General features: G+C 55.4%; 209 protein-coding genes, 3 tRNA genes and 5 pseudogenes (1 of these 217 cut by a window edge). 138 read left to right on the top strand and 79 right to left on the bottom strand.

The window, feature by feature from the left end; translation table 11 throughout:
- The 8 genes from fliM to fliF all read right to left on the bottom strand — a co-directional run.
- Nucleotides 1–829: the 5' portion of a flagellar motor switch protein FliM gene (gene fliM / locus P346_RS14585; RefSeq protein ID WP_023336184.1), read on the bottom strand. Its footprint begins 176 nt before the window's first position; 829 of the gene's 1005 nt are visible here — the first part of the coding sequence; the start codon lies at nucleotides 827–829; the stop codon falls past the left edge of the window.
- A gap of 4 nt (nucleotides 830–833) precedes the next feature.
- Entirely contained in the window at nucleotides 834–1304 is a 471-nt protein-coding gene (gene fliL / locus P346_RS14590) for a flagellar basal body-associated protein FliL (RefSeq protein WP_023312306.1), read from the bottom strand.
- Between the two features lie 106 nt (nucleotides 1305–1410).
- On the bottom strand, nucleotides 1411–2646 hold the full coding sequence (gene fliK, locus P346_RS14595; protein ID WP_032658657.1) for a flagellar hook length control protein FliK: 1236 nt from the start codon (nucleotides 2644–2646) through the stop codon (nucleotides 1411–1413).
- Nucleotides 2643–3086: a flagellar export protein FliJ gene (gene fliJ, locus P346_RS14600; protein WP_023312304.1), complete on the bottom strand. Its 444-nt coding sequence runs from the start codon at nucleotides 3084–3086 to the stop codon at nucleotides 2643–2645. The genes fliK and fliJ overlap by 4 nt, the downstream gene beginning before the upstream one ends.
- Before the next feature lie 21 nt (nucleotides 3087–3107).
- Nucleotides 3108–4478, bottom strand: coding sequence for a flagellar protein export ATPase FliI (gene fliI / locus P346_RS14605; RefSeq protein WP_023312303.1), 1371 nt, complete (start codon nucleotides 4476–4478; stop codon nucleotides 3108–3110).
- Nucleotides 4478–5185: a flagellar assembly protein FliH gene (fliH, locus tag P346_RS14610; protein WP_023312302.1), complete on the bottom strand. Its 708-nt coding sequence runs from the start codon at nucleotides 5183–5185 to the stop codon at nucleotides 4478–4480. The genes fliI and fliH overlap by 1 nt, the downstream gene beginning before the upstream one ends.
- Nucleotides 5178–6176, bottom strand: coding sequence for a flagellar motor switch protein FliG (gene fliG, locus P346_RS14615; RefSeq protein ID WP_023312301.1), 999 nt, complete (start codon nucleotides 6174–6176; stop codon nucleotides 5178–5180). Before fliG ends, fliH begins: the two co-directional genes overlap by 8 nt.
- Nucleotides 6169–7848 (bottom strand): flagellar basal-body MS-ring/collar protein FliF, encoded by a 1680-nt coding sequence (gene fliF / locus P346_RS14620; RefSeq protein ID WP_032658655.1) that lies wholly within the window; start codon nucleotides 7846–7848, stop codon nucleotides 6169–6171. Before fliF ends, fliG begins: the two co-directional genes overlap by 8 nt.
- A gap of 228 nt (nucleotides 7849–8076) precedes the next feature.
- Between fliF and fliE the strand changes: the two genes are divergently transcribed.
- Complete coding sequence (gene fliE / locus P346_RS14625) at nucleotides 8077–8391, top strand: flagellar hook-basal body complex protein FliE (RefSeq protein ID WP_008500329.1); 315 nt, start codon at nucleotides 8077–8079, stop codon at nucleotides 8389–8391.
- Nucleotides 8392–8465: 74 nt separating this feature from the next.
- Nucleotides 8466–8879 carry a lipoprotein YedD gene (yedD, locus tag P346_RS14630; protein ID WP_032658652.1) on the top strand — a complete coding sequence of 138 codons (414 nt, stop codon included), beginning with the start codon at nucleotides 8466–8468 and terminating at the stop codon, nucleotides 8877–8879.
- Between the two features lie 93 nt (nucleotides 8880–8972).
- Here yedD and amyA read toward each other — a convergent pair whose 3' ends face one another.
- From amyA to fliD, 4 genes are read right to left on the bottom strand one after another with little or no spacing between them, the layout of a single operon-like run.
- Entirely contained in the window at nucleotides 8973–10460 is a 1488-nt protein-coding gene (amyA, locus tag P346_RS14635) for an alpha-amylase (protein ID WP_032659528.1), read from the bottom strand.
- A 51-nt stretch (nucleotides 10461–10511) separates the two neighbouring features.
- Complete coding sequence (gene fliT / locus P346_RS14640; protein WP_023312297.1) at nucleotides 10512–10886, bottom strand: flagella biosynthesis regulatory protein FliT; 375 nt, start codon at nucleotides 10884–10886, stop codon at nucleotides 10512–10514.
- 5 nt (nucleotides 10887–10891) lie between these two features.
- Nucleotides 10892–11296, bottom strand: coding sequence for a flagellar export chaperone FliS (gene fliS, locus P346_RS14645; protein WP_023312296.1), 405 nt, complete (start codon nucleotides 11294–11296; stop codon nucleotides 10892–10894).
- Between the two features lie 21 nt (nucleotides 11297–11317).
- Nucleotides 11318–12742 carry a flagellar filament capping protein FliD gene (gene fliD / locus P346_RS14650; protein WP_032658650.1) on the bottom strand — a complete coding sequence of 475 codons (1425 nt, stop codon included), beginning with the start codon at nucleotides 12740–12742 and terminating at the stop codon, nucleotides 11318–11320.
- Nucleotides 12743–13143: 401 nt separating this feature from the next.
- Between fliD and P346_RS14655 the strand changes: the two genes are divergently transcribed.
- From P346_RS14655 to sdiA, 9 genes are all read left to right on the top strand, one after another.
- The gene (locus P346_RS14655) at nucleotides 13144–13968 is read left to right on the top strand and encodes a flagellin N-terminal helical domain-containing protein (RefSeq protein WP_032658647.1); all 825 of its coding nucleotides are present in this window, start codon (nucleotides 13144–13146) and stop codon (nucleotides 13966–13968) included.
- 62 nt (nucleotides 13969–14030) lie between these two features.
- Complete coding sequence (fliB, locus tag P346_RS14660) at nucleotides 14031–15236, top strand: flagellin lysine-N-methylase (RefSeq protein ID WP_032658646.1); 1206 nt, start codon at nucleotides 14031–14033, stop codon at nucleotides 15234–15236.
- Nucleotides 15237–15365: 129 nt separating this feature from the next.
- Nucleotides 15366–16085 carry an RNA polymerase sigma factor FliA gene (locus tag P346_RS14665; RefSeq protein ID WP_014170714.1) on the top strand — a complete coding sequence of 240 codons (720 nt, stop codon included), beginning with the start codon at nucleotides 15366–15368 and terminating at the stop codon, nucleotides 16083–16085.
- 54 nt (nucleotides 16086–16139) lie between these two features.
- Nucleotides 16140–16691: a flagella biosynthesis regulatory protein FliZ gene (fliZ, locus tag P346_RS14670; protein WP_008500339.1), complete on the top strand. Its 552-nt coding sequence runs from the start codon at nucleotides 16140–16142 to the stop codon at nucleotides 16689–16691.
- An 86-nt stretch (nucleotides 16692–16777) separates the two neighbouring features.
- Nucleotides 16778–17578, top strand: coding sequence for a cystine ABC transporter substrate-binding protein (gene tcyJ / locus P346_RS14675; RefSeq protein WP_023336163.1), 801 nt, complete (start codon nucleotides 16778–16780; stop codon nucleotides 17576–17578).
- Nucleotides 17579–17684: 106 nt separating this feature from the next.
- Entirely contained in the window at nucleotides 17685–18671 is a 987-nt protein-coding gene (gene dcyD, locus P346_RS14680; protein ID WP_032658643.1) for a D-cysteine desulfhydrase, read from the top strand.
- 21 nt (nucleotides 18672–18692) lie between these two features.
- A complete protein-coding gene (gene tcyL, locus P346_RS14685; RefSeq protein ID WP_028013677.1) occupies nucleotides 18693–19361 on the top strand; it encodes a cystine ABC transporter permease in 669 nt (222 codons plus the stop codon).
- Entirely contained in the window at nucleotides 19358–20110 is a 753-nt protein-coding gene (tcyN, locus tag P346_RS14690) for an L-cystine ABC transporter ATP-binding protein TcyN (protein WP_032658641.1), read from the top strand. The genes tcyL and tcyN overlap by 4 nt, the downstream gene beginning before the upstream one ends.
- Before the next feature lie 221 nt (nucleotides 20111–20331).
- Nucleotides 20332–21054 carry a transcriptional regulator SdiA gene (gene sdiA / locus P346_RS14695; protein ID WP_032658638.1) on the top strand — a complete coding sequence of 241 codons (723 nt, stop codon included), beginning with the start codon at nucleotides 20332–20334 and terminating at the stop codon, nucleotides 21052–21054.
- 66 nt (nucleotides 21055–21120) lie between these two features.
- On the opposite strand, the gene P346_RS14700 is transcribed toward sdiA, so the two are convergent.
- Nucleotides 21121–21345, bottom strand: coding sequence for a DUF2594 family protein (locus P346_RS14700; RefSeq protein ID WP_008500345.1), 225 nt, complete (start codon nucleotides 21343–21345; stop codon nucleotides 21121–21123).
- Between the two features lie 25 nt (nucleotides 21346–21370).
- Nucleotides 21371–21439: pseudogene (locus tag P346_RS23720) on the bottom strand (hypothetical protein); the annotation flags it as partial.
- 372 nt (nucleotides 21440–21811) lie between these two features.
- Here P346_RS23720 and uvrY point away from each other — a divergent pair.
- From uvrY to P346_RS14735, 7 genes are all read left to right on the top strand, one after another.
- Nucleotides 21812–22468 carry a UvrY/SirA/GacA family response regulator transcription factor gene (gene uvrY, locus P346_RS14705; protein WP_013096026.1) on the top strand — a complete coding sequence of 219 codons (657 nt, stop codon included), beginning with the start codon at nucleotides 21812–21814 and terminating at the stop codon, nucleotides 22466–22468.
- The gene (gene uvrC / locus P346_RS14710) at nucleotides 22465–24297 is read left to right on the top strand and encodes an excinuclease ABC subunit UvrC (RefSeq protein ID WP_032658637.1); all 1833 of its coding nucleotides are present in this window, start codon (nucleotides 22465–22467) and stop codon (nucleotides 24295–24297) included. The genes uvrY and uvrC overlap by 4 nt, the downstream gene beginning before the upstream one ends.
- Before the next feature lie 56 nt (nucleotides 24298–24353).
- On the top strand, nucleotides 24354–24902 hold the full coding sequence (gene pgsA, locus P346_RS14715; RefSeq protein WP_023336158.1) for a CDP-diacylglycerol--glycerol-3-phosphate 3-phosphatidyltransferase: 549 nt from the start codon (nucleotides 24354–24356) through the stop codon (nucleotides 24900–24902).
- A 152-nt stretch (nucleotides 24903–25054) separates the two neighbouring features.
- Nucleotides 25055–25130 (top strand) — tRNA-Gly (locus P346_RS14720).
- A gap of 46 nt (nucleotides 25131–25176) precedes the next feature.
- Nucleotides 25177–25250, top strand: a tRNA-Cys gene (locus P346_RS14725).
- 11 nt (nucleotides 25251–25261) lie between these two features.
- A tRNA-Leu gene (locus P346_RS14730) sits at nucleotides 25262–25348 on the top strand.
- A gap of 302 nt (nucleotides 25349–25650) precedes the next feature.
- On the top strand, nucleotides 25651–26328 hold the full coding sequence (locus tag P346_RS14735; RefSeq protein ID WP_032658634.1) for a DUF2076 domain-containing protein: 678 nt from the start codon (nucleotides 25651–25653) through the stop codon (nucleotides 26326–26328).
- Between the two features lie 119 nt (nucleotides 26329–26447).
- Here the strand turns inward: P346_RS14735 and P346_RS23655 are convergent, their stop codons facing one another.
- The 6 genes from P346_RS23655 to P346_RS14760 form a co-directional block, all read right to left on the bottom strand.
- Nucleotides 26448–26579, bottom strand: a complete 132-nt coding sequence (locus P346_RS23655; protein ID WP_265095076.1) for a hypothetical protein — start codon at nucleotides 26577–26579, stop codon at nucleotides 26448–26450.
- A 28-nt stretch (nucleotides 26580–26607) separates the two neighbouring features.
- Nucleotides 26608–27324 carry an ABC transporter ATP-binding protein gene (locus P346_RS14740; RefSeq protein WP_023336152.1) on the bottom strand — a complete coding sequence of 239 codons (717 nt, stop codon included), beginning with the start codon at nucleotides 27322–27324 and terminating at the stop codon, nucleotides 26608–26610.
- Nucleotides 27321–28196 (bottom strand): ABC transporter ATP-binding protein, encoded by an 876-nt coding sequence (locus tag P346_RS14745; protein ID WP_032658632.1) that lies wholly within the window; start codon nucleotides 28194–28196, stop codon nucleotides 27321–27323. The genes P346_RS14740 and P346_RS14745 overlap by 4 nt, the downstream gene beginning before the upstream one ends.
- Complete coding sequence (gene livM / locus P346_RS14750) at nucleotides 28193–29467, bottom strand: high-affinity branched-chain amino acid ABC transporter permease LivM (protein ID WP_032658630.1); 1275 nt, start codon at nucleotides 29465–29467, stop codon at nucleotides 28193–28195. The genes P346_RS14745 and livM overlap by 4 nt, the downstream gene beginning before the upstream one ends.
- A gap of 11 nt (nucleotides 29468–29478) precedes the next feature.
- Nucleotides 29479–30393, bottom strand: coding sequence for an ABC transporter permease subunit (locus P346_RS14755; RefSeq protein ID WP_023312278.1), 915 nt, complete (start codon nucleotides 30391–30393; stop codon nucleotides 29479–29481).
- Nucleotides 30394–30492: 99 nt separating this feature from the next.
- On the bottom strand, nucleotides 30493–31614 hold the full coding sequence (locus P346_RS14760) for a branched-chain amino acid ABC transporter substrate-binding protein (protein ID WP_023312277.1): 1122 nt from the start codon (nucleotides 31612–31614) through the stop codon (nucleotides 30493–30495).
- Between the two features lie 425 nt (nucleotides 31615–32039).
- On the opposite strand from P346_RS14760, the gene P346_RS14765 reads away from it, so the two are divergent.
- The gene (locus tag P346_RS14765) at nucleotides 32040–32708 is read left to right on the top strand and encodes a YecA/YgfB family protein (protein WP_032658627.1); all 669 of its coding nucleotides are present in this window, start codon (nucleotides 32040–32042) and stop codon (nucleotides 32706–32708) included.
- A 34-nt stretch (nucleotides 32709–32742) separates the two neighbouring features.
- Here the strand turns inward: P346_RS14765 and tyrP are convergent, their stop codons facing one another.
- The gene (gene tyrP / locus P346_RS14770) at nucleotides 32743–33954 is read right to left on the bottom strand and encodes a tyrosine transporter TyrP (protein ID WP_032658623.1); all 1212 of its coding nucleotides are present in this window, start codon (nucleotides 33952–33954) and stop codon (nucleotides 32743–32745) included.
- A 229-nt stretch (nucleotides 33955–34183) separates the two neighbouring features.
- Here tyrP and P346_RS14775 point away from each other — a divergent pair, with 229 nt between their 5' ends.
- Complete coding sequence (locus tag P346_RS14775) at nucleotides 34184–34525, top strand: hypothetical protein (protein ID WP_032658622.1); 342 nt, start codon at nucleotides 34184–34186, stop codon at nucleotides 34523–34525.
- Between the two features lie 36 nt (nucleotides 34526–34561).
- Here P346_RS14775 and ftnA read toward each other — a convergent pair whose 3' ends face one another.
- Together ftnA and yecR are read right to left on the bottom strand one after the other, a co-directional pair.
- Nucleotides 34562–35059, bottom strand: coding sequence for a non-heme ferritin (gene ftnA, locus P346_RS14780; protein ID WP_032658619.1), 498 nt, complete (start codon nucleotides 35057–35059; stop codon nucleotides 34562–34564).
- Between the two features lie 204 nt (nucleotides 35060–35263).
- Entirely contained in the window at nucleotides 35264–35602 is a 339-nt protein-coding gene (gene yecR, locus P346_RS14785; RefSeq protein WP_029741937.1) for a YecR family lipoprotein, read from the bottom strand.
- 234 nt (nucleotides 35603–35836) lie between these two features.
- Between yecR and azuC the strand changes: the two genes are divergently transcribed.
- Together azuC and P346_RS14790 are read left to right on the top strand one after the other, a co-directional pair.
- Nucleotides 35837–35920: a stress response protein AzuC gene (gene azuC / locus P346_RS23165; RefSeq protein WP_014884364.1), complete on the top strand. Its 84-nt coding sequence runs from the start codon at nucleotides 35837–35839 to the stop codon at nucleotides 35918–35920.
- A 108-nt stretch (nucleotides 35921–36028) separates the two neighbouring features.
- Nucleotides 36029–36280, top strand: a complete 252-nt coding sequence (locus P346_RS14790; RefSeq protein WP_032658617.1) for a DUF2766 family protein — start codon at nucleotides 36029–36031, stop codon at nucleotides 36278–36280.
- A 42-nt stretch (nucleotides 36281–36322) separates the two neighbouring features.
- Here the strand turns inward: P346_RS14790 and P346_RS14795 are convergent, their stop codons facing one another.
- Complete coding sequence (locus P346_RS14795; RefSeq protein WP_032658614.1) at nucleotides 36323–37666, bottom strand: anaerobic C4-dicarboxylate transporter; 1344 nt, start codon at nucleotides 37664–37666, stop codon at nucleotides 36323–36325.
- Nucleotides 37667–38223: 557 nt separating this feature from the next.
- On the bottom strand, nucleotides 38224–38727 hold the full coding sequence (locus tag P346_RS14800; RefSeq protein WP_023312270.1) for a non-heme ferritin-like protein: 504 nt from the start codon (nucleotides 38725–38727) through the stop codon (nucleotides 38224–38226).
- 788 nt (nucleotides 38728–39515) lie between these two features.
- On the opposite strand from P346_RS14800, the gene araF reads away from it, so the two are divergent.
- The 5 genes from araF to otsA all read left to right on the top strand — a co-directional run bounded on the left by araF (nucleotide 39516) and on the right by otsA (nucleotide 45471).
- Entirely contained in the window at nucleotides 39516–40505 is a 990-nt protein-coding gene (araF, locus tag P346_RS14805; RefSeq protein ID WP_003859687.1) for an arabinose ABC transporter substrate-binding protein AraF, read from the top strand.
- A 71-nt stretch (nucleotides 40506–40576) separates the two neighbouring features.
- Nucleotides 40577–42091: an L-arabinose ABC transporter ATP-binding protein AraG gene (gene araG, locus P346_RS14810; RefSeq protein ID WP_032658612.1), complete on the top strand. Its 1515-nt coding sequence runs from the start codon at nucleotides 40577–40579 to the stop codon at nucleotides 42089–42091.
- A 14-nt stretch (nucleotides 42092–42105) separates the two neighbouring features.
- Nucleotides 42106–43092, top strand: a complete 987-nt coding sequence (gene araH / locus P346_RS14815; RefSeq protein ID WP_023312268.1) for an L-arabinose ABC transporter permease AraH — start codon at nucleotides 42106–42108, stop codon at nucleotides 43090–43092.
- A 176-nt stretch (nucleotides 43093–43268) separates the two neighbouring features.
- Complete coding sequence (gene otsB, locus P346_RS14820; protein WP_032658609.1) at nucleotides 43269–44072, top strand: trehalose-phosphatase; 804 nt, start codon at nucleotides 43269–43271, stop codon at nucleotides 44070–44072.
- Nucleotides 44047–45471 (top strand): alpha,alpha-trehalose-phosphate synthase, encoded by a 1425-nt coding sequence (gene otsA / locus P346_RS14825; RefSeq protein ID WP_029741334.1) that lies wholly within the window; start codon nucleotides 44047–44049, stop codon nucleotides 45469–45471. Before otsB ends, otsA begins: the two co-directional genes overlap by 26 nt.
- 15 nt (nucleotides 45472–45486) lie before the next feature.
- Here otsA and uspC read toward each other — a convergent pair whose 3' ends face one another.
- The gene (uspC, locus tag P346_RS14830; protein WP_023312265.1) at nucleotides 45487–45915 is read right to left on the bottom strand and encodes a universal stress protein UspC; all 429 of its coding nucleotides are present in this window, start codon (nucleotides 45913–45915) and stop codon (nucleotides 45487–45489) included.
- Nucleotides 45916–46709: 794 nt separating this feature from the next.
- On the opposite strand from uspC, the gene flhD reads away from it, so the two are divergent.
- The 6 genes from flhD to cheW all read left to right on the top strand — a co-directional run bounded on the left by flhD (nucleotide 46710) and on the right by cheW (nucleotide 52142).
- Complete coding sequence (gene flhD, locus P346_RS14835; protein ID WP_023336137.1) at nucleotides 46710–47060, top strand: flagellar transcriptional regulator FlhD; 351 nt, start codon at nucleotides 46710–46712, stop codon at nucleotides 47058–47060.
- A 2-nt stretch (nucleotides 47061–47062) separates the two neighbouring features.
- Nucleotides 47063–47641 (top strand): flagellar transcriptional regulator FlhC, encoded by a 579-nt coding sequence (gene flhC / locus P346_RS14840; protein ID WP_013096051.1) that lies wholly within the window; start codon nucleotides 47063–47065, stop codon nucleotides 47639–47641.
- A 123-nt stretch (nucleotides 47642–47764) separates the two neighbouring features.
- Complete coding sequence (gene motA, locus P346_RS14845; protein WP_008500417.1) at nucleotides 47765–48652, top strand: flagellar motor stator protein MotA; 888 nt, start codon at nucleotides 47765–47767, stop codon at nucleotides 48650–48652.
- Complete coding sequence (motB, locus tag P346_RS14850; RefSeq protein WP_032658606.1) at nucleotides 48649–49578, top strand: flagellar motor protein MotB; 930 nt, start codon at nucleotides 48649–48651, stop codon at nucleotides 49576–49578. Before motA ends, motB begins: the two co-directional genes overlap by 4 nt.
- A gap of 4 nt (nucleotides 49579–49582) precedes the next feature.
- Nucleotides 49583–51619, top strand: a complete 2037-nt coding sequence (gene cheA / locus P346_RS14855) for a chemotaxis protein CheA (RefSeq protein ID WP_032658604.1) — start codon at nucleotides 49583–49585, stop codon at nucleotides 51617–51619.
- Between the two features lie 19 nt (nucleotides 51620–51638).
- Entirely contained in the window at nucleotides 51639–52142 is a 504-nt protein-coding gene (gene cheW / locus P346_RS14860; protein WP_023312262.1) for a chemotaxis protein CheW, read from the top strand.
- 96 nt (nucleotides 52143–52238) lie between these two features.
- On the opposite strand, the gene P346_RS14865 is transcribed toward cheW, so the two are convergent.
- Nucleotides 52239–53498 (bottom strand): dicarboxylate/amino acid:cation symporter, encoded by a 1260-nt coding sequence (locus P346_RS14865; RefSeq protein ID WP_032658602.1) that lies wholly within the window; start codon nucleotides 53496–53498, stop codon nucleotides 52239–52241.
- Between the two features lie 429 nt (nucleotides 53499–53927).
- Here P346_RS14865 and P346_RS14870 point away from each other — a divergent pair, with 429 nt between their 5' ends.
- From P346_RS14870 to cheZ, 11 genes are all read left to right on the top strand, one after another.
- Nucleotides 53928–54500, top strand: a complete 573-nt coding sequence (locus P346_RS14870; RefSeq protein WP_023312260.1) for a Csu type fimbrial protein — start codon at nucleotides 53928–53930, stop codon at nucleotides 54498–54500.
- 11 nt (nucleotides 54501–54511) lie between these two features.
- Entirely contained in the window at nucleotides 54512–55060 is a 549-nt protein-coding gene (locus tag P346_RS14875; protein ID WP_032658599.1) for a Csu type fimbrial protein, read from the top strand.
- 16 nt (nucleotides 55061–55076) lie between these two features.
- Nucleotides 55077–55832 carry a fimbrial biogenesis chaperone gene (locus tag P346_RS14880; protein ID WP_032658597.1) on the top strand — a complete coding sequence of 252 codons (756 nt, stop codon included), beginning with the start codon at nucleotides 55077–55079 and terminating at the stop codon, nucleotides 55830–55832.
- Complete coding sequence (locus P346_RS14885; RefSeq protein ID WP_032658595.1) at nucleotides 55808–58192, top strand: fimbria/pilus outer membrane usher protein; 2385 nt, start codon at nucleotides 55808–55810, stop codon at nucleotides 58190–58192. The genes P346_RS14880 and P346_RS14885 overlap by 25 nt, the downstream gene beginning before the upstream one ends.
- Nucleotides 58189–59151 carry a Csu type fimbrial protein gene (locus P346_RS14890; RefSeq protein ID WP_032658592.1) on the top strand — a complete coding sequence of 321 codons (963 nt, stop codon included), beginning with the start codon at nucleotides 58189–58191 and terminating at the stop codon, nucleotides 59149–59151. The genes P346_RS14885 and P346_RS14890 overlap by 4 nt, the downstream gene beginning before the upstream one ends.
- Before the next feature lie 84 nt (nucleotides 59152–59235).
- Nucleotides 59236–60903: a methyl-accepting chemotaxis protein II gene (gene tar, locus P346_RS14895; protein WP_032658590.1), complete on the top strand. Its 1668-nt coding sequence runs from the start codon at nucleotides 59236–59238 to the stop codon at nucleotides 60901–60903.
- A 44-nt stretch (nucleotides 60904–60947) separates the two neighbouring features.
- Complete coding sequence (gene tap, locus P346_RS14900) at nucleotides 60948–62549, top strand: methyl-accepting chemotaxis protein IV (protein ID WP_032658587.1); 1602 nt, start codon at nucleotides 60948–60950, stop codon at nucleotides 62547–62549.
- 19 nt (nucleotides 62550–62568) lie between these two features.
- Nucleotides 62569–63435 (top strand): protein-glutamate O-methyltransferase CheR, encoded by an 867-nt coding sequence (cheR, locus tag P346_RS14905; RefSeq protein ID WP_023312253.1) that lies wholly within the window; start codon nucleotides 62569–62571, stop codon nucleotides 63433–63435.
- Nucleotides 63432–64481, top strand: coding sequence for a protein-glutamate methylesterase/protein-glutamine glutaminase (locus tag P346_RS14910; protein ID WP_029741783.1), 1050 nt, complete (start codon nucleotides 63432–63434; stop codon nucleotides 64479–64481). The genes cheR and P346_RS14910 overlap by 4 nt, the downstream gene beginning before the upstream one ends.
- 17 nt (nucleotides 64482–64498) lie before the next feature.
- On the top strand, nucleotides 64499–64888 hold the full coding sequence (gene cheY, locus P346_RS14915) for a chemotaxis response regulator CheY (protein ID WP_008500431.1): 390 nt from the start codon (nucleotides 64499–64501) through the stop codon (nucleotides 64886–64888).
- Nucleotides 64889–64898: 10 nt separating this feature from the next.
- A complete protein-coding gene (gene cheZ, locus P346_RS14920) occupies nucleotides 64899–65543 on the top strand; it encodes a protein phosphatase CheZ (RefSeq protein ID WP_023312251.1) in 645 nt (214 codons plus the stop codon).
- Nucleotides 65544–65591: 48 nt separating this feature from the next.
- Here the strand turns inward: cheZ and P346_RS14925 are convergent, their stop codons facing one another.
- The 4 genes from P346_RS14925 to P346_RS14940 form a co-directional block, all read right to left on the bottom strand.
- A complete protein-coding gene (locus P346_RS14925; RefSeq protein WP_032658583.1) occupies nucleotides 65592–66758 on the bottom strand; it encodes a fimbrial protein in 1167 nt (388 codons plus the stop codon).
- A 4-nt stretch (nucleotides 66759–66762) separates the two neighbouring features.
- Nucleotides 66763–69219, bottom strand: coding sequence for a fimbria/pilus outer membrane usher protein (locus P346_RS14930; protein WP_233456557.1), 2457 nt, complete (start codon nucleotides 69217–69219; stop codon nucleotides 66763–66765).
- 93 nt (nucleotides 69220–69312) lie between these two features.
- Complete coding sequence (locus P346_RS14935; protein WP_032658578.1) at nucleotides 69313–70005, bottom strand: fimbrial biogenesis chaperone; 693 nt, start codon at nucleotides 70003–70005, stop codon at nucleotides 69313–69315.
- 135 nt (nucleotides 70006–70140) lie between these two features.
- Nucleotides 70141–70716, bottom strand: a complete 576-nt coding sequence (locus P346_RS14940; protein ID WP_032658576.1) for a fimbrial protein — start codon at nucleotides 70714–70716, stop codon at nucleotides 70141–70143.
- Nucleotides 70717–71221: 505 nt separating this feature from the next.
- On the opposite strand from P346_RS14940, the gene flhB reads away from it, so the two are divergent.
- Genes flhB through flhE form a run of 3 tightly spaced genes read left to right on the top strand, consistent with a single transcriptional unit; the run spans nucleotide 71222 to nucleotide 74833 of the window.
- Entirely contained in the window at nucleotides 71222–72370 is a 1149-nt protein-coding gene (gene flhB / locus P346_RS14945) for a flagellar biosynthesis protein FlhB (RefSeq protein WP_029741778.1), read from the top strand.
- The gene (flhA, locus tag P346_RS14950) at nucleotides 72363–74441 is read left to right on the top strand and encodes a flagellar biosynthesis protein FlhA (protein WP_023312249.1); all 2079 of its coding nucleotides are present in this window, start codon (nucleotides 72363–72365) and stop codon (nucleotides 74439–74441) included. Before flhB ends, flhA begins: the two co-directional genes overlap by 8 nt.
- A complete protein-coding gene (flhE, locus tag P346_RS14955; protein ID WP_032658574.1) occupies nucleotides 74441–74833 on the top strand; it encodes a flagellar protein FlhE in 393 nt (130 codons plus the stop codon). The genes flhA and flhE overlap by 1 nt, the downstream gene beginning before the upstream one ends.
- A gap of 56 nt (nucleotides 74834–74889) precedes the next feature.
- Here flhE and argS read toward each other — a convergent pair whose 3' ends face one another.
- The gene (gene argS, locus P346_RS14960; protein ID WP_032658572.1) at nucleotides 74890–76623 is read right to left on the bottom strand and encodes an arginine--tRNA ligase; all 1734 of its coding nucleotides are present in this window, start codon (nucleotides 76621–76623) and stop codon (nucleotides 74890–74892) included.
- Between the two features lie 239 nt (nucleotides 76624–76862).
- Between argS and P346_RS14965 the strand changes: the two genes are divergently transcribed.
- Complete coding sequence (locus tag P346_RS14965) at nucleotides 76863–77423, top strand: VOC family protein (protein WP_032658571.1); 561 nt, start codon at nucleotides 76863–76865, stop codon at nucleotides 77421–77423.
- Between the two features lie 78 nt (nucleotides 77424–77501).
- Nucleotides 77502–78245, top strand: a complete 744-nt coding sequence (gene cutC / locus P346_RS14970) for a copper homeostasis protein CutC (protein ID WP_032658570.1) — start codon at nucleotides 77502–77504, stop codon at nucleotides 78243–78245.
- Nucleotides 78246–78507: 262 nt separating this feature from the next.
- On the opposite strand, the gene cmoB is transcribed toward cutC, so the two are convergent.
- From cmoB to P346_RS14995, 5 genes are read right to left on the bottom strand one after another with little or no spacing between them, the layout of a single operon-like run.
- On the bottom strand, nucleotides 78508–79479 hold the full coding sequence (cmoB, locus tag P346_RS14975) for a tRNA 5-methoxyuridine(34)/uridine 5-oxyacetic acid(34) synthase CmoB (protein WP_032658568.1): 972 nt from the start codon (nucleotides 79477–79479) through the stop codon (nucleotides 78508–78510).
- Nucleotides 79476–80219, bottom strand: a complete 744-nt coding sequence (cmoA, locus tag P346_RS14980) for a carboxy-S-adenosyl-L-methionine synthase CmoA (RefSeq protein ID WP_032658566.1) — start codon at nucleotides 80217–80219, stop codon at nucleotides 79476–79478. The genes cmoB and cmoA overlap by 4 nt, the downstream gene beginning before the upstream one ends.
- A 40-nt stretch (nucleotides 80220–80259) precedes the next feature.
- On the bottom strand, nucleotides 80260–80655 hold the full coding sequence (locus tag P346_RS14985) for an MAPEG family protein (RefSeq protein ID WP_021240443.1): 396 nt from the start codon (nucleotides 80653–80655) through the stop codon (nucleotides 80260–80262).
- Nucleotides 80656–80706: 51 nt separating this feature from the next.
- Nucleotides 80707–81525, bottom strand: a complete 819-nt coding sequence (locus P346_RS14990) for a DUF72 domain-containing protein (protein ID WP_032658564.1) — start codon at nucleotides 81523–81525, stop codon at nucleotides 80707–80709.
- Nucleotides 81522–82088, bottom strand: a complete 567-nt coding sequence (locus tag P346_RS14995; protein WP_032658562.1) for a hydrolase — start codon at nucleotides 82086–82088, stop codon at nucleotides 81522–81524. Before P346_RS14995 ends, P346_RS14990 begins: the two co-directional genes overlap by 4 nt.
- A 263-nt stretch (nucleotides 82089–82351) precedes the next feature.
- Here P346_RS14995 and aspS point away from each other — a divergent pair, with 263 nt between their 5' ends.
- From aspS to ruvB, 6 genes are all read left to right on the top strand, one after another.
- Nucleotides 82352–84124, top strand: a complete 1773-nt coding sequence (aspS, locus tag P346_RS15000) for an aspartate--tRNA ligase (protein ID WP_032658560.1) — start codon at nucleotides 82352–82354, stop codon at nucleotides 84122–84124.
- 1 nt (nucleotide 84125) lies between these two features.
- Nucleotides 84126–84569, top strand: a complete 444-nt coding sequence (gene nudB / locus P346_RS15005; RefSeq protein ID WP_032658557.1) for a dihydroneopterin triphosphate diphosphatase — start codon at nucleotides 84126–84128, stop codon at nucleotides 84567–84569.
- Nucleotides 84570–84596: 27 nt separating this feature from the next.
- Nucleotides 84597–85337 (top strand): YebC/PmpR family DNA-binding transcriptional regulator, encoded by a 741-nt coding sequence (locus P346_RS15010; protein WP_008500447.1) that lies wholly within the window; start codon nucleotides 84597–84599, stop codon nucleotides 85335–85337.
- A gap of 34 nt (nucleotides 85338–85371) precedes the next feature.
- Nucleotides 85372–85893 (top strand): crossover junction endodeoxyribonuclease RuvC, encoded by a 522-nt coding sequence (ruvC, locus tag P346_RS15015; RefSeq protein ID WP_003859749.1) that lies wholly within the window; start codon nucleotides 85372–85374, stop codon nucleotides 85891–85893.
- 80 nt (nucleotides 85894–85973) lie between these two features.
- Entirely contained in the window at nucleotides 85974–86588 is a 615-nt protein-coding gene (gene ruvA, locus P346_RS15020; protein ID WP_023312236.1) for a Holliday junction branch migration protein RuvA, read from the top strand.
- 8 nt (nucleotides 86589–86596) lie between these two features.
- Complete coding sequence (ruvB, locus tag P346_RS15025; RefSeq protein WP_023312235.1) at nucleotides 86597–87607, top strand: Holliday junction branch migration DNA helicase RuvB; 1011 nt, start codon at nucleotides 86597–86599, stop codon at nucleotides 87605–87607.
- Nucleotides 87608–87695: 88 nt separating this feature from the next.
- Here the strand turns inward: ruvB and znuB are convergent, their stop codons facing one another.
- Together znuB and znuC are read right to left on the bottom strand one after the other, a co-directional pair.
- Nucleotides 87696–88481, bottom strand: coding sequence for a zinc ABC transporter permease subunit ZnuB (znuB, locus tag P346_RS15030; protein WP_032658554.1), 786 nt, complete (start codon nucleotides 88479–88481; stop codon nucleotides 87696–87698).
- Nucleotides 88478–89233, bottom strand: coding sequence for a zinc ABC transporter ATP-binding protein ZnuC (znuC, locus tag P346_RS15035; protein ID WP_023312233.1), 756 nt, complete (start codon nucleotides 89231–89233; stop codon nucleotides 88478–88480). The genes znuB and znuC overlap by 4 nt, the downstream gene beginning before the upstream one ends.
- A gap of 77 nt (nucleotides 89234–89310) precedes the next feature.
- Between znuC and znuA the strand changes: the two genes are divergently transcribed.
- The 3 genes from znuA (at nucleotide 89311) to lpxM (ending at nucleotide 92684) form a co-directional block, all read left to right on the top strand.
- Nucleotides 89311–90255, top strand: a complete 945-nt coding sequence (gene znuA / locus P346_RS15040) for a zinc ABC transporter substrate-binding protein ZnuA (protein ID WP_032659526.1) — start codon at nucleotides 89311–89313, stop codon at nucleotides 90253–90255.
- Between the two features lie 15 nt (nucleotides 90256–90270).
- Entirely contained in the window at nucleotides 90271–91590 is a 1320-nt protein-coding gene (gene mepM / locus P346_RS15045; RefSeq protein ID WP_023312231.1) for a murein DD-endopeptidase MepM, read from the top strand.
- Between the two features lie 122 nt (nucleotides 91591–91712).
- Nucleotides 91713–92684 (top strand): lauroyl-Kdo(2)-lipid IV(A) myristoyltransferase, encoded by a 972-nt coding sequence (gene lpxM, locus P346_RS15050; RefSeq protein WP_032658552.1) that lies wholly within the window; start codon nucleotides 91713–91715, stop codon nucleotides 92682–92684.
- 45 nt (nucleotides 92685–92729) lie between these two features.
- Here the strand turns inward: lpxM and pyk are convergent, their stop codons facing one another.
- Both pyk and P346_RS15060 read right to left on the bottom strand, forming a co-directional pair.
- On the bottom strand, nucleotides 92730–94172 hold the full coding sequence (gene pyk, locus P346_RS15055) for a pyruvate kinase (protein WP_008500455.1): 1443 nt from the start codon (nucleotides 94170–94172) through the stop codon (nucleotides 92730–92732).
- A gap of 140 nt (nucleotides 94173–94312) precedes the next feature.
- Nucleotides 94313–95182: a MurR/RpiR family transcriptional regulator gene (locus P346_RS15060; RefSeq protein WP_023312229.1), complete on the bottom strand. Its 870-nt coding sequence runs from the start codon at nucleotides 95180–95182 to the stop codon at nucleotides 94313–94315.
- Nucleotides 95183–95538: 356 nt separating this feature from the next.
- On the opposite strand from P346_RS15060, the gene zwf reads away from it, so the two are divergent.
- The 3 genes from zwf (at nucleotide 95539) to kdgA (ending at nucleotide 99739) form a co-directional block, all read left to right on the top strand.
- Nucleotides 95539–97014 carry a glucose-6-phosphate dehydrogenase gene (gene zwf / locus P346_RS15065; RefSeq protein WP_023312228.1) on the top strand — a complete coding sequence of 492 codons (1476 nt, stop codon included), beginning with the start codon at nucleotides 95539–95541 and terminating at the stop codon, nucleotides 97012–97014.
- Between the two features lie 232 nt (nucleotides 97015–97246).
- Nucleotides 97247–99058 (top strand): phosphogluconate dehydratase, encoded by a 1812-nt coding sequence (gene edd, locus P346_RS15070; RefSeq protein WP_032658549.1) that lies wholly within the window; start codon nucleotides 97247–97249, stop codon nucleotides 99056–99058.
- A 39-nt stretch (nucleotides 99059–99097) separates the two neighbouring features.
- Nucleotides 99098–99739 (top strand): bifunctional 4-hydroxy-2-oxoglutarate aldolase/2-dehydro-3-deoxy-phosphogluconate aldolase, encoded by a 642-nt coding sequence (kdgA, locus tag P346_RS15075; RefSeq protein WP_014884307.1) that lies wholly within the window; start codon nucleotides 99098–99100, stop codon nucleotides 99737–99739.
- Nucleotides 99740–99780: 41 nt separating this feature from the next.
- On the opposite strand, the gene purT is transcribed toward kdgA, so the two are convergent.
- Nucleotides 99781–100959, bottom strand: coding sequence for a formate-dependent phosphoribosylglycinamide formyltransferase (purT, locus tag P346_RS15080; RefSeq protein ID WP_032658546.1), 1179 nt, complete (start codon nucleotides 100957–100959; stop codon nucleotides 99781–99783).
- A 170-nt stretch (nucleotides 100960–101129) separates the two neighbouring features.
- On the opposite strand from purT, the gene P346_RS15085 reads away from it, so the two are divergent.
- Both P346_RS15085 and ptrB read left to right on the top strand, forming a co-directional pair.
- Complete coding sequence (locus P346_RS15085; RefSeq protein ID WP_032658543.1) at nucleotides 101130–101777, top strand: tellurite resistance TerB family protein; 648 nt, start codon at nucleotides 101130–101132, stop codon at nucleotides 101775–101777.
- 85 nt (nucleotides 101778–101862) lie between these two features.
- Nucleotides 101863–103923 (top strand): oligopeptidase B, encoded by a 2061-nt coding sequence (gene ptrB, locus P346_RS15090; protein WP_032658541.1) that lies wholly within the window; start codon nucleotides 101863–101865, stop codon nucleotides 103921–103923.
- Here ptrB and exoX read toward each other — a convergent pair.
- From exoX to P346_RS15105, 3 genes are all read right to left on the bottom strand, one after another.
- Nucleotides 103920–104582, bottom strand: coding sequence for an exodeoxyribonuclease X (exoX, locus tag P346_RS15095; protein WP_010432611.1), 663 nt, complete (start codon nucleotides 104580–104582; stop codon nucleotides 103920–103922). The two genes, ptrB and exoX, sit on opposite strands and share 4 nt — an antisense overlap.
- A gap of 24 nt (nucleotides 104583–104606) precedes the next feature.
- Entirely contained in the window at nucleotides 104607–105257 is a 651-nt protein-coding gene (locus tag P346_RS15100) for a carbon-nitrogen hydrolase family protein (protein ID WP_032658538.1), read from the bottom strand.
- A 110-nt stretch (nucleotides 105258–105367) separates the two neighbouring features.
- The gene (locus tag P346_RS15105; RefSeq protein WP_013096102.1) at nucleotides 105368–105598 is read right to left on the bottom strand and encodes a DNA polymerase III subunit theta; all 231 of its coding nucleotides are present in this window, start codon (nucleotides 105596–105598) and stop codon (nucleotides 105368–105370) included.
- Between the two features lie 136 nt (nucleotides 105599–105734).
- On the opposite strand from P346_RS15105, the gene yobA reads away from it, so the two are divergent.
- Genes yobA through P346_RS15120 form a run of 3 tightly spaced genes read left to right on the top strand, consistent with a single transcriptional unit; the run spans nucleotide 105735 to nucleotide 107332 of the window.
- Nucleotides 105735–106106, top strand: a complete 372-nt coding sequence (yobA, locus tag P346_RS15110) for a CopC domain-containing protein YobA (RefSeq protein ID WP_032658536.1) — start codon at nucleotides 105735–105737, stop codon at nucleotides 106104–106106.
- Nucleotide 106107: 1 nt separating this feature from the next.
- Nucleotides 106108–106977 carry a copper homeostasis membrane protein CopD gene (gene copD / locus P346_RS15115; protein WP_032658535.1) on the top strand — a complete coding sequence of 290 codons (870 nt, stop codon included), beginning with the start codon at nucleotides 106108–106110 and terminating at the stop codon, nucleotides 106975–106977.
- 16 nt (nucleotides 106978–106993) lie between these two features.
- The gene (locus P346_RS15120; protein ID WP_032658532.1) at nucleotides 106994–107332 is read left to right on the top strand and encodes a YebY family protein; all 339 of its coding nucleotides are present in this window, start codon (nucleotides 106994–106996) and stop codon (nucleotides 107330–107332) included.
- Nucleotides 107333–107772: 440 nt separating this feature from the next.
- On the opposite strand, the gene P346_RS15125 is transcribed toward P346_RS15120, so the two are convergent.
- Nucleotides 107773–108669, bottom strand: a complete 897-nt coding sequence (locus tag P346_RS15125) for a benzoate transporter (protein ID WP_032658530.1) — start codon at nucleotides 108667–108669, stop codon at nucleotides 107773–107775.
- Between the two features lie 173 nt (nucleotides 108670–108842).
- The gene (locus P346_RS15130; RefSeq protein WP_032658527.1) at nucleotides 108843–109784 is read right to left on the bottom strand and encodes a VirK/YbjX family protein; all 942 of its coding nucleotides are present in this window, start codon (nucleotides 109782–109784) and stop codon (nucleotides 108843–108845) included.
- A 166-nt stretch (nucleotides 109785–109950) separates the two neighbouring features.
- Between P346_RS15130 and pphA the strand changes: the two genes are divergently transcribed.
- On the top strand, nucleotides 109951–110595 hold the full coding sequence (pphA, locus tag P346_RS15135) for a protein-serine/threonine phosphatase (protein WP_032658525.1): 645 nt from the start codon (nucleotides 109951–109953) through the stop codon (nucleotides 110593–110595).
- A gap of 34 nt (nucleotides 110596–110629) precedes the next feature.
- Here the strand turns inward: pphA and P346_RS15140 are convergent, their stop codons facing one another.
- The 4 genes from P346_RS15140 to yebS form a co-directional block, all read right to left on the bottom strand.
- Complete coding sequence (locus P346_RS15140) at nucleotides 110630–110869, bottom strand: YebV family protein (RefSeq protein ID WP_008500472.1); 240 nt, start codon at nucleotides 110867–110869, stop codon at nucleotides 110630–110632.
- 106 nt (nucleotides 110870–110975) lie between these two features.
- A complete protein-coding gene (gene rsmF, locus P346_RS15145; RefSeq protein WP_032658523.1) occupies nucleotides 110976–112418 on the bottom strand; it encodes a 16S rRNA (cytosine(1407)-C(5))-methyltransferase RsmF in 1443 nt (480 codons plus the stop codon).
- Nucleotides 112419–112495: 77 nt separating this feature from the next.
- Complete coding sequence (locus tag P346_RS15150; RefSeq protein ID WP_032658520.1) at nucleotides 112496–115129, bottom strand: PqiB family protein; 2634 nt, start codon at nucleotides 115127–115129, stop codon at nucleotides 112496–112498.
- On the bottom strand, nucleotides 115098–116381 hold the full coding sequence (yebS, locus tag P346_RS15155) for a membrane integrity lipid transport subunit YebS (protein ID WP_023312213.1): 1284 nt from the start codon (nucleotides 116379–116381) through the stop codon (nucleotides 115098–115100). The genes P346_RS15150 and yebS overlap by 32 nt, the downstream gene beginning before the upstream one ends.
- Before the next feature lie 132 nt (nucleotides 116382–116513).
- Here yebS and P346_RS15160 point away from each other — a divergent pair, with 132 nt between their 5' ends.
- The 4 genes from P346_RS15160 to htpX all read left to right on the top strand — a co-directional run bounded on the left by P346_RS15160 (nucleotide 116514) and on the right by htpX (nucleotide 120937).
- Nucleotides 116514–117011, top strand: coding sequence for a GAF domain-containing protein (locus P346_RS15160; RefSeq protein WP_032652362.1), 498 nt, complete (start codon nucleotides 116514–116516; stop codon nucleotides 117009–117011).
- A gap of 96 nt (nucleotides 117012–117107) precedes the next feature.
- Nucleotides 117108–117794: an RNA chaperone ProQ gene (gene proQ / locus P346_RS15165; protein WP_023336085.1), complete on the top strand. Its 687-nt coding sequence runs from the start codon at nucleotides 117108–117110 to the stop codon at nucleotides 117792–117794.
- A 19-nt stretch (nucleotides 117795–117813) separates the two neighbouring features.
- A complete protein-coding gene (prc, locus tag P346_RS15170) occupies nucleotides 117814–119862 on the top strand; it encodes a carboxy terminal-processing peptidase (RefSeq protein WP_032658517.1) in 2049 nt (682 codons plus the stop codon).
- A 193-nt stretch (nucleotides 119863–120055) separates the two neighbouring features.
- Complete coding sequence (gene htpX / locus P346_RS15175) at nucleotides 120056–120937, top strand: protease HtpX (RefSeq protein ID WP_014884290.1); 882 nt, start codon at nucleotides 120056–120058, stop codon at nucleotides 120935–120937.
- A gap of 50 nt (nucleotides 120938–120987) precedes the next feature.
- Here htpX and P346_RS15180 read toward each other — a convergent pair whose 3' ends face one another.
- Nucleotides 120988–122361, bottom strand: a complete 1374-nt coding sequence (locus P346_RS15180; protein WP_032658514.1) for an MFS transporter — start codon at nucleotides 122359–122361, stop codon at nucleotides 120988–120990.
- 179 nt (nucleotides 122362–122540) lie between these two features.
- On the opposite strand from P346_RS15180, the gene kdgR reads away from it, so the two are divergent.
- Entirely contained in the window at nucleotides 122541–123332 is a 792-nt protein-coding gene (gene kdgR, locus P346_RS15185; RefSeq protein ID WP_023312208.1) for a DNA-binding transcriptional regulator KdgR, read from the top strand.
- Between the two features lie 73 nt (nucleotides 123333–123405).
- Here kdgR and P346_RS15190 read toward each other — a convergent pair whose 3' ends face one another.
- A complete protein-coding gene (locus P346_RS15190) occupies nucleotides 123406–123645 on the bottom strand; it encodes a YobH family protein (protein ID WP_032658512.1) in 240 nt (79 codons plus the stop codon).
- Between the two features lie 161 nt (nucleotides 123646–123806).
- Between P346_RS15190 and mgrB the strand changes: the two genes are divergently transcribed.
- The 7 genes and pseudogenes from mgrB to rlmA all read left to right on the top strand — a co-directional run bounded on the left by mgrB (nucleotide 123807) and on the right by rlmA (nucleotide 129040).
- Nucleotides 123807–123950, top strand: coding sequence for a PhoP/PhoQ regulator MgrB (gene mgrB / locus P346_RS0121580; RefSeq protein WP_006175995.1), 144 nt, complete (start codon nucleotides 123807–123809; stop codon nucleotides 123948–123950).
- A gap of 74 nt (nucleotides 123951–124024) precedes the next feature.
- Nucleotides 124025–124315, top strand: a complete 291-nt coding sequence (locus P346_RS15195) for a YebO family protein (RefSeq protein WP_029741994.1) — start codon at nucleotides 124025–124027, stop codon at nucleotides 124313–124315.
- Nucleotides 124316–124338: 23 nt separating this feature from the next.
- Complete coding sequence (locus P346_RS15200) at nucleotides 124339–125328, top strand: MBL fold metallo-hydrolase (protein WP_032658509.1); 990 nt, start codon at nucleotides 124339–124341, stop codon at nucleotides 125326–125328.
- A 525-nt stretch (nucleotides 125329–125853) separates the two neighbouring features.
- Nucleotides 125854–125998, top strand: a pseudogene (locus P346_RS0121575) (DUF2627 domain-containing protein).
- 13 nt (nucleotides 125999–126011) lie between these two features.
- Nucleotides 126012–126221, top strand: a complete 210-nt coding sequence (cspE, locus tag P346_RS15205; protein WP_001062678.1) for a transcription antiterminator/RNA stability regulator CspE — start codon at nucleotides 126012–126014, stop codon at nucleotides 126219–126221.
- Nucleotides 126222–126440: 219 nt separating this feature from the next.
- Entirely contained in the window at nucleotides 126441–128159 is a 1719-nt protein-coding gene (ftsI, locus tag P346_RS15210; RefSeq protein ID WP_032658506.1) for a peptidoglycan glycosyltransferase FtsI, read from the top strand.
- 65 nt (nucleotides 128160–128224) lie between these two features.
- Nucleotides 128225–129040, top strand: coding sequence for a 23S rRNA (guanine(745)-N(1))-methyltransferase (gene rlmA, locus P346_RS15215; protein ID WP_032658504.1), 816 nt, complete (start codon nucleotides 128225–128227; stop codon nucleotides 129038–129040).
- Here rlmA and mntP read toward each other — a convergent pair.
- The 5 genes from mntP to manX all read right to left on the bottom strand — a co-directional run bounded on the left by mntP (nucleotide 129037) and on the right by manX (nucleotide 133192).
- Entirely contained in the window at nucleotides 129037–129603 is a 567-nt protein-coding gene (mntP, locus tag P346_RS15220; protein WP_032659523.1) for a manganese efflux pump MntP, read from the bottom strand. The two genes, rlmA and mntP, sit on opposite strands and share 4 nt — an antisense overlap.
- A 398-nt stretch (nucleotides 129604–130001) precedes the next feature.
- On the bottom strand, nucleotides 130002–130460 hold the full coding sequence (locus P346_RS15225) for a DUF986 family protein (protein ID WP_032658502.1): 459 nt from the start codon (nucleotides 130458–130460) through the stop codon (nucleotides 130002–130004).
- Nucleotides 130461–130515: 55 nt separating this feature from the next.
- On the bottom strand, nucleotides 130516–131367 hold the full coding sequence (locus P346_RS15230) for a PTS mannose transporter subunit IID (RefSeq protein WP_006810994.1): 852 nt from the start codon (nucleotides 131365–131367) through the stop codon (nucleotides 130516–130518).
- Between the two features lie 12 nt (nucleotides 131368–131379).
- Nucleotides 131380–132180: a PTS mannose transporter subunit IIC gene (gene manY, locus P346_RS15235; RefSeq protein WP_008500490.1), complete on the bottom strand. Its 801-nt coding sequence runs from the start codon at nucleotides 132178–132180 to the stop codon at nucleotides 131380–131382.
- A gap of 46 nt (nucleotides 132181–132226) precedes the next feature.
- Nucleotides 132227–133192 (bottom strand): PTS mannose transporter subunit IIAB, encoded by a 966-nt coding sequence (manX, locus tag P346_RS15240; protein ID WP_032658500.1) that lies wholly within the window; start codon nucleotides 133190–133192, stop codon nucleotides 132227–132229.
- 266 nt (nucleotides 133193–133458) lie between these two features.
- Here manX and P346_RS23715 point away from each other — a divergent pair, with 266 nt between their 5' ends.
- Nucleotides 133459–133668 carry a protein YoaL gene (locus tag P346_RS23715; protein WP_071995959.1) on the top strand — a complete coding sequence of 70 codons (210 nt, stop codon included), beginning with the start codon at nucleotides 133459–133461 and terminating at the stop codon, nucleotides 133666–133668.
- The gene (gene yoaE / locus P346_RS15245; RefSeq protein WP_032658497.1) at nucleotides 133656–135215 is read left to right on the top strand and encodes a CNNM family cation transport protein YoaE; all 1560 of its coding nucleotides are present in this window, start codon (nucleotides 133656–133658) and stop codon (nucleotides 135213–135215) included. The genes P346_RS23715 and yoaE overlap by 13 nt, the downstream gene beginning before the upstream one ends.
- A 6-nt stretch (nucleotides 135216–135221) precedes the next feature.
- Here the strand turns inward: yoaE and P346_RS15250 are convergent, their stop codons facing one another.
- The 4 genes from P346_RS15250 to pabB all read right to left on the bottom strand — a co-directional run bounded on the left by P346_RS15250 (nucleotide 135222) and on the right by pabB (nucleotide 140410).
- The gene (locus P346_RS15250) at nucleotides 135222–136820 is read right to left on the bottom strand and encodes an EAL domain-containing protein (RefSeq protein ID WP_032658495.1); all 1599 of its coding nucleotides are present in this window, start codon (nucleotides 136818–136820) and stop codon (nucleotides 135222–135224) included.
- A gap of 130 nt (nucleotides 136821–136950) precedes the next feature.
- Nucleotides 136951–138315, bottom strand: coding sequence for an L-serine ammonia-lyase (gene sdaA / locus P346_RS15255; RefSeq protein WP_023312197.1), 1365 nt, complete (start codon nucleotides 138313–138315; stop codon nucleotides 136951–136953).
- 184 nt (nucleotides 138316–138499) lie between these two features.
- Complete coding sequence (locus P346_RS15260; protein WP_023312196.1) at nucleotides 138500–139078, bottom strand: CoA pyrophosphatase; 579 nt, start codon at nucleotides 139076–139078, stop codon at nucleotides 138500–138502.
- A 6-nt stretch (nucleotides 139079–139084) separates the two neighbouring features.
- Nucleotides 139085–140410, bottom strand: a complete 1326-nt coding sequence (gene pabB, locus P346_RS15265; protein WP_032658492.1) for an aminodeoxychorismate synthase component 1 — start codon at nucleotides 140408–140410, stop codon at nucleotides 139085–139087.
- Nucleotides 140411–140471: 61 nt separating this feature from the next.
- Between pabB and P346_RS15270 the strand changes: the two genes are divergently transcribed.
- Nucleotides 140472–140663 (top strand): YoaH family protein, encoded by a 192-nt coding sequence (locus P346_RS15270; RefSeq protein ID WP_032658489.1) that lies wholly within the window; start codon nucleotides 140472–140474, stop codon nucleotides 140661–140663.
- Between the two features lie 6 nt (nucleotides 140664–140669).
- On the opposite strand, the gene P346_RS15275 is transcribed toward P346_RS15270, so the two are convergent.
- Nucleotides 140670–141014, bottom strand: a complete 345-nt coding sequence (locus P346_RS15275) for a RidA family protein (RefSeq protein ID WP_008500498.1) — start codon at nucleotides 141012–141014, stop codon at nucleotides 140670–140672.
- A 133-nt stretch (nucleotides 141015–141147) separates the two neighbouring features.
- Between P346_RS15275 and P346_RS15280 the strand changes: the two genes are divergently transcribed.
- The 5 genes from P346_RS15280 to rnd all read left to right on the top strand — a co-directional run bounded on the left by P346_RS15280 (nucleotide 141148) and on the right by rnd (nucleotide 147527).
- Nucleotides 141148–143058: an ATP-dependent DNA helicase gene (locus P346_RS15280; RefSeq protein WP_032658487.1), complete on the top strand. Its 1911-nt coding sequence runs from the start codon at nucleotides 141148–141150 to the stop codon at nucleotides 143056–143058.
- Nucleotides 143059–143124: 66 nt separating this feature from the next.
- Complete coding sequence (gene tsaB / locus P346_RS15285; protein ID WP_032658484.1) at nucleotides 143125–143820, top strand: tRNA (adenosine(37)-N6)-threonylcarbamoyltransferase complex dimerization subunit type 1 TsaB; 696 nt, start codon at nucleotides 143125–143127, stop codon at nucleotides 143818–143820.
- Between the two features lie 37 nt (nucleotides 143821–143857).
- Complete coding sequence (locus P346_RS15290) at nucleotides 143858–144439, top strand: Slp family lipoprotein (protein WP_032658483.1); 582 nt, start codon at nucleotides 143858–143860, stop codon at nucleotides 144437–144439.
- 203 nt (nucleotides 144440–144642) lie between these two features.
- Nucleotides 144643–146328 (top strand): long-chain-fatty-acid--CoA ligase FadD, encoded by a 1686-nt coding sequence (gene fadD / locus P346_RS15295; protein WP_133549346.1) that lies wholly within the window; start codon nucleotides 144643–144645, stop codon nucleotides 146326–146328.
- A 71-nt stretch (nucleotides 146329–146399) separates the two neighbouring features.
- Nucleotides 146400–147527, top strand: coding sequence for a ribonuclease D (rnd, locus tag P346_RS15300; protein WP_152537850.1), 1128 nt, complete (start codon nucleotides 146400–146402; stop codon nucleotides 147525–147527).
- 86 nt (nucleotides 147528–147613) lie between these two features.
- On the opposite strand, the gene minE is transcribed toward rnd, so the two are convergent.
- The 3 genes from minE to minC are packed head-to-tail and all read right to left on the bottom strand — an operon-like array spanning nucleotide 147614 to nucleotide 149427.
- Nucleotides 147614–147880: a cell division topological specificity factor MinE gene (gene minE / locus P346_RS15305; RefSeq protein WP_024909868.1), complete on the bottom strand. Its 267-nt coding sequence runs from the start codon at nucleotides 147878–147880 to the stop codon at nucleotides 147614–147616.
- 3 nt (nucleotides 147881–147883) lie between these two features.
- Nucleotides 147884–148696 carry a septum site-determining protein MinD gene (gene minD, locus P346_RS15310; protein ID WP_029742160.1) on the bottom strand — a complete coding sequence of 271 codons (813 nt, stop codon included), beginning with the start codon at nucleotides 148694–148696 and terminating at the stop codon, nucleotides 147884–147886.
- A gap of 23 nt (nucleotides 148697–148719) precedes the next feature.
- Entirely contained in the window at nucleotides 148720–149427 is a 708-nt protein-coding gene (gene minC / locus P346_RS15315; protein ID WP_032658477.1) for a septum site-determining protein MinC, read from the bottom strand.
- A gap of 123 nt (nucleotides 149428–149550) precedes the next feature.
- On the opposite strand from minC, the gene P346_RS15320 reads away from it, so the two are divergent.
- The 3 genes from P346_RS15320 (at nucleotide 149551) to P346_RS15330 (ending at nucleotide 151067) form a co-directional block, all read left to right on the top strand.
- Entirely contained in the window at nucleotides 149551–149826 is a 276-nt protein-coding gene (locus P346_RS15320; protein ID WP_032658474.1) for a YcgL domain-containing protein, read from the top strand.
- Nucleotides 149827–149873: 47 nt separating this feature from the next.
- Nucleotides 149874–150533 (top strand): fumarylacetoacetate hydrolase family protein, encoded by a 660-nt coding sequence (locus P346_RS15325; RefSeq protein WP_032658472.1) that lies wholly within the window; start codon nucleotides 149874–149876, stop codon nucleotides 150531–150533.
- 93 nt (nucleotides 150534–150626) lie between these two features.
- Nucleotides 150627–151067 carry a YcgN family cysteine cluster protein gene (locus tag P346_RS15330; RefSeq protein ID WP_024909872.1) on the top strand — a complete coding sequence of 147 codons (441 nt, stop codon included), beginning with the start codon at nucleotides 150627–150629 and terminating at the stop codon, nucleotides 151065–151067.
- A gap of 126 nt (nucleotides 151068–151193) precedes the next feature.
- Here the strand turns inward: P346_RS15330 and dsbB are convergent, their stop codons facing one another.
- Nucleotides 151194–151724, bottom strand: a complete 531-nt coding sequence (gene dsbB / locus P346_RS15335) for a disulfide bond formation protein DsbB (protein ID WP_024909807.1) — start codon at nucleotides 151722–151724, stop codon at nucleotides 151194–151196.
- 143 nt (nucleotides 151725–151867) lie between these two features.
- Nucleotides 151868–153406 (bottom strand): Na(+)/H(+) antiporter NhaB, encoded by a 1539-nt coding sequence (nhaB, locus tag P346_RS15340; protein WP_032658469.1) that lies wholly within the window; start codon nucleotides 153404–153406, stop codon nucleotides 151868–151870.
- Nucleotides 153407–153606: 200 nt separating this feature from the next.
- On the opposite strand from nhaB, the gene fadR reads away from it, so the two are divergent.
- Nucleotides 153607–154326 carry a fatty acid metabolism transcriptional regulator FadR gene (fadR, locus tag P346_RS15345; protein ID WP_023312180.1) on the top strand — a complete coding sequence of 240 codons (720 nt, stop codon included), beginning with the start codon at nucleotides 153607–153609 and terminating at the stop codon, nucleotides 154324–154326.
- A 118-nt stretch (nucleotides 154327–154444) separates the two neighbouring features.
- On the opposite strand, the gene P346_RS15350 is transcribed toward fadR, so the two are convergent.
- Nucleotides 154445–155977 (bottom strand): SpoVR family protein, encoded by a 1533-nt coding sequence (locus P346_RS15350; RefSeq protein WP_032658465.1) that lies wholly within the window; start codon nucleotides 155975–155977, stop codon nucleotides 154445–154447.
- A 321-nt stretch (nucleotides 155978–156298) separates the two neighbouring features.
- On the opposite strand from P346_RS15350, the gene P346_RS15355 reads away from it, so the two are divergent.
- Both P346_RS15355 and dadX read left to right on the top strand, forming a co-directional pair.
- Nucleotides 156299–157597 (top strand): D-amino acid dehydrogenase, encoded by a 1299-nt coding sequence (locus tag P346_RS15355; protein ID WP_032658462.1) that lies wholly within the window; start codon nucleotides 156299–156301, stop codon nucleotides 157595–157597.
- A 9-nt stretch (nucleotides 157598–157606) separates the two neighbouring features.
- The gene (dadX, locus tag P346_RS15360; protein ID WP_032658460.1) at nucleotides 157607–158677 is read left to right on the top strand and encodes a catabolic alanine racemase DadX; all 1071 of its coding nucleotides are present in this window, start codon (nucleotides 157607–157609) and stop codon (nucleotides 158675–158677) included.
- 94 nt (nucleotides 158678–158771) lie between these two features.
- Here the strand turns inward: dadX and P346_RS15365 are convergent, their stop codons facing one another.
- The gene (locus tag P346_RS15365) at nucleotides 158772–160505 is read right to left on the bottom strand and encodes a potassium/proton antiporter (protein ID WP_032658457.1); all 1734 of its coding nucleotides are present in this window, start codon (nucleotides 160503–160505) and stop codon (nucleotides 158772–158774) included.
- A gap of 97 nt (nucleotides 160506–160602) precedes the next feature.
- Entirely contained in the window at nucleotides 160603–161517 is a 915-nt protein-coding gene (ldcA, locus tag P346_RS15370) for a muramoyltetrapeptide carboxypeptidase (protein WP_032658454.1), read from the bottom strand.
- A 107-nt stretch (nucleotides 161518–161624) separates the two neighbouring features.
- On the opposite strand from ldcA, the gene emtA reads away from it, so the two are divergent.
- Nucleotides 161625–162236: a membrane-bound lytic murein transglycosylase EmtA gene (emtA, locus tag P346_RS15375; RefSeq protein ID WP_032658452.1), complete on the top strand. Its 612-nt coding sequence runs from the start codon at nucleotides 161625–161627 to the stop codon at nucleotides 162234–162236.
- A gap of 37 nt (nucleotides 162237–162273) precedes the next feature.
- On the opposite strand, the gene ycgR is transcribed toward emtA, so the two are convergent.
- Nucleotides 162274–163005, bottom strand: a complete 732-nt coding sequence (gene ycgR, locus P346_RS15380; RefSeq protein ID WP_032658449.1) for a flagellar brake protein YcgR — start codon at nucleotides 163003–163005, stop codon at nucleotides 162274–162276.
- A gap of 208 nt (nucleotides 163006–163213) precedes the next feature.
- On the opposite strand from ycgR, the gene P346_RS15385 reads away from it, so the two are divergent.
- Both P346_RS15385 and P346_RS15390 read left to right on the top strand, forming a co-directional pair.
- Complete coding sequence (locus P346_RS15385; protein ID WP_008502662.1) at nucleotides 163214–163468, top strand: GlsB/YeaQ/YmgE family stress response membrane protein; 255 nt, start codon at nucleotides 163214–163216, stop codon at nucleotides 163466–163468.
- A gap of 112 nt (nucleotides 163469–163580) precedes the next feature.
- Nucleotides 163581–165683, top strand: coding sequence for a TonB-dependent siderophore receptor (locus P346_RS15390; RefSeq protein ID WP_032658446.1), 2103 nt, complete (start codon nucleotides 163581–163583; stop codon nucleotides 165681–165683).
- Nucleotides 165684–166175: 492 nt separating this feature from the next.
- Here the strand turns inward: P346_RS15390 and P346_RS15395 are convergent, their stop codons facing one another.
- On the bottom strand, nucleotides 166176–167861 hold the full coding sequence (locus P346_RS15395; protein ID WP_032658444.1) for an alpha,alpha-trehalase: 1686 nt from the start codon (nucleotides 167859–167861) through the stop codon (nucleotides 166176–166178).
- Between the two features lie 102 nt (nucleotides 167862–167963).
- Nucleotides 167964–168920, bottom strand: a complete 957-nt coding sequence (locus tag P346_RS15400) for an AraC family transcriptional regulator (RefSeq protein ID WP_029740088.1) — start codon at nucleotides 168918–168920, stop codon at nucleotides 167964–167966.
- Between the two features lie 115 nt (nucleotides 168921–169035).
- Here P346_RS15400 and P346_RS15405 point away from each other — a divergent pair, with 115 nt between their 5' ends.
- Nucleotides 169036–170223 (top strand): MFS transporter, encoded by a 1188-nt coding sequence (locus tag P346_RS15405; protein ID WP_032658441.1) that lies wholly within the window; start codon nucleotides 169036–169038, stop codon nucleotides 170221–170223.
- 41 nt (nucleotides 170224–170264) lie between these two features.
- On the opposite strand, the gene gap is transcribed toward P346_RS15405, so the two are convergent.
- Nucleotides 170265–171275 (bottom strand): type I glyceraldehyde-3-phosphate dehydrogenase, encoded by a 1011-nt coding sequence (gene gap / locus P346_RS15410; RefSeq protein ID WP_032658439.1) that lies wholly within the window; start codon nucleotides 171273–171275, stop codon nucleotides 170265–170267.
- Nucleotides 171276–171353: 78 nt separating this feature from the next.
- On the bottom strand, nucleotides 171354–172334 hold the full coding sequence (locus tag P346_RS15415) for a GlxA family transcriptional regulator (RefSeq protein WP_032658436.1): 981 nt from the start codon (nucleotides 172332–172334) through the stop codon (nucleotides 171354–171356).
- 149 nt (nucleotides 172335–172483) lie between these two features.
- On the opposite strand from P346_RS15415, the gene P346_RS15420 reads away from it, so the two are divergent.
- A complete protein-coding gene (locus tag P346_RS15420) occupies nucleotides 172484–173455 on the top strand; it encodes a fatty acid desaturase (RefSeq protein ID WP_032659521.1) in 972 nt (323 codons plus the stop codon).
- Nucleotides 173448–174206, top strand: coding sequence for a phosphate/phosphite/phosphonate ABC transporter substrate-binding protein (locus P346_RS15425; protein WP_032658433.1), 759 nt, complete (start codon nucleotides 173448–173450; stop codon nucleotides 174204–174206). The genes P346_RS15420 and P346_RS15425 overlap by 8 nt, the downstream gene beginning before the upstream one ends.
- On the opposite strand, the gene P346_RS15430 is transcribed toward P346_RS15425, so the two are convergent.
- Nucleotides 174185–175081, bottom strand: coding sequence for a LysR family transcriptional regulator (locus P346_RS15430; protein WP_032658430.1), 897 nt, complete (start codon nucleotides 175079–175081; stop codon nucleotides 174185–174187). The genes P346_RS15425 and P346_RS15430 overlap by 22 nt on opposite strands.
- A gap of 22 nt (nucleotides 175082–175103) precedes the next feature.
- On the bottom strand, nucleotides 175104–177392 hold the full coding sequence (locus P346_RS15435; RefSeq protein ID WP_032658428.1) for an FdhF/YdeP family oxidoreductase: 2289 nt from the start codon (nucleotides 177390–177392) through the stop codon (nucleotides 175104–175106).
- A gap of 1001 nt (nucleotides 177393–178393) precedes the next feature.
- Here P346_RS15435 and P346_RS15440 point away from each other — a divergent pair.
- The 39 genes and pseudogenes from P346_RS15440 to P346_RS23155 form a co-directional block, all read left to right on the top strand.
- Entirely contained in the window at nucleotides 178394–178888 is a 495-nt protein-coding gene (locus P346_RS15440; RefSeq protein WP_032658425.1) for a hypothetical protein, read from the top strand.
- A gap of 23 nt (nucleotides 178889–178911) precedes the next feature.
- On the top strand, nucleotides 178912–179415 hold the full coding sequence (gene tssJ / locus P346_RS15445) for a type VI secretion system lipoprotein TssJ (RefSeq protein ID WP_032658423.1): 504 nt from the start codon (nucleotides 178912–178914) through the stop codon (nucleotides 179413–179415).
- 28 nt (nucleotides 179416–179443) lie between these two features.
- Nucleotides 179444–180787, top strand: a complete 1344-nt coding sequence (tssK, locus tag P346_RS15450; protein WP_032658420.1) for a type VI secretion system baseplate subunit TssK — start codon at nucleotides 179444–179446, stop codon at nucleotides 180785–180787.
- A 17-nt stretch (nucleotides 180788–180804) separates the two neighbouring features.
- Complete coding sequence (locus tag P346_RS15455) at nucleotides 180805–182043, top strand: DotU family type VI secretion system protein (protein ID WP_032658419.1); 1239 nt, start codon at nucleotides 180805–180807, stop codon at nucleotides 182041–182043.
- A 2-nt stretch (nucleotides 182044–182045) separates the two neighbouring features.
- Nucleotides 182046–185666, top strand: coding sequence for a type VI secretion system membrane subunit TssM (tssM, locus tag P346_RS15460; protein WP_032658415.1), 3621 nt, complete (start codon nucleotides 182046–182048; stop codon nucleotides 185664–185666).
- 16 nt (nucleotides 185667–185682) lie between these two features.
- A complete protein-coding gene (gene tagF / locus P346_RS15465) occupies nucleotides 185683–186399 on the top strand; it encodes a type VI secretion system-associated protein TagF (RefSeq protein ID WP_029740102.1) in 717 nt (238 codons plus the stop codon).
- 11 nt (nucleotides 186400–186410) lie between these two features.
- On the top strand, nucleotides 186411–187427 hold the full coding sequence (gene tssA, locus P346_RS15470; RefSeq protein ID WP_032658413.1) for a type VI secretion system protein TssA: 1017 nt from the start codon (nucleotides 186411–186413) through the stop codon (nucleotides 187425–187427).
- Between the two features lie 75 nt (nucleotides 187428–187502).
- A complete protein-coding gene (gene tssB, locus P346_RS15475) occupies nucleotides 187503–188027 on the top strand; it encodes a type VI secretion system contractile sheath small subunit (protein WP_008502644.1) in 525 nt (174 codons plus the stop codon).
- Between the two features lie 3 nt (nucleotides 188028–188030).
- On the top strand, nucleotides 188031–189530 hold the full coding sequence (gene tssC, locus P346_RS15480; protein ID WP_014884232.1) for a type VI secretion system contractile sheath large subunit: 1500 nt from the start codon (nucleotides 188031–188033) through the stop codon (nucleotides 189528–189530).
- A gap of 79 nt (nucleotides 189531–189609) precedes the next feature.
- On the top strand, nucleotides 189610–190041 hold the full coding sequence (locus P346_RS22360) for a Rap1a/Tai family immunity protein (RefSeq protein WP_032658410.1): 432 nt from the start codon (nucleotides 189610–189612) through the stop codon (nucleotides 190039–190041).
- Nucleotides 190038–190532 (top strand): T6SS effector amidase Tae4 family protein, encoded by a 495-nt coding sequence (locus P346_RS15485; protein ID WP_032658408.1) that lies wholly within the window; start codon nucleotides 190038–190040, stop codon nucleotides 190530–190532. Before P346_RS22360 ends, P346_RS15485 begins: the two co-directional genes overlap by 4 nt.
- Nucleotides 190517–190966 carry a T6SS amidase immunity protein Tai4 family protein gene (locus P346_RS0121560; protein ID WP_152537849.1) on the top strand — a complete coding sequence of 150 codons (450 nt, stop codon included), beginning with the start codon at nucleotides 190517–190519 and terminating at the stop codon, nucleotides 190964–190966. Before P346_RS15485 ends, P346_RS0121560 begins: the two co-directional genes overlap by 16 nt.
- A gap of 180 nt (nucleotides 190967–191146) precedes the next feature.
- Complete coding sequence (locus P346_RS15490) at nucleotides 191147–191629, top strand: Hcp family type VI secretion system effector (protein WP_008502640.1); 483 nt, start codon at nucleotides 191147–191149, stop codon at nucleotides 191627–191629.
- 57 nt (nucleotides 191630–191686) lie between these two features.
- Complete coding sequence (locus P346_RS15495) at nucleotides 191687–192229, top strand: hypothetical protein (RefSeq protein WP_021240381.1); 543 nt, start codon at nucleotides 191687–191689, stop codon at nucleotides 192227–192229.
- Nucleotides 192220–192627, top strand: a complete 408-nt coding sequence (locus P346_RS15500; RefSeq protein ID WP_032658405.1) for a putative T6SS immunity periplasmic lipoprotein — start codon at nucleotides 192220–192222, stop codon at nucleotides 192625–192627. Before P346_RS15495 ends, P346_RS15500 begins: the two co-directional genes overlap by 10 nt.
- Nucleotides 192628–192708: 81 nt before the next feature.
- Nucleotides 192709–194472, top strand: coding sequence for a type VI secretion system-associated FHA domain protein TagH (gene tagH, locus P346_RS15505; RefSeq protein WP_032658402.1), 1764 nt, complete (start codon nucleotides 192709–192711; stop codon nucleotides 194470–194472).
- Nucleotides 194469–195266, top strand: coding sequence for a PP2C family protein-serine/threonine phosphatase (locus P346_RS15510; protein WP_023336024.1), 798 nt, complete (start codon nucleotides 194469–194471; stop codon nucleotides 195264–195266). The genes tagH and P346_RS15510 overlap by 4 nt, the downstream gene beginning before the upstream one ends.
- Before the next feature lie 16 nt (nucleotides 195267–195282).
- Entirely contained in the window at nucleotides 195283–196281 is a 999-nt protein-coding gene (locus tag P346_RS15515) for a hypothetical protein (protein WP_032658398.1), read from the top strand.
- Nucleotides 196282–196290: 9 nt separating this feature from the next.
- A complete protein-coding gene (locus tag P346_RS15520) occupies nucleotides 196291–197103 on the top strand; it encodes a type VI secretion system accessory protein TagJ (protein ID WP_032658395.1) in 813 nt (270 codons plus the stop codon).
- On the top strand, nucleotides 197096–197659 hold the full coding sequence (gene tssE, locus P346_RS15525) for a type VI secretion system baseplate subunit TssE (RefSeq protein ID WP_023312148.1): 564 nt from the start codon (nucleotides 197096–197098) through the stop codon (nucleotides 197657–197659). The genes P346_RS15520 and tssE overlap by 8 nt, the downstream gene beginning before the upstream one ends.
- Nucleotides 197660–197661: 2 nt before the next feature.
- Nucleotides 197662–199533 (top strand): type VI secretion system baseplate subunit TssF, encoded by a 1872-nt coding sequence (gene tssF / locus P346_RS15530; protein ID WP_032658393.1) that lies wholly within the window; start codon nucleotides 197662–197664, stop codon nucleotides 199531–199533.
- Nucleotides 199530–200573: a type VI secretion system baseplate subunit TssG gene (tssG, locus tag P346_RS15535; protein ID WP_032658392.1), complete on the top strand. Its 1044-nt coding sequence runs from the start codon at nucleotides 199530–199532 to the stop codon at nucleotides 200571–200573. Before tssF ends, tssG begins: the two co-directional genes overlap by 4 nt.
- A 38-nt stretch (nucleotides 200574–200611) precedes the next feature.
- On the top strand, nucleotides 200612–203227 hold the full coding sequence (gene tssH, locus P346_RS15540; protein ID WP_032658389.1) for a type VI secretion system ATPase TssH: 2616 nt from the start codon (nucleotides 200612–200614) through the stop codon (nucleotides 203225–203227).
- A gap of 24 nt (nucleotides 203228–203251) precedes the next feature.
- Complete coding sequence (locus P346_RS15545) at nucleotides 203252–204673, top strand: serine/threonine protein kinase (RefSeq protein WP_032658386.1); 1422 nt, start codon at nucleotides 203252–203254, stop codon at nucleotides 204671–204673.
- Between the two features lie 65 nt (nucleotides 204674–204738).
- Nucleotides 204739–207444, top strand: a complete 2706-nt coding sequence (gene tssI / locus P346_RS15550) for a type VI secretion system tip protein TssI/VgrG (protein WP_032658383.1) — start codon at nucleotides 204739–204741, stop codon at nucleotides 207442–207444.
- A gap of 11 nt (nucleotides 207445–207455) precedes the next feature.
- Entirely contained in the window at nucleotides 207456–208031 is a 576-nt protein-coding gene (locus P346_RS15555; protein ID WP_233456559.1) for a hypothetical protein, read from the top strand.
- 3 nt (nucleotides 208032–208034) lie between these two features.
- A complete protein-coding gene (locus tag P346_RS15560; RefSeq protein WP_032658380.1) occupies nucleotides 208035–209111 on the top strand; it encodes a hypothetical protein in 1077 nt (358 codons plus the stop codon).
- A 75-nt stretch (nucleotides 209112–209186) separates the two neighbouring features.
- The gene (locus P346_RS15565) at nucleotides 209187–209627 is read left to right on the top strand and encodes a DcrB-related protein (RefSeq protein ID WP_032658379.1); all 441 of its coding nucleotides are present in this window, start codon (nucleotides 209187–209189) and stop codon (nucleotides 209625–209627) included.
- A 3-nt stretch (nucleotides 209628–209630) separates the two neighbouring features.
- A complete protein-coding gene (locus tag P346_RS15570; RefSeq protein ID WP_032658378.1) occupies nucleotides 209631–214001 on the top strand; it encodes an RHS repeat-associated core domain-containing protein in 4371 nt (1456 codons plus the stop codon).
- A 10-nt stretch (nucleotides 214002–214011) separates the two neighbouring features.
- Nucleotides 214012–214494 (top strand): SMI1/KNR4 family protein, encoded by a 483-nt coding sequence (locus tag P346_RS15575; protein ID WP_032658376.1) that lies wholly within the window; start codon nucleotides 214012–214014, stop codon nucleotides 214492–214494.
- Between the two features lie 172 nt (nucleotides 214495–214666).
- On the top strand, nucleotides 214667–215140 hold the full coding sequence (locus P346_RS15580) for a hypothetical protein (RefSeq protein WP_032658375.1): 474 nt from the start codon (nucleotides 214667–214669) through the stop codon (nucleotides 215138–215140).
- Between the two features lie 371 nt (nucleotides 215141–215511).
- Nucleotides 215512–215910, top strand: a pseudogene (locus tag P346_RS0121555) (Arm DNA-binding domain-containing protein); the annotation flags it as partial.
- Nucleotides 215867–216351: pseudogene (locus tag P346_RS23565) on the top strand (GNAT family N-acetyltransferase). The pseudogenes P346_RS0121555 and P346_RS23565, both read left to right, overlap by 44 nt.
- Nucleotides 216352–216519: 168 nt before the next feature.
- Complete coding sequence (locus P346_RS15585; protein ID WP_032658372.1) at nucleotides 216520–217605, top strand: DNA cytosine methyltransferase; 1086 nt, start codon at nucleotides 216520–216522, stop codon at nucleotides 217603–217605.
- Between the two features lie 9 nt (nucleotides 217606–217614).
- Nucleotides 217615–220380, top strand: coding sequence for a hypothetical protein (locus tag P346_RS22350; protein WP_071995958.1), 2766 nt, complete (start codon nucleotides 217615–217617; stop codon nucleotides 220378–220380).
- A 35-nt stretch (nucleotides 220381–220415) separates the two neighbouring features.
- On the top strand, nucleotides 220416–223196 hold the full coding sequence (locus P346_RS15590) for a kinetochore protein (protein ID WP_032658370.1): 2781 nt from the start codon (nucleotides 220416–220418) through the stop codon (nucleotides 223194–223196).
- A gap of 14 nt (nucleotides 223197–223210) precedes the next feature.
- Nucleotides 223211–229159: a DEAD/DEAH box helicase gene (locus P346_RS15595; RefSeq protein ID WP_032658369.1), complete on the top strand. Its 5949-nt coding sequence runs from the start codon at nucleotides 223211–223213 to the stop codon at nucleotides 229157–229159.
- Nucleotides 229160–229166: 7 nt separating this feature from the next.
- A complete protein-coding gene (locus P346_RS15600) occupies nucleotides 229167–230315 on the top strand; it encodes a PD-(D/E)XK nuclease family protein (protein WP_032658367.1) in 1149 nt (382 codons plus the stop codon).
- 81 nt (nucleotides 230316–230396) lie between these two features.
- Nucleotides 230397–230522, top strand: a pseudogene (locus P346_RS23155) (IS3 family transposase); the annotation flags it as partial.
- A gap of 55 nt (nucleotides 230523–230577) precedes the next feature.
- Here P346_RS23155 and P346_RS23150 read toward each other — a convergent pair.
- The coding region (locus tag P346_RS23150) for an IS3 family transposase (protein ID WP_152537848.1) at nucleotides 230578–230686 on the bottom strand (109 nt) is incomplete at its 5' end.

Raw genomic sequence — 230686 nt, 5'->3', positions numbered from 1 at the left:
TCAGGATCTGAGATAACCGCAGCGGGATATCGGCGAAGCTCGCCACCAGCTCAAGCTGCGAATGCTGGACCTGGCGAACCAGGTTTTCACGCCAGTTCTGGTCTTCGTTGCGGGAGTTCTCCAGCGGCGGGTTCACCAGCAGCTCGCGCAGCGGTTCGATCATGCTGAACGGCAGGCAGATGTTGAACTCGCCGGTCAGGTTACCGATCTCCACGTGGAACGGGGTGTTAACGACGATATCGTTCGGGGAGGTGGTGATATTGGTAAATTTCACCTGCATCTCAGAACGAACGTACTCCACTTCCAGTGGGTTAATCGCTTTCCACGCGTCGCTGTAAGATTCCAGCGCCAGCTTCAGCATGCGGTTAATGACGCGCTGTTCGGTGTGGGTGAATTCACGACCTTCTACTTTGGTCGGGAAACGCCCGTCGCCGCCGAACAGGTTATCCACCGCGATGAACACCAGGCTTGGCGAAAACACCACCAGGCCGGTGCCGCGCAGCGGCTTCAGATGAATCAGGTTAAGGTTGGTCGGCACCGGCAGGTTGCGGGCAAACTCATGATACGGCTGAATGCGGATCGCACCGACCGTGATATCCGGGCTACGACGCAGCAGGTTAAACAGCCCCATACGGAACTGACGTGCAAAACGTTCGTTAATGATCTCCAGCGCCTGCAGACGTTCACGTACCACGCGACGCTGGGTATTCGGGTCATAGGGACGAATATCGCTATCGCCGCCAATACCCGGTTTAGGATCATCATTGTTATCGCTGTCGCCGTTGAGCAGCGCATCGATTTCTGCCTGAGAAAGAATACTGTCGCCCATGTCGTTACCGCAGAATGAATGCTGTATACAGAACGTCAGTGACTTCCTGCTTAGGTTGGCCGTTTACCAGCGGGGTCGCCAGCGTTTGTTTAATGGCGTCGACCAGCTTTTGCTTACCCACATCGGTAGCCAGCGCCGAAGCGTCCTGACGAGAGAACAGCAGCAGAAGGCGGCTGCGCACTTCTGGAAGGTAATCGTTCAGACGCGAACGGGTGGCTTCATCTTTCAGGCGCAGCGTAATGCCAACGTAAAGCACGCGATCCGCATCACCCAGATTGACGGTGAAGGTATCCAGCGGGAAGAACACTGGAGCCGGCGGAGGCGGTGCTTCAGCTTTGGCTGCAGCGGTGGTCGGTTCCTGCTGCATACGCCAGTAACTATAGCCCGCGGTAGCGCAGGCGGCGAGCGTGATCAACACCAGCAGCGGGATCCAGATGGAACGCTTACTTTTTTTGGTGATAGCGGAGTCAGTCATCTGATACGAGCTTCCTGTTTCGGTACAGCTTAATAAGGTGATTATCCCGTGTCCTGCTGTCGTCAAAGCGTGGAAAAGACGGGGATAATCACGCTACCTCTGGCGTTTAGGCGAAGATGTCTACGGCACCGTTACCGCGCGCTGCGGACTGCAGGGCGGCAGGCACAGGCAGTAACTCATCGCTCTCTTCATTAAAACCGCCGGTGTTGCCGGAACGCGAAGCCTGGTGCTGCTGCTGGGATGAGGACTGCTGCTGCCCGGCGAAGCTCTCGCTGCTGACGCTGCTCTGCGCAAGCTGAATGCCGTTTTCCGCCAGCGAGGTCCGCAGTACCGGCAGCGCGGCTTCCAGTGCTGCACGAACATGGCTGTGCGCAGAGACCATCTGCAGCTGGGCCTGATTGTCATCCAGCTTAAGCGAAATTTGCACCTGACCCAGATCTTCCGGGTGCAGGCGCAGCTCTGCCGTCTGCTGGCCCTGCTTAGTGAACAGGGTGATGTGCTGGCTCAGGGACTGCTGCCATTCGTGGGTCCCCAGAGGCTGGCTTAACACCGGCGCGGGGGCGACGGTGGCGGCCGTCTGGCTGGTCGCATGGCTGGACATAATCGGTGCCAGGGTGGCCGTTGGTGATGATGAAGAGGACGAACTGGCGAGTTCCTGCTTCTCTGTCGCCGCGGCCACGGCCGGTGTAGCAGGCGCGTTGCCCTGCAGGGCCGGCTCGTTATTTTTTACCTGGCTCTGATAAGGCACAGAACTCTGCGCTTTATCATGGCTACCCAGAGGCGCGTTCAGGGACGGTTGGCCCGCGCCGTTTTGCGAAAGCGTCGCGGAATTCAGCGTTGAGGTGGCGGATACGCTCTCGCTGCCTGCCGCGCGAGAGGCGGTGGTTTGCTGCTGGTGCGGCAGCATCGCCATCAGCGCGCTTAATCCGGCCAGCTCTTCTTCGCTCAGCTCGCTCTTACCGTCATCTTTGCCGTTTGCCGTATTGAGCGTCTTCAGCGCGTCGCCCTTAGACAGCGGCACCAGCCCGGAAACCAGCGTATCAAGCGACGTGACGGGCGACGTTTCATCGCCGTTCAGCGCGGGCTGGCGCGCGAGCAGGTCGGCAATTTTTGCCTGCAGGGTGGTATCCCCTTTGGCATCCTGAGCCACTTTCGAAAGCTTACTGCCGGCGGCTTTCAGGTCAGCCAGGGTCAGCGGCGCATCTTTGCCTTTGCCCGTTGCGTCCGACAGGGCGCCCGCCAGCAGAGAGAGAAAGTCCTGGGCACCGTCGGTGCCTTTCCCCGTTTGCGTGCCGCCTGACAGGTCGCTGTCGCTCATCAGCAGTTGTTGCAGTGTGATCATTCCGGTTTCCTCATTGATGCGCGCTGGGCAAACTCATCCATTTTCTTCTGATCCAGACGGTTTTCCGCCAGGGTCGTTGCCGCGATCTGTCGGTCCTGTAAAGTCTGCCAGGCCTGCAGCCGCTGCTTCTTCTCGCGCCAGAAATTCAGCGCGGTATCGACTTTCTGGGTCCACTGGTTAAGCTGCTGGCGATGCTGATCTATCGCCTTCTCCAGCGTCTGGATAAACTGCTGATAGTTAATCCAGCGCTGGCTTCCAATGCCCTGTGTCATATCGGTATTGAGGTTGGTGCGATATTCATGCTGATAGTCGATCAACATCTTCAACTGTTCTTCAGCCTGCTGGCACCCGCGTCGCATTGCGCCAAGCTGCAATGCGGCATCATCAACTTCTTTTTCAGCCAGATCTTTCAGCGTTGATAACGCGCTGTTTTGCGCCATGACCTTCGCCCTCCACCTGTGTTACACCTGCGGGAATATCAGCTCCAGTGCCTGAATTGAATCTTCCCAGTCGGCGCGTTCAAAAATGCCTTGTTGCAAAAATGCCTCCAGCTGCGGCCACAGGCTAATCGCTTTGTCGAGCATCGGGTCGCTGCCTTTGGCATACGCCCCCACGCTGACCAGATCGCGGTTGCGCTGGAAGCTGGAGAGGAGTTGTTTGAAGTTACGCACGCGTGCGTAGTGCTTCTCGGTTATCAGCGCCGTCATTGCGCGGCTGATAGAGGCTTCAATATCAATGGCCGGGTAGTGCCCGGCTTCGGCCAGACGACGCGACAGCACAATATGACCGTCAAGGATCGCGCGCGCGGAGTCGGCAATCGGGTCCTGCTGGTCATCGCCTTCCGTCAGTACCGTATAGAACGCGGTGATGGAGCCGCCGCCGCTGATGCCGTTCCCCGCGCGTTCCACCAGCGCAGGGAGTTTGGCGAAGACCGAAGGCGGGTAGCCTTTGGTCGCCGGCGGCTCACCGATGGCCAGCGCGATTTCACGTTGCGCCATCGCGTAACGGGTCAGGGAATCCATGATCAGCAGCACGTGCTTGCCGCGGTCACGAAAATCTTCGGCGATACGGGTAGCATACGCGGCACCCTGCATGCGCAGCAGCGGCGACACGTCCGCCGGCGCGGCGATAACCACCGAGCGGGCGCGGCCTTCCGCACCCAGAATGTTTTCAATAAAGTCTTTTACTTCACGACCGCGTTCGCCGATCAGCCCCACGACGATTACGTCGGCCTGGGTATAGCGCGCCATCATGCCGAGCAGGACGGATTTGCCCACGCCTGACCCGGCGAACAGGCCCATACGCTGCCCGCGACCTACGGTCAGCAGGGCGTTAATCGGGCGCACGCCGGTGTCCAGCACATGTTCGATAGGGGTACGCTGCAGGGGGTTGAACGGCTGGGTGATCAGCGCGCCGGTTTCGGTGGTGTCCGGGGAGGGCAGTCCGTCGAGCGGTTTCCCGCTGCCGTCCAGCACGCGGCCCAGCAGGGCAGGGCCAAGCGGCAGCTGTTTCCCGCTTTGCAGTCCGTCGCCAGAAATATTTTTGGCATACACGCGCGCGCCGGGCAGAATGCCTTCCACCTCTTCAAGCGGCATCAGGAACAGGCGCTGGCCATTAAATCCGACCACTTCGCTTTCAACTTCACGCGTTTCCAGACCATCCTGGCGCTCAATGACGCAGGTCGCGCCCAGCGGAAGCTGCAGGCCGGTGGCTTCGAGAACCAGACCGGTGGCGCGCGTCAGTCGGCCATAACGACGAACAGATGGCAGTAACGCCATCTTCGTCTCAAAGTTGTCGAGCGTGGTGAGCCAGCGGGTGAGGCGCGCGGTCATCAGACGACTCCCGGTGCCGCCAGGCGGCACAGTTCCTGCCAGCGGGTGGCGACGCTGGCATCCAGGTCACCTTCGTCGGCAGAGACTTTGCAGCCGCCGTGATGTAACGACGGGTCGCCGCGCAGGCGCCAGCCGTGCAGGTTAAGCGTCGCGCCCAGGCTTTCTTCAACGCGCTGCAGGTCGTCCGGATGGACGCGCAGCTGAGGTTTCCCGCTGAACAGAGGCTCCTGCTGAAGCAGCCCCTGAATTTGTTTGATAAGCGCGGTGTTATCCACCACGGGCGTCTGGCCGATGACCTGACGCGCGGCTTCCAGCGCCATCTGCATCAGTCGCGAGGCAATCACGCTGTCCAGCGCGTCCAGGGTGTGCTGGAACTCGCTGACCAGCTGCTGCATGCGGGCATGGATCGGCGCCTGCTGCTGGCGCGCCTGATCGATACCGTGCTCTAACCCTTTCGCCAGACCTTCCTGATACCCCTGCTCGTGGCCTTTCTGGCGGCCTTCGTTCAGACCGGCGTTATAGCCCTGCTCGTGCGCCTGCATTTGCAGCTGCGCCAGCATCTGGGCCTGCTGCTCCTCTTCCGTCAGCTCGGGCTGCTCGACGTCCGGGTCAAGCTCTTCGGTTGCGATGACGGCCGGCGTGAACTCGGAGAGGGGAGGCGCCAGATCGTCCGGCGTCCAGCGCTTCCACGGCAGCTCATTAGACATAGGTGTCGTCTCCGCTGCCAATCACCATCTCGCCGGTTTCCGCCAGACGACGAACAATAAGCAGAATGGCTTTCTGTTCGTTTTCCACCTGAGACAGACGAACCGGGCCGCGGTTGGCAAGGTCGTCGCGCAGGATATCGGCCGCACGCTGAGACATGTTGCGCAGGAACTTCTCGCGCAGCGGCTGCTCGGCGCCTTTGAGGGCGATAAGCAGCGACTCGGAGTCCACTTCCTGGAGCAGGCGCTGGATGCTGCGGTCGTCCACTTCCACGAGGTTTTCGAACAGGAACATCTCGTCGATGATTTTCTGTGCCAGCTCGCCGTCGAATTCGCGAACCGCCGTAATGACGGCCTCTTCCTGCTGCGTTTTCATCAGGTTGATGATTTCCGCCGCCGTTCTCACGCCGCCCATTTTGCTGCGCTTGAGGTTCTGACCGTCGAGCAGGTTGTTCAGCACTTCGGTCAGCTCCGCCAGCGCGGCCGGCTGGACGCCGCCGAAGGTCGCGATACGCAGCATCACATCGTGACGCAGGCGCTCTTCGAACAGGGCCAGAATATCGGCCGCCTGGCCACGCTTGAGGTGGACAAGGATGGTGGCGATAATCTGCGGGTGCTCGTCGCGAATAAGGTCGGCGGCACTCTGCGGCTCCATAAAGTTGAGCGTTTCGATACCGCTGGCGGTATCGCGCGTTTCCAGAATGTCTTCCAGCAGGCTGGAGGCACGCTCTTCGCCCAGCGCCTTGACCAGCACGGAGCGCAGGTAGTCGTTGGCGTTGATGTTGAGCGCAGCAAACTGTTCAGCTTCCTGTTCAAACTCTGCCAGCACTTCGGTCAGCTGCTTGTTGGAGATCTGACGCACGTTGGCCATGGCCGCACTGAGAATTTGCACTTCTCGCTGGGAGAGGTGTTTAAACACCTCTGCCGCACGATCTTCGCCAATGGTCATCAGCAGGATGACGCTTTTATCGGTGCCCGTAAGCGTATTACTCATGTTCGTTACCCATCCACTGGCGGATGACCAGCGCCACGACGCGCGGATCGTTATCTGACATTTCGCGAATGCGCTGGCTCATGACCTCAGCGCCCATGCGCTGGTTAGCACGACGCTGCTGTATCTGTTCATCTTTGCTGAGGCGCACTTCAACCGCTTCTTCCGTTTCCTGACGCGTGTTCATCTGCTCGCGAGCCGCTTTCTCGGCTTCAGCACGACGCTGAAGCTGCGGACGAACGCCCTTACGCCACAGCAGCCACGCGACAATCAGCACCAGCAGCCAGCGTCCTGCGGACATCAGCTGGTCGATAAACGCCTGCTGTTGCCAGAACGGCAATTCACCGCCGGTCTCATCAACCGAGTTGAACGGTGAGTTCACCACGTTGAGGGTATCGCCGCGCTTCTCGGAATAACCCATCGCTTCGCGGGTCAGGTTTTCAATCTGCTTCATTTGTTCGGCAGTCAACGGCAGCGGTTTGCCGTCCGCCAGCGTTTTGTAGTTCACCACTACCGCAACGGAAAGACGCTGAATATCGCCCACGTTCAGTTTAGTGTGGCGAATCGTCCGATCCACTTCGTAGTTCGTGGTTTCGTTACGGCTGCTGGTGCGCGGACCGGCGTTATTGGTCGTTGAGGTGGTCTGCTGATTATTTTGCTGACCGTTCTGCTGATTGGCCGGCGGCGTAGAGATCGGTGCCGCATTAGCCGGGGCAGGCTGGTTAGACAGCGCGCCCGGCACGCCGCCCGGGTAGGCACCGCCGACCTGTTCGTTCGAATTGATCTGGCGTGAACGCATCACCGCCTGAGCCGCATCGCCGTTCGGGCTGTACTGCTCTTCAGTTTGTTCTTTATTCGCGAAGTCGATCTGCGCGGTAACCTGCGCGTGCACGTTGCTGTTACCCACGACCGGGCCGAGGATAGCTTCAATACGGCGCTGGAGACGATTTTCGACATCGGCTGCATACTTCAGCTGCGCATCATTCAGATCGCGACCGGCGGTATTGGATTGCGTCAGCAGGTGACCGCTTTGGTCGACCAGCGTCACGTTACCCGGCGGCAGACCGGCGACGGCGCTGGAGACGAGGTGCGTCACCGCGCTGATTTGCCCTTCGTCCAGCGCGCGGCCAGCCTGGAGGTTCACGGTAACGGAAGCCGAAGGTGATTTCTGTTCACGGACAAATAAAGAAGGTTTAGGCATCGCCAGGTGCACGCGGGCACTCTTCACCGGGCCTAATGTCTCAATGGTGCGGGCCAGTTCACCTTCCAGCGCACGCTGGTAGTTCACCTGCTCGCTGAACTGGCTGATACCGAATTTTTCCTGATCCAGCAGCTCAAAGCCAACCGCACCGCCCTTCGGCAGCCCCTGCTGAGCCAGACGCAGACGCAGTTCGTGCACCTTATCTGCCGGTACCTCAAGCGCACCGCCATTATCGGCAAAGCGATAAGGGATGTTCATCTGGGTCAGCTGGGTGACGATGGCGCCGCCATCCTGATCGGAAAGGTTGCTGTAGAGCGTCCGGTAATCAGGGCTTTTCGCCCACAGGACCATCGCTACAAGGATCGCAATTGCGGCAGCGCCTGCCACGATCAACGGGATTTTAGGATTCGCGCGAAGGCGGTTCATCCACTCGAGTGATTTATTCTGCGGCGCTGTCGATGCTGTTGCACTCATTGCGCACCTCTTAAATCCTGGTGGTTTACGTTATTCGTGTAGAGAAACAAAACTGACTCCCGGGTCGGCAAACACGACAAAAGTTCCATATTGATGGCCCTGCCATTATTTGATGATTCGTGATTTTCTATGCGTCAAATAACCTGGTTTTTTCATGCTATTTACCGCCATTATCTTATTGACAAGCTGTTAGTCTTGACCGCGTAAAAAACCATCCAGGGGAGAGTCATGGCTATACAGGGCATTGAAGGGGTAATCAGTCAGTTGCAGGCAACGGCGATGACGGCCCGTAATCAGAATGTGGCAGATCAGCAGCCGAGCATCAGCTTCGCAGGGCAACTGCATGCCGCTCTTGACCGTATCAGTGATACCCAGACCGCCGCGCGCACTCAGGCAGAGAAGTTCACCCTCGGTGAGCCGGGCGTGGCGCTGAATGATGTGATGACCGATTTGCAAAAAGCCTCGGTTTCCCTGCAGATGGGGATCCAGGTGCGTAACAAGCTGGTGTCGGCGTATCAGGAAGTGATGGGGATGCAGGTTTAAGACCTGTCGATCTTCGCTGGCAGCCGCAGCGCTTTAATGCCACAATATTTTTTTCTTCGAATGCAGGAAAGATGATGAAAAAAATAGCAATTGCTGGCGCGCTGCTGGCACTGACCGGGTGCGTTCAGGTCGATAACTACAACGACGTGATCAAGCATCCTGTCCCGGCGCATCTGGCGGGATACTGGCAGTCGAAAGGGCCGCAGAGCAACTTGGTCAGCCCGAAGGCGATTGCCACGCTGGTGGTGACGGAAGAGGGCGATACGCTGGACTGCCGTCAGTGGCAGCGCGTGATTGCCGTGCCGGGTAAAATCATGCTGCGTTCAGACAGTTATTACAACGTGACGCGTAAGCTGGATATCTATCCGCTGGAGCGTGATGGCTCGACGCTTGAGTATGACGGACTGGAGCTGCAGAAGGTCGACCGCCCAACGGTTGAGTGTGCCGATTACCTGAGCAAGAATCCGCTCGAGAGTAAACTACCGTAGCCGTTTGTTGCCGGGTGGCGGCTTCGCCTGACCCGGCCTACAAAAGTACTGTCCCGTAGGCCGGGTAAGCGTCAGCGCCACCCGGCATTGTTTCTACAGCGCATCCTCTATTACCCAAACGCTGACGCTCCCCCCATTACAGGTAAACGTCCCTTCGCCATCCGCCGCCGTGGTGATGGTTTCTTCGCGATTGCCGAGAAAATCCCGCCACGTTTTATTGCCGTAGTTTTCCCCAAGACAAATCACTTTTTCACCATCATCCCCGTTCGACATCACCACCACGCAGCCGGGATCGTCATCGGTACCGCTGCGGCTGAAGGCGATGCAGTTAGGATGGTCGAAAAACAGCGTCTGCACGCCGTGGGCAAAACGCTGGCGCGCGAGGATCAGCTCGTGAAGCTGCTCAATGACCGGCATATCAATATGGTACGTTTCACCGTCTCCTCCCGCATCGTCATAGCTGGCGCCGAAGAGATCCGGATAAAAGACGCTTGGCACGCCATTTTCCCGCAGCAGGATCAGCGCGTAGGCCAGCGGTTTAAACCAGGCCTCGACCGGCGCTTCCAGCGCCTGCAAAGGCTGGGTGTCATGGTTCGCGACGAGGGTGACCGCATGAAACGGATCGGCTTCTACCAGGGTGCCGGTGAAGATTTGGCTCATGTCGTAATCCCGGCCCTGACGTGACGCCTCGTGGAATTTCATCTGCAGGGGGGCATCAAACAGCATGGTTTTGCCTTCGACCTGGTCAATATAGGCCTGAAGTTTATCCACCTCATGGGACCAGTATTCCGCCACGATAAACAGCGGCTGGTCGGCGACTTCCTGGACGTGCTCAATCCACTCTTTGTAAAACCAGGCGGGAATATGCTTGACGGCGTCCAGACGAAAACCGTCGCAGCGCGTTTGTTCCATGACCCAGCGGGCCCAGTATTTGATCTCCTCGGTCACGGCGTGATTGCGAAAATCGATATTTTCGCCCATCAGGTAATCGAAGTTACCCATCTCATCATCAACCTGATCGTTCCAGCCTTCGCCGGTGTAGTCGTTGACGATTTTAAAGATGCCGTCTTCATCGGGGTTTTCAATGTGGTCGACGCCGCTGAAGCATTTGTAGTCCCAGATAAACTGTGAGTACTGCCCGGCCCGGACGGGGAAGGTGTAGCGAGTCCAGGCTTCGCATTCAATGACCTCGTCATCGATTTGCGTGCGGTCCTGTTCGTTGACGCGCTGAACGCGCACGGGCTCTTTTTCATCGGCGCCCATTTTGTGGTTGACCACCACGTCCAGCAGTACGGCAATGTCGTTACTTTTGAGGGCATCAATGGCCTCCAGCAGCTGCGCCTTGTCGCCGTATTTCGTGGCGATACTGCCTTTCTGGTCAAACTCGCCAAGATCGAACAGGTCATAGGTGTCATAGCCGACAGAATACCCGCCGGATGCCCCTTTACAGGCGGGCGGCAGCCAGATCATGTTGATGCCGATTTCGTTAAGATTGGGAGCTAACGCCGTGACCTCTCGCCACAATTCACCGCCAGCAGGGTAGTACCAGTGAAAACATTGTAACAGGGTGGGGTTTTTCATCATCCTTGCTCCAGAAGCCATTGGCAGACTTCTGGAGTATGGATGAAGAAATCATAGTTGTGTGTCGCGGGTAAAACTTTCTGGATAAAGAATATTCCCTGACAGCTTTCCATAGGTAGACGTGATGGATTGCTGTTTGCCGGTTTGATCAATCAGATTGCGCAGTTCGTCCATGCGGACCTTCAGCAGTGCCTTTAGCGCATTCTCATTTTCAAGGATCATTTCCAGCAGCGCACGCGCTTGCTCAACCTGAGCCGGAGGGCATGACATGATGGGCGTTTGAGAAATCTTTTCCACCAGTTGAACGTAATGCATTTCCTGCTCGATAAGCGCATCCCATTGACCAGAATGTGCGAGATTTAGCATAGCAATGCTCTGAGCATGTAGCGCCTGCCAGTGGCTAAGCGCTGCGCTGGGATTATTCATCAAAATTATCCTGAAATAGAGGACGCATTGGGGCCGATTTGCTTCCACGCATCCGCAATGTTGTTTAATAAACCCTCGACTTCAACAATTGCGTCTACGTCGTTACTGACATTCGCCAGCAACAAACGTCGAACCATATATTCGTACAAGGAGGCAAGATTACCGGACAATTCGCTCTCAACCTCCATGTTCAGTCCTGCTTTCAAACCGTTGTCGATGATGTTGATGGCTTTGGATAGAGCTTCGCCTTTCTCACGAATTTGTCCGGCTTCCATGAACAAACGCGCGCGAACAAGGGCGCTATGCGCCCCGTCGAACAACATGACAATCAGCTGGTGTGGACTGGCATTCATGACTGCGCTTTCTACTCCTATCTGCTGATAGGATTGAACACCAGAGGTCTTATACATATCCACTCCTGAAGGCTACGACTATTTTTGTGAGAACTGTTGGGTCAGGTAGTTGGCCGTGCTGGTCATTTTGGTGACTAATACGTCCAGACTGGTGAACTGGGTTTTGTAACGCGCCATGGTGGCTTCAATTTGAGCATCCATGGCATCGTAACGTTCGCCCAGCGTTTTCAGCGTTTTGTTGATCCCGTCTTTCGCGTTCTGGATCACCCCGGCGCTGCCGGTACTGGTGCTGAGCATGGTGGTCAGCGTGTTGTTCATCTGGGTCGCCAGACCGGTTTTCTTTCCGTCACCGACAAAATACTGCTGTACGGCGTTCGGGTTGTCGGTCAGCGCTTTTTTCAGCTTATCGGTGTCGACTTTCAGGTTACCGACGGTACCGTCCGCGCCTTTCACCGGGTCCTGGGTAATCCCCAGCTGGGCCATGATCTGAATGGAGCCGGCTTGCGCTTCGGTCAACAGGCCGCGCAGCTGGGACTGAACTCCGCGCACGTTCGCATCACCGACCAGCGCACCGTTGCTGGTAGACTGGCTGCCGGAGCCTGCATCGACCGGAACATACTTCGTCAGGCTGTTAATGGTGGACTGCAGCGAGTTATACGCCGTGACCCAGTCCGTGATCGCCTTCTGGTTCGCATCCGTTGCGCGTGAAACCTCAAGCGTTTCATCGGCTTTGCTCTCGGCCTTCACCGAGAAGGTGACCCCAGGCAGCGCGTCGGTAATGGTATTCGACTGGCGCTCGATGGAGATGTTGTTCACCACCACAATCGCGTTCTGCGCGTCGGTATTCACCGTCAGCGCGCCCGTTTTGGTGGTTGAATCATAACCAATGGCGCTTTGCAGCTTGGCGTCGCCGGTAACGCTTACCGTCATCGCGCCATCCGTACCGGTGGTTTTGGATGACAGCATCAGGCGGTAGTCACCGTCTTTCGCTTTAATGACGCTGGCGGTGACGTTGCCGTTTGCTTTATTAATCGCGCTCGCGATCCCGGCCAGCGACGTATCGCCATCTGCCAGGGTGACCTCTAAAGGCGTTTTCGTGCCCGGCTGGGTGATGGTGATTTTACGCGTTGTACCTGTCGTATCGCCCAGCAGGTCCGTGTTGTTAGCATAGGAGCCGGTAGTGAGCGCCTGTGCCTTTGCAACCTGGTTGACGTTGACAACAAAGGAACCTACTGACGCGTCAGCCGTTGTTGTAGCTGTAAAGGCCGTGTTGGTGCTGCTGACGGACGTTGAGTTCCAGGTGGTTGCTTTACCCAGTGCAGCGGTCGCAGTCTGCAGCGATGTCATGGCGCTCTGCAGCTTGCCGTAAGCGCTTAACTGTGCGTTATACGTTGATTGCTGGGAAGTAATCGTCGTCAGCTTGGTTTTCTCTGCCGCTTCCAACTGATTATATAAATCCCCGAGTCCTGCAGAACCTATCCCGAGGTTACTGATAGTAGCCATGCATATTTTCCTTAAAATACGAAAGTAGTTCAGGACTCTTATCGGCCTCTCAGCGTAAAAGTTTACGATGGTGAGAAAAAAATAATCCGAAGAATAGACGCGTCCTGGCGGGGTAAATGAATGGATTGCACTTTAGGGACATTATCAGTGCATTAAAAACACGAGTAAGTGTGTGCCTTTTTTGTCATCTCTTTGTGCGTTAAAAAAGCGTAAATAATAAACCTTCGACGGACCTTAATTGATTCTTTAAAAATAAAATCATTAATAATCAGTGGTTTGTAATTTTTTAAAAATTGATTCTAAAGTCTTTTGGGGACCCGTCGATAACCTTGTTGACGGTGAGAGACGCTGTGAGTGTTAGGCACCGGACCTAAAACCCAATTTTTGAAGGAAACAAAATTATGGCAGTTATCAATACTAACCTGATGTCCCTGACTACTCAGAACAACCTGAACAAATCTCAGTCTTCTCTGGGTACTGCTATCGAGCGTCTGTCTTCAGGTCTGCGTATTAACAGCGCGAAAGACGATGCTGCTGGCCAGGCAATTGCAAACCGCATGACCGCTCAGATCAAGGGTATGAACCAGGCCGCACGTAACGCCAACGACGGTATCTCCATGGCGCAGACTGCTGAAGGCTCCCTGAACGAAATCAACAACAACCTGCAGCGCGTACGTGAACTGGCTGTACAGGCAAGCACTGGTACTAACAGTACCTCTGACCTGTCATCTCTGCAGGATGAAGTTAAAGCTCGTCTGGCTGAGATCAACCGTGTTGCAAGCAAAACTGACTTCAACGGCATCAAACTGCTGGACGGCTCTGCGGGTGCTGCAGGTGTGGTTAAAATTCAGGTTGGCGTAAACGACGGCGACACTATCAACCTGGACCTGAGCGGCGCTAAAGCTGACACCGCTACTCTGGGTGTTGCAGCGGTAGACCTGACAGCTCAGACTGGTACCGAGTTGAAAACAATTGACGATGCAATTGCAATCGTTGATAAAGCACGTTCTGGTCTGGGTGCTGTGCAGAACCGTTTCACTTCTGCAATCAACAACCTGAACAACACCTCTAACAACCTGTCTGCTGCTCAGTCCCGTATCCAGGACGCTGACTACGCAACTGAAGTTTCCAACATGTCCCGCGCGCAGATCCTGCAGCAGGCTGGTACTTCTGTTCTGTCTCAGGCAAACCAGGTTCCACAGACCGTTCTGTCTCTGCTGCGTTAATATTACGCGTGAAACCCCGCTTCGGCGGGGTTTTTTTATCTCTGCTATTTGAGAATCCGCCTGTGAAACAAATCAGTGTCACTCAACCAAAGCTGGTCGCAGATTTTTCATGTGTCGGTGGGGAATGCCGTGAACATTGTTGTCAGGGCTGGACCATCGCATTTGATAAATCCTCCGTTAATCGCTATCTGAACAGTAAAAATGCCGCCATTCGTCAGACGGCGAAAACGGCGATAAAAGTCACCAAAAAGCAGTATGGTAACTGGGGCGAAGTGATTTTCCATACGGAAAGTAAAAACTGCCCGTTTATGGATACGGAAAAACTCTGTTCTATTCATAGCGCCATGGGCGCCCAGGCCTTAAGCCCAACCTGTTCGTCGTTCCCGCGGACAAACCGGGTCTATAAAAATGAAATCGAAAAATCGCTGAACCTCTCGTGTCCGGAAGTGACCCGACTTCTGTTGAACGATCGAGAGTCTATGTCGATGATGGAATCCATCAGCGTCCAGCAGGACGTCAATAATGCGCCGATGATTGATTTGAAGGCAAAGGTCATCAATCTCTTCTGCCAGAATATTTTCAGCGTTGAGGGCGTCAGCGTTGAAGAACAGGTTTACGCCGTGGTGAAATTCCTCATGGTGGCTGAAAAGCTCGATAATCTCGAAGAGAATATCGGCACGCTCGAAACGGTCTATTTCTCGCTGGTTAACGAACTGGTGAGCGGTAAAATCAAAATGGAATTAGGCGGATTTAATCAGAACTACAGCCTGAAGTTCGCGTTAATTTCACTCATCCAGAGCTACTTCACGAAGAAAGTGACAGCCCGCGGCGGTGCGGTATTAAACCGTTATTTTACTCAGCTTTATCAACAATTTGAGCCTGCGGGTGACACCGTGCCGGCAGAGAAGGTCATGGAGAACATCGAGTCCGTCTGGCGCGATGTGGCGGGCAATTATCTGGCGACCAATGACCATTTATTTAAGAACTTTTTTAAATACAAACTGTGGGAGCAGGGCTTCCCGCAGAACAATGGCCGCAGCATGTTGAATAACCTTTATTTAATCGTCGCGGAGTTCTATTTCCTTAAAACGTTACTTGCCGGTCAGGCACTCGTGGCGGGAAAAATTGAACAAGATAATATCATTGATGTTATTTACAGCTTCCACTCTCTTAGCCAGCATAATCAGGAAGCGGGAAAGCTCTTTCATCAACATATAGATAGCGTCAAACTGGGCGACGATCTTTCATTGTTACAACTGTTAATTTAGGCAGAAAAGTTGCCCCTGTTGTGGGCAACCTCAGAATAACCTCACTTTATCCCCCTTTTTCATCCAATTGAACGCCCTGCAGAATCGGATAATCATGCCGATAACTCAACTAACGCAGGGCTGTTTATCGTGAATTCACTCTATACCGCTGAAGGTGTAATGGATAAACACTCGCTGTGGCAGCGTTATGTCCCGCTGGTGCGTCACGAAGCATTGCGCCTCCAGGTGCGCTTGCCGGCGAGCGTGGAACTCGACGATCTGCTACAGGCGGGCGGTATCGGGTTATTGAATGCAGTTGACCGATACGACGCTCTGCAAGGAACGGCATTTACGACTTACGCAGTTCAGCGTATTCGTGGTGCGATGCTGGACGAGCTGCGCAGCCGCGACTGGGTGCCGCGCAGTGTTCGCCGCAACGCGCGCGAAGTGGCGCATGCGATGGGGCAGCTGGAACAGGAACTGGGACGTAACGCAACGGAAACCGAAGTGGCGGAACGTCTTGGCATTGCTGTTGAAGAGTATCGTCAGATGTTGCTCGATACCAATAATAGCCAACTCTTCTCATATGACGAGTGGCGAGAAGAGCATGGCGATAGCATCGAGCTGGTGACGGACGAGCACCAGCAGGAAAACCCGTTACACCATTTAATGGAAGGGAATTTACGCCAGCGCGTCATGGAGGCTATTGAAGCTTTGCCTGAACGCGAACAGCTGGTATTGACCCTTTATTACCAGGAAGAGCTTAACCTCAAAGAGATTGGCGCTGTTCTGGAGGTGGGAGAGTCGCGGGTGAGCCAGCTGCACAGCCAGGCCATTAAACGCTTACGAACCAAGCTGGGTAAGTTATAGGTGATTGATTCACCTTAAAAATGCCGCACAACGTATTGACAACCAGGAGTTATCATGACGGTGCAGCAATCTAAAAGACGGCCTTTAAGCCGCTACCTGAAAGACTTTAAACACAGCCAGACGCATTGCGCCCACTGTAACAAGTTACTCGATCGTATCACGCTGGTTCGCCGGGGCGAAATCGTCAATAAGATTGCGATTTCGCGTCTCGACACGTTGATGGACGAAGCAGCATGGCTCGAAGAGCAAAAAGAGTGGGTGGCGCTTTGCCGTTTCTGTGGGGATCTCCACTGCAAAGAGCAAAGCGACTTCTTCGATATTATCGGCTTCAAGCAGTTCCTGTTTGAACAAACGGAGATGAGCCACGGCACCGTTCGCGAATATGTCGTTCGCCTGCGCCGCCTTGGGCAACATCTGACCGTAAACAATATTTCTCGCGATCTGCTGAAAACCGGTTATCTGGATGAAAATCTGGAGCCGTGGCTGCCTGCGACCAGCACCAACAACTACCGGATTGCGCTGCGCAAGTATGCGCAATACAAGGTACAAATGCCGGGTGCCATAAAGCAGAAAGCCCACGCCGGAACAACTTCTGATATATATTAAAAAAGAATAAGATGTAGCGCAGTCGCCTTTGACGTTGCAGGCGATTTCTCTACACTACGTAAAAATTCCACTATATCGGGGTATTTATGAAATTTGCACTTCTGGGTCGTCAGGCGCTGATGGGTGTTATGGCCGTTGCGCTGGTTGCGGGTATGAGCGTGAAAACGTTCGCCGCAGAAAACCTGCTGAATAAAGTAAAAGAGCGCGGTACGCTGCTGGTCGGGCTGGAAGGAACCTATCCTCCGTTTAGCTTCCAGGGCGACGACGGTAAGCTGACCGGTTTTGAAGTGGAGTTTGCTGAAGAGCTGGCGAAGCACCTCGGCGTTAAGGCGTCGCTGAAACCGACCAAATGGGACGGTATGCTGGCGTCGCTGGATTCCAAACGTATTGATGTGGTGATTAATCAGGTGACCATTTCTGACGAGCGTAAGAAGAAATATGACTTCTCTACGCCGTACACCGTGTCCGGTATTCAGGCGCTGGTGAAGAAAGGTAACGAAGGCGGAATTAAAACTGCCGCGGACCTGAAAGGGAAGAAAGTCGGTGTCGGTCTGGGTACCAACTACGAAGAGTGGCTGCGCCAGAACGTGCAGGGCGTGGATATCCGCACCTATGATGATGACCCGACGAAATACCAGGATCTGCGCGTGGGCCGTATCGACGCCATTCTGGTTGACCGCCTGGCCGCGCTGGATCTGGTGAAGAAAACCAACAATACCCTGGCGGTAGCGGGTGATGCGTTCTCTCGTCAGGAATCAGGCGTTGCCGTTCGTAAAGGTAACGAAGACCTGGTCAAAGCGATTGATTCCGCGATTGCTGACATGCAAAAAGACGGCAGCCTGAAGGCGCTCTCCGAGAAGTGGTTCGGTGCAGACGTCACGAAATAAGCTTTTGCCGTAAAAAAAGGCGCTTTTAAAAGCGCCTTTTTTATTTCTTTCGCGTCTGCGTGCATAATGAAAAATATCACATTTTGTCAGAGTTACCGGAGAACCCATGTCACTACAGAATTTAACGCGCTTTCCCCGCCTGGAGTTTATCGGCGCGCCGACGCCGCTGGAGTACCTGCCGCGATTTTCTGATTATTTAGGGCGCGATATTTTTATCAAGCGTGACGACGTGACGCCGATGGCGATGGGGGGCAATAAGCTGCGCAAGCTGGAGTTTCTGGCGGCTGATGCACTGCGCGAAGGCGCGGATACGCTCATTACCGCCGGGGCTATCCAGTCCAACCACGTTCGTCAGACGGCGGCAGTGGCGGCAAAGCTCGGGCTCCACTGCGTGGCATTGCTGGAAAACCCGATTGGCACGCGGGCAGAAAACTATCTCACCAACGGTAACCGCCTGCTGCTGGACCTGTTTAACGTGCAGGTCGAAATGGTGGAGGCGTTGACCGACCCGACCGCCCAGCTCGACGAGCTGGCGACGCGCCTGGAAGCGCAGGGGTTTCGCCCCTATGTTGTCCCCGTCGGCGGTTCGAACGCGCTGGGCGCGCTGGGGTATGTGGAGAGTGCGCTGGAAATCGCGCAGCAGTGCGAGGGCGCGGTGAGTCTCTCCTCCGTGGTTGTTGCGTCCGGCAGTGCGGGCACGCATGCCGGGCTGGCGGTGGGGCTGGAACAACTGCTGCCGGATGTCGAGTTGATTGGCGTGACGGTATCCCGCAGCGTCGCGGATCAGAAGCCAAAAGTGGTGACCTTACAGCAGGCGGTAGCCGCACAGCTGGAGCTGAAGGCAAAGGCCGACATTCTGCTCTGGGATGACTATTTTGCGCCGGGTTACGGCACGCCTAACGAAGAGGGGATGGAAGCGGTGAAGCTGCTGGCGCGCCTCGAGGGGATACTGCTCGATCCGGTCTATACCGGCAAAGCGATGGCAGGACTGGTTGACGGCATTGCGCAGAAACGCTTTAAGGATGAAGGGCCGATTTTATTTGTCCATACCGGCGGGGCGCCTGCGCTGTTTGCCTACCATCCTCATGTCTAAAAATCAGGTCGAAAAATAATAATGCAAGAAAGTATTCAACTGGTTATTGATTCTCTGCCCTTTCTGCTGAAAGGTGCGGTATTTACATTACAGCTCAGTATCGGCGGGATGTTCTTCGGCCTGGTGCTGGGATTTGTGCTGGCCTTAATGCGCATGTCGCCCATCCTGCCGGTACGCTGGCTGGCGCGCTTTTATATCTCCGTGTTTCGCGGTACGCCGCTTATCGCCCAGCTCTTTATGATCTACTACGGCTTGCCGCAGTTTGGTATCGAGCTGGATCCGATCCCCGCAGCGATGATTGGTCTGTCGCTCAATACCGCGGCGTACACGTCAGAAACCCTGCGAGCGGCGATCTCCTCCATTGACAAAGGGCAGTGGGAGGCGGCGGCCAGTATCGGGATGACCCCCTGGCAGACGCTGCGTCGGGCCATTCTGCCGCAGGCGGCGCGCGTGGCGCTTCCACCGCTGAGCAACAGCTTCATTAGCCTGGTAAAAGATACGTCCCTGGCGGCAACGATTCAGGTACCGGAACTGTTCCGTCAGGCACAGCTCATCACCTCGCGCACGCTTGAAGTCTTTACCATGTATCTGGCCGCCTCGCTGATTTACTGGGTGATGGCGACGGTGCTGTCTGCTCTGCAAAACTACTTCGAAAACCAGCTTAACCGCCAGGAGCGTGATCCAAAATGAGTGCTATCGACGTCAAAAACCTGGTGAAAAAATTCCACGGTCAAACGGTGCTCCACGGGATCGATCTTGAAGTCGAGCAGGGTGAAGTCGTGGCGATTATCGGACCGAGCGGTTCGGGAAAGACAACGCTGCTGCGCAGTATTAACCTGCTTGAACAGCCGGAAGGCGGCACTATTCGGGTAGGAGATATAACGATTGATACCGGAAAATCCATCAGCCAGCAGAAAGGGTTGATCCGTCGCCTGCGCCAGCATGTTGGCTTCGTTTTTCAGAACTTTAATCTCTTCCCGCACCGTACGGTGCTGGAGAACATTATTGAAGGGCCGGTCATTGTAAAAGGTGAATCGAAAGAGGACGCGACGGCGCGCGCGCGCGAACTGCTCGCTAAAGTCGGACTGGCGGGGAAAGAGACCAGCTATCCGCGCCGTCTGTCGGGAGGACAACAGCAGCGCGTGGCGATAGCGCGCGCGCTGGCTATGCGCCCAGACGTAATCCTTTTTGACGAACCGACCTCTGCACTCGATCCGGAACTGGTGGGGGAGGTGCTGAACACCATTCGCCAGCTGGCGCAGGAAAAACGGACGATGGTGATCGTGACGCATGAAATGAGCTTTGCACGCGATGTTGCTGACAGAGCCATCTTCATGGATCAGGGGCGGATTGTGGAGCAGGGGCCGGCGAAAAGCCTGTTCGCTAACCCACAACAGCCGCGAACCCGTCAGTTCCTTGAAAAATTCCTTATGCAGTAGAATTTTTGCACTAATTTGCTCCAGAAATTTAGCCTGGAGCAAATTATTCTCCCTTCGGGGGCAGTCGTTTGTTTTTTTATTCCATCCGGCCCGGATAAACCTTATCAATAGTAAAGTTAATTGTGCTAATGCCGATATTTTGTAGTTAGAAAAAAGATTTATGTGTTAGGTTATATTCACCATAATAATGATTATCTTTTCAGAGGCTTCATTTAGTAAGTATGAAGGATTCAGACTTTTTCACCTGGCGACGGGATTGCTCCCTCCGGTTTCAGGAATTGACGAGTGCCGATGAGGTATATCGGGAGTTAGAGCAGCAAACTCAGGCGCTGGAATTCGATTATTACGCGCTCTGCGTGCGACATCCTGTGCCCTTTACGCGCCCTAAAATCTCTTTGCAGACCACTTATCCAAAGCCGTGGATGGCGCAATATCAATCCGCGAACTATTTCGCTATCGATCCGGTTTTAAAAGCGGAAAATTTCATCCAGGGTCATTTACCCTGGACAGACGCATTATTTGCCGAGGCGCAGGAATTATGGCATAGCGCCCAGGACCACGGTTTACGTGCGGGAATAACGCAGTGCCTGATGCTGCCTAATCATGCGCTCGGCTTCCTGTCTGTTTCCCGTACTAGTGTACTGGAAGGGCCTTTTGCCAGTGAGGAAATAGAACTGCGGCTGCAAATGCTGGTGCAAATGGCCTTAACGTCTCTGATGCGTTTTGAAGATGGGATGGTTATGCCACCCGAAATGAAATTCAGCAAACGCGAGCGCGAAATTCTGAAATGGACTGCGGAAGGGAAGACGTCAGCGGAAATAGCGATCATTCTCTCTATCTCTGAGAATACCGTTAATTTCCATCAGAAAAATATGCAGAAGAAATTCAACGCGCCTAACAAAACCCAGATTGCGTGTTACGCGGCGGCAACGGGACTGATCTGACAGGATAATACGTTCTGCGTGACAGACGAACAAACGGCTGAATGCACTGCATCCAGCCGTTTTTTGTTACTGGCGGTAGGCCTGTTTGATTTGCTTAACGGTGTTAGCAAATACCGCAGATTCAGCCTGGTCTTCCATCTCCGCGATTTGTTTTTCCATTTTAATGATCACACGACCGGCATCCGCCTGGCCCATCGCCTGCAGCATCAGCGTCAGCAGTGCTTTCAGGCAGTTTACTTCCTGTGCCAGTTCCTGGTTATTCTCCGCAGTGGCAAATTCAGGTGTGCTCATTTATTTTCCTCATTATTAAACGGCGCTAAAGCGCGACGACGAAAGTCAAGGCGGCGGAGTATACCACAAGCTGAAGCAAAAAATGCAGCGGTTGTTTTTCGTACTTTTACGTGGATGTTTAATTGCGTAAACAGAACGTACCGGTAAACTGAACCGTCTTGAAAGGCTATTAATTGTTTGTTCCCGGTTCGCTTGTCGTTAATTATTGTTACAAAAATTTGAGATCTGTTTTTTTGCAGGAAAAGCCTGCAAGTTTTTTGTAACTTTTTGAATACAGATGCTTAAAAAAAGCTGCAAAAGCCCTGAATGCATGGTCTCTCTTTCCACGGACTGTACAGCCTAATTTCCAAAAACGAGAGCAAAATCGAATAGCCGGTTTTTTAACGTTTTAATCTTGCGAGGAAAACCGTTAATATAAACCAAATTATCACTCAGTAGCGTTATCCCTATTCTGGAGACATTTCCTTTGATCAACGTCCTTCTTGTTGATGACCACGAACTGGTGCGCGCAGGGATACGACGCATTCTTGAAGATATTAAAGGTATTAAAGTTGCCGGTGAGGCGTGCTGCGGCGAAGATGCGGTAAAATGGTGCCGCACAAATTCGGCCGATGTGGTACTGATGGATATGAATATGCCCGGTATCGGCGGTCTTGAAGCAACACGCAAAATCGCGCGTACCTTTGTTGATACCAAAGTCATCATGCTGACCGTGCATACCGAAAATCCACTGCCCGCGAAAGTGATGCAGGCGGGCGCTGCGGGCTACCTGAGTAAAGGTGCTGCGCCGCAGGAAGTCGTCAATGCAATCCGTTCCGTGTTTGCCGGACAGCGCTACATTGCTTCCGACATTGCTCAGCAGATGGCGCTGAGTCAGATCGAGCCCGAAAAAACCGAATCACCGTTTGCCAGTTTGTCCGAGCGTGAATTGCAGATTATGCTGATGATCACCAAAGGTCAGAAGGTGAATGAGATCTCGGAACAGCTGAATCTCAGCCCGAAAACGGTGAACAGCTATCGTTACCGGATGTTCAGTAAACTGAACATTCACGGCGACGTTGAACTGACGCACCTGGCCATCCGGCACGGTTTGTGTAATGCGGAGACGTTGTTAAGTCAGTGAGTGATGTGTTCGATTCAAAAGCATTTCTTAAAACCGTAACCAGCCAGCCTGGCGTCTATCGGATGTATGACGCTGGCGGTACGGTTATCTACGTGGGGAAGGCAAAAGATCTTAAAAAACGCCTCTCCAGCTATTTTCGCAGCAACCTGGCCTCCCGAAAGACCGAAGCGCTGGTCTCACTCATTCAGAATATTGATGTCACCGTCACGCACACCGAGACAGAAGCGCTGCTGCTTGAGCACAACTATATAAAGCTCTACCAGCCGCGCTATAACGTTCTGCTGCGTGATGATAAATCCTACCCGTTTATTTTTCTGAGCGGCGACACCCATCCGCGCCTCGCCATGCACCGCGGTGCAAAACACGCTAAGGGCGAATACTTCGGGCCGTTCCCTAACGGCTATGCCGTGCGAGAAACGCTGGCGCTGCTGCAAAAAATCTTCCCGATCCGCCAGTGTGAAAACAGCGTTTACCGTAACCGCTCGCGCCCGTGCCTGCAGTACCAGATTGGACGCTGCCTGGGGCCCTGCGTGGAAGGGCTGGTAAGTGAAGAAGAGTATGCCCAGCAGGTGGATTATGTGCGCCTGTTCTTAGCCGGAAAAGACGATCAGGTCTTAACGCAGCTGATCGCGCGGATGGAAAAAGCCAGCGCCGCACTCGAGTTCGAAGAGGCCGCGCGGATCCGCGACCAAATCCAGGCGGTGCGCAGAGTCACTGAGAAACAGTTTGTCTCGAATACCGGAGACGATCTTGACGTCATCGGCGTAGCCTTTGACGCCGGAATGGCCTGCGTGCACGTGCTGTTTATTCGCCAGGGCAAAGTGCTCGGCAGCCGCAGCTATTTCCCGAAAGTGCCCGGCGGAACTGAACTGGGTGAAGTGGTCGAAACCTTTGTCGGCCAGTTCTATCTGCAGGGAAGCCAGATGCGCACGCTGCCTTCTGAGATCCTGCTCGATTTTAATCTTGACGATAAAACCCTGCTGGCCGATTCGCTCTCTGAACTGGCGGGCCGTCGGGTGAATGTACAAACCAAACCGCGCGGCGATCGTGCGCGTTATCTGAAGCTGGCGCGAACCAACGCGGCGACGGCACTCACCACGAAGCTGTCGCAGCAGTCGACGGTGAACCAGCGTTTAACGGCCCTGGCGACGCTGCTGAAGCTTCCGGAAGTGAAACGGATGGAGTGTTTCGACATCAGTCACACGATGGGGGAACAGACGGTGGCGTCGTGCGTGGTATTTGATGCGAATGGCCCACTGCGCGCCGAGTATCGTCGCTACAACATCACCGGGATCACGCCGGGCGATGACTATGCGGCCATGAATCAGGTGCTGCGTCGTCGCTATGGTAAAGCCATAGAGGAGAGCAAAATCCCGGATGTGATCCTGATTGACGGTGGGAAAGGGCAGCTCGGCCAGGCGAAAGCGGTATTTGAATCGCTTGATGTCAGCTGGGATAAAAACCATCCGCTGCTGCTGGGCGTCGCAAAAGGGGCCGATCGTAAGGCCGGTCTGGAGACATTGTTCTTCGAGCCGGAAGGCGAGGGCTTCAGCCTGCCGCCGGACTCTCCGGCGCTGCACGTCATCCAGCATATTCGCGATGAATCGCACGATCACGCCATCAGCGGTCACCGCAAAAAGCGGGCGAAGGTGAAAAACACCAGTAGCCTGGAAACGATCGAAGGCGTGGGACCAAAACGTCGCCAGATGCTGCTGAAATATATGGGCGGATTGCAAGGATTACTCAACGCCAGCATGGAGGAAATTGCAAAAGTGCCGGGTATTTCGCAAGGGCTGGCAGAAAAGATCTACTACTCGTTGAAACATTGAGGGCTCTGTAGCAACATAGAGCTAAATTTTACTGACAACAAATAGTTACCGTCACTATGCAATATAATATCCCTACGTTGCTCACTCTCTTTCGTGTTGTACTCATCCCGTTCTTTGTACTGGCGTTTTACCTGCCGGTCGTCTGGGCACCTTTCGCCTGCGCATTGCTCTTTCTGATCGCGGCGGTCACCGACTGGTTTGATGGCTATCTGGCCCGCCGCTGGAATCAAAGCACCCGTTTCGGTGCCTTCCTCGATCCGGTGGCAGACAAAGTGATGGTCGCTATCGCCATGGTGCTGGTGGCCGAGCACTATCACACCTGGTGGGTAACGCTGCCGGCGGCAACCATGATCGGCCGCGAGATCATTATCTCTGCGCTGCGCGAGTGGATGGCGGAACTGGGGAAACGCAGCAGCGTGGCGGTCTCGTGGATTGGTAAAGTCAAAACGACGGCGCAGATGGCAGCGCTGGTCTGGATGCTCTGGCGTCCGAACGCCTGGGTTGAATGGGCGGGAATTGGTCTGCTGTGGGTGGCGGCAGTGCTGACGCTGTGGTCCATGCTGCAATATTTGAACGCTGCGCGCGGGGATTTGCTTGATCAGTGATCGTTTCGCCGTAATTTTCAGCAAACGATCCAGGGATGCAAAAAATAACGTTGACTCATAACGTCATATCAGTAGAATGCAACGCATCGAACGGCGGCACAGCAAGCCGGACGATAATGAAATCAAGTAGTTAGACGTTTACTTGATGACATGCGGGAATAGCTCAGTTGGTAGAGCACGACCTTGCCAAGGTCGGGGTCGCGAGTTCGAGTCTCGTTTCCCGCTCCAGATTAAAGACATGCGCAATAGCGGGTGTCAGTTTGAAAAGTTTTACGGCGCGTTAGCAAAGCGGTTATGTAGCGGATTGCAAATCCGTCTAGTCCGGTTCGACTCCGGAACGCGCCTCCACTTTCTTCCCTGGCCGGATGGTGGAATCGGTAGACACAAGGGATTTAAAATCCCTCGGCGTTCGCGCTGTGTGGGTTCAAGTCCCACTCCGGCTACCATGGGAAACAAAGAATAATCAAAGCAATAAGCAGTGTCGTGAAACCACCGAAAGGTGGTTTTTTTGTGTCTCTAGCTTAGCGCGAAGTGATCGTATCTCATCATCATCCCGATCCTGCTGTACCCGAGAATTCGCTGCCATACCAGAATGTTAAGCCTAACTATCTAATATCAAGCCCAGAAAGCAGGGCGATTTTCAGCTAACCTGCAACCAATCTTAAACAAACATTTCACTCGCCAGACACAGGTTGCCGCCGCTGATAAACTGGTTGGTATCCACCCTGGAGAGCGGAAGGTTATTGTCATGCAATATGAAGAACAGCAGCTTATCAACGGCCTTTTCGAGCGTCTTAAACAGGCCGGACAACAAAACAGCCAACGGGATGCAGATGCAGAGCGTCAGATCGCTGAATTTGTCAGACAGCAGCCTGCGGCCCCCTACTATATGGCGCAGTCGATTTTGATTCAGGAAGCTGCGCTGAAACGCCTGCAGGCCCGGGTTCAGGAGCTTGAAAGCGAATTAGCCGCGCAAAAAAGCAAACCCTCGACGGGCGGCAGCTTCCTCGGCGGCCTGTTTGGTGGCGGGAAAAGTAACCCGCAGCCTGACAACAGCTGGAATGCCCAACCGCAACAGCCACCGGCGCAGGATTACTCTCGGGCGCCAGCGCCGGCTACTCGCGGCGGCGGTTTTATGGCTGGCGCGCTCCAGACAGCCGCTGGCGTGGCTGGTGGCATCGCGCTGGCCGAGATGCTTACCAGCATGTTCCATCAGTCGCGGCCAGAAGAGATCGTGAACATCATCGAAGAACCGACAATGCCCGCCGGTGGTGAACCGTTTGTCGGTAATCAATACGGCGACTTTAATAACGTCTCTGACACTCGTTTCCTCAACCAGAACGATCCGTTCGGCAGTAATAACGTCGCCTGGCAGAACGACGATGTAGATGACGACTACAGCAATGACGACGACAGTTTTATTTAACTACGTTATCGTGAAACCACCGAAATGAAGTGAACCCTGAAAGTTGGGTATCCAACGATTAGGGGTTTTGCGTTTCCGAGTCAAAAAAGACTTCGAGGCTAAGCCTGAAGGCTCATAAATCACATTCTTTTTACTGCTTTTCTTACTAACAAACCTGTAAGAATTGCCGGATGCAATCCAAACAAAGAGGCGATATCGACTAACGCATCCTCCAGCTCTTCTATCCCGTATGTGCCGAAATAATCCATCATTGCATAAGCCCATTCGTCAGGTATCAAATCACACCCCGCCTAAATAAGCCTTCCTCACCTCCTGATTGCCCAGCAGCTCCTCGCCGCTGCCGCTCAACCGGATCTGCCCGTTAACCATCACATACCCGCGGTCGGAAAGTTTCAACGCGTGATGCGCATTCTGCTCCACCAGGAAGATGGTCATGCCGTTACGGGCCAGCTCGCGCAGCGTCTGGAAGATCTGTTTCACCACAATCGGTGCCAGGCCGAGGCTCGGTTCATCCAGCAGCAGCAGCTTCGGACGGCTCATCAGCGCCCGGGCGATCGCCAGCATCTGCTGTTCACCGCCGGACATGGTCATTGCGCGCTGCTTGCGTCGCTCCTTGAGGCGAGGGAACAGGTCGAACATGGTTTGCATATCCTCAGCGGCAAACTGGCTGCCGATGGGGATGGTCCCCATCAGCAGGTTCTCTTCAACGGTCATATCCGGGAAGATTCGTCTGCCTTCCGGCGCCTGCGCAATGCCGCCGGAGGCGACGTAGTGGGTGGATTTATGGCTAATATCTTCACCACCGAAAAGGATCTGCCCGTTGCGGATGCGGGGTTGGCCAAAGATGGACATCAGCAGTGTCGATTTACCCGCGCCGTTTGCGCCAATCAGCGCCACGGTTTCACCCTTGTTGACCTCGAGGGAAACCTGCTTCAGCGCCTGAATGACGCCGTAAAACACGTCCACCTCGCGAAATGCCAGCAGCGGTTCGCTCATAGGGTGACCTCGCTTTCATCCGTACCCAGGTAGGCGGCAATCACCTTTTCATCATGCTGGATTTGCTCGGGTTTTCCTCTGGCAATAACGTCGCCGTGGTCGAGCACGATAATGTCGTCCGAGATCTCCATCACCATCCCCATATCATGCTCAATCAGTAATACCGTGATGTCATGACGATCCCGCAGAAAGCGAATAATGCTGCTCAGCTTATGCGTTTCAACCGGGTTCAGCCCGGCGGCGGGTTCATCCAGACAGATCATTTCCGGCGCTGTGCACATTGCCCGCGCAATTTCCAGACGCCGCTGCTGGCCGTACGACATCTCTCCCGCCAGGCGATTGGCGCAGTCCACCAGATCCACCACTTCCAGCCAGTAGAAGGCTCTGTCCAGGGCGTCGCTTTCCGCCCGCCGGTATGCCGGCGTATTTAAGATCCCGGCGAGCAGATTGCGGTTAACGCGCATATGCTGCGCAACCAGCAGGTTTTCCACGACCGACATCTCGCGAAAAAGACGGATATTTTGAAACGTGCGCGCCAGCCCTGCGCGGTTGACCAGATGCGTTCCGCCGAACATTTTGTAGAACAGACGCTGCCCGAACTGCGCGGGGTTAATCCAGTCACCCGGCTGGAATTTTTGTCCGAGGACCTGAATAACGTTGGTCGTTTTAGTGCGGGTATTAAATAGAATGTTGCCGCCGGAGGCCCTGTAGAAGCCCGTCAGACAGTTAAACACGGTTGTTTTTCCCGCCCCGTTTGGCCCAATCAGGGCGGTAATTGAGCCGCGCTGTACGTCCAGGTTGACGTCGTTTAGCGCCTTAATCCCGCCGAAGTGCATCATCAGATGTTCAACGCGCAATATCGTTCCGTTCATGGTGCGACGCCCTTACGCACGGCAAACCCGCTGCGGTTAATGCGGATCAAACCGCGCGGACGCCAGATCATCATTACCACCATGAGCATGCCAAACAGCAGGACGCGGTATTCGGCAAAACTGCGCAGCAGTTCCGGCGTTACCGTGAGCACAAAGGCGGCCAGCACCACGCCAAGCGTAGAGCCCATACCGCCCAGCACCACAATGGCGAGGATCAGCGCCGATTCAAAAAAGGTAAAGGAGGTGGGATTCACGAACCCCTGATAGGTGGCGAAGAACACCCCGGCAATGCCCGCGGTCGACGCGCCCAGCGTAAAGGCGGAGAGCTTAACCAGAACATGATTCAGCCCCATCGAGCGGCAGGCAATTTCGTCTTCACGCAGCGCCTCCCACGCCCGACCAATCGGCATCCTCGTCAGGCGGTGCTTGATGTAGAGCACCAGCATCACCACCAGGAACAGAACCGCGTAGATAAAAATAAACTTCATGTTCGGGTTGTAGGTCAGGTGGAAAAATTCGTGGAAGGGCACGCCGCCTTCTTTCGCGCGTCGTCCAAATTCCAGACCGAAAAAGGTGGGGGGAGGGGCCGACACGCCGTTTGGTCCGCCGGTGAAGGTCAGCCAGTTGTTCAGTATCAGACGAATGATCTCCCCGAATCCGAGGGTGACGATGGCCAGATAGTCACCGTGCATGCGCAGTACCGGGAAACCGAGCAGGGCGCCTGCGGCGGCGGCCATGATTGCCGCCAGCGGCAGCATGCTCCAGAAGCCTAAGCCGAGATACTGGTATCCCAGCGCCAGACCGTACGCCCCAATCGCGTAGAACGCGACATATCCCAGATCCAGCAGGCCGGCCAGACCCACAACGATATTCAGCCCCAGGCCGAGAAGCACGTAGATCAGCCCGAGAATGGCGACGGTCAGCACATATTTCGTGGCGACAAACGGAAAGCAAATCGCAAGGGTAATCACCAGCGGAATAATCCAGCGCATGCGGCTTTTGTATTCCGGTGGCCGGACATATACGCCCGCGCTATCGGCTTCGAAGCGCGCCTGGAAACGGGCGCCCGCGGCGGTACCTAAAAAGGCGCTCAACAGAAAACGCCCGAGCATGACGACGCCTACCATCCAGGCCAGCCGCTGCCCGGCGAAGTTAAAGCTGTACCCGTCCAGCACCACGCCCGCGATGGGGCCGAAGATTATCAGCGCAATCAGCCCGGAAAAAATCGCGTCCAGAATGCAGCGTTTAAGTGAAAAACCGTGTGATGTCATCATTCTCTACCTCACACTTTGGCCACAATCGGGCGCCCAAGCAGTCCCTGGGGACGGAAAATAAGGATCATGACCAGCAGGCCGAACGAGAAGACGTCTTTATAGTCCGAATTCACCATGCCCGAGAACTGGGCTTCCGCCACGCCAAGGATAAGGCCACCGAGCATGGCGCCGGGGAGGGAGCCGATGCCGCCGAGTACCGCCGCAGTAAAGGCTTTAATGCCGATCACGAACCCGACGTAGAAATCAAAGGTGCCGTAATTCATGGTGATCAACACCCCCGCCAGGCCGGCCATCGCCGCGCCGATGACAAAGACCAGCGAAATAATCCGGTCGGTGTTAATGCCCAGAATGGAGGCCATCTTACGATCCTGCTGTACCGCGCGGCACATCCGGCCCAGCCGGGTATGGTTGATAATCCAGGTGAGCACCAGCATGCCGGCAAACGAGGCAACCAGAATAAACACTTTGGTGTAGGTTATCTGCACGAAGCCGTCACCCAGATGCAGGCGAATCACGCCGTCCAGCATGGTCGGCACTCCTTGCTGACGCGGACCCTGGCTCAACTGCGCGTAGTTTTGCAGAATAAGAGACATCCCGATGGCGGAGATCAGCGGCGCCAGGCGCGTGGAGTTGCGCAGCGGCTTGTAGGCGATACGCTCGATGGTCCAGCCGTACACCCCGGTTACCACAATTGTGAATACCAGCGTCCCGAGGATCAGCAGCGGGAACGACTGCAGACCGAAGAACGAGAGCAGCGCCAGGCCGATGGCGCAGAGATAGGCGGAAATCATATACACTTCGCCGTGGGCGAAATTGATCATCCCAATAATGCCGTACACCATGGTGTAGCCGATGGCGATTAAACCGTAGACGGAGCCCAGCGTTAAGCCATTAATTAACTGTTGCAGGAAGAATGTACTCATCTTAGCGCGCTCGTTTTATAGGCCGCGCGAGCCGCGCAGCCTGATGTTTATTACGCGCCGACGGGCAGGCCCGCCGACGTTGAGCGTGACTCCGTCCCGTTACTGCACTTCCTTATATTTTCCTTTGTCGTCCCACTGGTAAACCACGTAGTCAGACACTTTCAGATCGCCCTTGCTGTCCCAGGCTTTTTTGCCCATCACCGTGTCGACGGAATTGGCTTTCAGCCACTCGCTGGCTTTGGCGGAGTCCTTGCCGCCGGTGGCCTTGAAGGCCGCGGCAATGGCCTGTACGGAGGCATAGGAGTAAAGGGTGTAACCTTCCGGCTCGAATTTACCGGCGCGGAATTTCTCGATAACCGCTTTACCGTCGGGGATAAGACGCGGATCTTTACCGAAGGTCATGTAAATACCGTTGGTGTATTGCGGACCCCCCGCGGCGGTCACCATCTCTTCGTTGACAATACAGTCGCCGGAGAAGAATTTCGCCTGCACGCCCTGTTCGCGCATCTGGCGAACCAGCGGACCGGCTTCCGGGTGACAGCCACCGAAGAACACGACGTCCGGTTTTTGCGCGCCGATCTTCGTCACCAGCGCGTTAAAATCTTTTTCACCGCGGGATAACCCCTCATACATCACATCCTGAACGCCGCGTTTCGCCAGCGCCGCTTTGGTGGCGTCAGCAAGACCCTGACCATAGGTGTCTTTATCGTGAATAATCACCACGCGCTTGGCTTTCAGCTTGTCGATGATGAAGTCGCTGGCAACCTGACCCTGCTGATCGTCGCGTCCGCACATGCGGAACATGTCGCTCATGCCGCGTTCGGTGATCAGCGGGTTAGTTGAGCCGGGGGTAATCGCAATAATGCCCGCGTCGCTATACACCTCGGAGGCGGGCATTGTGGAAGAGGAGCAGAAATGGCCGACCACGGCGTTGACCTTATCCTGGTCAACTAAACGGTTGGCGACGGCCACGGCCTGCTTGGGCTCGCAGGCATCATCCCCCTGAACCAGTTTGATCTTCTCGCCGTTAATGCCGCCTGCGGCATTGATGTCTTCAGCGGCCTGCGTTGCGCCATGCCAGTACTGATCGCCATAGGTGGCATTCGGACCCGTGAACGGCCCGGCCACGCCAATCACAATATCTGCCCGGGCGGAAAACGCCGTCACCAGGCAACCGGCCAACACAAGAGAAAGAGGAGTTCTGATAAATTTCAGCGACATTATTATGTTCCTTAGCAAAGAGGTTTTTGCACCACGGCGTAAACCCGAACGCCCGACGGCGCAGCCAATCCGAAACACGAGCAAGAACAAAATGCACTAAACGAACAAGATACAGACGGCATCCTGCATATTACGGCGAGATTTCCCTGCGCAGAGGCGCGCGAAGAACGTTAAGCAAAAACGTTGCCAGAATGGTTAACCCATTGACGGGCATGCGACATGTTTGAGTATAGAGCGCCGCGTTATGCCGCCTTACGGGAGGAGAAGAAATTACAGCGGAGATCACATATCGTTAACAATAAAGCCCATAAGTTGTGCAAAGGTCACGATTTGCACGTTTTTGCAGCAATAAAGACCTAAACTTCAGCCCGGAGAGGGGGGAGATATGTGTTAGGATCGTTTCCTTTTTTGCAGGAGTATCAGCGATGACTGAAGGCCCATTGAATGAAAGCGAAATGGCGTGGCTTGAAGAGACGTTAATGTCTTACGGTCATGATGACGCGTCCGTGATTGACGTGTCCGAACTGGACGGCATGCTTACCGCAGTGCTTTCCGGTCCTGTTGTCGTTGAGCCAGATGCCTGGCTGGTGGCGGTGTGGGGTGGCGAGAAGTACATTCCGCGCTGGAAAAACGATCGTGAGATGAACCGTTTTATCGATCTCTGCTTTAAGCATATGAACGATATTGCCGAGCGCCTGAGCGAGTACCCGGATCAGTTTGAACCGATGTTCGGTTATAACGACGTTGACGGTGAGAGCTATACCGTGGTGGAAGAGTGGTGCTATGGCTATATGCGCGGCGTGGCGCTGACGGACTGGTCAACCTTGCCGGAAGCCCTGAAGGCCGATCTTGACGTGATTGCCCTGCACGGGACGGAAGAGAACAGTGAAAAGCTGGATGAACTGTCCGAAGAGGAGTATATCGCCAGCATCGAAAGCATCCAGCCTGCGGCGCTGCGTTTATATCAATACTGGGTTAACAACCCGCAGCAGCCTGAAGTGAAGAAGCCGACGGTGAACGGCACGAAGGTCGGGCGTAACGATCCGTGTCCTTGCGGCAGCGGGAAGAAGTTTAAGAGCTGCTGTTTGCACTGATAAAAAAAGGGGCTGATGATAGCCCCTTTTTTATTTATCCCACTTCCGGCAGCATCCCGGCTGCAATCAACACCTGCACCAGAATGATTACCACCCCACAGCCAAACACAACGCACAGCAGCGGTTTTCCGCCCGCCACGCGATATCCCTGCTGAGGATGCTGCTGACGGCTTTTCCATGCCAGCAGGGAAGGGAGGAGGAGGGCAAGGATCGACAGCGCTACCCCTGCGTACCCCAGCGCCATCACAAACCCGCGTGGGTAAAACAGCGCAAAAGCGAGCGGCGGCAGGAAGGTGATTGCGCCTGTCTGCAACCGTCCAGCCGCGGTATTGCGGCGCTGGAACAGGTCGGCCAGGTAATCAAACAGGCCGAGCGCCACGCCCAGGAACGAGGTTGCCAGCGCCAGGTCGGCAAACAGGTGTACCGCCAGCTCCACGTGCGGGGAGGTGACGACCTCGCGCAGTGCCAGCAGAAAACCGTTCAGGCCAGCGTGTTGCGCCATCAGCCCAATAAAGGTTGAGGAGTCAATGCTGCCCAGCGTCACCAGCTGCCAGAAAATATAGGCGATCAGCGGGATCGCGCTGCCGATAACAAAGACGCGGCGCAGCTTGCGGATATCGCCGTTCATATAGCTGACGATACTCGGCACGCTGCCGTGGAAGCCAAACGAGGTGAAAATGACCGGTATCGCGGAGAGCGCGAGCCCTTTTTCCAGCGGCAGCGTCAGCAGGTTGACCTTGTGCACGTGCGGCGCCAGCAGCACCAGCATGATAATCAGGAAGAGAATTTTGGCGCTGAACAGAAAGCGGTTAAACAGATCGACCAGCGATGTGCCCACGCAGACAACGCCGCCGCCGATGAGCGCAAAGAAAATTGCCCCCGTCGCCGGGGTAATGTCAGAGCCAAACCAGTCGTTGACGCTGGAGGCGATGAGTTCCCCGGCGCCGCTGATATAGGCTGCGGTCAGGGCGTACATCAGGAACATCATGCTAAAGCCGGTTATCCACTGACCGTAGCGTCCCAGATAGCGCGCCGCAAGCGAACCCAGACCGGTATCGGCGGGCACGTGCTGGTAAACCTCAAGCAGCAACAGGGCGGTGTAGCACATCAGCGCCCAGAGCGTGCCCAGCAGCAGCAGGGTCATGCCAAATCCCACGCCCGCGGCTGCCAGCGGCATTGCCAGCATTCCTGCGCCAATCGTCGTTCCGGCGACGATAAAAATACTTCCCAGGGTTCTGTTTTTCACGCTTTCCTCTACAACGATGCTTAACCGCGACAAAATCTGCGGCGCAGAGTAAGGGAAAAGCCTTAGTTCGTCAAATCACCGTTACAAGCAGTGTAATGAATACTTTACGAATTACTGACCCTCTGATCCTTTTTAGGCGGATGCCTACTTCATAAGGACAATGTTGCTGGGCGACATTCCGGCGTAACGTAAACAATAAATATAAATTATCAAATTAAGTGAGGGTTTTATGACAGGGGAGAATCCCTTCACCGCGGCATGGAGCCGGGGAGGTAACCTGTTGTGCCATGGTCACTGGATAATCAGCTGGCAGAACCAACCCCTGATACTTCCCGAGCCCCGCCGCGAAAAGGATATGGGCACCTGGGCAATCTATTCGGTTATCGATCCTGAAGACGAAACCTTTGCACAAGGCTTACAGGAAGATGAGTGGATTATTGAGAATGTCGAGTGGTTAACGGATATGTTCTTCGAAGTGGGTATTCCGCTGGAGAGCTCCAGCTACCGCTATTTTTACCAGGCCGTGAATCCCCATGACTGGCGCTGCACCAGCTGTGCAGGGTGTATGTAAATTAACGCGGTGCCGGAAACCGGCACCGCGCTGAAATTAATTCTGCGTATGAAGAGTGGAAAGTTCTTTATCAATAAAGTAAAGACCTTCGCCGGATTTCCCCACCAGAGATAATTTATCCAGTACGGATTTAAACAGCTTCTCTTCTTCGTGTTGCTCAGCGACGTACCACTGCAGGAAATTAAAGGTTGGATAATCCTGGCTGGTCATTGCGGCATGAACCAGTTCGTTAATTTTCTGCGTGATCAGTTGCTCGTGCTCGTAGGTGGCGCGGAACAGCTCATCGAGAGAATTATACTCGGCAAAAGGTGAAGCCACGGTTTCAATGCGCGGCAGGCTGCCCGTATCCGTAAGATAATCAAACAGACGCTGCATGTGGGTCATCTCTTCCTGAGCGTGACGACGCAGAAACGCGGCCGCACCTTCGAAGCTGTGATAGCTGCACCAGGCGCTCATCTGCTGGTAGAGCAGGGATGAAAAAAGCTCAAGGTTCATTTGCGCGTTGAGCTTGTCGATCATTTCAGTTTTCAGCATGGTGACGCTCCGGATTATTATTTCTGGTTCACAATGAGCGACACTATAATTTGTTATTTAATTATTTGCAAAACGTAAAATTTTTATTTTATTTATTTAAAATACGAATGGGAATAAAACGCATTGGCGATTTTTATAATTTATTAATGAGAATTGTTTTTGTTCGTAATGAAATAAACTGCCAGCAAACGCTGGCAGCGTGGATTAATACCAGGGGTTATTTGACTTAGGGTTAACGGCGTAACCCATACATTTATACTGGATAGTCACGCTCTCGTTCAGGCACAAAGAGCCGCTCGTCAGGGTACAGGTTTTGATGGGCTGGCCATAGGCTGAGGCGGTGGCATACCCCATGCTCTGACACGCTTTTGCCGCCGTGCCGTTGTTCACATACTCATCCGAATACGCATTTTGCAGCGCTGCCTGGCCGTAGTCGAGGCGGACGATGCCGTTCGGCGCGTCGCGGCTGCTGACTTCAGCCTGGCGGTTGATACTACACCCCGCGAGCAGCAGGATTGTGCCGGCTACAATGACTCTTTTCATGGTTCGCTCTGAGTGGATGGAAATACCTTATCGTACCCGCAGATGCCCGCTGCAATGCCTGGAATAGCCGGACAATCTGCCCTCACTCTTCGCAACGGGTCAGAGGTGAGCGCTTTCAGTCCATACCGCAAGAAAAATGTGATGAGAGTCACAAAAATATTGATTTTTGTGACGATGGTCATATTATAAGCACGTTGACAATAAAGTTGTATAACAAGTTAATGGAGCATCATCGTGAAACTGCGCAAAATCCTGAAAAGCATGTGGGCCAATTACTGCCGCACGTTCAAAGACGTGCCGCCGGGCGCCATGTTCTGATAAAAAAAACCTGCTTCGGCGGGTTTTTTTGTACCTGCAGGCGATGAAGGGAAGATGTCAGGGGGCGTGTTTTGCTACTATGGCGGCCTTTAAATAAGGAGAAAACCCATGTCACAAAACCTGAGCGCCGATCAGGAACTGGTCTCTGACGTTGTCGCCTGTCAGCTGGTTATCAAACAAATCCTCGATGTTCTGGACGTGATTGCGCCGGTTGAAGTGCGCGAGAAGATGTCTACGCAGCTGAAAAACATCGATTTCGCCAGCCATCCTGCTGCCGCTGACCCGATTACGCTTCGTGCGATCCAGAAAGCCATCGCGCTGATTGAACTGCGATTCACGCCGCAGGGTGAGTCCCACTAAAGCAGGGGTAGGGGCGACGGCACGTGTCGCCCTTTGATGCGGTTAAAAGAACGTCTGGACCAGCAGGTAGCTCGCCGCGCACGCGCAGCTTACCCCAATCAGCCCCGGCAGAATAAAGCTGTGGTTGATGATAAATTTGCCGATGCGGGTGGTGCCTGAGCGGTCAAAGCCGATGCAGGCCAAATCACTGGGATAGGTCGGCAGGACAAAATAGCCGTATGACGCCGGGAAAAAGGCGATCAGCATTTTCGGGTCGATGCCGAGCATGAGGCCCATTGGCGCAACGGCCGTCAGCGCAGCCGCCTGGCTGTTCACCAGTTTTGACACCAGAAACAGCACGATGGCATACGTCCACGGGTGGCTTTTCACCACGCCTTCCAGCGCCAGCTTTAACTCATCGAGATGCGCCTGGAAAAAGGTATCGCTCATCCACGCCACGCCGAACACCGAGAAGATCGCGACCATACCGGCCTTGAACACCGCGCCGTTGGAAATGGCCGACGCATTGACCTTACAGGCCATCAGCATCACTGCGCCCGCAATTAGCATCATCATCTGAATGACAAGGTTCATCGACAGCGCCGTCATTTTGCCTTTCACCTCAAAGGCGGGGCGCAGCTCAGGGAATGCCCCCAGCAAAACGACCACGGCAATACCGGTAAAGAAAATCCAGGTGGACCAGTAGGCCTGTTTAGGGAAACGCTGATTCATTAACGTCTCCGTTCCGCCGTAGATAAACTCGCGCTGCTTAGGATCTTTCAGCTTTTCCTGAAACTCTATGTCGTCAGCCAGATCTTTCCCACGGCGTAAACTCCACAGGGCCGCAATGGCCACGCCGAAAAGCGAAGCGGGAACCGACACGGCGAGAATTTCCAGGATCCCCCACGCGTGACCGATTCCATGCTGGGCCGCAAGGATAGACACCAGCGACACGACGGCAACGGAAACGGGGGAAGCCGTAATCGCCATTTGTGATGCCACCGAGGCCACGGCCATGGGGCGCTCCGGGCGGATCCCTTTTTTCAGGGCGATATCCGCAATGATGGGGAACATGGTGTAGACCACGTGCCCGGTGCCGCACAGAAAGGTCAGCATCCAGGTGGTGAAAGGCGCGAGCAGGGTGATGTGCTGCGGGTGTTTGCGCAGCAGGCGTTCAGCAAACTGCATCATGACGTTGAGGCCGCCGGCAGTCTGTAGCGTAGCCGCACAGCCAATCACCGCGAGGATGGTCAGCATAACGTCTACGGGCGGCTTACCCGGTTGCAGACCAAAGACAAAACATAAAATAAAAAGACCAATACCGCTGATTAACCCAAGCCCCATACCGCCGAAACGCGTACCCGTCAGCAGGCAGAGGAGAATGACAACAAACTCAATGGTGATCATGATGCTCCCTCGTCAATGATTATGTAACTAAATAAATCATCACACGTTGTGTGGTTAATCATTGGGAGCCAGATCTGATTTGTTAAATTTCAGCAAAAGCAGAAGGTTGGAGATGGGAAAGGGACGTTATCTCGTATGGGACGTAAATCCACATTCAACAGCGATTCAAAGTGTTTTAATAATATTAAAAGCTAACAGCGACGCCCTGGTCCGGCTGTAAATCGCCGAAGCGTTTCCGTAAGGCCGGGTCGAGGCGCAGGGATGCGCCGAGAGGGCGTGGCCTGCAGGGATGCAGGCTCATGCCCGACCCGATAGCCTGAAGGAATAAGCTGAGGGCACCGCGAAGCGGCGATTTACCGCCGGGAGCCCGGGTTGCCAGGGTGGTGGCGATTGAGCCACCCTGGCACGTTCACCGGTTATGTCGTTACAGAGTAGCAAGGAACATAAAGTGAACGGAATGACCACTACAGCCGTATATTCCCCTCACCCTAACCCTCTCCCCAGAGGGGCGAGGGGATTATTTCGTGCCTTACCCCGTGCAGGAGCAAATTAAAAACTCAGTGGTGCTGCACCGCCACAATGTCGAGCAGATGACGGTCGGTTTGCTCAGGACATAAACCCGCCTGCTGGGCATTATGGATCTCATCCGCCAGCGTCTTCAGCAGCATGCCATCCTGCTGCTGCTCTTTGTCCATATCGCGTAAGAATTTGAGCGTCGTGATATCCTGCTGCGCTTTGGCTTCATCGGCCAGCTTGCTGAGCGTGCTGCAGCGTTGCTCATACTCTTCAAGCGTTTTCTGGAACAGTTCTTCCAGGCAAGAGTAGTTTTCATTGATCCCATCAAGGGCTTTAACGACAGGATTTGCCCCTGCGGCTTTCAGAAAGTTAAAGACACGCATCATATGGGTGACGTTACTTTGCGCCTGCGAGCGAAAAAATGTGGCAGACCCCGTGAGGCTATTCTCGGCACACCACGCGCTTAAGTGAAGGTGCAGGTTCGAGGCGTAGAACTCAAGGTTCATCTGCGCGTTAAGTTTTTGCATCATCGTTTGGGTAGCCATACTCATATCCTTATTGACTGTGGGACGTGATGTCCGTTGCTTAACCTGAGCGCCAGGCAAATACGAAGAAAAGAGCAGAAATAGACATTCTGCCGCGACCGAAGCCGACCGAAATTCACTTCCTGTGTTCGATATAAATAAGCATACCCTTGTATTGGGTCTAAGAAAACTCTTAATCAGGCTGTATTTACCATACATTACAAAGCTTAATATAGTACAGAAATCCAATTAGCTCGCCATGAATTGAATTCGACTTAATGGACTAATAATTAACGATTTTTAACGATAGGGTGCACTGTTACTCTCTCGGAAATATTAAGTTGGAATATTACTCCGGAAAAAAGAGAAATACGGTTTAATCGTTTCGAATATATGATGTGCCAATAAAATTGCGCTAAATCAAATTCTGCGGAATAACGTATTTTCAGGTGCGTCGTACATTCTTGATGAAAAAGATGTTGAACCCGTTTAACGCCAGAAGCCGTTTTGCCCGCTGAGTGGCATCAGGGATATCTTGGCTAATCTTATGGATAATTCTGCTTAACCCCTTTCTATTTGTCTGACAAATCCTGCCTTTTTTATGTCATTTTTCGCTGAATTTATGTACGCAATTACTGTAATTCTGCGGTGTGATGGGGCTCTCTTATGGATGATTAATTTCCCGCTAAAACTATCACCAGCAATAACGCTTATGACGAGGTAAGCGCTAATGCCTTGTTTTAAGTCCGATTAAATAAGAAGCACGCACTTATTCCCTACAGAAAAGAATGTTAAAGCTGGAGTTTACCATGCACAAATTTACTAAAGCGCTGGCGGCCATCGGTCTGGCTGCCGTTATGTCACAATCCGCTATCGCTGAGAATTTAAAACTCGGTTTTTTGGTAAAACAGCCCGAAGAGCCCTGGTTCCAGACCGAGTGGAAATTCGCAGATAAAGCCGGGAAAGATTTAGGTTTTGAAGTGATTAAAATCGCCGTGCCTGACGGTGAAAAAACCCTGAACGCCATCGACAGCCTGGCGGCCAGCGGTGCAAAAGGATTCGTTATCTGTACCCCGGATCCAAAGCTGGGATCGGCAATCGCGGCGAAAGCGCGCGGTTACGATATGAAGGTCATCGCGGTTGACGATCAGTTCGTTAACGCCAAGGGCAAGCCGATGGACACCGTCCCGCTGGTCATGATGGCGGCGACCAAAATCGGCGAACGCCAGGGCCAGGAACTCTATAAAGAGATGCAAAAGCGCGGCTGGGATGTCAAAGAGACCGCGGTAATGGCTATCACGGCTGACGAGCTGGACACCGCGCGTCGTCGTACTACCGGTTCAATGGATGCGCTGAAAGCGGCCGGCTTCCCTGAAAAACAGATCTATAAAGTCCCAACCAAATCCAACGATATCCCGGGCGCTTTCGACGCCGCGAACTCTATGCTGGTCCAGCATCCGGAGGTCAAACACTGGCTGGTGGTCGGCATGAACGACAACACCGTGCTGGGCGGGGTGCGCGCGACGGAAGGCCAGGGCTTCAAAGCGCCTGACGTGATCGGGATTGGCATCAACGGCGTTGACGCCGTCAGCGAGCTGTCCAAAGCGCAGGCTACCGGCTTCTACGGTTCTCTGCTGCCGAGCCCGGACGTTCACGGCTACAAATCCAGTGAGATGCTCTACAACTGGGTAACCAAAGGGGCCGAACCGCCGAAATTTACCGAAGTGACCGACGTGGTGCTGATTACCCGCGACAACTTCAAAGAGGAGCTGGCGAAAAAAGGGCTGGGCGGTAAGTAATACGCTGTGATTGTGCCCCTCATGCATCGTGAGGGGCCAGACGTACACACTACAGGAATCACGGAGACGTTATGCGACAGTCTGATCCGTATCTCTCTTTTCGCGGCATCGGGAAAACTTTTCCTGGTGTTAACGCGCTGACCGATATCAGCTTCGACTGCTATGCCGGCCAGGTTCACGCCCTGATGGGGGAAAACGGTGCGGGGAAATCCACGCTGTTGAAGATCCTCAGCGGCAACTACGCGCCTACGACCGGCACGCTGGCTATTCGCGGCGAAGAGGTGGCGTTTGCCGATACCACGGCGGCGCTTAATGCCGGGGTGGCGATCATCTATCAGGAGCTGCACCTCATTCCTGAGATGACCGTGGCGGAAAACATCTATTTAGGACAGCTCCCGCACAAAGGCGGCGTGGTAAATCGTTCGCTACTTAATTATGAAGCGGGGCTGCAGCTTAAACATCTGGGACTGGACGTCGATCCCCAGACGCCGCTGAAATATCTCTCCATCGGCCAGTGGCAGATGGTTGAAATTGCCAAGGCGCTGGCGCGTAACGCCAGAATTATCGCCTTCGATGAGCCCACCAGTTCGCTCTCTGCGCGTGAAATAGAAAATCTGTTCCGCGTGATCCGCGAATTGCGTCAGGAAGGCCGTACGATTTTGTATGTCTCGCACCGCATGGAAGAGATATTTGCCCTGAGCGACGCCATCACCGTCTTTAAAGATGGGCGCTATGTGCGCACCTTTACCGACATGCAGCAGGTTAACCATGACCAGCTTGTTCAGGCGATGGTCGGACGCGAGCTGGGTGATATTTATCACTGGCAGCCGCGTCAGTACGGCCCTGAACGCCTGCGCCTGGACAGCGTCAAAGCGCCGGGCGTGCGCACGCCGATTTCGTTATCCGTTCGCAGCGGCGAAATTGTCGGCCTGTTTGGTCTGGTGGGGGCGGGGCGCAGTGAATTAATGAAAGGCCTGTTCGGCGGAACCCGTATTACCGAAGGGCAGGTATCTATTGACGGTGAACGGGTCGATATCCAGAAACCGGCCCACGCGATCAGGGCGGGCATGATGCTCTGCCCGGAAGACCGTAAAGCAGAGGGGATTATTCCGGTGCATTCGGTACGCGACAACATCAATATTTCAGCTCGCCGCAAGTTTATTCGCGCAGGCTGCCTGATAAACGATGGCTGGGAGTCGAGCAATGCCGACCATCATATTCGCTCGCTGAATATCAAAACGCCGGGTCCGGAACAGCTGATCATGAATCTGTCAGGCGGAAACCAGCAGAAGGCGATTTTAGGCCGCTGGCTGTCGGAAGATATGAAGGTCATTTTGCTGGATGAGCCGACGCGCGGTATCGATGTGGGGGCAAAACACGAGATTTATAACGTGATCTATGAGCTGGCAAAACGCGGCGTGGCGGTGCTCTTCGCCTCCAGCGATCTGCCGGAGGTGCTTGGCGTGGCCGACCGCATTGTGGTGATGCGTGAAGGCGAAATTGCCGGTGAATTACTTCATGAACAGGCGAATGAACAACAGGCGTTGAACCTCGCCATGCCTAAAGTCAGCCAGGCTGTCGCCTGAGTAAGGAGTTAATGATGTCCTCTGTTACTACATCCGGAGCGCCGAAGTCGAAGTCGGCGCTGAGTTTTGGACGTATCTGGGATCAGTACGGCATGCTGGTGGTCTTTGCCGCACTGTTCCTCGCCTGCGCGATCTTTGTTCCTAACTTTGCCACCTTCATTAATATGAAGGGGCTGGGGCTGGCCATTTCCATGTCCGGGATGGTGGCCTGCGGGATGCTGTTCTGTCTGGCCTCCGGCGATTTTGACCTGTCGGTGGCGTCGGTGATTGCCTGTGCGGGCGTCACGACGGCAGTGGTAATCAACATGACGGAGAGCCTGTGGATTGGCGTTCTCGCCGGTCTGCTACTCGGCGTCATCAGCGGTCTGGTGAACGGGTTTGTTATCGCGCGCCTGAAGATTAACGCCCTGATCACCACGCTTGCGACGATGCAAATTGTCCGCGGGCTGGCCTATATCATCTCCGACGGTAAAGCGGTGGGGATTGAAGACGAGCGCTTCTTTACCCTGGGTTACGCCAACTGGCTGGGTCTGCCTGCGCCAATCTGGCTGACCGTGGCCTGCCTGATCCTGTTCGGCTTCCTGCTCAACCGGACCACCTTTGGCCGCAATACGCTGGCGATTGGCGGTAACGAAGAAGCCGCTCGCCTGGCCGGGGTGCCGGTGGTGCGAACCAAGATTATTATCTTTGTGCTCTCAGGGCTGGTTTCTGCCGCCGCGGGGATTATTCTTGCGTCGCGCATGACCAGCGGCCAGCCGATGACCTCTATTGGTTACGAGCTGATCGTCATTTCGGCCTGCGTTTTAGGGGGCGTTTCCCTCAAGGGCGGCATCGGAAAAATCTCATATGTGGTGGCCGGTATCCTGATTTTGGGCACCGTAGAGAACGCCATGAACCTGCTGAATATTTCGCCGTTCTCGCAGTACGTCGTGCGTGGTCTGATCCTGCTGGCAGCCGTGATTTTCGACCGTTACAAGCAAAAAGCGAAGCGTACCGTGTAACTCCAGCGCTGTATTTTTATTGCACAACTATTAACCTTAGTTGACCCCTGAACCGCCCCGCCAGTTTTGCTGGCGGGGCGGTTGTCAAATGGCGAGCGACGTCACACTGTCTATACTTACATGGCTATGAAAGAGGTAAAGGCGTTTACCTCTCGTAAACCGTAAGGAGGATAAGGGTGGCTGACATGTTAACCGCACCGCCTGTACTGCCCGGAAAATATGCTTTCTTTTTTGACCTCGACGGGACACTCGCCGGGATCCAGCCGCATCCTGACGACGTGGTCGTACCGGATACGGTGCTAGAGAATTTGCAGCAGCTCTCCAGACTGAACGAGGGCGCATTGGCATTGATTTCAGGGCGCTCAATGGCCGAGCTGGACGTGCTCGCCAGTCCTTACCACTTTCCGCTAGCCGGTGTACACGGAGCGGAGCGCCGCGATATCCATGATCAACTGCACGTTGTATCACTTCCTGAGACCTTAATTCAGGCGTTACACACTCAACTCTCCTCGGCGCTTGAGTCGCTTCCGGGCACTGAACTGGAAGCTAAGGGCATGGCTTTCGCCTTACACTATCGGCAGGCACCGCATCACGAGGCGGCAATCTTTGCGATTGCCCGCAGCGTGGCCGATGCACACCCGCAGCTCGCGCTGCAGCCGGGGAAGTGCGTCGTTGAGATAAAACCGGAAGGGATTAATAAAGGTGCTGCTATTGCGGCGTTTATGGCGGAACCGCCATTTAAGGGACGTACACCCGTGTTTTTTGGCGATGACCTGACCGACGAGGCCGGGTTTCGCGTGGTGAATCAGGCCGGAGGGATCGCCGTCAAGGTGGGGCCTGGTGACACCGTTGCCGAATGGCGACTGGCGGATGTCGCCAGCGTCTGGCAGTGGATATCTGACATCGCTAACCAGCAACAACAACAAATAGCGCAAAGCAAAGGGGGAAACCATTATGGGTCGCTTAGTCGTCGTCTCTAACCGAATCGCACCGCCTGACGATAAAAAAGCCAGTGCAGGTGGCCTGGCGGTAGGGGTGTTAGGTGCCTTAAAAGCCGCTGGCGGGCTGTGGTTTGGCTGGAGTGGAGAAATCAGTGAAGAAGAGAAACCGCTCAAAAAGGTGACGCGCGGAAACATTACGTGGGCTTCATTTGCATTGAAAGAGAAAGACTATGACGAGTATTACTCGCAGTTCTCAAATGCCGTCCTGTGGCCTGCGTTCCACTATCGTCTAGACCTGGTCAAATTCCAGCGTGAATCCTTCGAAGGCTACTCGCGCGTGAATGCGCTGCTGGCGGATAAACTGCTGCCATTAATCGAAGAAGACGATATTTTATGGATCCACGATTATCACCTGTTGCCCTTCGCGCGCGAGCTGCGAAAAAGAGGGGTGAATAACCGCATTGGCTTTTTCCTGCACATCCCGTTCCCGACGCCGGAGATTTTTACCGCGCTGCCGCCGCATGAAGAGCTGCTGGAGGCGCTGTGTGATTACGATTTGCTGGGCTTCCAGACCGAAAATGACCGCCTCGCGTTCCTTGACTCCGTGTCAGGTAAAGCGCGTCTGGTGACCAAAGGCGGGAAAACCCATACGGCGTGGGGGAAAACCTTCCACACTGAAGTGTATCCAATAGGGATTGAACCAGACGAAATCGCGGAGCAGGCTTCCGGCCCGCTGCCGCCGAAGCTGGCGCAGCTTAAGAATGAACTCAAGCACGTGAAAAATATCTTCTCGGTTGAGCGTCTTGATTATTCCAAAGGGCTGCCGGAACGCTTCCTGGCGTACGAAACGCTGCTGGATAAATACCCGCAGCATCACGGGAAAATCCGCTATACCCAGATTGCGCCGACGTCGCGCGGTGAGGTTCAGGCCTATCAGGATATTCGCCATCAGCTGGAGACAGAAGCAGGGCGCATTAATGGCCGCTACGGCCAGCTGGGCTGGACGCCGCTGTTTTACCTGAATCAGCACTTTGACCGTAAGATCCTGATGAAGGTCTTCCGCTATGCGGACGTTGGGCTGGTCACGCCGCTGCGCGACGGGATGAACCTGGTGGCGAAAGAGTATGTGGCGGCCCAGGATCCTGCCGACCCGGGTGTGCTGGTGCTTTCCCAGTTTGCCGGGGCCGCAAATGAGCTCACGTCGGCGCTCATCGTTAACCCTTACGACAGGGATGACGTGGCTAACGCGCTGAATCGCGCCCTGACAATGCCGCTCACGGAACGTATTTCCCGCCATGCTGACATGATGGAGACAATCCGGAAGAACGACATTAACCACTGGCAGGCGCGTTTTATTCAGGATCTCCGGGATATCGCTCCGCAAAGTCATGAAGGCGATCTGCAAAAGAAGATCGCGACCTTCCCTAAACTCGCCTGATTTACTGCTGGGGGGCTAATGCCCCCCAAGCGGCACCAACAGCACATCGACCTGGCTCGACGCGACAATAGATTTCGCCGCGCAGGCTGCCCGCGATAAAAAGCTGTGGTTATGGTTCCCGCAAATCACTAAATCAATATTTTGTTTACGACACATATCGAGAATATGGGCATTAAGTTCCCCGGTCGCAATAACGGTTTCATAAACAGGATATTGTGCCTTTTCCACTAATTCGCGCAGAAATTGCTGCGTTTCTTCCTGCAGAACCTCGCGAATATCCTCCAGCATCGGGGCGGCCAGCTGATTATACATCTCTGGCTCTGCGGCGAGCGTAATGAGGCTGATGCGGGCATTGTGGGGTCTGGCGATGGAAACTGCCCGGGCGACGAGCTGATGGCTTTCTGGGGAAACTGCAACGGAAACAAGAAGATGGGAGTAACTCATGGCGCACTCCTTAGGTGTCTGAAAGACAGCGTTTAACCACCTTTACCGCGAAATCCCTGGTTCTGCAAGAGCAGATTACGACATTAGTGTGAAGCTTATCATAATTATTCATTAATTATTCTTATAAGAAGAATAACTGAAAAATGCGCCTAAATGAAAAAAATTAACAACTTAACGTAAATCACACAAATCCACGCTTTGAGTGTTAAATCGTTTTGACCCGTTACAAACTCATTTCGAATGATCACGTCCTGAAACATCTTTTTTGTGCTACCTGCATAACTATATGTTTTTTCACGGTAAGAAAAATGTTTCCCGGAGAGGGGGTTGTTGTAAATGTTTCCGCACGGCGCTTGCGGCGGGAAAAGCACGTTGCATGCCAGTTTGGATCACCCTTCTGCATGAGTATTCGTCGATTAAGAATACAAAACAGTACTGATTGGTTAAAAAACGAACAAATTACAAGTCATACTGATGGATTTATGGGTCATATTCACTTAAATTGTGTGACGTGGATCACATTTTTTTTAAATTTGAGGGTGGCTGGATTGTATGTGGCAAAACTGACGAGTAGAGTTTGCGTCGAATTAGGAAAAATCTTAGTTATTTGTAAGAAATGATAAATCATGTAAGAGACGCATTCGCGGTTTCTCTCTTACGGTTTTAGTGAATACAAACCTAAATTCAACTATGCATTTAGCCTTTTCTTTTTTATACCGGGTGATTTCCCGGCGACATCACGGGGTGCGGTCTTTCCGCATAAAAATAATAGTTGGTTATTCGGGATGGGAACAATGCATACATCCGAGTTGCTAAAACATATCTATGACATCAATTTGTCGTATTTACTGCTCGCGCAGCGTTTGATTAGTCAGGACAAGGCGTCCGCGATGTTTCGTCTGGGTATTAACGAAGAGATGGCAACCATGCTGGGCGGCTTAACCCTCCCGCAGATGGTTAAACTGGCTGAAACGAATCAACTGGTTTGCCAGTTCCGTTTCGATGATTCACAGACAATAACGCGTCTGACGCAGGATTCCCGTGTGGACGATCTTCAACAGATCCATACCGGTATTCTTCTTTCCACTCGCTTGCTTAACGAAATCAGCCAGCCTGATGACGCAGCCCGTAAGAAAAGGGCCTAGCAATGAGCGAGAAAAGCATTGTTCAGGAAGCGCGTGACATACAGTTGGCCATGGAGCTGATTACACTGGGTGCTCGTTTACAAATGCTGGAAAGCGAGACTCAGCTGAGCCGTGGCCGTCTCATAAAACTGTACAAAGAGTTACGTGGTAGTCCCCCGCCGAAAGGCATGCTGCCGTTTTCTACCGACTGGTTTATGACGTGGGAGCAGAATATTCATGCTTCCATGTTCTGTAATGCCTGGCAGTATCTTCTCAAAACCGGTTTGTGCAGCGGCGTTGACGCCGTGATCAAAGCGTACAAACTTTACCTTGAACAATGCCCACAGCAGGAAGAAGGCCCTCTGCTGGCGCTGACCCGCGCATGGACGCTGGTGCGTTTTGTTGAGAGCGGAATGCTTGAACTGTCGCGCTGCAACTGCTGCGACGGCAATTTTATTACCCATGCTCATCAGCCTGCAGGCAGCTTCGCCTGTAGTTTATGTCAGCCTCCATCCCGCGCAGTAAAAAGACGTAAACTTTCCCGGGATGCTGCCGATATTATTCCACAACTGCTGGATGAACAGATCGAACAAGCTGTTTAACCCGAACGTGTGGGAAAGATTCCAGCAGCGGTAAGCAATTACCGCTGCTTTTTTTTACCCCGCAAACGGTAAACGCTGCGAGCTGGACGTCCTTGCCATAGTCACTAGCGGAAGGATGATGTCGTGCTTATCTTATTAGGTTACCTGGTAGTTCTCGGTACAGTTTTCGGCGGTTACATGATGACCGGCGGGCACCTTGGAGCACTCTATCAACCGGCTGAACTTATTATCATCGGCGGTGCAGGGGTAGGGGCTTTTATCGTTGGCAACAACGGTAAATCGATCAAGGGCACGCTGAAAGCGATTCCGTTGCTGTTCCGTCGCTCGAAATACACCAAAAGTATGTATATGGATCTGCTGGCACTGCTCTATCGCCTGATGGCGAAGTCGCGTCAGCAGGGCATGTTTTCGCTTGAACGGGATATTGAAAACCCGAAAGAGAGCGAAATTTTTGCCAGCTATCCGCGAATTCTTGCTGACGCCATGATGCTGGATTTCATCGTCGACTATCTGCGACTCATCATCAGCGGCAACATGAATACCTTCGAAATCGAAGCGCTGATGGACGAAGAGATCGAAACCCACGAGAGCGAATCTGAAGTGCCGGCCAACAGCCTGGCGCTGGTCGGCGACTCGCTTCCGGCATTCGGTATCGTTGCTGCGGTAATGGGGGTGGTTCACGCCCTGGCCTCGGCAGACCGTCCGGCAGCCGAGCTCGGTGCGCTGATTGCCCATGCGATGGTGGGGACTTTCCTCGGTATTTTGCTGGCGTACGGCTTCATCTCTCCGCTGGCAAGCGTTCTGCGCCAGAAGAGCGCGGAAACCACCAAAATGATGCAGTGCGTGAAGATCACGCTGCTCTCTAACCTCAACGGTTACGCGCCACCGATCGCGGTTGAGTTTGGCCGTAAAACGCTTTACTCCAGCGAGCGTCCGTCGTTTATCGAGCTTGAAGAACACGTGCGTGCGGTGAAAAACCCAAACCAACAGACGACAACTGAGGACGCATGAAAAACCAGTCCCATCCGATCGTCATCGTAAAAAAACGCAAGCACAAGGGCGGCGGGCATGGCGCACACGGCTCGTGGAAAATTGCGTACGCCGACTTTATGACCGCAATGATGGCGTTCTTTCTGGTGATGTGGCTGATCTCCATCTCCAGCCCAAAAGAACTGATCCAGATTGCCGAATATTTCCGAACGCCGCTGGCAACGGCGGTGGCCGGTGGGCCGCGTATTTCTAACAGCGAAAGCCCGATCCCGGGCGGCGGCGATGATTACACCCAGCAGAAGGGTGAGGTGAAAAAAGAGCCGAACATCGACGAGCTGAAAAGAAAGATGGAGCAGGCGCGTCTGAAGAAACTGCGTGGCGATCTCGATCAGCTGATTGAAGCGGATCCGAAGCTGCGCGCGCTGCGCCCGCATCTGAAGATCGACCTGGTGCAGGAAGGACTGCGTATACAGATTATCGACAGCCAGAACCGCCCAATGTTTAAAACCGGAAGTGCGGAAGTCGAACCGTACATGCGCGACATTCTGCGTGCCATTGCACCGGTGCTGAACGGCATTCCTAACCGAATCAGCCTGTCAGGACACACGGATGATTTCCCGTACGCCAGTGGGGAGAAGGGATACAGCAACTGGGAGCTTTCTGCCGATCGTGCCAACGCCTCGCGTCGCGAGCTGGTGGTAGGTGGGCTTGATGATGGCAAGGTACTGCGCGTAGTCGGCATGGCCGCAACCATGCGCGTTTCCGACCGCGGGCCGGATGATGCCATCAACCGTCGTATCAGTCTTTTAGTGCTGAACCAGCAGGCGGAGCAGGCCATCCTGCATGAAAACGCCGAAAGTCAGAATGAGTCACTGGACGATTTAAAACAGCCTGGGGCCGTTCCTTCGGCTGCCGTTCCAACATCGCCACCAGCCAATCCGAGGTGATAGCGTGAGCATGGATATTAGCGATTTTTACCAGACATTCTTTGATGAAGCCGACGAATTGTTGGCCGATATGGAGCAACACTTGCTCGATTTGGTGCCCGAAGCACCGGACTCCGAGCAGCTCAATGCCATCTTCCGTGCGGCGCACTCTATTAAAGGCGGAGCCGGAACGTTTGGATTTACCATCCTGCAGGAAACGACCCATTTAATGGAAAACCTGCTTGATGAAGCACGACGCGGTGAGATGCAGCTCAATACCGACATTATCAACCTGTTTTTGGAAACCAAAGATATTATGCAGGAACAGCTCGACGCCTATAAAAGTTCGGCAGAGCCTGATGCCGCCAGCTTTGAATACATCTGCAATGCGCTGCGCCAGCTCGCCCTGGAAGCAAAAGGTGAGGTCGCTGCAGCCGTTGTCCCTGCGGCGAAACTGAGCGTTGTCGATGCGGTTGCTGCCGACGAGGCCGCGCCAGCCGCTGCACAAGCGGGCAAACTGCGCGTTGTGCTGTCACGCCTTAAAGAGAGTGAAGTTAACCTGCTGGAAGAAGAGCTGGGTAACCTGGCGAAATTAAGCAACGTGGTAAAAGGCAAAGACAGCCTTGCCGCGACGCTTGATGACGGTATTGGCCAGGACGATATCGTGGCGGTACTGTGCTTTGTGATTGAAGCAGACCAGATCGCCTTCGAAACCGAAACGGCTGCCGTTGACGTCCCTGCCGCTGCGGAAGAGGTAGCCGTTGTCGCTCAGGCCGCCGCACCGGCTGTGGCTCCTGCGGCTCCGGCGCTGAAGGCAGTGCCAAAAGAGGCCGCTGCGCCTGGCCGTGGTGAAAAACCTGCCGCGCGCTCCAGCGAGTCAACCAGTATCCGCGTTGCCGTAGAGAAGGTTGACCAGCTGATTAACCTGGTGGGCGAACTGGTGATCACCCAGTCGATGCTGGCGCAACGTTCTAACGAACTGGACCCGGTCACGCACGGCGATCTGATCACCAGCATGGGTCAGCTGCAGCGTAACGCCCGCGACCTGCAGGAATCGGTCATGTCCATCCGTATGATGCCGATGGAATATGTCTTCAGCCGCTTCCCGCGTCTGGTGCGCGACCTTGCCAGCAAGCTGAATAAACAGATTGAACTGACCCTGATGGGCAGCTCAACCGAACTGGATAAGAGCCTGATCGAGCGCATTATCGACCCGTTAACGCACCTGGTGCGTAACAGCCTCGACCACGGTATCGAACTGCCGGAAAACCGCATTGCCGCCGGAAAATCCCCGGTCGGCAACCTGATCCTCTCTGCGGAACACCAGGGCGGGAACATCTGCATCGAAGTGACCGATGACGGCGCCGGTCTTAACCGCGAGCGCATCCTGGCAAAAGCGATTTCGCAGGGGATGGCGGTTAATGAAAACATGACCGACGAAGAAGTGGGCATGCTGATCTTCGCGCCGGGCTTCTCTACCGCAGAGCAGGTGACCGACGTGTCCGGACGCGGCGTAGGCATGGACGTGGTGAAACGTAACATCCAGGAGATGGGCGGCCACGTTGAGATCCAGTCTAAGCAGGGTTCCGGCACCACCATTCGCATCCTGCTGCCGCTGACGCTGGCGATCCTCGACGGCATGTCAGTCAAAGTGGCGGACGAAGTCTTTATCCTGCCGCTGAACGCCGTGATGGAATCTCTGCAGCCGCGTGAAGAAGATCTGCATCCGCTGGCGGGCGGCGAGCGCGTCCTTGAAGTGCGCGGTGAGTACCTGCCGCTGGTGGAACTGTGGAAAGTGTTCGAAGTGGACGGGGCGAAGACAGAGGCCACGCAGGGCATCGTTGTGATCCTGCAAAGCGCGGGCCGTCGCTACGCGCTGCTGGTCGATCAGCTGATTGGCCAGCACCAGGTGGTGGTGAAGAACCTCGAAAGCAACTACCGCAAAGTGCCGGGTATTTCTGCCGCCACCATTCTGGGTGATGGTAGCGTGGCGCTGATCGTCGATGTGTCGGCGCTTCAGGGATTAAATCGTGAACAACGTGTGGCGTACACAGCCGCCTGATTAAGTAGAAGGTAATAACATGACCGGTATGAGTAATGTAACGAAACTGGCGGGCGAGCCATCAGGGCAGGAATTCCTGGTATTCACTTTAGGCGATGAGGAGTACGGCATCGATATCCTGAAAGTGCAGGAAATCCGTGGTTACGACCAGGTTACCCGCATCGCTAACACGCCTGCTTTTATTAAAGGTGTCACTAACCTGCGTGGCGTCATTGTGCCAATCGTGGACCTGCGCGTGAAGTTCAGCCAGGGCGACGTTGACTACGACGACAACACCGTGGTGATCGTTCTGAATCTGGGGCAGCGCGTGGTAGGTATCGTGGTGGATGGCGTATCTGATGTGCTTTCCCTGACCTCTGACCAAATTCGTCCTGCGCCGGAGTTTGCGGTCACGCTGTCGACCGAATACCTGACCGGCCTGGGCGCGCTCGGCGAGCGTATGCTGATTCTGGTGAACATTGAGAAGCTGCTGAACAGCGACGAGATGGCGCTGCTGGATATCGCCGCGAGTCACGTAGCATAAAACAAAGCCGGGTGGCGCTGACGCTTACCCGGCCTACGTGTTCGAGCCATTTGTAGGCCGGGTAAGGCGAAGCCGCCACCCGGCTTTTTCATACTGTTACGCTTCCTGCTTTATCAGCTCAGCTTCCGCTTCCCGCGCACCTTCATTCTGCGACAGCATCGCGGTCGCAATACCATTCCCCAGCACGTTAATTGCGGAACGGCCCATATCCAGGAAGTGGTCGATCCCCATCAGCAGCAAAATACCCGCCACCGGAATGTTAAAGCTTGGGATCGTCGCTGCCAGCACCACCAGGGATGAACGCGGTACGCCCGCAATCCCTTTCGACGCCAGCATCAGAGTCAGCATCAGCACCGTCACTTCAGAGAAGCTCAGGTGAATGTTGTACGCCTGAGCGATAAACATCGAGGCGAATGAGCAGTACACCATCGAACCTACCAGGTTGAAGGAGTAGCCAATCGGCAGAACGAAAGAGGCGATGTTGCGCGAGCAGCCGAAGCGCTCCAGCTGCTCCAGCGTTTTCGGGTAGGCGGCTTCAGAGCTGCTGGTGGTAAACGCCACCAGGACCGGATCTTTCAGCATGCTGACCAGGCGAAACACCTCTTTTTTCAGCACCATGTAACCCACGGCCAGCAGCACCATGCAGGTGAGAAGAATGGCAACATAGTAGCCGCCAATAAAGGAGGCGTAGTTCAGCAGAATGCCCAGACCCTGCGTGGCAATGACGGATGAAATCGCTGCGAAAATGGCCAGCGGAGCAACGTACATCACGTAGCCCGTTACCTTCAGCATGATATGGGAAACCACATCCAGCGCGGCCACCAGCGGCGCGTTGAATTTCTGTCCCAGCGACGCGCCGCCGATGCCGAAGAACATCGAGAACACCACAATCTGCAGGATCTCATTGTTCGACATCGCCCCTGCGATACTGGTCGGAATGGTGTGCGACAGGAATGCTTTCAGCGTCATGCCGCCCACGGCCAGACCGGTATCCACCGCTTCTGTCGGAACCGTCAGGTTCAGACCGCTTCCCGGATGCTCCAGCGTGACGATGAACAGGCCAACCAGGATAGAAAGCACGGATGAGCTGATAAACCACACCATCGCTTTGCCGCCAACGCGGCCAATGGTAGAGGTTTCGCCCAGTTTCATAATGCCGACGGTGAGCGTGCTGAAGACCAGCGGTGCAATGACCATTTTGATCAGACGGAGGAAAATATCGGTCAGAAGGGTAATGTTATCCGACCAGGCGGTGATGGCATCCGCAGATGCATACTCATGAATTGCTGCCCCTGAAAGAATACCCGCCAGCATGAATATCACGATGAAGAGTGTGAGTTTGTTTGCACTTGCCACGAAAAAAGACCCTCTATGCGCTTCAGATGTAGCCCGCATCGATACATATAAATTTTTTATTACGATGCGGGAAATTATTCGGCACATAAATTGACGCAAAGCGTAGGGGGATACAACTCCTTTTTAATTTTTATTAATTTTGTTGTTGATGTGTCGACGATATATTGTGATCGATGTCACACTTTAATGGATATATTCTCCTCGGATAGAATGAAATTGCTGCCTGAATTAATTTAACTTTCTGTTATTTATAAGAAAATTGAGTCAATAAGACATATGCCTTATGCGTTATGGGTCAGGTGGTCGAAGCGATATCCGTAAACTAAATTCTCAATAACCCCCTCATAGGAACGTTAAGCGGGGCTAACATCTTGAACGACAAAAATAAAATGTGGCAAGGGAACGGAGACGTCTTCTGGAGGGTGGTAAATGAAAAGAAAACTTCTTTTGATCTGCGCAGGCACCTTACTGGCTGCGACAACGGCTCATCAGGCGCTGGCCGTCACCAGCAGCGGCACCATCGGTGCAACGCTGACGCTGACAAACGGGTGTCTGATTAACGGCTCGCCCGCACAAAGTGGCATTAACTTCGGTACGCTCGATTTCGGTACCCATCCGGCAACCTTTTCCACGCTTACGACGCAGCTGAGCGGCGCCAGCGGCGGAAACACCTTCACCATTCAATGTACGACCGCCAGCTATACGGTCGCGATCACCGGCAATACCCACTCCACCGCGCCCGGCTCCGTTGTCGGTTCGCCGGGTACACCTGAACGCTATCTTGTGAATACGGCCAACGCGGCACAGGGCGTGGCCTACAGCCTGTACAGCGACAGCGGGTTTAACACCGTGATTGCCAATAACGCCGCGCTGCCGATCGCCTCCACGGCGGGCGGGGTGGACAGTTATACCCTCTACGGACGGATTACCGGCGGCGGTAACAGCGTGACGGTCGTCCCGGGAACCTACACCGACACGATTAACGTCAGCGTCACCTACTAGTCCGAACCGCCATGAAGGCATCTCTCACAGGTCTGCGCAAACGCGCAGAGGGACGCGTGCAGCCTTTTTTCGCGCTGATCGTCGGGTTGCTCATGATGCCCGCGGCGGATGCGGTGACTTCCCAGTCGTTTAAGGTCAGCGCGACGATTGTCCCGGGATGCGCGGTGGCTACCGGCAGCGGAGGGCTTCTCGGCACGCTGGATTTTGGCAGCCATAACGGCGTCGAGAGCGCGCCGGTGAGCACCAGCTTTGTGCCAAACGGGGCGTTGTCTATTGCCTGTACGCCAGGCGTGGCGCTGAGCATGAGCATTAATGGCGGTCAAAATTATTCATCCGTTCGCCGCATGAAGCGCGCGAACGGCATCGATATGGTGCCATACCGGCTCTACAGCAGCAGCTCGCTGGCCGCGAACAGCGAAATTGGCGTCAACCAGGCGATAGCGGTGACCTATACCAACAGCAATAACATCGCGCTGCCGCTTTTTGGCGTGGCGCTACTGACCGGGTTTAGCCCGGCGGGAACCTATTCCGATCAGCTCACCGTGACCTTGTCATGGTAATAAAGGGAGAGTGTTGATGAAGCCATTTTTCAGACCGGTTTGTCTGGCGGGCGCGTTGGGAATGGCGGCTGCTGGCCAGGCGCAGGCGGCGGCCACCATCCTGCTCTGGCCTATCGATCCCTGGCTTGCTGCGGACGCCAACGCCACGGAACTGTGGATCCAGAACCAGGGAAACAGCGCCACGACGATGCAGGTTCGCATCGTGCGCTGGAAGCAGGAGGACGGACACGAGCGCTATACCGCGCAGCAGGACGTGGTCGCCAGCCCGCCCATCGTCACGATTGGCACAGGCAGCAAGCAGCTTATTCGCCTTATCAAACAGGCTTCGGTTCCCGCAGGGGTCGAACAGGCCTATCGCATTATCGTCGATGAAATCCCCCAGCCGGATGCCAAAGCCGAACCCACAATTGGCCTGAAATTGCAGATGCGTTACTCCATCCCTCTGTTCGTATATGGACAGGGGATCCCGACCATCAAAGAGGGTGCGCATCACGCGCTGGCGGAGACCCACAACCTGAGCTGGCGGGTGACGCAGGCGGAGGGTAAGCCTGCGCTGGAGGTCAGAAATCGGGGGGATGTCCACGTCAGGCTGAGCCAGGTGGCGCTGGAGCAGGGCGGTCAGAAACGAACGGTGGCGGAAGGATTGCTGGGTTATGTTCTGCCGGGCAGCACCCGCAGCTGGCCCATACCCGCTGGCGTTCGCCAGCCAGAGCGGATGAGCGCGCAGATTAATGCCAGGGACGAACAATGGCAGTCGACGCCCGTCAACTGAAGCCGGCGATGATGATACTGCTATGCGTCAGCTCCGCGACCCTGGCCGAGCCCGGTGACGACAGTTTACCGCCGCCTCCACAGGCGCAGGCGATAAATGATGAAGCGGTTTTCCAGCTTGCCCTCGTGCTCAACCACTATGATACCGGCCTGGTGGTGCCCGTGACGCAGCGTAAAGGCGCTTTCTTTATCTCCAGCGCCGATTTGCTGCGTGCGGGGCTGCCCCCGGCGCATGTTCCCACCGGCGAGGTAAATCTCTCCTCGCTTGCCCAGGTTCGGGTAGAGTACGACAGCGCCGCGCAGCGGCTGCTCCTGACCGTTCCCCGCGACTGGGTGACGGCCCGCGTGACGCCTTTCAGCGCGCAAACGGCACAGGCCAAACCGCACTACGGGCGCGGGGCGCTGCTGAATTACGATCTCTACACCAACCACACGGAACATATCGGCGGTCAGGCGTCGATCTGGCACGAGTTCCGCTACTTCAACGAGAACGGCTCCTTTTCCTCCACCGGCTACGCGCGGGAAAATTTCACCGGTAATCACGGCCAGCAGGAAGGATATGTCCGCTATGACACGACCCTGCTGTTCACTAACGAAGATGACGCGATGAGCTGGAGCGCCGGGGACGTGATAAGCGATGCTCTGAGCTGGAGCTCCAGCGTGCGAATGGGGGGGATAAGTGTCGGGCGGGATTTCTCCCTGCGCCCTGACCTGGTGACATGGCCGCTGCCCGAGTTCGCGGGTGAAGCCGCGGTACCCACTTCGGTCGATCTTTTTATCAACGGCTATCGCTCCGGCTCAACCCAGCTTCAGCCGGGCCCCTTCACCCTGACTAATCTGCCCTATATCAACGGCGCCGGGGATGCGGTACTGGTCACGACGGATGCGCTGGGGCGTCAGGTAAGCACCACGCTCCCGTTTTACGTCACCAGCGACCTGCTTAAGCAAGGGCTAAGCGACGGCGCCGTGACGCTCGGCAGCCTGCGGCGCAATTACGGTATCAAGAATTTTGACTACGGTCCGGCAGCCGGCAGCGGCTCGTATCGCTACGGGATGACGGACTGGCTAACCCTCGAGGGCCACGCGGAAGGGGCGCAGGAGCTGGCGCTGGGCGGCGCGGGGACGGTGATAAAACTCGGCCAGTTTGGCGTGGTGAATACCTCTTACTCGCAAAGCCGCATGCGCGGTGATGCGGGTGGGCAAATCAACTGGGGTTACCAGTACAGTACCAGCGAGTTTAGCGTCGCCACCCAGCACACGCGTCGCGACCGCGGCTTTGGGAATCTCGCCCTTTACGATCAGCCGACGGTGTATGACGAAAACGATAAGCCCATCGCCAGCTTCAGCCGCAATACGGACCAGTATTCGCTGACCTTCAATCTGGGACGGTACGGCAACATCGGTGCGGCCTGGATCGGCGTGGAGAGTTTTGACAGCCAAAAAACCGAGCTGCTCAATCTCTCCTGGAGCCGCAACCTGTGGGGAGCGAGCAGTATTTACCTGGCCGGCAGCCGGGATCGGCAGCGGGGTGACTGGACGGTCGCGCTGTCGCTGCAGGTGCCGCTGGGCGCGCGCGACAGCGCTGCCGTCACCGTTGAAAACACCCCGGATGCAGGCAGTACCCAGCGCATTAACTACAACCACTCCATGCCTTCTGACGGTGGGTTCAGCTGGAACATGGCCTGGGCCAACCAGTCAAGATCCAGTGATTATCAGCAGGGTACGCTGGGCTGGCGCAATAACAACATCGAGCTGCAGGGCGGCGGCTATGGCGAAAGAGATACCATGACCTGGTGGGGCGAGGCGATGGGGTCCGTTGTGCTGATGGACGGCGAGCTGTTCGCGGCGAATAAGATCAACGATGCTTTTGTGGTCATCAGTACCGACGGCCACCCGGACGTGCCCGTCAGCTATGAGAACCAGCCCGTCGGTAAAACCAATAACAACGGCTACCTGCTGGTCAGCGGGGTATCGGCGTATTACCCGGCCAGCTACCGGATTGATACCCTGAATCTGCCGGCGGATACCCGTCTGAAAGAGACCGAACGCCGGATCGCGATTCGGCGCCACAGCGGCTATCTGGTCGATTTCCCGATGGAGCAGGAGCGGGTGGCAAGCGTTATTCTGCATGACGCGCGCGGGAAGGCGTTGCCGGTGGGAAGCCAGGTTCGACGCGCCTCGCGCAGCAATGCGGTGGTGGGGTATGACGGCATCGCCTGGCTGGAAAACCTCAGCGATGTTAACCCGCTGGAGGTGATCGCACCTGACGGGAGGCGCTGCAAGACTACTCTGACCGTGGGGGCCAATCCGGAGCATAAGCTGAAAACCTACGGGCCGCTGATTTGCCGGGAGGAGCCATGACGCGCCTGCTGCTGTTGATCCTGCTGCTGTTTTCCGGCGGCGGCTGGGCGGCGTGTACCGTCAGTACGGTTAATGCGTCGTTTGGCAGCGTCACCTCGTTCGCGCTCAGCGGAACCGGGGAAGTTCAAACCACCGGCACGCTGGTGGTGGCCTGCGATGCCGTGCTGAATCTGCTCACCAGCGACTCAGTAACGCTGACCTACACCGCGGCATCGGTTTCGGGCAGCAGCCGGGCCACGATGAAACGCACGGATAATGCGGCCATCACCGACGTGATCCCCACCCGGCTGTGCGGGTTATCGGGATGCGCGAGCAGCAGCGAGGTACAGATAAGTAAATCGTATACCTGGAGCGGGAATACCCTGCTGGGATTGCTGGGGTCAAAGCAGTACAACATTCCGCTCTATTTCCGCACCGTCGCCGGGCAAAACGTCACTGCCGGGCCATATCAGGTGCAGTTAACCTTCAGCATTAACTACAGCGTGTGCTCCGTGGGCGCGCTCGGCGTTTGCACAATCAATCAGACGGGAACCGCGACAACCACCATCCTTTTAGATATGACCGTCACCAACGACTGCAGCGCTATGACCACGCCAGATGTGAACTTCAACAGCGCGCCGCTGGTACAAAGTTTTCCCACCGTCTCACAGGCGATTGCCGTCACCTGTACCAAAGGAAGTTCGTATACCATCGGCATTAATAACGGTGCCAACGCGCTGAACAACGTGCGGCGGATGGTGAGCGGCAGCAACGCCATGAGCTACGACATCTATAAGGAAGCCACCGGTAACCGCTGGGGCGGCAGCGGCAGCGAGCGCTGGTCCAGCGCGGTATCGTCCCAGGTCAGTACCGACGGTTTACTGCGCACCTACAACTACACCGCGAAAGTCCTGACCAATCAGGCCACGCCGCCCGCCGGAACCTACACCGACACGCTGATTGTCGACGTGGCGTTTTAACCCCGCGCTTTTCCCTTTCGCAAATGTAAAGTTCCTGTGGGCTGTGCCGATAACACCGTTAATAAATCTATGAGAAGGTGTTGTATGTTGAACCATATCCGCGTTGTCACAATGCTCATGATGGTGCTGGTCATTTTCGCACTTCTTCAGCTCATCTCCGGCGGGCTTTTTTTCTCGTCATTAAAACAGAACCAGGACAGCTTCGCGGCCTCGAACGATCTCCGCCTGCAGCAGAGTGAACTCACGTCGACGTGGGATCTGATGCTGCAAACGCGTATCAACCTGAGCCGCTCGTCCGCGCGCATGATGATGGACCCCAACAATCAGCAGAGCAGCGCGAAAACCGATCTGTTGAAAAATGCCCGTGCCACCCTCGCTGACGCCGCGAAACACTACGACGCCTTCAAGAAGATCGCCCCGCAGCCTGCTATGGAGCAGGTGAGCCAGAATATCGACGAAAAATACAATGCCTACCATACCGGCCTGACCGAACTGATTCAGTTCCTGGAGAGCGGCAATATGGACGCCTATTTCGCGCAGCCAACGCAGGGGATGCAAAACGCACTCGGCGCGGCGCTGGGGGAATACGCGAAGGCCAGCGGCGATCTGTATCACTCGGCCTTTACCGCAAGCCAGGATGACTACCGCTTTGCGAAATGGCAGATGGCCGTGCTGGCGCTGGCGCTGGTCATTGTGCTGATGGCGGTCTGGTACGGCATTCGCCATATCCTGCTGAACCCTCTTGGGCGCGTCATTGCCCACATTCGTGAAATTGCCGGCGGTGACCTGACCAAAACGCTGACCGTTTCCGGGCGCAATGAGATCACCGAGCTGGCAAACAGCGTTGACCATATGCAGCGTTCGTTAATCGAAACCGTCGCCAACGTGCGCAACGGGTCGGAGGCTATCTACACCGGCACCAGCGAAATCGCGATGGGGAATAACGATCTCTCATCCCGCACCGAGCAGCAGGCGTCCGCCCTGGAAGAGACGGCCGCCAGCATGGAGCAGCTCACCGCAACCGTGAAGCAGAACGCCGATAACGCCCGCCAGGCGTCTCAGCTGGCAGAAAGCGCCTCCGAGACGGCGCAGCGCGGCGGCCGCGTGGTGGATGGCGTGGTGAAAACCATGCACGAAATCGCCGACAGCTCGAAGAAAATCGCCGACATCATCAGCGTCATAGACGGCATTGCCTTCCAGACCAACATTCTGGCGCTGAACGCCGCCGTGGAAGCGGCGCGCGCGGGCGAACAGGGACGCGGGTTTGCCGTGGTGGCCGGGGAAGTACGCAACCTGGCCAGCCGCAGCGCCAACGCGGCAAAAGAGATCAAGTCGCTGATTGAAGATTCCGTCTCCCGCGTGGATACCGGCTCCGTGCTGGTGGAAAGCGCCGGGGAGACCATGAATGACATCGTGAATGCCGTCACCCGCGTGACGGACATCATGGGTGAAATCGCCTCTGCGTCCGATGAGCAGAGTCGTGGTATCGACCAGGTTGCCCTGGCGGTATCGGAAATGGATCGCGTGACACAGCAAAACGCCGCGCTGGTGCAGGAGTCCGCTGCGGCGGCCGCTGCTCTGGAAGACCAGGCGAGCCGTCTGAAGATGGCCGTCTCGGCGTTTCGTCTCGCTTCACTCGCTGGAAACACGGTCACCCCGCAGGCGACGTATCGCGCGCCAGCCGCTGAATCGGCTGCAAACCGTACGCGCACCGCGACGACCGGACAAGATGAAAACTGGGAAACATTTTGACTGACAATTAAACCGCGGCTGCTTGCCGCTTGATGGGAGCGTGGATGTTAAATCGTATTCGTATCTCGACCACACTGTTTTTGATTCTGATCCTTTGCGGTGTGTTGCAGGTTGGCAGTAACGGGTTGTCTTTTTGGGCGTTTCGCGATGGCTATCAGAATTTGCAGGAAGTTGAGGCGAGTAATCAGCAGCGCTCCGCACTGGCACAAACGCGTGCCGTGCTGTTGCAGGCAAGCACTGCGCTGAACAAGGCGGGAACCTTAACCGCGCTGAGTTATCCGCCGGATGACATTAAAGCGCTGATGGCGACCGCGCGCGACAGCCTGAAGCAGGCTGACGCACAGTTTAAAGCTTTTACGGCGCAGGCCGCCGACAGCGAGAAAGAGAAAGCGCTGAAGGCCGCCATGAAGACGAACTTTGAGCAGTGGTACAGCGATCTGGACCACCAGGCGACGTGGCTTGAGAACAATCAGCTTTCGGACTTTATGACAGCACCGGTTCAGGTGTCTCAGGCGGCGTTTGACGGCAGCTTTAACGCGTGGCAGCAGGATATTAACCAGTCTGTCCAGCGTGCCGGTGACCAGAGCCGTCAAAGCTATCACATGTCGGGCGTCATCTTTGCCGTGGTGGTGATTCTGGCAGGGCTGCTGACCGGCGGGGCGCTGCTCTGGTCGCGCAGAATGATCGTGCAGCCGCTGGCAATCATCAGCAGCCACTTCGACAGCATTGCGAAAGGGGACCTGGCGCGTCCGGTCGCGGTGTTCGGCAAAAACGAAATTTCGGCGATCTTTGCCAGCCTGAAGGCGATGCAGGGATCCCTGCGGGAAACGGTGAGCGACGTGCGGCAGGGCAGCTATGCCATGCACACCGGGATCTCTGAGATTGCGGCGGGTAACAACGATCTATCGTCCCGCACCGAGCAGCAGGCGGCCTCGCTCGCGCAGACGGCGGCCAGCATGGAGCAGTTAACCGCGACGGTAGGCCAGAACGCCGATAACGCGCGTCAGGCGTCTGACCTGTCAAAACAGGCGGCGATGACGGCAAAGAAAGGCGGGGACCAGGCGTCCCATGTCGCCAGCACCATGCAGGAGATTGCCACCAGCTCGCAGAAAATTGGTGACATCATCAGCGTGATTGACGGTATCGCGTTCCAGACCAACATTCTGGCGCTGAATGCCGCCGTTGAAGCGGCGCGCGCCGGTGAGCAAGGACGCGGATTTGCGGTGGTGGCGGGGGAAGTGCGTAACCTGGCGAGCCGCAGCGCCAACGCGGCGAAAGAAATTAAGGTCCTGATCGAAGAGTCGGTTTCGCGCGTTCAGCAGGGCTCAACCCTTGTGGATACGGCGGCGAAAACCATGCACGAGATCGTCACCTCCGTGACGCGGGTGAACGACATCATGGGCGAGATTGCCTCGGCGTCGGACGAACAGCGCCGCGGGATTGAGCAGGTTGCCCAGGCCGTCAGCCAGATGGATCAGGTGACGCAACAGAACGCCTCGTTAGTTGAGGAAGCGGCAGCGGCAACCGATCAGCTGGCCAGCCAGGCAGATCGTCTGACCGGACTGGTCGCGGTATTTAATGTGAAAGAGCACGTTGAAGCAGTAACAGAAGTCGGGCGGTCGCAGGCCGTGCCAGTTGTATCCTGAATGTAATTAAGAAGGCGCTATGACATCACCAATGCCCCCCGGGCAAACGTCATTATTGTTGCAGATGACACAGCGCCTCGCGCTGTCCGACGCGCATTTTCGTCGGATATGTCAGTTAATCTACCAGCGTGCGGGGATCGTGCTTGCGGATCATAAGCGGGACATGGTCTACAACCGTCTGGTGCGGCGCTTGCGTACGCTGGGGCTGGATGATTTTGGCCGCTATCTGAGCATGCTTGAGGCGAACCAGAACAGCGCAGAGTGGCAGGCTTTTATTAACTCGTTAACCACCAACCTGACGGCGTTTTTCCGTGAAGCTCACCACTTCCCGGTCCTGGCCGAGCACGCCCGCCGTCGCACCGGGGAGTATCGCGTATGGAGTGCCGCCGCCTCGACGGGTGAAGAGCCTTACTCGCTGGCGATCACCCTTGCTGACACCCTGGGCATGACGCCCGGACGCTGGAAAGTCTACGCCAGCGATATCGATACCGAAGTGCTGGAGAAGGCGCGTAACGGCGTGTATCGCCAGGATGAACTGAAAACGCTGTCGCCGCAGCAGCTGCAGCGTTATTTCATGCGCGGGACGGGCCCGCATGAAGGCCTGGTGCGCGTACGCCAGGAGCTGGCGAACTGTGTCGAATTCGCGCCCGTTAACCTGCTGGATAAGCAGTACAACGTGCCGGGGCCGTTCGACGCCATTTTTTGCCGTAACGTCATGATCTATTTTGATAAAACGACGCAACAGGACATTCTGCGTCGGTTTGTTCCGTTGCTCAAGCCTGACGGTTTACTGTTTGCCGGGCACTCGGAAAACTTCAGCAACCTCGCGCGTGAGTTTAGCCTGCGTGGGCAAACGGTATATGCGCTGAGTAAGGAAAAAGCATGAGTAAAATCAGGGTGTTGTCTGTCGATGATTCAGCGCTGATGCGTCAGATCATGACTGAAATTATCAATAGCCACAGCGACATGGAGATGGTGGCCACTGCGCCCGATCCTCTGGTAGCGCGGGATTTAATTAAAAAATATAACCCCGACGTGCTAACGCTGGATGTCGAGATGCCGCGCATGGATGGTATCGATTTCCTCGAAAAATTAATGCGTCTTCGGCCCATGCCGGTGGTGATGGTCTCCTCCCTGACCGGAAAAGGATCGGAAATCACCCTGCGCGCGTTGGAGCTGGGGGCGGTGGATTTTGTCACCAAGCCGCAGCTCGGCATTCGCGAAGGGATGCTGGCCTACAGCGAAATGATCGCGGAGAAGATCCGCACCGCGTCGCGGGCGAAGCTTGCTGCCCATACGCCATTGGCCGCGCCTGCGACCCTGAAGGCCGGTCCCTTACTCAGCTCGGAAAAACTGCTGGTCATTGGGGCGTCAACCGGAGGAACAGAGGCAATTCGTCATGTACTCCAGCCATTGCCGCTTTCGAGTCCGGGTATTCTGATCACTCAGCATATGCCACCAGGCTTTACCCGTTCGTTCGCCGAACGCCTGAACAAGCTGTGCCAGATCAGCGTGAAGGAGGCGGAAGACGGCGAGCGCGTGCTCCCGGGACATGCCTATATCGCCCCGGGCGACAAGCATATGGAGCTGTCGCGCAGCGGCGCTAACTATCAAATCAAAATTCATGACGGACCGCCGGTCAACCGGCACCGTCCGTCGGTGGATGTGCTGTTTCATTCGGTGGCGAAACATGCGGGGCGCAACGCCGTTGGGGTGATCCTGACGGGGATGGGCAACGATGGTGCCGCCGGAATGCTTGCAATGCACCAGGCTGGCGCCTGGACGATTGCGCAGAATGAAGCAAGTTGTGTGGTGTTCGGCATGCCGCGCGAGGCCATCAATATGGGTGGCGTGAGCGAAGTGGTCGATCTTAGCCAGGTAAGCCAGCAGATGCTGGCGAAAATCAGTGCCGGACAGGCAATACGTATTTGACTCAGGAGTATTATTTTATGGCGGATAAAGAGCTTAAGTTTTTGGTTGTGGATGACTTTTCCACCATGCGTCGCATCGTGCGCAACCTGCTGAAAGAGCTGGGCTTCAACAACGTTGAAGAAGCAGAAGACGGCGTTGATGCGCTGAACAAACTGCAGGCTGGCGGGTTTGGTTTTGTTATCTCCGACTGGAACATGCCTAACATGGACGGTCTGGAACTGCTGAAAACCATTCGTGCCGATGCCGGAATGGCGTCTATGCCGGTTCTGATGGTCACTGCAGAAGCGAAAAAAGAGAACATCATTGCCGCTGCACAGGCGGGCGCAAGCGGTTATGTGGTGAAGCCATTCACCGCGGCAACCCTGGAAGAGAAGCTCGGTAAGATCTTCGAGAAACTCGGCATGTGAGGTGATGGAAATGTTGCAACCTGCTATGAAACCCGTTGAAGAACACTCGCCGAGCGATATCATCGTCCGCATCGGCAGCCTGACGCGCATGCTGCGTGACAGCCTGCGCGAGCTGGGTCTGGATCAGGCGATTGCCGAAGCGGCGGAAGCCATTCCTGATGCCCGCGATCGTCTGGACTATGTTGTGCAGATGACCGCTCAGGCCGCGGAACGTGCGCTGAACAGCGTTGAAGCGTCACAGCCGCACCAGGATGCGATGGAAAAGGGGGCGAAAGCGCTGAGCAAACGCTGGGACGAGTGGTTTGAGAACCCTATCGAGCTGGCGGATGCCCGCGAGCTGGTGACGGATACCCGTCAGTACCTGGGTGATGTGCCGGGCCACACCAGCTTCACCAACGCCCAGCTGCTGGACATCATGATGGCGCAGGATTTCCAGGACCTGACCGGTCAGGTGATCAAGCGCATGATGGATGTTATCCAGGAGATTGAGCGTCAGCTGCTGATGGTTCTGCTGGAGAACATTCCGGAACCGGCAGCCCGTCCAAAACGCGAGAACGAAAGCCTGCTCAATGGTCCGCAGCTCGACGCCAGCAAGGCGGGCGTTGTGGCAAGCCAGGATCAGGTCGACGATCTGCTGGACAGCCTCGGCTTCTGATTGTTCTGATTACCCTCAGGCTGCGGCGTCAGCCTGAGGGTGTTTCGGTTAGCGAAGATCCATCTTCACCGTCACGTTACCTTCAAAGCGGCCGGGGGCCGGGGGGGCATTCGTCGTGCTGACCGGTACAGCCTGAATTTTGACCACACCATTTCCCTGCTCGTCCATCGTTACCGGAAACTCATAGGTCCCGTCCAGCGCAACGTTCTGACTGTTTTCATCATATACGCGCACCCCGAGATCGTCCCTGTCCAGAAGTTTTGCAATGTACGGCGTGCTGCTATCCGCGACGCCCTGATCTGCTGTCAGCGTGAGCTTTATCCGGTCCGTATTGCCCACTGCGTTATCATCACAGTGGTAGGCAATATCAACGTTTTTGATGGCATAACGTTTTGGCGGTTGCCCCTTGATGACGAATTGCTTGCTGACGATGCTGCCGAACTCAACCTCAATGGTGCTGCCGGCGTTGATGGTACAGCTTAGCGGCGCAGAAAGCGTGCCGCTAAACCAGATATCAGAGACCTGTTCTGCCTGCCCAGGATCGCAGCTTCCCCCCGATCCGAAATAAAGACAGGCATAGTTTTGCGCGACGATCGTCGAAGGGATCACCTCTTGACCCAGGATGGGTTTTTTAACGTGAAGCAGGATCGCAACGACGTTCCAGCGGAAATTACGTTTTACTGTAGCGGCGTTGCTCGGCTGGGTGCCACTACCGCAAACGTCGGCATCTCCCTCCGTTTTGGCAAGTGCATTCTCGGTAGTGTTACGCATATTACCTCTGGACGTCGGGTATTCATTGATAGATAACGGGTTCAAAGAAGTACCGTCCGGAGAGTTGATTGCATCCGCGTAGGCGGTGATATCGGCATCGATCTTATCGGTCAAATAGCCGTATCCGTTTGTTCCCGGACTCAGCGGGCTCCCGGCAAACGTTTTTTCATAGACCATGCTCGAAGAAAAAATATTTCCGGGACAGCTGCAGTTGGCCACTATCTCCGGGCCATTGCCGACCAGATGATTTGGCACATCATAGTCATGATTGGCAATATTTTCGCTGGACGAAAACTCATGATCGAACGACGTGGTGTAGGCTTGCGGCGCGCCGAAGCAGTTACGAAGTAAAGTCACGGCTCCCCTGCACGGGCTGGTTGTGGTCAGGCTCATTGCCGTAGCCAATAAAGCCCAGGCGGCCCGTTTCGTGAGTACAGTTTTCATGTGCTTATTCCTGCTGACAAAGCTCGCTAACCGAGCGAATACCGTTAGGGCTTTCGGTGCGGTTGGCTGACTGTTGCGTAATGCTGGCGCGGCACTGTTGGCCCGTGCCGTTGCCCCATTTCACGGTGACCTGCGCGGTCTCTCCAATGCCTGCCAGATAGACGGTGCCGGTTTCATCGACAATGCCGCTCATTACCGGGTCGCTACTGGTCGCGATGGCGCCGAACGGAACGGGGAGGCCGTTTGGACGCTTCAGGGTAATCAGCATCCGATAGCCTGTGTGGGCGTCAAATCTTGCCAGCACCGCCGCGTTGCGCGAGGGGATAACGGTGATGGCGGTATCGCTGCTATCCACATTTTCCGGCAGGCTCGAGGTATCAATACGAATATTGTTCTCCTGGTACGGAGTGAGTGATGGAATGACTGCGTTACCCTGCCAGTCGGTCTGAATACCCCGCTGGTTCAGGAAACGGACGCCGGACGCGTCGTTGGCGTTGACGATAGCAAACTGGCTGCCTAAAGGTTGAGCCAGCGTGACGCCCTGAGGATGGGCAACAATACCGCCGCTAATGCCGTAGTTAAGCTGCTGAGAATCATCGGTGGAGGCGTAATAGCCTGCGGTCAGGTTGGCGTATTGAGAGCGGTAGCTGCCATAGACGCTGCTGATATCCTCCCCGTCGTGGTTGGAATGGCTCTGCTGTAACGAGTAGCTCAAACGCTCGTCGTCCAGCAGCGTGCCGTTGAGGCCAACGTTTTGCCGCGTATAGCCATTTTTAGTATTGCTGATGTTATAGCTACTCCAGGCGTGTGGCAGCCATCTGGCGAGAGGAATGCTAAACCCCAAAGAGACCATCCTGTCAGACTCTTCGTCGTTGGTTTTGCTGTACGTATAGGCAACGTGATAACTCGTTCCGGCAATAACGGTATTGAATCCAACCGACAGGCTGCGCTCTTTTTTAGAGGTGCCCCAGTAATCTTGCTGATAGCCGTTAAGATACAGACTCACCCCAGCAACGGTTTGGCTAACGCTGGCCTGAATGCGGTTGCGTTTATTGTAACGAAACAGCAGATCGTCTTCGTGGCCGTCACGCTTTTGGTTGGCGTCGGCAAAGCTGTAATATCCGCGGCTGGTGTATCGGTAGCTGCCGAGGCTGAAGTTGGTATTGGTCGAATCCAGTTTACCGGTATAAAGCAGACGCCATGACTGGCCGGTATGCTGGCTGTTATCGTCTAGCCGGGTGTTGGCCATGGTAACGTCAGCCGACAGCGAGCCCAGCGGCCCGAGCGCCAGACCGGCACCGGTATTGGCTGCGTTATAGTCTTTCGAGAGGGTCAGCCCTCCAAACCAGGTGAGAAGGTTATTTAAACCGTAAATCATGCTGCCCTGGAAAAAGTCGGGTTCCTTTTGGTCGCTCCCGCTTTCAGCACGATAACGGCCTGCTGTCATTTCATACTTCATACGCCCTGGCCGCAGCATAACCGCGATACTGGAGTAGGGCTGCGTAAAGCGATGCTCGGTGCCGTCAGCCTCTTTTACCGTAACGTCCAGATCGCCGCTGTTGGTCGTGGAGTAGAGATCGTTGATTTCGAACGCGCCCGGCGCGACATTTTGCTGATAGATGAGATAGCCGTTCTGGCGCACCGAGACTTCGGCGTTTGAGCTGGCGATGCCGCGAATGACAGGGGCATAGCCGCGTTGGCTATAGGGAAGCATCTCTTCATCTGACGCAAGGTTGACGCCCCGGTACTGTAAGCTATCAAATACCTCGCCCCGCGTGCTGCTTTCCCCGGCCGTGAACTGCGCCTTGAGGACATCAACGTCATGCTGCAGGAAGGTATTGATGTTTTCCCACTGGTTTTCACTCTCTGAATTGCTCCACGTAGAATAGTTGCGCAGTCGCCAGCCACCCAGGTTGGCGCCGGTGCGCAAATTCAGATACTGACTGGTCGCGCTGTTGTCGCCGCTGTCCTTATTTTTTGATCCTGAAAAAGCGTAGTCACTGAATAACACGGGTACACCGTCGTCCCAGCGCGAAGGATCGATGTAATCGTGACCGGTCCCACTTAACGCGGCCTGAGGAATACTCAACGCTAAAGTCATGGTTGAAAAATCAAGCCGCGCGGAGGCCTGGGGAATATAGTTGCTGATATCTTTGGGCAAAGCCTTATTGGCGGGTAACGTAAGCAGCGCAGGATACCGGTCGATAGCAATCCCCCATGCCCGCAGCATATCCGGCGTGAGCTGTGGTATCAGTGACCCTTTCGGCGAACTCACATAAACAATATTGGTGGTGCTCAGGCGGCGTTCGTTCACCTGCACTCGTGAAGAGTAGGTGCCGGGTAGCTGAGCATTCGACTTTGAAAAGAGTGAAAGGTCGATATCCTGCTGTGCCAGCATGTCCCCTTCCAGCGATGAGGGAGAGAAACGATACTCACGGGCCAGCGTCGAGAAGCTCGCCATGAGCAAGACACCGCCAAGGCAGCGAAGAAGCGGATTCGGTCTAAAGAGCCGCCCGTATGACAAATAATTACGTCCTGTCATCATTGCGGTCTTTTAGTCCTGCGCCAGGATGGCGGTGTATTTTTCGGAAGCATTGCCGTAATCGGTTATGCAGCGCCAGGTGACGCTCGTCCCCTGAGCATTGGCAGGGAGAGGAATGTCAACGCGGGATTTAGGGGCAACCATGTCGGCTTTCTCCACTTTGTGCACTCCCAGCGCAAGTGAATCAAAGACGCTGTAGAACGCCCCCGCGTTGATGACAGTGAGCTGCTGACCATGACGAGCGAAGCGCAGGTTTTTGCAGGATTCAGATGGCGTACCGCTCAGTCCGACAGGGCGCCAGAACAGTTTCAGACGCGTTTTATAGATTAACCGCAGGACGTTTTTGTCACCCTCATCCGTAGCCGTGGCAGGAACCGTTCGCACATTCATATAGAACAGCGACTCTTTATCCCCTGCTAAGGCTGTCCCGTTCCAGGTAATGCGCAGGCTTTGCTCTTTTTGCGGATCGAGTCGAAATAGGGGAGGTGTCACGATAAACGGTCCGTGCGTTTTACCATCACCCGTATCCGTCCATGACTGTATTAACCAGGGCAGTTCTTTATCATTATTTTGTAAGGGCAGGGCAACTTCCTTTTTCGCGGCATCGTAGATTATGCGTGTGCGACCTATCTGAACACCTGCTGCGTGACAAAAGGTACTCGCAATAACAGGAATACATAATAAGACCTGGAGTGATATGCGCATGGTGAAACCTTTAATAAAGGACGTTGAGGGGTGATGATAATAGTCCGAATCCGGATTCGGACTATTATCAGAGCATGACTCCTTAAAGGTCATGACGCCTAAATATATATATTCTGAATGTCAGTGATGCGTTTATTAACGGTAAAGAATATTTACCGTCATATCAGCGTCTGCCGGACCGGCGGTAACCGCAGTTGCAAATGATTTGTAGCGGGCATTAAAATCAGCCTTAATCGTATCCGAGGATTTTGTCGCCAGTTCGATATAGACCTGCCCTTCAGCGCCGTCCATAGTAATGAGTTTATCATCTTTACCCGCCAGGCTGACGGCAACGCCGATACCGGAGGCCGCGGTTTCGCCCGTGGTGGTAATTTTACTGACGTCCAGCAGCGTATTGGTACCGGTCAGGGTTGTTGGGCCGTTAAAGGTCAGCTGTACAGCTGGAAGCCCAGCGCTTGTTAACGGACAGTTCGCCAGCGTAACGGAGAACGGTGTAAGTGCGGTTTCCGTCCCAACAGCAGTAAACAATGATATTGGATAGGTACCCAGTGGGATAGTACTGTCCGTGCCGTCGTCGCCCTGAATCGTGCAGCTCGATTCGATAATTTCACCCGTGAAGTGAACAGTGCCGGCATTCATTTCAGCGGCGAAACCAGTTATCGACAGCGTTGCAAGAGCTAAGCCCGCAATAATATTCTTTTTCAAATCCATCTTAAATGTTCCTTTAAGTAAAAAGAAATATCTGGCATATGATTTGCTTTCTCGTGAGAAGTAAATTATGTCGCGTGAAATTATAACATTTAAATTTTTTCTGGTAAGTGAGCTTCAGGGCGAATGTTGTGTTGATTAATCCATTTTTGGATTTTCTACAGTAATGTTTAAATAGAGTTCCAATTGATCTGAATTATTGAATTTACATATTTATATCATTCCTGCAATATTAAGAGGTTAAAATCGGCGACTATGCTAATTTTGTTTAGGGGTATTTTTTAATAAACATTTTTAAAACTTCGCTTAATTCATTTTGTGATATGAAACGCATCACACAAGTCGGAACAATCTTTGTTCGAACATTTCGTGCCCTCTCTTCGCTCGCCCAACGTACGGAGTGCGGTCTTAAACTGGATAAAAAGACCCGGTTATAGGGGTTTATCAGCCCATTGATGAAAGGCGGTGCTGGCATGATACCCGTGACGTAATGGGCTGAGCATGCACTGTGGCAGAAGAGAACGACGACAAAACGGAAGCCCCCACACCCCACCGACTAGAAAAAGCGCGTGAGGAAGGGCAGATCCCCCGATCCCGAGAATTAACCTCCCTGCTGATCCTTATCGTAGGGGTGTGCATTATCTGGTGGGGCGGGGAGTCGCTCGCCCGCAAGCTGGCGGGAATGTTGTCCACCGGCTTACGTTTTGATCACAGCATGGTCAACGATCCGAATCTGATCCTCAGCCAGATTATTCAGCTTATCAAGGGGGCCATGGTCGCGCTGTTGCCCCTGATTACCGGCGTCGTGCTGGTCGCGCTGGTCTCTCCGGTGATGCTCGGCGGTCTGGTTTTTAGTGCCAAATCGCTGCAACCGAAATTTTCCAAACTGAACCCGCTGCCGGGCATTGCGAAAATGTTCTCTGCGCAGACCGGGGCTGAACTGCTCAAAGCCGTTCTTAAATCGGTGCTGATGGGCAGTTCCGCAGGCTTTTACCTCTGGTACCACTGGCCTGAAATGATGCGTCTTATCAGCGAATCGCCTCTCACCGCAATGAGCAACGCGCTGAATCTGGTCGGGCTCTGCGCGCTGCTGGTGGTGCTCAGCATTATCCCGATGGTGGGTTTTGACGTGATCTTCCAGCTTTATACCCACTTCAAAAAGCTGCGCATGTCGCGTCAGGATATCCGTGACGAATATAAGCAGATGGAAGGTGACCCGCACGTTAAAGGGCGTATCCGCCAGATGCAGCGTGCCGCCGCCCGTCGCCGCATGATGGACGATGTGCCGAAGGCCGACGTCATTGTTACCAATCCGACGCACTATTCCGTTGCGCTGCGCTATGACGAAAACAAAATGAGCGCGCCGAAAGTCGTTGCGAAAGGCGCGGGGCTGATCGCACTGCGTATCCGGGAAATTGGCACTGAGCACCGCGTGCCGATCCTGGAAGCTCCTCCGCTGGCGCGTGCCCTTTACCGCCATGCGGATATCGGACAACAGATCCCGGGACAACTCTACGCCGCCGTGGCGGAAGTGCTGGCCTGGGTGTGGCAGTTGAAGCGCTGGCGTCTGGCTGGCGGTCAGCGGCCTGTGAAACCTGAAAACCTTCCGGTGCCTGCCGCGCTGGATTTTATGAACGAGAAGGACTCTGATGGCTAATCTGGTGGCAATGTTGCGCCTGCCCGGCAACCTGAAATCGACCCAATGGCAAATCCTTGCCGGGCCGATTCTGATCCTGCTAATTCTGTCGATGATGGTACTGCCGCTCCCGGCGTTCATCCTCGATCTGCTTTTCACTTTCAATATTGCGCTGTCCATTATGGTGCTGCTGGTGGCGATGTTCACCCAGCGTACCCTGGAGTTTGCCGCGTTCCCGACCATTCTGCTGTTTACCACCTTGCTCCGACTGGCGCTGAACGTCGCGTCCACGCGTATCATCCTGATGGAAGGACACACCGGTGCGGCAGCGGCAGGTAAAGTGGTGGAAGCGTTCGGCCACTTCCTGGTGGGCGGTAATTTCGCGATCGGTATCGTGGTGTTCGTTATCCTCGTTATCATCAACTTTATGGTTATCACCAAAGGTGCAGGGCGTATTGCGGAAGTGGGCGCGCGTTTTGTGCTGGACGGGATGCCGGGCAAGCAGATGGCGATCGACGCCGACCTGAACGCCGGCCTTATCGCCGAAGATGAAGCCAAAAAACGCCGTTCGGAAGTGACGCAGGAGGCGGACTTCTACGGCTCCATGGACGGTGCGAGTAAGTTTGTGCGCGGTGACGCCATCGCGGGCATTCTGATCATGGTGATTAACGTGGTCGGCGGCCTGCTGGTGGGGGTATTGCAGCACGGGATGGACATGGGCCACGCGGCGGAAAGCTATACGCTGCTGACCATTGGTGACGGTCTGGTCGCGCAGATCCCGGCGCTGGTTATCTCTACTGCGGCGGGTGTGATTGTGACCCGCGTGAGTACCGATCAGGACGTTGGCGAGCAGATGGTGGGCCAGCTCTTCAGCAACCCGCGCGTGATGCTGCTGGCCGCTGCCGTTCTGGGTTTGCTCGGACTTGTGCCGGGGATGCCGAACCTCGTTTTCCTGCTGTTTACGGCGGGTCTGCTGGGGCTTGCCTGGTGGATGCGCGGTCGCGAAACCAAACCGGCAGCGGAGCCTGTTCAGGTAAAAATGCCGGAAAATACCCAGGCCGTCGAAGCGACCTGGAACGACGTTCAGCTGGAAGATTCCCTGGGAATGGAAGTGGGCTATCGCCTGATTCCGATGGTCGATTTCCAGCAGGATGGCGAGCTGCTTGGCCGTATCCGCAGCATCCGTAAAAAATTCGCGCAGGATATGGGCTTCCTGCCGCCGGTTGTACACATCCGCGACAATATGGACCTACCGCCCGCGCGCTATCGCATTCTGATGAAAGGGGTCGAAATTGGCAGCGGTGATGCCTATCCGGGCCGCTGGCTGGCGATTAACCCGGGCACCGCCGCGGGCACGCTGCCGGGCGAGCAAACTATCGATCCTGCCTTTGGCCTGGCCGCTATCTGGATTGAAAGTGCCCTGAAAGAGCAGGCGCAAATCCAGGGGTATACGGTTGTTGAAGCCAGTACCGTGGTGGCGACCCATCTTAATCACCTGATTGGGCAATTCTCGGCGGAGCTGTTTGGCCGTCAGGAAGCGCAGCAGCTGCTGGACCGCGTCACGCAGGAGATGCCGAAGCTGACCGAAGATCTGGTCCCGGGCGTGGTGACGCTGACGACGCTGCACAAGGTGCTGCAAAACCTGCTCGAAGAAAAGGTGCCGATCCGCGATATGCGCACCATTCTGGAAACGCTGGCAGAGCATGCGCCGATACAAAACGATCCGCACGAGCTGACGGCGGTGGTTCGCGTGGCGCTGGGCCGCGCGATCACCCAACAGTGGTTCCCGGGAACCGGAGAAGTGCAGGTTATTGGCCTCGATACGCCGCTTGAACGTCTGCTGCTGCAGGCCCTGCAGGGCGGGGGCGGCCTGGAGCCGGGGCTGGCGGACCGTCTGCTGGCGCAAACGCAGGAGGCGCTGGCGCGCCAGGAGATGCTGGGCGCGCCGCCGGTGCTGCTGGTTAACCATGCGCTGCGTCCGCTGCTGTCGCGCTTCCTGCGTCGTAGTCTGAATCAGCTGGTCGTGCTGTCGAATATGGAGCTGTCGGATAACCGTCATATTCGCATGACCGCGACGATTGGAGGAAAATAATGCGTAAATGGCTCTGGATTGTGCTCTTCCCGCTGGCGGCGCACGCTGCCGGAGAGGGCACCTGGCAGGCGAGCAGCATGGGGGTGACCCTCAGCAACCGGGGCGTCGCCATGTCATCTAACCCGCTGTCGCCTTCTGAAGGCGTTTCCGGTCAGATGGGCCTTGTGGTCTGGAATTACCGGCTGATTGGCCCAACGCCCGCAGGGCTGCGGGTGCGCCTTTGTTCTCAGACGCGCTGCACGGAAATCGACGGCGAAAATGGCACGACGCAGGCATTCAACGGCGTACCGGCTATTGAACCTTTGCGTTTCATCTGGGAAGTGCCGGGCGGGGGACGCTTAATCCCGGCGCTGAAAGTGCAGAGTAATTCTGTCATCGTGAATTACCGCTGACGCTTGAATCAGCAGGACTTAAAAACAAAACCCGGCGATTGCCGGGTTTTTTTGTATTACATGCGTTCTACGGTTTCGATACCCAGGGTATCCAGACCCAGCTTCAGGGTCTTCGCCGTGAGCTGCGCCAGCTTCAGGCGGCTGTTGCGGACCGATTCGTTTTCCGCAGACAGAATAGGGCAGTGTTCGTAAAAGCCGGAGAACAGACCCGCCAGATCGTACAGGTAAGCACACATCACGTGCGGCGTGCCGTCACGCGCGACAACCGTCAGCGTCTCTTCAAACTGCAGCAGGCGCGCCGCAAGCTGCGCTTCACGATCTTCCGTGATGGTCACTGCCGCGTTCGCCAGTACGCTTTCATCAATGTTCGCCTTACGGAACACCGAGAGCACGCGGGTGTAGGCGTACTGCATGTAAGGCGCCGTGTTGCCTTCAAACGCCAGCATGTTATCCCAGTCGAAGATGTAGTCGGTGGTGCGGTTCTTGGAGAGATCCGCGTATTTCACCGCACCGATACCCACGGCGTTGGCCAGTTTTTCCAGCTCTTCAGCAGGCATGTCCGGGTTCTTCTCGGCCACCAGACGGCGGGCGCGTTCCAGCGCTTCGTCCAGCAGGTCGGACAGCTTCACGGTACCGCCCGCACGGGTTTTGAACGGCTTGCCGTCTTTGCCCAGCATCATGCCGAACATGTGGTGTTCCAGCGGCACGCAATCCGGCACGTAACCGGCTTTACGCACGATGGTCCACGCCTGCATCAGGTGCTGGTGCTGACGGGAGTCGATGTAGTACAGCACGCGATCGGCATGCAGCGTTTCGTAACGGTACTTCGCACAGGCGATATCGGTGGTGGTATAGAGGTAGCCGCCATCCTTTTTCTGGATGATCACGCCCATCGGTTCGCCTTCCTTGTTTTTATACTCATCAAGGAACACAACCGTTGCGCCTTCGCTCTCTACCGCCAGGTTTTTCGCTTTCAGGTCAGCAACAATGCCGGGCAGCATTGGGTTATACAGGCTTTCACCCATCACGTCGTCACGGGTCAGGGTGACGTTCAGGCGGTTATAGGTCAGCTGGTTCTGAGACATGGTGATGTCGACAAGCTTGCGCCACATCTCGAGGAAGTATTGGTCGCCGCCCTGCAGTTTAACCACGTAGCTGCGCGCGCGCTCGGCAAAGGCTTCGTCTTCGTCGTAGTGTTTTTTGGCTTCGCGGTAGAACCCTTCCAGGTCCGCCAGCGCCATTTCACCCGCGTTTTCCTGCTGCTGTTTTTCCAGGTAAGCAATCAGCATGCCGAACTGGGTACCCCAGTCGCCCACGTGGTTCGCGCGGATCACCCTGTGACCGAGGAACTCGAGCGTGCGCACTGCGGCATCACCGATGATGGTGGAGCGCAGGTGGCCAACGTGCATCTCTTTCGCCACGTTCGGCGCAGAGTAGTCGATCACGACGGTCTGCGCCTCCGGCTGGGAAACGCCCAGACGGTCAGATTTCAGCGCCGCGTCAACGTGGCTTGCCAGGAATGCAGGCTCAAGGAAGATATTGATAAAGCCCGGACCGGCGATTTCGGTTTTGCTGGCAATGCCGGAAAGATCCAGATGCGTCAGTACCTGCTCAGCGAGCTGTCGCGGCGGCATGCCCAGTTTTTTAGCCACTGCCATCACGCCATTAGCCTGATAGTCGCCAAACTGTACTTTTGCTGACTGACGAACCTGCGGTTCGCAATCCGCAGGCGCGCCTGCGGCAATCAGTGCCTGACTGACTTTTTCGGAGAGAAGAGCCTGAATATTCACCTGGATACCTTACGTTTTTGATGCGGGCTTACAACCGCCCGCGCCAGTTAAAGAATTTAGGGCGGGAGTATACTGCAAATGCCTTCTGGCGTCAGCATTGCGGGGCCTGAAGATTGCTCAGAATCCAGGCGGTGAAGGTATGCATAATCATGCAGTCATAAAAAGCCGGATTCTGCGGTTGGTCAAAACAGGGCAACAGAGTAAATTAGCGGCTTTGCGACACGAAAAGAGAGTGAATTATGGCGAACTGGCAATCCATTGACGAACTGCATGATATTTCCGCAGATTTACCGCGCTTCACCCAGGCGTTCACAGAACTTGCCACCCGTCTTGGTCTGGATATCGCGCCGCTTGAGGCCGATCACATCTCTTTGCGCTGTCATCAGAATGCCACGGCCGAGCGCTGGCGTCGCGGGTTTGAGCAGTGCGGTGAGTTACTGTCCGAGAACATCATCAATGGTCGCCCCATTTGCCTGTTCAAACTGTATGAACCGGTGAACGTGGCGCACTGGCAATTCACCGTGGTTGAACTGCCGTGGCCGGGAGAGAAACGCTATCCGCACGAAGGCTGGGAACATATCGAAATTGTTCTGCCGGGAGAGCCGGAAACGTTGAACGCGCGCGCGCTGTCCCTCCTTTCTGACGAAGGCTTAAGCAAGCCGGGAATTTTTGTGAAGACGAGTTCACCCAAAGGCGAGCGCGAGCGGTTACCTAACCCGACGCTGGCCGTCACTGACGGACAGGTCACGGTGAAGTTTCATCCGTGGACCATTGAGCAGATCGTTGCCAGCGAAGCGTAAGAGATGTGAGTTCACGCCGGGACTGGAAACGAACGGCGTGTAATGATGTTTCGTTTAGTGGAATTTCAGGAGGATTAAATGGCGCTGCTGGAGATTTGTTGTTACAGCGTGGAGTGTGCCGTGACCGCGCAAAAGCACGGGGCTGACCGCATTGAACTGTGTGCGGCACCCAAAGAGGGCGGGCTGACGCCGTCTTACGGCGTGTTGAAGTCTGCCCGTCAGGCCGTCACCATTCCCGTGCACCCGATTATTCGTCCGCGCGGCGGTGATTTTTGTTACACGGCGGGCGAGTTCAGTGCCATGCTTGATGATATCGCGCTCGTTCGGGACCTGGGGTTTCCAGGGCTGGTGACCGGCCTGCTGGATGAAGACGGCAATATCGATATACCGCGCATGCGTCAGATTATGAACGCCGCGCAGGGGCTGGCCGTCACTTTTCATCGCGCATTTGATATGTGCAAAGATCCGCTTCAGGCCTTTGAAACACTTGGAGAACTTGGCGTGGCGCGCATCCTGACATCGGGTCAGCAAGCGTCAGCTGAAAAAGGACTGCAATTAATTACGGAACTAAAAGCACATTCCGGTGTTCCAATAATAATGGCGGGTGCGGGAGTCCGCGCCAGCAATCTGGAACGGTTTTTAAACGCAGGGGTAGAAGAGCTGCACAGCTCCGCGGGTAAATGGATACCTTCGCCCATGCGTTATCGCAATACAGGATTGTCAATGTCGACGGATGCTGAAGCGGATGAGTATTCACGCTATGGCGTAGAGGGAGAGTCGGTTGCGGAAATGAAGTCGCTGATTGAGCGCCATCACGTGTAGCAACGTACCGATTTTTACCGCGCATCATGTCGCCCAATATGATGCTTGCTTGTACCAGGCCCCTGCAATTTCAACAGGGGCCTTTTTTTCTTCTTCATATTTCAAGCCGCAGCTGCGTTGGCCGCCTCGCTCACCCCGGTCACTTACTGATGTAAGCTCCCGGGGATTCGCTGCGTTGCCGCCTTGCTGCAACTTGAACTATTTCGGAGAAAACGTGCTACGAGTAGGCCGGGTAAGGCGTAGCCGCCACCCGGCTAAAAGGCTACGGCTTGGTCGCAATCAACACCGCACGCATCGGGGCCTGATAGCCTTCGATGGTTTTGCTGTGGTCGGCCGGGTCGAGGAACTGCTCCAGCGATTCGGTGATCATCCAGTCGGTGCGGCGCTGTTCCTCAATTGAGGTCACGCTGACGTCGGCAATCCGCACATCCACAAACCCGCACTTCTCCAGCCAGTTCTTCAGCGCCAGCGCGGAAGGGATGAAGTAAACGTTGCGCATCTGCGCGTAGCGATCGCCCGGGACCAGAACGGCATGTTCATCGCCTTCAATCACCAGCGTTTCCAGCACCAGCTCGCCGCCGCTGACCAGCTGATCCTTCAGTTGCCACAGGTGTTCAAGCGGGGAACGACGGTGATACAGCACGCCCATGGAGAAGACGGTATCAAACGCTTTCAGGGCAGGGAGTTGTTCAATGCCCAGCGGCAGCAGGTGCGCGCGCTGGTCGTTACCCAGCAGCTTGCGCACCGCTTCAAACTGGCACAGGAACAGCTGCATCGGGTCAATACCGACCGCCAGATGCGCGCCCGCGCCAATCATGCGCCACATGTGGTAACCGCTGCCGCAGCCCACGTCCAGAATGGTACGTCCGGTCAGGTCGGAAAGGTGGGGCAGAACGCGATCCCATTTCCAGTCAGAGCGCCATTCGGTATTGATGTCCACGCCGTAAAGTGAAAACGGCCCTTTGCGCCACGGCATCAGATTACGCATCAGCGTTTCGATGCGGTTGATCTGCCCGGCCGGGAGCGGCTCTTCGCTCTCGGCGGTTACGCTGTGGAGAAGATCCAGACGATGCGGGGTCAGTTCGGGCAGAAACTCCACCGCGTTTGACCACTGCTTTAACAGGCCGTGCTGCTGATCGCGCTGCCAGGCGGCAATCTGCGCGGGCAAGGTTTCCAGCCAGTGGGAGAGCTGGTTTTTGGCAATCAGCTGATAAAAGTTACTGAATTCGATCATGAGGATTCTCCCGCTTTCAGCGCCACCAGAGAGCCAAAGTTAAAGCACTGGAACCACAGTTCGCTGTGCTCAAACCCGGCTTTGCTCAGACGCGCTTTGTGGGTTTCTACGGAATCCGTCAGCATCACGTTTTCGAGCATGCTGCGCTTCTGGCTGATCTCCAGCTCGCTGTAGCCGTTCGCCCGTTTGAAATCGTGGTGCATATTGAACAGCAGTTCACCAACCTCGGCATCTTCGAAGCTGAATTTCTCCGAGAGCACCAGCGCGCCGCCGGGATTCAGCCCCTGGTAAATTTTATCCAGCAGCAGCTGGCGGTCTTCTGGCACCAGGAACTGAAGGGTGAAATTCAGCACCACCATCGAGGCGTTATTGATCTCAATCTCGCGGATATCACCTTCCACCACGTCCACCGGGACAGGGGCTTTGTACGCGTCAATATGGCGACGGCAGCGCTCAACCATGGCCGGGGAGTTATCGACGGCAATGATTCGGCAGCCTTCCTGGTGAATGTTACGACGAACCGACAGCGTTGCCGCGCCGAGCGAGCAGCCCAGGTCATAGACCTGCGTGCCGGGTTGAACGAAGCGCTCAGCCAGCATGCCGATCATAGAGATAATATTGGAATAACCGGGAACAGAGCGCTGGATCATATCCGGGAAGACTTCGGCTACCCGTTCATCGAAGGTCCAGTCGCCCAGGCTGGCGATAGGCGCGGAAAAAAGCGTGTCGCGATCTGACATAACGTAAAAATCCGGGAAAAATAAAGTGGCGTATTGTGCGCTAATGGAGGGAGAAAACCAACTCCCACGGCATATACCACAGGTTAGCCAGCACCATCAGCAAAAGCGAACACCAGGTCGCACTCATGCCGGAACGACGCCAGCGGATTAAGCGGTGGTGAAAACCGTAATAGTGCATCAGGCGGCCAGCAATAAGAAGCAGGCCACAGATGTGCACCATCCAGGTTTCTGCGCCATTCATCTCCATAAACAGCAGCAGGATTAAGGCTGCGGGGATGTATTCGACCGCGTTGCCATGAATGCGGATAGCGCTTTGTAGCTCTGAAAATCCGCCGTCACCGTAAGAGACGCGGTACAGCGTTCTGAGGCGCACAACATCAAATGAAAACTTAATCAGCAGTAATGCACCTAACACCGCATACAGCGCGCTGACCATACAAACTCCCTGTTTTTGGCAGATGGCACTTCACTATGATAGGGGGTGATATCAGAAAAGAGAAGATTGTTGTGGGATGGAAGGGGCGCTGCCTACGGACGGCACCGCAGCCTGCAAGGCCTGCCACAGAGCATCGACCAGTTCGGGCGCCTGGGCGATATCCGGCGTGTGCAAAAAGAGATACGGCGTGGTGGTGTCTTCCCACTTCGCTAACGTTTGCAGCCAGACGGCGAACATCGCCTGATTTTGCTGCATGTTATCGCTGCCGATATACCTGACCATTGGGTTATGCGCGGTCACGATGGCGTGGACCGGCACTTTCGGTTTTTTACGCTGGGCTTCAACGATGGCTTCGCTATGGGGCACAGCGCTGTGCACCGGCCGGCTATCGAGGATCACCCGGTTAACGGAACGCTCAAGCAGGCCGCGATTGAGCGCTTTTTCTGCTTCGCCCTTTGCAAAAAATTCAGGATGCCTGACTTCAACGCCGTAGGTGAATTCACGGGGCAGGGCATCAAGGAACTGCCAGAGCGCAGGTAAATCGCGCGGGCCAAACGTGGCGGGTAGCTGGATCCAGTACTGACCGATGCGGTTCGCCAGCGGCGACATGCGCGTAAAAAACTCTTCGGTCAAATCCCCGCAGTTGCGCAGCGCGGCCTGGTGGGAAATGGTGGCCGGAAACTTAAAGCAGAAGCGGAAGTCGTCGGTCGTTTGTTCCCGCCAGCGCGTAACAATCTCGGCTTTGGGAAGCGCATACAGGGTGGTGTTGCCCTCGACACAGTTGAAGTGCCGGGCATATTCCTCAAGGCTGGTGATGCCAAGGCGCACCCATTTCGGGTGCGACCACTGGGGCAGGCCCACGTACATCATAGCGCGCTGACAATCTCATCCGTGCTGCGCACGCGGCCGATGCGCGGGAAGATATGGGTCATGCTGCCCTGGTGCTGTTCCGCGGAGGCCGCGCTGCAGGCATCTTCGGCGATCACCAGATTAAAGCCCAGCTCCCACGCGTTGCGGGCGGTAGACTCCACGCCGATGTTGGTGGAAATGCCGCACAGGATGATGGTGTCGATGCCGCGACGGCGGAGCTGCAGCTCGAGATCGGTACCGTAAAATGCGCCCCACTGGCGTTTGGTTACTTCAATATCGCCGTCGCGTTCGCCGAGTGAGGCCGGGTACGTCCACCAGTTTTCCGGCAGGGCGCGTGCAGGAGCCTGGGCATCAACGGGCTGTTTTAACGCTTCGGCGTAATCCGCGGACCAGCCGACGCGCACCATGACAACAGGCGCACCGCTGGCACGACATGTTTCCGCCAGGCGAGCCGCGCGGCTGACCACATCATCCGCGGTATGCGGGCCACCGGCGAAGGGCAGGATGCCTTCCTGTAAATCAATCACAACAAGTGCGGTTTTACTGGCATCAAGTGTTAACATCGTTACTCCCGTTAAATGAATCACTTCCAGACACCATACGACGTGATGGCCTGTTCCTGGTCGGATAATTTTGTTAATTTTTGTGAGAATGCGCAATAAGAGTGCAGCAAACGACCGCCAGGCCGTGGTTCGCTCTTATCGTCCGGCGGAATTTCCAGTATAATAGCCGCCTTTTTTCATCCAGTTGTGACATACAGAAAGCTGCGACATAGTAGCCTGCATACCAGGCGACATTTAGCCTGCGGCTAATTAAGGGATATCTCATGCGTACAGAATATTGCGGGCAGCTGCGTCAGTCCCACGTCGGACAGCAGGTAACCCTGTGTGGTTGGGTCAATCGTCGTCGTGATCTTGGTAGCCTTATCTTCATCGATATGCGCGACCGCGAAGGTATCGTTCAGGTGTTCTTCGATCCGGATCGCGCAGATGCGTTGAAGCTGGCCTCTGAGCTGCGTAATGAGTTCTGCATTCAGGTTACCGGCACCGTGCGCGCGCGTGACGAGAAAAACGTCAACGCCGACATGGCGACGGGTGCTATCGAAGTGCTGGCGTCCGATCTGGTGATCATCAACCGTGCAGAAGCGCTGCCGCTGGACTCCAACCACGTCAACACTGAAGAAGCGCGTCTGAAATACCGCTACCTGGATCTGCGTCGTCCGGAAATGGCTCAGCGCCTGAAAACCCGTGCGAAAATCACCAGCCTGGTGCGTCGCTTTATGGATGACCACGGTTTCCTCGACATCGAAACCCCGATGCTGACCAAAGCCACGCCGGAAGGCGCGCGCGATTACCTGGTCCCATCCCGCGTTCATAAAGGCAAATTCTACGCGCTGCCGCAGTCTCCACAGCTGTTCAAACAGCTGCTGATGATGTCCGGCTTCGATCGCTACTATCAGATCGTTAAATGCTTCCGCGACGAAGACCTGCGCGCTGACCGCCAGCCAGAATTTACCCAGATCGATGTGGAAACCTCCTTCATGACCGCCGAGCAGGTGCGTGAAGTGATGGAAGCCCTGGTGCGTAGCCTGTGGAACGACGTGAAAGGCGTTGATCTGGGCGATTTCCCTATCATGACCTTCGCTGAAGCCGAGCGTCGTTACGGCTCCGACAAACCCGACCTGCGTAACCCTATGGAGCTGGTGGACGTAGCAGACCTGGTGAAAGGCGTTGAGTTTGCCGTCTTCGCTGGCCCGGCTAACGATCCTAAAGGCCGTGTGGCGGCCCTGCGTGTACCGGGTGGTGCTGCCCTGAGCCGCAAGCAGATCGACGACTACGGCAACTTCATCAAGATCTACGGCGCGAAAGGTCTGGCCTATATTAAAGTGACCGAGCGCGCGAAAGGTCTCGAAGGCATCACCAGCCCGGTAGCGAAATTCCTGAACGCGGACATCGTGGAAGCGATCCTTGAGCGCACCGGCGCGCAGGACGGCGACATGATCTTCTTCGGCGCAGACAACAAGAAAGTCGTGGCGGATGCGATGGGCGCGCTGCGTCTGAAGCTCGGCAAAGACCTGAGCCTGACCGACGAAAACAAATGGGCGCCGCTGTGGGTTATCGACTTCCCAATGTTTGAAGACGACGGTGAAGGCGGCCTGACCGCAATGCACCACCCGTTCACCTCGCCAAAAGACATGACGGCGGCAGAGCTGAAAGCGGCACCGGAAGATGCGGTCGCGAACGCTTATGACATGGTTATCAACGGCTACGAAGTGGGCGGTGGTTCCGTGCGTATTCACAGCGGTGAAATGCAGCAGACCGTGTTCGGCATCCTGGGCATCAACGAGCAGGAGCAGCGCGAGAAGTTTGGCTTCCTGCTGGACGCGCTGAAATACGGTACGCCGCCGCACGCGGGTCTGGCCTTCGGTCTTGACCGTCTGACCATGCTGCTGACTGGCACCGATAACATTCGTGATGTTATTGCCTTCCCGAAAACCACTGCCGCAGCGTGTCTGATGACCGAAGCGCCAAGCTTTGCCAACCCGGCCTCTCTGGCCGAGCTGGGCATTGAAGTGGTGAAGAAGGAAGAGAAAAACTGATATGGCATATAAGCTTCCCGTTTCGGTCCTGGTGGTCATTTATGCAGAAGACACGAAGCGGGTGCTGATGTTGCAGCGGCGCGATGACCCTGATTTCTGGCAGTCGGTAACCGGCAGTCTGGAAGAGGGGGAAACCGCGTTGCAGGCCGCCGCGCGCGAAGTAAAGGAAGAGGTCACCATTGACGTTGCCCGCGAGCAACTGACCCTGAAGGACTGCCAGCGCACGGTGGAGTTTGAAATTTTTAGCCATTTACGTCATCGCTACGCGCCGGGTACTGAGCGCAATACGGAGTCGTGGTTCTGTCTCGCGCTCCCCCATGAACGGGAGATCGTGTTTACCGAACACCTGACCTACCGCTGGGTAAATGCGGCGGACGCCGCCGCACTGACCAAGTCGTGGAGCAACCGGCAGGCGATTGAAGAATTTGTAATTAACGCAGCCTGAGAAGGCGCGATTTTTGGAGAACTTTTTATGGCAGGTCATAGTAAGTGGGCCAACACCAAACACCGCAAAGCGGCACAGGATGCCAAGCGCGGTAAGATCTTTACCAAAATCATTCGCGAGCTGGTGACAGCAGCGCGTCTGGGCGGCGGCGACCCGGCTTCTAACCCGCGTCTGCGCGCGGCGGTAGATAAAGCGCTGTCTAACAACATGACGCGTGACACCCTGAACCGTGCTATCGCACGTGGCGTGGGCGGTGATGAAGACGCGAACATGGAAACCATCATTTATGAAGGTTACGGCCCTGGCGGTACTGCGGTGATGGTTGAGTGTCTTTCCGACAACCGTAACCGTACCGTTGCGGAAGTGCGCCACGCGTTCACCAAAACCGGTGGCAACCTGGGCACTGATGGGTCCGTTGCTTACCTGTTCAGCAAAAAAGGCGTCATCTCCTTCGAGAAAGGCGACGAAGATGCGATCATGGAAGCGGCGCTGGAAGCCGGTGCGGAAGACGTAGTGACCTTCGATGACGGTGCTATCGACGTTTATACCGCGTGGGAAGAGATGGGTGCCGTGCGCGACGCGCTGGAAGCGGCTGGCCTGAAAGCGGACAACGCTGAAGTCTCCATGATCCCGTCCACCAAAGCGGACATGGATGCGGAAACGGCACCAAAACTGCTGCGTCTTATCGACATGCTCGAAGACTGCGACGACGTTCAGGAAGTGTACCACAACGGTGAAATCTCTGATGAGGTTGCAGCGACTCTCTGATGAGAGCCTGTAAACCGTTTACGGGAGACGCGTGATGTCGATTATTCTCGGGATTGACCCAGGCTCACGCGTCACCGGTTATGGCGTTATCCGTCAGGTGGGACGCCAGTTAACCTACCTGGGCAGCGGCTGTATTCGCACCAAAGTGGACGATCTTCCTTCGCGCCTGAAGCTCATTTATGCGGGCGTGTCGGAGATCATCACCCAGTTTCAGCCGGACTATTTCGCCATCGAGCAGGTCTTTATGGCGAAAAACGCCGATTCGGCGCTAAAGCTCGGTCAGGCGCGCGGTGTCGCCATCGTCGCTGCCGTGAACCAGGATTTACCGGTATTCGAATACGCGGCGCGTCAGGTCAAGCAGACGGTGGTGGGCATTGGGAGCGCGGAGAAAAGTCAGGTGCAGCACATGGTGCGCACCTTGCTGAAGCTTCCCGCGAACCCACAGGCTGACGCCGCGGATGCGCTGGCGATTGCGATTACCCACTGTCACGTCAGCCAGAACGCGATGCAAATGAGCGAGTCGCGGCTCAATCTGGCGCGAGGCAGGTTACGATAATCAGAAATCAGGCTGGATAAACATCCAGCCTTTTTTTATTATGTCGGCAGTTAATTTCTCCCAGAACGCAGGAGCGTCACGTGATAGGCAGACTCAGAGGCATCATCATTGAAAAACAACCCCCGTTAGTGCTGCTGGAAGTGGGTGGCGTGGGCTATGAAGTCCATATGCCGATGACCTGCTTCTACGAGCTGCCGGACGCGGGCAAAGAGGCGATTGTCTTTACCCAGTTTGTGGTGCGTGAAGATGCCCAGCTGCTGTACGGCTTCAATAACAAGCAGGAACGGACCCTGTTCCGCGAGCTGATTAAAACCAACGGCGTCGGTCCGAAGCTCGCGCTGGCGATTTTGTCCGGCATGTCGGCACCACAGTTTGTGAATGCCGTTGAGCGCGAAGATCCTGCGGCACTGATTAAGCTCCCGGGCATTGGTAAGAAAACCGCCGAGCGCCTGATTGTCGAGATGAAAGACCGCTTTAAAGGTCTGCATGGCGATCTGTTCACTCCGGCTGCCGATTTGGTACTGACCTCCCCTGGCGGCCCTGCGACGGATGATGACGCCGAGCAGGAAGCGGTTGCCGCGCTGGTGGCGCTGGGCTATAAACCTCAGGAGGCCAGCCGTATGGTGAGCAAAATTGCCAAACCGGACGCCAGCAGTGAAACCCTGATTCGTGAAGCGCTGCGCGCTGCATTGTGAGGTAAAGGATGATTGAAGCAGACCGCCTGGTGTCGGCAGGCACTATTCAGGCAGATGACGTGGTGGATCGCGCGATCCGCCCAAAACTGCTTGATGAGTATATCGGCCAGCCGCAGGTTCGTTCCCAGATGGAGATTTTTATCCAGGCGGCAAAGCTGCGCGGCGATGCGCTCGATCACCTGCTGATTTTTGGCCCTCCAGGTTTGGGGAAAACCACGCTGGCGAATATCGTCGCCAATGAAATGGGCGTCAACCTGCGCACCACTTCCGGCCCGGTGCTGGAGAAGGCGGGCGATCTCGCGGCGATGCTGACCAACCTCGAACCGCATGACGTGCTGTTTATCGATGAGATCCACCGCCTGTCGCCGGTGGTGGAGGAAGTGCTCTATCCGGCGATGGAAGATTACCAGCTGGATATCATGATCGGTGAAGGCCCGGCCGCGCGCTCTATCAAAATCGATCTGCCGCCGTTTACCCTTATTGGCGCTACCACCCGCGCCGGGTCGTTGACCTCTCCGCTGCGCGACCGTTTCGGCATCGTGCAGCGCCTTGAGTTTTACCAGGTGGCGGACCTCCAGCACATCGTTGGCCGTAGCGCCCGCTATATGGGGCTCGAAATGAGCGAGGAGGGCGCGTTTGAAGTGGCGAAGCGTTCCCGCGGTACGCCGCGTATCGCCAACCGCCTGCTGCGCCGCGTGCGTGACTTTGCCGAAGTGAAGCACGATGGCTCGATTTCCGCGGAGATCGCCGCTCAGGCGCTGGATATGCTGAACGTCGATGCCGAAGGCTTTGACTATATGGACCGTAAACTGCTGCTGGCGGTGCTGGATAAGTTCTTCGGTGGCCCGGTCGGGCTGGATAACCTGGCTGCGGCTATTGGGGAAGAGCGTGAGACGATTGAAGATGTGCTGGAGCCGTATCTGATCCAGCAGGGCTTCCTGCAGCGCACCCCGCGCGGACGTATGGCAACGGTGCGGGCGTGGAATCATTTCGGCATTACGCCACCGGCAATGCCGTAAATAATGCCGGGTGGCGGCTACGCCTTACCCGGCCTACAATTTGGCCTTTGTAGCCCCGGTAAGCGAAGCGCCACCGGGGACATACCCGCTACTGTGCGGTCTTCTTCATCATACTGAAGATAAACAGCACCGCCGCACTCAGCACAACGGACGGCCCCGCAGGCGTATCGTAGAACGCCGAGAAGGTTAACCCACCCGTTACCGCAATCATTCCGATAATCACGGCCACGCCCGCCATTTGCTCCGGCGTACGGGCAAAGCGACGCGCCGTGGCGGCAGGGATGATCAGCAGCGACGTAATAATCAGCGCGCCGACAAACTTCATCGCTACACCAATCGTTAACGCCGTCACCAGCATCAGCAGCAGTTTTACGCGCTGCAGCTTCACGCCGTCGACAAATGCCAGGTCCGGGCTGACGGTCATGGCCAGTAAATTCCGCCACTGCCAGAGCAGAATAGCGAGCACCACCACCACGCCAATGGCGATAGCGATGAGATCCTCCGGCGTCACGGCCAGCAGGTCACCGAAGAGGTAGGCCATCAGATCCACGCGGATGTTCGACATCAGGCTGACCACCACCAGACCCAGAGACAGGGCACTGTGCGCCATAATGCCAAGCAGCGTATCAATGGCGAGGTGAGGGCGCTTTTCCAGCCAGACAAGACCGGCGGCCAGCAGCAGCGTGACCACAATTACCGCGTAGAAGGGGTTCACATCCAGCAGCAGACCAAAGGCAACGCCCAGCAGAGACGCATGTGCCAGGGTATCGCCAAAATAGGACATTCTGCGCCAGACAACAAACGAGCCGAGCGGGCCCGCGGCGCAGGCAAGCATAATCCCGGCCAGCCAGCCGGGCAGTAACAGTTCAATCATGAGTGTCCATTTCCCCGACGCAGTACGATTCGTCCCTGTAAATCATGGCGATGATTATGGTGATGGCGGTAAATGCCCAGCTGTTCAGCACCGCGAGGGCCGAACATAGAGATAAATTCCGGGTGCATTGAGACCACTTCAGGCGTGCCGGAGCAGCAGATATGGTGGTTGAGACACAGCACTTCGTCGGTTTTTGCCATTACCAGATGCAGGTCGTGAGACACCATCAGCACGGCGCAATCAAGCTCCCGACGTAGCTGATCGATCAGATCATAAAGCGCAACCTGACCATTCACGTCCACACCCTGAGTTGGCTCATCCAGTACCAGCAGCTGCGGGCTGCTCAGCAGCGCGCGGGCAAGTAAAACTCGCTGAGTTTCACCGCCGGACAGTTTTTGCAGCGGTGCATCGACAAGATGGCCCGCCTGCACGCGTTTCAGTGCCGGGAGAATATCGGCCTTCCGTGTGCCGGGACGCAGACGCAGGAAACGGCTGACCGTCAGCGGCAGCGTGGCGTCGAGGTGAAGTTTTTGCGGCACATAGCCAATACGCAATTTTTCCTCGCGCTTGATCACGCCTTCATCGGGTGCGACCAGACCCAGCACCACGCGCACAAGGGTTGATTTGCCTGCGCCATTGGGACCGAGCAGCGTCAGAATTTTGCCGGGCTTCAGATCGAGCGACACGTCAGAGAGGACGCGGCGCTGCCCGAATGAGACCGAAATATTTTCAAGAGAAACCAATGTCGTCATGTCATTTTAAGCTTGAAGAAGTCAACGAATGTTATAATATCACATTCTACGCATTCACTACGATGATTAGTCGCATTATGTTACATAAAAATACGCTTCTTTTCGCAGCATTATCCGCTGCCCTTTGGGGTACAACCGCACAAGATGTTAACGCTGCGGTTGTCGCTTCGCTTAAACCACTCGGATTCATCGCGTCGGCTATTGCCGACGGGGTAACGGAAACCCAGGTTCTGCTTCCTGATGGTGCATCCGAGCATGACTATTCCCTGCGTCCGTCAGATGTAAAACGCTTACAAAACGCGGACTTAGTCGTCTGGATTGGCCCGGAAATGGAAGCGTTCATGCAGAAGTCAGCAAAACAGGTTGCTGGCGAAAAGCAGGTCGCCATTGCCGAACTCTCCGGCGTGAAACCGTTGCTCATGAAAGGGGCGGATGACGACGGTGACGAACATGACCATCATGCTGCAGACGTCGAAAAAGGTGATGGAGATCACCATCACGGCGAGTACAACATGCATCTTTGGTTATCCCCAGAGATAGCGCGGCTTTCAGCGGTTGCAATCCATGACAAATTAGTGGAACTTATGCCGCAAAGTCGAGCCAAACTAGACGCCAACCTGAAGGATTTTGAGGCACAATTAGCCGCAACCGATAAGCAGGTAGGTAATGAGCTCGCACCGTTGAAAGGTAAAGGGTATTTCGTTTTTCATGACGCCTACGGCTATTACGAAAAACATTACGGTTTGACCCCGCTGGGCCACTTCACCGTCAACCCTGAAATTCAGCCTGGTGCGCAGCGTTTACATGAAATCAGAACACAGTTGGTTGAGCAAAAAGCGACATGCGTTTTTGCTGAGCCACAGTTCAGGCCAGCGGTCGTAGAAGCCGTGGCCAGGGGAACATCCGTGCGCATGGGAACCCTTGACCCGCTAGGTACGAACATCCAGTTGAGCAAAGCGAGCTATTCGCAGTTCCTCAGCCAACTGGCGAACCAGTATGCGAGCTGCCTGAAAGGAGATTAACGAGGAAGTGAATACGTGCAACAGATAGCCCGCTCTGTCGCCCTGGCATTTAACAATCTGCCTCGACCCCATCGCGTTATGCTGGGGTCGCTTACAGTACTCACCTTAGCGGTCGCCGTCTGGCGGCCCTATGTTTACCACCCGAGTTCTGCCCCTATCATTAAAACCATTGAGCTTGAAAAGAGCGAAATCCGTTCTTTGCTGCCTGAAGCCAGTGAGCCTATCGACCAGGCGGCTCAGGAAGATGAAGCCATCCCGCAGGATGAGCTGGACGATAAAACCGAGAACGAAGCGGGTATCCACGAATATGTTGTGTCAACCGGGGACACGCTGAGCAGCGTGCTGAACCAGTACGGCATCGACATGGGTAATATCAGCCAGCTGGCGGCTGCGGATAAAGATCTTCGTAACCTGAAAATCGGACAGCAGCTCTCCTGGACATTAACGGCAGATGGCGATCTCCAGCGTCTGACCTGGGAAATGTCCCGCCGCGAAACCCGCACCTACGATCGCACTGCAAACGGTTTCAAGATGACCAGCGAAATGCAGAAGGGTGACTGGGTTAACAGCGTTCTGAAAGGTACCGTGGGCGCGAGCTTTGTCTCCAGCGCGCGCGATGCAGGCCTGACCAGCGCTGAAATCAGCTCGGTGATCAAAGCCATGCAGTGGCAGATGGATTTCCGCAAGCTGAAGAAGGGCGATGAGTTCTCCGTCCTGATGTCCCGCGAAATGCTGGACGGCAAGCGTGAGCAAAGCCAGCTGCTGGGCGTACGTCTGCGCTCCGAGGGCAAAGATTACTACGCGATTCGTGCCGAAGACGGTAAGTTCTATGACCGCACCGGTACGGGCCTGGCGAAAGGCTTCCTGCGCTTCCCGACGGCAAAACAGTTCCGCGTCTCCTCGAATTTTAACCCGCGTCGTCTGAACCCGGTAACCGGGCGCGTCGCGCCTCACCGTGGCGTTGACTTTGCCATGCCGCAGGGCACGCCGGTACTGGCGGTTGGAGATGGCGAAGTGGTTGTGGCCAAGCGTAGCGGTGCCGCCGGATATTATGTCGCGGTACGTCATGGTCGTACTTATACGACCCGCTATATGCACCTGCGTAAGCTGCTGGTCAAACCGGGCCAGAAGGTGAAGCGTGGTGACCGTATCGCGATCTCCGGCAATACCGGACGTTCTACCGGTCCGCACCTGCACTATGAAGTGTGGATCAACCAACAGGCAGTGAACCCGCTGACGGCGAAACTGCCGCGCACCGAAGGCCTGACAGGTAAAGATCGTACTGATTATCTGGCGCAGGTGAAAGAGGTGATGCCGCAGCTGAGCTTAAACTAAGCCCTCTGTTTTTGTTAAAAAAAGCCGGCGCACACTGACGCCGGCTTTTTCTTTTGTGCGTGGACGACTGCCTCGCTACACTATCTGAATAAAATTTTGCGTCATCAGACCCTGGATCCAGCATGGAAACCCAAAAAAACAATATTGAATACATTCCTGAGTTTGAAAAATCCTTCCGCCATCCGCGCAACTGGGGTGCCTGGCTTGGTGTTTACGCCTTTGCGGGGATGGCATTGCTGCCGGCTTCCGTCCGCGATCCTGTTCTGGGGAAAATTGGCCGTCTGGCCGGGCGTTTAGGCAAGAGCGCCCGCCGCCGCGCGCAGATCAACCTCTACTACTGTTTTCCTGAGAAAAGCGACTCCGAGCGCGAGGCAATCATTGATGAGATGTATACCACTGCCCCGCAGGCAATGGCGATGATGGCGGAACTGGCGCTGAAAGGGCCGGATAAAATCGTCGATCGCGTTGACTGGAAAGGGCTGGACATCATCGAGGAGATGCGCCGCAACGACGAGAAAGTCATTTTCCTCGTCCCCCACGGCTGGGGCGTTGATATTCCGGCGATGCTCATGGCGTCTCAGGGCCAGAAAATGGCGGCGATGTTCCATAACCAGGGAAATAAAATCTACGATTTTGTCTGGAACACGGTGCGTCGTCGTTTTGGCGGACGTCTGCATGCGCGTAACGATGGCATTAAGCCCTTCATTCAGTCGGTACGTCAGGGGTACTGGGGCTATTATCTGCCGGATCAGGACCACGGCCCCGAGCACAGCGAGTTTGTCGATTTCTTTGCGACCTATAAAGCGACGCTCCCCGCGATTGGCCGTCTGATGAAGGTCTGTCGTGCCCGCGTGATTCCGCTATTCCCGGTCTATGACGGCAAAACGCATCGTTTGAGTATTGAGGTCCGTCCGCCGATGGATGATTTGCTGACCGCTGACGACCACACCATCGCGCGTCGAATGAACGAAGAGGTGGAAATACTGGTGGGGCCGCATGCTGAACAGTACACGTGGATCCTGAAGCTGCTTAAAACGCGTAAGCCGGGTGAAACAGAGCCCTATAAACGCAAAGAGCTTTATCCGAGGAAATAAAAAAAGCCCTCTCCATCTGGAGAGGGCTTTTTAACACAGACGTTATTACTCGACGGTCATAACGCGCGTGGTGTTGGTTGAGCCGATGGTGCTCATCACGTCGCCCTGGGTCACAATGACGATATCACCGGACACCAGATAGCCTTTGTCGCGCAGCAGGTTTACGGCATCGTGCGCCGCAGCTACGCCGTCATTGGTGCTGTCGAAGTGAACTGGCGTCACGCCGCGGTACAGCGCCGTCAGGTTCAGGGTACGTTCGTGACGGGACATGGCGAAGATCGGCAGACCAGAGCTGATACGAGAGGTCATCAGCGCGGTGCGGCCAGATTCGGTCATGGTGATGATCGCGGTAACGCCCTTCAGATGGTTTGCCGCGTACATCGCAGACATCGCGATCGCTTCTTCCACGTTGTCGAACTGCACGTCCAGACGGTGTTTAGAGACGTTGATGCTAGGGATCTTTTCAGCGCCCAGGCAGACGCGCGCCATGGCGGCCACGGTTTCTGCCGGATACTGGCCCGCAGCGGTTTCCGCAGAGAGCATGACCGCATCGGTACCGTCCAGCACGGCGTTAGCCACGTCCATGACTTCTGCACGGGTTGGCATTGGGTTGGTGATCATCGATTCCATCATCTGAGTGGCGGTGATCACCGCGCGGTTCAGCTGACGTGCGCGACGGATCAGCGCTTTCTGGATCCCTACCAGCTCAGGGTCGCCGATTTCCACGCCCAGGTCACCGCGCGCAACCATCACCACGTCAGACGCGAGGATCACATCGTCCATGGCATCCTGATCGCAAACGGCTTCGGCGCGTTCAACTTTCGCGACGATTTTAGCATCGCAGCCTGCATCACGTGCCAGGCGACGCGCATAGTTCAGATCTTCGCCGCAGCGCGGGAAGGAGACGGCCAGGTAGTCAACGCCGATCAGCGCGGCAGTTACGATGTCCGCTTTGTCTTTATCGGTAAGCGCTTCTGCAGAGAGGCCGCCGCCCAGCTTGTTGATGCCTTTATTGTTGGAGAGCGGGCCGCCGACGGTGACTTCGGTGAACACTTTCATGCCCTGAACTTCCAGCACCTTCAGCTGTACGCGACCGTCGTCGAGCAGCAGGATATCGCCTGGCACCACGTCAGCCGGCAGGCCTTTATAGTCGATACCGACTTTCTCTTTATCGCCTTCGCCTTTGCCCAGGTTGGCATCAAGCAGGAATTTGTCGCCAATATTGAGGAAAACCTTACCCTCTTTAAAGGTCGATACACGAATTTTTGGACCCTGCAAATCGCCAAGGATAGCCACGTGGCGGCCCAGTTTTGCTGCGATTTCACGCACTTTATCGGCACGTAACTTATGGTCTTCTGGCGTACCGTGAGAGAAGTTCATACGCACCACGTTGGCGCCGGCGGCGATAATTTTCTCAAGATTATTATCGCGATCGGTGGCCGGGCCTAAGGTGGTTACGATCTTGGTTCTGCGAAGCCTTCTGGACATGTAATACTCCGTTGACTGAAACAACTTTGGTGTTGCGTGAACATTGAATCGGTCTTCATCTGCTGCAAGGCAGCGGAGAGTGGACCGAATGCCGTAAATCGTTACATCGTAATTATTGGTTACGTCTTCGTTATCAACTATCAGGGAACATCGCTCTTTATAAGCAATTCTTTATCAAAACGCGATTCCTTCAGCGCTTCCTTGACCCGCTTCAAGTTATCCCTGAATTTTGCGCCCCGACGTAAGGTAAAACCGGTCGCCAGCACGTCAATCACGGTGAGCTGCGCCAGCCGGGAAACCATCGGCATATAAATGTCGGTGTCTTCCGGCACGTCGAGGGTGATCGCCAGCGTCGCCTCACGGGCCAGCGGCGTGCCTGCCGTGGTGAGGGCAATCACCATGGCATCGTTTTCACGGGCCAGCTGCGCCAGCTCTACCTGACTCTTAGTGCGGCCAGTGTGCGAAATCAGCACCACGACGTCATCTTCACTGCAATTCATACAGCTCATGCGTTGCAGCACAATGTCATCGGAATAAATAACCGGGACGTTAAAGCGAAAAAATTTGTTCATGGCGTCATGCGCCACGGCCGCAGACGACCCGAGACCAAAGAACGCAATCCGCTTGGCCTGGGTGAGCAAATCCACCGCGCGATTCACGGAACTCATGTCCAGAGACTGGCGGACGTGGTCGAGCGAAGCCATGGCCGATTCAAAAATTTTCGCGGTATAGGCATCAACGCTGTCGTCTTCATCCACATTACGATTAACATAAGGGGTGCCGTTAGCCAGACTTTGTGCCAGATGCAGTTTAAAATCAGGGAAGCCGCGCGTTTCCAGGCTGCGGCAAAAGCGATTGACCGTCGGTTCGCTAACACCCGCTTCCTGTGCCAGAGCGGCGATGCTTGAATGAATCGCCTGAGCGGGGGAGGCGAGAATGACCTCGGCCACTTTTCGCTCGGATTTGCTAAGGTGTTCCAGTTGAAACTGGATTTTTTCCAGCATGTTCATGTTAACAGCACGCTCATGGGTGTAAACGATTTCATAAATTGATGAAATCGTGATTCGATTTAGCCGATATTACCCTTGTGGCTTCCATAAAGGGTAACAATCGACAAGATAATGTTGTTGTTTTTTTTCATTACTTGATCGGTGTCGGGTTTTGCCGTGACCCTGTTGCGCAAAGAAACGACGGTTGTTGCGTCATTGCGCCGTCGTAATCCTCCAGAGGGGGAAAAATCGCGTTATCGCACGCGACGATAAGCGCTAATGGTTTCGGGAATGACGTAAAAGCAGTACAGTGCATTGTAATAAAATTACAACGATACCTGGCAGAAGTACCAGGTGATCCAACTGAGGAGAATGACATGGCGGTAACGCAAACAGCCCAGGCATGTGACCTGGTCATTTTCGGCGCGAAAGGCGACCTTGCACGCCGAAAATTGCTGCCTTCCCTGTATCAACTGGAGAAAGCGGGCCAAATTCATCCGGATACCCGTATCCTGGGTGTAGGGCGCGCCGACTGGGACAAGGACGCTTATACCAAAGTCGTCCGCGAGGCGCTCGAAACTTTCATGAAAGAAAAAATTGATGAAAGTTTGTGGGATACCCTGAGTGGACGCCTCGATTTCTGCAACCTGGACGTCAATGACGTCAGCGCGTTTACCCGCTTAGGCGCGATGCTGGATCAGAAAAACCGTGTCACCATTAACTATTTCGCCATGCCGCCAAGCACCTTCGGCGCCATCTGCAAAGGTCTGGGCGAAGCCAAACTGAACGCCAAACCGGCGCGCGTCGTGATGGAGAAGCCGCTGGGTACGTCGCTGGCAACCTCGCGTGAAATCAACGACCAGGTGGGCGAGTTCTTTGAAGAGTGCCAGGTCTACCGTATCGACCACTATCTCGGTAAAGAGACGGTACTGAACCTGCTGGCGCTGCGTTTCGCTAACTCCCTGTTTGTGAATAACTGGGACAACCGCACTATCGACCACGTGGAAATCACCGTGGCGGAAGAGGTGGGGATTGAAGGCCGCTGGGGTTACTTTGACCAGGCCGGTCAGATGCGCGACATGATTCAGAACCACCTGCTGCAGATTCTGTGCATGATTGCCATGTCTCCACCGTCTGACCTGACGGCTGACAGCATCCGTGACGCAAAAGTGAAGGTGCTGAAGTCACTGCGCCGCATCGACCGCTCCAACGTGCGTGAGAAGACCGTCCGCGGTCAGTACACCGCCGGGTTTGCGCAAGGCAAAAAAGTGCCTGGCTACCTGGAAGAAGAGGGCGCGAACAAGTCCAGCAACACCGAGACGTTCGTGGCGATCCGCGTGGATATCGACGACTGGCGTTGGGCGGGCGTTCCGTTCTACCTGCGCACCGGTAAACGTCTGCCAGCCAAATGTTCCGAAGTGGTTGTTTACTTCAAAAACCCGGAACTGAACCTGTTCAAAGAGTCCTGGCAGGAGCTGCCGCAGAACAAACTGACCATTCGTCTGCAGCCGGACGAGGGCGTGGATATCCAGATCCTGAACAAAGTGCCGGGCCTGGATCACAAACACAACCTGCAGACCACCAAGCTGGATCTGAGTTACTCCGAAACCTTCAACCAGACGCACCTGGCCGATGCTTACGAGCGTCTGCTGCTGGAAACCATGCGCGGTATCCAGGCGCTGTTTGTGCGCCGCGATGAGGTGGAAGAAGCATGGAAATGGGTCGACTCCATCACCGAAGCCTGGGCTGCCGATCAGGATGCGCCAAAACCGTATCAGGCGGGTACCTGGGGACCTGTCGCGTCGGTGGCGATGATCACCCGCGATGGCCGCTCCTGGAACGAGTTTGAGTAAGATAATCCTCTAGCTCGAAAGTGTTATTTTACCGGTAACATGATCTAACACAGCTAGTGGCACAATTTTCAACTTTTAAGCTCCGCGTGGATTCACCCGCGGAGCTTTTTTTATTACACTGCCGGAAGTGATTTTGCCCCTGAGCTCCGGACAGCAAGCGTTTCAGCGTTGTTAACAACTGCCAGCGACTTTGTAAACTCCCGAGCCGGACAGATAATTTAGAGGAGCTTTTATGAATCCGACATTGTTACTCGTAACACAGCGCATTATCGAGCGCTCGAAAGAGACCCGTTCGGCCTACCTCGCCCGGATTGAACAGGCAAAGAGCAGCACCGTCCACCGATCTCAGCTGGCCTGCGGGAACCTGGCTCACGGCTTCGCCGCCTGCCAGCCTGATGATAAAGCGTCGCTGAAAAGCATGTTGCGTAACAATATCGCCATCATTACCTCCTATAACGATATGCTTTCTGCCCACCAGCCGTATGAGGTCTATCCCACTATCATCCGTAACGCGCTGCACAGCGTGAATGCGGTGGGCCAGGTGGCGGGCGGCGTACCTGCCATGTGCGACGGCGTGACGCAGGGGCAGGACGGCATGGAGCTGTCCCTGCTGAGCCGCGAAGTGATTGCTATGTCCGCGGCGGTTGGCCTGTCACACAACATGTTTGATGGCGCGCTGTACCTCGGCGTGTGCGACAAGATTGTCCCGGGCCTGGTAATGGCGGCGCTGTCGTTTGGGCATCTGCCTGCGATCTTCGTGCCGTCAGGCCCAATGGCGAGCGGTCTGCCGAACAAAGAAAAAGTGCGTATTCGCCAGCTGTACGCGGAAGGGAAAGCAGACCGTCAGGCGCTGCTGGAGGCGGAAGCCGCGTCTTATCATGCGCCGGGGACCTGCACGTTCTACGGTACGGCTAACACTAACCAGATGGTCGTGGAATTTATGGGAATGCAGCTTCCGGGCTCGTCCTTTATCCAGCCGGATGCGCCGCTGCGCAAGGCGCTGACCGAGGCCGCAGCCCGTCAGGTGACGCGTCTGACCGGTAACGGCAACGAATGGATGCCGATGGGCAAAATGGTCGACGAAAAAGTCATCGTCAACGGGATTGTCGCGCTGCTGGCAACCGGGGGGTCAACCAACCATACCATGCATCTGGTGGCCATGGCGCGTGCGGCGGGCATTCTGATTAACTGGGATGACTTCTCCGAGATCTCTTCTGTAGTGCCGCTGATGGCGCGCCTGTACCCGAACGGTCCGGCGGATATTAACCACTTCCAGGCCGCAGGCGGCGTACCGCTGCTGATGCGCGAGCTGCTGAAAGGCGGACTGCTGCATGAAGACGTGAACACCGTGGCGGGCTTTGGCCTTCAGCGCTACACCCAGGAGCCGTGGCTGAACAACGACGAGCTGGACTGGCGCGAAGGGGCAAGCGCGTCTCTTGATGCGCAGGTGATTGCCACGATCGACAAACCGTTCTCACCTCACGGCGGCACCAAAGTGCTGAGCGGCAACCTCGGTCGTGCGGTAATGAAGACCTCGGCCGTACCGGAAGCGAACCAGATTATCGAAGCGCCGGCGGTGGTGTTTGAAAGCCAGCACGATGTGTTACCCGCCTTTGACGCCGGTCTTCTTGATAAAGACTGCGTGGTGGTGGTGCGTCACCAGGGGCCTAAAGCTAACGGGATGCCAGAATTACATAAACTTATGCCACCACTTGGTGTATTATTGGACCGCCGTTTCAAAATTGCGTTGGTCACCGATGGTCGCCTCTCTGGGGCATCCGGTAAAGTGCCTTCTGCCATCCACGTAACGCCGGAAGCCTATGACGGCGGTTTACTGGCGAAAGTGCGCGACGGTGACATGATCCGCGTTAACGGCCAGACGGGCGAGTTAACCCTGCTGGTGGATGAAGCCGAGCTGGCTGCACGTCAGCCCCATATTCCTGACCTGAGCGCATCGCGCGTGGGGACCGGACGCGAAATGTTCAGCGCGCTGCGTGAGAAACTCTCCGGTGCGGAGCAGGGCGCAACCTGTATTACGTTTTAAGACGACTTGATTTTAACGATCTGGCGAGAGAAAACTCTGATGAAAAACTGGAAAACAAGTGCAGAAGCAATCCTGACCACTGGCCCTGTCGTGCCGGTTATCGTGGTAAACAAGCTGGAGCACGCTGTACCGATGGCGAAAGCGCTGGTCGCGGGCGGCGTTCGCGTTCTGGAAGTGACCCTGCGTACCGCCTGTGCGATGGACGCGATCCGCGCTATCGCCAAAGAAGTGCCGGACGCCATCATCGGTGCGGGTACCGTTCTCAACGCGCAGCAGCTGGCAGAAGTGACCGAAGCGGGCGCGCAGTTCGCCATCAGCCCTGGCCTGACCGAGCCGCTGCTGAAAGCCGCCACTGAAGGCACCATTCCGCTGATCCCGGGCATCAGCACCGTCTCTGAACTGATGCTGGGCATGGACTACGGTCTGAAAGAGTTCAAATTCTTCCCGGCTGAAGCGAACGGCGGCACCAAAGCGCTGCAGGCGATTGCGGGTCCATTCTCTCAGGTACGCTTCTGCCCGACGGGCGGTATCTCTCCTGCCAACTACCGTGACTACCTGGCGCTGAAAAGCGTGCTTTGCATCGGTGGTTCATGGCTGGTTCCGGCGGATGCGCTGGAAGCGGGCGACTGGGATCGCATCACCAAACTGGCTCGCGAAGCGGTTGAAGGCGCGAAGCAGTAAGCTATTCGCCGTATGAAAAACGGGCCTTACGGCCCGTTTTTTTATCCTGCTACCTTGACGTTCGCAGCGGCCGCTTTCGCTCTCGCCACGGCGTCGTCAACGTTATCCCCGGTGGCTAATGCCACGCCAAGACGACGGGTTCCGTCGATTTCCGGCTTGCCGAACAAACGTACCTGCAATCCTGCACCCACCGCCCCGTCGACGTTATCAAACGTGACGTTCTGGCTGGTTAACTGCGGCAGGATCACCGCCGAGGCGGCCGGGCCATACTGACGGACACCGCCGACGGGCAGGCCGAGGAACGCGCGCACGTGCAGGGCGAACTCGGAGAGATCCTGCGAAATCAGCGTCACCATGCCGGTGTCATGCGGGCGAGGGGAGACTTCGCTGAAAATCACCTCATCACCGCACACAAACAGCTCGACGCCGAACAGGCCATAGCCGCCCAGCGCCAGGACGGTTTTACGGGCGATCTCCTGAGCCCGCTCCAGCGCCAGGTTGCTCATCTGCTGCGGCTGCCAGGATTCGCGGTAATCGCCATCCTCCTGACGGTGGCCAATCGGGTCGCAGAAATGGACGCCGTCAACGGCGCTGACGGTCAGCAGGGTGATTTCGAAATCAAACTTCACGACGCCTTCGACGATGACGCGACCGGCCCCGGCACGACCGCCCTGCTGGGCATAATCCCACGCGTTATCCAGAGTGCCGCTGTCGCGAATAAAGCTCTGTCCTTTTCCGGAGGAGCTCATCACCGGCTTAACGATGCACGGATAGCCAATCTCCTCGACGGCCTTCAGGAATGAAGCCTTATCGCCAGCAAAACGGTAGCTCGAGGTGGGCAATCCCAGCTCTTCTGCCGCCAGGCGACGAATACCTTCGCGGTTCATGGTCAGCTTTGCGGCTTTTGCGCAGGGCACCACGCGCTGGCCTTCCTGCTCGAGGGCGATCAGCGTTTCGGTGGCAATCGCTTCAATTTCCGGCACGACAAAATCGGGTTTTTCGCGCGTAATCAGTTCGCGAAGGGCATCGCCATCCAGCATGTTAATCACATAAGAACGATGGGCGACGTGCATGGCGGGTGCGTCGGCGTAACGGTCTACGGCAATGACTTCCACACCTAAACGCTGGCACTCAATGGCGACCTCTTTCCCCAGTTCGCCCGATCCCAACAGCATCACTCGCGTCGCCGCCGGTCGCAGCGCAGTTCCTAAACGAATCATAACAATCCCCCTGAAAAAGTTGCGCGCAGTATAAACGAAAACGTTTGCGTCTGTCTTGTGCATGGCTAAACGAGGGGACAGAAATTTGCGCTTCTTTAGCCCGGCCAGACGTTTCCTGACGCCTGCTCGCTTACGCTGTGGAACATGTTCACCGTTAAGTGAGGGAAACCATGTCTGGCTGGTTAAATCAACTGCAATCCCTGTTAGGGCAAAAAACATCGTCTGGCGAACGGGACCTTAGCAAACAGCTGGTACCCGGGGCGCTCGGCGGGCTGGCAGGCCTGCTGGTCGCGAATAAATCCTCACGCAAGCTGCTGGCAAAGTATGGTACAGGCGCGCTGCTGGTCGGCGGCGGCGCCATCGCGGGCACCGTGCTGTGGAATAAATACAAGGACAGGGTACGGACCGCGCACAGCGATGAACCGCATTATGGCGAGCACACCTCGCCGCTGGATCTGCGTACCGAACGGCTCATTCTTGCGCTGGTTTTTGCCGCGAAAAGTGACGGGCATATTGATGATAAAGAACGTTCGGCGATCGAGCAGCAGCTGCGCGAAGCCGGGGTCGAAGAGAAGGGAAGAGTGCTGGTGGCGCAGGCGATAGAACAGCCGCTCGAGCCGCAGCGTCTTGCGCAAAGTGTGAAAAATGAGGAAGAGGCGCTGGAGCTCTATTTCCTCAGCTGTGCCGCCATCGATATCGATCACTTTATGGAGCGCAGCTACCTTAACGCTCTGGGCGATGCGTTAAAGATCCCTCAGGACGTGCGCGAGGGCATTGAGCGGGATATCCGGGAACAAAAACAGGCGTTACAGGGATAGCCGTCGCCGTCGCGACGCGGTTTCGCTTGCATCATGCGTGGGTTTTGCCAACCTTATAGGGTGTAAAACTTAAAAGAATGATGACATGCCACCGAAAGCCCGACGTACTCCTTATGCGATCACCACGCATGGCGATACGCGTATAGACAATTATTACTGGCTGCGGGACGATTCGCGCTCCCGGCCAGAGGTACTCGACTACCTGCACGAGGAAAACGACTATGGCCGCAAGGTCATGTCCAGCCAGCAGCCGCTTCAGGACCAGCTGCTGAATGAAATGGTGCAGCGTATTCCTCAGCACGACATCTCCGCGCCCTGGACCAAAAATGGCTATCGCTATCGCCATATCTACGAGCCCGGCAATGAGTATCCCATCTACCAGCGTCAGTCGGTGCTAAGCGCCGAATGGGATGAGTGGGATATTCTGCTGGATGCCAACCAGCGCGCTGCCCACAGCGAGTTTTATACCCTGGGCGGCATGTCCATTTCGCCTGACAACGCGGTGATGGCGCTGGCGGAGGATTATCTCTCCCGTCGTCAGTACGGCCTGCGGTTTCGCAATCTGGAGACCGGCAACTGGTATCCGGAAATGCTGGAAAACGTCTCCCCGGATTTTGTCTGGGCGAACGATTCCGAGACGGTTTACTACGTCAAAAAGCACGCGTCGACGCTGCTGCCTTATCAGGTGTGGCGACATACCGTGGGAACGGACTCCGCTGACGACGAGATGGTTTATGAAGAGAAAGACGAAACGTTTTATGTCAACCTGCATAAGACCTCTTCACGCCACTATGTGATTATCTTCCTTTCCAGCGCGACGACGTCGGAAGTTCTGCTGCTGGATGCCGAACTGCCCGATGCCCAGCCGCTCTGTTTCCTGCCGCGCCGCAAGGATCACGAATACAGCCTGGATCACTTCCAGCACAGCTTTTATTTGCGCTCCAATCGCGAGGGCAAAAACTTTGGTCTCTATAAAACCAAAGTGCGCGATGAGCGCAAGTGGGAGGTGCTTATCCCCGCGCGGGATCAGGTGATGCTCGAAGGGTTCACCCTGTTTACCGACTGGCTGGTGGTGGAAGAGCGTCAGCGCGGGCTGACCAGTATCCGGCAAATCAACCGTAAGACCCGGGAAGTGGTGGGGATTGCGTTCGACGACCCGGCCTATGTCACGTGGATTGGTTTCAACCCTGAACCCGAATCGTCGCGGTTGCGCTATGGTTACTCTTCCATGACCACGCCTGACACCCTGTTTGAACTGGATATGGATACCGGGCAGCGCCAGGTGATTAAACAGACCGAGGTAAAAGGGTTTGAGTCCGAAAACTACCGCAGCGAGCACCTGTGGGTCACCGCCCGTGATGGCGTGGAGGTGCCGGTCTCTCTTGTTTACCATCGGGCGCATTTCCAGAAAGGCAAAAACCCTATCCTGGTGTACGGCTACGGCTCGTATGGCTCAAGCATGGACGCCGATTTCAGCAGCAGCCGGTTAAGCCTGCTCGATCGCGGTTTTGTTTTCGCCATCGCCCATATTCGCGGCGGCGGTGAGCTGGGCCAGCACTGGTATGAAGACGGGAAATTCCTGAAAAAGAAAAACACCTTCAATGACTATCTCGACGTCTGCGATGCGCTGATTGAGCAGGGATACGGCGATCCGCAGCTCTGCTTTGGGATGGGGGGCAGCGCGGGCGGCATGCTGATGGGGGCGGCGATCAACCAGCGTCCCGACCGTTTTAAGGGGATTGTCGCGCAGGTTCCGTTTGTCGATGTGGTCACGACCATGCTTGATGAATCCATTCCTCTTACTACCGGTGAGTTTGAGGAGTGGGGGAATCCGCAGGATGAGATGTACTACCGCTATATGAAAGAGTACAGCCCGTACGATAACGTTGAGGCGAAAGCCTACCCGCATATGCTGGTCACCACCGGTTTGCATGATTCTCAGGTGCAATACTGGGAGCCGGCAAAATGGGTGGCAAAACTGCGTGAGCTGAAAACCGATGACAATCTGCTGCTGCTGTGTACCGACATGGATTCCGGACACGGAGGGAAATCAGGGCGATTTAAATCGTACGAAGGCGTTGCCCTGGAATATGCCTTTTTAATAGGCCTGGCGCAGGACACGCTGCCAGGCCGTGCGGAGCGTTAGGCGTCGCCCAGATAATGTTTCAGGGTTAAGCGCAGCTCCGGGCTCATTCTGTCGAGGTTGTTATACAGCCAGCGCAGATAGCCCGGGTCTTTATCCGCCACCTCGGACACTGGCTTCCCGCGATATTTCCCAAAGGTAAACGTGGTCAGTAGCGCGGGGCGTCCGGTGATGGTTGCCATATCATCCGGCGTCCAGCCGGAGATATTCATAATATCAATCAGCAGCGCGGCGGTGATATAGCAGTCATACAGAGCGCGGTGATGGTGAAGCCCCTCAGGGGTACGAACGCTGAGCTTGCGGGACTTATACAGCGCCATGTTGCTGTATTTAATCCCCGGCCAGAGGCGACGCGCCAGCTTCATGGTGCAAATCCATTCCCCCGGCATTTCAGGCAACACCCGGCGGTCAAAGCTGGCGTTATGCGCGACGTACCATGGGCTACCGTAGTAGTGAGGAATAATCTCTTCGATCCACGGCTTATCCGCCACCATCGATTCGGTAATGCGATGGATAGCCATCGCCTGTGGGCTGATGGGGCGATCGGGACGCACCAGATGGCTCATGGGGTTGACGATTTTACCATCAACCACGTCGACAGAGGCCACTTCCACTATTCCGCCCTGAAGATCGCAAGTTTCGGTATCGATGACGCGCAGCATTGAAAACTCCTGAGCTTAAAACGCCTAGCCTAAAGGAATGATATCGCCTTGCCAACCCTCTCCGCCGAGCGTGCCGGTCACCAGAAGCTCGCCCTTATCCGCGCGCACGATCAGCTGGCCTTTTTCATCCCACAGCGCGCTGCCGCCGCAGGCATTCGCCATCAGCACCGCAATGGCATATTTATGCGCGAAGCGCTGCAGGTTACTGATGGACTGCCGCCAGCGATGATCCCCCACCGACTGGCAGCTGGTAACAAGCGTTGCCCGGGGATCGAGATTGGGCGAATAGGGATGTGCATCAAGGATGGTAAGGTGTTTATCCCCCGGCACGAGGCTGGCACCGCGCCCTTGCGGATAGCGCAAAATGCGATGGCGAGCGGGCGATAACAGCACAAGGCCTTTCTGGCGCTGGCCATTCTGTTCCAGGGGGAGCCCGGCAATAACGGTAATCTGATGTAGATGTGCCGCGTTGAGCAGCGGCTCCAGCTGCGCGTCATCGGGCGGGGGAGGTAACGTCGGCGAGCCAGAGCCCGTTAATGAGAGTTCAGGGAAAACCAGCAGATCGCACCGCTGCCGTGCTGCTTCGGCGATGAAGCGCAGGTGGTGCGTAACATGGTCATCTACAGTCTGATGCAGCCCGCCATACTGGGCGGCCGCTATATTCCAATGTGACATCGTGACTTCCTTATACACTGAGTCGCAGAGATTTAAGAATACACCTAAAATAATCAGGGTTTTCTTATCCTGCCAGATTCCGCGTAAGGAAGTGTAACGACTCGTTAAGCTTATTTAACTTTAGGCTCGTACGGTAAACGGGAGAGGTTGACCGAGGCGAGGCGGTGGGCGATGAGTCTTTCGCGAAACCAGTCGCGCAGATGGGCGGGCTGTTCCCGTTCCACGACTTCAGCCACGATGGGCATGTTGTAACGCTCTTTGAACGCGACGCCAGCGGCAGCGAGATCGACATTCACTTTATCCATCTCGTCCTGCGGAAGGGCGGCCAGATTGATCTTCATTACCTTCTCCTTTTTATGCGGCGGCAACGTTACCGCGATTGCACGAAGATGACAAGCGGAGGCAGGATGATCCTCGACTCGTTTATTATACAGCGTTATTCTTTAGCACACAGACATAACAAAAAGGAATGATAGGATGGGTTTCTCCGCTTCCCGCGCGGTCTGCGCACTGGTTTTTGTGGCCTCGACAATGATGACGCCTTCCGTGCTGGCACATGCACATCTTAACCAGCAGGTCCCGGCAGCAGACAGCGTGGTGACCGCACCGCAGGCACTTACGCTGAATTTTTCAGAAGGTATCGAACCTGGATTTAGCGGTGTAGTGGTAACGGATGCGCAAAAGCAGGTCATCAAAACGGGAACCGCTACGCGCGACGAACATAATAAGGCTCAGCTCACCGTTCCGCTGGAACAAACGCTGGCGTCAGGGACTTACCAGGTGGACTGGCATGTGGTCTCCGTGGACGGCCATAAAACCAAAGGCAGCTATCACTTTAGCGTGAAATAGCATGCTGGCGCTGTGTTATATCGGGCTACGCTTTATCCATTTCGGGGCGCTGATGCTGGTGTTTGGCAATGCGCTTTACAGCGTCTGGTTTGCGCCTTCGTCTCTCCACCGTCTGCTGTCCCGGCGTTTTCAGTCGCAGCAGAAAGTGGCGGCCTTAGTGAGCCTGGCGGCAGCGGTCCTGATGTTTGTGCTGCAGGGCGGATTGATGGGCAACGGCTGGGGAGATGTGTTTGCGCCACAGATCTGGTTCAGCGTGATGGGAACCCGGTTTGGCGGCGTCTGGCTGTGGCAAATGATCCTCGCTGCGCTGACGGTTAGTGCCGCATGGCTTGCGCCGCTGAAAGGTTCGCGGCTGCTGCTGCTCGCAATGGGCCAGCTTATCCTGCTGGCTGGGGTAGGGCATGCGGCGATGAACGACGGTCCGACGGGGGCGCTGCAGCGTCTTAATTATGCTTTTCACCTGATATGTGCCGCCACCTGGCTTGGCGGATTACTGCCCCTACTGTTCTGCATGCGTCTGGCGAAAGGGCGCTGGCAGAATGCCGCCATCTTTACCATGATGCGCTTCTCACGCGTGGGGCATTACGCCGTTGCGGGCGTCCTGCTCTCCGGGGTGATAAATGCGCTCATGATACTGGGCCTCGATATTCCCTGGCAGGCTGGCTACGTGCGGTTTTTGTTGTTCAAATGTGCGCTGGTGGCGTTGATGGTGGTAATTGCGCTGGCAAATCGGTATTTTCTGGTGCCACGGTTTCGTCCGGAGACCGGACGAGCAAAGCAGATTTTTATCAGGATGACACAGGCAGAAGTGGTGCTGGGAGCGCTGGTGCTGGCAACGGTCAGTCTGTTTGCGACCTGGGAACCCTTCTGACAAGGTTAAATATCATATGAAAAAGACAGTACTTTCTCTCATATTGCTGGCCTGTACGGGGAGCGCGTTTGCCGCACCGCAGGTCATCACCGTGAGCCGTTTTGAAGTGGGTAAGGACAAATGGGCTTTCAATCGCGAAGAGGTGATGCTGACCTGCCGTCCGGGCCATGCGCTGTATGCCATCAACCCGAGCACGCTGGTGCAATACCCGTTAAATGATACCGCAGAGCAGCAGGTAGCCAGCGGCAAGAGCAGCGGCCAGCCGATTAGCATTATTCAAATCGATGACCCGTCGCATCCGGGACAAAAAATGAGCCTGGCACCGTTTATCGAGCGCGCCGACAAGCTCTGCTAACGTTCGGGTTTCCAATAAAAAACCGCAGATGCTTGCGAAAGCACTGCGGTTTTTCACTTTTAATGATGCTCTGGCGCTTTTTTTCCGGCCGCTTTAGCTGTGGACTGGAAAACCTGGCGTCGTCATCTATTCTTAAAAGGCAAGGCGACTTAGCCTGCATTAATGCCAACTTTTAGCGCACGGCTCTCTCCCAAGAGCCATTTCCCTGGACCGAATACAGGAATCGTATTCGGTCTCTTTTTATCTGTATGTTTTTCAAAGCGTTGTTCGGTGTTGACTCTACATCACCCGAAACTTTCTCGAACATTCCATATCCTGTCTAAACCATAACATACTCAGGACCGCGTGCGTCCAGGGTTTTTTGGGATCTTTGTTAAAATTTTGTGTCCGAGCGATCGCTGAGCAAAAGTCTTCTGACCAGCAAAAGGGCAGCCCATAAGTTAAATAATGAACGCGCTGAATTTATCTTTGTGGCGGACAATGTACTCCGGGAAGTTTTCAACCGTTAGCTCTTGCTTGATTAACGTCCTGTCGCGACCCCAGATATCTTCCGCGTTTTTAATGACCTTCATGATGTGTTCCGGATTGTTAAATTCAGGAAGATCGTATTCAGTATGGGATATGGTCGACATTTTTTCTGAGATGCGCTCGGGTGTCATTACCCATGAGAAATGCCAGCCACCATTTTCAATGATGCGGTTGTTAATCTTGAACCAGTTCCACTTCAGCCAGGACCAGTTTTTAACGCTTCGGGTACGTTTAAGATTCCTGAATGATTCGGGTTCACCACCAAAGAAACTAACGAGATTTTTATATTGGGTGGCTCTCGGTAATTTACATTTTCTTGGCGTGTTGTCAGTGTTAAAAACCTGCAGGTTAAACTGATAATTATAGAAATTCTGATAAATAGTGGTGCAGAGTTTTTTTGGGTTTATCGATGCTAACACCTGAGGTGAAAATATCTCATCGACATCGGAAACTAAAATCAAATCATCATCGTTGGCATGCGTCAAACCCTTCATGATGGCATTCCTCTGCGCGGCTTCATTTGCCCACGCATCCACTACCATGCCGTCTGGCAGCCCCGGAATGACCTCTCGAGCCGGGTGCGATTCTTCGGCAGCTTTCGTAATGGGCTCTTGATCATGAACAACATAGATAATTTTATCTTTAAACTGGCTGTATTTATTAATGTCAAAATGCAGCTGCCGCTTTTTACCCGTAAAGGTATGCGTTGACTCAACGATAACGAAGCGATCGACAACGTCCGCTAGCGTGTTTAGCCTGATTTCGAGAAGCATATCTTCATCGTAATATAAGAAGCAGTCATAGATCATTACCAAAGTCCCTCATTTTGCGCCCGCATTGCGTTTTTCCCAACGCATTCGCCGGTTTCATTTCGCGCAATGCTAACTGAGCGCCCTCGCCCTGTGCAATAGTGGGCTGCTTTATCATTCCTCTTTTAAACAGAATACATCCACTACGCAGTGAGCGAAAACGCCAGCCAGGCTTAAAAGTGGGACTTCACGGACGCCTCTATTTCATCGAGCAGCTCAAAGCGACGGCGGTATTCGGCACGTTTTTTACTGGCAATCTCTTCCAGGGATTTACGCTCCATGTGCAGCGGCAGCTGCCAGCAGAAGGCTGAGAGCTTTTTACCGTCCAGAGATGCCCAAAATTCATCGTAGCTGGCGTGGAAATGGCGGCCTTTGCTCAGGCGATATCGCAACGCGCGGAAAACGTGCCCTTCATCGCTGACGGCAAAAATCGCCCGGACAGATGACTGCGCAGCCAGCTGGAAGAGGACTTCCATCAGCACGCGCTTAGGGAACAGGCCGTGGCAGGCGCGGGTGGCCTGTTTAATGACGTCTCGCGATACGCAGCGACGGGGCCCCTGAAGCCCGCCGATGACCATCACTTGCTGACCGTTGCTGCGCGCGACGCTAAAGGTCAGGCTGGCCAGCAGCGTATCCTCGTTGTCGTGCAGCCACAGCGTGCTTTCTCCTTCGCGCTCGGCTTTTCCCGCAGAGGAAGCACTGACCGTATAGGTCACACCGTCTTTGGCATGGAACTGCACGACGGTTTGCTCCTGCGGGCTGGTCAGGGCCTGAGCGAGACCGCTCTCTTTCAGGCTATCAATCCAGTAGTAATGGTTGACGATAGCGTCGGCGCGATCGTTAGCCGTCAGGCCGCGCATCAGATACTGCCGGTGGGTCTTGCTGGGTAACGTAATTTGAGAGGCCAGCAGCCTGTCGAAATCGTCGCGACCCGAAAGGGCTTCCAGCATGCGATGGGTGGAAGACCAGAACAGAAGCGAGCGTAAAAGGAACTTCAGACGATATTCGCGTTTGCGCCAGATCGGACCCGGCACGCGTTTGCCGTTCACCAGCTCGGAAATAATATTTGTGCGATGCGGATAAAAAACATCGTTATGCAGGTGCGTATTAGACACGTGAAGACCCCTCTTTTTTTATACCCTTATTCTAAAGAGCCAATAAAAAGGGATTAATAGCGCGAGGATCTTTATTTCTGTTTGGTTTACCATTTGTTTGACTTCGTGATGACCGCGCCTGTCAGTTGCCTTTTCTGCGGCGGCTATACTGTTTAAAGGAGGTCCTATGTATCAGAGAATTGAAGGTGGGATGTGGCGTCACGTCTGGGTTGTCAGCGATATACACGGTTGTTACCAGTGGCTTATGGATGAGCTTAAGCGCCGTCATTTTAACCCATATGAGGATTTACTTATTTCAGTCGGGGATGTGATCGATCGTGGCCCTGATAGCGTTAAATGCCTGCAGTTAATTCATGAAAAATGGTTTCGTGCCGTGCGGGGAAACCATGAGCAAATGGCTCTCGACAGTCTGGATAATAACGATTTTTCTCTCTGGACGATGAATGGTGGAATATGGTTTTCGCATCTTGAACGCGATCAGCAACAGCTTGCACTGTCGTTGCTCGATGCCTGTCGCGATTTACCGCATATCATCGAGATAACCTGTGCGAACGGTCTGAATGTAATTGCCCATGCTGATTATCCGGCTGCGGAATACCAATGGCAAAAACCGGTTAGCGCTCAGCGTGTCTTATGGAACCGCGACAGGCTAATGGGGTTTATGGTGGGCAAAGGAGAGGGCATCAGCGGTGCGGATCACTTTTGGTTTGGACATACGCCCCTCGACAGAAGGTATGATTTTAATAATCTTCACTACATTGATACGGGGGCTGTTTTCGACGGTTACTTTACGCTGGCGCAGCTGCAGTAATAAATAACCCGCCTTCGGGCGGGTTCTCTTTAGGTCAGGCAAGACGCATGACCCAGGCATCGGTTTTGCTATCGTAATGCTCACGGTAAAGGACAGAATGTTCGCCATCAAGTATTGCCGGGACGCTGGTGTCTGCATCCCATGCATCGAGCTGCATGCACAAATCCGGGTCGGATTTGCAGGGAATACTTAACGTTCGATCGCCCTGTGCTTCGCCGCGCAGCTCTGCGTCGTCGATCTCAAAAGCGCCAATACGCACGCTGGTTTTCGTCATAGTGCTCTCCGGGTCGGTTGTCAAAATCTGGTATGACCAGTGCGATCACCCATTTTTGATCGTAGACAAGGAGAGCAAAATCGCCAGTAAAAAAATGCGCTTTTTTTCAGGCTGTGCGATCGTTACCGGTAAACAGACGGCCGTCCCGAACCAGCTCGCGCGGATAGCTGTTTTTCAGCCTTGAGCCGACCTTTTTTGCCAGTCCCAGCGGGTATCCCTGATACGTGACTATTACTTCATCGCCTGATGGCGTGCTGTCCGGGTAGACATCGCGACCACGGTACCACTCTTCGGCTTCCTGATGCGTCAGGGCAAAGGTATTCTCGCATCCGGCAAGGGCGATAACGGCCTCATGCTGCCAGCGATAGCCTTTGTTATGCACTTCCGCCAGGCGGATCCCAATTCGCGAAAAACGGACCTTTCCGATGAGCGGCTCGATCTGTGCCGGGAACAGCCATATCTCCTTATCACGCATCCAGGGGTGCAGACTCTCATCCCAGACCAGCCCAACCTTTTTGGCGGCGGCTTCAAGCTGTGCCGCATCGCGACCTTTAAGAGGGGCAAACGGGAAGTTGCCGACCTTAAATTTAGGCGCGGGCAGGGGCTCAACGGCCTGCGTTTTACGCAGACGCGCCACAAAGAACCCTTCGCAGTCGTAAATCTGCGGGAACACGTGGAGGAAACCCTCCGGCGTGACCGCCTCTTGTGCTGAGGCAAACAGATCGTTAAGCGGCAGAAACTCCACGGCATCCGGGTAGTTTGCTTTCAGCCACAGGCAGACGTCTTCGTTTTCATCGCGGTTTAAGGTGCACGTTGAATAGACCAGCGTGCCGCCGGGGCGCAACGCGTGAAATGCGCTCTCGATCAGCTCGCGCTGCGTGGCGGCGATCTCAAGGTTGCTTTCCACGGACCAGTTTTTTAGCGCATCGGGATCTTTACGCACCACCCCTTCGCCGGAGCAGGGGGCGTCCAGCAGAATGGCATCGAAGGCTTCCGGAAGGGCGGCGCCAAACACGCGTCCGTCGAAGTGGGTCAGGGCAACATTATGAATACCGCAGCGGCTGATGTTGGCATGCAGCACCTTCACGCGGCTGGCGGAAAACTCGTTGGCGAGGATCGCCCCGTGGTTACCCATCCGGGCGGCAATTTGCGTGGTTTTTGAGCCGGGCGCTGCGGCAACATCCATCACGCGCTCAGGCGCATTACCATCGGCGAACAGGGCGGCCACCGGCAGCATCGAGCTGGCTTCCTGAATATAGAACAGACCGCTCAGATGTTCAGCGGTACTGCCCAGCGGCAGCGAGGCTTCGTCATCGCGTTCGATCCAGAACCCCTCGGCGCACCACGGGACCGGCGTAAGCTGCCAGCCGTACGGCGAGACCAGCGCCAGAAAATCATCGACGCTGATTTTCAGCGTGTTGACGCGAATACTTCGGCGTAACGGACGCTGGCAGGCGGCGATAAAATCGTCTAACGACAGGTGAGAGGGAAGCGCCTCGCGCATCTGCGCCAGGAATTGTTCAGGAAGAAATACGGAGTTTTGAGCCACGGGCACACCACAGGGAAAAGTTCAGGCGCGCAGTGTAACATAAAGGCTCCGGTGCGGTGACACCGGAGCCTGTCAGATTAACGCGGCAGGGCGGTTCCCCATTCGCGCCACTCTTTCGGTTCGCTTTCAAGCAGCAGGAAGTGTTTACCCGGCTGCGCTTTTGGCGCCAGCGGCGTGCCCGGCGGCGTGGCAAACGCGATACCGCCGCGAATGAACTGGTTGAAGGTGCCGGTTTTCACCACGCCTCCCGTCAGGCCAAAGTCCAGCGAATAGCCGGATGCCAGCCAGAATACCGAGTTATTACGGACCAGGTGCTGGTAACGCTCGCTGATGCGCAACGCCACCATCACGCGGTCGGAAAGCGTACCGAGCGTCAGGCCCGTGACCGTACCCACTTCAATGCCGCGGAACAGTACCGGGGTGCCGATGCTCAGCGAGCCCGCTTCCGGCACTTCCACCACGATGCTCAGGCCGCCAAGATAGCGCGAGTCGGTGATCGTGGCTTCCTGCAGCTCGAAATCACGACGGGCATTGCCCTGGCCTGGCTCTACGTTGATGTACGGCTGCAGGATGGTATCGAGATGCTCAACGCCCGCGGCCGAGATCTGCGGGGTGACCACCGAGAAGCGCGAACCCGTCCGGGCAAAGGTCTGCACATATTCCGGGTACAGCACGGCGGTAGCCTGCACCTCGTTACGCGAGGTAATCAGCGTCAGCTTCTGGATCTGCCCGATATCAATGCCCAGATAGCGAATTGGCATGCCTTCCGCCAGCTTGCCTGCATCAAACGCGTGCAGGGTAATCTGTCCCCCTACGGCGCGCGCGGCGGTTTCGGACGGGAAGAGAATACGCTTATCGCCTTTACGCAGATTCGCGCCCGCGCCGCTGAGGTTATCGAAGCTAATCGCCCCGCGCAGCGCGCGTGAGAGCGGGGAGGCCTGCACGGTCAGGCCGTTACCGTTAAGCTGAACTTTCGCGCCGCCTTCGGCCCAGAAAACGCTGTTTGGCGTCAGCAGCTTGCGGTACTCCGGTTTGATATGCAGTTCGATATCAAACGCGTCCGCACGCGGGCGAACGGCGATCACTTCCCCAACTTCAAACTTGCGATACAGCACCACGGATCCCGCCTGTACGTCCGGCAGCGTCTCGGCGCTCAGCGTCAGCGTGGTGGTAGGAAGATCGCTCAGGCTGTTTTCAATCGCTTTCTCCAGGTTGGCATACAGCGGATAGCTGTCGCGCACGGGGCCTTTATCGCCGGGCAGAATGCGGATACCGCCGTTAACCCATTCGCTGGCGCTGGCGCCGAGGAATTCCACGCCGTCCAGACCCACCTTGACGTCGACGCGACTGTTCACCACGAATTTGCTGTCACCGTGCACAAGGTCGCTGTACTGCGGATCGATGGCGACCGAGAAGGTCACGCCATCCGCGGACAGCTTACGCTCCAGCACCTGACCGACCTGCACGCCGTGTAAAATTAACGGCTGACCGGCTTCGATTCCGTAACTTTCCGGCGCATTCAGCGTGACGGTCACTACGCCCGGCTTTTGCAGCAGGGATTTATCCGCCGGGGCAATCACGAAGCTATTGCTGGGTTCACCTTCGCCGGGGACGAGCTCAAACGTATTGCCGGTCAGCAGCGTGCTGAGGCTGGCATCGTTCAGAGAGAGCTTTGGACTGCGCATTTCGATACGCGTTTTCTCGCGCAGGAGATCGACCACGCTCGGGTCGACAGTCATTTCGCCGGTGACCGAGCCGCCCGGGTTGAGCGTCATTTTGGTGAGCTGACCAACCTGCAACCCCTGATACATCAGCGGCGTTGAACCCGCTTTTAGCCCCTTAGCATCGGGCAGGGCGAGTTTGACGAGCACGCCGCGCTGGCTGTGCGCCAGGTCAGCGTACAATCCAAATGAGTCATCAGCGGTGGCGGGGCTTGAGTTTTCCGGGGAGTCAAAGGCAATGGCGCCATTCACCAGCGCGGCCAGACTTTCCAGCTTCACTTTCGCACCGCTCAGGCTGAGGTCCGCATCCACGCCGGAGACGTTCCAGAAGCGGCTGCCTTTTTTCACCAGATTGGTGAAGCGACGCTCGATCAGCACGTCGATGGTGACGCCCTGTTTATTCGGGTTGATCGCATAATCGTACACGCGGCCAACCGGGATTTTGCGGAAATAGACCAGCGAACCGCTGTTCAGAGAACCGAGATCCGGCGCCTGCAGATGGATCATTAAATCGCCGTTGTTGAGGCGGTACTTGGGCTGTGTATCCAGGGCAACAAAGTGATCCTGCGGCTCGCCTTTACCCGGCATCATGCCAATATAGTTACCGCCCACGAGCGCATCCAGCCCTGACACGCCCGCCAGAGAGGCTTTTGGCGTGACCAGCCAGAACTGCGTTTCGCTGCGCAGGGCATCCTGCATGTCAGATTTAATACTGACCCGCACCTGAATCTTGTTCAGCCCTTTTCCAAGGGAGATGTCCTGAACCGTACCCACTTCAACCCCCTGGAAGCGAACGGGCGTTCGCCCGGCGACGATGCCGTCGGCGGTCTGGAAATCAATGGTGACGGTACTCCCGCGATCTTCATAGCTCGTCCAGATAAGCCAGCCTGCAATCATCAGGGCGATGACGGGCAGCAACCAGAATGGCGAAATGCGGCGTTTTGTTTTAATTCTCGCTTCAGTCGGCGAAGCGGGGGTTTCCTGACTCATGTGCATCCCAAAGTAAGCGGCTATCCAGCCATTCCACAGCAAGAATAGTCAATATCACCGCAGAGCCGAAATAAAAAGCCGCGGGTCCCATTGTAAAAGCAAGTAGCTGGTCGCGATTGATGAGCGACATCATCAGCGAAATCACGAACAGATCTAACATTGACCAGCGGCCAATCCAGGTAACGAACCGCAGCAGCAGAATGCGGGTCCGTAAGCCTTGTTCACACTTAAAGTGAATGCTGATGAGCAGGGTAAACATCACCACCACTTTGGTAAAGGGAACCAGGATACTGGCAATAAAGACGATCGCCGCCACCCCGACGTTGCTGTGCGCAAGGGAGATAATCCCGGAGAGGATAGTATCCTCCTGACGCCCGCCATTCACGTAAATGATGGAAATCGGCAGCATATTGGCTGGTATCAGAAACACCAGGGAGGCGATCAGCGCGGCCCAGCATTTTTGCAGGCTGTTGTTGCGCCGCAGTCTCAACGGAATGTGGCACCGCGGGCAGCGCCCACGCGCGTCGGGCAAGCCGGTATAGTGGCATCCCAGACAGACGCGCAGATTTTCATCGGGACGCGTGGCGGGGCGCTGAGGGTAAAATCGCTCCCAGAGCTGTTCAACGTTCAGGTGGATCAGCGTCAGTATGCTCAGCAATACCAGGCTGATGAAAGCAAAGAGTCCGATGCCGGGCTGCAAAAAGGCGTAGTCCTGTACCTTTATTGACGCAACGCCCACGCCCACCAGATAAATATCCAGCATCACCCACTCTTTGAGCTTATCCAGCATCAGCAGCACCGGGCGAAGGTTCATACCGAGAATATTGCCAAACCACAGATACGCAATCGCGGCGACCAGCACCAGCGGCGCGCCAACGGTGCAGAACAGCACCATGGCAGCGGTGATGGGATCGCCCTGACGGGTCATCTGCCAGATACCCTGCAGCACGTTGGCGTCAATGCGCACGCCAAGCAGGTAGAGTTTCAGCAGCGGTTCGCTCCAGGCGAAGGGCATCAGCAGCAGCATGGTGACGGCCATGGCGGCGAGACGGGTTAGCGACCAGTCGCGGCCATCGCGAATTTTGGCGTCGCAGCGGGGACAAAAGGCACTTTGGTGCGATTTCATCTTCGGCAACATAAAAAGCGTATCGCACTGGGGGCAACGCTGATAATGTGCACGTGGCAAAGCTTCGCTTACCGTATGGACAGTTATCTTTCTTGTCGGCGTAATTTTGGTTGTTTTTAAGGCCATCAGCTGCGCACAAATAAGTATTGTTGAAAGTTATAATAACTCATGAACGGATTCATCTTGAGCATGAGCGCATTTAATGCTTATTTTAATAGGCTATGCGGTAAATTTGTAAGACAACTAAGTGATTGAATAATGAACAAAACAGAATTCTACGCGGATCTGAACCGCGATTTTAAGGCATTGATGGCGGGTGAGACCAGCTTCTTAGCCACTCTGGCAAATACTAGCGCATTGCTGTTTGAACGTCTCTCTGACGTGAACTGGGCCGGCTTTTACCTGCTGGAAGGTGAAACGCTGGTGCTTGGCCCGTTCCAGGGCAAACTGGCCTGCGTGCGTATTCCTGTAGGGCGTGGCGTATGCGGCACGGCGGTGGCCGAAAATCAGGTCCAGCGTGTGGAAGACGTTCATGCGTTTGACGGGCACATTGCCTGTGATGCCGCCAGTAACTCTGAAATCGTTCTGCCGCTGGTGGTGAAAAATCAGATTATTGGCGTTCTGGATATCGACAGTACGGTCTTCAGTCGCTTTACAAGCGAGGACGAACAGGGGCTACGCGAGCTGGTGGCGAATCTGGAAAACGTACTCGCTGCAACCGATTATCAAAAATTCTTTGCGAGCGTCGCAGGATAATCAACGGATAACGTAGCATTTACTGATAGCGTCATTATAATGACGCCTGTTCATGCCTGCGCTTGTTGGCAACGTCCGTTGTAATCAGGAAATTTCATGGAAAATCAACCTAAGTTGAATAGCAGTAAAGAAGTTATCGCATTTCTGGCCGAGCGTTTCCCGCAGTGCTTCAGCGCGGAAGGTGAAGCTCGTCCCCTGAAAGTCGGTATTTTTCAGGATCTGGTGGCGCGTGTTGAAGGGGAAATGAACCTCAGCAAAACTCAGCTGCGTTCCGCCTTACGTCTTTACACTTCGAGCTGGCGCTACCTGTACGGTATCAAAGCTGGCGCGACCCGCGTGGATCTCGACGGCAACCCGTGTGGTGAGCTGGACGAGCAGCACGTTGAGCACGCGCGTAAGCAGCTTGAAGAAGCCAAAGCACGCGTTCAGGCACAACGTGCAGAACAGCAGGCGAAAAAACGCGAAGCCGCAGCGGCAAACGGCCAGGAAGAAGCGCCTCGTCGTGAGCGTAAACCACGCCCTGCGCCGCGCCGTCACGATAATAACGATCGCAAACCGCGTGCAGACAAACCAGCAGCAAAAGCCCCGCGTGCCCCTCGTGAAGAGCCGCGCCATACGCCGGTTTCTGACATTAACGCTCTGAGCGTAGGTCAGGCGCTGAAGGTAAAAGCGGGTAACAATGCTATGGACGCCACCGTACTGGAAATCACCAAAGATGGCGTTCGTGTACAGCTGACTTCTGGTATGTCAATGATTGTACGCGCAGAACACTTGTTGTTCTGAAACGGAGGCCAAGCCTGGCATGAACACTTTTTTTAAGCTCACCGCGCTGGCGGGCCTGTTTGCCATAACAGGTCACGCTTTTGCAGTGGACGATATTACGCGTGTTGATCAAATTCCGGTTCTCAAGGAAGAGACGCAGCACGCGACGGTGAGCGAGCGCGTGACCTCACGTTTTACCCGCTCGCACTATCGTCAGTTCGATCTCGATCAGGCCTTTTCGGCCAAAATCTTTGACCGCTATCTGAACTTGCTGGATTACAGCCATAACGTTTTGCTCGCCAGCGATGTCGAGCAGTTCGCTAAGCGCAAATCCGAGGTGGGTGACGAGTTGCGTTCAGGCAAGCTGGATCTGTTCTACGATCTCTACAACCTGTCGCAAAAGCGCCGCTTTGAACGCTATCAGTACGCGCTGAAAGTGCTGGAACGTCCGATGGACTTCACCGGTACTGACACCTTTAATCTGGATCGCAGTAAAGCACCCTGGCCGAAAGATGAAGCCGAGTTGAATGCGCTGTGGGACGGTAAAGTTAAATACGACGAACTGAGTCTTAAGCTGACCGGCAAAGACGAAAAAGAGATCCGTGACACGCTGGCGCGTCGTTACAAATTCGCCATTCGTCGTCTGGCCCAGACCAACAGTGAGGATGTCTTTTCGCTGGCCATGACCGCCTTTGCTCACGAAATCGATCCGCACACCAACTATCTCTCTCCGCGCAACACCGAACAGTTCAATACCGAGATGAGCCTGTCTCTGGAAGGTATCGGCGCGGTGCTGCAGATGGACGATGATTACACGGTGATCAATTCGATGGTCGCGGGTGGCCCGGCATCCAAAAGCAAAGCGATTAGCGTAGGCGATCGTATTGTGGGTGTAGGACAAACCGGCCAGAACATGGTCGACGTGATCGGCTGGCGTCTTGATGACGTGGTTGCGCTGATCAAAGGTCCGAAAGGCAGCAAGGTTCGTCTGGAAATTCTGCCTGCCGGTAAAGGCACTAAAACCCGTATCGTTACCCTGACCCGCGAGCGTATCCGTCTGGAAGACCGCGCGGTGAAAATGTCGGTGAAAACCGTGGGTAAAGAGAAGGTGGGTGTTCTGGATATTCCTGGCTTCTACGTAGGGCTGACTGACGATGTGAAGGTTCAGCTGCAGAAGCTTGAAAAGCAGAACGTCAGCAGCATTATCATCGACCTGCGCAGTAACGGCGGCGGGGCGCTGACGGAAGCGGTTTCACTCTCCGGTCTGTTCATTCCATCTGGCCCGGTGGTTCAGGTGCGCGATAACAACGGTAAAGTGCGTGAAGATGCCGACAACGACGGTGTGGTCTACTACAAAGGCCCGCTGGTGGTCCTGGTTGACCGCTTCAGTGCTTCGGCGTCTGAAATCTTTGCCGCTGCAATGCAGGACTATGGCCGCGCGCTGATCGTCGGTGAGCCAACCTTCGGGAAAGGCACCGTTCAGCAGTATCGCTCTCTGAATCGTATTTACGATCAGATGCTGCGTCCGGAATGGCCTGCGCTGGGCTCGGTTCAGTACACCATTCAGAAATTCTACCGCGTGAACGGCGGCAGTACGCAGCGTAAGGGCGTAACGCCGGACATCATGATGCCGACAGGCACGGAAGAGACGGAAACCGGCGAGAAGTTTGAAGATAACGCGTTGCCGTGGGACAGCATCAATGCCGCGACCTACGTGAAAGCGGGTGATATGACGCAATTTGGCCCAGAACTGCTGAAAGCGCATAACGACCGCATCGCGAAAGATCCGGAGTTCCAGTACATCATGAAGGACATTGCACGATTCAATGCCCTGAAAGATAAGCGGAATATCGTTTCTCTGAACTACGCACAGCGTGAGAAAGAGAACAACGAAGACGATGCAACCCGCCTGGCGCGTATCAACGATCGCTTCAAGCGCGAAGGCAAGCCTCTGCTCAAGAAACTGGACGATCTGCCAAAAGATTACCAGGAGCCGGATCCGTATCTGGACGAGACGGTGCATATTGCTCTCGACCTTGCGAATCAGGAAAAAGAGAAACCAGCCGTACAGCCCGCTCCGGCAAAATAACCTCCCAACAGGCACAAGAAATTGTGCCTGTTTCTTTTTGTTCTGCATCCTTCCGTCAGCCAGATTTCCAATTGTGTAAAGTTGTGTCTTTCTGGTGACTTACGCCCGCCGGATGCTTGAAAATAGACGCAATACCCATACGATGTGGGTAATCGCATAGTGCGTTTTGTTAAACTGAGGTAAAAAGAAAATTATGATGCGAATCGCGCTCTTCCTGCTCACCAACCTGGCGGTCATGGTGGTTTTCGGGCTCGTGCTAAGCCTGACAGGAATTCAGTCGAGCAGCGTTCAGGGTCTGTTGATTATGGCGCTGCTGTTTGGTTTTGGTGGCTCGTTCATCTCCCTGCTGATGTCGAAGTGGATGGCACTGAAATCGGTGGGTGGTGAGGTTATTGAACAGCCGCGTAACGATATGGAACAGTGGCTGATGAATACGGTGGCTCAGCAATCCCGTCAGGCCGGGATCGCCATGCCGCAGGTGGCGATTTACCATGCCCCGGACATCAACGCTTTCGCCACGGGCGCCCGTCGCGATGCGTCACTGGTTGCCGTCAGCACCGGATTGCTGCAGAACATGAGCCGTGACGAAGCCGAAGCGGTTATTGCCCACGAAATCAGCCATATCGCCAACGGTGACATGGTGACCATGACCCTGATTCAGGGCGTGGTGAACACCTTCGTGATCTTCATCTCCCGTATTCTGGCGCAGATCGCGGCAGGCTTTATGGGCGGAAACCGTGACGAAGGTGAAGAGAGCAACGGCAACCCGCTGATCTACTTCGCCGTTTCGATGGTTCTGGAACTGGTATTCGGTATACTGGCCAGCATCATCACCATGTGGTTCTCCCGCCACCGTGAATTCCATGCGGATGCCGGCTCGGCGAAGCTGGTTGGTCGTGAGAAGATGATTGCCGCGCTGCAGCGTCTGAAAACCAGCTATGAGCCGCAGGAAGCGAACAGCATGATGGCCTTCTGCATTAACGGTAAGTCCAAATCGCTGAGCGAGCTGTTTATGTCTCACCCGCCGCTGGATAAACGTATCGAAGCGCTGCGCAGTGGGGAATACCTGAAGTAACGCTAAGAACCCTAATAAGCCGGGCAGGAGAACTCTCCGCCCGGCTTTTTTTATGCCTGAACCCTGGGCTGGGTCACACGCAGGCCGCTGACGACCGCCGCGAGCGAGGCAAGGGCACCCGCGGTGAGAAGCGCAACATGGTTGCCGTTTTGTCCGGCGAGGTTAAACATCAGGGCGACCAGCGCCGCACCGCTGCTTTGTCCCAGAAGGCGCGCGGTCCCCAGCATGCCGCTGGCACCACCGCTTCGATGACGCGGCGCGGAGGTGATGATGGTGTGATTGTTAGGGGACTGGAACAGGCCAAACCCTGCGCCGCACAGGATCATGCGCCAGATGATGTCCAGATCGGTTGGCGAGGACGGTAGTAGAGCCAGCGCGAAAAGGCCTGTTGCCATCACCGCGAGCCCCAATGCTCCCAGTAAACCGGCATGGACCCGTTCAATTAAGTAACCTGCCAGCGGCGCCATCACCATGGTCGCCAGCGGCCAGGGGGTTAACAGCAGGCCGGTCTCCACTTCTGAACGGCCTAGCACGCTCTGCAGAAAGAAGGGCAGAGAAACCAGAGCCAGCATCTGGGCGCAGAACGAGCAGACTGACGTGCAGATGGAGAGGGAAAAGAGGGGAATACGCAGCAGATCCACCGGCAGCAAAGGCACAGGGAGTGTGAGCTGGCGGCGAACAAAGAAGAAACCGATCGCCAGCAGGGCGATGAGCTCCGCGCCGGTAAGCATCAGAGACTGTCCCTGCGCAAAGCCGCTCAGCGCCGTAATCAGCAGGCCAAAGGTCAGGGCATTCATCACCGCACTCGCCACGTCGAAGCGCGGCATGGTGCTTTTAGGGCCGTTAGCGGGAAGAAAGCGCAGGGCAAAGAAGATGGCGACGATACCCAGCGGCACGTTAATGGCGAACAGCCACTGCCATGACGCAACGGAAAGGATCGCCGCCGCAATAGTTGGCCCGGCGGCGGAAGAGACGGCGACAATAAACGAGTTTATCCCCATACCGCGCCCCAGATGACGCTGAGGATAAATTAAGCGGATCAACGCCGTGTTTACGCTCATGAGCGCCGCGCCGCCAAAACCCTGCGCAATGCGGGCAAGCGTCAGGGTATGCAGTGAATCTGAAAGGGCGCATAGCAGGGACGTGATGGTGAAAACCACCAGACCGCACTGATACACCCGACGATAACCGAACATATCGCCCAGGAAAGAGAACGAGAGCAGGGAAATCACAATCGCAATCTGATAGGCGTTAACGATCCATATCGAACTGGCGGGAGAGGCATGCAGGTCGCTGGCGATGGTTGGCAGGGCAACGTTCGCGATTGCGCCGTCAAGGACGGCCATTGAGATACCGATAATGATGGTCGCTATAGCGCCATACCGCTGGGGTAAAGGCAGGCCATCGGAAAGGGTCTTTTCCATTAGGATTAAAAAAGCTCAGCGTGAAATTATTCTCAGGGTAATTATTTTAGCATTGTTACAGCCGCGATATGTCGCAGATTTGTAACGAAGTAAACGTGGATTGATTGCAGGTGACATGACGGGAACTTATAATAAAAACCGGTTCTGATTTTTATAAAACACTCTCTATGAGGTGGTAAATGGCTATTGCGGATTTGGATAAACAGCCAGATTCTGTTTCTTCCGTGCTGAAGGTGTTTGGCATCTTACAGGCGCTGGGGGAAGAGCGTGAAATAGGTATTACAGAGTTGTCGCAGCGCGTGATGATGTCTAAAAGCACCGTGTATCGCTTTTTACAAACCATGAAGTCGCTGGGCTACGTTGCCCAGGAAGGCGAATCTGAAAAATATTCTCTGACGCTGAAGCTGTTTGAGCTGGGCGCCCGTGCGCTACAAAATGTTGACCTGATCCGCAGCGCTGACATCCAGATGCGTGAAATCTCACGCCTGACCAAAGAGACCATCCATCTCGGTGCGCTGGATGAAGACAGCATTGTTTACATCCATAAAATCGACTCTATGTACAATCTGCGCATGTACTCGCGCATTGGTCGTCGCAACCCGCTCTACAGCACCGCGATTGGTAAGGTTCTGCTGGCGTGGCGCGATCGTGAGGAAGTGAAGCAGATCCTCGAAGGCGTGGAATACAAGCAAAGTACTTCACGAACCATTACCAGCACGGACGCGCTTTTAACGGTGCTCGATCGCGTACGCGAGCAGGGGTATGGCGAAGATAACGAAGAACAGGAAGAGGGGCTGCGCTGCATCGGCGTTCCGGTGTTTGACCGCTTTGGCGTTGTAATCGCGGGCTTAAGTATCTCCTTCCCAACCTTACGCTTCTCCGAAGAGCGCCTGCATGAGTATGTGGCTATTCTGCACACTGCCGCACGTAAGATTTCTGAACAAATGGGTTATCACGACTACCCGTTTTAATCTCTGCTCGCATAAAAAAACGCCGCATCTGTTGCGGCGTTTTTTATTTTATATCAGTCATGTCACCGGCTGATTAGCCATTATCAATCACGACGGATGTCTTTCGCAGGACCGGACAGTTGGTCAAGCCAACGATCCCGCTGTCAGTATGCAAATATTGCGCAGTGCTCACACCCTGTGCTGTTAAATATTTACATTGAATCCCTAACCCGGCTGCGTTTTCGGTGCTTCCCACAAGCACGCCATAACCCGTGAGCAGAAGGCCAATCCAGACGATGACCAGTGCAATAATTGTTCGAATGATTAAGCGCATCATTAACCTCTTTTGTCGTTTTTATCATAAAGCTAGCGTAAACGGTTTACACGATGAAACAAGTGCAGGATTCTGAAAAAAGTGCGATGGCGGTACAGTTAGTCCTTGTTTAAGATAAGCGTGATAACCTCGTTACATCAGGTTTTTAGACGGAGTGTGGAGTGAAAAAAATACGCTGGGTAATTCTGATTATCGTGCTGATAGCGTGCGTGGTGTTATGGACGCAGACGATCAATGTGATGTGCGATCAGGATGTACAGTTTTTTAGCGGCGTTTGCGCAATCAATAAGTTTATTCCGTGGTAATACGCATTTTTTCTCAAGGTGATTTCCTTCCTTCGCGCCAGTGGTAAAATAGACGTTTTTATTGAGGTGGTGAAATGGGTGAGTTACTGAATTCAGGGCTGCTGAATATGGCATCCCTGATGATTTCTTTGGTTGTTCTGCTTGTGGGGCTGGTCATTTGGTTTTTCGTGAACCGCGCCAGTTCCCGTACTAACGAGCAGATTGAACTGCTGGAAGCGCTGCTCGATCAGCAAAAACGTCAGAATGCGCTGCTACGCCGTCTGTGTGAGGCTAACGAACCGGAAGAGAAAGACGCGCCGAAAGACGCGGTCGCTGAAGATAGCAAAGACGAAGACGATTTTATCCGCCTGGTGGCTGAGCGTTAATCTTTTTATGCTGGGAGGTGGCTGTGGTCTGGAAAAATCCCTGGTATGACCCCTCCCTGAAACATCACACCCCGGACGGTTTTCGTAATACCGATCCTGTCGGGCATCAACCCGGCGATCTTGACCGTTGGCGCAAAGCGCGTAAAGAGGCCGGTTTACCGAAGCCACCCGCGCTGGGCTATGAAGACTTTATCCAACAGTGGTGGCAACCGGTTGAGCTTACGCAACCTCATGAAGATGGGGTATGGTGGCTGGGACACGCGAGCGTAATGCTGCAGCTGGACGGCAATATCATCCTTACCGATCCGGTTTTTTCACAGCGCGCTTCTCCACTCCCTTTCCTGGGACCCCAGCGCAAAACGCCTCCCGCGCTGTCACTCAATCAACTCAATCAGCTTGATGCGGTCGTCATCTCCCATAATCATTACGATCATCTTGATGATGCGACCATTCGCCGCATTCTCAAACGCTTTCCCGATGTCAGTTTTTTTGTTCCGCTGGGCCTGGCCGACTGGTTTCGCCGCCGGGGGGCAAAACGCGTGGTTGAGCTCGACTGGTGGCAGAGCTTCACTTGGCAGGGGATGACGCTGACCGCCGTACCGGCACAGCACTGGAGTATGCGCACGCCATGGAACCGCAATCGCTCATTATGGTGCGGCTGGGTTATGGAGGGTCGACATCATCGTTTCTGGTTCAGCGGAGATACGGGGTATTCGCCCGAGCTGCTGTTGATACCTGAACGCCTGGGCCATATCGATGCTGCCGCGTTACCGATTGGAGCCTATGCTCCACGATGGTTCATGGCTGTCCATCATATGGATCCGCAATCTGCGGTGGCATTGTGGCAGCAGCTGGGTTGTCCTCTGGCGTTTCCCATTCACTGGGGTGTGTTTGAACTGGCAGATGAAGCCCTCGATGAACCTGTGCGGGAGTTAAATGACGCGCTAGATAATTTAGCACCGGTTAATCATTCTTTCAGGATACTGAAAGTTGGTGAATATTTATCCTTATAAACGAAGCGATAACGTAGTGCATATATTCTGTATGTAGACGCGTGCAGGAATGTTTTATTTTTATCGAAACGTTTTGCTTGCCTTCTTTTGATGCAGAGTCATAAAAATTTCATTATTTTGGTGCATAACACTGTTTATTAGCTGGTGCATTTTAATACAGTTCGGCGCGGGTTATTAACAGTGTTTTTTCTCTGAAACAATTTGGTCGCGTTACAATGATTTAAGCATAAGTTTTCACAAATTGTTCTAACTCAATCAGGACGTAAGATTTCTTTTCCCGGTTGCTGGACGCTTCGTAATGATTGAGCTATGTTAAAAAAGTCTTAGATTACAGCGCTTGTGGAAGCAACGCTGGGTCTTTGTTACGCAGCAGAGCTGTCTGTAAGTGATGCGCATAATTGTGCAAAACCTGACAGGCACTGTTCGAATTTGTGCGGCGGATCGAGACATGTTTAAAAATGGCTTGCCATATTAAACATAGTGTGTGATAACACGTTTTGGGTCAAACGAGGTACAGTTCTGTTTATGTGTGGCATTTTCAGTAAAGAAGTCCTGAGTAAACACGTTGTCGTTGAATACCGCTTCTCTGCCGAACCTTATATTAGTGCCTCATGCAGTAATGTCTCAGTTTTATCTCAGTTAATGCCTGCGGGCTAAGAAAACACTCTAAGGAATTTTGCAAAATGGCAAAGATTAAAGGTCAAGTTAAGTGGTTCAACGAGTCTAAAGGTTTTGGTTTCATTACTCCTGCTGACGGCAGCAAAGACGTGTTCGTACACTTCTCTGCAATCCAGGGTAACGGCTTCAAAACTCTGGCTGAAGGCCAGAACGTTGAGTTCGAAATTCAGGACGGCCAGAAAGGCCCAGCTGCAGTTAACGTAACTGCTATCTGATCGAACCGCTGCTGACTGAAGCGCTTAGCACTTCAATCTCAGACATAAAGCCTCGCATAATGCGGGGCTTTTTTATGCCCCTTATCTTTCAAAATATTACCATTCGCGCTCTTGTTAGTAACTTGTTGCAAAGCTGCGAGGTTAGTAGCACTGTTTTGCCACCTTAAACCCATCTTTTCCCGTTAAATCAGGGCGTTGTTTAACAGTCCTGGGGTTCAGGTGAAGAAGAAATTGATAACGACCGCTGGCAATTTCACGCCGGCGCGTTTTGTGCTGCTCTGTTTAGCTATTTTTTGTAGTCTGGCTTTTTTGCTGGGCCGCGTTGCCTGGCTGCAAATCATCAAGCCTGACAATCTGGTGAAGCAGGAAGATATGCGCTCCCTCCGCCAGCTGGCGATTGATGCGCCGCGCGGCATGATAATGGATCGCGAAGGTCGCCCCCTGGCGGTGAGCGTGCCCGTCCGGGCCGTCTGGGCCGATCCTAAAACGGTGCTGGCAAAAGGGGGCGTTGGCATTGACGAACGCTGGCAGGCGTTGGCAAACGCGCTGCATCTCTCCCTGGGCACACTTTCGGCGCGAATCAACGCCAACCCGCAGGGGCGTTTTATTTATCTTGCCCGTCAGGTCGATCCCGCACAGGCAAAGTGGATCGATAAGCTGAATCTGCCCGGCATCAATTTACGCGATGAATCCCGCCGTTTTTATCCTGCCGGCCATGTGGCAGCGAACCTGATTGGCTTCACCAATATTGACGGGCAGGGCATTGAAGGCGTGGAAAAAAGCTTCAATGCGCAGCTGACCGGCAAGCCGGGCGTGCGGCAGGTAAGGGAAGACCGCTACGGTCGCGTGGTTGAAAACCTGACGGAAGTGGCGCCCGCACCGGCGCATAACATCCAGTTAAGTATCGACGAGCGGCTGCAAACCATCACCGAAGATGCGCTCGATAATGCCGTGGCCTGGAACAAGGCCGAGTCTGGTGCATCGGTGCTAATTAATATCCCAACCGGGGAAATACTCGCCATGGCGAGCTATCCGGATTTCAACCCCAATAATCGGGAAGGCGCGACGATAAACGATTTCCGTAATCGCGCCATCAGCGATACGTTCGAACCCGGTTCGACGGTCAAGCCGCTGGTGCTGATGACGGCCCTGCAGCAGGGGCTGGTCCAGCCGGACAGCGTAATTGACACGCACCCGTATACCCTTGACGGGCATCGTATCCGCGACGTGGGCTATTATCCTGAACTGACGATGACCGGGATCCTGCAAAAATCGAGCGACACCGGCGTTTCCCGACTCTCCCTGGCAATGCCTGTCCAGCATCTTATTGATACCTATAGAAACTTTGGGTTTGGCACGAATACGGGGCTTGGCTTAACGGGCGAGAGCGCGGGGCTGTTGCCAAATCGTAAATACTGGAGCCAGCTCGATCGTGCGACCTTTGCCTTCGGCTACGGGCTGATGGTGACGCCGCTCCAGCTGGCGCACGTCTACGCCACGATCGGCGGCTTCGGGCTCGAGCGACCTCTCTCAATTACGCGTATCGATCCACCCGTTATCGGGCACCGCGTTATGCCGGAAGAGATCGCGCACGAGGTGGAGCACATGATGGAGAGCGTTGCGCTGCCCGGCGGTGGCGGGGTTAAGGCCGCCGTTCGTGATTACCGGGTGGCAGTGAAAACCGGTACGGCGAAGAAAATTGACGACAGCGGAAAGTACGTCGATAAATACGTCGCCTATACGGCCGGCGTTGCGCCCGCCAGCGATCCGCGCTTTGCTCTGGTGGTGGTCATTAACGATCCGCAAAATGGCGCCTACTACGGCGGTGCCGTTTCCGCACCTGTATTCAGCGAGATTATGGGTAACGTGCTGCGTCTGGAGAATGTGAAACCTGACGGGTTACCGGCGGGCTCCGATCACCTTATCGTTATGCGTTAACCGGGCGTTTATAACCAGGGCGAATAGCGGTACACTTCGCCCTTTGATTATGCTCCGGAGTCACCATGTCCTTCAGCTGTCCCCTTTGCCACGCCACCCTGACGCGCTCAGATAAAAGTTATACCTGTCCGCAGGGGCATCAGTTTGATATGGCAAAAGAAGGCTACGTGAATCTTCTGCCCGTGCAGCATAAGCGCTCCCGCGATCCAGGCGACAGTGCAGAGATGATGCAGGCGCGTCGTGCGTTTCTGGATGCCGGGCACTATCTGCCGCTGCGGGAGACCGTCGCGCAGATGCTGAATGACATCCTGCCGGGTTCAGCCACCGCCATGCTCGATATCGGCTGCGGAGAAGGGTACTACACCGCACGCTTTGCCGGGATTGCCCGTGAGAAGGGCGCGCTGACATTCGGTCTGGACGTGTCGAAAGTGGCCATTCGCGCGGCGGCAAAGCGTTACGCGGACGTGACGTTCTGCGTGGCATCCAGCCACCGGCTGCCGTTTGACGATGCGAGCATGGACGCTGTTATCCGCATTTACGCGCCCTGCAAGGCGGAAGAGCTGGCTCGCGTGGTGAAGCCGGGCGGATGGGTCGTCACCGTGACGCCGGGCCCGCGTCATCTGATGGAGCTGAAAGGGCTGATCTACGACGAAGTGCGTCTGCATGCCCCTCATTCTGAACAGCTGGCCGGTTTTAGCCTGAAGCAGGAGCAAAGCGTAGCGTATGAAATGACGCTGAAAGGGGAAGAGGCTACCGCGTTGCTGCAGATGACGCCGTTCGCGTGGCGGGCAAAACCGGAAGTATGGGAAGCGCTAGCAGCACACTCAACATTTCGCTGCCAGACGGATTTCAGTATCCACGTCTGGCAGCGCGAAGATTAACCGGCGAAGTGTGCCCAGAGGATCTGGGCACCAATGCCAATCAGCACAATTCCTCCCAGGATCTCGGCGCGTTTACCCAGCAGCGGGCCGATAAACCGTCCGACCATCATGCCCAGCGTGGACATAATCAGCGTTGCGCAGCCGATGGCCAGCGCGGTGGCGATAATATTGACCTGCAGGAATGCCAGACCGACCCCGACGGCCATCGCATCAAGGCTGGTGGCAATGGCCGTGGTGACCAGCAGCCAGAACCCGTGGCGGTGCTGCGGCTCCTCTTCTTCATCATCACCGCCGCGAAAACCTTCAATTACCATTCGGCCACCGAGAAACACCAGCAGTACGAAGGCAATCCAGTGGTTCCACTCCAGCACGAACTGGCTGGCGAGCATGCCAAGACCCCAGCCGATAAGCGGCGTCAGCGTTTCGATAGCACCAAAAATGAGGCCGGTACGCAGGGCTTCGGAGAACTTAGGTTTGTGGAGCGTGGCGCCTTTTCCGATGGATGCAGCAAATGCGTCCATGGACATGCCAAAAGCGAGGAGGATCGTAGCGGAGATATTCATAACAGCGTCCAGACCGGGGATATCCATATGACACATCACTGCCCCCAGTAAACAGCAGTTGATGTATCTATGGTCTCGCCTGATCGCGCCGCACATAAGATGTGCTGTCAGCGATCCGTACGCGCCACGTTTTTCAACGAGTATGTTGACACGTACATTTCCTGCGAACAGGAAATCGGCTACTCCCCAACGACGGGCGCAACCTTAACATATTTTGAGAATATAAAACAACAACGAAGAGGCATTATTTAAAATGCTTGGTGATAACGATTTTCATTTGTCTTTAAGCGTGAAAATATCGTTAACAAATAGAGAACAAATTAACGAAGTGGATATAGCTTAGGCTATATTTCTTGCGCAAGATAAACACAGAATATAGCCATTGCTATATATTTAAATCATTGAGTTTTAACGAGTAACTTGTAGAACTTTTCCAGGTCGTCAATATTCTTCACACGAATAAGCAGGCGGCGTTGTTCTAATTGCATCACCAGCACACCGTCTTCGGATAAATTCATCTCTTTAATACGGTTATATTCTATCCACACATTGGCGAAGAAAAAGCCGCGGGATTTAAAAATGATTTTCGGCGTACGGATCCAGAACAGATAAACTGCCATTAATGCCAGCGCACATAATAACCATGTGGTTAATATTGCACCATGACTGGTGACGTTATTGTAAATAAGAATAACGATGAGACCCGCGAAGATAAATGCATCCACGCGCCCGCGTCGCAGAAGGGGAAGGGAGAGCAGCGTCTCGCCGTGACGGCGGGGCATGATGAACTCGTCATAGATCGCGTAAGCCAGAAGGGCAGCAATAAATAAAACCAGTACGATGTCCGTGACAGTCATTCATCCTCCAGATAAAAAAAACCGGGGGCAAGCCCCCGGCCCATAGCATTAAAACTTACAGACCCAGCAGGCCGACAGCGTAGCCCGCGATGCCGATGACGAAGAAGCCAACGATAATCCACAGCGGGTTCACTTTCTTACGCAGCAGCCACATGCAGGCAAAGGTCAACAGCAGCGGTACCAGGCCAGGCATCAGCTGGTCCAGAATCGTCTGCACGGTGGTGACGCGGGTCTGACCATCCTGACCGGTGATGGTCGATACCACCAGCGGGATGTTCACGTGCGTCCACTTGTTAACCAGCGCCCCCATGACAAACAGGCCGAGGATTGACGCCCCCTCAGTCAGTTTCTGCAGGAAGCCGCCGCCCATGTCCTTAACGATGTCCACCCCTTTACGGTAGCCGTAGGCCACACCGTAGTAACGGGTCAGCAGACGCACGGCGTTGAACAGGATGAAGAACAGCAGCGGGCCAAGCAGGCTGCCGCTCATCGCGATACCGGCACCCAGCGCCGCGAAGACCGGACGTACGGTCCCCCAGAAGATAGGGTCACCGACACCGGCCAGCGGGCCCATCAGGCCGACTTTGATACCGTTGATGGCACCATCGTCAATCTCTGCGCCGTTCGCACGCTGTTCTTCCATCGCCAGCGTTACGCCGAGAACCGGAGCCGCTACGTAAGGATGGGTGTTAAAGAATTCCAGGTGACGCTTGATCGCCTGACGGCGCGCCTCGTTGTTTTCCGGGTAAAGGCGTTTGATCGCCGGTACCATGGAGAAGCAGAAGCCCAGCGCCTGCATACGTTCGAAGTTCCATGAACCCTGAAACAGGTTAGAACGGATGAACACGCCACGAATATCACCCGGAGTGAGTTTTTTCTCGGTGGTAGTTTTTGTCATATCAACCATTTCGCTCACCTGTTAGTCCAGTTCGTTATCGAGATCGTTGTTACCAGCAGCCTGCGCTGGGGCACCCGCGACGCGGTTGTATTTCGGGCTGAGCTGGATGTAGAGAATCGCCATCACCGCACCAATCACGCCCAGTGCAACCAGGTTGAAGTTGGTGAAGGCAGCGGTCACGAAGCCGAGGTAGAAGAATGGCATCAGGTAGCCCGCGCGCATCATGTTGATGACCATCGCATAACCGACGACCACGATCATACCGCCCGCGATGTTCAGACCGCCGGTGACCACTTCTGGAATGGCGTTCAGCATGCTCTGGACTTCACTGGTACCGACGGAGATCGCCACGATAACCGCCGGGATCGCGATACGCATCGCCTGCAGGAACAGGGATGAAACGTGGATCCACGACAGTGCCGTGAGGTTGCCGTTTTCGGCCGCCTTATCCGCCGCGTGCTGGAAGGCAACGGTGATAGTACGAACGATGATGGTCAGAACCTGGCCTGCTGCTGCCAGCGGGATCGCCAGGGCGATACCGGCACCAATACTCTGGTGACCAGCAATAACCAGAACGGTCGAAATGATAGAGGCCAGCGCGGCATCGGGCGCAACCGCCGCGCCGATGTTCATCCAGCCCAGGGCGATCATTTCCAGGGTACCACCGATGATGATACCGGTTTTCATGTCACCCAAAACGGCCCCAATCAGCGTACAGGCCACCAGAGGGCGGTGGAACTGAAATTCATCAAGTACGGATTCCATACCCGCAATACATGCGACGACGAACACCAGCACAATCTGAAGAGTGGTAATCTCCATTGCACTTCTCCTATTACATAAGCTTTATATGAGAACCGGCGCGGGCTTATTTCCCAACTTTGCCGATCAAATCCATCATTTTCAGTTTTTGATCCGTGGAAACCTTACGGGCTTCCAGTTCAATACCGCGCGCATTCAGCTTGTTGAATGCCTCGATATCTTTCGCATCGACTGAAATGGCGTTGTTGACCTGCGTTTTGCCCTGACGGAATGCCATACCACCAATGTTCACGGAGGTGATTTTCACGCCGCCTTCAACAATGCGCTCAACGTCTGTCGGGTTAGTGAACAGGAGCATCACGCGTTCACCCGCATATTTCGGGTTGTTGTACACGCGGATCATCTTGGCGACATCCACGACGTGCGCGGTAACGCCAGGAGGAGCAACCTGAGTCAGAAGGGTTTTACGAACGGTATCGGCGGCAACTTCGTCGCTGACCACGATAATACGTCGAACGTTGGTCTCTTTGGTCCAGCGCGTGGCGACCTGGCCGTGGATTAAGCGGTCATCAATACGCGCCAGGCCGATGACCATGTAATCGTTCGGGCCCATCGGTTTTGCCGGTGCTGCCGCTTTTGGTGCCGCTGCAGGAGCAGGGGCAGGTTTTTCAACCGGCTGCGCCTTCAGGGCTTTTACCCCTTCGCGACCGGTTTCAACGGCCAGCGCCACCAGCTCATCGAACGCCGGATTGTCGTCGCGAGCCATGAAGGTTTCCACCAGCATCGGAATATTAACCCCGGCGACAACTTCATAGTGCTCTTTATCGACGACAATGCGGCTGGCGGCATTGAACGGGCTGCCGCCCCATGTATCAACGAGAAACAGCACGCCTTTGCTGGTATCCAGCTTCGCGAGTTGAGCGTTGTACTTCTCTATCAGCGTCTCGGCGTTTTCACCGGGAACGAAATCGATCCAGCCGACGTTTTCCTGCTCGCCCAACAGCATCTCTGCCGTTTTGAGTAGCTGCTCAGCAGCCCAACCATGTGTGCCTATGACAATAGCAATGGTCACTTGCTACCTCCTTTTATTATCATTAATACGCCTGCCAGGCAGCCGTACTGAGAATCGTATTGGCGAACCGAATCGATTCAGATAAGGGTTAGAGTTCAAAAAAACTAAGACTTCCGCGAATTATTTTAGATAGTGAAAAAATAATTTATGTGATGAAGATCCGTAATTTAGCCACGCGTTACAGATTTATCTGTAGCGTAAAGCCGCTGTGTTACAGAACTTTGCAAAGGAACGTAAATCTTTGCTAAAAACACAGTGTCTCTGATATGTTTAGCCTCCGTTTAATAGTTCAGGAGTATAGGGCTACAGCCCACTATATGGACCGTCACCGACGTCAGTCATCTGTCAGGCCACTTCGCGCCTTATTCACCGGCGATCCTCGCCACGTATCGACTCTGTTTGCCTCTGTTTTGCCCACGTTGAGTGGGGCACCGTTTCGTCATTCCTTTAGCAGGAGCTTGTCATGGAATTCTTAATGGACCCGTCAATCTGGGTGGGATTGCTCACGCTGGTGGTGCTGGAGATTGTTCTCGGCATTGATAACCTGGTGTTTATCGCCATCCTTGCGGACAAACTGCCGCCAAAACAGCGTGATAAAGCGCGTCTGATTGGTCTCTCGCTGGCGCTGGTTATGCGACTGGGGCTGCTCTCCGTCATCTCCTGGATGGTCACGCTGACCAAACCGCTGTTCTCCGTCATGGACTACACCTTCTCCGGGCGTGATTTAATCATGCTGATCGGGGGGATATTCCTGCTTTTCAAAGCGACGACGGAGCTACACGAGCGGCTGGAAAACCGTCAGCACGATGATGGGCACGGTAAAGGCTATGCCAGCTTCTGGGTGGTGGTGCTGCAGATCGTGGTGCTTGATGCGGTCTTCTCGCTGGATGCGGTGATCACAGCGGTCGGCATGGTGAATCATCTGCCGGTAATGATGGCGGCTGTCGTCATTGCGATGGCGGTCATGCTGCTGGCCTCGAAGCCGCTGACGCGCTTCGTCAACCAGCATCCGACGGTGGTCGTGCTGTGTCTGAGCTTCCTGCTGATGATTGGCCTGAGCCTGGTGGCGGAAGGTTTTGGCTTCCATATTCCGAAAGGCTACCTGTACGCCGCGATTGGCTTCTCGATCCTGATCGAACTGTTCAACCAGATTGCGCGCCGTAACTTTATTAAGCAGCAGTCGAATCAGCCGCTGCGCGCCCGTACCGCAGATGCCATTCTGCGCCTGATGGGCGGTCGTCGTCAGGTGAACGTTCAGTCTGATTCCGAAAACCATAACCCGGTTCCGGTCCCGGAAGGGGCGTTTGTGGAACAAGAGCGCTACATGATCAACGGCGTGCTCTCCCTGGCCTCCCGTTCGCTGCGCGGCATCATGACGCCGCGCGGGGAAATCAGCTGGGTTGATGCAAACCTGAGCGTGGATGAAATTCGCCAGCAGCTGCTCTCTTCTCCGCACAGCCTGTTCCCGGTGTGTCGCGGAGAGCTGGATGAGATCATCGGCGTCGTGCGGGCGAAAGAGATGCTGGTGGCCCTGGAAGAGGGCGTTAACGTGGAAGCCGTTGCCGCCGCGTCGCCTGCAATTGTCGTGCCGGAAACGCTGGATCCTATCAACCTGCTCGGGGTGCTGCGTCGCGCTCGCGGTAGCTTTGTTATCGTCACCAACGAGTTTGGCGTGGTGCAGGGGCTGGTTACGCCGCTGGACGTGCTGGAAGCGATTGCCGGTGAATTCCCGGATGCCGACGAAACGCCAGAGATCGTTGCCGACGGTGAAGGCTGGCTGGTTAAAGGTACCACCGACCTGCACGCGCTCTCGCACACGCTGGGGCTGGAAAACGTGATCAACGATGAAGAAGACATCGCGACCGTTGCCGGTCTGGTTATCGCTGTTAACGGGCAAATCCCGCGCGTCGGAGATGTGATCGAGCTGGGGCCGCTGCACATTACGATCGTTGAAGCCAACGACTATCGGGTTGATATGGTTCGCATTGTTAAAGAACAATCTGCCCACGACGAAGATGAGTAAGCCGGCTTAGCGCAGCGGCATTAACGGCACGATGTGCCCGTTATGATGCGCTGGCGGGGATGAACTTCCCGCCAGCCACTTCGGAAAATCCCGCAGCGGCATCGGCCGCGCATAGAAAAAACCCTGCAGGACAGGCACGCCATGACGGCGCAAGTAGCGCGCCTGCTCCTCCGTCTCGACCCCTTCAGCCACCAGTTCAATATTCAGCCGCTGACCCAGCGCAATAATCATATCCGTCACCGTCGAGTTCACGGCGTCGGTACCGATGGCGGTGGTAAACGACTGGTCGATTTTCAGCACGTCCGGGTGCAGCTTTTCAAGCCAGGAGAGGGAGCTGTTCCCGGTACCAAAATCGTCGATGGCGAGCTTCACCCCTTTGCGATGCAGTTCCCGCACGATGCGATAATCCGCATCCAGCAGCGCATCCCGTTCAGTGAGTTCAATCACCAGCTGCTGGAGCGGACTGGCGCTGAACCAGAGGCGGTTCAGGTCCTGTATTAACACCGCGTGGCGGAAATGGCTGGCAGCGACGTTAATACCGATGTGAAAACCGGCGCTGGAAGGGAAGTAGCCTATCTGGCGCACCGTTTCGGCGATGACATAGCGGGTCAGGGGGACAATCTGGTTATGCTCTTCTGCCAGAGGGATAAACACCTCCGGGGTGATCCAACCCTGACGGGGATTATTCCAGCGCAGCAGGATCTCCACGCCGGTGCACGCCTGGGTACGGGCATTCACCAGCGGCTGGCAGAAAAGCTCAAATTCCCGCCCCGCAATGCCCATATCGATCTCCCACGTAAAGCTCATCCGGTTTGCCGTTGCCAGCCAGGCGAGATAGCCCAGCAGCAGGCTGAGCATCAGCCCCAGCGGCAGCTGGGCTGGCAGGCTTTTTAAGGCTAACTCTCCAGGACCTGGCCCGCTGACCGTAATGGTGAAAGGATTTCGGGTTGATGACTGCCGGAAAAGAGAGCCCTTTTCATCAAACGTCAGGCTGTCGCTGACGCGTTGTCCATAGCGCAAAAAGCGATCGCCTACGGTCAGCGCCACGTCATTAATAAGTGGGCGCTGGGGCTCGAGGATCATTTTGGCGATCAGGTCGATATTGATGATCTCGATAACGCCTGCTTCACCGTCCTGAGAGACGGGATACCACTGGATCAATATCGGACTACCCTTAAGCAGCCACTGGTCGCTCGATAAAATCAGCTTCGCCGTGCTGGAGGGTAATTCTTTCAGGAAGTCGCGAACGGGCACGTTGCGGCTGCCGAAAATACTCGAGCAGTACAGGATCCCGTCGTTAATCAGGGCGATGGAGCGTACCGTCTGCAAAATGGCGGCCTGCTTTCGCAGCGCCAGGTGCGCCTGCGGGCAGGGCTGCCCCACCAGGGGCTGAAGCACGCTGCGGCGGTTCTCTAAAGAAAGCAGGACGTTATCAAGGGCGCGAACGGTGTGGCTGGTAAAATCGAGGATCCGCTGTTGGTTAACATTGCGCTGTGAAATAAAGCGAATGCCTAACGTCAGGATGAGCGTGAGGAGCGCAACCGTGACACAGACGATAACGCGTTTTCGGCGATAGTTTTTAATGATCGTTTGTGCAGTTTGCATGAACGGTCGCCTGATAAGCCTCCAGCCACAAAAGCCGGACGCAACAGTAAAAGTGTAGTGGGGAAAGCAGAAGGAGACGAGAAAGAAGAGGGAAATTCGCCCATCCGTTGCAGATGGGCGAAAGGCAGTATTAGTCGCACTGCACCTTAATGGCCAGGCCACCGCGGGACGTCTCGCGGTATTTCGCGTTCATGTCCTTGCCGGTTTCGTACATGGTTTCAATCACCTTATCCAGCGATACGCGAGGTTCGCTGGTACGGCGCATCGCCATACGTGAGGCGTTGATGGCTTTCACCGAGGCAATCGCGTTACGCTCAATGCACGGCACCTGCACCTGGCCCGCGACCGGGTCACAGGTCAGACCGAGGTTATGTTCCATACCGATTTCCGCCGCCACGCAGACCTGCTCTGGGCTTGCGCCCAGCAGCTCTGCCAGACCGGCCGCCGCCATGGAGCAGGCAACGCCCACTTCACCCTGACAGCCCACTTCCGCGCCGGAAATGGAGGCGTTCATTTTGTACAGCGCACCGATGGCACCTGCCGCCAGGAAATAGCGGATGTAAATGTCCGGCGTCACGGGCTCAATAAAGTGATCGTAATACGCCAGCACTGCCGGAACGATACCGCAGGCACCGTTGGTTGGCGCCGTCACGACGCGGCCACCCGCGGCGTTCTCTTCGTTAACCGCCAGGGCAAACATGTTTACCCAGTCGACCACGTTCATCGGGTCATTGGAGAACTTGTCCGTGGTCACCAGCATACGGCGCAGGGCAGAGGCACGACGCGGTACGCGCAGTGGACCCGGCAGAACGCCTTCGGTGTTCATCCCGCGGTCGATACAGGCGCGCATGGTTTGCCAGACGTTCGCAAAATAGTCTTCAATCTCTTTTTTACTGTGCAGGGCCAGTTCGTTCTGCATCACCATGCCGGACAGTGAAAGACCGGTCTCTTTGCAGTAGCCCAGCATTTCGGTAGCCGATTTGAACGGGTACGGTACGCTGACGTCGCCGACGCTGTCTTTGCCAAAATGCTCTTCATCCACGATGAAGCCACCGCCGATGGAGTAGTACGTTTTGCTGTAAATCTCTTTTTCACCGCTGTAAGCGTGAATGGTCATGCCGTTTTCGTGCAGCGGCAGGTTGTCGCTGCGAAAACGCATGCCGTCATCCTGCGGGAAATCGACTTCCTGCTGGCCGTTTGCCAGCAGCAGGCGGCCGCGTGTTTCCACGTCGCGGATGAATGCCGGGATGGCATCAATATCTACGGTATCCGGCATATTGCCTGCCAGACCCATAATAATGGCGATATCGGTGTGGTGGCCTTTACCCGTTAATGACAGCGAGCCGTAAACATCCACGGCGACACGGGTAACGCTTTCCAGTAATCCTTTTTCGACCAGATCATCGACGAACTGTTTACCGGCCTTCATCGGGCCAACAGTATGGGAAGACGAAGGGCCAATTCCCACTTTGAACATGTCGAATATACTAATCACTTTCACACTCCTGACAGGGTTACCGGGGTTCCAGTAACGATGTTATAACTGCGCATAGTGTAAGAGGGAACACCGACCTCGGCTTAACTATTCACATGAATTAAACTAATGGTTAACGATGGGTTTTGCTAATAGCGCGACGCGGATCGCAAACCTGCAAAAAAGGATGGAATGTAAAGTATAGTCAAGGTTTCAGGCCGATTTGCAGCGCAAGTTCGCGAATAATACCCGCCGTCATGCCCCAGACAAAATAATGCTGATACCAGGACAACCAGACCCGATGGTCATGCCCCCGTCGATGGATATCCAGCGGGTGATAACGACTTAGCCGGAGCGCCTCTTCAAGCGGCATTTCAAATACCGCAGACACCTCATCGACGCTGGCGTGATACTGCAGGCCGGGCGGGATAATGCCCACCACCGGCGTGACCTGAAAACCGGTAACGCTGTCGACGGGCGGCAGCACGCCGATAACTTCCACCGCCTCCGGCGGAATGGCCACCTCTTCCTGCGCTTCCCGCAGCGCGGCGGCAATCAGCGAGGCGTCGGAGCTGTCTACGGCCCCCCCCGGAAAGGCGACCTGACCCGCGTGCTTACGTAAATGGGGAGAACGCTGGGTGAGCAGCAGGCCCGGCTGCGCGCGACGCACGACCGGGATCAGCACGGCCGCTTGTCGCTGGTTCAGCGCTTCGCGGTTGACCTGCGGTCGTAATAGCTGAAAGCGAGATAAAAAATCGTCCAGCGTCAGGTTCTCTTTTTCCACCCGTGATTACTCCAGTTGTTTCAGGATACGGTTAACTTTATCAAAGGTTTCCTGATATTCCGCATCGACCTGGCTATCGGCAACAATGCCGCCCCCGGCCGAACAGTAAAGGTTTCCGTCGCAGGCGGTCAGCGTGCGAATGGTAATGCTGGTATCCATGGTGCCGCACAGGCTGATATAGCCGATGCTGCCGCACCAGGCGTTGCGGCGGTGCGGCTCCAGCTCATCAATAATCTCCATCGCCCGTACCTTTGGCGCGCCGGTGATGGAGCCGCCCGGGAACGCGGCGCGGAGCAGATCGCAGGCGGTGCGAGAGGCAGGGAGACGCGCGGTAATGGTACTGACCAGATGATGCACCGCCGGGAAAGGCTCGACGACAAACAGCTCCGGCACGCGCACGCTGCCCGGTTCGGCGACGCGGCCAATGTCGTTACGCATCAGATCGACAATCATCAGGTTTTCGGCGCGGTCTTTCGGCGAGGCGGCCAGCTTTTCCGCCTGCTGGCGATCGGCGTCGGGATCGGCAAGACGCGGCAGGGTGCCTTTAATCGGACGGGTTTGAATCGTGCCCTCGGCCAGATGAATAAAGCGCTCGGGAGACAGGCTCAGTATGGCCCCCTGTTCCAGACGGACAAACGCGCTGAACGGCGCCTTATTGCTGGCATTTAGGCGGGTAAACGCCTGCCACTCATCTCCCCGGTATGTCGCCTGGAAGCGCTGGGCGAGGTTAACCTGATAGCAGTCACCGCTTTGCAGATACGCCTGAACGCGCGCGAATTTTTCGGCATACTCCGCTGCGCTCATATTTGAGCTCCAGCCGGAGGTCAGCGTAAACGTCTGTGCCGGGGCAGGCTGCTGCGCCTCAAGCCACGCCAGACGCGCCTGCACGTCATGATGGCTCAGCAGGGAAAACGTTTTTTTCAGATGATCGACAATTAACGCCCAGTCATACAGCCCCACGGCCATGTCTGGCAGGGAAATATCAGCCTGCGCATGCTTCGGCAGCGTTTCGAAACGGCGTCCCAGATCGTAACCAAACAGGCCCAGCGCGCCTCCCTGAAAAGGGAGGTCCGGGTTCGGCGCGGCAGATAAGCCCAGCGCGCTAATGGCTTGCTGCAGCTGTTTCAGGGGATCGTCCGTTAACGACAGGTCATCGGTTGTCAGCGTCTTTAGCGGATCGGCCACCAGAATGTCGAAGCGGCTATAGGGATGGTCCGCATGGCCGGAATGCAGCAGCATCGCAAACGGAAGATGGCTCAGGCGGGCAAACCAGAATTCAGCGGCGTCTGCACGCCAGGGCAAGGTAATAACAGTGGGGAAGCGCATGTTCATGTGTGGCATACTACCGGGCAGCGTGAAATAATTAGCGCGAATAATTTAGCAGGAGTTGACGATGTTTGCAGGTTTACCTTCTCTGAGCCATGAACAGCAGCAGAAAGCGGTTGAGCGAATTCAGGAACTGATGTCCCAGGGGATGAGCAGCGGACAGGCGATTACCGTTGTCGCCGAGGAGATTCGCGCCAGTCATTCCGGCGAGCGGATCATGGCGCGTTTCGAAGATGAAGATGAAGAACCAGAAGAGTAATCGGACTTACACCGCCGCGATAATCTTGATCTCTACCTTATATTCCGGTTTCATCAGCGTGGCCTGTACGGTGCAGCGTACAGGCGCGTGACCCGCCACTACCCATGCATCCCAGGCTTTGTTCATCGCCGCGAAATCATCTTTGTTTGCCAGGAAAATCGTCGCATCCAGAATGCGGGATTTGTCGCTGCCCTGTTTTTCCAGCACCGCGTCAATCTGCGCCAGAGTGTTAGCCGTCTGCTCGAACGCATCCGCGTCCAGGTTAGCCGGTACGCCGGTGTAGTAAAGCGTCTGGTTATGGATCACCACATCAGACCAGCGGGCTTCGGCATCAATGCGCACAATTGTCATAAACGTTTCCTCGTTATTTTTCGTCGTCAGGCGGCAAGACTGCCATATTGTTCTCGTGTCGTCACTATTTGGGGTGGCACAGGAGAGGATGGGCTGACATAATCCCTGTGCAAAAATACAGTGAGAGAGCACCGTGGCAGACGATTTTTCCCCTGAAGGTCAATTAGCGCAGGCTATTCCCGGCTTCAAGCCCCGTGAGCCTCAGCGTCAGATGGCGCACGCCGTTGCACGCGCCATCGATAAGGCTCAGCCGCTGGTGGTCGAAGCCGGTACCGGCACGGGTAAAACGTATGCTTACCTTGCTCCGGCGCTGCGCGCGAAAAAGAAGGTGATTATTTCCACCGGTTCGAAGGCGCTGCAGGATCAGCTCTACAGCCGCGATTTGCCCACGGTGGCTAAGGCGCTGAAATACAAGGGGCGTTTGGCCTTGCTGAAGGGGCGCTCTAACTATCTCTGCCTGGAACGTCTTGAGCAGCAGGCGCTGGCGGGCGGCGACCTGCCGGTGCAAACCCTCAGCGACGTCATTATCCTTCGCGCCTGGGCGAACCAGACCGAGGAGGGCGATATCAGCACCTGCGCGAGCGTGCCGGAAGATTCCCCGGCCTGGCCGCTGGTGACCAGCACCAACGACAACTGCCTCGGCAGCGACTGTCCGCTGTACAAAGACTGCTTCGTGGTGAAAGCGCGCAAAACGGCGATGGACGCGGACGTGGTGGTGGTGAACCACCATCTGTTCCTCGCGGATATGGTCGTCAAGGACAGCGGCTTCGGCGAGCTGATCCCGGAGGCGGACGTGATGATCTTCGACGAAGCCCACCAGCTTCCGGACATCGCCAGCCAGTATTTCGGCCAGTCGCTTTCCAGCCGCCAGCTGCAGGATCTGGCGAAAGATTTCACCATCGCCTACCGGACCGAACTCAAAGATACCCAGCAGCTGCAGAAATGCGCCGACCGTCTGGCGCAAAGCGCGCAGGATTTCCGCTTGCAGCTCGGCGAGCCGGGCTATCGCGGTAACCTGCGCGAGCTTCTCGCGGACAAAAACATTCAGCGCGCGCTGCTGCTGCTCGATGATGCCCTGGAACTCTGCTACGACGTGGCAAAACTGTCCCTCGGCCGCTCCGCGCTGCTGGACGCGGCCTTCGAGCGCGCCACGCTCTATCGCGGGCGGCTCAAACGGCTGAAAGAGATTAACCAGCCGGGGTTCAGCTACTGGTATGAGTGCACCTCGCGGCACTTCACGCTGGCGCTCACGCCGCTGACGGTAGCGGATAAGTTTAAAGAGGTGATGGCGCAAAAACCGGGAAGCTGGATCTTCACCTCGGCAACCCTGTCGGTGAATGACGATCTGCATCACTTCACGGAACGTCTCGGCATTGAGGCGTCGGAATCCCTGCTCCTGCCCAGCCCGTTCGATTACGAAAAACAGGCGCTGCTCTGCGTGCCTCGTAATCTGCCTCTGCCGAACCAGCCGGGTGCGGCGCGCCATCTGGCCGCGATGTTAAAACCGATGATCGAGGCCAACAACGGCCGCTGCTTTATGCTCTGCACCTCTCACGCCATGATGCGTGACCTCGCCGAGCAGTTCCGCGCCACCATGACGCTGCCTGTGCTGCTGCAGGGCGAAACCAGCAAAGGCCAGCTGTTACAGCAGTTTGTCAGCGCCGGGAATGCCCTGCTGGTGGCTACCAGCAGCTTCTGGGAAGGGGTGGACGTGCGGGGCGATACGCTCTCGCTGGTGATCATTGATAAGCTGCCGTTTACCTCCCCGGACGACCCGCTGCTGAAGGCGCGCATGGAAGACTGCCGCCTGCGCGGGGGCGATCCTTTCGATGAGGTACAGCTGCCGGACGCGGTGATTACGCTCAAGCAGGGGGTAGGGCGATTGATCCGCGACGTTACCGATCGCGGGGTGCTGGTCATTTGCGATAACCGGCTGGTGATGCGCCCTTACGGGGCAACCTTCCTCGCCAGCCTTCCGCCCGCGCCGCGTACGCGGGATATAAAACGCGCGGTGCGTTTCCTGGCAAACCCAACGGCGGAGTAATTTACCCCGGAGTGTGCTAAGATGCGCGCCATTTTGTGACTGACCCTTGCGAGAGCGCGACGACTGATGCGAATTCTGGCTATTGATACTGCGACAGAGGCTTGCTCTGTCGCTCTGTTGAACGACGGTGCTGTTTCTGCCCATTTCGAAGAGTGCCCACGGGAACACACCCAACGCATTCTGCCCCTGGTAAAAGCCATTTTAACCCAGGGCAACACCTCCTTAACCGACCTCGACGCGCTGGCCTTTGGCCGTGGCCCCGGCAGCTTTACGGGCGTACGTATCGGGATCGGCATTGCGCAGGGGCTGGCGCTGGGCGCCGAACTGCCGATGATCGGCGTCTCTACCCTTGCCACCATGGCGCAGGGCGCATGGCGCATGACCGGGGCAACGCGCGTCCTGGCCGCGATTGATGCCCGCATGGGCGAAGTTTACTGGGCCGAATACACCCGCGACGAGCACGGCGTATGGCACGGTGAAGAGACGGAAGCCGTGCTTAAGCCGGAAGCGGTCACTGAGCGGCTGCAACAGCTCTCCGGCGAGTGGGCAACCGTCGGCACCGGCTGGCCGGCGTGGCCTGACATGGCAAACGACACCGGGGTGACGCTGGTGGACGGCAACATGCTGCTGCCGGCTGCGGAAGATATGCTTCCGATTGCCTCCCAGCTGCTCGCAGCAGGAAAAACCGTTGCCGTTGAACACGCGGAGCCGGTTTATTTGCGAAACACCGTTGCGTGGAAGAAACTTCCGGGCCGCGAGTGAATCTCAGTAACAGGAACTGAGAAAAAGGAGTCGCATCATGGCGGTTCAGACTAAAGTAGTACGCCTTATTATGGCAGGCGCGGTTGCCATAGCACTGAGCGGATGCGTTTCCGTTCCTGATGCGATTAAGGGCAGCAGCCCGACGCCACAGCAGGATCTGGTTCGGGTGATGAATGCGCCTGAGCTGTACGTTGGCCAGGAAGCGCGGTTTGGCGGTAAGGTCATCGACGTACAAAACCAGCAGGGAAAAACCCGTCTGGAGATCGCGACCGTTCCGCTGGACAGCGGCGCACGGCCTGTACTGGGTGAGGCCTCCCGCGGGCGTATCTATGCGGACGTCAGTGGTTTCCTCGATCCGGTCGATTTTCGCGGGCAGCTGGTGACCGTCGTCGGGCCGATTACCGGCGCGGTGCAGGGCAAAATCGGCAGTACGCCGTATAAATTTATGACCATGCAGGTCAACGGGTATAAACGCTGGCGGCTGGCACAGCAGGTGATCATGCCGCCTCAGCCGATGGATCCGTGGATGTGGGGTCCACATCCTTATCGTTACGGCTACCCGGGCTGGGGCTGGTATAACCCGGGTCCTGCACAGGTTCAGACGATCGTTACTGAGTAACTTACTGTTATTGTTAGAAAAGAGACAGCGGCTCAGCCGCTGTCTCTGTTTTTTTACGGATAAAACGAAAAAAAAGAGTGACGCGCTTCGCAACCTTAAATGTGAACAATTAATAAACTGGTACGCTGAGTTAATATAATGTTAACAAACTGTTTATTATCGGGGTTGTGATGACGACGAACACTCATTTCAGAGGTGATGCATTGAAGAAGGTTTGGCTTAACCGTTATCCCGCAGATGTTCCTGCTGAGATCAATCCTGACCGTTATCAATCCCTGGTGGAATTATTTGAGCACTCGGTAAGGCGCTACGCGGACCAGCCCGCATTCGTGAATATGGGCGAGGTCATGACGTTCCGTAAGCTTGAGGAGCGTAGCCGCGCGTTTGCTGCGTATCTGCAGGAAGGGCTGGGGCTGCAAAAAGGGGACCGCGTCGCGCTGATGATGCCGAACCTGCTGCAATACCCGGTGGCGTTGTTTGGTATCCTGCGAGCCGGGATGATTGTCGTCAACGTCAACCCGCTGTACACCCCGCGCGAGCTGGAGCATCAGCTGAACGACAGCGGCGCGGCCGCGATTGTCATTGTGTCCAACTTCGCCCATACGCTGGAAAAAGTGGTCGACAAAACCCAGGTTAAACACGTCATCCTGACGCGCATGGGGGATCAACTCTCCACAGCCAAAGGCACGCTGGTTAACTTTGTCGTCAAATACGTCAAGCGCCTGGTGCCAAAATACCACCTGCCGGACGCCATCTCTTTCCGCCGCGCGCTGCATGCGGGCTACCGTATGCAGTATGTGAAACCCGAAGTGGTCGCGGAAGATCTTGCGTTTCTGCAATACACGGGCGGGACCACCGGCGTCGCCAAAGGGGCCATGCTTACCCACCGCAATATGCTGGCAAACCTTGAACAGGTGAACGCCACCTACGGGCCGCTGCTGCATCCGGGCAAAGAGGTGGTGATCACCGCGCTTCCGCTGTATCACATCTTTGCGCTGACCATGAACTGCCTGCTGTTTATTGAACTGGGTGGCCAGAACATCCTCATCACCAACCCGCGCGATATCCCGGGCCTGGTGAAAGAGCTGGCGAAATATCCGTTCACCGCCATGACCGGGGTTAATACCCTGTTTAACGCGCTGCTTAATAACAAAGAGTTCCAGCAGCTGGATTTCTCCACGCTGCATCTCTCTGCGGGGGGCGGCATGCCGGTTCAGCAGGCGGTCGCCGAGCGCTGGGTGAAGCTCACCGGTCAGTATTTGCTGGAAGGCTATGGGCTGACGGAATGTGCTCCGCTGGTCAGCGTGAACCCACACGATATCGACTATCATAGTGGAAGCATTGGTCTGCCGGTTCCTTCCACCGAGGCCAAACTGGTCGATGATAACGATAACGAAGTCGCGCCGGGCGAGCCGGGTGAGCTTTGCGTCAAAGGTCCGCAGGTGATGCTGGGTTACTGGCAGCGTCCCGATGCGACCGATGAAATCATCAAAGACGGCTGGCTGCACACCGGTGATATTGCGGTAATGGATGACGAGGGCTTCCTGCGCATCGTCGATCGTAAGAAAGACATGATCCTGGTCTCCGGCTTCAACGTCTATCCGAATGAGATCGAAGACGTGGTTATGCAGCACAGCGGCGTACTCGAGGTGGCGGCTGTCGGTGTCCCTTCCGGCAGCAGCGGCGAAGCGGTTAAGATATTTGTGGTCAAGAAAGATCCTTCCCTGACGGAGGAGGCGCTGGTAACGTTCTGCCGTCGTCAGCTGACGGGCTACAAGGTGCCGAAGCTGGTTGAATTCCGCGATGAGCTGCCGAAATCCAACGTCGGAAAGATATTACGACGAGAATTACGTGACGAAGCCCGTGGCAAAGTAGACAATAAGGCCTGAGCTTCACGCTAATCGCCCAGACGCCGGTTAAGCCGGCGTTTTTTATGGGCGCAAACAAAAGAGAACCCGTTTTGAATTACCAGATGATCACGACCAACGACGAGCTGGCTTCGCTGTGCGAAGTGACGCGCGACTTTCCTGCCATTGCCCTGGATACCGAGTTTGTCCGTACCCGGACCTATTATCCGCAGCTGGGTTTGATTCAGATGTACGACGGTAAACACGTGTCGCTGATTGACCCTCTCGGCATTACCGACTGGACGCCGATGCGTGACCTGCTGCTCGATACCGCCGTGACGAAATACCTGCACGCAGGCAGTGAGGATCTGGAAGTCTTTCTGAACACCTTTGGCATCATGCCCCAGCCGCTGATTGACACGCAGATCCTCGCGGCATTCAGCAATCGTCCGCTCTCATGGGGCTTTGCTGCCATGGTAGAGGAGTATACGGGCCTGACGCTGGATAAAAGCGAATCCCGTACCGACTGGCTGGCGCGTCCGCTTACCGAGCGTCAGCTGGAGTATGCGGCGGCAGACGTGTTTTACCTGCTGCCGATTGCCGGACAGCTGATGAAAGAGGCAGAAGCCTCCGGCTGGCTCGCTGCTGCGCTGGACGAGTGCCGTATGACCCAGCAGCGTCGTCAGGAAGTGGTCGACCCGAAAGAGGCCTGGCGCGATATCAGCAACGCCTGGCAGCTGCGTACGCGTCAGCTGGCATGCCTGCAGCTGCTGGCAGACTGGCGCTTGCGTAAAGCGCGCGAGCGCGATCTGGCCGTTAACTTTGTGGTTCGCGAAGAGCATCTCTGGGCGGTCGCGCGCTATATGCCGGGCAGCCTGGGCGAGCTGGACAGCATTGGGCTTTCGGGCAGCGAGATCCGCTTCCACGGCAAAACCCTGCTGGCGCTGGTCGCAAAAGCGCAGGAGCTGCCGGAAGATGCGCTGCCGGAACCGCTGCTTAACCTGATGGACATGCCGGGCTATCGCAAAGCGTTTAAGGATATCAAAGCGCTGGTGCAGGCAGTTGCAGCGGAAAGCAAGCTGAGCGCGGAACTGCTCGCCTCACGTCGTCAGATTAACCAGCTGCTGAACTGGCACTGGAAGCTGAAGCCGCAGAGTGGCGTGCCGGAAATGGTGGCGGGCTGGCGCGGGAAATTGATGGCCGATCGCCTGAATACGCTGCTGGAAGCATACCCACGCTGAAGAATTGTAGCCCCGGTAAGCGCAGCGCCACCGGGGAAATTGCCGGGCGGCGCGACGCTTGCCCGGCCTACAAAACCACAAACGGATTAACGCGACTCTTCCGCTTCCGGGAGCGTAACGTTCAGCTCCAGAATCGAAATATCCCCGTCTTTTTGTTCCAGCTGCACCGTCACCATCTCCGGGTCAATCTGCACGTACTTACAGATCACTTCCAGGATGTCCTTGCGCAGCTGCGGCAGGTAGTGAGGCTCGGCGTCGCTACGACGACGCTCCGCAACGATAATTTGCAGACGTTCTTTTGCGATGTTGGCGGTGTTCTTTTTCCGCGAGAGAAAAAAGTCCAGTAATGCCATAACTTATCCTCCGAACAGGCGTTTGAGGAAACCTTTCTTCTCTTCTTCAATGAAGCGGAAAGGACGTTCTTCTCCCAGCAGACGGTCAACGGTATCGGCGTAAGCTTTACCTGCATCTGCCAATGTATCAAGGATCACTGGCTCGCCCTGGTTAGACGCGCGTAACACGGACTGATCTTCCGGGATAACGCCTACCAGCTTAATGCGCAGGATCTCCAGCACGTCTTCCATGCTCAGCATGTCACCTTTGTTCACGCGGCCCGGATTGTAGCGGGTGAGCAGCAGGTGTTCTTTAATCGGGTCTTCGCCATTTTCCGCACGACGGGATTTAGAGGCGAGGATGCCCAGAATTCGGTCTGAGTCACGCACGGATGAAACTTCAGGGTTGGTGGTGATGATCGCTTCATCAGCGAAGTAGAGCGCCATCAGGGCACCGGTTTCGATGCCCGCAGGGGAGTCGCAGACAATGAAGTCGAAATCCATTTTTTTCAGATCGTCGAGCACCTTTTCCACGCCTTCACGGGTCAGGGCGTCTTTGTCACGCGTCTGAGAAGCCGGGAGAATGTAGAGGTTCTCGGTGCGCTTGTCTTTGATCATCGCCTGGTTAAGCGTGGCATCGCCCTGAATGACGTTTACGAAGTCATACACGACGCGACGCTCACATCCCATGATGAGGTCGAGGTTACGCAGACCGATATCGAAGTCGATAACGATGGTTTTCTTTCCCTTCTGGGCCAAACCAGTAGCGATGGCCGCGCTGGAGGTGGTCTTGCCAACGCCTCCTTTACCCGAAGTAACAACAATAATGCGTGCCATAGAAATTCCTTGTTAAAAAGGGATCAATTCAACGGTTGAACGGTCAACGCGTCGTCTGCCAGAAGCAGGCGAGCCGCTTTGCCATAAAATTCGGCTGGGATCTTGTCGCTCAGCCAATATTCACCTGCGATGGACACCAGTTCCGCCGTCAGGTGAGTACAAAATATTTGCGCATCTCGATCGCCACTTGCACCTGCGAGCGCACGTCCACGCATCATACCGTATACGTGAATATTGCCATCTGCAATCAGCTCAGCGCCAGCACTGACGTGGCTTGTAACAATCAGATCACAGTTTGGTGCATAAATGCGCTGACCGGAACGAACCGGCACATCAATCATTCGCGTTTTTGTGACGGTAGTAACGTTTTGCACCACAGGAGGGGGCGTTTGCACGGCAACGGGTGCCGCACGCGAGGCTTTTTCTTTACCCTCATTCAGAAGAGGCAGCCCCGCACGCTCAATTTCCGCTTTCAGCTCAGTATCTTTGCAGCCGCTGATGCCCACGATTCGCAGTCCGGTCGAGGAGACGGCCTGCTGGAGAAGCTTCCAGTTAACCGGAGCCTCAAGACCGCTAACGTTGATAACAACAGGGGCGTGCTTCAGAAAGGCGGGAGCCTGGGCGATTTTGTCTTCTAACGCCTGACGAATAACCTCGGGTTTTGCATCATGCAAATGTACCACTGATAAGGTGAAGCTACTGCCTTTAAGCTCGATGGGCGTGTTTGACATCCTGGCCTTACTCAATTTGCTATTAACCGCAACCACTCGCTGCGATATTCCGAAGAGTATCAGGCATGTTATAGTCAGGAGTATATTGAGGCAAGCAACCACCCATTAATTCAGAGTAAAAACATGTTTTGTGTGATCTACAGAAGTACAAGCCGTGACCAGACCTATCTTTATGTCGAAAAGAAAGACGATTTTTCACGCGTGCCTGACGAATTAATGAAGAACTTTGGCCGACCACAGCTGGCGATGCTGCTGCCGCTTGATGGTCGTAAGAAACTGATTAATGCCGATCTGGATAAAGTGAAAACGGCCTTAGCCGAGCAAGGCTATTATTTACAGCTTCCACCGCCACCCGAGAATTTATTAAAACAGCATCTTGAGGCGAACGGTAAAAAATAGTCTCAACTGTTTTTGGGCACAACACATCAACCGTTTAGGGGTCGACCATGTATCAACATCATAACTGGCAAGGTGCATTACTGGATTATCCCGTCAGCAAAGTGGTTTGCGTGGGCAGCAACTACGCAAAACATATTCAGGAGATGGGCAGCGCGACGCCAGAAGAGCCGGTCCTGTTTATTAAGCCTGAAACGGCGCTTTGCGATATCCGCCAGCCGCTGGCGCTGCCGCAGGGGCTGGGCTCGGTGCATCACGAAGTTGAGCTCGCGGTGCTGATCGGCGCGACGCTGCGCCAGGCCTCAGAAGAACATGTTCAAAAAGCGATTGCCGGATACGGCGTGGCGCTGGATCTGACCCTGCGTGACGTTCAAGGCAAAATGAAGAAAGCAGGGCAGCCGTGGGAAAAAGCCAAAGGGTTTGATAATTCCTGCCCGATTTCGGCGTTTGTGCCGGTGAGCGAATTTACCGGCGATCCGCAGGACACGCCGCTCAGCCTGAAGATTAACGGCGAGATCCGCCAGCAGGGCACCACCGCGGACATGATCCACAAGATTGTGCCGCTGATCGCCTACATGAGCCGCTTCTTTACCCTGAAACCGGGTGATGTGATCCTGACCGGAACCCCAGAAGGCGTTGGTCCGCTGCTCAGCGGTGACGAGCTTGAGGTCGGTTTTAACGGCCTGTCGCTGAAAACCCGCGTGCTGTAACCGCATCTTGCCGCCTCAAGAGGGCGGCAAAACTTGCAACAACGTGCCAGACTCGTTATAAGGTGCGCTTTCTTTTGACGTGTGGACATCCTGATGAACGACATCCCTTTCTGGCAAAGCAAAACTCTCGACGACATGACTGACGCGGAATGGGAATCATTGTGCGACGGCTGTGGGCAGTGCTGCCTGCACAAGCTGATGGATGAAGATACGGATGAAATCTACTTCACCAACGTTGCCTGCAAGCAGCTAAACATTAAAACCTGTCAGTGCCGCAACTATGAGCGCCGGTTTGAATTTGAGCCTGACTGCATCAAGTTAACCCGGGATAATCTGCCGACGTTTGAATGGCTGCCGCATACCTGCGCGTATCGCCTGCTGGCGGAAGGGAAAGGTCTGCCTGACTGGCATCCGCTGTTAACCGGTTCAAAAGCGGCGATGCACGGTGAACGCATTTCTGTGCGCCACATCGCGGTGAAAGAGTCCGAGGTGCGTGACTGGGAAGACCACATCATGAACCACCCGACCCGTTAAGATTAAAAAACCCGCCGAGGCGGGTTTTTTATTGTGTTTGTGCGGCCTGATGCCCTCACCCCAACCCTCTCCCACGGGAGAGGGCGCAAACACTAAAAAACGGCAACCGAGGTTGCCGTTTTGCTTTTACCTTCCAAAAAGATCGCGTTTCTTCGGTTTGAACGGCTGAGCGATCAGCACCAGCAGCGCCACGACGAAGTAGGCGGCAAAAATACCCACCAGCCACTGCGGCATCTCCAGCGTCAGGAATTCCCACTGACGAACGGAGCAGTCACCGGATGCGACAAACACCTGCGGCAGCCATTTGTCCAGCGGCAGCCAGCTCGGGAAGCGGGCGGCAAAATCACAGGTCATAAACGGTGACGGATGCAGTTGCATCATGGTGTGCTGCCAGGAGAGTTCAATTCCTTTCCAGGCGCTGTAGATCCAGATGGCGATACCGGCATAGCGAAGCGGCGATTTTGGGGCAATCGCACCCACCAGGCCCGCACCCATAATGCCGAACAGCGCGCAGCGTTCGTAAATACACAGCACGCAAGGTTTCAGTCCCATTACATGCTGGAACCACAGCGCGACCATTTCCAGCGCAAAGGCGGTCAGGGCCATTAACAACCACGCTCCGCGACCGCGGGAGCACTGGTTTAAAAATCTCAACATAATCATTTCCCTGGAACATGCTTAGAAAGCGCAGTGTAAACGAATTCGTTTTTCGCGCCACCTGTACCTGGCGAAATAAAACGTAATTGGACGTTTATCGTGCGAAAAGGCAAACGGGCAGCGAACTGCCCGAGATGCATAGTTTACTGCGCCGCAAGTATACCCGCTTGTACCAGCCATTGCGTACAGGGAATGAGGGTAATTTTGACGCAAAGCAATCCGACGATCGTGAGCACCAGCGTATAGGGCAGCGCCATCCACACCATCCTGCCATAAGAAAGACGTATGAGCGGAGCGAGGGCGGAGGTCAGCAGGAACAGGAAGGCGGCCTGGCCATTTGGCGTCGCTACCGACGGCAGGTTGGTACCGGTGTTGATCGCCACGGCCAGCAGCTCAAACTGTCCGGCGCTGATAACGCCTTGCTCCATGGCCGCTTTGGCCTCGTTGATGTAGACCGTCCCGACGAAGACGTTGTCTGAGATCGACGACAGCAGGCCGTTAAACAGGTAAAACAGCGACAGTTGAGCATCCGGTGACGCCTGTAATACAAAGGCAATAATCGGCGCGAACAGGTGCTGGTCGATAATCACGGCCACGACGGCAAAGAACACCGCCAGCAGGGCGGTAAACGGCAGGGCTTCGGTAAACGCCTTGCCGATGGCATGTTCGTCCGTCACGCCGGTAAAGGTGGTGGCGAGAATAATGACTGACAGGCCAATCAGCCCCACTTCGGCAAGATGAAACGCCAGCGCCGCGATAAGCCAGACGCCGATGATCCCCTGAGCAATCAGTCGTAGCGTCTCCTGGCGCGTCCGCTGGCTTCGGCTCTGCAGATCGAATTTATGCAGTTCCTGACGTACCGGCTCCGGCAGCTGCGCCCCGTAGCCAAAGAGGCGAAACTTCTCCACCAGCAGACAGGTCGTCAGCCCGCAGATCAGCACCGGTACGCTCACCGGAGCCATTCTCAGGAAGAAATCACCGAAGTGCCAGCCCGCCGCTTTGGCAATGATCAGGTTTTGCGGCTCGCCCACCATGGTCATCACGCCGCCCAGGGCGGTACCCACGCCGGCATGCATCATCAGGCTGCGCAGAAACGCGCGGAACTGTTCCAGCACGTCACGGTTATGCGCCTCGACGTGGCTGTCATCCTGCAGGTCCTCATTTGGGCGGGAGGAGGCCACGCGGTGATAGATACCGTAAAACCCAACCGCGACGCTTATCACCACCGCGACGACCGTTAGCGCATCCAGGAAGGCCGACAGGAAGGCGGCGGCAAGGCAAAACGCCAGCGAGAGGAACATTTTCGACGGAATGCTGAGCAGCAGGCGCGTGAAGATGAACAGCAGCAGCTGTTTCATAAAGTAGATACCCGCCACCATAAAGATCAGCAGCAGAAGCACTTCGAGATTTGACGCCAGCTCTGCTTTGACATGCTCGGCGCTGGTCATACCGATGACGACGGCTTCAAACGCCAGCAATCCGCCCGGCAGCAGGGGATAACATTTCAGCGCCATGGCCAGGGTAAATATAAACTCCGCCACCAGCAGCCAGCCGGCGATAAAGGGATTCACGCTAAAAATGATGGGATTTACGACCAGGAAAACCAACAGTATCAGTTTATACCAGTCAGGAGACTGGCCTAAAAAATTGCGCCACAGCGCGCGCCCAAAAGAAATTTCCACAACAGACGTCCTTCCCGACAAGTAAGACAAAACATCAGTATACGCAAAAATCGCGGCCTGGAGACGGATAAGGCTGCATTGTAAATTTCACAAAAATGAAACGGCGATCCCTCTTTTCTCACTTTGCCGCGCTACCTGCCACTGCGTGCCTCTGGTATGATGAGTCCAATTTGCTAAAGCTGTGTAATGGAAATCTCACTATGGTCATTAAGGCGCAGAGCCCGGCGGGTTTCGCGGAAGAGTACATCATTGAAAGCATCTGGAATAATCGTTTCCCTGCAGGGTCCATTCTTCCGGCTGAACGCGAACTCTCTGAACTGATTGGCGTCACTCGCACCACGCTGCGTGAAGTGCTTCAGCGGCTGGCGCGCGATGGCTGGTTGACGATCCAGCACGGTAAGCCTACGAAAGTGAACAACTTCTGGGAAACGTCCGGGCTGAACATTCTTGAAACGCTGGCGCGTCTCGACCATGAAAGCGTGCCGCAGCTCATTGATAATCTGCTCTCTGTTCGCACCAACATCGCGACGATCTTTATTCGTACCGCTTTCCGTCAGCATCCGGAAGACGCCCTTGCGGTGCTGGCCACGGCGAACGAGGTGGAAGATCATGCCGATGCTTTTGCCACCCTCGATTACAACGTGTTTCGCGGCCTGGCGTTTGCCTCCGGCAACCCGGTGTACGGCCTGATCCTCAACGGTATGAAAGGGCTTTATACCCGCATTGGCCGCCACTACTTTGCCAATCCGGAAGCGCGTAGCCTGGCGCTGGGCTTCTACCATAAGCTGAGCAAGCTTTGTACCGAAGGCCTGCACGATCAGGTTTATGAGACGGTGCGCCGCTACGGTCACGATTCCGGTGAAATCTGGCACCGTATGCAGAAAACGCTGCCGGGTGATTTAGCGATTCAGACTCGCTAAAAGAAAAAACCTCTCATACGAGAGGTTTTTTTTCGTCGGGTGGCGGCTACGCCTTACCCGACCTACGGGCTTTGTAGGCCCGGTAAGCGTAGCGCCACCGGGCAAAAGAAAAGCGGCACTACAGCGTATTCAACCGCGCCGGGCAACGTTCCAGCAGCTCGACGCTCCCGTCTTCATTCTGCTGCTCCAGCTGCACGTCAAAACCCCACAGGCGATGCACGTGCTTCAGCACCTCTTTACGCCCTTTATCCAGCGGCGCGCGATTGTGCGGGATATAGCGCAGCGTCAGGGAGCGGTCGCCGCGCAAATCGACGTTCCACACCTGAATATTCGGCTCAAGGTTGCTCAGGTTGTACTGGGAAGAGAGGCGAGAGCGGATCTCACGGTATCCCTCTTCGTTATGGATCGCGGATATCTCCAGATAGTTGTTGCGGTCGTCGTCCAGCACGGTGAAGAAGCGGAAATCACGCATGATTTTCGGCGACATAAACTGGCTGATGAAGCTCTCATCCTTAAAGTCGCGCATCGCAAAGTGCAGCGTTTCCAGCCAGTCGGAGCCGGCGATATCCGGGAACCAGTACCTGTCTTCTTCCGTCGGCGACTGGCAGATGCGCTTAATGTCCTGGAACATGGCAAAACCAAGCGCATACGGGTTTATTCCGCTGTACCACGGGCTGTTGTAGGGCGGCTGGAACACAACGTTGGTATGGCTGTGGAGGAATTCCATCATGAACCGCTCGGTTACTTTCCCCTCGTCGTAAAGATGGTTAAGAATGGTGTAGTGCCAGAAGGTCGCCCAGCCTTCGTTCATCACCTGCGTCTGCTTTTGCGGGTAGAAATACTGGCTCACCTTGCGCACGATGCGCAGGATCTCACGCTGCCACGGCTCCAGCAGCGGGGCGTTCTTCTCCATAAAATAGAGCAGGTTTTCCTGCGGCTCGGACGGATAGCGGCGCGCTTCGGCGATTGTTTTTTCCTCCTCACGCTTCGGCAGGGTACGCCACAGCATGTTCACCTGGCTTTGCAGGTACTCTTCGCGGCTTTTCTGCCGGGCCTTCTCCTCCTGCAGGGAGATTTTCTGCGGGCGTTTATAGCGGTCCACGCCGTAGTTCATCAGCGCGTGGCAGGAGTCGAGCAGTTTTTCCACTTCGTCCACGCCGTAGCGCTCTTCGCAGTCGGTAATGTATTTACGGGCGAAGATCAGGTAATCGACGATGGAGCTGGCATCCGTCCAGCTGCGGAACAGGTAGTTATTCTTGAAAAAAGAGTTATGCCCGTAGCAGGCGTGCGCCATCACCAGCGCCTGCATGGTAATGGTGTTCTCTTCCATCAAATAGGCAATACACGGATTGGAGTTAATCACAATCTCATACGCCAGCCCCTGCTGGCCGTGCTTATACAGCCGTTCCGTTTCAATAAATTTCTTACCAAACGACCAGTGCGGATAGTTAATCGGCATCCCGACGCTGGAGTAGGCGTCCATCATCTGTTCGGACGTAATGACTTCAATCTGATGGGGATAGGTATCCAGACGATACAGCTTTGCGACCCGGTCGATTTCGGCGAGGTAAACATCCAGCAGCTCGAAGGTCCAGTCGGGTCCATCGCTCAGACGTGTGTTGTCCTTGTTCAGGGAATCAATAGTAGCCATTAGCGCGCCCTCGTTGTGGGTGCTCTCTCTGTCTGGAGAGCCTCCTTTCAAGCATAGATCAACGTGTTAAAAAGCGTGCTGGGGCAGAAATTTTTTCTTTGCGATTTCGCGTTTTTGATACGGCAAAAAAACGGTATGCCTCAGCATATTATGCTGGTTAAAAATAACGCGCAGCAGGAGATCCCAAATTAGCACTATCCCCTGATGCTGGGGGATGTGTGAGGTAAGTCACCATAAAAAAGTCGTATGTTGAATAATATTTTCAACTAGGTTATCAATCTGTAATTAGAAGATTGTTCTTTTGCACATAATGGAGTGGCTATGCGTGTTGTCATACTGGGAAGTGGTGTCGTTGGGGTAACCAGCGCCTGGTATTTAAGCCAGGCGGGACATGACGTAACCGTTATCGATCGTGAATCCGGTCCCGCGCTTGAAACCAGCGCGGCGAACGCCGGGCAAATCTCTCCGGGGTATGCTGCACCGTGGGCTGCGCCGGGCGTTCCGCTGAAAGCGATTAAATGGATGTTCCAGCGCCACGCGCCGCTGGCCATCAGCCTTGACGGCACGCAGTTCCAGCTGAAGTGGATGTGGCAGATGCTGCGCAACTGCGACACCCGCCACTACATGGAGAACAAAGGGCGCATGGTGCGCCTGGCGGAATACAGCCGCGATTGTCTGAAAGCGCTGCGCGCGTCGACGGGGATTGAGTATGAAGGCCGCCAGGGCGGCACGCTGCAGCTGTTCCGCACCGAGCAACAGTACGAAAATGCCACCCGCGATATCGCCGTGCTGGAAGATGCCGGCGTACCGTACCAGCTGCTGGAAGCCAGCCAGCTTGGCCAGGTTGAACCGGCGCTGGCGGAAGTGGCGCATAAGCTGACGGGCGGCCTGCGCCTGCCGAATGACGAAACCGGCGACTGCCAGCTCTTTACGCAACGACTGGCGCAAATGTGCGAGCAGGCGGGGGTGAAGTTCCGCTTCAACACCTCCGTCGACAAGCTGCTGTCGGAAGGGGAAAAAATTTACGGCGTGAAGTGCGGCGACGAGGTGATCAAAGCGGATGCCTACGTGATGGCGTTTGGTTCGTACTCCACCGCCATGCTGAAAGGCATTCTCGACATTCCGGTTTATCCGCTGAAGGGCTACTCGCTGACCATTCCGGTGAAAGAAGAGAGCGGCGCCCCGGTGTCGACCATTCTGGACGAAACCTACAAAATCGCCATTACCCGCTTCGACAACCGCATTCGCGTAGGCGGCATGGCGGAAATTGTCGGCTTCAACACCGAACTGCTGCAGCCGCGTCGTGAAACGCTGGAGATGGTCGTGGGCGATCTCTTCCCGCGCGGAGGCTTTGTTGAGCAGGCGACGTTCTGGACCGGCCTGCGTCCGATGACCCCGGACGGCACGCCGATCGTAGGCCGCACGCCGTTCAAAAACCTGTGGACCAATACCGGACACGGCACGCTCGGCTGGACGATGGCCTGCGGATCGGGCCAGCTGCTGAGCGACCTGATTTCCGGGCGCACGCCGGCAATTCCGTTTGACGATTTAAGCGCCGCACGCTATCAATCGGGGTTTACGCCTTCGCGTCCACAGCACCTGCACGGCGCGCATAGCTAAGGAGTTGTCATGTCCCGTCCTGTTCTGGCCCAGCTGAACCTGCAGGCCCTGAAGGATAATCTGCAAATTGTTCGTCGGGCGGCACCGGGTTCGCGCGTCTGGTCGGTGGTGAAAGCGAATGCCTACGGCCACGGTATCGACCGTATCTGGAGCGCGCTGAGCGCGACCGACGGTTTTGCGCTCCTGAATCTGGAAGAGGCCATTCTGCTGCGCGAGCGCGGCTGGAAAGGGCCCATACTGCTGCTGGAAGGGTTCTTCCACGCGGACGATCTGCCGCTGCTGGACAAGTACCGGCTGACCACCAGCGTTCACAGCAACTGGCAGATTAAGGCGATCCAGGATGCGAAACTCCATGCTCCGCTGGATATCTACCTTAAGGTGAACAGCGGCATGAACCGCCTGGGCTTTCAGCCTGAGCGGGTGCATAAGGTCTGGCAGCAGCTGCGCGCCATGAAAAACGTGGGCGAAATGACGCTGATGGCGCATTTTGCCGACGCGGAAAAACCCGACGGTATTGCCGATGCCATGGTCCGCATTGAGCAGGCGGCAGAAGGGCTGGATTGCCCGCGCTCGCTGTCGAACTCGGCGGCCACGCTGTGGCATCCCGAGGCGCACTACAACTGGGTGCGTCCGGGGATCGTTCTGTACGGTGCGTCTCCCTCAGGCCAGTGGCAGGATATCGCCAACAGCGGCCTGAAGCCGGTCATGACCCTGCGCAGTGAAATCATCGGCGTGCAGACGCTGAAGGCCGGGGACACGGTGGGCTACGGCAGCCGCTACCGGGCACAGGGCGAGCAGCGGATTGGCATCGTGGCGGGCGGCTATGCCGACGGCTACCCGCGCATCGCGCCGACCGGCACGCCGGTCTGGGTCGATGGGGTTCGCACGGGAACGGTGGGCACCGTATCTATGGATATGCTGGCCGTTGACCTGACGCCATGCCCGCAGGCGGGCATCGGTTCACCGGTGGAGCTGTGGGGTAACGAAATTAAGATTGATGACGTTGCTGCCGCGGCGGGCACGGTGGGGTACGAATTGATGTGCGCGCTGGCACCGAGAGTGCCGGTTGTGACGGTGTAACGAATGGTTGTGTCGGGTGGCGGCTTCGCCTTACCCGACCTACGTTCTAGGGTTTTGTAGGCCGGGTAAGCGTTAGCGCCACCCGGCAAAAAAACTACTCCGCTTCCTCCTCCATCGGCCTTAAACCGACTTTCCGCACCGCGTTATCTTCTTTTTCGGCAACGGTCCAGATCATCCCGGCAAACTCAACCTGATCGCCTACGACCGGGGCAGCGCCAAGCCGCTGCTGGATGATTTCACCCAGCGTTTGCGGGTTATCACCGTCTTCAGCACCTTCATCCAGGCCGTAAATCAGCGCCACATCGGCAAACTTGGCGCTCGCTTCCAGAATAAAATCGCCGAAGAAACGCTGATCCAGCGCCACCGGAGGGGACTGGCTGAACAGCTTGCCCAGCGCGGGCAGGTCGCGCTCGCGACCAATCACGCAGAGAATATCCCCCTCGCGCAGGCGGGTGCTGCCGGTAGGGTGCAGCAGGACATTATCGCGGAACAGGGCGGCAATGCGCGTTTCGGCCGGCATGTGCAAATCGCGCAGCGAGGCCCCCACGCACCATTTGTCGGCGCTCAGCTGATAGACAAACTGTTCCCACGGGTTCTCCGGGTGAATGTCGAGCCCCACGCGGGAGACCGGCCAGCCCACGGGCGGGACCACCACTTTGGCTTTTTTCGCCGCCCACCCGAGCGAGGTTCCCTGGAACAGCAGCGAAATGAGCACCACGAAGAACGCCACGTTAAAGAACAGCCGCGCGTTATCCAGACCGGCCATCATCGGGAACACCGCAAGGATAATCGGCACCGCGCCGCGCAGGCCCACCCAGCTGATAAAGACCCGCTCGCGCAGGTTGAAGCCGCGAAACGGCAGCAGGCCTGCAAATACCGACAGCGGACGCGCGAAGAAGATCATCCACGCGGACAGCAGCAGCGCCGGAACGGCGATCGGCAGCAGGTCCGATGGTGTGACCAGAAGACCGAGCACCAGGAACATGCCGATCTGCGCCAGCCAGGCCAGACCGTCGAAGTTCTGCAAAATGGCATGCCGGTTGCGAATAGGGCGGTTGCCCATCAGGAACCCGCAGAGATAGACGGCGAGAATGCCGCTGCCGTCCAGCGCGGTGGTGACGGCAAAAATGAGAATGCCGCCGCTCAGCGCCAGCAGGGGGTAAAGCCCCGCGGGCAGCGAGATGCGGTTGATCGTCTGCTGTAAGAGGTATCCCCCCGCCAGGCCGATAACAATCCCCAGCCCGAACTGTTGCAGGATATGTAACGCAAACATCCAGCTCAGGCCCGTCTCGTGCTGCTGGATCATCTCGATAAGCGTAATGGTGAGAAACACCGCCATCGGATCGTTACTGCCGGATTCAATCTCAAGCGTGGAGCCGACGCGTTCGTTAAGCCCTTTTCCGCCGAGCAGGGAAAATACCGCTGCCGCATCGGTTGAGCCCACGATGGCGCCAATCAGCAAACCTTCCATGATATTGAGATGGAAAAGCCACGCGGCCATCATTCCGGTGAGGCCAGAGGTAATCAACACGCCGACCGTGGCGAGCGACAGCGCAGGCCCTAAGGCCACGCGGAAGGAGCTTGCCTGGGTGCGCATCCCGCCGTCCAGCAGGATCACCGCCAGCGCGAGGTTACTCACCATGTAGGCGAAAGGGTAGTTATCGAATGGGATACCGCCAATGCCATCAATGCCGGCGAGCATGCCGATGGCGAGGAAAATGACAAGAATAGGTATGCCGAGACGCGATGAAAATGAACTTAATAAAATACTGCTGGTTACAAGGACGGAACCCAAAATGAAAAGGCTGATTATCGCTGCGGCATCCAATGTTCTCTTACTCCCACCTCAATGTTAACGCTGTTACTAAAACCCTAACATATTAACAACGGCAACAGCGTTTTATTAAGGGGGTATAACGGCTTTTTTATGCCTTTATGACAGGATGGCCGCTGATGGTCAGCCGACTGCCGGAATCATTGTGGATCAGGGTGGCGTGCGCCCCCAGCGCCAGGGTCACGGTTTGTTGCTCATGGCCGAAATCGAGACCGGTGATGACCGGAATATCCAGCCGCGAGCGAACGAAGTCGACCATGGTCTCCAGGGAGTAACCTGCGTCATAGTCATTCGGGGCAGAGCCGCTGAAGCTGCCCAGCACAACCGCGGACTGGCGTTCAAGAATACCGGCATGATAAAGCTGCAATAGCATGCGTTCGACGCGGAACGGATGTTCGTTGATATCTTCCAGCACCAGAATGCCGTCCTCGATTTGCGGCATCCACGGCGTGCCGATGAGCGAGACCAGCATCGCCAGGTTACCGCCCCAGAGCTGGCCTTCACACTCCCAGTGCGGTCCATTGCCTTGCCACTCCACGCTGTAGGTAGGGTTACGCAGCGCGCGCCAGAAATGTTCGACGGTGAACGCATCCAGCTCCGGTGCGCCGAAGTTACCGGCCAGCATCGGGCCGCTGAAGGTGATGACGTTATGCAGGGCCAGCAGCCCGAGCTGGATGACGGTGAAATCGCTGTGGCCGCAAATCAGCAGCGGATCCTGCTGCTGGCGCAGCGCCAGCCCCTGCCAGTCAATGCTCTCCAGCAGCCGGCTCGCACCATATCCGCCGCGCACCGCAAGCACAATCCGGTTTTCGCCCGTCAGGTTCACCAGACTATTGATATCATTCAGCCTCTGCGCTTCGGTACCGGCAAAACGCTGCTGACGGCGGGGGATAATCGTCTGATTTTCTACCTGATGGCCAGATTCCAGCAAACGCTGAACGCCCCGCTGCGCCGCGTCCTGGTTAATGCAGTAGCCCGACGGCGCGATAAGATGAAACTGAGACATGGCAATTCCTTGCTGAATGAGAAACTAATTGTCTATATCATGCCGCTTATACGCCGCCCGCTTCAAGAGGCGGCGCACCGCGATGACCGGCTATAAGGATAGATGACGTGAAATTGAGATGGTTTGCTTTTTTGATTGTGTTGCTCGCTGGCTGTAGTTCAAAACATAATTATCAAAACCCGCCCTGGAACCCGGAAGTGCCGGTGAAACGGGCCATGCAGTGGATGCCGATCAGTGAGCAAGCCGGGAAGGCCTGGGGCGTCAGCCCACGTCTCATCACGGCGATCATTGCGGTGGAGTCCGGCGGTAATCCCACGCTTGTCAGCAAGTCCAACGCGGTGGGGTTGATGCAGCTTAAAGCGTCAACGGCGGGGAGAGAGGTTTATCGCTACATGGGCTGGAGCGGCCAGCCGTCGACCAGCGAGCTGAAGAACCCGGAACGCAACATTTCAATGGGCACGGCCTATCTGAGCATTATGGAGCATGGCGTGCTGAAGGGGATTAAGGATCCAGAGGTGATGCAGTACGCGCTGGTGGTGTCTTACGTTAACGGTGCCGGCGCGTTGCTCAGAACCTTCTCCTCTGACCGCAAAGAGGCGATAGAAGAGATTAACGACATGGACAAAGACGAATTCTTTGAGCATGTGGCGAAAAATCACCCGGCACCACAGGCGCCTCGTTATATCTGGAAAGTACAGAAAGCGATGGATGCCATGTAATGCCGCAGACGGGCGGCGGTCACGCTGCCCGATTTCTTCACAGGACTTTATTTGCGCGTTCCCGCGCCTCCCGCTCCAGGGAATAGATAATACGCTGAAGCTCACGCTCTGCGCCGGGCCCGACGTTCAGGAAACGGAAGCTCAGACGCGGCGTGGTGATGGTTTCATTTTTGCTGTCCACGACGGTGCGGTCGCTGATGGCAATCAGCTGCGCATCGAAATAAAAGCGACCCCAGCCACCCATATCCAGTTCGATTTGCGAAAACCGCATGCCCTCTACCAGCCCTTCCGGTTTCGGCGTATCCATCAGCGCGCCCATGCCGCCCAGCGACAGATCGAAGAGGCGGAAGCGGATCTCTTTTTTGTCCGGCATTTTGGCCTTACAAAAATAGGCGGGATGGAGCGGGGCGCTGATGCGGAAATATTCACGACGCTGAACAAACCAGAGATTGGTCGGAAGCGGGGTAACAAAAGCCGGCAGTCCCTGATATTCGCTCAGTTCCAGCCGCGACAGGACAAACTCCACTTTGGCGCCCTGCGTTTCGGCCATCACCGCGATATTCTCCGCTTTCAGCGCCGCGCGGTTTTCATACTCCTGACTGCCTAAATCAATCACCAGCCGATCCTGCGAGGCGTCAAGGATCTTGCTGATGAACTGATTATTCGACCAGCTGATGCGCAGCGGCACTTCACCTTTTTGCAGGTCGCGTAATACCCCTAATACAGCCAGCGGATTTTGCTTGAGGAACTGCTCACTGTAATGACTCACGCCGGATGGCTCCTTGATTGATGACAGACTGTCTTAGCGTTATCGGCAATCTGCAATGAAACTTAATACAAACCGGTGAGTTTTTTTTGCCTGTTTAGGCAAAGATAAGTCGGTGACATGAAAATGGTTTTCCGGCGATGACCTATACTTAAGTTAGCTGTGCAGAAGGTTTTCTGCGCACGCGTTAAACCTGCAAGAGGGCATCGCTATGGGTATCATCGCCTGGATTATCTTTGGTCTTATTGCTGGCGCTATCGCTAAACTGATCATGCCGGGAAACGATGGCGGTGGCTTTATTTTGACCTGTGTACTCGGGGTCGTTGGTGCGGTTGTGGGCGGCTGGCTGGCGACGATGTTTGGTTTTGGAGGCAACATAAGTGGTTTCGACCTGCACAGTTTTCTGGTCGCTGTCGTGGGTGCCATTGTGGTGCTGGGCATATTTAGGTTACTGCGACGAGCATAAATTGACGTAAACGGCTCTCTGCGGAGGGCCGTTTTTTTGCCTGAGTATTGATTTGTTAATCTAAATGATAATAATTGTCGTTCCGTATTGCATCTAACAACAAGACGACATTATGAATACCTCACGTTTTACGCTTTGCGCCCTGGCAGGGGCCGTCACGCTGGCATTGCAGGTCCCGGCGTTCGCCGAAGAATCCACCATCGTCGTCACGGGCTCAGAGCAGGGCAGCGCGCTGCCGGCCTGGACGAACAGCGCCACGAAATCGGCCGTTGCTGAAAGTAAAACGCCGCAGGTCATCACGACCCTCTCTGCGCCGGAAATTGAAAAGCGTCACGCGAATTCGGTGAATGAAATCCTGCGCTATGCCCCAGGCGTCTCAACCGAGGTGCGGGGGAATACCTCCTACATGAGCGAATATAAAATTCGTGGCTTCACCGTTGACCAGGAGTTCTACAACGGGCTGCAGCTGCCCTATAACGTCACCGGCAATACCAAAGCGCGCATCGATCCGCTGCTGATTGACAGCGTTGATATCCTGAAAGGCCCCTCATCTGTTCTTTACGGCGGCGGTTCGCCGGGCGGGCTGGTGAATATTCAAAGTAAAAAACCGCAGCGGGAAGCCCGAACCGAAATCGGCGTTAACACCGGAAACCGTAATCTGAAAGAGGGATACCTCGATTCAACCGGGCAGATTGCCGACAGCGACTGGAATTACCGTCTGCTGGGCAAAGCGACGGAAAACGACGATCAGCCGCACACCACCCGGTATGAAAACTACCTGGTTGCGCCGTCCGTCACCTGGCAGCCCGACAGCAAAACCCGCCTTACCCTGGACGCGCTGGCGCAAAACACCCCGAGCCTGACGCCGTCTAACCCGCTGCCGCTCGCCTACCTGCGCTCGAAATATGCGGGCAAGCGCGATTACGCCGGAGATGAGTGGAGTGGGTTTAAGCAGCGTCAGTGGATGCTGGGCTACAGCTTTGAACATGAATTCGACAGCGGCTGGGGCTTTAATCAGAAGGCGCGCTATTTCGACGTCGATACCCACCAGCGCAGCGTCTACGCGACAGGGACGGGAAGCGAGGCGTATCAGCTCAACCGCTTTGCCTACACCACCGATGAAGACCTTAAGAGCTTCAACATCGACAACCAGGTGACCAAAACCGTTGCGCTGGGCGAGTGGAAACACCATCTGCTGGCCGGGTTTGACTATCAGAAGCTGAACTCCCATTTCCACTATCGCTACGCGTCGGCCACGCCGGGTATCGATATGCGGCATCCTGACTATTCTCAGATCCAGGAAAGCGCGCTGGGGCTCTATACCGCCCAGAAAAACCGTCTCAGCTACCAGCAAAACGGTTACTATCTGCAGGATCAGGTAGAGTTTGGCGGCCTCAATCTGCTGGGCAGCCTGCGCTACGACGATTACCGCTCCGTCACCACCAACTACCTGCAAAACGGTGATAAAGCCTGGGTATCGCAGGACCGCGTCACCAAACGCCTGGGCGCGCTTTACGCCTTCGATAACGGGATTTCGCCGTTTATCAGCTATTCAGAAGGTTTTGCGCCGGTCTCACCGCAGGGCACGCTCGTGGCGAAAGACGTCAAACCGACCACCAGCAAGCAGGTGGAGGGCGGGGTAAAATATCTGCTGGCCGACTACGCCACCACCTTTACCGCTTCGGTGTTTAACATCCGTCAGAAAAATGTCGTCACCTCCGATCCGGGCTTCCTGAACTATCGTCAGACCGGGGAAGTGGAATCCAAAGGGGCAGAGCTCTCCGCCATCAGCCGTCCGACGGACAACCTGACGCTGATTGCCAACTATGCGTACACCCACGCGATCAACCGGGAAGATGACAAGTACAAAGGCAAACGTCCAACGCAGGTACCGGAGAATGCCTTCAACCTCTGGGGGGATTACACCTTTGACAACACGCCGCTGAAAGGACTGATGCTGGGGGCTGGCGCACGCTACACCGGGCCGATGGAAATCTCTCCGGCAAACGATGCGGGTAAGCTGGGCGGCACCACGCAGTACGATCTGGCGGCTTCCTACCGGATGGGTGAAATCCTGCCCTCGCTGGCAGGGCTAACGCTTAAAGCCAGCGCGCAGAATATCACTAATAAAGAGACGCTGACCTGCTACGACGCGACCAACTGCTGGATTGGGCGTGACAGGACGTATCAGCTAGGGGCGAGTTATAGTTTCTAAGGAACCAGGGGAACCCCGTCAAAAATGCGCAATCGGACTGCCCCCTCTCCCTTGAGGGAGAGGGTTGGGGTGAGGGGGAACATACGGCGCCGGTGGTCATTCCGTTCACTTTATGTTCCTTGCTACTCTGTAACGATGTGACCGGTGAACGTGCCAGGGTGGCTCAGTCGCCACCACCCTGGCAACCCGGGCTCCCGGCGGTAAATCGCCGCTTCGCGGTGCCCTCGGCGTATTCCTTCCGGCTTATCGGGGACGGGCGGAGGTAACATCCCTGTAAAGCCCGCCCTCTCGGCGCATCCATGCGCCTCGCCCCGGCCGGAAGGCAAACGCCTCAGCGATTTACAGCCGGACCATGGCATCGCTGAAAGCGTTCAGGCGTTCTGAAACAACGTTATTGCTTCTGCTCAAAACTTACTGGCTAACCTTCTCCCGGAGGGAGAGGGCTCGCAACGTAGGCCGGGTAAGGCGTAGCCGCCACCCGGCAATACTCCCTTACTGCGCCGCAGCTTTCACCGGCGCAGCCTCATCATTCGCCGCAGGCTGATTCTCCGGCACGCTGTCGCACTGTTTTGCTTTCGGACAGACCCGATCCAGCATTTTCAGCGTCACGCCGTTGCTCCATCCGAAGCCATCCTGCAGCGGATACTCACCGCCGCCGCCGCCCGTACCGGTTGTCGACACGTCATACTTCTCGACCAGTTTCTTTTCGCGGTCGTAAGTATGCTGAACGTTCTTCAGGAAGCGCCAGGTCACGTCCATCGAGACCTTCTCCTGTCCGTAATTCTGCAGCCCTTCCGCGGCCACCCACTGCAGCGGGGCCCAGCCGTTTGGCGCATCCCACTGCTGGCCGCTGTTGACGGTGGTGGTCGCAATACCGCCCGGTTTCAACAGGCGCGACGAGGTTGCCGCGGCGACTTTATCGGCCCGATCCTGCGCCGCCGCCTTCACGTAAAGCGGGAACAGGGCTGCCGCCGTGAGCTGATTGCGAACCTTCTTGCTCTTGAGATCGTAATCCGCGTACCAGCCCTCTTTATCATTCCACAGGTGGCTCTCGATGGCTTTCTGACGCGCCGTTGCCAGCGCCTCGTATTTGCTTGCGCTGGCGGCGTCGCCACTCTCCTGGCTTGCCCGCGCCAGCAGTTTTTCCATCTTGAACATCAGGGCGTTCAGGTCCACGGGGACAATGCTGGTGGTCCGGATGGTGCCGAGCTTTTGCGGATCGTCCATCCAGCGGGAGCTAAAGTCCCAGCCCGAGGCCGCAGCGGAACGCAGATCGCGGTAGATCTCGGTCGCAGGCCGGTTAGGGTTACTTTTGGCGGTATTCACATCGTCAAGCCAGGACTCTGGGCGCGGGGTATCGCGGTCGTCCCAGTAGCGGTTGAGGATAGCGCCGTCGTCCAGCTTCACCACGCGCTTGTTAGCCTGCCCCGGCTGAAGGGCGTCGACGCCGTCCATCCAGTAGGCATACTCTTTCTCCATCTGCGGGCGGTACTTCTTCAGCGCATCGCTGTCGTGGGTCGCCAGCAGTTCAACCATCATTGAGAAAAACGGCGGCTGGGAGCGGCTCAGGTAATAGCTGCGGTTGCCGTTGGGAATGTGGCCGAAGGTGTCAATCTCATACGCAAAGTTATCCACCATGTCGCTGATTTTGTCCCAGTGATTGCTCTCGGCCAGGCCCAGCATGGTGAAATAGCTGTCCCAGTAGTAGACCTCGCGAAAACGTCCGCCGGGCACAACGTAAGGTTTAGGTAACGGCAGCAGGGAATCCCATTTGTTGCTGGCTTTATCCGTGGTGCGCGTCAGTACGGGCCAGAGATCGTCAATGTGCTCACGTAAACTTTGTCCAGCAGGCGGAACATATTTTTCCCCTTCCGCAGGGAGCGTAAAGTTCATCTCGACAAAGTGGCGTAAGTCAAAGCTGGACTGCGCGTGCTGCATCCGGTAATCCGCCAGAATCATCAGCGGGTCGCTTTTGGGGACGGCATCAGCAAAGGTTTTCTGATCGGGAAACAGCTTGGCGCTTTGCACATCATTAAACAGCGGGCCCAGCAAAATATCGGGTGAGGTTGTCTGGGCTGCGGGGCTATCGTCGGCATAACCGAAAGTCGTTACGCCGAGCAGCGCGCCTCCTAACGCAAGGGGCAAGAACGCGGGGCGTAGTGTACGAGGTCTTATCATTAGTTCGTCTCCTGTCTTCACTAAACAGCGTGACCGCTGTTGTCAATCACCTGAAAACCTTAGACGAATATTGCCCGCTTCGCGTTAAAAATTGCTGGCCAGTCAGACCTCTTCCGGCGTCTGGCTGGCTTCCCGCAGCGTGCCCGGCGCATGCCCGATAATCCGCTTAAATGCCCGGCTAAATGCCGCCAGAGAGCCGTATCCCAGCCGCAGCGCGACGGTTTCAATCGGCTGATTTTCGTGGCGAATGTACTGAATGGCCAGCCGCATCCTCAGCTCGCTGAGATATTTTGCCGGGGTGGTTCCCGTCGCGGCCAGGAACCGTTCGGCGAACACGGAACGGGACGTGCCCGCTTCTTTTGCCAGATCCGCCACGCTCCAGTTCAGGCCGGGCTGCTGGTGCATGGCGTAAATGGCTCGGCTCAGGCGCGGGTCGCGCAGAACCTGCACCCAGCCGGTGGCTTTACCACAGCCGCCTTCAACCCAGCCGCGCACGATTAACGCCGCCACCACGTCGGCCAGACGCGCGAGGATCCCGGCGTACCCGGCCTGACGCGCCACGGACTCCCGCTCCATCGCCGCCAGCAGCGGGTGGATCTCCGGCCAGGTGGACATCAGCCGGCTGACCATCATCACTTCCGGCATCGCCTTGATCAGCGGCTGCATCCCGCCAAGTTCAAAATCCATGCACCCGCTAAAGATGATGGTGTTCTCGCTTTCTGGGCAGGGCTCGCAGGTGATGGCGCAGACCGAGCTGCAGATAGGCTCGCTGGGAAAGTCGCTGACCGGGGTAATGGTGGCCCGCTCGTCGGAGAGCAGGGCATGGGAATTGCCGCCAGGAATAAACAGGGCATCGCCGCTGCTCAGCTGAAAGGCCGCACCGCTCTCCATTCGCAGCAGGGCGCTGCCGTGGCTCACGAAATGAAACTGCGCTTTGCCGGGGGCGTGGTGGAACGCGACGCCAAACGGCGAGCTGGCTTCAATCCGCCGGTATTTCACCCCTGACAGGCGCATGCCGCGTAAGAGTTCGCTGATCAGATCGGGTGACTGTACGGTCATGGCGCAACTCCGGACGAATAATCAATAAGTGGAGATTATATGTCATAGATCGTCCAGGGTGAACCTTCTATGCTTTTGCGACAGTTGTCACATTTTTATAACGGGAGAAAAACAGATGAATTCATGTGTCGCGGCGAGCGAGGCGGTAGCGCCTGCAAAACCCGCCTGGCGGGCCGTCTATTCACTGGGGCTGGGGGTGTTTGGTTTGATTACGGCAGAATTTCTGCCCGCCAGTCTGTTAACGCCGATGGCCGCGAGCCTGGGCGTGAGTGAGGGAATGGCCGGACAGGCCGTCACCGCTACCGCGCTGGTGGCGCTGGTGACCGGACTGCTGATTACGCCGGCGACCAAAAGCATCGACCGCCGCTGGGTGCTGATGTTTTTCTCGGTCCTGCAAATTATCTCCAGCCTGCTGGTGGCCTTTGCGCCCAATCTTCACGTCCTGCTGATGGGACGTCTGCTGCTGGGGGTAGCCATCGGGGGATTCTGGGCGATGTCAACGGCGACCACGATGCGTCTGGTTCCGGCAGATAAAGTGCCGAAAGCGCTGGCGGTGATCTTCTCCAGCGTATCGATAGCCACGGTGGTCGCGGCGCCGCTGGGTAGCTACCTGGGCAGCCTGATCGGCTGGCGCAACGTCTTTGTGCTCTGCATTCTGCCGAGCATGCTGGCGCTGCTGTGGCAGCTCTGGGTCCTGCCGTCCATGAAGCCGGAGAGCAGCGGCAGCCTGAGTACGCTGTTCCGCGTGCTGCGTCGTCCGGGGATGATCGGCGGCATGCTGGCGACCATCCTGATCTTCAGCGGCCATTTCGCGTTCTTTACCTACCTGCGTCCGTTCCTGGAAACGGTGGGGCAGGCGAGCGTTGAGACCATTTCGCTGATCCTGCTCGGCTTTGGGCTCGCCAACTTTGTCGGCACCTCCGTTGCCGGGCATCTGCTGGCACGCAATCTGCGCCTGACGCTGGCGCTGGTGCCGTTCGCGATGGGCGTTCTCGCGCTCACGATGGTGGCATTTGGTCATCTGGCTATGCTGGACGGGTTCCTGGTCGCGCTGTGGGGCTTTGCATTTGGTCTGGTTCCTGTGGGCTGGTCAACCTGGCTTGCTACCACCGTTCCGGATGAAGCCGAAAGTGCAGGCGGGCTGCTGGTGGCCTCAATTCAGCTGGCAATCAGTGCCGGGGCGGCCGGGGGCGGGGCGGTATTTGACCTCAACGGCGCCAGCGGCGTATTCGCGGGAAGCGGTTTCCTGCTGGTGATGGCGATGGTGATCGTGTTTATGGGTGTGAAAGTAAAAGCAGAGTGAATGATTTGCCGGGTGAACGCATGCGCCACCCGGCTTCAGGCTTACAGCCCTTTCTTATCCATCAGCACCGCCAAATCCACCAGGCGGTTAGAGAAGCCCCACTCGTTGTCGTACCACGCCAGGATCTTCACCATGTTCCCGCCAATCACCAGCGTGGAAAGCCCGTCGATAATTGAGGAGCGTGGGTCGCCCTGGTAATCGCTGGAGACCAGCGGCTCATCGCTATAGCCCAGAATGTCTTTTAGTGGCCCGCTGGCGGCCGCGTTGCGGAACGCCTCGTTCACCTCTTCGGCGGTTACGTTACGGCTCAGCGTTACCGTTAAATCCACAATCGACACCACCGGGACCGGCACGCGCAGGGAATACCCGGTCAGTTTGCCGTCAAGGGAAGGGATCACTTTCCCCAGCGCTTTTGCCGCACCGCTGGAGTAAGGCACAATCGACAGCGCCGCCGCGCGCGCGCCGCGCAGGTCTTTCTCCGGCTGATCGTGCAGCGCCTGGCTGTTGGTGTAGGCATGCGTGGTATTCATCAGGCCATGCTCAATCCCGAACTGCTGATGCAGCACCTGAGCGGCCGGCGCCAGGCCGTTCGTGGTGCAACTGCCGTTACTCACCACCGCGTGACGGGCGGGATCGTACTGCTCATGATTCACCCCCATCACAATCGTCAGGTCGTCGTTCTTCCCGGGAGCGGAAATGATGACGCGCTTAGCGCCGCCGTGGGTAATATGCACCGCCGCTTTTTCCCGCTCGGTAAAGAAGCCGGTGGCCTCAATCACCACGTCAACGCCGGCGTCACGCCACGGGATATTCGCCGGATCGCGTTCGCTAAATACGGCGATTCGCTGCCCGTCTACCTGCAGCGCGCCGTCTGCCGCTTCAACGGGCGCGGGCAGCTTGCCCAGAAGGGAATCATGTTTCAGCAGGTGGGCGAGGGTTTTACTGTCCGTCAGATCGTTAATGGCCACAATCTGCAGATCCGTGTTGCCCAGCGCCGCGCGCAGGAAATTACGTCCGATACGGCCGAAACCGTTAATACCGACCTTAACCATGGTGCACTCCTTATCTCTGTTGTCTGGAGTCACTGTAGGCGTAGGGCCGGTTGGCGTAAACGACAAAAAAGGATCAGATTACGCCATCTTGCGGCAGTGGAAGCGCTGGCGATACTCGCCGGGCGTGAGGTGAAGATGTTTCTCAAAGATGCGGCGCAGGTTAATGCTGGTGCCAAACCCGCTCTGCTCGGCAACGCGCTCAAGGGAGTCATGGGTCTGCTCAAGCAGCTGGCGGGCCGCGGCCAGACGCGCTTCGGTCACGTAGCGGGCCGGAGAGACGCCCGCGTCGCGAGTAAACACGCGGGTGAAATTACGCGGGCTCATCGCCGCTTTCTCGGCCAGATTTTCCACGCACAGGTCGGCGGTGAGGTTCTGCAGGATCCAAGCTTGCAGTTCGCTTATCGGACCGGATGTGCCGGGCTGCTGCAGGCTGTAACGGCTGAACTGCAGCTGGCCGCCGGGACGGCGCAGATACATCACCATATCCTGCGCCACGTCGCGGGCGAGGGTAAATCCGTAGTCGTCTTCCACCAGCGCCAGGGTCAGATCGAACCCGGAACTCACGCCGCCGGAGGTCCAGATGGGGCCATCCTGAATATACAGCGGACCGCCTTCGACGCGGATAGCCGGATACTGAGTTTGCATCGTCTCCAGCAGCCGCCAGTGGGTGGTCGCGCGCCGACCGTCCAGCAGGCCGGTCTGGGCCAGCAGCATCGCACCGCCGCAGATAGAGGCTACCCGCCGGGCATGCGGCGCAGCGAGGTGCAGCCAGTCCACCACCGCCGTGCTCTCCAGCTCGTTCATGCCGCGTCCGGTGATGATAATGGTGTCCAGCGGTTCACGCGGATCCAGCTCCGGCAGACGATAGTCCGCCAGCAGATTCAGGCCGGACTGGCCGTGGATCACCTGGTGAGGCTGCGTGGTGGCGATGATAATCCGGTAGCGCGGCTGCGCAAGACCTTCCGGATGCAGCCGGTTGGCCTGCATCAGAATGTCGGCGATACCGGCGGCTTCAAACAGCATGCCGCCGTCGGGAACGATAATCAGGATCTTCTTCATGTCCTGAAAAGTACCTTTATCACAGAATAAGTCAAGCGGCGTGTGCGCTCCACGTTTCTGGCAAAGCAATGCGATTTAAGTTCTTTGTTATTTCAGGCGTTATCCCCGATCTTCAGAGAATTATCTCTGGCGAAACGGCGTCTGAAGGAATGAGTCAACGAAGCTCCCTCTATTTACATCCGCAACAACGCGAACAAATCCGCCATCTCGCATCGGGTTTTTTATGGCGAAGCGAACTGCCCACGTGGCTGTTGATCGTCACTATTTATGCCGGCTGGTTTGCCACGCTGGCGTTCTGGCAAACGCTCGGCCTGCTGCCCGCCACGCTGCTGCTGATCGGGTTTACCGCCTGGTACATGTCCCTGCAGCATGAGTTGATCCACGGACACCCCACGCGTTTTGCCTGGCTCAACCAGCTGTTTGGCACGCTCCCGCTGGCGGTCTGGTATCCGTACGGCCTGTACCGGGACTCCCATCTTGCCCATCATCGGCACCATAGCCTGACCCATCCGGTGGATGATCCGGAGTCGTACTATTTTACCGACGAGAGCTGGGCGCGCTTTTCTCCGTGGCAGAAACGCGTCATCCGCGCCCGGAATACCTTCGCCGGGCGGCTGATGCTGGCGCCGCTGCTGGATATCCTGCAGACGCTGGGCAGCGCCATGGCGGCATTTCGTCACCTTCACCTGCGGGCGATGGCGATGTGGCTGGTTCACGTTTTGCTGCTGGTGGCGCTCTTCGCCTGGATGACGCATACCGGTTTTTCACCCGTCTGGTTCGTGCTGGCGGTCAGCTATCCGGCGCTGGCGCTGACCAAGATCCGATCGTTTTTCGAACATCGCGCGGCGGACGATCCCCTTGCGCGCTCCGTTATTAACGAGGCCGGGTTATTCTGGCGGGTGCTGTTTTTGAATCTCAACTACCATTCAGTCCATCACGATCTGCCGGGCGTTCCCTGGTACGGGCTGAAGGCGATCTACCAGCAAAACCGGGAGGCGTACCAGCAGCGAAACCACGGTTTTCTCGTCAGGGGCTATGGTGAATGGCTGCGTCAGTTCTGGGTCAGACCCGTCGACGTCACCGTTCACCCCGGAAAACAACAGGGAGAAGGGTATGAGTAACCTGCTGGCGTTTCCCATGTATGCCGTGGATCGCGCCGACACCCGCGCGCTCTGGCTGACGGTAAAGGGGCTGCTGGCTGCGCGCAATGTGACCGTCGATCGCGAGCCCGGCTGGCCGGAGTCCGATCTGCTGAGGCACTGGCAACAGCCTGCGCTTATCCTCAGCCAGACCTGCGGTTATCCGCTGGTCACGCAGCTTCCGGAAGTGCAGGTGGTCGGCTGTTTTCACTACACGGCACCGGGCTGCGAAGGGATCCAGTACCGCAGCTTTCTGGCGGTGCGCGAGGAGGATCGGCACCTGACGCTGGCGGATTTTCGCGGACGTCGGGCGGTCTGTAATTCCCCGGATTCCCAGTCCGGCTACAATGCGCTGCGAAAAATAGTGGCTCCCCTGTTGAGCGGTGGTCCCTTTTTCGCGCAAACGTCCTTCAGCGGCAGCCATCGCCAGTCGCTGATTGATGTGAAACGCGGGGCGGGGGATATTGCGGCCATAGACTGCGTGACCTGGGCGCTGCTGCAGCGCCATGAGCCGGAACGGCTTGCGGGGCTGGCGGTCATTGACCGTACTCCGCTGACGCCGGGACTGCCGCTGATTACCTCGCATAACACCTCACCTGAAGCGCTTAACGCCATTCGCGATGCGCTCCACGAGTTGGTGAGTTCACCGGAACATCGGGAGATTTGCGACGCGGTGCTGATCGGTGGTTTTAGCGTGGTGACGCGCGAGGCCTACGCCTCATTGTCCGCGTGATAAATCTCCTGCGCGTCGGTAAAACAGCGCAGCGCCAGCGAGGAGATGGGCTTCTGCCTGCGCATAATCAGTCCGACGGGGGCCTCAATGTTCGCATCGGCGATGGGGACAATCCTGAAATTGCTGTTCAGTGCCTCCAGCCCGTTGTTCAGCGGCATGACGGCGCAGCACACGCCGCTCTGAACCGCCTGAATGATCTGGAACGTCGAGTCGCTCTCGAAAACGGACGTCGGTTCGATGCCTGCAGATTTAAAGCTGGCCTCCATATGCGCCCGGTAATGCATCCCTTTGGTCAGGAACCCCAGCGGAAAATCCGTCAGGTCGTGCCACGTCAGCGCTGCCTGGCCGAGCTGGAAATGGCGGACGTCGTGCAGCAGGCCCATCTTCGTTTTTGGCAGCTGGATAACGTCAAACAGGCTGGTGTCGATGCTGTTGAGGTAGCAAATTCCCAGCTCAAGCTGGTTGCGGCTGACGCCGTCGGCAATCTGCGCTGAGGACATGGAATAGAGGCTATAGGTCAGCTCCGGGTATTTTTGCGTTAGCTCGCGAATAAAGATCATCGGATCCACGCTCGCCAGCGGCACCATTCCCAGCCGTAATTCGCCTACCACCTGTCCTTTGCACAGCGCGGCTTCCGCCTGTAGCCCGTCGTGTGCGGCCAGCAGGGCGCGGGCCCACGCGAGGATGCGTTCACCCTCCGGCGTAAACCCTTCAAAGCGCTGCCCGCGCACAATCAGCACCAGCCCCAGCTCCTCTTCCAGGCTGCGGATGCGCATGGAGAGGGTCGGCTGGGTGACGTTGCACTGCGAGGCGGCTTTACCAAAGTGCCGGGTCTCGTCGAGTGCGATTAAATATTTTAACTGTTTAATATCCATCTAATTTTCTGCGCGAGCAGCCTTACAGCATGCGGATCTCTTTCGAGCGCAGGGTGATGCGAACCGGAACGGATTTATACGACGGTGTACCGCTGTCCTTATCCAGATAATCAAGCGGTACCAGCACGTTGGCCTCCGGGTAATAGGCGCCGACGGTGCCCGGCGCGATGTTGTACGCCACCACGGTAATGTCTTTCAGACGCTGAACGCTGCCGGGGAGGGCGGTTTCGATATCCACGCGGTCGCCGTGTTCCAGTCCTGACTGCGCCATATCGTCTTCGTTCATAAACAGCACGTCGCGGCGGCCAAACACGCCGCGGTAGCGGTCGTCCAGAGCGTAAATGGTGGTGTTATACTGGTCGTGGCTGCGCAGCGTGATCAGGCGCAGAACGTGCTCGCCTTCACCGCTGGCGTTCTCGTGAACGCCGTCGAACACCGAGAACATCGCTTTTCCCGTCGCCGTTGGCCAGATACGCTGCGTTGGCGGCAGCGGCATGCGGAAGCCGCCGGGAACGCGGATCCGCGCGTTGTAATTCTCAAAGCCCGGAATGGTTTGCTCGATCAGATCGCGGATGCGGTCATAATCCTCTACCAGCGTCAGCCAGTCCACGCGGGTTTCCGGCAGCGTGGCTTTCGCCATGCCCGCGACGATAGCGGGTTCTGACCGAAGCAGCGGCGAGGCGGGCTTCAGCTTGCCGGATGAGGCATGCACCATCGACATGGAGTCTTCAACGGTAATGGACTGACGACCGGTGGCCTGGAGATCCAGCTCGGTACGGCCGAGGCACGGAAAAATAAAGGTCTCTTTGCCCACCAGAAGATGAGTGCGGTTGAGCTTGGTGCCGACGTGCACGCTCAAATCCAGGTTACCCATCGCCGGAAAACCCCGTTCGTGATCGGGCATCGCGACGGCAAAATTACCCCCAAGGCAGATGAGCGCCTTCGCGCGGCGTTCGATCATCGCCTGCGTGGCCTGCACCGCATCGTGTCCGTGGTGAGAGGGCGGCTCAAAGCCGAAAACGTCCTTCAGACGGTTCAGGAAGGCCGGGGTAGGCTTCTCGCTAATCCCGACGGTACGGTTCCCCTGAACGTTAGAGTGGCCGCGCAGGGGGCAGATACCCGCGCCGGGCTTGCCGATATTTCCGCGCAGCAGCAGCAGGTCAGCAATCAGGCGGACGTTTGCCGTACCTTTATTGTGCTGGGTAATACCCATCCCGTAGGTAATAATGGTGGCATTTGATTTCGCATAGGCGTCGGCCACCTTCTTGAGCGCCGCCCGGCTCAGGCCCGACTCGCGCTCGATCTCGTCCCAGCGGGTTTGCGCGATATCGGCGGCTAAGTCCTCAATGCCCTGGGTGTGTTCGGCAATAAACGCATGGTCGAGCACGTCACCGCGTTCGGCCTCCATTTCCAGTAGATGTTTGGCAATTCCTTTCAGCGCGGCGGCATCGCCCCCGGCCTTCACCTGGAAATAGGTCGAGGCGATATCCGTTGAGCCGTAGGTTGCCATTTCAATCACGCTTTGCGGGTCGGCGAAACGTTCGAGGGCGCGCTCGCGCAGCGGGTTAAAGACGATAATCGGCACGTTGCGACGGGCCAGCTCGTGGAGAGTTCCCATCATTCGCGGATGGTTGGTGCCGGGGTTGTGGCCGATGGAGATCACCAGCTCGGTCTTATCGAAGTCGTCCAGCGAGACGGTGCCTTTCCCGATGCCAATCGAACGCGGCAAACCGACGCTGGTGGCCTCGTGACACATATTCGAGCAGTCGGGGAAGTTATTGGTGCCGTATTCGCGAGCGAACAGCTGGAACAGATACGCCGCTTCGTTAGAGGCGCGTCCGGAGGTATAGAACTCGACCTGGTCCGGTTCGAGCCCGCGCAACACTTCGCCGATGCGTTGAAACGCCTCTTCCCAGTCGACGGGCCGGAAGGTATCGCTTGCCCGGTCATAGCGCAGGGGATGCGTCAGTCGACCGTAGCCTTCCAGCTCAAAGTCCGATTTTGCCAGCAGCGAGGAGACTCTGTTTTCGGCCAGAAACGCGGGGGTAACGCGTTTGCTGGTGGCTTCCCAGGTCACCGCTTTGGCGCCGTTCTCGCAGAACTGGAACGTCGACTTGTGTTCTTTATCGGGCCACGCGCAGCCCGGGCAGTCAAAACCGTCAGGCTGGTTGGTGCGCAGCAGCGTGGCGGGAGCATCAAGGGTATCCATTTGGGTACGTACCGCGATAGCCGTCGCTTTTAACGCGCCCCAGCCTCCGGCAGGACCGTCATAGTGTCTGATACCCGGCACCGAGCGTCTTTTCTTATTCATACCCACTCCTGATTTGTTCGGTCACACAACGTCTGATCCCATAAAAACGCTGCAAAGGACAATAAGTGAAAGCAATGACGACCGGATGGCTATGCGCATGCGGTGCGGAAAAATGCTTTATCTTAAATTCTTTTTATTACATAGGTTTATCGGATCTGATGCTTAAATATTTAAAGAAATTATAACGAAATTTTATCATTTTAATAATAAATCTTATCTATCAGACGGTAGGCAAGATAGATGGGTCGAGCAGGAGAGGATGTAGCAGCAATAAAATTTCGAATGAAGCCTGTGAGCGGCAGCAATAATCACTGTTAGCAGCTGGCGGGCCATCGCAAGCATTTTCGCCAGTGACAATGTCAGAAAGATTAACTCTGGCTTAATGATTAAAGGATAAAATTCAGGCCTGGCAGGGTCATTTTCACAATGCGAAATATAAAGTTATTTTGAGTCGTGAAATTAATGTCGTGCAACATAAGTGAAATAGTCACATTCACGTTGTCGCGTACATTCAATATTAAAGATACCCTGTTAGTGCAACAAATAATTCATCGTTCATATATTCTGCTGACCTCACCAATACGCGAATTCTACTAATTATGGTAGTGGCGATAATAGCCGTATTGCGTTAATGAAAGTGGTTCTCTTTTGTGTTTTTCGTATATAAAACATATGGTTGTGTAGAGTTGCGGTAGGGAAATAACAGAATGCAGGTCATATCCGGTTTTTTCATAGGATTAATCCTATAATTTTCCGACTGCTTCATTTACCAACAGTTACGTAGCGGTAAATATTGAATTGATGCGAAGCTCATGTAAACTTGTTTACCGTTTGTCAAAATATGTCAGGAAGACGCTGGGCCTTATTCTGAAAGGCTCGTGCGGTAGCTATGCCTTTAAAATAGTAACGCCCCGAAAATATCCTGGCTATTTTAACAATAGCACTTAAGTAAAACTTCACTCCCTTATCTTCATCATCGAAATATCGCTACGGAAAAGCATATGAAAATGCGCGTACTGTTTTCACTTCTGTTTGTAATGGCGGTGGCGGGCTGTAAAGCGCCGCAGAAACCTGTGATCAACGACGATACGATCGAGACCAGCCAGGTCAACGGCGTGACCTTAACCCACCGTCACGCTGTTACGCCGCCGGCGGAGTTCAACCCGGTCAACGAACCGTATCGCGCCATGTATCCGGCCTCCCTGATGAGCCGTCCTGACTTCGGCGGCAAAGTTATCCGTAATCTCGAGACCGGAAAAACGTACGTGGTGCTGGGACAGGTTGAACACTACTGGATGGCGCTTGCCGATGAAGGTAACGATCAGCTGATTGGTTACGTCCCGATGCGCGCCGTGATCAAGGCCGACCTGTACGACGCCGCCGTGCGTAAACAGGCCATTCGTCCGAAAGCGCGTAAAAAAGCGACCTGTGTCGACGTCGATGGCAACAGCAAAGCCTGCAAAGACAGCGCTAACGGTACCTGGATCCTGAACTAAACGGCTTTCTTGAGCGCATTTTTATGAATAATAAAAATTTTCATAAGCTGTGGTTATTTTTTTACGCGGTGATTTTCGCTCTGCTCAGTGGTTGTACGTCGTCTTCACACAGCGACCCCTCCCGCTACAATCTGCAGTTTCAGGCTCATCCACAAATCAATGAATCTGCGCCGCTTAAGGTCCGGGTGCTGCTGCTGAAATCCGATGCGGATTTCATGTCCAGCGACTTCTACTCCCTGCAGAACAACGCGTCAGCCACGCTTGGCGCGAATCTGCTGAACAGCGACGTGTTCTTCCTGATGCCGGGACAGCTGTCCAAAACCCTCAGCGGGCAAAGCTCTCCGGAGGCCCGCTACATCGGCGTGATGGCGGAGTATCAGGTGCTGGATGGCAAAAAATGGCGCGTTTCACTCCCTCTGCCCGTGCCTGGCGAAAATCATATCTACCAGTTCTGGAAATGGTCCGCGGATGAACTTCAGGCCAACGTTTTTCTCGACGTGAACGGCATTCGGGTCATCAGCCAGTAACGCGCTTCAACACAGGAAACACATCATCATGACGAAAGCAGAAAAGGTCGTCTGGACCGAAGGCATGTTCCTGCGTCCACACCATTTTCAGCGGACTGAAAGTTATCTGCTCAACCATGTTCGTGAATGGGGTGCGCTACAGCGGTCATATCTCTGGGGCTTTCTTGACGTTGAACTGGATGAAGCGATGCTTCGTCAGGGATGCATTGCCCTGAGCTACTGCAGCGGCCTGCTGCCGGACGGCACCTTTTTCCAGGTGCGTAACGGGCGCAACGGTCCTGTACCGCTGAAAATTCCTGACAATCTCACCAACGAAAAGGTGGTGCTCGCGCTGCCGGTTCGTCGCGGTGAGAGAGAAGAGGTGATTTTTAGCGAAGAGCCGGCCTCGCTGGCGCGCTTCATCACTTTCGAGCAAGAGGTGGAAGACGACAACGCCATGTCGGTGGGGGATGCCACCGTCCAGTTTGGCCGTCTGCGTTTGACCCTGATGCTGGAAAAAGATCTCACGGCAGAATGGACCGCCATCGGCGTGGCGTTTGTGACGGAGAAACGTAACGACAATCACGTGCGCCTCGATAACAGCTACATCCCGCCGATGCTCAACGCCAACAACAGCCCGCAGATCTACAGCATGATCAACGATCTGCACGGTCTGCTGGTGCAGCGCAGCCAGCAGATTGGCGGTCGTTTGCGCCAGCCCGGCCGCTTTAATACCTCCGAACTGATTGAATTCACGCTGCTGTCGCTGGTTAACCGCCATCTGGGCGAGGTTTCTCATTTAAAAACCCTCCCGCTGCTGCATCCGGAAACGCTCTGGCGCAGCTGGCTGCCGTTTGCGACCGAGCTCGCCACCTGGACGTCCCAGCGTACCGCCGAAAGCGTGCTGCCGATTTACGATCATGACGATCTGGCTAATTGCTTCAGCAAGCTGATGCTGATGCTGCGTCAGGGACTGTCGCTGGTGATGGAAGACCACGCGATTCAGCTGCCGCTCAACGAACGCTCTCACGGTCTGAACATCGCTACGGTGCCAGAAACCAGCATGGTGCGCGAATTCGGCTTCGTGCTGGCGGTTAAAGCCAATGTGCCAGGCGAACACCTGCAAACCCATTTCCCGGCGCAGATGAAGGTCGCGCCGGTCTCGAAAATCCGCGATTTGGTTCAGCTTCAGCTTCCGGGCATTATGCTGCGCGCCATGCCGGTCGCGCCGCCGCAGATCCCGTGGCATGCCGGCTACAGCTACTTTGAACTGGAGAAGGGCAGCGAGCTGTGGCACGAGATGGATAAGTCCGGCGCATTCGCCCTGCATCTTGCAGGGGAATTCCCGGGGCTGGATATGGAGTTTTGGGCCATCCGTAGCCCGACAGAATAATAAAGCGAGCGCTTAATATGCAGGAACGACAGGACACCGGCAGTGATGCCGCGTTTACCGGAGCCAGTAGCAACAACCAGCTGGTGGCGGCCGCCAATCCGCTGCTCAACGCGATTCCGCAGATCCGTCATTCGGTCTCCCATGACGATCAGGTGGCGTTACGCCAGCGTCTGATCGATGAGATTCGCCGTTTCGAAGTCCGCTGCCAGCAGGCGGGGCTGCCCTACGAAGTGATCGTCGGGGCGCGTTACTGCCTGTGTACGGCGCTCGATGAGGCCGCCGCGCTCACCCCGTGGGGCAGCAGCGGCGTCTGGTCAAGCAACGGTCTGCTGGTGACGTTCCACAACGAAACCTGGGGCGGCGAGAAGTTCTTCCAGCTGCTGGCGCGCCTGTCGCAGAACCCGCGCGAGCATATTCTGCTGCTGGAGATGATCAACTTCTGCCTGCTGCTGGGCTTCGAAGGGCGCTATCGGGTGCTGGATAATGGCCGCACCCAGCTTGAAACCATCAAGCAGCGGCTGTGGCAGATGATCCGCGGCGTGCGCGGCAGCTATCCGCCGCCGCTTTCACCCCATCCGGAAGATCGTCCGGTGCTGCGCAAGCTCTGGCGGCCGATGGTTCCCCTGTGGGCCTGCGTGGCGCTGGCCGGGTTTATCGCCTGCCTGTTTTATATCGTGCTTAACTGGCGTCTTGGCGATAACACCAACCCGGTGCTGGCGAAGATTTACCAGTCCCAGCTGCCGGAAACCACTATTCAGCAGCCGGCCCGTCAGCTACCGGCGGTGCTGAACCTGCGCGGCTTCCTGAAGCCTGAAATCGAGGCTGGCCTGGTCGCGGTGAAAGACGAAGCGGACCGCAGCGTCGTTATCCTGAAGGGCGACGGGCTGTTTGCCTCTGCCTCTACCGTCGTGCGTGACCGCTATGAACCGGTCATTAACCGCATTGCGCAGGCGATGAATAACGTCAGCGGCAAAATTCTGGTGGTGGGCTACAGCGACAACGTGCCGATCCGCAGCGCGCGCTTTGCCTCTAACTATGAACTCTCTCTGGAACGCGCCCGCTCGGTACAGAAAATGCTGCAGGGAAGCCTCTCTCAACCTGGCCGCGTGAAAGCGGAAGGGCGGGGCGAGATTAACCCGGTGGCGCCGAACACGACGCCTGAAAACCGCGCCCGTAACCGCCGTGTGGAAATTACTCTGCTGGTGTCGCCTGAAAACACTCAGGCTGAGCTGAACGGATTGCCGCAAGGAAACTAAGGATGCTGACTACACTTCTTTCCATTTTGACCAACCGCATTCTGTGGAGCTTCCTCGGCGTAACGGCGCTTGCGGCGGTGATCTGGATGATTGGTCCCCTGTTGTCCATCGTGGACACCCGACCGCTTGAGTCTGAACAGAACCGTATTATCAGCATTGCCGTGGTCTATCTGCTCTGGGCACAGGGCCACATTCTGCCGCGCCTGTACAATGCCTGGCTGAACCGCAAGCTGATGGACAAGCTCAAGGAGAATACCGCCAGCCCGGAAGCGGCGGATCCGCAGAAGCGGCTGAACAGCGAGGAGCAGATCCTCGCCAGCCGCTTTGATGAAGCCGCGCAGATGCTTAAAAAAGCGCACTTCAGCAAAGCGGGTCAGAGCGCCCAGTGGACGCAGCGCTTCAGCACGCAATATCTCTATCAGCTGCCGTGGTACGTCATTATCGGCGCGCCGGGCTCCGGTAAAACCACGGCGCTGGTCAATTCCGGGCTGCAGTTCCCGCTGGCCGATCGCTTCGGTAAGACCGCGCTGCGGGGCATTGGCGGCACGCGTAACTGCGACTGGTGGTTCACCAACGAGGCGGTGCTGCTGGACACGGCGGGCCGCTATACCACCCAGGAGAGCGAGCAGGTGCAGGACGCCGGCGAATGGCTGGAGTTCATGGGGTTACTGCGTAAGTATCGCCGCCGCCAGCCGATCAACGGCGTCATCATCACCATCAGCATTTCTGACCTGCTCACCCAGTCCGCCGAGGCGTCCCGCCAGCAGGCGGTGAACCTGCGCCAGCGTCTGTCCGAGCTGCATGAACAGCTGGGCATCCGCTTCCCGGTGTACGTGATGGTGACCAAGGCCGACCTGCTTAAAGGCTTCCGCGCCTGGTTTGCCGACTACGATAAAGCGCAGCGCGACCAGATCTGGGGCTTTACGCTGCCGTGGGAGCAAACCAAACACGCCGATTACGACCTGATGGGCAACTTCCAGCAGGAGTTTTCTCTGCTCCAGCAGCGCCTCGATGCCGGGCTGCCGGAAACCATGCTGAAAGAGCATGACGCGAAAACCCGCGCAGAAGCGTATCTCTTCCCGCAGGAGTTCGCCGCGCTGCGTCCGCTGCTGGCGGACTACCTGAGCACGGTCTTCGCCCGCTCCAACTTTGAAACCGAGTTCTCTCCGCGCGGGATCTACTTCGCCAGCGGGACGCAGGAAGGCATGCCGTTCGACCGCGTGATGGGCGAACTGAACCGCGCGCTGTCGCTGCCGGAAGGGGGAGAGGCGGATAACTGGGATTCGGTCAGCAAAGAAGCGCCTATCCCGGGTGCTAAAGGTCAGAGTTTCTTCATTAAGAACCTCCTGCAAAACGTCATCTTCCAGGAAGCCGGGATCGCGGGCGAAAACCGCTGGTGGGAGCTGCGCAACCGGGCGGTGATCTGGTCCGGCTACGCGGCGCTGCTGGCCCTGCTGGCGATCCTCGGCGGTCTGTGGCTGACCAGCTATGCCAAAAACAAGGCCTATCTGGAAGAGGTGGATGCGAAGGTGCCGCTGCTGGACCAGCAGAGCAAGGCGTTGCAGAACCAGACCCAGCGTGACCTGTTCGATCTGCTGCCGCTGCTGAACGGTCTGGTTGACCTGCCGAAAAGCGACGCGTTTGATGTCAACGATCCGCCCGTATCCCGCCGTATGGGGCTCTATCGCGGGGATGACGTCAGCGATGCCGCGCAGTCTCTGTACCAGAAAGCGCTGGATCAGATGCTGTTGCCTGCCGTCGCTATGCACATCACCACCTGGCTTCGCAACGACAACGGCAGCGATGTGGAATACAGCTATGAAGCGCTGAAAGCCTATCAGATGCTGTATCAGCCAAAACACTACGACGGCAAATTCCTGCATTCGTGGGTGATGCTCAACCTGCAGCGAAATCTGCCGCAGAACGTCACGAAGGCGCAGCTGCAGCAGCTGGAATGGCACCTGACGCAGCTGCTGGAACCGAAAATTCAGGCCTCGCCTTACGCGCAGGATGAATCTCTGGTTGCCCGCGAAAGAGCGATGATCGGCCAGCAGCCGCTCTCCACGCGCGTATACGGTCGTCTTAAACGCCTGCTGGAGCATGATGAGAACCTCAAGCCGGTCTCCCTTTCCGACCTGGGCGGACCGCAGAGCGAGCTGGTGTTTTCACGCAAAAGCGGCAAGCCGGTGAGCGAAGGCGTGCCGGGTCTATATACGCCGGACGGCTACTGGAAAAGCTTTAACGGCCAGATTGACAGCGTAACCACCGCCCTGCACGAGGACGACGCCTGGGTGCTGGGGGCCGCGACGGCGCAGGAAGATAAACAGCAGATCGATAACGCCGTGCGCCAGCTCTACATGCGCGATTTTATTGCTAACTGGGATCGCTTCCTCGCCGACATCCAGCTCAATAATAGCGCCGATCTTTCCCAGCGCATCAACACCGCGCGCCTGCTCTCCGGCGCAAATTCGCCGCTGCGCCGTCTGGTGCAGAACCTGAGCCAGGTCCTGACGCTGTCACGCAATGCGCCAGCGCCGGAAGATGCGGATAAAGCGCAGGCGCAGAGCAACCGCGCCACCCGCACGCTGGAAGCGCTGTTCAGCAACAATGACGCTGCGCCGACCCAGGCCGCCGTGGTCACCCAGGCGCCGGAACAGCTGGTGACCGACCACTACGCGCCGATGATTGAGCTGGCGCAGCCGCTGGAGAAGGGCGGAAAGACCATCGTGTTTGATGATTTTCTCAAGCAGGTGGATGAGCTCTATCGCTACCTGACCGCCGTCCAGGACGCGGCCAACAGCGGCATGCCGGCACCGGGCGGCGAGGCGATCAGCCGGCTGCAGGCCAGCGCCGGTCGTCTGCCGGGCGGGCTGCAAACCATGTTCAGCAATATGGCGGTGGGCGCCAGCAGCGATACCCAGCGCCGTGACCTTGAAAACGTGCGTAAGCGAATTAACGTTGAGGTGGGCGGATTCTGCCGTCAGGCGATCGCCGGTCGCTACCCGCTGGTGCGCAGCGCCAGCACCGAGGTCACCCCTGACGATCTGGCGCGCATGTTTGCGCCGGGAACCGGGCTGATGGACGCTTTCTTCCGCGACAATCTGACCAATAAAGTGGATACCACGCAGGCAAACTGGCGCTTTATGCCGGGCATCGACGGTAAAACGCTGCCGGGAAGCGAAGGGCTGCTGAGACCGTTCCAGCAGGCCCAGTCCATTCGCGACGCCTTCTTTGCTAATGGCGCCACGACGCCGTCCTTCAAGGTGACGGTTCGCACCGTGCGAATGGATAACACCATTCTGAACCTGACGCTGGACGTTGACGGCCAGCTGCTGCGCTACAGCCACGGTCCGCAGGCCGTGCAGATCATGAACTGGCCGGGGCCGGGCGGCACCAACCAGGTACGCATGCAGCTGGGGCTGGCTAACGGCAGCACGGCGACGCTGGTCACCAACGGCGCCTGGGCGCTCAACCGCTTCTTCGATAAAGCGAGCACCAGCCCGGGCGCGGGTAGCCTGAGCCGTCAGGCCACCTTCAGCGTCGACGGACATCAGGTCACGCTGGAGTTTGCGCCAAACAGCATTCGTAACCCGTTCCAGCTTCCCCGTTTCTCATGCCCATAACCGCAAGGACAGCCGTATGACGAATACCCCTGCGATGAACCGCTACAGCTGGTATGGCAAGTTACCCAGCGCCGGAGATTTTTTGCAGCGTCGCTTTCCTGACACTTTACAGCGCCAGTGGTCACACTGGTTCCAGGTCGGTCTGCTGGCCTGGCAGCAGGAAGAGCAGCGCAGCGGCGAGCGCCAGTTCCAGAAAGCGCCAGTCTGGAATTTTGTGGTACCGCCTATGCTGGGCAGCCAGATGATCCAGATGGGCTGTCTGCTGCCCGGCCGCGACAGCGTTGGCCGCCAGTACCCGGTTTGCCTTCAGCTGAGCTTTGCCCCGTCAGAGTGGTCGACCAGCCTGCTCAGCCAGGCCGAAAGCTGGTACCAGCAGATTGGGCGCCTGGGGCTGCACGCGGTGCGCAACAGTTTTTCCGCCTCGCAGCTGGATGAGATGCTGATGACCATTCCGGCACCGCAGCCCGTCGAGCCGCAAAAGCGCTCCGACATCCTTGATGTGATTGGCTATGACGAGGATGGCCAGAGCACGCTGGGCTGGCCTCAGGCGGCCGAGTGTTTTGATCCGCTGCGCCAGACCAGCTACTGGTGGACCAACCGCTGCGACGGCTACCCGCTGTACACCCATGTGCACAGCGGTAACTTTACCGGGCAGCTTTTCACCCTGCTGTTCGACCCGGCAGGGGGCGCCCGTCCGGGGCGTCACGGTCTTTATCCGCCCATGTTTGAATAAGCAGGGATCTCATGAATATCGAAGAATTTCTCGCGCCAATCAGTCCCGAAAAACCCTGCGGCGAAAACCTGGAGTACGACGCCGACTTCCAGATCATGAATCAGGCAAGTCTTGGGAAAGCGGAACAGCAGTTTGGCGACACCATTATCCCGGCAGAGCCCGCTGACTGGAACACGGTGGAAAAATACGCCACCAGCCTGCTGACCCGCACCAAAGATCTTCGCGTACTGCTGGCGTTAACCCATGCCTGGACGCGCCGTCGCGGGCTTGCGGGCTACGCGGACGGATTGCTGCTGGTGCAGGAGGCGATCGCCCGTTACTGGGAGACGCTTTATCCGCTGCTGGAAGAGTATGGCGAAACCGATCCGTTCTATCGCATTAACGCCCTGGCAGGGCTGAGCGATAAATCCGACCTCACCGTCGCCGTGCGAAACGCCTCGCTTCTGCGTTCAAACGGCGATGAAATTTCGCTCCGGGATGCCCAGGCCCTGCTGGACGGCAGCAAGACGGAATGTCCGGACTATCCCGGCGGCCGTCCGCGGCTGATTGACGAGCTGGCCCGCGGCGACCAGCCGGGAACCGCAGCGGTTATCGTCATTAACGAACGTCTGCTGGCGATTCGCGAGCTTCTCACCGGGCATCTCGGTGAAAGCGGCGTGCCCGAGATGGAGCAGCTGCTGAAAACCGTCGGACTGGTCGCCAGCGCGTGTCAGGTGACCGACATCAGCAAGCTGCTGCCGAACCGTGAGGCGCAGGCCGAACCCCAGGCCGAGCAGCAGTCGGCGGCAGCGCAGCCCGCTCAGCCGGTCACCGACTGGCGAAGCGTGCAGGTCACCAGCCGCGCCGACGCGCAGCTGATGCTGGAAAAAGCGAAGCAGTATTTTGCGCAGTACGAACCGAGCCACCCCGCACCGCTGATGATTGAACGGGTGCAGCGGCTGTCAGAACTTAACTTTATGGACATTATTCGCGACCTGGCGCCAGACGGCGTTAACCAACTTGAAAACATCTTTGGGCGCCGCGAATAACGCGTCCAGGCATTATGACGACAGGCATGGAGCCTGCCGTTTCACCTTCACCGCGCATCTTTGATGGAGAACATCATGGCAATGAGTAACAGTGGGCAGAAATTCATCGCACGTAACCGTGCCCCCCGCGTGCAGATCGAGTACGACGTAGAGATCTACGGTGCAGAACGTAAGATTCAGCTGCCGTTTGTGATGGGCGTCATGGCCGATCTGGTCGGCAAACCGGTGGAAAATCTGCCGGCCGTCGACGAGCGTAAATTCCTCGAAATCGACATCGACAACTTTGACGAACGCATGAAGGCGCTGAAGCCGCGCGTGGCGTTCCAGGTGGATAACACCCTGACCGGCGAAGGCAAGCTCAACGTGGATCTGACCTTCGACAGCATGGACGACTTCCTGCCGGATGCGGTGGCCCGCAAGGTTGAGCCGCTGAACAAGCTGCTGGAAGCGCGTACCCAGCTCTCTAACCTGCTGACCTATATGGACGGCAAAAACGGTGCGGAAGAGCTGATCGCTAAAATTCTGCAGGATCCGACGCTGCTCAAATCCCTGAGCCAGTTGCCGAAAAATGACGAAAGCGCGAAAGGTAGCGAGGAATAATCGATGAGCAACCAGACTCAACAACACGAGCAGCAGGCGGGTCAGGCGTTCAGCCAGGATGAATTCAGCGCGCTGCTGAACAAAGAGTTCCGCCCGAAAACCGATCAGGCCCGTTCAGCCGTAGAGAGCGCGGTTAAAACGCTGGCGCAGCAGGCGCTGGAAAATACCGTCACCTTCTCCAACGACACCTACCGCACCATTCAGAACCTGATCGCCGGTATCGACGAGCAGCTGTCGCAGCAGGTGAACCAGATCATTCACCACGAAGAGTTTCAGAAGCTGGAGAGCGCCTGGCGCGGTCTGAGCTATCTGGTGAACAACACTGAAACTGACGAGATGCTGAAGATCCGCTTTATGAGCATCTCCAAGCAGGAGCTGGGCCGCACCCTGAAGCGCTTCAAGGGCGTGGGCTGGGACCAGAGCCCGATCTTCAAGAAAATCTACGAGCAGGAGTACGGTCAGTTCGGCGGCGAGCCGTTTGGCTGCATCGTGGGCGACTACTACTTCGACCACAGCCCGCAGGACGTTGAGCTGCTGGGCGAAATGGCGCGCATCGGCTCTGCGGCGCACTGTCCGTTTATCACCGGTACCGCACCGGGCGTGATGCAGATGGAGTCCTGGCAGGAGCTGGCTAACCCGCGCGACCTGACCAAGATCTTCCAGAACACCGAATACGCCGCCTGGCGTTCGCTGCGTGAATCCGAAGATGCCCGCTATCTGGGCCTGGTGATGCCGCGCTTCCTGTCGCGCCTGCCGTACGGCATTCGCACCAACCCGGTCGACAGCTTTGACTTTGAAGAGCAGACCGACGGCGCGAACCACAACAGCTACTCCTGGGCGAACGCCGCGTATGCGATGGCCGCCAACATCAACCGCTCCTTCAAAGAGTACGGCTGGTGCACCTCGATTCGCGGCGTGGAGTCCGGCGGGGCGGTTGAAAACCTGCCGTGCCACACCTTCCCGAGCGATGACGGCGGCGTGGACATGAAGTGCCCGACCGAGATCGCCATCAGCGATCGTCGTGAAGCCGAGCTGGCGAAAAACGGCTTTATGCCGCTGGTTCACCGCAAAAACTCCGACTTTGCCGCCTTCATCGGCGCGCAGTCGCTGCAGAAACCGGCGGAGTACCATGACCCGGATGCCACCGCTAACGCGCGTCTGGCCTCTCGTCTGCCGTACCTGTTCGCCTGCTGCCGCTTTGCCCACTACCTGAAGTGCATCGTGCGGGACAAAATCGGCTCCTTCCGCGAGCGCGAAGAGATGGAGCGCTGGCTGAACGACTGGGTCATGAACTACGTTGACGGTGACCCGGCGAACTCCTCTCAGGAGACCAAGTCCCGCAAACCGCTGGCCGCTGCGGAAGTGCAGGTGCAGGAGATTGAAGATAACCCAGGCTACTACGCCGCGAAGTTCTTCCTGCGTCCTCACTACCAGCTGGAAGGTCTGACCGTTTCCCTGCGTCTGGTATCTAAACTGCCGTCGCTGAAGACGAAAGACGCGTGATGATGAGTGCCGGCCCGCAGGGGCCGGCAATTTGAGCGTAAGAGCTTGGCTTAATACTGTCAGTGAATAAGGATATACGGTGAAACATATACTTTTAATCGCAACCAGTTTGCTGGCAGTTTCTACTCTGGCAAGCGCTGACGCTGGAAATTATAAATATCCTCAAGCGGAAGCATTGCCTCAGGATGACACATCAAACTTCCAACGCGATCCGACGTTATTAACGGGATACGATTTAAATTTGAGTGCAGAGCGTTTCGCTAAAGCCTGGTTGTCGAAAACGAATGAACGTGAACGCATTAAGGCAAATATGTATCTTCTCGGCGTAGTCGATGCATCTGAGGGCACTGCATGGTGCAAGGGCAGGCCTTTTTTGCCAAATACTATACATGAGTTTCTCTATTCTCGTTTTGCGAACTTATCAAAACAGCAAGGCGAAGAACGCGCTTCAAAAATTATCATTGATGGAATGAAAGAATTACGCCCGTGCAAAAAGGAGAGTGATAAATGAGACCATTATACGAACAGCTGAAACGTCAGCATTACTCTTCAAATCATACGCGCGCGGGTTTTGCCTCGGGTGAACAGGTCTTCTCAGAAATTGGCTACGATTATTCAACGATTATCAAGCAGCAACCGGCATACGAAAATACCTGTGCGGTAAGAATGAGTCTGGCATTGTTAAAATGTAATATTGAATTCACAGGCCGTTTACCCATAAAGTCGGGTCCCTATAAAGGAAAAACAATCGAACCTGGCGCAAAATTACTTGCCGATCAACTTTATAAATCCCATGTGTTTGGCAAGGCAGAAATATTTACCGATCGCGAGGCGGGTGCGCGCTCAATGTTGGGCCGAAAAGGTGTTGTTTTCTTCAATAAAATTGACGGGTATGGCGGTGGTCATATCGACCTTATCGAGCCTCTGAGTAATAATTCGTTTATATGTAACTCCGATTGCTTTCCGTACTGTCAGGAAATCTGGTTTTGGGAATTAAAATAATTTCATTCAGATATCTAAAGACAGCATTATTTTTGCTCACTTGCTTATGTTTTTCTGCTCGCGGTGATAACTCTCACGTAGATTTTTATCAGCAGCAACCATACCGGCAGGTCGTAAAAGATTTGGTTCTGGCGCGCTGTCTTGCTCAGGTGGCAGATAAAGGCAGCCAGTTTTCTGCTGACGCCGCCCGCAGTGCGAGTGCATTCATAGAATGGATACCTTTTGATGCTGAAAATGGCACTGAGAAAATGAATGCGCTCATTAGAAAATATAAAGATCGCATTAACGGGTTTCATGCTGAACGAAAGCCCGATGTAAAAGGCGTCACGTTAAATTGCCTGCGTCTTTATCATAGTGACGAACTTAACAAGCTGGTACCTCAATTAATCATCGGAAACCCTGACCGCACCTGGATTCAGGATAACCCGCAGTAGTAAAAGACTTCACATTCTTTCCGTTCATTCAGGGGGAATGTAAGACTGTCAAATGACACGGGTCATTTGATATGAGGCAGAGGTAAAATATGGACGGTTTTATTCAGCCCCATGCTTTCCTGTTTGCCATATAAGTGCTTTTTCGAAAGCAATATTGTTCATCCACGAAGAGTAGATATTATGGCTATTGATATGTTTCTGAAGGTCGAGGGTGTTACGGGCGAATCTAAAGATTCTAACCACACCGGCTGGACTGATATTACCTCCTTCTCCTGGGGCGCTTCCCAGCCAGGTAATATGAGCGTTGGCGGTGGCGGCGGTGCCGGTAAAGTTAACTTTAACGACCTGCACGTTAACGCGCTGATCGACAAATCCACCACCGCTATCCTGAAACACTGCGCCAGCGGTAAACACCTGACCAAAGTTGAGCTGTCCGTCTGTAAAGCCGGCGGCCAGCAGGTGGAATACTCCCGCATCACGCTGGAAGATGTGCTGGTCACCTCTGTTCAGTACACCGGTGCAGACAACGGCGATACCGTTGGTGTGACCTATGCGTTCCAGGCTGCGAAAGTGAAACAGCAGTACTGGGAGCAGACCACGTCTGGTGGTAAAGGTGCTGAAAGCAGCGCTGGCTGGAACATCAAAGAAAACAAAGAAGCGTAACTGCGTATGTGGCCGGGGAGTTTTCCCCGGTCATTATCAACCGGGAAGGAAGATAGCATGGCAAGTTTGCAGGAAGGAGGCGCCCGTCCTCTCACCATTGGCGAAATAGCACTGGCGCGCTCGGTTTTTGGTGACGCAATAAAGTACTCAGAAGTTAAAGTCCATAATAAAAGCTATTTGCCGTTTAATATGCAGTCGACAGATGTCGCAATGACCCCCAACGGCGAGCTCTATTTTCGCGAGCCGCATTATCGGGATGACTTCTCAATAGAGGTTCCGCGATATAAACACTGGTTTATTCACGAAATGGTGCATGTACTGCAGCATCAAATTGGAATGAATGTTCGAACCCGAGGCGCATTCAGTTGGGCAGCAAGTTATAATTATTCTCTGCCCCCCGATAAAAAACTATCGGACTTTGGTATGGAGCAGCAGGCTTCTATCATTTCAGATTTTTATTATCTGATAAATTACGGTCTGGGTGATTTCCGAAACATTGCAGGTTTCGAGGGAATTATCGGACCCGACCTGAAGGATAAATATCTGCAGGTATTATCGTTGTTTATTCAAAATCCTAAAGACCGGCGGGTATGGTTATGAAACAGTTACTCAGTGTTGTAGCAATCGCATTAACGGTGAGTGCCTGTGTCTCTCATCCTGCACAATATCAGTCGCTTACGGTTACGCTAAAGAACAACGAACCCTGCTTTGCTATTCCCGCTAACTCCGGGTTAGACGCGCCTGTCACCAGCCATTCGCCCACCATAATGAAGCGCGCTGGAAATGAATGGAAAGCGATATCGCCGCCGTCAACGTTTAGCCCTGAGGTGACGTTAACGACCCAACAGTGTCACCAGTGGCAGGGGATTGCGTGGCAAGCTGGAGAATATGATGTTGCCCTGAAGGTGTCAGGGAAAAACGATTCTATTCGCTATGCGGCCCGCTTTACCTTACAAGAAGGTCCCTCAGGCCAGTTTAAGCTTACGCAGACTGAATAGAATGTGTTAACCCCAAACGCCGCCGTTCTCGCCCCGAGAGCGGCAGCGTTTGAGCGCTAATCATACCAGCAGGAATACGCCATGCGATTCACGATTATTTCTACGAAACCCGGTCATCAGCCGCCGCAAAGCAGCTGTGATTTTTACGCCCCGGGCGGCACCATTGGGCGCGGTACGGATAACAATCTGGTATTGCCGGATAATGACCGCACCATCTCTCGTCTGCAGGCCATTGTCCACGTTGACGCCCAGGGCGAATGCCGCGTGACCAACCGTGGCAGCGTCACCCGCGTGGTATTAAATGACATTCCGCTGGAGCGAGGTCGTCAGGTTGAACTGCAGGATGGCGACATTCTCGGTATTGATGACTACCGTATCGAAGTCACCGAACTGATCCACGATACGCAGCCCGTGAGCCGTATGGCGGCCAGCATGCATCAGCAGGCGCGTCCGACACCCGCACCCGCGACCGCTCCACAGCCGAAGCCGGCGAGCGCCGCACCGCGCGGGAAGGCCGAGCCGACCGCCGTGCCAACGGAAATCTGGGATAGCCTGATGCAGGAGTTCTCCATCTCCGACAGCATCTCCAGCAACCGTACAAAACCGCAGCCTGCTGCATCGCACGATCCGTTCTCCCAGCCTGCGGCCCCGGAGCGTAACGCGGAAGATCCGCTGGCGATGTTCAACGACAGCGATCCAAAGCTTGAGCGTAAGAACGTTGACCCGGACACGCTGTTCAGCGACGAAGCGTTGTTCAAAAAAGAGAGTATTTTTGACGACGTCACCCCGTCAACGCTGGTGCCGCCGGGCGAGAATAGCCCCATTAAGCCAGAAGACGAGGCGACGGACGAGCTCGATCCGCTGGCCCTGTTTGGCGGTAAGGCCAGCGCGCCAGCCGCGCGTAATGACGACCCGCTCGGGCTGATGGGCGGCGCACCGTTAACCCATCCGGATGACATTCTTGCCGAAAAGCCTGCGCCAGTGCCGGAACCTGAGCAGGAAGAGGACGTGCTGGCCGATTCTCCGCTGTTCGCCCCCGAGCCGCAGGAAGAACCGCGTGCTGAAGAAGAGCCCGCGCGACCGGATTACGCAGGCTTCACCATGCCTACGCCGCAGGCCGTTGCGCGCAGCAGCACTCAGGCGCCGAAGGGTCGTCTGCGCATCGACCCGGTCAATAACGCCGCCGCCCCAACCGCTACGGCGAACAGCGGTGAGAAGGGCGAAGTGCTGCAGGGCGAGCTGCTGGAGGCGCTGCTGGAAGGCATGGGTCTGAGCGAAATGCAGCCCGTCCCGCAGTTTGACCGGGAAAATATGCGTCAGCTCGGGCAGATCCTCGGTATGTTCTCTCAGGGGACCGTGGCGCTGCTCTCCTCACGCTCCATCCTCAAGCGCGGCGTGAAGGCCGATATGACCATGGTGCTGGATGATGCCAACAACCCGTTCAAGCTGTTGCCGACCGGCAAAACCGTGCTGATCCAGATGTTCGGCACCCCGATGCCGGGCTTTATGCCGCCGACCAAATCCGTGCGCGACGCGCTGATCGATCTGCAGGCGCACCAGCTGGGCATGATCTCCGGTATCCGCGCCATCATTGCCGCGATGCTGCAGTCCTTTAACCCGGAACAGCTGGAAGAGCAGGCGAAGCAGAACGGGATGACCTCTCGTCTGGCGCTGCCGGGCAGCCGCAAAGCCGCCCTGTGGGACTATTTTGTGCGCAGCTATGGCGAAACGGCAGGCGAGATTGAGGATGACTTCCACACCCTGTTCGGCGAGGCCTTCCTTCATGCGTACGACATGGAGGTAAATCAGTACAAAGACTCACAGAGCGGATCGGAAGACAAATGAATATCGCAACGGCTTCTCTCTCCCGCCAGGGGACGCGCGCCAGCAACCAGGATCAGACGGGAGAAACCATAGGGGAACGTTCAGCCTGCTTTGTCGTCTGCGACGGCATCGCGGGCCTGCCGGGCGGTGAGGTGGCTGCAGAGCTGGCCCGCAACAGCATCATCTCCCGCTTCGATGGCGACAAACATCTTAACGCGCAGCATATCCGCGACTACGTGCAGACGGCGAACCGCACCATCCTCAGCGAACAGCAGGCCGTTCAGGACTATCGCCGGATGGGCACGACGCTGGTCAGCCTGTTCATTGACCGTGATTACGGGCTGGCCTACTGGGCGCACGCTGGAGACAGCCGCCTGTACCTGTTTCGCCGGGGATGGCTATGGCATGTGACCACCGACCACAGCCTGGTGCAGCAGATGAAAGACGCCGGGCACCAGACCGACGATCTCAACAGCAACCTTTTGTACCTCGCGCTGGGGATTGAAAACGGCGGGCCGGAAGCGAGCTACAGCGACGTGGTGCAGGTTGAAGACGGCGATGCATTCTTACTCTGCACCGACGGGTTCTGGCACGGCGTCAGCGAAGAGCAAATGAAGCAGTCGCTGCATATGGTCAATACGCCGCAGGAGTGGCTGACCTTAATGAACCAAATCATTCAAAAGAATGGCGAACAGGAGGGGAATGCTCAGGATAACTATACTGCCCTGGCGGTATGGATGGGCAACCCTCAGGACACTACTTTGCTGCACACCCTCTCTGACGCAGCACAATTTCTTCCCTGCGGAACTGATTAGACACACAAGGAACGATATGAAACTTTGGCTATCGGGTTTGGCACTTCTGGCGGTCACCTCCACCGCGCAGGCTGAGAATTTCCGCATCGTGCAGTCTCCTGCGCAGAAGCTGGATATCTGGATCGACAACATCAAAGACAACACGCCGCAGAGCTGGTGTAAGCCTGAGGTGGCGCTGCGTATCGTGGCGAACGGCAAGAAGGACGTCTCCGTGCTGGAGAACTTTGTGCCGCGTCTTGGCTCCCTGCTGGAACACCAGTGCAGCAAAGTGAATAAGCTCAGCTGGACGCTCAACGACCCGGCGGGTACCACGCTGGCGCAGGGTACGGCAGGCAAAGCGCAGGACTGGGCGCTGGTGGTGAAACAGGAGCAGGCCGCGCCTGCTGCGACCATCACCGCAACCCCAGCCAGCGGCGCGCTGCTGCCGCCGGACCAGAACGTGGCATCCCGCACCGTCGCCGCTGACCGCACGCCGTGGCAGGAATTTACCCTGCAGGACGGCTGCCACCTGCGCACCTTCTGGGAAGGAGGCGCGTCCGCACCGGCGCTCTTTATTCCGGATTCTGACACCACCCGCTGCGGTAACGGCAGCTGGCTGAGCGGACACACCGTGGTTTCGCAGTCCCGCAACGGCGGACAGAAAGAGATGGCGGTGACGTACATCCATGGCTTCCCGGTGACCGGGCTGAATCAAAGCGCCGATCCTGAAAACGCGCTGATCACCTCCGTCAACAAAGAGCGCATGGTATTCAGCACGCCAAACAGCGACCAGAGCTGGATGATCCTGCCTTACGATAACGCCCTGAACAGCTGGAAAAGCAACGGTACCGTAGCGGTGGAGATCTCCCGTGAAGTCGCCAGCGATGATGCAAAACTGCAGGCGCGTATTGCGGCGGTGAAAAAAACCTGGAGCGCCTGGGTCGCACCCGGCACTCCGCTGAATATCGTGCTGATTGACACCCTGCGTCCTCAGCTGCGCGATCCGGCCGTCGGCGCATGGCGCGCGGCGAATTAAGGAATGGCTATGAATACGCTCTATCAACACCTGGCGGGCGAGTCGCTCAGCGATGCGCTGGCGCGCATTGAAGCTGAAATCAAAGCCCGTCCGGCGGATGCCGACCTCCGCGCCGCGTTCGTGCAGTTTTTAACCCTCAGCGGCAACTGGACGCGTGCGCTGACCCAGCTGAAAAGCTGGCTGGCGCTGAAGCCTCAGGCGAAGCCCACCGTCACGCTGCTGGAGCAATCCATTCAGGGCGAGCTGCAGCGAGCGCAGGTGATGGCGGGACAGGCGCGTCCGGCTATGCCTGAAACCCAGTGGCCGTGGCTGACGACTCTGGCCGCGGCGCTGAGCGAGGAGGGCGAGCGCGCCCGGGCGCTGAGTCTGGAAGCTCTCGATCGGGCTGAGGCCACCTCCGGCCAGATTATCCTCGAAAACGAGGAGACGCAGGCTTTCGAGTGGCTGATGGATGGCGATGCCCGTCTCGGCCCGGTCTGCGAAACCATCGTGAATGGCCGCTATTTCTGGCTGCCGTTCAGCGCTATCGCGGAGATCCGTTTCCAGGCGCCCGCCAGCGTGACCGATCTGGTCTGGCGTCACGCGCTGGTGCGCCTGACCGACGGTACGGAGCAGGTGTGTCAGATCCCGGCGCGTTACCCGTTTGCTGCCGATGCCACCGATGCGGTCAGGCTGGGCCGCACCACCGAATGGCAGCCGCTCGACGAAGACGGCACCCTTTACGAAGGCAGGGGCCAGAAAGCCTGGCTGAGCGAGCAAAGCGAATACCCGCTGCTGTCCTTAAGCCTCGTGACGCTTGCAACGGATGGAGCCGATGAGTAATCCCGCTGGCGAAGGCGATCTGCTGCGCAGCGGCTGGCAAGCCCGCAGCAGGCAGGAGAAGGTGGGGGCGCGCGACAAAATGCAGCCCTCGCTGCTGGATCGTCTCACCGATAACGACCCGGAAAAAAAACGCGAGTCGGCCAACAGCAATCTGATCACCCACGCCGCCCTGCGTCGCAACGTCCTGCGCGATCTGCAGTGGTTGTTTAACACCATCAACCACGATGCCTCCGGCGATTTGAGCGCCTTGCCGCACGTGAAGCGCTCGGTGGTCAACTTCGGCGTCGCGCCGCTGGCCGGGAAAAGGATGTCGGATATCGAATGGCACGACATTCAGCGCAAGCTCACCGAGGCCATCATCAATTTTGAGCCGCGCATTTTGCCGCAGGGGCTGCAGGTCCGCTGCGTGTCGGATACCTCCTCGCTGGATCTGCACAACGTGCTCTCCATCGAGATCAAAGGGCGTCTGTGGTGCGTGCCGTACCCGCTGGAGTTTCTGTTTCGTACCGATGTCGATCTGGAAAACGGCCATTTTGAACTGAAAGATGCGGGGTAATCATGGAAAGTAAACTGCTCGAATACTACAACCGTGAGCTGGCCTACCTGCGCGAAATGGGAGCCGAGTTTGCCGAACGCTACCCAAAAGTCGCCGGACGGCTGGGCATGCTCGGCATCGAAGTGGCGGACCCGTATACCGAACGTCTGATGGAGGGCTTCGCCTTCCTGACCTCCCGCGTGCAGATGAAAATGGACGCGGAGTTCCCGCGCTTCTCCCAGCGTCTGCTGGAGATGATTGCCCCTAACTATCTCGCGCCCACGCCGTCGATGGCGATCGCGGAGATTGAGCCCGACAGCAGCCGGGGCGACCTGAGCAAGGGCTTCATTGTGCCGCGCGGCACCATGATGGACAGCCTGGCGCTGAAAAAAACCGGCGTAACCTGCAGCTATACCACGGCGCACGAGGTCAACCTGCTGCCGCTGAAAATCGACAAGGTCGAGCTGGGCGGCGTGCCCGCCGATCTGCCGCTCGCGCAGCTGGGGCTGAGCCAGCGGGGGATCGGCAGCGCCTTGCGGATCCGCATCGCCTGCGACGGCCCGCAAAACCTCGGGCACCTGGATTTTGACCGTCTGGAATTTTTCCTCGGCGGTCCGGACATTGAAGCGCTGAAGCTGCTGGAGCTGGTGATGGAGCACCACGCCGGGATCGTCTGCCAGACGGTCAGCCCGCAGCCGCAGCGACAGCTGCTGGCGTCGGACGCGCTGCGCCAGGAGGGCTTTGAGCCTGACCAGGCCCTGCTTCCCGACGATCTGCGCAACTTTGACGGCTATCGCCTGCTGCAGGAGTATTTCGCGTTTCCGGCCCGCTTCCGCTTCATCAGCCTCAGCGGTTTGAGCAAGCTTGTCGAACGCTGTGAAGGCGAAAAAGCCTTCGACATCTTCATTCTGCTGGATAAGTCGGATGAACAGCTGGAGCGCGTGGTCGATGCCAGCCATCTGGCGCTGCACTGTACGCCGGTCATCAACCTTTTCCCCAAGGTCGCGGCGCGTCAGAAGCTGAATGAAGGCCAGCATGAATACCATCTGGTGGTCGATAACATTCGTCCGCTGGATTATGAAATTTACGCGGTCAAAAAAATCTATGGCAGCGCGGACGGCCAGCGCGATGACCAGACGTTTCGTCCATTCTGGAGCACCTGGAGCGGCGATGCGGGCAACTACGGGGCCTATTTTTCCCTGCGTCGCGAACAGCGCGTGCTGTCCGAGCACGCCCTGCGCTACGGCACGCGCACCGGCTATATCGGCTCGGAGGTGTTTGTTTCGCTGGTGGATGAACAGCACGCCCCGTGGCAGGAAAACCTGCGCTATATCTCTGCCGAGGTGCTGTGCACCAGCCGCGATCTGCCGCTGATGCTGCAGCAGGAGCTCGGGCAGTTCATTATGGCCGACTCCATGCCGGTGAAATCCCTCACCCTGCGCAAAGGCCCGACGCCGCCGCGTCCCGCGCTGGCGGAAGGGTTCAGCACCTGGCGGCTCATCAGCCAGCTGCAGATGAACTACCTCAGCCTGATGGACAGCGAAAACGAAGAGGGTGCGGCCGCGCTGCGCCAGCTGTTAGGGCTGTACGCCAACCTGGCAGAAACGCCCGTTGCGCGTCAGGTGGAGGGGGTACGCCACTGCGTGCTGGAGCCGGTTCACCGCCGCGTGCCTGAACCCGGTCCGGTCGTTTTCGCCCGCGGGATAGGCATTACCCTGACGGTCGATGAGCGAGCCTTTTCCGGCGCCAGCCCGTGGCTTTTCGGCAGCGTGATGGAGCGTCTCTTTGCCCGTCTGGTGTCCATCAACAGCTTTACGGAGTTCACCCTGAAAAGTCAGCAGCGCGGCGAGATTGGCTACTGGGCGCCGCGCATGGGTAAAAGGGCGCTGATATGAGTGACGCTGCCACTGCACCGCTGCGCGTGCATCGCCTGACCTGGCTGCCGGACGCGTTCTGGCAAGGGGTTCGCGAGACGCCCTGGCGCTACGATCTGTTTCAGCTGTTAAGGCGCATTGATGCCCAGGGCGGCGAGCGCTACCCGCTTGGACGCGCGCCGCTGCCGAAATTTGAGCCGCTGCGCATCGGCCAGCAGCCGTCGATGAGCTTTGCACCGTCGACGATGGCTCAGGTCCGTCAGCGCGAAGAGAGCGGGCTGCATGAGGTGTCTATCCTCAGCTTCGGCCTGTTTGGCCCGAACGGCCCGCTGCCGGTCCACATGACCGAATACGCCCGCGAGCGTATTTATCATCATCAGGACGCCAGCCTCAGCGCGTTTGCCGATCTGTTCCATCACCGTCTGGCGCTGCTGTTTTACCGCGCCTGGGCGGATGCGCAGCCGGCCGTCTCTCTGGACCGCGCCGACAACAGGCGCTTTGAGGGGTATCTGGCGTCGCTGATCGGCATGGGCCAGCCGGGGCAGATGAACAAAGGCAGCCTGAGCTCGCATGCCCGCTTTACCCACGCCGGACACCTGACCCGTCACGGGCGGGATCCGGAGGGGCTGGAGAAGATCCTGCGCAGCTATTTTAAAGCGCCGGTTAAGCTGGTCAGCAACGTACCGCAGTGGATGCCGCTTTCCACGCGCGAGCAGGCGCAGCTGGGAGCAGGGCGCCGCATGCCGCGCATGGGGGAATCCGCCTTTCTCGGCGTCGCCGTCCGCGACGTGCAGCACAAGTTTCGCATCGAAATTGGCCCGCTGAGCGCGGAGGAGTACAACCGTTTTCTGCCGGGTGAAGCGTGGGTCACCGAGCTGCGCGACTGGGTGCGTCAGTACGCCGGGGTGGAGTTTGAATGGGAAACGCGGGTGATCCTGCGTGAAGACGCGGTGCAGGGCACCACGCTCGGCAGCAATGGGCGATTAGGCTATAACACCTGGCTGGGCCTTCAGCCGCAGCCTGTCCCGCGTGGCGATCTGGTGTATCGCGCAGAGCGGTAATCCTTCCGTATACCGAATCATTGTTAATGGAAACTAACATGTCAGAAATTAGCCGTGCCGTGCTTTTCGGCAAACTGGATACGCTGTTATTTACCTCTCTGGAAAGCGCCACTGCGTTCTGCAAGCTGCGCGGCAACCCGTACGTTGAGCTGGTGCACTGGCTGCATCAGCTGATGCAGCAGCAGGATGGCGATCTGCAGCAGGTCATCCGCCACTTTGCCCTCGATGAACAGCAGCTGACCCGCGATATCGTGGCCGCGCTGGATGTCCTTCCGCGCGGGGCGAGTTCCGTTTCCGATCTCTCCGAGCATATCGACAGCGCCGTAGAGCGCGCCTGGGTCTTCGGCTCGCTGAAGTTTGGCGTCAGCCGTATTCGCGGCGGCCATTTGCTCATCGGCATGCTTAAAACCTGGAACCTGGCGAACGTGCTGAAAAGCATTTCGTCGCAGTTCACCCGCCTTAACGTCGAGGTGCTGATTGAGCAGTTCGACGCGATTTGCGCCAACAGCAAAGAGACGCAGCAGGCGGCTGCCGCCGTCGATGCACCGGCAGGCGCGGTCCCGGCGGCGCAGGGGACGCTGGCCCAGTACGGCCAGGACCTGACCGCCCGCGCCCGCGAAGGGAAGATTGACCCGGTTGTCGGGCGCGACGAAGAGATCCGCCAGATGGTCGATATCCTGATGCGTCGCCGCCAGAACAACCCGCTGCTGACCGGGGAAGCCGGGGTCGGGAAAACGGCGGTGGTGGAAGGGCTGGCGCTGCGTATCGCCGACGGCGACGTGCCGGAGCCGCTGCAAAATATTCAGCTGTGGCTGCTGGATATCGGCATGCTGCAGGCAGGCGCAGGCATGAAAGGCGAGTTCGAGGCCCGTCTGCAGGCGTTAATCAATGAAGTGCAGTCCAGCGCCACGCCAATTATTCTGTTTATCGATGAGATCCACACCCTGATTGGCGCAGGCGGCCAGCAGGGGACCGGCGATGCGGCGAACCTGCTGAAGCCTGCCCTGGCGCGCGGACAGCTGCGCACCATCGGGGCCACCACCTGGGCGGAATACAAAAAGTACATCGAGAAAGACCCGGCGCTGACCCGTCGTTTCCAGACGGTGCAGGTGCACGAGCCGGACGAAGCGAAAGCCATTCTGATGCTGCGCAGCACCGTGTCGCCGCTGGAGACGCACCACCAGGTGCTGCTGCTCGACGAAGCGGTCAGCGCGGCGGTGAAGCTGTCGCATCGATACATTCCGGCGCGTCAGCTGCCGGATAAAGCCGTTGCGCTGCTCGACACCGCCTGCGCCCGCGTCGCGGTCAGCCAGAGCGCGCCCCCTGCGCAGCTCGAAGACTGCCTGCGCCACCTTGCCGCGCTGGACGTGGAAATTGAGATTGCTGAACGCGAAGCGCGTGTGGGAGCCGGTGACGCCGATCGCGTGACCGCTTTACTCGCCGAACGCGACGCGTATGAAACAAAACGCGAAGCCCTGGCCCAGCGCTGGGAAGAAGAACGCAGCCTGGTGCAGGAGATTATCCGCCTGCGTGCGGCGCTGTTCGCGGCGGGCGATGACGATAGCGCCGAGCTGCGCGGCCAGCTGGCGGAGCAGCAGCAGGCGCTGAACGCCTTACAGGGCGATGAGCCGCTGCTGTTTGCCGCGGTGGATGAAAACGTGGTTGCCGCGGTGGTCTCTGACTGGACCGGGATCCCGCTGGGCCGGATGGTGAAAAATGAGATCGACGCGGTGCTCAACCTCGCCGACACGCTGAACCAGCGCGTTATCGGCCAGCGTCACGGTCTGGATCTCATTGCCCGCCGCGTGAAAACCTCGCGGGCGAAGCTGGACGATCCCAACAAACCGGTGGGCGTCTTTATGCTGTGCGGCCCGTCCGGGGTCGGTAAAACCGAAACCGCGCTGGCGCTCGCGGAATCCCTTTACGGCGGCGAGCAGAACGTTATCACCATCAACATGAGTGAGTTCCAGGAAGCGCACACCGTTTCCACCTTAAAAGGTGCGCCTCCGGGGTACGTAGGGTATGGTGAAGGCGGCGTGTTAACCGAGGCCGTGCGCCGCCGCCCGTACAGCGTGGTGCTGCTGGACGAAATTGAAAAAGCGCACCCGGACGTCCACGAAATCTTCTTCCAGGTCTTTGATAAAGGCTGGATGGAAGACGGCGAGGGGCGCCACATTGATTTCCGTAACACCATCATTATTCTGACGTCTAACGTCGGTACCGACCTGATTAGCGCCATGTGCGCCGATCCGGAGCTGATGCCGGAGCCTGAGGCGTTAAGCGGCGCCCTGCGCCAGCCGCTGCTGGAGGTATTCCCACCGGCGCTGCTGGGCCGCCTGCTGGTGGTGCCGTACTACCCGCTCAGCGACGAGATGCTGGGGCAGATTGTTCGCCTGCAGCTCAAGCGCATTCAGCGTCGTCTGGAAGAGAATCACAGCATTATTTCTGAGTTTGACAACAGCGTGGTGGAACAGATTGTTCAGCGCTGTACCGAGGTGGAGTCCGGGGGCCGCATGGTGGATGCTATTCTGACCAACACCTTGCTGCCTCAGATGAGCCAGATCTTACTTACCGCCAGCCGCAGCGACGAGCAGTACCGACGTCTGCACGTCACCTGCGAGCAGGGCGAGTTTCACTGTCAGTTTGCCGCGTAATAATCATCAAGAGAACTGTAAAAGATGACGGATAATGATAACAATCGGACTGTCCCAAACGCGCTCCCGGTCGGGTACCGCTTCAACGAGTTTGAAATCAAAGAGGTGATCGGCGGCGGCGGTTTTGGCATCGTCTATCGCGCGTGGGATCACCAGCTCGAACGCACTATCGCTATCAAAGAATTTATGCCTTCCTCGCTCGCCGTGCGCGGCGACGACATGACCCTGGTGCTGCGCAGCGAGCGCTTTGGCAAAGCGTTTTCCGCAGGCCTGAACAGCTTTATTCAGGAAGCCCGTCTGCTGGCGCGCTTTAACCACCCGAACCTGCTGCACGTCCTGCGTTTCTGGGTGCAAAACGATACGGCCTACATGGGGACGCTGTTTTACAGCGGGACCACGCTTTCTCGCCTGCGCGAAGAAAAGCCGGAGCTGATCAACGAAGCCTGGATCCGCCGCACGCTGCCGATGCTGTTCGGTGCGATCAAGACCATCCACAACGAAGGCTACCTGCACCGCGACATTTCTCTGGATAACATTCAGATCCAGGATAACGGCCTGCCGGTGCTGCTCGATTTCGGCTCCGCGCGCCGCACTATCGGTAACCTCTCCGACGAAACGGAAACCATGCTGCGCCCGGGCTTTGCGCCAATTGAGCAGTACACCGACGACAACGAAAGCGAGCAGGGCCCGTGGACGGATATTTACGCCCTCGGCGCCGTGCTGCGTACCCTGATTGTGGGTTCTCCGCCGCCGGTCAGCGTGGTGCGCTCTATTCAGGATACCTGCAAACCGCTGGTGGAAATCATGCCGCAGGGCTATTCCATTCCACTGCTGCAGGCCATCGACCGCGCGCTGGCGCTGCACATGGAGGACCGTCCGCAGTCTATCGACGAGTTCGCGGCGCTGATAGAGATGCCGGTCGCCGGGATTAACGACGTGCTGACCGCCAAAAAAACCGGCACCATGCTGGTTCCGGTAGAGGAAGAGAAACCGGCTTCGGCGCTTGACTGGCGCCGCTACAAGATCCCTGGGATGGTTGCCGCTGGCGTGCTGGTGGGCATTGTCGCCGGGGCGATGCTGTTCGGCAGCGGGAATGATGCTCCCGAGCAGGCTGCACAGCCACCGGCAGAGACGCGCCCGACTGAAACCGCCGCGAACGCGCCTGACGTGAAGCCGGAAACGGCGAAGGTGAGCGAGCAGGCGACGGCACAGCAGACGCCACCGCCTGTCGACGCAAGCCCTGTTGCGCTGGTCTATATCCGCATCCTCGACGGCGAAACGCTGAAAGTGAACGGCGAGCCAAAAGCGCTGCGCCCGGCGACCAACGGTTATGCATCTCTCAAGCTGCCAGCCGGCGAGGTAAAGATTGAACTGCAGGGCAACGGAAGAACGCGTGGCCAGACGCTGGATATCACCAAGCCGGGTACCTGGCTGGTGAATCCTTAGAATTACGCTCAGTCACAGATGCGAACCTCTTTTCTGAATCGCATAAGCTAGATGGAATAAAGATTATGCTCAACCGAATTACCGTTCAGCTCCCGGTGGAGGGGCTTCTGTTCTGGAAACTGACGGGCCGCGAGGCGATGTCCGAGTCGTTCGCGCTGACGCTGACCGTGCTCGGCACGGACGCGCGCATCGACCGCAGCAAGCTGCTGGGCCAGCCGGTCACGGTGACCATCCCGACGCAGAATCTGCTGACGTCCCGCTATGTTAACGGCAAGATTACCCGCGTGGCGGTCAGCGCCGTCGAGCTGACGGGCACCCGCTATGCGGTCTACCAGCTGACGGTGGAACCGGACCTGTGGCCGATGAAGCGCGACCGTAATCTGCGAATCTTCCAGGGTCAGACGGTACCGCAGATTGTGAAAACCCTGCTGGGTGAGCATCAGGTTAACGTTGAGGATAAACTCACCGGCAGCTACCGGGTGTGGGACTACTGCGTGCAGTATCAGGAATCGAGCCTGGACTTCATCAGCCGCCTGATGGAGCTGGAGGGGATTGCCTATCACTTCAGCCACGAGGCGGACAAACACACCCTGGTGCTGACCGACGCCGCCACGCAGCATCAGCCGTTCAGCGGCTATGAGGTCATTCCTTACCACCAGACGCCGTCAGGCGGCAGTACGGATGAAGAGGGCATTAGCCAGTGGGCGCTGGAGGACAGCGTGACGCCGGGGATTTACAGCCTCGACGACTATGACTTCCGCAAGCCGAACGCGTGGCTGTTCCAGGCCCAGCAGAATCCGGCGTCGCCGAAGCCGGGCAGCATCGACGTGTACGACTGGCCGGGGCGCTTTGTGGATAAAGGGCACGGGGAGTTCTATGCCCGCATCCGTCAGGAGCGCTGGCAGGTGGAGCATCAGCAGATTCAGGCCACGGCCACGGCGGCGGGGATTGCGCCCGGGCACACCTTTACGTTAACCAACGCGCCGTTCTTCAGCGACAACGGTGAGTATCTGGTGACGGCGGCGGGTTACCACCTCGAAGAGAACCGCTACGCCAGCGGCGAGGGTGAAACCATTCACCGCACCGATTTCACGGTCATTCCGTCGGCGGTGGTGTACCGCCCGGCGCAGTCCACGGCGTGGCCGCGCACCTACGGCCCACAGACCGCGAAAGTCGTGGGGCCGAAGGGCGAGAGTATCTGGACGGACAAATACGGTCGCGTGAAGGTGAAGTTCCACTGGGACCGCCTGGCGAAAGGCGATGACACCAGCTCCTGCTGGGTGCGCGTGTCGAGCGCGTGGGCGGGCCAGGGCTACGGCGGGGTGCAAATCCCGCGCGTCGGCGACGAGGTGGTGGTGGACTTTATCAACGGCGACCCGGACCGTCCGATTATTACCGGTCGCGTGTACAACGACGCGAGCATGCCGCCGTGGGCGCTGCCTGCCGCGGCGACGCAGATGGGCTTTATGAGCCGCACGAAAGACGGTTCCGTCGACAATGCCAACGCCCTGCGGTTTGAGGATAAAGCGGGCGCAGAGCAGGTGTGGATCCAGGCCGAGCGCAACATGGACACCAGCGTTAAGAACGATGAAACGCACAGCGTCGGCGGGGCGCGCAGCCATTACGTGAAGAAAAATGAACTGCATCGCGTGGAAGCGAATCAGACCCAGGCGGTGAAAGGCGGAACCGAGATCCTGACGGGCAAAGGCAAGCTGGATGCGGCGGTCGAGCAGTATGTTATTGCTTCCGGGACGAAGCTGCGGCTGGTCTCTGGTGAGAGCGCCATTGAGCTGAACGCTAACGGCAAGATTAACCTGATCGGCAAAGAGTTTAACTTCTTCGTTGAAGGGGATGGGTATATCACCACGGGCGGTAAGCTGCACCTGAATACGTCGGGAACCAAGCCGGGCACAACGGCACCGGGAGCGGGGCATAAAGGGGATATTGATGCGGCGGTGCAGGCGTATTTCTCTCCGGATCAGGCTAAAAAATCTGCCGGTGCTGGAGTTTCCGGAGGATCAGGTAAAGCGGCACCTGCGCAAAACAATTCAGCTGCATCAACTGGCACAGATAAAACCAGTGAATATGATTATTCGTTGCAGGACATGGTGGATAAGCAAAAGAATTTAAAGGCTAAACCTCAAAAGTGGACGCGACGCGGTTTTGTTAACGCCTCTGAAGAGGATATTAAGAAATATGCAAACCCGGATAACTACAATACTGGAACTGATAAATATCAGTTCCTTGATCTCTCATCTTCATCTGGTGTTTCTGAAACTGATATGGCTTCCTTCCTGAAAGGGAAAGGCGTACTTGAAGGTCAAGAAAAAACATATCTTGATGCAGCAAAGAAATACAATGTCAGTGAAGTTTACCTGGCCTCGCATTCTGCTCTCGAAACAGGTAACGGAGCGAGTGAACTGGCAAAAGGTGTCGAGGTCAACGGTGTAAAAGTTTATAATATGTACGGTATTGGCGCTTTAGATGGCAATGCCGTTAAAACAGGTTCCAATTACGCATATAAAATGGGATGGACTTCACCAGAAAAAGCGATAGATGGTGGTGCGAAATGGATTTCCGAAAAATACATTAATAATGCGGATTATGCCCAAAACAATCTTTATAAGATGCGATGGAACCCAGCTTCGCCAGGAACTCATCAGTATGCAACTGATGTCAACTGGGCTGTAGCCCAAACATCAAACATGAAGAAAATGTTTGATAATTTCCCAGGGGCAAACCTATCATATGATATTCCAAAATTTAAGTAATGGATCAACTTATGAGTAAGAAAATTCTGAGTGCTTTCTGTTCGGTACTGGTGCTTTGCAGTTTGAACAGTTATGCGGCGACTGCTCAAATCAATAAAGAAGTTGAAAATTCATCACATAATCTTTTAACAAATCCTGATTTTTCTGTACAAATAAACAAACAATCTGTCGCATTGGGCGACAGATGGACTAATGACGTTGCACGTAAAGTTGAGTTGCCGGTTGAAGGCCATTTTGTTGGGGAGGTTCCTTTTGATGGAACAAATTATAAATTCTTCCAGCATCAAAAGTCTGGATTGGAAATATTCAGTTCTAATCTTTGGTGGGATAAAGCCGAGAGAAGCGTTGATGATTATATTGTGTCGCAGATTACGCTAACTGCTCCGGATGGCAAAACAGCTCGCGGGATCCATATTGGTTCAACAATAAATGAACTTAATAAAGCTTATGGTGGTGGCCAGGTAGAAAATGATTCCGGGGAGCAATGGATTTCCTATGAATTGGGTAAGAAATTGCTCTCTTTTGAGGTTAAAGACAGCAAGGTTGTGAAAATAACCATGAATTACGAAAATGGTTCTTCAGAATGATTTATGACCAAAAAATATTTGGCAGTCGTATTGTTCACCGCTTTATTGACAGGCGTCGTTGAAGCGTCATCGGCGCTTGAATTATCGCAATACAATAAGCTCGAAACGGTTAGCCGCATCGTTAACGATAGCGAAGTGACAGACAATCTCAGGGCGTTGCTGGGAAATCATTACCAGATCTTTATTGATAACTTTGATGTCTTCGGTGAACCGCATACCACCGCAGGTGGCGGATTGTTTGTTGAAGGCTGGCTAAAGGATCTCTACCAGGAGAATGCGTCAGCGCTGGTCATCAATCCTGACGGCAAAATCTTTGCGGCCTGGGTGGCTCCGGAGTCGGACGTTATACAATATCGGTCATCTGATAATAGTCCGGTTATAAATGCCGATATTCAGCAGTGGGCTGCCAGATTCAATGCGATGCATTTTGCAACGAACAGCCAGTCAGAACCTGCGTTTGACGGTGAGTGGACTGGCGAATTCGGGAACGACTCGACGTTAACCCTGCGGTTAGCTGAATCAGGCAACCGTATCACCGGGACTTATTGCTATATCACCCAGAAAGGAAACCGCATAGATTGCCCGGAAGATGATGAGCGTAATCTTACCGGTACGATCGCTGGCAATCGTGCCAATATTGAATTCAACTCATCATTTGGCGGCGTAGACGGACGTGCTGTTCTGGAAATTAAGGGGAGTGAAATGGAATGGCGTTTAGCTACTCCTCCTCAAAATGGAAATTATTATGCTCCGCAGCGTTATACGTTACGTAAAGCCGCTTCGGTTCATAACGCTGAAACCAGAAAACTGGATACCGAAAAGTTCGCTATTTCTCTGATTAACAGGTGCGGCGATTTTGATAGCGAATGTGACCAGATGGTTTACCTTGGCGTGCGTAAAAGCGATAACAGTGCGATCTCCTTAAAGGGAAAAACGTTGCACGACACCGCAGGTAAAATAATCGGCTCAACGTACAAGAATGGCGAGACCGTTTACACCGTGACGTATGCACCCGCGCAATTGGTTGTCAGCAAAGGCAGCCAGGTTTTAGTCGAACAGTCAGGTCAATGGCGTAAATAATAAAACAGCCAGCCAGAGGGCCAGCATGGATTGGCCTTTTTGTTTCTCACAATATTAATCATCCCGAGTTCACTTATGAAATACACCCTCCAGGAAGGTTCGTTTTCCCTTTTTCCTGCTGCCTGGCAGGATAACAGCATGAACATTATTCGCGATGACGAAAGCGGGCTGTCCGTGGTGGTCAGCCGCGGCGTTATCCCCGATGGCAGTGACTATGAACAAGAGTTCCATCGCCAGTGGGATGTGCTGCGTCCTCAGATGGGCGAAATTGCCCAGAGCGAATTCCGGAACGTAAAAGTCGGGCCTGACGGAAAAATTAACGGGCTGGAAGTTGAGACCACCTTTGACCGTAACGGGCAGCGCCTGTGGCAAAAACAGCTGGCCGTACAGACGCCGGGCAAACCGGTACTGATGATTTTCACCCTCTCGGCACTCAGAGCATTCACCGAAGAGGACGAGGTGCGCTGGAGCGCGCTTAAGCAGAGTCTGACGCTAAACGACAACCGGAATGTGTAAGGCATGAGCGATAACAACGCGGCCCGTAAGGGCGACGAGATTATTCACTCCAGCATTTTTGCTGACATCACCAGCATCGTGGCGGAAGGTGCCGCCTATGCGGTGATCGGCGCGGCGGTAGGCGCAGCAGCAACCGTAGCGGCGCCATTGCTGGGGGCGGGGGCAGCAGCAGCAGGCGTGGCAGCCATTGGATCCAGCTGTCTGTTAAGCGGCATCATTGGCGGCGTGCTGGCGAACGTCGCGGGGATCACCGACGATATCAGCAACGCCGCTGAGGGGTTAGGCAATGCGCTGTTCCCGCCGTCACCGGCGGGGAAAAACACTACCGGTTCCAGTAACGTTCTCACCAACGCAACCCCCCCCCCGCGCGCGGCGGGCACGCTGACGCCCGCCAATACGCCGTCCCCTGAGCCGCAGTCGCCGGGCAGCTTTGCCGATTACGCGGGCATGCTGCTTTCCGCCGCCGGACAGTTTGGCAGCGAAATGTGGCAGCCGAGCGTGGCCTCTGCCGCCGCGGGAACCTCGCCGCTGGAAGAAGACAAGGTGGCGTGCGAAAAGCACTCCGGGCCGCAGTATCTGGCGGAAGGTTCTAAAAGCGTCTTTATCAACGGGCAGCCCGCGGTGCGTGCTAAAGATCGCACCACCTGCGAGGGCACCGTTTCCGACGATGTCTCCCCGAACGTGATCATCGGCGGGGACACGCTCACGGTCCGCGATATTAAAAGCGGTAAAACGCCGGGTCTGGCGCTGGGGATGATTGCGCTCTCCCTGCTCCGCGGGCGTCCGGGCAAGATCCTGAAAAACATGCCCTGCGCGCTGGCGGCAGCCGGCGGCGGGATGCTGGCGGATATGGCGGTCAACGCGGTGTTTGGCTCCTCGCACCCGGTTCACGCCGCCACCGGCGTGAAGGTGCTGAATGACGACGACGAGCTCGATTTCTCGCTGCCGGGGCGCTTCCCGCTTCGCTGGCAGCGCAGCTACAACAGCCTGACCACCCGCGAAGGGCTGTTCGGTCTGGGCTGGGCAACGACCTTTGATAGCTATTTGACGCTGGAAGACAACAACGCCACCTGGTTCGACGAAACCGGGCGCGAGCTGAGCTTCGAGCTGCCGCCTCTCGACCGCGCGTTTTACAGCATCAGCGAAGGTATCATTATCCGCCGCAATGAGAACGGCGACGTGGCGATTGCCGACGATGACGGTGCGGTATGGCGTCTGTATAAACCGACCCGGGCGAATCCATCCATCCTGCGCCTGGCCTCTCTCAGCGACGAATACGGCAACGCGCTGCTGACGGAGTGGGACGAGCACGGCAGGCTGGTCGGCCTTCACGACGAGCCGCGGGCGATAGACGTCACCCTGCGCTATGACGATGAACGTTTCCCGCAGCGCGTTACCGCTGCCAGCTATTTTGACGGTAACCAGACATGGCCGCTGATGCGGTGGGGCTACGACGCGCGCGGCCAGCTGGCGAGCGCGACGGATGCCTCCGGCGTGGTGACGCGTGAATACCGCTATAACGAGCACGGGCTGATGGTCTGGCACCGGATGCCGGGCGGTCTGGAGAGCGAATACCGCTGGAAAAAATTCGACCACTGGCGGGTGGTGGAAAACCGCACCAGCACCGGCGACGGGTGCCGCTTTAGCTACGATTTAGCCGCCGGGCTGACGACCGTCGAGCATTACGACGGCCAGACGCGCCGCCACTACTGGAACGCGCAAAATCTGATCGTCCGCTACGTTGACGAGCGCGGTGAAAACTGGCGCTACGAGTGGGATGACAACGAGCTTCTGACGCGTCGCATCGATCCGCTCGGAAACGCCGTCACCTTCGTCTACGACGAAATGGGCAACCGGGTTGAGGAGATCGACGCCGACGGCAATACGCGCACTACCACCTGGCTGGAGCACCGCGAGCTTCCTGCGGCCATTATCGAAGCCGACGGCAGCGCCACCCGGTTCTGGTACGACGAACATCACGGGCTTAAGCGCGTGGTGGACCCGATGGGGCAGACCACGCAGCTGCGCCGGGACGAGTTCGGCCAGGTTGTTGAAGAGGTTGATGCCGCCGGAAACAGCCGCTACCAGGAGTACAACGAGGCCGGGCAGATTGTTCGTTCGACGGACTGTTCCGGGCGTATTACCCGCTACCGCTATCACCCGCTGGGCTGGCTGGTGGCCGAGATTAGCGCCGACGGAGAAGAGACGCGCTATCGCTACGACGCCGCAGGGCGTCCGGTACAGCTCGATCGCCCGGAAGGCTGGACGGAATCGCTCAAATGGAACGAACGTGGCCTGCCGGTGAAGCATGCGGGGGCCGACGGTAAAGAGAGTGAGTTCAGATACGATGAGTCAGGGCGCTTAACTGCCACGCGTAATACCCAGGGTGAAGAGGTCCGTCGCCGCTGGGACAGCCGCGGGCGTCTGATTGCCCTGGAAAACGAAAACGGCGAAGCATATCAGTTCCGCTGGGGCGCGGATTCGCTGCTGCTGGAAGAGGTAGGGCTTGATGGCGTGGCCTCGCAGTATCGCTACGACGCCTGCGGGCGCACGATAGCGCGCACGTTTGCCGCCGGTCATCCGGAGGCCATCACCCACACCTTCGCCTGGAGCGCGAGCGGCCAGCTGGTCGCACGCACCACGCCGGAAGGGCTGACCCGCTATCACTACACTCCGTCCGGGCTGTTAAGCCGGATTGGGCTGCATCCTGCGCTTTCAGCCGACGCGTGGACCACCGAGGCAGAGCAGGAGCTTGCCTTTGAGTATGACGCGCTCGGTCGCGTGACGCGCGAGGCGGGCGAGCACGGCGAGCTGGCGTGGGAGTATGACGCGCTGGGCAACCGTACCTCCGTCACGCTGCCCGATGGCCGCGAGCTGAAGCAGTTCTACTACGGCAGCGGGCATCTGCTCAGCATTGCTCTCGATAAGCTGTCGGTATCCGATTTTACCCGCGACGAACTCCACCGGGAGACGAGTCGCACCCAGGGGCTGCTGACCACCCGCAGCGAGTACGACCGACTTGGTCGGCTGCATCGCCGGGACGTCTTTACCGGCAATGCCCAGCGCCCGTCGCCGCGCCGCTGGTCTCGCCGCTGGGATTACGACTACCGCAATAACCTGGTGCGGGAAGAGCGGGACGATAATCCGTTCAGCTGGTACCGCTGGCAGTACGATAGCGCCGGGCGTCTGCTCGTTCAGGACGGCACGCTGCCCGGACAGGAGCAGTGGCGCTGGGACGCTGCCGGTAACCCGCTCGAAGGATCTGCTGAGAAGGTCACGCACAATCGCCTGACGCAGCTGAACGGCATTCGCTGGCGCTATGACATCCACGGCCGCACCGTGGAGAAGGATAACGGCCAGACACGCTGGCACTACCGCTACGATGGTGAACATCGCCTGACGGAAGTCATCAGCCAGCCGCGGGACCGCAACAAGCCGCAGACGCAGGTCAGCTTCCGCTACGATCCGCTCGGGCGACGCATCAGCAAAACGCGACGCCAGATGCTGGGTGGACAGCCAACCGGCAAGCAGGTTACCACCCGGTTTGTCTGGGAAGGGTTCCGCCTGCTGCAGGAGGTGCACGGGGATGTGCCGCTCACCTACGTCTACAGCGATCAGGACAGCTACGATCCGCTGGCGCGTATTGATGGCGTGGAAGCGCCGGAGATTTTCTGGTTCCACTGCCAGCCCAACGGCACGCCAGAGCGGATGACGGATATCGAAGGGCAGGTGCGCTGGGAAGGTGTGAACAGCGCCTGGGGCAAGCTGCTGCGGGAAAGTGATACGCAGGTATCAGGATATTCTCAGAACCTGCGCATGCAGGGGCAATACCTGGACCGTGAGACAGGGCTGCACTACAATCTGTTCCGGTATTATGACCCGGACTGCGGAAGATTTACGCAACAGGACCCGATAGGGCTGGCGGGGGGGATAAACCTTTACCAGTATGCGCCGAATGCGCTGGGATGGGTGGATCCTTGGGGGTTGGCATTAAAGGGAGTCGACTTTACAGGAAGCCCAGATCTTTTCCCAATCAATGGAACAAAACAGAATATTGTATCTATTACAATGCAAGGAACTCGAGATAGAGATTTCACCGAGGCTTTCAAGGCAGCCGGTATTTCTAAAAGCGATGCAACTGGATATACATGGCATCATGTCGATGATTTTGACCCAGCCACAGGAAGGACAACTATGCAATTAGTAAAAACTTCTGCGCATGAAGCTACTTTCCCACATAAAGGCTCAGTCTCACAATTCGAGAAATATTTTGGTGTAAAATATGGTTCCCAAGAAGCCATTGCTGTTTCTCATTCTAAAGGCTGGTTGAAGGGGCGTGTTCCGAAAAAATTGCGTGCAAACTGTCATCAGTGAGGTATAACCTATGAATCACTTCAGTAACTGTGAAAAAAAGATTGGACGTGCAGATATTACTAAAACGGAAGAGAAATTATCTATTACTCTTCCGGATGATTTCGTTTCACATTATCTGCAATTTAATGGTGGCACTCCTGAGAAAAGTTGGTGGGATGGTGATGACGATTTTGAGCCAATAGAGGTGGCAGGGTTTAAACCGTTTGTTTATAATAGTCAGACAAATGATGACCCTAGATCTTTAATCGACGGTTGTTATATCAGCATGTTGGATAGGGAAGTGATTCCTAAAAACCTGCTCCCTTTCGCAAATGATTGGGGAGGGAATTTCTTCTGTCTAGATTTAGATAATTACTCAATTGTATATTTTGCTACAGATTCTTTTGATGAGGATTTGACTATGCAAGAGAATCACAGAAAACTTCAAAGATATCTGACAAATTCATTTGCCAATTTTGTTAACGGATTAGTAGCAGAAGAGGATCTTTCTTAAAGAATATTTAAAAATTTGATCGATTTATTTAATTCGATTGCTGTTATTTTGGTATTCATATTTTTAATAAAGCTCTGTGAAACAAATCATAGGGTTTTATTATAAAACAGCATGACAGGCTTGGTGATATGAAAGTACCTAGGATCCCATGTAGAATAAATCAGGTTAAGACATGAAGATATCCCAGTTAGCAATATGTAAGTTAAATAATATTAGTTGGTTTGTTAATCTTGGTGTGGCGACAACACTCCCCGGGGTTATCCAGGCTCAGTGCTTTAGCTTATGTATAAAAGGCTTAAATAGCGATGAATGGGAAAATACCACCTTGCAGGCTGGTAATGAAATAACGGGTTATCTCGCAAAAAAACACACTAACAAATATCAATACTGGAACTCCTTGGTCAAAGAAGCTAAGAATGTTGTGGAGAATGATATTATCCCAAAAATAACCTTCCCGGAGTCTGATAAAGGCTCAATGACTGAGAACTTAAAATGGGATCTTGTGAATTACTTGCTTGAAGATGCGTATAGTAATTTTCTTCAAGAGCCATTCTTTTTTGACGGATTAATTAATGTTTATGAAGCTGGGCATATGCCCTGTGGATGGTCAGGTACTTGGCCAGCGGGTAAACTCGTTATCTATTGATAGATCACGCGCAAAAAAATCCACGCCAAAGCGTGGATTTTTTTCATTCAAAACAAATCAGACGTTGAACTGTGATTGTTTTTTTATGATATTGATTTTTATTGTCTTATTTTAGTTAATTTTTATTTGTACTCATTTGTATACTCATTTTTGAGCTGGCTCACATTCGTAATGCAAAGGTGGTGGGTTAGGCTCCTATTATCGGTACTATTTCAAACTCTTCTCAAGTCAATTGAAATCAACTAAAAGCCCGTATGATGCGGTTTATGGCCCGTACCTTATCTCTGTTATCAACTGGGCTCAACCGAAATCAAATCATAGTTGGGGGCATAAGTGGGGATATTCTGTGTTTGGTTTTGGGAGATGCCCCAATGAAGCTTAATGTTCGACAAATCGACAGCGCTAAATCCAGAGAGAAAGCCTACAAACAGTCGGATAGCGCTGGTTTGTATCTTGAGGTTGTTCCCTCTGGTTCCAGATACTGCCGCATGAAATATCGCTTCAACGGGAAAGAGAAGCGCATGGCCTTTGGCGAGTACCCTACCGTGACTCTCGCGCAGGCGAGGGCATTGCGTGATGAAGCCAAGAAAAAGTTGGCCGAACGGATCGATCCATCAACAACAAAGAAATAAGAGAAACTGGTTTGCGATGTACAACTCAACAACACGTTCCAGACTGTGGCACTTGAGTGGCATGCGACGAGAGTTGGTCGACGGTCTGAAGGATATGCCTCTGACATTCTGGAGGCTTTCAATAAATACTTTTCCCCTTCATACAGGGCATATTCTTACCTCGTTCTGTTGTGGAGTGGATTCTATGGATAAAACAGTGGGCGATGAAGAACCAGCTTTCCGTCGCATCCCGCACGTTTGTCTGCTTCGACGATGCTAAGGTGATGTCTTCCTACTCGCAGGCTTCCAGCGCTGTAACAACAAATACTGCCCCCGTGCGCTTTTGTCGCAATATGTCTTGCCCGATCCCCTTCTGGTGCTGGGACACCTAGAGGTGGATAAATCGCTACATAGGCAAGGTATGGGGCTGGCACTGATACGTGACGCCGAGTTGCGGGTAATACAGGTGGCGGAAACCATCGGTATTCGCGGGACGCTGGTTGATGCGTTGTATGACGAAGCGCGGGAATTTTATCCGCTGAACCGTTGCCGATGGATCCGATGTTGCTGATGGGGGATTTGGTGGGAAGCGCTATCTGAAGAACGGCCATTTAGTAATACCTTAACAACAAAAACACCACTTCCCCCTCAAAAGCTAAGTATATTGATGTAAGATTCTTTACAGAGGGGTATAATCTTTCTCTATGATTTTATGGCGAATTAACAACCAGTTACGGTTTGTTAGAAGAAGATATTTGGTATGGGCGTATGAGCAGTGTTTTTGAGAGAGAGAACGATAATATTCGGGTACTTTCACTTTTCTCCGGTTGTGGTGGTATGGATTTTGGAATTACCTCAGCTGGTGGAGACATCGTCTTTGCCAACGATGTTGTAGAGAATGCCTGCAAAACATTAGGGAACTATTTCCCCGATAGTGATATCAGGCATAGTGATATCTCTCAAATTCTGGCTTTTCCGGATGTTGATATTGTTGTTGGAGGCTATCCCTGCCAGTCATTTTCAATGGCAGGTAACAGAAAACCTAACAATGACGACAGGACAAACCTTTATAAACACTTTCTACGGGTATTAGAGACTGTTCAGCCGAAGTATTTTGTTGCTGAAAATGTTTCGGGCTTGAAACATTTAGGGGCAGGTAGTTTTCTGGAAAAACAGCTCATGGCATATAAAGCTGCGGGGTATCAAGTCAGCTATCATATGGTAAACGCGAGGGCTTACGGCGTGCCCCAGTCGCGCAAGCGTTTGTTTATTATTGGCGTCAGAAACGATCTGGGGCAATACTTTGAATTTCCAGCTGAAACACATGGCAAAGCGACAAAAAAGAATCCTCATTTAAAACCCTATGTTTCACATGGTGAGGCTATTAGGGATTTACCACTATGGCCTGAGGGTGAGTTTTACGAACGACCACATGATCCTGAAGGGCATTTCTCATGGTATTTCATGTCCCGAAATCGTAAAGCTCTATGGGACAGCCCTGCTTACACCGTGGTAGCTAACTGGCGTCATGTGACATTACATCCTGCTAGCCCGGTGATGAAGTTAACATGGTCAAACTTGGAGGATGGCTGGAAGCAGCGCTGGGACTTTTCTGATGAATATGAGCATCTAATTATTGATACTTCTCGTCCCAAACTGGAACAGGCAAGGCGGTTATCATGGCGGGAATGTGCACGAATACAAACTTTTCCACAGGGTTTTGAGCCTGTAGGAGACGTCGAGTCAAAATTTACCCAAATTGGTAATGCTGTTCCTCCACTGCTGGCTGAGGTACTTTTTCGGCATTTATTTTCTGGTGCTGGTTTGAAAAAGATGACAGCGAACGGTAATTAGGCGGTGAGTATGGATGATTCTTTCCCGGTTACTTTAGAAGAATGGAATGCTGAACTAGTAAAGATCGTCTTTCTTGAGTCTTCGCATACGGGCTCGACTTTAAGTCGTATTGATACTACGGGCCGCATTTTTGAGCAACTTGCAGGTCCACGTAGCAAAGAGGATGCTAAGCGAAGTTTCCTGATTTCGTTTGGAAAAAAAGCGTCTAAAATCCAAGATGCTCTCAGAGATGAGTCGCGATTAGACATTTTAGCGCAAATAAAAGGATACCCTACTTATTTTGCCGTTTTATATTTAACATTACTTGCTGCCAGTGCTGATGATGAAACACATGACGAAGGGGATTTTCGGGTTCGATTTTCTGTGCTGCTAGGCTTTGATAAAAATAAAAAATTTGTTTTTACTGAATTACCCAACTTATGGGAAAGGTTAGAAAGATGGAGTAGTAAAAGACAAAACTGTACCCGTTTAATCTTGCCAAGGCCATCAAAGCATGAAAGATTGATTGGGTATTCCAAGAGAATTGCTTTCCCCTGCTACAAAGATGAGGTCTTTTTACGGAATATTCTCATCGATAATAAATTAGATAACTATTCAACTTTTGAATCAGTTAATAAGGTAGTACATCAATATATATCTTATTTTAGCGAAGTTTTTAACCAAGAGTTTATTGAGTTCAGAACATTACTTTCAAAGGCTGCCATGCAGCAGGCTTATGACTCTCCTTTTTGGGGCGCTGTTCGTGATATCACTGTACACACAGAGAGAGAACAACTCAAAGAGAATGGTAAGTATTGTATTCACATGGAGTTTAATGATTCAGGTAATCCGGAGATTTACCTTCTTATGGATGACGCTGCTGCTACAGCCTCAGAAATCAAGCATTATTACTCCTTGCCTAATGAAATAGAGAACTATAATAATATATATTACGAACGAGACATAGGCACCACATTAAATTCCTTGGATTTTTTATTAAAAAAACGGAAGGGTTATTTCTATAAATCACGAGCGGGAGTCGCACTGCGTTCTGGGTGTTTGCCGCTTTTTCGTGATGATTTTTGTCATATTAGTTCAGAAGGAGAATATTATGAAGATTCTCCAACCTATTTAATACTTCATCATACATATGCAGACAGTATTTTCACTGTCTTGAAGAAGGTTGGCGAAAGAGTACAACGTCGGGATATTAAATCTACCAAATGGTCGATAGTTTCTTCCGATAAAGTTGGCAGGCAAACGCTGGATAAGATTGCCCGTTTGTTACCAGAAGAAGCCCGTCGTTTTCTAATACAGGGATGGCAGCCTGCTCGACCTCGTATGTCAGGCGCAGCGCGATTTGGACAGGCTATACTGCTTAACCCTGCCAGTACACCGATAATTCATATGCCTGAAGTACTAAGAGGATGCTATGTCATCAGCAATAAAGACGGAGAAGAATTAACTCATGGCTCGCTATCTCAGGGAGCTGAAGGATTATTCATCCCACCAGAGGAGTTGATGGAAATATCTGGTCAGGCATTTTGTCGCTACGAACTTACGTTAGCGCATTCAGATATCCCAGTAAATTTTGATGTACACGTGTTAGATCACGCGCCTTACGCCACTTATTGTAAAATTACAGAGCCACATGATTGGCTTATTGATGGACCATCGGGAGTATTAATGGCGTTAGGGGATACGGCAGTGATCCCCCCACTGAAACGCGAAGAAATAACACCATTGAGTGGTGCTCAGATGTTATGGCAGTATGAAAGTTGCCTTCCTGTAACATGCCAATATACCGAGTTACATAATATACCCGCAGCATTTGACTGGCTCGCTGAGGCGCTGGCATTGCGTTTTCAACGTCGTAGCACATTGCCTTTTGGTGAATTAAAACAACATATTGACCCCGTATCACAGTTAACGAGGATACCCGAGTGGCAATTGCGTCGCATGCTCTTTGCTGCTGGCTGGCTTTGTGTAGTACAACGACGTCATGCGCCATATTCGTTAGTCTCATTGGCTGAAAGAACCATTTCCGTTGATGTTACTGAACAGAGAATTATTGCCCGAATTATGGGAATGTTTACAAGAAGTGAACGTAATCTTCTACAAGAAACACTTAATGACGGTGAGCGAATAGGGCGTCGGTTAGTTGAGGATAACGGCTGTTCAATAGGGTGTATTGAATTACATCTGTCAGCCAGAGATCGTGTTCATGCTTTCATTGAGCAGTTTGGGCTACGTTTGGTTAATCACGACGATTTACCCGTCAATGCTTTGAGTGGATTATTGCTACCGTTGTCTCAAATGCAGTTTATCCCGACTTTACCTCCGGATCTTCATGTGTCGCTTTGGCAAGCTGAAAAATATCAATGGTCAGAAGAACAGCGGCTAACTCAAACGGTTAATAACCTATTGATACGATGTCAGGAAAAACAGCGTTATCGTTATTTTATTCGGCAGAACGCCGGGTACTGGCAAACCGATAGCTTCTCCTGGGCCTTAATGGCTCAGATGATATGTTCAGGAGTCATGTTCGGTGTGCAAAAAGGCGATAGTGACTGGTGCTGGTCAACGAAAATCATTGCATTACCACCCTCCATTTTACAGTGGTGGATCCACGTTGCTCACGGATGTTTGTCGATAACAGATAATGGTAGCTACCTATTTGCAGGCGGCAAAGTACCACTCTGGAATAATGTAATGACCTTCCCCTCCTGCCAACGAGCGTTGGCACGACGGAACAGAGCGCTGACGATACGCAAGCTGCGCAGAACCTTACAATAATTTTACAGAATCAGGTAGTAAGGAGAACGTTTAAGATGGCTAAAAAGAAAAGTATTATCAGCGACCGGCTGGGCCAAATGTACTACTTCGGTACAGAATCTCATGAATTGAGCAGATGCTTGCTAGAGTGCAAACAAAGGCTCACCAGAAATGGCGCTAAAGCGGATAATTTACCGAGAGGGCCAGAAAAAAGGCTACATTTTCTCCGTACGTTACCACCTAAAGCCAAACCTATTGTGTCTGATTGGCTTCGTGAAAATTTGACGTTTTCTGAACAAAATGACCCACAAACCGTTCTTAGGGATCTGTTAGAAGCAGAAAGTAATGCGGAAGATATTGATCTCTGTAAACCGCTATGGCGCACAATTCTGGGATTCTATATTTCTCCTGACTGCCCTGAAATTATAACGAAATTCCTGAATGGCGAACAAATTGATTTATCCCAACATGGTGTTTCTGACTCCCTGACAATTAATGTCACTGATGAAGACATTGAACAATGTGCCTTGATTAGTCAGGGTAAAAAAATTCCTATGCCAGAGCGTACTATTCCACTATTTGTTGGGGGATTAGTTGATGCACTCCAAGGAACGCGCACAGCCGATAATCAATGGAGAACAAAGCTATCAGAACATTCTTTACCGCTGGCGCGAAAATTGGGTGAACTTATCGAACAATTTGAAGCCAGTAACGACCTTAAAACAATGGATGGTACCAGTGTAATACAAGCTCCTCCCGTTGTGTCCAAAGAAATCGACGGTGCGATGGACGAAGTTATGTTCATTGGAAAAGTGTTAGCGTTAACCGCGTCCGGCGCTTTTTTTGTTACGCCGGTTAGTCTGTTAATTGATGGCAACTTACGAGACCTCCCAGAGGCACTGGGAAAAGATCTTTACCCTCATAGCGGTGAAGCCATTGGTTTTGAGAACCATTTCAGCAAAAAATTTGCTCGGGGTGAAATGGCAATATGGAAAGCCCGATATCAGCCGTCTGATAAATCTGCGCAGTATGTCATTACTGACTACCTGTCGCGCGTTTATCCTGTAGTCGCGTTACCCCATGCCTCCGATGAGCCTGATGCTGTCAGGGAGTGGTTACTCACCAACTACCAGCCGCAAAACGATACGCCGGTCATTTTTCAGCTAAGTGATGGCGTATCCCTGAGATTACCGGGTGACTTGCCGGATCCTAGAAAATATGATTTTGATATGCCGCTGGAGAGTTATCGTCAGGTTCCTCAGACACTACTTGACTCTCATGCCCTCACGGTGATCACTGAACTCCCTAAGGTAAGTGAAAAATATGATTGCGCGGAAGCCAGCACGTGGATTAAACGCCTGCTTAAACGAACTGATTCAGCAAAATTTTTCCCTCAATTCAGTAAAGGGCAGCTACAAAATTTAACTCATTTTATTGCTGAACATGAGTCTGATAACGAGGCATCCTATCTTCGCGCAGTATCTCATCTGGAACAGATAGCAGATATGAGATCCTTTCTTAATGATACGACTCAACAGTTACTGGCTTTACCTGAGGTTGAGACGAAAATTAATATTGAGAAACAGGAAATATTGGCTCGTTACGAAGACGAACAGCACCAGATTAAACAATCGATAACGGTATTATCTGAAAAGAAAATACAGCTTGAAAATGAAATAGCCGATCAGAAGAAAAAATTGAAGAAAGAAACTGATCGCACTAATAAAGCGCTACGTCAGCAAGAAAATGAACTGGAACAACGGATAAAAAAGACCTTCGAAGCCGCATCTCAAGCGGGAATGGAAACGCTGGCCCAGGCAGCGTTACTGCGGGCAATAATCAATAATGAAACAGCACAGGAGCAACCTGCCCAACAACGAATAACCTCAGAACCTGTAGCCGAATCAGCAAATTCTAATTTCCCATTAGCAGAGACAAATGCTCTGACTCGCAAGCATCAACTGATATCGGCTATCGAAAAAGAGGCACTGGCGACGGGACTAAGTGAATCTTTATTATTCAGTCTGATTGCCACTGCGAGTATTACACCTGCGGTCGGATTGATGGGAAAACAGACAAAACAGGCTATCGCCTCATTAGCGAATCTTTTAGCTGGTAATGTTTGGGGGGAAGTGTCGGTACATAGCGATCATTTTAGCTTCAGTGATTTAATGAACTCCCCCACACTGATCCGCTTATCTGGCGACACTCTTACCATGACGCTGGGTGATTTTTTGACCCAACAACAAGAGGCTGGGCTGGCGAGCATCGTTGAATTGCGTGGTTTTAACCGCACTCCGCCAGAAACTCTGCTCCCTGAGCTCCACGAGTGTTTATTCAGAACTCCCCATCCTGCCGCATGCAGTTGGACGGATCGGCGGGAGGCTCTACGACATTTACCCATTCGGCACCCGATACTTTTTGTACTCACATTCACCACCGGGAAAAGCACGTTTCCATTACAGGCTCCTCTTGCTTACCAGTTACCCCTGTTTCTGGCAGAGAATATATGGTCGGATGAACGGCCATTTGAGCAAAATACTGACATCACGCCTTCTCGTATTACTCCAGAACTATGGCAGACAATCTTTGTGGACAACCACCGGCCAGAGTACCAGGCTTGTGCGCCATGGGAAGTGCTAAAAGCAGCGCTACTCTCTTTACTTCCTGATGAACAAGCGCAAGCCGTTGCCCGTCTGGCTTACGGTCTCGGCCGTAGTACAACACAAGATATTGCGACCACGATTGACGTTCTTGCCCCAGAATTAGGGCCATATGCTCAGGAAATGACTATCGGCGAATCGGCAAGCGTACTTGAGCACCTTTTCCAGTTATAAGCAAAGGAATAACAATGAATAACCCACTGGAAACATTTGAATCAATAAGAGATTTTTATATTTCATATCTTGAAACGGCCTTCCGTATTGATTCATCAGACATACAGTCTGGACGGCGAGCGTTACTGGAACAGCAAGGGACATTATGCGCAGATCTATTTCTTGAACCGATGCCCCGATATCATAACTATGGCTTAACTATCAGTGAATTACGAAATGATGCTCATGGTCAGATATGGTTGCCAGGGTTTAATGCGCAGCAAAGGAATGCATTCATCGATCTCTGTTTAGGTGGACTTCTGCCCTGCAATAAAACAGATCCGACTAAGGGACGTTTTAATCTTTATACCCATCAACTGGACATGCTGAAAAGAGGGGTACAGCCAGGGAAGCCGGGCATCGTCACCTCCGGAACTGGCTCCGGTAAAACAGAATCATTTTTGCTGCCGGTTCTGGCGCAGATCGCAAAAGAAGCCACTGGTTGGCCGAAAAGCTCGGCGTTGAAGCACTGGCAACCGTGGTGGCATAAGGTAGCGGATAAACAGCCTAGCTTCATGCGTGAGCATGAAGCCGCTGCACGTCCTAAAGCGGTACGCGCGCTGATCCTCTACCCGATGAATGCCCTGGTAGAAGATCAACTGGTACGTATGCGACGGGCACTGGATTCTAGGGAAGCTCATGATGTCATGGATGCGCATTTTGGTGGCAACCGAATCTTTTTTGGCCGTTATACCAGCGCAACTAAAGTAACTGGCTGGCTCAAACATCCCCGACTCAATGAAGAAAAAAATGAGAAAAAGCGCGTGGCTAAAAAAATCACTGAGCTGCGTGAGTATATGCAATTAATGGAAGAGACCCATCAGGAGGCGGTACGACAAGCGCAGCAGGACAAGGATAACGAATTATCGTTTAATTTCCCCAGAACCGCTGGCGGAGAGGTTCTCAGTCGCTGGGAAATGCAAAAGACACCGCCCGATATTCTGATCACCAACACCAGCATGCTCTCAACGATGCTGGTTCGTGAGGTGGACGATCCTATTTTTGAACAAACCCGACAGTGGATTGAGCGTGACCCTGATGCCTATTTTTATCTTATCCTTGACGAACTTCATCTACAGCGAGGAACCGCCGGTACCGAAGTCAGCTACTTGCTTAAACATTTGATCAACCGGCTGGGGCTGGATCAGGAAAAACACCGACACAAATTGCGTATTCTGGCCTCCAGCGCCTCTTTACCCGTTGAAGGGTCTGAAGGTGATCAAAGCGTCGAGTATTTATGGGGGATGTTCGGTCAGCGGGGATTACCCGCAGGTGCCTCTTCCAGCGACTGGAGAGAATGTATTATTAAAGGTGACACCCTTCCCCCGGGCAATATGTCTCTTTTCCTGGGGGAGCTGGAGGCGTTTTATCACGCAGTGCTTCAGTTACAGCAAGCACCATTTACCTCATTACAACACTGGCAGAATGTCGCCCGCAGCATGGGAATGACAGCTAGTGAAGCCTCTACAGAACAACTAGCGCAACGAGTCGTTTTACAGGCGGGCAACCTGCTTGAAAGTGGCTGCTATACGGACAATCATTCTCCGAGAGCTACGTCAATCAAAATGCTTAGTTCACGCCTTTTTAACGCCCAACCCCATAGTGACAAAGCGCTCCAGGCATTAATCTGGTTACGTTCGACTGAGGGAGACTGGCCGCAATGGTTTTCACATGCCTTTCCTGATGATATCGGTGCGCCACGTTTCCGCGCTCATGCTTTTTTGCGCGCTCTTGAGGGGTTATATGTCGCGCCATTGCCCGTCCCTAGCGCTGCATCTGCGCAAGAAATTAATCACAGATATTTTGGCGATCTTACCGTGGAGTCCGGCTTACGTTACGGCAAAGATAAAAAATCGCGGCGTGTCGAATTACTCTATTGTGAATGTTGCGGTAATCTCTTTTTGGGGGGTAAACCTTCGGTCTTTTCCGGTTCAGAAAGTCGAATTGAACTTTTACCCAACGACCCGGATACGGAACAACTGCCCGAACACGCAAAATCAGTCACGGTAGAACGCCGATCTGCTGAAGAATACGCGCTATTTATGCCCGTCGTCGAACGTTTCTGGCCGAAAGGAGATGAGGAGCTAAACAGCGATAATGACAATACTTTTGGTACTTGGGTAAAAGCCAGCTACGATCCATTTACCGCCACTATTCAACACCCAGTATCGCTCTTAAAACCGCTACCGGAGAACCATATCGCGGGCTGGTTCTATTACGTCAAACCCGGTGAATTTGCCTCCTCGGAAAGATGCCAGTCATCCAGCCAGTCACCGGGAACGGCGCTACCTTTTCAGTGTCCGGCGTGCGGGACGTCCTATAAATACGGCAAAGGTAAGCTCTCCCCAATCCGTAGCTTTCGTGTCGGTTTTTCGAAAACGACACAGCTACTGGCCAGCTCGCTAATGGCGGAACTACAGCGCTCGGGTAACCGTGAGCAACTGGTAACGTTTTCAGACAGTCGTCAGGATGCCGCAAGGGCAGCGCTCGATCTGGAATCGGGTCATCATGACGACGTCAGACGAGAAATTGTTGTCCATTCGCTACAGTCCATTGCGGCTGATAAACCGTCCCATAACCAACTAAAAGTACGCCAGGCAGAGATAGATAACCGGAACAAAATACTGATTAACCTCAACGTAAGGTCGGATGAGGAAGAGGATGAACTGGATCAACTTGCTGATGAACGAAAGAAAATCAGAGGGTTATTATCAAAGCCTGAAGCTGACAGCATACCTCTGCGTGAAATCCTGGAACCTGAATCGCCGGATGCAGGTCAACCGCTTGGCTTGCTGTTAAGGACGCAGGTAGATGCAGGCATTCACCCTTCCGATCGTACTGGTATTGCCCCGGTTCCCGATCCTGAAAAATATGGAGAAGGCACGCTGACCTTTGCATGGCAACAACTCTTTGAAAAGAACGCGCAGGGGGAGTGGTGCTGGAAGGCGCTTCCATCCTATGAAGACAACCTGCTTGTGGCAAGACAGGAGATTTCACGCGATCTGAAACGGCTGGTGGGGGAAAGCGTATTCAGTAAAACCTACTTCGCGCTGGAAGAGTCCGGTTGGGGTTATCCCTGCCTTCCCATTACCGGAAACGACTCACGGGAACATCTCGCGATTTATGACGCAATGTTTCGTGTGTTGGCGGACGCGTACCGGGTTACTCCTTCACAATATACAAAGCCAGAAACCCCATGGAGTTCAGCGCGCGATGTCAATCGTAGAAATCGCCTTTACCGCTTTACGCAGGCGATATGCCAGCGTTCAGGAGACGAGCCTTTATCTTTAATTGATAGTTTTCTCCGACGACTGGAGCTGGCGGGTCATCAGGGCGGTATTATTGATATTGGTAAAATACACTTTCGCCTGGCGGAACCTACCGATCGCGTCTGGCGCTGCTCCCGTTGTGGGCGTATACACATGCACATCGGCGCGGGAATCTGTACCCGCTGCTACTCTCCTTTACCAGAAACGCCGCGCAGCGAGGCAAAAACGCTCCAGATGCAACACTATCTCGGCAAACGTCTCTCACATTCTTCTGGTATTCACCGGATGCGCTCAGAGGAGCTGACTGGAATGACCGAAAACCCGGCGGCAAGGCTACGCCGGTTTAAAGGTATTCTGATTGCCGACGATGATGATATTTTGCCGGAAGGAATGAAAGATTTTGCGCCCGATCGAGATCTTGACCGGGCAGCTCGCGTGGTAGATGTGCTTTCCGTAACCACAACCATGGAAGTGGGAGTAGATATCGGTGATTTACGTGCGGTTTTTCAGGCCAACATGCCGCCACAGCGCTTTAATTATCAACAGCGTGTCGGTCGTGCCGGACGACGTGGACAAGCGTTTTCATTCGTATTAACTGCGTGTCGCAGCAAGAGTCACGATCTGTTTTACTTCCGCCATCCGGAAAAAATTACCGGCGATCTCCCTCCGCCACCGTTTCTGACCACAAAGCTGGAAATGATCTGCCAGAGACTGGTACGAAAAATCTGGCTGGTGTCGGCATTCAAATGGTTAAGGCAGCAAACGGAAAAAGCCGATCACCCATGGCCGGTTGACGACTACGCGCACGCCCCTGATAACCACGGTGAGTTTTTTCCGGTGCACTGGCTGAAAGAAAACCAAACGGACTGGCTGCCAAAAATCCGGCAGGCCATCGAAGCAACCATCCTGGCGCGCGATGAATTTGCCCGGACTTGCACGCAGCAAGACCATCATTTGTTCCAGAGAGTTATTCAGCCTTTGACGCCGGAGCAACTGATTCAGGATATTAACGTCGTACTGAACGACAGTGCAATGGAGGCGAAAGGACTGGCAGAAGCGCTGGCGGAACACGGTAAATTCCCAATGTATGGCATGCCGACCCGATCACGCCTTTTGCTGACAAGGCCCGTCAGCACAGGCGAAAAAGAAATCGAATTTGCCAGCATGGATCGCGATCTGGATATTGCGATACAGGAATTTGCCCCCGGGAAAATTCTGGTTCAGGATAAAAGACGTTATTTTACAGCTGGTTATAGTGGAATGCTTAAACAGAGCAGAAAAAATCCACGATCATTTTATTCAAATGCCCCCGAACCGGGTGAACTCAGAACAATGACCGCCTGTCCGGTGTGCAACATCTGGGCTCCGGCAAACTCTCTGACCACCGAATGTACTATCTGCGGTGCCGTTATGGATAAGGCGGAACGCTATCAATGCTATGTCCCTTATGGATTTATCACCACGCTGGAACCAAAATCGGCCAAAGAGGATTTTGATCAAATCCTGACCACGGCCAGTCGTGTATCAATTGCAGAAGCCTACACTTTTTCTGCAATGCCAGAGCCTGACGTTAATGTAGCGATACAGCTCCAGCCACAGACATGTCTGCACCGCCTGAATCGGGGAATTTACACCGATAAAACATGGCGTGGTTTCAGCGCAACACAGGGGAGCCTATCGGTCCCTTTCAGAAAGCAGGGGACTTACCAGCCGCTTTGGGCGAACCGGGTTTGGATGGATAGTCAAATTATTGAGACCGACCTGTTAGTTAAAAACCGCTTTACCGATCGAGGTGAAACCCGAAACACATTTTATCTTGCCGCGCCTAAAGTGACTGATCTACTTGCGCTGATGGTTGCCCAAATCCCGCCTGGGCTCCGGCTACAGTATTCCACGCTAACTCCGGCATTCAGAGCTGCTGCGCTCTCGGCGTCTTTTATCATTGTTAACTATGCATCAAAAGAGCTACTGGATATTGATCCTGAAGAAATCGAAATTCTGGAACCCCGCGTTCAAATGCTGAAAAACGGTAAGTCGGTACCGGTTCTGCAAATGGCCGATCGTCTGGTTAATGGTTCAGGGTTATGTGAACGGCTACAGCAGAAGGGCGCATCCGGTTCTCTCATCATCCTTGAGGTCATGAAGAATATTTTAAATAATAAAACGGCCTACCCGCTGGCTGAGTTCCTGCAACCCGATCATCGCGAACGATGCTTTCAGGGGTGTTATCACTGCCTGCATCGATACGGAAACCAGCCATATCACGGATTGCTGGACTGGCGTCTGGGACTGGATGTTATCCAACTTCTTCTGGATCCAACCTATAACGCCGGGCTGAACGGTGATTTTACCTCTCCGGGCGTGTCTGACTGGCCGGAAAATGCCCTACGATTAGCCGAAGAGGCCGCTTCGCTATACAGCGACAGTGCTGCAGAAATGATGGGGAATATACCCGTGATTCGCACAGGGGCTGGGCGCTGGGCTGCCGTACTACATCCATTCTGGGATCCCGATGCTGCATTTGCTGCAAATCCCGAACTGGAGGCATTTTCATATGAGGTGGACGTAGACGCGACGAATACTTTTGCTTTGTCCCGTCGCATGGGGACTGAAATGGCGAAATTACGGACTCAGGCGTCCTCATCTCAGGAGTGATAATGCAATGAATGAAATGACGCTATCGCGTACTCGTCCGGTGCTCCCTTCCCTGTTGGGGTGTTTCGCCGTTTGCCCGGCGAAATACCTGCTGGAAAGTGAAGCTCATTCTTACGCACGCTTACCGCTGCATCCGGGAGTGATTCTGGGCCAGGTAATACATCAACGCGTGAATTCAGTGATACACAGGGAGGCCGCTTTTGGGAATTATACCCTCAGGCAACTGGAAAATGATTTTACGATCGCGCTGACAGCCAATCGACGCGCCGGGCCGGTAGCAAACTGGATATATGACCGTCGCGGCGTTGCCGGGCTGGTATCGCGGCAAATGCTTGTTACCCAGATCCGCTACGTTAGATCGCTTCTGCCGCCTGTTTTCGTAAAAGGGGGGCCTGCACACGAAAAAACATTACCCGTTGGCCGGGAGGTTATGCTGACCAGTAGTGATTTTGATATGCATGGGCGGGCCGACCTCATATATCAGGAGCGACCCGATCGGTTAAACGTAGTTGATTTGAAAACTGGAAAGGTAACAGACGAACAAAACCAGCCGAAAGAAGCCAACCTGTTACAGATTGCGGCCTATGGCATAATGGTAAAAGAGCGAGCACCTGATATGAACATTGGGTTAGTTCTGACGGGGATCCGTGATAGTTGGGAAGGGACACTGAATACAGACCTGATTGAACGGGTCACTATGATTATCAAAAATATTAATCGACTTTTGCCACGGAATATCCCACTTCCAGTATATGAGCTGGCTTGTCCTGGCACGTACTGTTCCCATTGTTCCAGCCGTTGCTCGTGCCCGGCCTGGACAGAAAAGCTACGCAAGCAGATGCAACCGTCTCTTTCTGATCATCAGCATGGCGGAATCGATATCAGCGGAAAATTACTTGAAGTGGAAAGTGACGATCATCTTCTTACGCTGAAGATCCTGCTACCTGATAGTTCGGTTGTTAAGGTCTTTCGTGTACCTTCCAGTACCATCCCAGAATCAACGGAAATTACAGGAAAAAAAATCGCATTGTACGGATTAAACACCTTCAGTGAGACATCAACAGAGTATTTTCCTCGCAACTTCTACGTCATCAATATGCAGGATACAAGAAGATCGGCGTTTCAGTTTCACTGGCAGAGTGAAGGAGAGAATTAAACGTAGGGAAAACGCTTACCTTTAACAACGCTCAATGATCTTACCCGTCATATATTGACGCTCAGCCAGCGGTGATTACTCATGACAAAACCAGCATCGACCAGCAAAATGGCCCGTAAGCAGTACACACCCTAATTCCTCGATGAAGCCCTGAAACTGGCTGAGCGTATTGGTATCGCTGTTGCTGCCCGTGAGCTCAGCCTGCACCTGCTCCCTTTTGATTAATACATGCGATTCTTTTTAATGAATCGCCACGGATAATCTAGACACTTCCGAGCCGTTGATAATATTGATTTTCATATTCCGTCGGAGGCATCTGAGCACTCGAACCATGCCGACGCTTACTGTTATAAAACATTTCGATGTAATCA

This window comes from Enterobacter sp. DC1, assembly GCF_000568075.1.
Taxonomy (GTDB): Bacteria; Pseudomonadota; Gammaproteobacteria; order Enterobacterales; family Enterobacteriaceae; genus Enterobacter; species Enterobacter asburiae.
Note: the sequence above shows the minus strand (reverse complement) of the source record. Positions and strands in the feature narration are given on the sequence as shown.

Bases quoted from the DNA above. Each gene is read 5' to 3' on its own strand.
- P346_RS15515 (WP_032658398.1), top strand. From the start codon at position 195,283: ATGAAACTTTGGCTATCGGGTTTGGCACTTCTGGCGGTCACCTCCACC.
- P346_RS14795 (WP_032658614.1), bottom strand. From the start codon at position 37,666: ATGATCACCATTGAGTTTGTTGTCATTCTCCTCTGCCTGCTGACGGGT.
- ruvC (WP_003859749.1), top strand. From the start codon at position 85,372: ATGTCGATTATTCTCGGGATTGACCCAGGCTCACGCGTCACCGGTTAT.
- P346_RS15575 (WP_032658376.1), top strand. From the start codon at position 214,012: ATGAATCACTTCAGTAACTGTGAAAAAAAGATTGGACGTGCAGATATT.
- aspS (WP_032658560.1), top strand. From the start codon at position 82,352: ATGCGTACAGAATATTGCGGGCAGCTGCGTCAGTCCCACGTCGGACAG.
- P346_RS15510 (WP_023336024.1), top strand. From the start codon at position 194,469: ATGAATATCGCAACGGCTTCTCTCTCCCGCCAGGGGACGCGCGCCAGC.
- P346_RS14880 (WP_032658597.1), top strand. From the start codon at position 55,077: ATGAAGCCATTTTTCAGACCGGTTTGTCTGGCGGGCGCGTTGGGAATG.
- P346_RS14745 (WP_032658632.1), bottom strand. From the start codon at position 28,196: ATGAACGGAACGATATTGCGCGTTGAACATCTGATGATGCACTTCGGC.
- fliT (WP_023312297.1), bottom strand. From the start codon at position 10,886: ATGAATAATCCCAGCGCAGCGCTTAGCCACTGGCAGGCGCTACATGCT.
- P346_RS14875 (WP_032658599.1), top strand. From the start codon at position 54,512: ATGAAGGCATCTCTCACAGGTCTGCGCAAACGCGCAGAGGGACGCGTG.
- P346_RS15500 (WP_032658405.1), top strand. From the start codon at position 192,220: ATGGTTATGAAACAGTTACTCAGTGTTGTAGCAATCGCATTAACGGTG.
- P346_RS14775 (WP_032658622.1), top strand. From the start codon at position 34,184: ATGACAGGGGAGAATCCCTTCACCGCGGCATGGAGCCGGGGAGGTAAC.
- manY (WP_008500490.1), bottom strand. From the start codon at position 132,180: ATGGAGATTACCACTCTTCAGATTGTGCTGGTGTTCGTCGTCGCATGT.
- P346_RS15430 (WP_032658430.1), bottom strand. From the start codon at position 175,081: ATGGATATTAAACAGTTAAAATATTTAATCGCACTCGACGAGACCCGG.
- P346_RS23715 (WP_071995959.1), top strand. From the start codon at position 133,459: ATGTTTAGCCTCCGTTTAATAGTTCAGGAGTATAGGGCTACAGCCCAC.
- livM (WP_032658630.1), bottom strand. From the start codon at position 29,467: ATGACATCACACGGTTTTTCACTTAAACGCTGCATTCTGGACGCGATT.
- P346_RS15195 (WP_029741994.1), top strand. From the start codon at position 124,025: ATGGGTGAGTTACTGAATTCAGGGCTGCTGAATATGGCATCCCTGATG.
- P346_RS15440 (WP_032658425.1), top strand. From the start codon at position 178,394: ATGAAAATGCGCGTACTGTTTTCACTTCTGTTTGTAATGGCGGTGGCG.
- P346_RS14735 (WP_032658634.1), top strand. From the start codon at position 25,651: ATGCAATATGAAGAACAGCAGCTTATCAACGGCCTTTTCGAGCGTCTT.
- P346_RS14965 (WP_032658571.1), top strand. From the start codon at position 76,863: ATGGCGAACTGGCAATCCATTGACGAACTGCATGATATTTCCGCAGAT.
- P346_RS15290 (WP_032658483.1), top strand. From the start codon at position 143,858: ATGGCGGTTCAGACTAAAGTAGTACGCCTTATTATGGCAGGCGCGGTT.
- fadR (WP_023312180.1), top strand. From the start codon at position 153,607: ATGGTCATTAAGGCGCAGAGCCCGGCGGGTTTCGCGGAAGAGTACATC.
- mntP (WP_032659523.1), bottom strand. From the start codon at position 129,603: ATGAATATCTCCGCTACGATCCTCCTCGCTTTTGGCATGTCCATGGAC.
- fliD (WP_032658650.1), bottom strand. From the start codon at position 12,742: ATGGCTACTATCAGTAACCTCGGGATAGGTTCTGCAGGACTCGGGGAT.
- ftnA (WP_032658619.1), bottom strand. From the start codon at position 35,059: ATGCTGAAAACTGAAATGATCGACAAGCTCAACGCGCAAATGAACCTT.
- P346_RS15455 (WP_032658419.1), top strand. From the start codon at position 180,805: ATGCAGGAACGACAGGACACCGGCAGTGATGCCGCGTTTACCGGAGCC.
- fliL (WP_023312306.1), bottom strand. From the start codon at position 1,304: ATGACTGACTCCGCTATCACCAAAAAAAGTAAGCGTTCCATCTGGATC.
- tssI (WP_032658383.1), top strand. From the start codon at position 204,739: ATGCTCAACCGAATTACCGTTCAGCTCCCGGTGGAGGGGCTTCTGTTC.
- tssG (WP_032658392.1), top strand. From the start codon at position 199,530: ATGAGTGACGCTGCCACTGCACCGCTGCGCGTGCATCGCCTGACCTGG.
- prc (WP_032658517.1), top strand. From the start codon at position 117,814: ATGAACACTTTTTTTAAGCTCACCGCGCTGGCGGGCCTGTTTGCCATA.
- exoX (WP_010432611.1), bottom strand. From the start codon at position 104,582: ATGCTGCGCGTCATCGATACCGAAACTTGCGATCTTCAGGGCGGAATA.
- P346_RS14995 (WP_032658562.1), bottom strand. From the start codon at position 82,088: ATGTTAACACTTGATGCCAGTAAAACCGCACTTGTTGTGATTGATTTA.
- P346_RS14910 (WP_029741783.1), top strand. From the start codon at position 63,432: ATGAGTAAAATCAGGGTGTTGTCTGTCGATGATTCAGCGCTGATGCGT.
- uspC (WP_023312265.1), bottom strand. From the start codon at position 45,915: ATGAGTTACTCCCATCTTCTTGTTTCCGTTGCAGTTTCCCCAGAAAGC.
- P346_RS14765 (WP_032658627.1), top strand. From the start codon at position 32,040: ATGACTGAAGGCCCATTGAATGAAAGCGAAATGGCGTGGCTTGAAGAG.
- P346_RS15395 (WP_032658444.1), bottom strand. From the start codon at position 167,861: ATGATAAGACCTCGTACACTACGCCCCGCGTTCTTGCCCCTTGCGTTA.
- P346_RS14740 (WP_023336152.1), bottom strand. From the start codon at position 27,324: ATGAGCGAACCGCTGCTGGCATTTCGCGAGGTGGACGTGTTTTACGGC.
- yobA (WP_032658536.1), top strand. From the start codon at position 105,735: ATGGGTTTCTCCGCTTCCCGCGCGGTCTGCGCACTGGTTTTTGTGGCC.
- araH (WP_023312268.1), top strand. From the start codon at position 42,106: ATGTCCTCTGTTACTACATCCGGAGCGCCGAAGTCGAAGTCGGCGCTG.
- ldcA (WP_032658454.1), bottom strand. From the start codon at position 161,517: ATGTCTCAGTTTCATCTTATCGCGCCGTCGGGCTACTGCATTAACCAG.
- dcyD (WP_032658643.1), top strand. From the start codon at position 17,685: ATGTCACTACAGAATTTAACGCGCTTTCCCCGCCTGGAGTTTATCGGC.
- fliF (WP_032658655.1), bottom strand. From the start codon at position 7,848: ATGAGTGCAACAGCATCGACAGCGCCGCAGAATAAATCACTCGAGTGG.
- pabB (WP_032658492.1), bottom strand. From the start codon at position 140,410: ATGAACATGCGCTTCCCCACTGTTATTACCTTGCCCTGGCGTGCAGAC.
- dadX (WP_032658460.1), top strand. From the start codon at position 157,607: ATGTCCCGTCCTGTTCTGGCCCAGCTGAACCTGCAGGCCCTGAAGGAT.
- P346_RS15085 (WP_032658543.1), top strand. From the start codon at position 101,130: ATGTCTGGCTGGTTAAATCAACTGCAATCCCTGTTAGGGCAAAAAACA.
- tssH (WP_032658389.1), top strand. From the start codon at position 200,612: ATGTCAGAAATTAGCCGTGCCGTGCTTTTCGGCAAACTGGATACGCTG.
- P346_RS15405 (WP_032658441.1), top strand. From the start codon at position 169,036: ATGAATTCATGTGTCGCGGCGAGCGAGGCGGTAGCGCCTGCAAAACCC.
- tssJ (WP_032658423.1), top strand. From the start codon at position 178,912: ATGAATAATAAAAATTTTCATAAGCTGTGGTTATTTTTTTACGCGGTG.
- P346_RS15415 (WP_032658436.1), bottom strand. From the start codon at position 172,334: ATGAAGAAGATCCTGATTATCGTTCCCGACGGCGGCATGCTGTTTGAA.
- tcyL (WP_028013677.1), top strand. From the start codon at position 18,693: ATGCAAGAAAGTATTCAACTGGTTATTGATTCTCTGCCCTTTCTGCTG.
- dsbB (WP_024909807.1), bottom strand. From the start codon at position 151,724: ATGTTGAGATTTTTAAACCAGTGCTCCCGCGGTCGCGGAGCGTGGTTG.
- P346_RS15435 (WP_032658428.1), bottom strand. From the start codon at position 177,392: ATGAATAAGAAAAGACGCTCGGTGCCGGGTATCAGACACTATGACGGT.
- purT (WP_032658546.1), bottom strand. From the start codon at position 100,959: ATGATTCGTTTAGGAACTGCGCTGCGACCGGCGGCGACGCGAGTGATG.
- yoaE (WP_032658497.1), top strand. From the start codon at position 133,656: ATGGAATTCTTAATGGACCCGTCAATCTGGGTGGGATTGCTCACGCTG.
- kdgA (WP_014884307.1), top strand. From the start codon at position 99,098: ATGAAAAACTGGAAAACAAGTGCAGAAGCAATCCTGACCACTGGCCCT.
- tap (WP_032658587.1), top strand. From the start codon at position 60,948: ATGTTAAATCGTATTCGTATCTCGACCACACTGTTTTTGATTCTGATC.
- P346_RS15595 (WP_032658369.1), top strand. From the start codon at position 223,211: ATGAATAACCCACTGGAAACATTTGAATCAATAAGAGATTTTTATATT.
- nudB (WP_032658557.1), top strand. From the start codon at position 84,126: ATGGCATATAAGCTTCCCGTTTCGGTCCTGGTGGTCATTTATGCAGAA.
- cheZ (WP_023312251.1), top strand. From the start codon at position 64,899: ATGTTGCAACCTGCTATGAAACCCGTTGAAGAACACTCGCCGAGCGAT.
- P346_RS15485 (WP_032658408.1), top strand. From the start codon at position 190,038: ATGAGACCATTATACGAACAGCTGAAACGTCAGCATTACTCTTCAAAT.
- P346_RS15180 (WP_032658514.1), bottom strand. From the start codon at position 122,361: ATGGAAAAGACCCTTTCCGATGGCCTGCCTTTACCCCAGCGGTATGGC.
- pgsA (WP_023336158.1), top strand. From the start codon at position 24,354: ATGCAATATAATATCCCTACGTTGCTCACTCTCTTTCGTGTTGTACTC.
- P346_RS14870 (WP_023312260.1), top strand. From the start codon at position 53,928: ATGAAAAGAAAACTTCTTTTGATCTGCGCAGGCACCTTACTGGCTGCG.
- sdiA (WP_032658638.1), top strand. From the start codon at position 20,332: ATGAAGGATTCAGACTTTTTCACCTGGCGACGGGATTGCTCCCTCCGG.
- P346_RS15100 (WP_032658538.1), bottom strand. From the start codon at position 105,257: ATGTCACATTGGAATATAGCGGCCGCCCAGTATGGCGGGCTGCATCAG.
- zwf (WP_023312228.1), top strand. From the start codon at position 95,539: ATGGCGGTAACGCAAACAGCCCAGGCATGTGACCTGGTCATTTTCGGC.
- P346_RS15160 (WP_032652362.1), top strand. From the start codon at position 116,514: ATGAACAAAACAGAATTCTACGCGGATCTGAACCGCGATTTTAAGGCA.
- gap (WP_032658439.1), bottom strand. From the start codon at position 171,275: ATGGTTAAGGTCGGTATTAACGGTTTCGGCCGTATCGGACGTAATTTC.
- P346_RS15125 (WP_032658530.1), bottom strand. From the start codon at position 108,669: ATGATCTATGACTGCTTCTTATATTACGATGAAGATATGCTTCTCGAA.
- P346_RS15350 (WP_032658465.1), bottom strand. From the start codon at position 155,977: ATGGCTACTATTGATTCCCTGAACAAGGACAACACACGTCTGAGCGAT.
- P346_RS15570 (WP_032658378.1), top strand. From the start codon at position 209,631: ATGAGCGATAACAACGCGGCCCGTAAGGGCGACGAGATTATTCACTCC.
- P346_RS14790 (WP_032658617.1), top strand. From the start codon at position 36,029: ATGTCACAAAACCTGAGCGCCGATCAGGAACTGGTCTCTGACGTTGTC.
- yedD (WP_032658652.1), top strand. From the start codon at position 8,466: ATGAAAAAAATAGCAATTGCTGGCGCGCTGCTGGCACTGACCGGGTGC.
- tagH (WP_032658402.1), top strand. From the start codon at position 192,709: ATGCGATTCACGATTATTTCTACGAAACCCGGTCATCAGCCGCCGCAA.
- P346_RS14940 (WP_032658576.1), bottom strand. From the start codon at position 70,716: ATGGATTTGAAAAAGAATATTATTGCGGGCTTAGCTCTTGCAACGCTG.
- P346_RS15060 (WP_023312229.1), bottom strand. From the start codon at position 95,182: ATGAACATGCTGGAAAAAATCCAGTTTCAACTGGAACACCTTAGCAAA.
- P346_RS15565 (WP_032658379.1), top strand. From the start codon at position 209,187: ATGAAATACACCCTCCAGGAAGGTTCGTTTTCCCTTTTTCCTGCTGCC.
- fliI (WP_023312303.1), bottom strand. From the start codon at position 4,478: ATGACCGCGCGCCTCACCCGCTGGCTCACCACGCTCGACAACTTTGAG.
- pyk (WP_008500455.1), bottom strand. From the start codon at position 94,172: ATGTCCAGAAGGCTTCGCAGAACCAAGATCGTAACCACCTTAGGCCCG.
- yecR (WP_029741937.1), bottom strand. From the start codon at position 35,602: ATGAAAAGAGTCATTGTAGCCGGCACAATCCTGCTGCTCGCGGGGTGT.
- tsaB (WP_032658484.1), top strand. From the start codon at position 143,125: ATGCGAATTCTGGCTATTGATACTGCGACAGAGGCTTGCTCTGTCGCT.
- P346_RS15225 (WP_032658502.1), bottom strand. From the start codon at position 130,460: ATGACTGTCACGGACATCGTACTGGTTTTATTTATTGCTGCCCTTCTG.
- P346_RS15490 (WP_008502640.1), top strand. From the start codon at position 191,147: ATGGCTATTGATATGTTTCTGAAGGTCGAGGGTGTTACGGGCGAATCT.
- P346_RS15560 (WP_032658380.1), top strand. From the start codon at position 208,035: ATGACCAAAAAATATTTGGCAGTCGTATTGTTCACCGCTTTATTGACA.
- tssK (WP_032658420.1), top strand. From the start codon at position 179,444: ATGACGAAAGCAGAAAAGGTCGTCTGGACCGAAGGCATGTTCCTGCGT.
- P346_RS15320 (WP_032658474.1), top strand. From the start codon at position 149,551: ATGTTTTGTGTGATCTACAGAAGTACAAGCCGTGACCAGACCTATCTT.
- P346_RS14800 (WP_023312270.1), bottom strand. From the start codon at position 38,727: ATGGCTACCCAAACGATGATGCAAAAACTTAACGCGCAGATGAACCTT.
- znuC (WP_023312233.1), bottom strand. From the start codon at position 89,233: ATGACGACATTGGTTTCTCTTGAAAATATTTCGGTCTCATTCGGGCAG.
- copD (WP_032658535.1), top strand. From the start codon at position 106,108: ATGCTGGCGCTGTGTTATATCGGGCTACGCTTTATCCATTTCGGGGCG.
- cheW (WP_023312262.1), top strand. From the start codon at position 51,639: ATGACCGGTATGAGTAATGTAACGAAACTGGCGGGCGAGCCATCAGGG.
- P346_RS14985 (WP_021240443.1), bottom strand. From the start codon at position 80,655: ATGGTCAGCGCGCTGTATGCGGTGTTAGGTGCATTACTGCTGATTAAG.
- P346_RS15150 (WP_032658520.1), bottom strand. From the start codon at position 115,129: ATGAGTCAGGAAACCCCCGCTTCGCCGACTGAAGCGAGAATTAAAACA.
- P346_RS15555 (WP_233456559.1), top strand. From the start codon at position 207,456: ATGAGTAAGAAAATTCTGAGTGCTTTCTGTTCGGTACTGGTGCTTTGC.
- P346_RS15545 (WP_032658386.1), top strand. From the start codon at position 203,252: ATGACGGATAATGATAACAATCGGACTGTCCCAAACGCGCTCCCGGTC.
- P346_RS15400 (WP_029740088.1), bottom strand. From the start codon at position 168,920: ATGACCGTACAGTCACCCGATCTGATCAGCGAACTCTTACGCGGCATG.
- cspE (WP_001062678.1), top strand. From the start codon at position 126,012: ATGGCAAAGATTAAAGGTCAAGTTAAGTGGTTCAACGAGTCTAAAGGT.
- P346_RS14885 (WP_032658595.1), top strand. From the start codon at position 55,808: ATGGCAGTCGACGCCCGTCAACTGAAGCCGGCGATGATGATACTGCTA.
- ruvB (WP_023312235.1), top strand. From the start codon at position 86,597: ATGATTGAAGCAGACCGCCTGGTGTCGGCAGGCACTATTCAGGCAGAT.
- P346_RS15270 (WP_032658489.1), top strand. From the start codon at position 140,472: ATGTTTGCAGGTTTACCTTCTCTGAGCCATGAACAGCAGCAGAAAGCG.
- cutC (WP_032658570.1), top strand. From the start codon at position 77,502: ATGGCGCTGCTGGAGATTTGTTGTTACAGCGTGGAGTGTGCCGTGACC.
- P346_RS15495 (WP_021240381.1), top strand. From the start codon at position 191,687: ATGGCAAGTTTGCAGGAAGGAGGCGCCCGTCCTCTCACCATTGGCGAA.
- cheY (WP_008500431.1), top strand. From the start codon at position 64,499: ATGGCGGATAAAGAGCTTAAGTTTTTGGTTGTGGATGACTTTTCCACC.
- P346_RS14930 (WP_233456557.1), bottom strand. From the start codon at position 69,219: ATGGCGAGCTTCTCGACGCTGGCCCGTGAGTATCGTTTCTCTCCCTCA.
- minD (WP_029742160.1), bottom strand. From the start codon at position 148,696: ATGGCACGCATTATTGTTGTTACTTCGGGTAAAGGAGGCGTTGGCAAG.
- P346_RS15420 (WP_032659521.1), top strand. From the start codon at position 172,484: ATGAGTCAACGAAGCTCCCTCTATTTACATCCGCAACAACGCGAACAA.
- cmoB (WP_032658568.1), bottom strand. From the start codon at position 79,479: ATGATCGAATTCAGTAACTTTTATCAGCTGATTGCCAAAAACCAGCTC.
- P346_RS14755 (WP_023312278.1), bottom strand. From the start codon at position 30,393: ATGAGTACATTCTTCCTGCAACAGTTAATTAATGGCTTAACGCTGGGC.
- P346_RS15120 (WP_032658532.1), top strand. From the start codon at position 106,994: ATGAAAAAGACAGTACTTTCTCTCATATTGCTGGCCTGTACGGGGAGC.
- minC (WP_032658477.1), bottom strand. From the start codon at position 149,427: ATGTCAAACACGCCCATCGAGCTTAAAGGCAGTAGCTTCACCTTATCA.
- P346_RS14935 (WP_032658578.1), bottom strand. From the start codon at position 70,005: ATGCGCATATCACTCCAGGTCTTATTATGTATTCCTGTTATTGCGAGT.
- htpX (WP_014884290.1), top strand. From the start codon at position 120,056: ATGATGCGAATCGCGCTCTTCCTGCTCACCAACCTGGCGGTCATGGTG.
- pphA (WP_032658525.1), top strand. From the start codon at position 109,951: ATGTATCAGAGAATTGAAGGTGGGATGTGGCGTCACGTCTGGGTTGTC.
- flhA (WP_023312249.1), top strand. From the start codon at position 72,363: ATGGCTAATCTGGTGGCAATGTTGCGCCTGCCCGGCAACCTGAAATCG.
- P346_RS15330 (WP_024909872.1), top strand. From the start codon at position 150,627: ATGAACGACATCCCTTTCTGGCAAAGCAAAACTCTCGACGACATGACT.
- amyA (WP_032659528.1), bottom strand. From the start codon at position 10,460: ATGAAAAACCCCACCCTGTTACAATGTTTTCACTGGTACTACCCTGCT.
- tssM (WP_032658415.1), top strand. From the start codon at position 182,046: ATGCTGACTACACTTCTTTCCATTTTGACCAACCGCATTCTGTGGAGC.
- P346_RS15600 (WP_032658367.1), top strand. From the start codon at position 229,167: ATGAATGAAATGACGCTATCGCGTACTCGTCCGGTGCTCCCTTCCCTG.
- fliZ (WP_008500339.1), top strand. From the start codon at position 16,140: ATGACGGTGCAGCAATCTAAAAGACGGCCTTTAAGCCGCTACCTGAAA.
- kdgR (WP_023312208.1), top strand. From the start codon at position 122,541: ATGGCTATTGCGGATTTGGATAAACAGCCAGATTCTGTTTCTTCCGTG.
- minE (WP_024909868.1), bottom strand. From the start codon at position 147,880: ATGGCATTACTGGACTTTTTTCTCTCGCGGAAAAAGAACACCGCCAAC.
- edd (WP_032658549.1), top strand. From the start codon at position 97,247: ATGAATCCGACATTGTTACTCGTAACACAGCGCATTATCGAGCGCTCG.
- cmoA (WP_032658566.1), bottom strand. From the start codon at position 80,219: ATGTCAGATCGCGACACGCTTTTTTCCGCGCCTATCGCCAGCCTGGGC.
- flhD (WP_023336137.1), top strand. From the start codon at position 46,710: ATGCATACATCCGAGTTGCTAAAACATATCTATGACATCAATTTGTCG.
- fliE (WP_008500329.1), top strand. From the start codon at position 8,077: ATGGCTATACAGGGCATTGAAGGGGTAATCAGTCAGTTGCAGGCAACG.
- P346_RS14925 (WP_032658583.1), bottom strand. From the start codon at position 66,758: ATGAAAACTGTACTCACGAAACGGGCCGCCTGGGCTTTATTGGCTACG.
- P346_RS15325 (WP_032658472.1), top strand. From the start codon at position 149,874: ATGTATCAACATCATAACTGGCAAGGTGCATTACTGGATTATCCCGTC.
- otsA (WP_029741334.1), top strand. From the start codon at position 44,047: ATGGGTCGCTTAGTCGTCGTCTCTAACCGAATCGCACCGCCTGACGAT.
- P346_RS14890 (WP_032658592.1), top strand. From the start codon at position 58,189: ATGACGCGCCTGCTGCTGTTGATCCTGCTGCTGTTTTCCGGCGGCGGC.
- P346_RS15275 (WP_008500498.1), bottom strand. From the start codon at position 141,014: ATGACAATTGTGCGCATTGATGCCGAAGCCCGCTGGTCTGATGTGGTG.
- tssB (WP_008502644.1), top strand. From the start codon at position 187,503: ATGGCAATGAGTAACAGTGGGCAGAAATTCATCGCACGTAACCGTGCC.
- tssA (WP_032658413.1), top strand. From the start codon at position 186,411: ATGAATATCGAAGAATTTCTCGCGCCAATCAGTCCCGAAAAACCCTGC.
- tar (WP_032658590.1), top strand. From the start codon at position 59,236: ATGTTGAACCATATCCGCGTTGTCACAATGCTCATGATGGTGCTGGTC.
- P346_RS23655 (WP_265095076.1), bottom strand. From the start codon at position 26,579: ATGATGGATTATTTCGGCACATACGGGATAGAAGAGCTGGAGGATGCG.
- P346_RS15590 (WP_032658370.1), top strand. From the start codon at position 220,416: ATGGCTAAAAAGAAAAGTATTATCAGCGACCGGCTGGGCCAAATGTAC.
- P346_RS15010 (WP_008500447.1), top strand. From the start codon at position 84,597: ATGGCAGGTCATAGTAAGTGGGCCAACACCAAACACCGCAAAGCGGCA.
- proQ (WP_023336085.1), top strand. From the start codon at position 117,108: ATGGAAAATCAACCTAAGTTGAATAGCAGTAAAGAAGTTATCGCATTT.
- araF (WP_003859687.1), top strand. From the start codon at position 39,516: ATGCACAAATTTACTAAAGCGCTGGCGGCCATCGGTCTGGCTGCCGTT.
- fliG (WP_023312301.1), bottom strand. From the start codon at position 6,176: ATGAGTAATACGCTTACGGGCACCGATAAAAGCGTCATCCTGCTGATG.
- tcyJ (WP_023336163.1), top strand. From the start codon at position 16,778: ATGAAATTTGCACTTCTGGGTCGTCAGGCGCTGATGGGTGTTATGGCC.
- znuB (WP_032658554.1), bottom strand. From the start codon at position 88,481: ATGATTGAACTGTTACTGCCCGGCTGGCTGGCCGGGATTATGCTTGCC.
- P346_RS14760 (WP_023312277.1), bottom strand. From the start codon at position 31,614: ATGTCGCTGAAATTTATCAGAACTCCTCTTTCTCTTGTGTTGGCCGGT.
- cheR (WP_023312253.1), top strand. From the start codon at position 62,569: ATGACATCACCAATGCCCCCCGGGCAAACGTCATTATTGTTGCAGATG.
- rlmA (WP_032658504.1), top strand. From the start codon at position 128,225: ATGTCCTTCAGCTGTCCCCTTTGCCACGCCACCCTGACGCGCTCAGAT.
- P346_RS15385 (WP_008502662.1), top strand. From the start codon at position 163,214: ATGGGTATCATCGCCTGGATTATCTTTGGTCTTATTGCTGGCGCTATC.
- lpxM (WP_032658552.1), top strand. From the start codon at position 91,713: ATGGAAACCCAAAAAAACAATATTGAATACATTCCTGAGTTTGAAAAA.
- P346_RS15585 (WP_032658372.1), top strand. From the start codon at position 216,520: ATGAGCAGTGTTTTTGAGAGAGAGAACGATAATATTCGGGTACTTTCA.
- araG (WP_032658612.1), top strand. From the start codon at position 40,577: ATGCGACAGTCTGATCCGTATCTCTCTTTTCGCGGCATCGGGAAAACT.
- tssF (WP_032658393.1), top strand. From the start codon at position 197,662: ATGGAAAGTAAACTGCTCGAATACTACAACCGTGAGCTGGCCTACCTG.
- P346_RS15105 (WP_013096102.1), bottom strand. From the start codon at position 105,598: ATGAAGATCAATCTGGCCGCCCTTCCGCAGGACGAGATGGATAAAGTG.
- tcyN (WP_032658641.1), top strand. From the start codon at position 19,358: ATGAGTGCTATCGACGTCAAAAACCTGGTGAAAAAATTCCACGGTCAA.
- fliK (WP_032658657.1), bottom strand. From the start codon at position 2,646: ATGATCACACTGCAACAACTGCTGATGAGCGACAGCGACCTGTCAGGC.
- yebS (WP_023312213.1), bottom strand. From the start codon at position 116,381: ATGGCCTTAAAAACAACCAAAATTACGCCGACAAGAAAGATAACTGTC.
- P346_RS15580 (WP_032658375.1), top strand. From the start codon at position 214,667: ATGAAGATATCCCAGTTAGCAATATGTAAGTTAAATAATATTAGTTGG.
- znuA (WP_032659526.1), top strand. From the start codon at position 89,311: ATGTTACATAAAAATACGCTTCTTTTCGCAGCATTATCCGCTGCCCTT.
- P346_RS14655 (WP_032658647.1), top strand. From the start codon at position 13,144: ATGGCAGTTATCAATACTAACCTGATGTCCCTGACTACTCAGAACAAC.
- tssE (WP_023312148.1), top strand. From the start codon at position 197,096: ATGAGTAATCCCGCTGGCGAAGGCGATCTGCTGCGCAGCGGCTGGCAA.
- P346_RS15425 (WP_032658433.1), top strand. From the start codon at position 173,448: ATGAGTAACCTGCTGGCGTTTCCCATGTATGCCGTGGATCGCGCCGAC.
- tagF (WP_029740102.1), top strand. From the start codon at position 185,683: ATGACGAATACCCCTGCGATGAACCGCTACAGCTGGTATGGCAAGTTA.
- P346_RS15190 (WP_032658512.1), bottom strand. From the start codon at position 123,645: ATGCGCTTAATCATTCGAACAATTATTGCACTGGTCATCGTCTGGATT.
- motB (WP_032658606.1), top strand. From the start codon at position 48,649: ATGAAAAACCAGTCCCATCCGATCGTCATCGTAAAAAAACGCAAGCAC.
- ptrB (WP_032658541.1), top strand. From the start codon at position 101,863: ATGCCACCGAAAGCCCGACGTACTCCTTATGCGATCACCACGCATGGC.
- fliJ (WP_023312304.1), bottom strand. From the start codon at position 3,086: ATGGCGCAAAACAGCGCGTTATCAACGCTGAAAGATCTGGCTGAAAAA.
- P346_RS15250 (WP_032658495.1), bottom strand. From the start codon at position 136,820: ATGCAAACTGCACAAACGATCATTAAAAACTATCGCCGAAAACGCGTT.
- P346_RS14990 (WP_032658564.1), bottom strand. From the start codon at position 81,525: ATGATGTACGTGGGCCTGCCCCAGTGGTCGCACCCGAAATGGGTGCGC.
- fliH (WP_023312302.1), bottom strand. From the start codon at position 5,185: ATGTCTAATGAGCTGCCGTGGAAGCGCTGGACGCCGGACGATCTGGCG.
- P346_RS15140 (WP_008500472.1), bottom strand. From the start codon at position 110,869: ATGACGAAAACCAGCGTGCGTATTGGCGCTTTTGAGATCGACGACGCA.
- P346_RS15390 (WP_032658446.1), top strand. From the start codon at position 163,581: ATGAATACCTCACGTTTTACGCTTTGCGCCCTGGCAGGGGCCGTCACG.
- P346_RS15355 (WP_032658462.1), top strand. From the start codon at position 156,299: ATGCGTGTTGTCATACTGGGAAGTGGTGTCGTTGGGGTAACCAGCGCC.
- P346_RS15520 (WP_032658395.1), top strand. From the start codon at position 196,291: ATGAATACGCTCTATCAACACCTGGCGGGCGAGTCGCTCAGCGATGCG.
- flhC (WP_013096051.1), top strand. From the start codon at position 47,063: ATGAGCGAGAAAAGCATTGTTCAGGAAGCGCGTGACATACAGTTGGCC.
- P346_RS14700 (WP_008500345.1), bottom strand. From the start codon at position 21,345: ATGAGCACACCTGAATTTGCCACTGCGGAGAATAACCAGGAACTGGCA.
- P346_RS22350 (WP_071995958.1), top strand. From the start codon at position 217,615: ATGGATGATTCTTTCCCGGTTACTTTAGAAGAATGGAATGCTGAACTA.
- fliS (WP_023312296.1), bottom strand. From the start codon at position 11,296: ATGTATAAGACCTCTGGTGTTCAATCCTATCAGCAGATAGGAGTAGAA.
- P346_RS15230 (WP_006810994.1), bottom strand. From the start codon at position 131,367: ATGGTTGATATGACAAAAACTACCACCGAGAAAAAACTCACTCCGGGT.
- flhE (WP_032658574.1), top strand. From the start codon at position 74,441: ATGCGTAAATGGCTCTGGATTGTGCTCTTCCCGCTGGCGGCGCACGCT.
- tssC (WP_014884232.1), top strand. From the start codon at position 188,031: ATGAGCAACCAGACTCAACAACACGAGCAGCAGGCGGGTCAGGCGTTC.